The sequence below is a fragment of the Pseudonocardia sp. ICBG162 genome (assembly GCF_020496225.1).
Taxonomy (GTDB): domain Bacteria; phylum Actinomycetota; class Actinomycetes; order Mycobacteriales; family Pseudonocardiaceae; genus Pseudonocardia; species Pseudonocardia alni.
The window spans coordinates 1,265,215-1,491,827 of sequence record NZ_JAHLJD010000013.1 but is presented as its reverse complement, the minus strand read 5'-3'; the positions used below and the strand labels follow the sequence as shown (position 1 = coordinate 1,491,827).

Genomic DNA, 226,613 nt, shown 5'->3' with positions numbered 1-226,613 from the left:
TCCTGCAGACCTTCGGCGGGCCCGGCCGGACCGCGCTCGGCTTCGTGCCCAGCTACTCGATGCACCCGATCCTCGCCTCCGGCACGCAGACCGAGTTCGTCCCGGTGCCGCGCCGGGAGGACTTCACCCTCGACGTCGACGCGGCCGTCGCCGTCCTGGGTGAGAAGGCCCCGGACATCACGTTCGTGACCAGCCCGAACAACCCGACGGGGCAGTCGGTCGCCCCGGCCGACCTGGCCCGGCTGGTCGACGCCGCCCCCGGCATGGTCGTCGTCGACGAGGCCTACGCCGAGTTCGCCGAGGCCACCGGCCGCCCGAGCGCCACGACCCTGCTGGCGACGCACGGCCACAAGCTCGTGGTGTCGCGGACGATGAGCAAGGCGTTCGCCTTCGCCGGCGGCCGGCTGGGCTACCTCGCCGCCGCGCCCGCGGTGATCGACGCACTGCAGCTCGTGCGGCTGCCGTACCACCTGTCGGTTCTCTCGCAGGCCGCCGCGCGGGCCGCGCTCCGCCACGCCGAGGCCACCCTCGGCTCGGTGGCGCTGCTCGCCGCCGAGCGGGACCGGATCTCCGGCGAGCTCGCCGCCGCCGGCTACGACGTCGTCGCCTCCGACGCCAACTTCATCCTCTTCGGACGCTTCGCCGACGCCGGCCGCGCCTGGAAGGGGTTCCTCGACCAGGGCGTGCTGATCCGCGACGTCGGCATCCCCGAGCGGCTGCGGGTCACCGTGGGCACGCCGGAGGAGAACGACGCCTTCCTCGCCGCCGCCACCGACCTCGCCACCAAGGAGCTGCTGTGACGACCGACAAGGTGAGCCGCATCGGACGCGTCGAACGCGTCACCAAGGAGACGCGCATCGTCGTCGAGATCGACCTCGACGGCACCGGGCGCACCGACATCGCCACCAAGGTCCCGTTCTTCGACCACATGCTCGACGCGTTCGGCAAGCACGGCAGCTTCGACCTGTCCGTGCACGCCGAGGGCGACATCGAGATCGACTCCCACCACACCGTGGAGGACGTCGCGATCGTGCTGGGTCAGGCGATCCGCCAGGCGCTGGGGGACAAGAAGGGCATCCGCCGCTTCGGCGACGCCTGGATCCCGATGGACGAGGCCCTCGCCCAGGCCGTCGTCGACGTCTCCGGCCGGCCCTACACCGTGTGCACCGGCGAGCCGGAGATGATGCGCGGCTTCGTCGTCGGCGGGCACTACCCGACCGTGCTGAACAAGCACGTGTTCGAGTCCCTGGCCTTCCACGGGCACCTCGCCCTGCACGTCCGGGTGCTCGACGGCCGCGACCCGCACCACATCACCGAGGCCGAGTTCAAGGCCGTCGCCCGGGCGCTGCGGGCCGCGACCGAGCCCGACCAGCGGGTGACCGGGGTGCCGTCCACCAAGGGCGCCCTCTGAGGGAATGTTGAGCCCTCAACTTCTGTTGGACAGGGCATGACGAAGATCGGGTTCCTGTCGTTCGGGCACCACGGGGAGGTCCCCGGGTCCCGGACCCCCACCGCCGCCGACGCGCTGCGCCAGACCGTGGAGCTGGCGCGCGCCGCGGAGGACATCGGCATCGACGGTGCCTTCGTGCGCGTGCACCACTTCGAGCGCCAGCTGGCCGCCCCGTTCCCGCTGCTCGCGGCGATCGCGGCGACCACCAGCCGGATCGAGATGGGCACCGGCGTGATCGACATGCGCTACGAGAACCCGCTCTACATGGCCGAGGAGGCCGCCGCGACCGACCTGCTCTCCGGCGGGCGGCTGCAGCTCGGCGTGAGCCGGGGGTCGCCCGAGATCGCGCTGAACGGCGCCGAGGCCTTCGGGTACCGGCCCGCCGACGGGCAGACCCACGCCGACGCCGCCCGCGCCAAGGCCGAGGTGTTCCTCGCCGCGATCCGCGGTGCCGGGGTGGCGCCCGCCGACCCGTCCCGCACCCGCGGGCGGCACGTCGCGCTGCCGGTGCAGCCGCAGTCCCCGGGCCTCGGCGACCGCATCTGGTGGGGCGCGGGCACCCGGGCCACCGCCGAGTGGGCCGCGACCCAGGGCATGAACCTGCAGAGCTCGACGCTGCTCACCGAGGACACCGGCGAGTCGTTCGACCGGCTGCAGGCCGAGCAGATCCTGCGCTACCGCGAGGCCTGGGCCGCCGCCGGGCACGAGCGCACCCCGCTGGTGTCGGTGTCGCGCAGCGTCATCCCGGTCACGACCGACCTCGACCGCCGCTACTTCGGGGAGCGCGGCGAGGACGACCAGGTCGGGATCCTCGACGGCGCCCGGTCCCGGTTCGGCCGCAGCTACGTCGGCGACCCGGACCGGATCGCCGCCGAGCTCGCCGAGGACGTCGCCGTGCGGGAGGCGGACTACGTGCTGTTCACCGTGCCCAACCAGCTCGGTGTGGAGTACAACGCGCACCTGCTGCGCTCGATCGCCGAGCGGGTCGCCCCGGCGATCGGCTGGGCGCCGGCCGGTCACCAGGTCGCGGCGGCGGTCACCGGCAGCTGAGGCGGGCCGGGCACCGGGGCGGGCCGGGGGCGCGGGCGTCCTAGGGTGGGTCCGTGGCCGGACCCACTGCGCTGAGCACCTACCTGCAGGCGCGGCGGGCGCTCGTCGCCCCCGCCGAGGTCGGGCTGCCCGGCACCGGCCCCCGGCGCACCCCGGGGCTCCGCCGCGAGGAGGTGGCGACGCTGGCAGGCATCAGCGTCGACTACTACGTGCGGCTGCAGAAGGGGCGCGACACCAACCCGTCGGCCCAGGTCCTCACCGCGCTCGCCCGCGTCCTGCAGCTCGACGCCGCGGCCACGGCCCACCTGCACGGGCTCGTCCGGCCGGGGGAGCCGGACACCTCCGGCCCGGCCGGGGAGGAGGTTCCCGAGGGCAGCCGGCTGCTGCTCGACGCCGTCGGCCTCCCCGTGTTCGTCAAGAGCCGCGCCTTCGACGTGCTCGCCGCCAACGCGGCGGCCGGGGCGCTCTCCCCGGCGATCCGCCCCGGCGCCAACCGGCTCCGCTCGATGTTCCTCGACGACGCCGAGCGCGCACTGCACCCGGACTGGGACCGCGACGCCGCGACGATGGTGGCCGAGTTCCGGGCGTCGCTCGGTCCCGACCTGACGACCCCCGCCGTCGCCGCCCTGGTCGAGGAGCTGTCGGCGGCGAGCGCGACGTTCCGCGAGGTCTGGCGACGCCACGACGTCGACCTGCTCACCGGCGCCGTCGTGCGCTGGGAGCACCCACGGGCCGGGGCCCTGGCGCTGCGCCGGGTCAACTACCCGGTCCCGGGCACCCGGGGCCAGGTACTGGTCGTGTACTTCGCCGCACCCGGCGGCGACGACGCCGACCGCCTCGCCGACCTCACCCCCGGCTGATCGCGGGTCCGCGCGGAGATCCGTCCCTCGCGCGCGTCCGGACGCACGCGGACCGCGGATCTGCACGCGCACCGCGGATCACCGGGTGGGGGGCCCTGCGAGGACCCCGAACGACGGGGCCTGTGCACCCGCCCCCGGCCGGGCCAGGCTGGTGGGGTCAGCACCGACCCTCCCGGAGGAACGACACCCGTGAGCCCCCTCGCCCTCGTCACCGGCGCCACCTCCGGCATCGGCCGGGCCTTCGCCGAGCGCCTCGCCGCCGACGGGTACGACCTGATCGTCGTCGGACGTGACACCGCGCGCCTCGCCACGTTCGCCGCCGGGCACCCCGGCCACGACGTCGAGACCGTCACCGCGGACCTGTCCACCGACGCCGGCATCGACCGGGTCGCCGGCCTCGCCGCCGAGCGGCCCCTGGACCTGCTGGTCAACAACGCCGGCGTCGCCCACTACATGCCGCTCGCCGACCTGTCCGCGGCCCGGGCCCGGGAGCTGCTCGGCGTCAAGGTGATCGCCCCGACGATGATCTCCCGCGCCGCGGTCGGCCCGATGGTCGCCCGCGGGGGCGGCGCCGTCGTCAACGTCGCCGGCATGATCGCCTTCAGCGGTCCCGCGCCCGCCGCGGCCGGGCCGCCGCGCGCGGTCTACGGGGGCGCGCTGGCCCACCTCGTGGCCTTCTCCCAGCTGCTGGCCACCGAGGTCGCCGACGCCGGTGTCCGCGTCCAGGTCCTGTGCCCCGGTGTGGTGGCCACCGAGTTCCACACCCGTCAGGGCCTGGACCTGAGCGCCGTCCCGCGGATGAGCCCCGAGGACGTCGTCACCGCCGGTCTGCGGGGGCTCGAGCTCGGCGAGGTGGTGTGCGCCCCGGGTGTCGAGGACGCGGGACTGCTCCGGTCCGCGGCCGAGGCGGGGCTCGCCGCGTTCGCCGGACAGAGCACGGAACTGGCGACGCGCTACCGCATGGTCTGACCCCGCACCCGTCGGCATGATCATCAGTACCTCGGCGCTGCCACCGCCGGCCCGAGCAGCGACCGGGTACTGTTGATCACTGCGCCGCCCCCGGGCCGCGGGGAGCCGCGCAGGGTGGCGACTACGCTGGTCGCGTGGCACGCATCGTCGTCCTCGACTACGGCTCCGGGAACCTGCGCTCCGCCGAGCGCGCCCTCGAACGCGTCGGCGCGGACGTCACCGTGACGTCCGACTTCGACGCGGCGACCGAGGCCGACGGTCTCGTCGTCCCCGGGGTGGGCGCCTTCGCGGCGTGCATGCAGGGCCTGCACGCCGTCCGTGGCCCGCAGATCATCGGGCGTCGCCTCGCCGGCGGCCGCCCGGTCCTCGGGATCTGCGTCGGCATGCAGGTCATGTTCGAGCGCGGCGTCGAGTTCGACGAGAACACCGAGGGCTGCGGCGAGTGGCCCGGCACGGTCGAGCGGATCCAGGCCGACGTGCTGCCGCACATGGGTTGGAACACCGTCCGGACCCCGCAGGACAGCACCCTGTTCGCCGGGCTCGACGCCGACACCCGCTTCTACTTCGTGCACTCGTTCGGCGTCCGGCGCTGGACCCTGGAGCCCTCGCACGCGATCGCCCCGCCGAAGGTCACCTGGACCCACCACGGCGAGGACGTCGTCGCCGCGGTGGAGAACGGGCCGCTGTCGGCGACCCAGTTCCATCCGGAGAAGTCCGGCGACGCCGGCGCCGCGGTCCTGGAGAACTGGCTGCGGTCGGTCAAGGGCTGACACCGACCACGACGCCGCCGCCGTCGAGCCGGGCTTCCAGCTCGCCGATGCGGCCGTCGCGGCCGATGCAGGTGACCACGACGGCGGGACCGCTGCCGAGGTCGGCGACGAGCAGGCGGGTGGTCTCCGCTGCGGGCACACCGACGGTGCCGGGGGCCCGTGCGACCACCTCCGCGACCGGTCCCGGCGCGAGGTCGTCGAGGTCGACGGTGCGCTGTGCCGGGTCCCGGGCGAGCGGTCGGTCGGTCGTGACCACGCCCAACCCGTCGTCGGAGTCCCAGACGTAGGTGCGGGTGCGGGTGGGCCGGCCGGGGTCGGCCGTCTGCACGGTTATCCGGTCCGCGCCGTACACCGCGACCCGGTCGACGACCGTGCTCCCGGTCGCGCGGCGGACGTCGTCGACGAGGCGGGTCAGCCCCTCCTCCGTGCGGAGGTCGGTGGCCGGCGCGGAAACGGCGGGAGCCGGGTCGCGGACCGGCCCGAAGTCGATCTGCTGGGCCTGGACGTGCAGCCAGACCCGTCCGACGACGAGGATCACCGCAAGAGAGATCAGCCTGCCGAGCCACGAGGCCGGTCCGTACCGTCGCCTCCGGTACTCGGCGATCTCGCGCCGGTCCGGGGCCGACGGCAGGAACGGCGGTCCGACACGAGGCGCGGTCCGGTCGGCGCGCGTACGGGCACGGAGGAAGGGCATGGCGGGGAGTGTGGCCGTGCTCGCGCGCCGCCACGGCCGTTCCGCGGAACGCACCTCAGCCCAGCGCGTACTCCCCGGAGCGCAGGTCGAAGGTCACCGTCCGCCGGTCCGAGCGCAGCGCCTCGAGCACCTGCCTGACGAGCGTCGCGACGTCGGAGCCCGCGGCGATCCCCGACGGCACCGTCCCGGCGACGGCACGGTCGGCGAGCCCGGTCTCGATGTGCGGCGGCCGCACGTCGAGCACCCGCACGCCCTGCTTGCGCACGCCACCGCGGGTCGCGGTCAGCCACGCCGACAGCGCCGCCTTCGACGCCGAGTACGCCGCCATCCCCGGCGTCGGCACGTCGGCCAGGATCGCCGAGATCATCGCGAGCGTGCCGCCGGAGTCGGTGAGATGCGGGAGCGCGGCCCGGCCGATCGCCATCGGGGCCTGCGCGTTGACGGTCAGCAGGTGCTCGGTGACGACGTCGTTCTCCGACTCCTCCCCGAACCCGGCCACCCCGATCGCGACGAGCACCAGGTCTCGCGGCCGTGCGGGGTGCGCTCCGGCGGCGTGAACGCCACCGCGGTGCCGCAGCGCAGACAGGGTCGCCGGTAGCGGCCGTGGACGAAGTGCCGCGGCCGGACCCGCCCGGTGGTGTTCTGCGCGGGGTTGCGCACGACGGCGTCGCGCAGCAGCGCGCGGCCGTGCCCGAGGAGCGCGCCGGGGTCGTCGACCGCGGAGCACGCCCGCCACGGCGAGACCCGCTCCAGGAACAGCAGCTCCTGGGCCCACATGTTCCCCAGCCCGGCGACGACGCGCTGGTCCAGCAGCGCCGCCAGCACCGCCCGGCCGGGGTCGGCGCGCAGCCGGGCGAGGGCCGCGTCGCCGTCGAAGGTGCCGCCGAGCAGATCCGGGCCCAGGTGCCCGACGACGGTGTGCTCGTCGCGGGTCGGGAGCACCGCCAGCACCGGCAGCCCGATCCCGGCCACGGTGCGGCCGTCGACGAGGTGCAGCGCGATCCGCAGGTCGGCCGCGACGGCACGGGGGAGCCGCCTCCCGGGCCGCAGCACCGACCACCGCCCGGACATCCGCAGGTGCGAGTGCACTGTCCAGCCGCCCGCGGTGCGGGCCAGCAGGTGCTTGCCGCGCGGCACCCAGCCGGTGATCTCCTGCCCGGCGAGGTCGGCGCCGGCGAAGCGGGGGTGGCGCACGTCCGAGCGTGCGACCACCGCGCCCGCGGTGGCCGCGTCCAGCCGCGCCGCGAGCCGGAAGATGCTGTCCCCCTCGGCCACCCCCGGAGGCTACGAGCGGCGCGGATACGCTGGCGCGGTGAGCTTCACGTTGCTTCCCGCGGTGGACGTCGTCGACGGGCAGGCCGTCCGGCTGGTGCAGGGCGAGGCCGGCACCGAGACCGGCTACGGCTCGCCCCTGGAGGCGGCCCTGAACTGGCAGTCCGGCGGCGCCGAGTGGGTCCACCTGGTGGACCTCGACGCCGCGTTCGGGCGCGGCTCGAACGCCGAGTTGCTGGCCGAGGTCGTCGGCCGCCTGGACCTGCGGGTCGAGCTGTCCGGCGGGATCCGCGACGACGAGTCCCTCGACCGTGCGCTCTCGACCGGCGCGGCCCGGCTCAACCTGGGCACCGCCGCGCTCGAGCAGCCCGAGTGGTGCCGCAAGGTCCTCGCCGAGCACGGCGAGAAGATCGCGATCGGCCTCGACGTCAAGATGATCGACGGCAGGCGCCGGGTCGCCGGGCGCGGCTGGACCTCCGACGGCGGCGACCTCTGGGAGGTCCTCGCCCGCCTCGACGCCGACGGCGCCACCCGCTACATCGTCACCGACGTCTCCAAGGACGGGACCCTGCAGGGCCCGAACGTCGAGCTGCTCACCGAGGTCGCGAAGGCCACCACCGCCCCGGTGATCGCGTCCGGCGGGATCTCCGAGGTCGCCGACCTGGTGCGGCTGGCCGAGGTCGCCGCGACCGGGGTGAACATCGAGGGGTCGATCATCGGCAAGGCGCTCTACGCGGGCCGGTTCACCCTGCCCGAGGCGATCGAGGCCGTCGGCGCGGTGAGCGCCTGATGGGCGTCGCGGTCCGCGTCATCCCCTGCCTGGACGTCGACGCCGGGCGCGTGGTGAAGGGCGTCAACTTCAAGGAGCTCCGCGACGCGGGCGACCCGGTCGAGATGGCGCGGGTCTACGACGCCGAGGGCGCCGACGAGCTGACCTTCCTCGACGTCACCGCGTCGTCGTCGGAGCGCGGCACCATGATCGACGTGGTGCGCCGCACCGCCGAGCAGGTGTTCATCCCGCTGACCGTCGGCGGCGGCATCCGCACCCCCGACGACGTCGACCGGATGCTCCGCGCGGGCGCGGACAAGGTGTCGGTGAACACCGCCGCCATCGCCCGGCCCACGCTGCTGCACGAGATGTCACGGCGCTTCGGCAGCCAGTGCATCGTGCTCTCGGTCGACGCCCGCCGCGTCCCCGAGGGGGAGCAGCCGCAGCCGTCGGGCTGGGAGGTCACCACGCACGGCGGGCGCCGCTCCGCCGGGATCGACGCCGTCGAGTGGGCGCAGCGCGGCCAGGAGCTCGGCGTGGGGGAGATCCTGCTCAACTCGATGGACGCCGACGGCACCCGCGCCGGGTTCGACCTGGAGATGCTGACCGCGGTCCGGAAGGTCGTCGACGTCCCGGTGATCGCCTCCGGCGGTGCCGGCGCGGTCGAGCACTTCGGCCCGGCCGTGCGCGCCGGGGCGGACGCGGTGCTCGCCGCCAGCGTGTTCCACTTCGGACAGCTCCGCATCGGCGAGGTCAAGGACGCGCTGCGGGGCGAGGGGGTCGAGATCCGATGACCGCGCAGAGCGTGCGCCTGTCCGCGGCCGAGTCCGCGCTGGACCCGGCGGTCGCGGCCCGGCTCAAGCGCGACGCCGACGGCCTGGTCTGCGCCGTCGTCCAGTCCCGCGCCGGTGAGGTGCTGATGGTCGGCTGGATGGACGACGAGGCGCTGCACCGCACCCTGACCACCGGCCGGGGGACCTACTGGTCGCGGTCGCGGCAGGAGTACTGGGTCAAGGGCGGCACGTCGGGGCACGTGCAGCACGTGCACGAGGTCCGGCTGGACTGCGACGGCGACGCGGCGCTCGTCGTCGTCGACCAGGAGGGGCCGGCCTGCCACACCGGGACCCGGACCTGCTTCGACACCGACGTCCTGCTGGTCAGGGACGGAGAATGAACACCGACGTCCTGCCGGCCGGGGACCGACTCCGGCTCAGCTCCCGAGTGCGCCGAACAGCCCGGCGAGCTGGCCGGTGTCGACGTACTCCTCGATCCGGGTGACCAGCCCGTCGTCGCCGACGTGCACGGCGAGCGCGGCCGGCGCCCGGAACGCGGTGCCGTCGGGCAGCGTCCCCGCGACGACGTAGCGCGCCCACGAGATCCCGCCGGTCACCGGCTGGGCGCGGACGTCACGGAACCCGAAGTCGGGGACCGCCGCGCGGATCGCCCGCACGCTGTCCATCGTGTCCGGCACCGTCGGCGCCTCGACCTCGTCGAAGGAGTGCCAGGTGACGGCGCCGGCGGCGAACAGCCCGTCGCCCGGGTCGACGGCGTCGAGGGCCGCGACCACCCGTCCGGCGTGCGTCCTGTCGGTCGTGGTCATCGGACCTCCGGTGCTCGGCACGCCGCGCCCGTCGCGCCGCCTGTACCGGCACCGTGCCGGACCGGCCCGGCCGCGGCAAGGTCCGCGGGCTCAGGGATGCGCCGGCGGCATCGGGGGCGGCTGGGCCGGGGCGGAGGTGACCCACCGGATCCCGGCGGTGACGGCGTGCCCACCGGCCCGCACGACGGTCGCCTCGGCGACGGGCAGCCACGGCAGCCGCAGCGGCATCCGCGTCCAGCGCGGCATCAGCCCCACCGACGCGGCGGCCAGCACCGAGTACGGCACCCGTGCGGCGAGCGGTAGCGGCGGCTCCCACAACAGGAACCGGGCGGCGTCGCGGGCCGCGGGGGTCCCGGCCAGCTCGGGCCGGTACCCGTCGAGCTGCGCCCGCAGCTCCGCGGTGGACTCCGGCGGGTCGGGCACGCCCAGCTCACGGGCGACGCGTGCGGCGTCGGCGACGTAGGCGTCGCGGCCCGCGGCGTCGAGCGGGGTGCTGCCGTAGCGGTCGTGCGCGGCGAGGAAGCTGTCGATCTCGGCGATGTGCACCCAGCGCAGCAGGTGCGGGTCCGACGCCGAGTAGGGGCGCCCGTCCGGCGCGGTCCCGCGGACGTGGACGTGGGCCCGCCTGATCCGGGCGATCACCCGCTCGGCCTCCTCGGCCGGGCCGAACGTCGTCGCGGCCAGGAAGTACGAGGTGCGCTGCAGCCGTCCCCACGGGTCGCCCCGGAACCCGGAGTGCCCGGCGACCCCGGCCATGGCCAGCGGGTGCAGTGACTGCAGCAGCAGCGCCCGCAGCCCGCCGACGAACATCGACGCGTCGCCGTGCACGGTGCGGATCGCGGCGTCCTCGGCGAACCAGCGCGGGCCCTCGGCGCCGAGGACGCGGGCGCGGCGGCCGGAGCCCTCGTCCCCGGCGACCCGGCTGAACACCGCCGAGCCGATCCGCGAGCGCAGGGCCGCGAGCCGGTCGGTGACGGCGTCGGGGAGCCGGGCGGACAGATCGACCATGGCCCCAGTGTGCGGTCGCACCCCGGCCGCGGCCACCGGGTCGGCGGCCTCCGGCGGTCCCGAGGGCGGGACGGCTGCGGCAGCCGGGTGACAGTCTTGCTCCCGTGGTGGCGTGCTCACCGGCCGCTCGGCGAGGCGGTGCGGGGACACGCCGACGGGCGCGGTAGGACGGTGACCGGCGTACGGAGGGGAGCGATGACGAGCGACGCGAGCGTCGGGGTCCTGCTGGCCGACCAGGAGGAGCCGGTCCGCACCGGGCTGCGCGCGGTGCTCGACGCCGACCCCGGCATCACCGTCCTCGGCGAGGCCGCCGACGGCGACGCGGTCCCCGGCCTGGTCACCCGGCTGCGGCCCGAGGTCGTGCTGGCCGACGTCCGCATGCCCGCCGTCGACGGCGGCACCGCGGCCCGGGCGCTGCTGCGCCGCCCCGGCCCGCCCCGGGTGCTGGTCCTCACCACCTTCGGCCACGACCGGTACGTCCTGGACGCGCTGTGCGCCGGGGCCGGTGGCTTCCTGCTGAAGCGGACCCCGCCGCGCGACGTGGTCCGGGCCGTGCACACCGTCGCCGCGGGCGAGTCGCTGCTGTTCCCGGCGGCGGTGCGCGAGCTCGTGGCCGGGTTCGCCACCGACGACGGCGACCGGCTCGCCGCCGCCGGGCTGACCGCGCGGGAGGGCGGGGTGCTGCGGCTGATGGCGCGCGGGCTGTCCGACGCCGAGATCGCCGGGGAGCTGGCGCTCGGCGTGGGCACGGTGACGACCGACGTCGCCGCGGTGCTGGCCAAGACCGGGTCGCGGGGCCGGACCCAGGCCGTCGTCGCCGCCTACTCCTCGGGGTTCGTCGACCCCAGGTTCCCGGTCAGGTAGCGCTGCACGGTGGGCCCGACCGCGGCGACGACGTCCTCGCGCGGTGCCGAGGCCAGCGGCTCCAGCCGCACCACGTAGCGCATCATGCCGAGCCCGATCAGCTGGGAGCCGACGAGCGCGCCCCGCTCGTCGGGCCGGTCGGGGGAGTGCGCCCGGGTGACCGGGCGCAGGATCGCGCCGCCGACGAACTCACGCAGCATCCGCGCCGCGATGTCGTGACCCGCGACGCTGCGCAGCACCGCCGCCATCGGGGCGCCGCCGCCGGTGTCCCAGACCGTCAGGAACCCCCGCACGATCCGCTCGCCGACCCGGTCGGCCGGGCCGTCCAGCACCATCCGCCGGATCTGTGCGGGGTCGACCGGCAGGTCCAGCGCGGCGAGGAACAGCTTCTCCTTGCCGCCGAACCAGTGGTTCACCATGGCCGGGTCCACCCCGGCCCGCTCGGCGATCCGGCGGACCGTGGCGCCGTCGAAGCCGCGGTCGGCGAACTCGGCGCGGGCGGCCGCGAGCAGCCCGGCCCGGGTGTCCGCGCCGCCGGACCGGCGGCCACGACGCCGTGGCGACGCCCCCGGGTCCGGGGGTGCGGTGGCGCTCGGTTCGGTCATGCGCCCCATCCTCACCCGCGCGAGGGCGGCCGTCACTGCTCGGGGACAATGAGTCGCATGACCCAGCGGACCCAGAACGCATCCGGTGGCGCGACGACGACCGGGGCCCCCGCCCCCGCGGTTCCCGCGGCCGCCGCCCTGGGCGCGGTGAGCCCCACCCGTGAGGAGTTCCGGGAGCTGGCCCGCGCGCACCGGGTCATCCCGGTGACCCGGCGGCTGCTGGCCGACGACGAGACCCCGGTCGGGGTCTACCGCAAGCTCGCGGGCGGGACCGCGGGCACGTTCCTGCTGGAGTCCGCCGAGAACGGCCGGTCCTGGTCGCGGTGGTCGTTCGTCGGGGCCCGCAGCGCCGCCGCGCTCACCGCCGTCGACGGCGAGCTGGTCTGGACCGGGGAGGTCCCCGACGGCCTGCCCACCACCGGCGACCCGCTCGACGCGCTGCGCACCGTGGTCACCGAGCTGCACTCCGAGCCGCTGCCCGGGCTCCCGCCGCTGACCGGCGGCATGGTCGGCTACCTCGGCTACGACATCGTCCGCCGCGTCGAGCGCATCGCCGACCCGGACGACCCGGCCGTCGACGACCTGGCGCTGCCCGAGCTGGTCATGCTGCTGGCCACCGACCTGGCCGCGCTCGACCACCACGAGGGCACCGTCACCCTGATCGCGAACGCGATCAACTGGGACGCCACCGACGAGCGCGTCGACCAGGCCTACGACGACGCCGTCGCCCGGCTGGACCGGATGACCGGCGAGCTCGCCGTGCCCGCGCCCAGCTCGGTCGCGGTGTACACCCCGACCCGCCCGGAGTTCCTCCGCCGGCGCACCCCCGAGCAGCACCACGCCGCGATCGAGGACGCCAAGGAGCAGATCCGCGCCGGCGAGGCGTTCCAGATCGTGCTCTCGCAGCGCTTCGAGATGGAGTGCGACGCCGACCCGCTCGAGGTATACCGGATCCTGCGCACCACGAACCCGAGCCCGTACATGTACCTGCTGCGTCTCGACGACGCGGCGGGCGGGCCGCCGTTCTCCATCGTCGGGTCCAGCCCGGAGGCGCTGGTCAGCGTGCTCGACGGGCGCGCCACCACGCACCCCATCGCGGGCACCCGCTGGCGCGGCGCGACCGACGAGGAGGACCAGCTCCTGGAGAAGGAGCTGCGCGGCGACGAGAAGGAGCGCGCCGAGCACCTGATGCTCGTCGACCTCGGCCGCAACGACCTGGGCCGGGTGTGCGAGCCCGGCACGGTGACCGTGCGGAACTTCTTCGAGATCGAGCGCTACAGCCACGTCATGCACCTGGTGTCGACGGTGACCGGGCTGCTGCGCGGCGACCGCACCGCGTTCGACGCCGTCGTCGCCTGCTTCCCGGCCGGCACCCTGTCCGGGGCGCCGAAGGTGCGGGCCATGCAGGTCATCGACCGGCTGGAGCCGACCCGCCGCGGCCAGTACGGCGGCATCGTCGGCTACCTCGACTTCGCCGGCAACGCCGACACCGCGATCGCCATCCGCACCGCGATGATCCGCAACGGGACCGCGTACGTGCAGGCGGGCGGCGGGATCGTCGCCGACTCCGACCCGGCCGCGGAGGACATGGAGTGCCTGAACAAGGCCCGGGCGGTGCTCTCGGCCGTCGCCGCGGCCGGGTCCATGTCACCCCCGCCGGCCCCGGGCAGCGCGTGACGGCGCCCGGCGACGACGGGGCCGCCGCGCCCGCGGCGGACCGCACCGACCGGCGGGCACTCGGCCTGACCGTGCTCGGCCTGCTGCTCGGCGCCGGGGCGCTGTGGGGCGCCGGGGCGGCCGAGTGGTTCGTGCTGGAGGTGCCCACCGCGACCCGCGGCACCGTCGAGCTCGGCGCCACCGGCGCGCAGCTGCAGCCCGCGGTCACCGCGGTCGCGGCGCTGCTGGTGGCGGCCGTCGCCGCGCTGGTCGCGCTGTCCGGGATCGCCCGCCGCGTGCTGGGCGTGCTGGTCGGGCTCGCCGGGGCGGCCGCGGTGGTGCTGACCCTGCGGCTGGTCGCCGTGCCGCCGTCGGCGGTGGAGCTGGCCTCGGCCCGTTCCGGGCTGACCGCCCCGAACGCCCCCGCGGGCTCCGGCGCGGTCTCGGCGACGCCGTGGCCCTGGCTGGCCGTCGCCGGCGGGGTCGTCGCGCTCGCCGCGGCGGTGCTGCTGGTGGTCCGCGAGCCGCGGCTGCCGCGGCTCGGCGCCCGGTACGCCGCACCGGGGACGCAGGCGGCCACGACACCGGCCGACCCCGACCGGGCGGCCTGGGAACGGCTCGACGCCGGCGGCGACCCGACCGTCGGCCCGCGTGAGGGGGAGAACTAGCATGACCTCGACGTCCGGGCGACGCGCGAGCGGAGGAGGAGTCGGCCCTGTGAGCACTACGGGCACTGCCGGTACTGCCGGACACCCGAACGGGACACCGGGTCGCGTACCCAGCGTCCTCGAGTCCATCGTGGACGGGGTCCGGGAGGACCTCGCCGAGCGCGAGAGCGTCGTCGACTTCGCCGAGATCAAACGGCGGGCCGCGGCCGCGCCGCCGCCGCGGGACGCGATGGCGGCCCTGCGCGAGCCGGGTGTCGGCGTCATCGCCGAGGTGAAGCGGGCCAGCCCGTCGAAGGGGTCGCTCGCCGACATCCCCGACCCGGCCGACCTCGCCGATGCCTACTCCGCCAACGGCGCGCGGGTGATCAGCGTGCTCACCGAGCAGCGCCGCTTCGGCGGCTCGCTGGCCGACTTCGACGCCGTCCGCGCCCGGGTCGACACCCCGCTGCTGCGCAAGGACTTCGTCGTCACGCCGTACCAGGTGCACGAGGCCCGTGCGCACGGCGCGGACGTCGTGCTGCTGATCGTCGCCGCGCTGGAGCAGCCGGTGCTCGCCTCGCTGCTGGACCGCGTCGAGTCCCTCGGGATGACCCCGCTGGTCGAGGTGCACACCGAGGAGGAGTGCGACCGCGCCCTGGAGGCCGGCGCCACCCTGATCGGCGTGAACGCCCGCAACCTGCACACCCTCGAGGTGAACCGGTCGGTCTTCGGTGAGATCGCGCCCGGGCTGCCGTCGCACGTCCTCAAGGTCGCCGAGTCCGGCGTCCGCGGCCCCGGTGACCTGCTCACCTACGCGGGCTGGGGTGCCGACGCGGTGCTGGTCGGCGAGGGCCTGGTGACCAGCGGTGACCCGGCGGCCGCGGTCCGCGGGCTGGTCGCGGCCGGGTTCCACCCGTCCTGCAGCCGCAACGGCGGCTGAGCCGTGCTCGTCACGCTCGCCGCGGCGCTCCCGACGTACATCCCCAGCCCGGACCGCGGTGTCTGGCACCTCGGCCCGATCCCGATCCGGGCGTACGCGCTGTGCATCATCGCCGGCATCGCGGTCGCCCTGTGGTGGGGCGAGCGTCGGCTGCAGGCGCGCGGCGGGCGGGCCGGGACGGTGCTCGACGTCGCGGTGTGGGCGGTGCCGTTCGGCCTGCTCGGCGGGCGGCTCTACCACGTCGCCACCGACTGGCGGACCTACTTCGGCCCCGGCGGCAACCCGTGGGGTGCGCTGGAGATCTGGAACGGCGGGCTCGGGATCTGGGGCGCCATCGCGCTCGGCGGGGTCGGGGCCTGGATCGGCTGCCGCCGCCACGGCGTCCCGCTGCCGCTGTTCGCCGACGCGGTCGCGCCCGGCATCATCGTCGCCCAGGCGATCGGGCGGCTCGGGAACTGGTTCAACCAGGAGCTCTACGGCGGCCCGACCACCCTGCCCTGGGGCCTGGAGATCTACCGCCGCGTCGACCCCGCGACCGGGCTGGACGACCCGCTCGGCGGCGTCGCGCTCGACCCGACACCGATCGCGGTCGTGCACCCCACGTTCCTCTACGAGCTGCTGTGGAACCTCGTCGTCGCCGCGCTGATCGTGCTGGCCGACCGCCGGTTCCGGCTCGGCCACGGCAAGGTGTTCGCGCTCTACGTCGCGGGCTACACCCTCGGCCGGTTCTTCATCGAGCTCATGCGTACCGACCCGGCGACCCGCGTGTTCGGCGACGTCCGGATCAACGTCGTCGTCGCGGCCGTCGTGTTCGTCGGGGCGGTGCTCTACGTCGCGTTCGCCCGGCGCGGCCGCGAGGAGTACGTCGCGCCCGAGCCGGAGGACACCACCGCGCCCGGGGAGCAGGGCAAGCCCCAGGAGCACGAGGACGCGTGAGCGCGTTCGCGGGCTTCGGCGACGGCGCCGTCGAGTTCTACGACGGCCTGCTCGCCGACAACTCACGGGCGTACTGGACCGACCAGCGCGAGGTCTACGAGACCGACGTCCGCGGCCCGATGACGGCGCTGCTCGCCGACCTCGAACCGGAGTTCGGGGCGGGCAAGGTGTTCCGGCCCTACCGCGACGTGCGCTTCGCCGCGGACAAGACGCCGTACAAGACCCACTGCGGCGGCTTCGCCGAGCCGTTCTACGTCGAGGTGTCCGCGGACGGGATGCTCGCCGCGGGCGGCTACTACTACATGGCGCCCGACCAGCTGACCCGCTACCGCGAGAGCGTCGACGACGAGCGCCGCGGCGAGGACCTGCGGGCCCGGCTCGACACCGCCCGCGCTGCCGGGCTCACCGTCGACGGCCAGACGCTCAAGACCCGCCCGCGCGGCACCGACCCTGGCCACCCGCGGCTGGACCTGCTGCGACACAAGGGGCTCTACGTGTCGCGGAGCTGGCCGCCGGACGACGTGCTGCACGGCCCGCGGGCCCGGGACCGGGTCCGCACGGTGTGGCGGGCCTCCCGCCCGGTCACCGAGTGGCTCGACGACCACGTCGGCCCCAGCGAGCTCCCGCGCCGCTGACCCGCCGCGGCCGCGCCGCCGCCGCGCCGTCGGGTCGGTCGTGCCGCCGCCGTGCCGCCGCCGTGCCGCCGCGCTGTCGCCGGGTCGTGTCACCGTGCCGCGCCGACGGTCCGGGCGGCGCCGGGCGGGTTTCCGTGACACGGTCGACAACCTGCGCGGTGATCCGGACGACGGCCGGGGTACGAACACCGCGGACGGGCCGACGCGGTCCGGGTCGACGCACGGGGGAGTGGGCATGGGAGTGCAGGGGCGGACGCGGGGCCGGCGCACCCGTGACGGGCTGCTGGCGCTGGTGACGGCGGCGTTCGTCGTCGCCGGGTGCACCGCCGCCGGGCCCGCCACCGCGCCGCCGCCCGCCGGGGCGCTGTCCCAGCAGGTCACCGGCGCCGCGACCGGCGAGGCAGCGGTGCCGCACCTGCGGGCCCTGGAGCGCATCGCCGACGACAACGGCGGCAACCGCGCCGCCGGGACGCCCGGCTACGACGCGACGGTCGACTACGTCGCCGGCGTGCTGCGCGACGCCGGGTTCGACGTCACCACCCCCACCTACGACGCCGGGGACGGTCGCGAGCTGCGCAACGTCGTCGCCCGCACCCGCGGCGGCGACCCCGCCCGGATCGTGCTCGCCGGCGCCCACCTCGACTCCGTGCGGGCCGGCCCCGGCATCAACGACGACGGCAGCGGCATCGCCGGGCTGCTCGCCGCGGCGACCGCGCTCGGCCCGCAGCCGGGCGTCGGCGCCACCGTCTCCTTCGGCTTCTGGGGCTCGGAGGAGGACGACCTGCAGGGCTCGACCGGCTACGTGCGGTCCCTGTCGGAGGAGGAGCGCGAGCACCACCTGCTCTACCTCAACGCCGACATGCTCGGCTCACCCAACGGCGGCTACTTCGTGCAGGGCGGCCGCGGCGAGGACGACGAGGAGCGGGGCCCGTCCGGGTCCGGCGTCGTCGCCTCGGTGCTGGCCGAGGAGCTGGCCGCGGCGGGCGCCCCGCAGCCCGAGACCATCGGCCTCTACGGCGACGACGACGGCCCCTTCGCCGAGGTCGGCATCCCGGTCGCGGGCGCGGTCACCGGCGACGAGGACACCAAGTCCCGCTCCCAGGCCCAGCTCTGGGGCGGCGAGGCGGGCCGGGCCTACGACGGCTGCTACCACTCGGCCTGCGACCGGATCGGCAACGTCGACACCGTGAAGCTGGACCGCTACACCCGCGCGATCGCGGCGACCCTGGCCCGTTTCGCCGACGCCACCCAGCGCCCCTCCGGCTGAGCCGGCCCGCCCGGCGGTGTGGGGACGGTCGGCCTCAGAGCCGCGAGGACGACGTCCGCCCCGGGCGCCGCCGCGCCACCAGTGCGGCCAGCCCCACCCCGAGTACCGCCCCGGCGACGTCGACGAGCGCGTCGAGGACGTCCCCGCTGCGCCCGATCGGCAGCAGCGCCTGCGCGACCTCCGACGCCGCGGCGTAGACGACCAGCCCGCCCAGCAGCGGCCACACCCGGATCCCGGCGGCCCGCCCGGTCCACGCCAGCAGCGCGAACAGCAGCAGGTGGACGACCTTGTCGGTGCCCGGAGGTGCCGTCGGTACCCCGGACGCCGGGGTGAACAGGACCACCAGGCTCAACAGGACCGACAGGACGAACGGCTGGACGCGCACGCCCCCAGTCTGCTCCACCGGTGACCGCCGGGATGAACACCGTCGAACCGGACGCCGACAGGCCGGGTTCCCGTCGTCCTGATCGTTCCAGACAGCGCTACCCTGATAGCCGTGACACGTCGAACCAAGATCGTCTGCACCATCGGTCCGGCCACGGCGACCCCGGACCGGATCCGTGACCTCGTGGAAGCGGGCATGGACGTGGCCCGGCTCAACTTCAGCCACGGGGACCGCGCCGACCACAAGCGCGTCTACGAGATGGTCCGCGACGCCGCCGACTCGACCGGGCGCGCCGTCGGCATCCTCGCCGACCTGCAGGGCCCGAAGATCCGGCTCGGCCGCTTCACCGACGGGCCCACCGAGTGGGCGACCGGCGAGGAGGTGCGGATCACGGTCGACGACGTGGCCGGCACCCGCGACCGGGTCTCCACGACCTACAAGGGCCTCGCCCAGGACGCCCAGGTCGACGACCGGATGCTCGTCGACGACGGCAAGGTCGGCCTGCGGGTCGTCGCCGTCGACGGCAACGACGTGGTCTGCCGGGTCACCGAGGGCGGCCCCGTCTCGGACAACAAGGGCCTGTCGCTGCCCGGGATGAACATCTCGGTGCCCGCGCTGTCGGACAAGGACATCGCGGACCTGGAGTTCGCGATGTCGCTGCGGGTCGACGTCGTCGCGCTGTCGTTCGTGCGCAGCCCCGCCGACATCGACCTCGTCCACAAGATCATGGACAACACCGGCGCCGGCCGCGTCCCGGTGATCGCGAAGCTGGAGAAGCCGGAGGCCGTCGACAACCTCGAGGCCGTCGTGCTCGCCTTCGACGGCATCATGGTCGCCCGCGGTGACCTGGGCGTGGAGCTGCCGCTGCAGAACGTGCCGCTGGTGCAGAAGCGCGCGGTGCAGATCGCGCGGGAGAACGCCAAGCCGGTCATCGTCGCGACCCAGATGCTGGAGTCGATGATCACCAGCTCGCGCCCGACCCGCGCCGAGGCCTCCGACGTCGCGAACGCCGTCCTCGACGGCACCGACGCCGTGATGCTGTCCGGTGAGACCAGCGTCGGCCGCTACCCGATCAAGACCGTGCGGACGATGGCCGAGATCGTCGAGGCCGTCGAGGCGGGCCCGGCCGACGTGCCGCCGCTCAACCACGTGCCCCGCACCAAGCGTGGCGTGCTGTCCTACGCCGCCCGCGACATCGGCGAGCGGCTCTCGGCGCGGGCGCTGGTCGCGTTCTCCCAGTCCGGTGACACGGTGCGCCGCCTGGCCCGGCTGCACACCCGGCTCCCGCTGCTGGCGTTCACCCCGGAGCCCGCGGTGCGCAGCCAGCTCGCGATGACCTGGGGCGTCGAGACGTTCCTGGTCGACAAGGTCGACTCGACCGACGCGATGATCCGCCAGGTCGACCACGCGATCCTGTCGATCGGCCGGTTCAAGCCGGGTGACCTGGTGGTCGTCGTCGCCGGGTCGCCGCCCTCCACGGTCGGGTCGACCAACCTGATCCGGGTGCACCGCCTGGGCGAGGACGACCACGCCTGAGGCCGGTTGGGCATACTCACCGACCGTGAGTGCCGATTCCGCAACCGCGCAGACCGCAGCCGACGGTGAACCGCGCGGCCAGGCCGTCCTCGACGACCTGGTCGCGCTGCTGGACCTGGAGCGGCTGGAGGACAACCTCTTCCGCGGGGTGAGCCCGCCGGTGTCGCTGCCCCGCGTGTTCGGCGGGCAGGTCGCGGGCCAGGCGCTGGTCGCCGCGGGCCGCACGGTGCCGGCCGACCGGGGCGTGCACTCGCTGCACGCCTACTTCATCCGGCCCGGGGACCCGAGCATCCCGATCGTCTACGAGACCGAGCGGGTCCGCGACGGCCGGTCGTTCACCACCCGCCGGGTGCTCGCCATCCAGCGCGGCGAGCCGATCTTCTCGCTGTCGGCGTCGTTCCAGCTGCCGCAGAACGGTCTGGAGCACTCCCAGCCGATGCCCTCGGACGTCCCCGCGCCGGACGCCGTCGACGACCTCGGCACCCGCGCCGCCCGCGGCGACGGCGGCTGGATGGCCGGGCTGCCGCGCCCGCTGGACATCCGGCTGATCGACGAGCCGTCCTGGTCGCAGGACCACCCCGGCCCGTCCGACGACCCGATGCGGCTGTGGCTGCGCGCCGACGGCGAGCTGCCCGACGACCCGCTGCTCCACGTGTGCCTGCTCACCTACGCCAGCGACCTGACCCTGCTGGGGTCGGTCGTCGCCCGCCACGACGTGCCCCGGACCGGGCTGCAGATGGCGAGCCTGGACCACGCGATGTGGTTCCACGCGCCGTTCCGGGCCGACGAGTGGCTGCTCTACTCGTGCTTCTCGCCGGCCGCGTCCGGCGGGCGCGGCCTCGCGAGCGGCCGCTTCTTCACCGCCGACGGCCGCCTGGTCGCCACCACCATGCAGGAGGGACTCGTCCGGGTCCCGCGCGCCGGGAGGGACGCACGCCCATGACCGTCGAGTCCGAGATCTCACTGCCCAGTGTCAACGGCGGCAGGCTGCCCGGCTTCCTGGCCCGCCCCGAGACCACCACCCCGGGCCCGGCGATCGTGATGATCTACGAGATCTTCGGGATGACCCCGGAGATGCGCCGGATCGCCCGCGAGCTGGCCCGCGAGGGCTACACCGTGCTGATCCCGGACCTGTTCGCCCGCGGCCGGGTGAAGCCGTTGTGCATCGCCTCGACGGTGGCGACGATGGCCACCGGCCGCGGCGCCGCGCTCGGCGACTGCGAGTCCGCGCGTCGCTGGCTGGCCGACCAGCCCACCGTCGACGCCGACCGGATCGGGGTCATGGGGTTCTGCATGGGCGGCGGGTTCGCGATGCTGCTGTCCCAGAGCGGTCTGTACCGGGTCGCGGTGCCGTTCTACGGCCGCGCCGGCGTCGAGGTGGAACCGGTCTGTCCGGTCGTCGCCAGCTTCGGCGGGCGGGACGCGCAGTTCGCCGACGGCTACCCGCAGCGCCTGGAGGCCGACCTGACCGAGCGGGGGATCCCGCACGACGTCGTCGTCTACCCCGAGGCCGGGCACTCGTTCATGACGCGCACGCCGGGTGTGAAGGGTGCGGTGGCGCGCCGGACGCCGCTGCACGCGGAGTACCACGAGCCGTCGGCGACGGACGCGACGGAGCGGGTGCGGGCCTTCCTGCGCGACCACCTGTAGCCGGGGCAGGATGGGGGGTGTGAGCGAGCGCGATGATCAGCAGGACCGGGCCTGGGGCTTCCGCACCCGGGCCGTGCACGCGGGGACGGTGCCGGACGCCGCGACCGGCTCCCGGGCGGTGCCGATCCACCAGACGACCAGCTACGTCTTCCGCGACACCGACGACGCCGCGGCGCTGTTCGCGCTGCAGAAGTACGGGCTGATCTACTCCCGGATCGCCAATCCGACGGTGGCGGCGCTGGAGGAGCGCCTGGCCAGCCTCGACGGGGGCATCGGCGCGGTGTGCACGGCCAGCGGGCAGGCCGCCGAGTTCCTCACCTTCGCCGCGCTCGCCGGGGCGGGGGACCACGCCGTCGCCGCGGCCGGGCTGTACGGCGGCACCATCACCCAGCTCGACGTGACGCTGCGCCGCTTCGGCGTCGACACGACCTTCGTGCCGGGCACCGACCCGGCCGACTACGCCGCCGCGATCCGCGACAACACCAAGTTCGTCTTCGCCGAGGTCGTGTCCAACCCGGGCGGCGAGGTCGCCGACATCGCCGGACTCGCCGAGGTCGCGCACGCGGCCGGGCTCCCGCTGATCATCGACGCGACGCTGGCGACGCCGTACCTGTGCCGGCCGCTGGAGCACGGCGCGGACATCGTGATCCACTCGGTGACGAAGTTCCTCGGCGGTCACGGCACCACCCTCGGCGGCGTCGTGATCGAGTCCGGCCGCTTCGACTGGGGCAACGGCCGCTTCCCCGGGATGACCGAGCCGGTCCCGTCCTACGGCGGGCTCACCTGGTGGGGCAACTTCCAGGAGCTCGGGTTCCTCACCAAGCTGCGTGCCGAGCAGCTGCGCGACGTCGGCGCCACGCTGTCCGCGCACTCGGCGTTCCTGCTGATGCAGGGCGTCGAGACGCTGCCGCAGCGGATGGAGGCCCACGTCGCCAATGCGCAGAAGATCGCCGAGTGGCTCGAGGCCGACCCGCGGGTGGAGTACGTGACCTACCCCGGGCTGCCGTCGCACCGGCACCACCAGCGGGCTCGCCGGTACCTGCCCGCGGGGCCGGGCGCGGTGTTCGCGTTCGGGGTGCGCGGTGGCCGGGCCGCCGGGGCGCGGTTCATCGAGTCGGTGCAGCTGTGCAGCCACCTCGCCAACGTCGGCGACGCCCGCACCCTCGTCCTGCACCCCGGGTCCACCACCCACCAGCAGCTCACCACCGAGCAGCTGGAGCACGCCGGCGTCCCCGAGGACATGATCCGGATCTCGGTCGGGCTGGAGGACCCGGACGACATCGTCTGGGACCTCGACCAGGCCCTCACCGCCTCGCAGAAGGAGACCGCGTGACCTGGGAGAACCCGCCCGCGTGGCGGCGGCAGCAGATCCTGCGCGACACCCGCACCGTCGCCGTCGTCGGGGCGAGCCCGAACCCGGCCCGGGCCAGCAACTTCGTCGCCACCTACCTGCTGGCCTCGACCGGTTTCGAGGTGTACTTCGTCAACCCGAACGCGACCACGATCCTCGGGCGCCCGGTGTACCCCTCGCTCGCGGAGCTGCCGGTGGTGCCGGACCTGGTCGACGTGTTCCGCCGCCCCGAGGACCTCGACGGGGTGCTCGACGAGGTGCTCGCCCTCGACCCGGCGCCGTCGACGTTCTGGCTCCAGTTCGGCCTGTTCGACGAGGAGCTGGCCCGCCGCGCGGAGGCCGCCGGCCTGACCGTGGTGATGGACCGGTGCCTCAAGGTGGAGCACGCGCGCTTCGCCGGCGGGCTGCACCTGGCCGGGTTCGACACCGGAGTGATCACCTCGCGGCGCCGGGACTGACCCGCCGCGGCCGGCCGGGATCGGCCCGCTCGGACCGGTCCGTTGTGCCGACCGGCCGGGACCGGCCCCCGTCGCGGTCAGATCCGCTCGGGGGCCCGCTCGCCGTCGTCCTCGACGGCGTCGTCGATCGCCAGCTCCCGCTCGGTCGGCGGGTCGGCCTCGGCGCGGGCCTGCTCGGCCGCGTCCTCGGCCTCGTCCCGCGACGCGTACTGCGTGAGGACCCCGCACCCGCAGTCGCACCGCACCACCCACCGGTCGGCGACGTCGGCCATCTGCAGCACCTGCGGGTCGTGACCGTCCACCAGGACCTCCTCGGCGGCGAGTGTGTGAGCGGCATCATTGCGCGACGCAGCACTCCGGCGCCATTCGTGACAGGGGGTCGTCGGCCGACGGTCCGGGAGCGACGAGCTGCGGCCACTCCCACACGCCGGCCGCCGCGCCGGGCGTTGCGTCCGCGTGGTCACGACCACCGGAACGCGACGCCCGACGCCGGGGGCACGCGTCGCCGGAACCGGGCCGGTCTCACCAGCCGAGCAGACCGACCAGGAAGGCGTGGATCAGCCAGAACGGGGCGAACGCCAGCGCCACCAGCCCACCGGGGCCGACCCCGCGCCGGGCCGGGAACACCAACGCCAGAGCCGCGAGCCCCCACGGCACGACCAGCGCGAGCGCACGCAGCGGCCACGACCCGACCCCGGTGAACAGGGCCAGCAGCAGCGCCACCGCCACCCAGCCGGCCGCCGCGGCCACACAGCGGGGGAGCACGGCGGCGACGCCCGGGAGCTGCGGGGACCGGTCGGCGACCGCGGCCCGCTCCGGCTCCGTGCCCGGTGGGTACGGCGGCGCCCCCGGCAGCGGGGCGTGGGGCGGGACGGAGCCGGGGTCGATCCCGGAGAACCCCGGGGCGCCCTGCCACGACGGCGTCGCCCCGGCCGCGCCGGGCGGGTCCGGCCGCGCCGGCTCGTCCGGTCCGGGCCGGTCGGCGGGGTCGGTGCCGCTCATGCCGGGAGCCTAGACCGCCGCCCGCCCCGCGGGCCCGGCCGCGCCGCACGATGATCGCCGGGAGTGGAGTGCAGAACGCAGCGGGGTGCGTCCGGCGCTCCACTCCCGGCGATCATGGTCCGGCGGGGCGGTGTGCGGGAGCCGGGGTGCGGCCGTAGGTCAGCCGGCGCAGCAGCACCTCGGCCGGGCCGCGGTGGCCTCGGCGCCCGGCCACCACGGCGACGACGACGGTCACCAGCCACACCCCGGCCCCGCACAGCGTCGCCGCCCACAGCGGCAGGCCCGCGCCGAGCCCGAGCGTCCAGGCCGGGAACAGGGCCACGAACGCGACCGACTGCGCCAGGTACCCGCTCAGCGAGCGCCGCCCCAGCGCGACCAGCGCGCGGGCCGCCCACCCGCCCGGCACCGGTCCGGCCTCGCCCGGGGACCGGTACACGGCCCCCGGACCGTCCGGCGCCGCGCCGGCGGAGCGTGTCCGTCGCGCGACGACCAGCCCGGCCAGCGCCGCGTACCCGGCGCCCGCGGCGTAGCCGGTCACCGCGTGCAGCACCCCGACCACGAGCGCCACCGGCTCCGACGGCGTCCACACCCCGGCGGCGACCAGCCCCAGCGGCAGGCCGCCCACGACCCCGGCGCCGATCCCCGCGACGGCGACCCGGCGCAGCGCGCGACGGTGCCGGGCCGGGGCGTCGAGCCACCCGGCGCGGGCGACGAGGACCCCCGCGACCGCCGCCCCCAGGAGCCCGACCGCGCTGATCAGCAGGTTGCCGAACAGCCACTCGCCGAACCGCTCCACCGCCGCCGACAGCACGTCCGGCGCGACCAGCGACGGCGACGCCGACGCCGCGTCGGACCGGGTCAGCGCGACGGGGGCGTAGAGCAGCGCCAGCAGCGTCGTCGCGGCCACCCCGGTGAGCACCAGCACCGCGGTCGACCCGCGGACCAGCACCGGCGCGAGGCCCACCGCGATCAGCCCGTAGGCGGCGACGAAGTCCCCGTGCCACAGCAGCACCGCGTGCGCGGCACCGACGGCGAACAGTGCCCCGCCCCGGCGTCGCACCAGGGCCAGGACCTGGTCGGGCCCGGCACCGGCGCGGATCGCGCGGCGGGCGAGCCCGGCGATGCCGTAGCCGAACAGCAGCGCGAAGAGCGGATAGGCCCGGCCGTCGACCAGGGTCAGCTGCGCCGCGGCGAGCCAGGCGTCGACGCCGGTCGGGTCGAGCGGGTAGGCGCGCACGCCGATGCCGCGGTGGGTGACGAAGGTGTGCGCGTTCGCGACGGCGATGAGCAGCAGCGCCGCGCCGCGGGCCAGGTCCGGCGCCGGTGCACGACCGGTCACCGGGACGTCACGCATCACGGCCCACGCTACCGGCGGTGTGGTTCCCGCCACGCGTGGCGGTGGGTGTGCTCCCCGTCGCGGTACGCAGGCGCGATCAGGGCTAGGGTCCGTGGCGTGTCTGCTACCCCCGTTACCGTTACCGTCACCGGAGCCGCTGGCCAGATCGGTTACGCGCTGCTCTTCCGGATCGCCTCCGGGCAGCTGCTGGGGCCCGACACCCCGGTCAAGCTGAACCTGCTGGAGATCCCGCAGGCCGTGAAGGCCGCCGAGGGCACCGCGATGGAGCTCGACGACTGCGCGTTCCCGCTGCTGCGCGGCATCGACATCTTCGACGACGCGAACGCCGCGTTCTCCGGCACCAACGTCGCGCTGCTCGTCGGCGCCCGTCCCCGCAGCAAGGGCATGGAGCGGGGCGACCTGCTCGAGGCCAACGGCGGCATCTTCGGCCCGCAGGGCAAGGCGATCAACGCCGGTGCCGCGGACGACGTGCGCGTCCTGGTCGTCGGCAACCCGGCCAACACCAACGCCCTGATCGCCCAGGCCTCCGCGCCCGACGTCCCGGCCGAGCGGTTCACCGCGATGACCCGCCTCGACCACAACCGCGCGCTGGCGCAGCTGTCGAAGAAGCTCGGCGTCGGCCTCGACGAGATCAGCAAGCTCACGATCTGGGGCAACCACTCGGCCACCCAGTACCCGGACCTCTTCCACGCCGAGGTCGGCGGCAAGATCGCCGCCGAGCAGGTCGAGCGGGAGTGGCTGGAGAACGACTTCATCCCGACCGTCGCCAAGCGCGGTGCCGCGATCATCGAGGCCCGGGGCGCGTCCTCGGCCGCGTCGGCCGCGAACGCCGCCATCGATCACGTCTACGACTGGGTCAACGGTACCCCGGCCGGCGACTGGACCTCCGCCGCGATCCCGTCGGACGGCTCCTACGGCGTCCCCGAGGGCATCATCTCCTCGTTCCCGGTCACCTCCGAGAACGGCGAGTGGAAGATCGTCCAGGGCCTGGAGATCGACGAGTTCTCCCGCGGGAAGATCGACGCGAGCGTCGCGGAGCTGGTCGAGGAGCGCGACACCGTCGCCAAGCTCGGCCTCATCTGAGCCGACCGCACACGGACCGCGGCCCCGCACCCGTCACGGGTGCGGGGCCGCGGTGCGTCCGGAGCCGCTCCCCGGTGATCGCCGATCCGCGCGCTGATCCGCGCCGCGCGCGCGTCCGGACACGCGCGCCGAGCGGATCTGCGCGCGGACAGCGGATCAGCGCGCGGGCCGCGGATCAGCGCGCGGGCTGCGGCACCGTGGCCGGGTCACCCCAGGCGGGCGCCGGTGCCGCCGTCGAACAGGTGGGTGCGGTCCGGGTCGGGGACCAGCCGCAGCCGGGTCCCGCGCTCCGGCGGGGTGCGCGCGTCGACCCGGGCGACCAGCGTCGTCCCGGCCCCGTCGTGCCCCGCGTCCTCGGTGAGGGTGCCGTAGACGTAGGCGTCGGCCCCCAGCTCCTCGACGACGTCGACGGTCACCTCCAGCCCGTCCCCGGCACCGGCCGGGCGCAGGTCCTCCGGCCGGATCCCGACCGTGACCGTGCCCGACGACGAGGCCGGCACCGCGATCTGTGCCCCACCCAGGGCGACCTGCCCGGAGCCGTCCACCGGCACCGTCACCAGGTTCATCGCCGGCGACCCCACGAACCCGGCGACGAAGGCGTTCACCGGCCGCTCGTAGAGCTCGCGCGGGGTGGCGCACTGCTGCAGCACCCCGCCCGAGAGCACCGCGACGCGGTCGCCCATCGTCATCGCCTCCACCTGGTCGTGGGTGACGTAGACGGTGGTGACACCCAGGCGCCGCTGCAGCGACGCGATCTGGGTGCGGGTGGACACCCGCAGCTTCGCGTCCAGGTTGGACAGCGGCTCGTCCATGCAGAACACGGCGGGCTCGCGCACGATCGCGCGGCCCATCGCGACCCGCTGACGCTGCCCGCCGGACAGGGCACGCGGCTTGCGGTCCAGCAGCCCCTCCAGGTCGAGGATCGTCGCCGCCTCGGCGACGCGGCGGGCGATCTCGTCCTTCGGGCGGCCCGCGTTGGTCAGCGCGAAGCCCATGTTCGCGGCGACCGTCATGTGCGGGTAGAGCGCGTAGTTCTGGAACACCATCGCGATGTCGCGGTCCTTGGGCCGGACGTCGGTGACGTCGCGGTCGCCGATCCGGATGGCGCCGGCGTCGACGTCCTCCAGGCCCGCGAGCATCCGCAGCGACGTCGACTTCCCGCAGCCGGACGGCCCGACGAGCACGAGGAACTCGCCGTCGGCGATCTCCAGGTCCAGCCCGTCGACGGCGGGGGTGTCCGACCCGGGGTAGATCCGCGTCGCCGAGTCGTAGGTGACCGTTGCCATGTCAGCGTCCCGCCATCAGATGTTGGGCTTCACGTCGGTGTCGAAGATCCGGGTCAGCGTGCCCTTGAGGGTGGTGAGCTCGCCCTGCACGTCGGCCCGCTGGTTGAGGATGTTGGCACAGGTCCGCGCGATCTCCTGGTCGGCGCCCGGGAAGAACGCGCGCGCCCGGTCCTGGGTGCGGGTCCGGTCGAGCTGGTCGATCGCGACCTTGCGCAGCGGGGTCTGGGCGAGCAGCGGCCCGGTGTTCGCCGAGGTGCGGATCGGGAGGTAGCCGGTGGCCTGGGAGAACAGCACCGTGTTCTCCGGGCTGGTCAGGAACTTCGCGAACGCCGCCGCGGCGAGCTGGCGCTCCGGCGGGACCCCGGCCGGGATCCCGAGCCCCGCGCCGCCGGTCGGGCACACCGGCCCGGCGACCGGGCCCGCGGGCAGGAATCCGGCGCCGACGTCGAACCGGGCCGCGTCGAGCACGGTGACCAGCGAGCCGGTGGAGCCGACCGTCGCCGACACCGCCCCGGCACCCAGGTCGGTGGTGCCGTCGGTGGCGGCGACGCCGGCCCAGCCCGAGGTCACCGCGTTCTGCAGGGCCGAGACCGCGCGGACCGCCTCGGGGGAGTCGCAGGTGACGTCCCACTCGTTCGACCAGGCACCGCCCTCGCCCCAGAGGTTGTTCTGGAACGACCAGCCGGCGTAGTCGGCCAGGGCGGGGAGCTGGTACGCCTTCTGCGCGCCGGTCCCCGCGGCCTGCAGCTTCGGCCCCCACCCGGCCATCTCGGCCCAGGTCGCGGGAGCGCGGTCGGGCAGACCGGCCTTCTGCCAGTGCGCCTTGTTGTAGTAGAAGATCGGCGTCGAACGGGCCCAGGGCAGCGCCCAGAGCTTGCCGTCGTAGCGGTAGTCCTCGATCAGCTGCTGCTGGTAGTCGGCGGTGTCGATGCCGGTCGCGGCGATCAGCGGGTCCATCGGCACGATGGAGCGCTGCATGTAGTAGCGGAACCACCAGACGTCGGAGAGCACGACGAGGTCGGGCAGCTGGGAGCCGCCGCCGGCCTGCGCGGTCTGGAAGCGCTGCGCGATCTCCTCGTAGTTCGCGCCCGCGGTCACCAGGTTGACCTTCGTGCCCGGGTTGGCCCGCTGGTAGGCGTCGATGATCTGGCGCGACACCTTCTCCGAGCTACCCGGGTTGTTCGTCCACCAGGTGATCTCCTTCGCCGGCTGCACGCCGGAGTAGTCGACCTCCGGGACGGCGGCGGGCCCGCCGCCGCTGGTGGAGGGGCCACCGCAGGCGGCCAGCGCCGCGGCGGCGCCGGTGATGCCGGCGAACTTCAGGAATCCGCGACGGTCGAGATGCATGGCAGCTGGCGTCCTTTCGGGGTGAGGGGAGGAGGAGCGGGGAGCGGTCTCAGTCCTTGACCGCACCTTGGGTCAGCCCGGCGATGATGTGGCGCTGGAGCGCGATGAAGACGATCAGGACCGGTACGATGACGGCGACCGACCCGGCCATGAGCTGGCCGTAGGCCGCGGCCCGGTTGTCCACGTTGGCCAGCAGGGTGAGCCCGACCGGCAGCGTCATCATCTCCGGCTTCGAGATGATCACGAGCGGCCAGAGGTAGTCGTTCCACTCGTAGACGATGGTGATCAGCGCGACGGTGGCGACGGTCGGCGCGGACACCGGCAGGATGACCCGGGTGAGCCGGCGCCAGTGCCCGGCGCCGTCGAGCTCCGCGGCCTCGAGCAGGCTCGGCGGCAGCGTGCGGAAGTGCTGGCGCAGCAGGAACGTGCCGAACGCCGTCCCGAGACCGGGCAGGATGATGCCCCAGTAGGTGTCCGCGCCGCCGAGCGCGGTGATCAGCGTGTAGTTCGGCAGCAGTGCCACCTGCGGCGGCACCATCAGCGTCACCAGCAGCCCGGCGAAGATCCAGTTCTTGAACGGGAAACGGACGAACACCAGCCCGTAGGCGGTGAACACGGCCAGCGCCACCTTGAGCGCGGCACCGACCGCGGTGACCAGCACCGAGTTGAGGAACACCCGGGCGAACGGCAGGCGCTCGGCGACGGTGGAGTAGTTCTCCGTCGTCGGCGCGGCGGGCAGCAGCGCCGGGGTCTGGGTGATGATCTCGGTCAGCGGCTTGAACGACGACAGCGTCATCCACAGCAGCGGGAACAGCACGACGAGCACGGCCACCAGCAGCGGGACGTAGGCGCTGGTCACGACCTCGAACAGGGCCCGCGGCGACAGCGCGCGGGACGACCGGGGCTCCGGAGCGGTGGTGGTCATGCGTAGTGCACCCGCCGCTCCATCCACCGCAGCTGGACCAGGGTGAAGACCACCAGCACCACGAACAGGATCGTCGACACCGCCGCCGAGTAGCCGGCCCGGTTGCTCGACCCGAACGCCTGCAGGTAGGCCTCGTAGATCAGCGTGGTCGTGCCCTGCCCGAGCGGGGTCATGATCCGGATCAGGTCGAAGGCCTGCAGCGAGTTCAGCGCGCTGGTGACGACCAGGAAGAACGTGACCGGCGAGAGCAGCGGCAGCACCACCCGGAAGAACGTCCGCGTCGACGACGCCCCGTCCAGCGCGGCGGCCTCCAGCAGGTCCTTCGGGATCGACTGCAGGCCCGCCAGGTAGATCACCGCGGCGTAGCCCATGTTCTTCCAGACGTAGACGATGCAGATCATCGCCAGCGACATCGACGGGTCGTTGAAGAAGTCCGGTGCGGTCCCGCCGAAGGCCCGGACGACCGCGCCGAGCACCCCGATCGACGGGTCGAACACGAACAGCCACACCAGCCCGACACCGACCCCGGACAGCACGTAGGGGGAGAACACCGCGGCCCGCGCGACGCCGGTCCCCGGCACCCGCCGGTTGAGCGCCAGCGCGATCAGCAGGCCCAGCACCATCGACCCACCGACGGTCACGACGGTGAACATCAGCGTCGTCCAGACGATCTCCGCCGACGACGACGAGGTCAGGAACGCGACGTAGTTCCCGAGCCCCACGAACGTCGCCGACGGTGACCCGAGGGTCCAGTTCAGCAGCGAGTACCGGACGTTCTCGATGACCGGGCGGTAGGCGAAGGCGACGATCAGCGCGGCGTTGGGCAGCACCAGGGCGAGGAACACCCAGAAGTCGTGCCGGTCCCGGGCGGTGAAGCGTCGCCGTCGCCGCGGCGGAGAGTGCGAGGTCGTACCCGGCGCCGTCGGCGTCGAGGCGGACCGGGTGGGGGTGGACGTCACGTGACCTCACGTCTGTCGCAGGGGCGAACGCGGGATCGCACCGTCGCGACCTCGCAGACCCTCGCAGTCTCGTGTGGCCCGGCCGTGTCACGTGTCCGGCGAACAGGTGAACGACGGCACTCGGACGGGTGACGCGAGAGGCTCTCGCTACTCCGCCACGCGGCAGATGGCGAATGCCTCCGCCGGAACGGTGAACGAGGAGCCGTCACTCGTCGTCGGCTCGGACGCCAGCAGGATCCGGGTGATCTCCGACCCGAGCGACAGCGTCACCGGCTCCGGGCCGAGGTTCACCACCACCCGCATCCGCCCGCGGGCGACGACGAGCGTGCGCGCCTGCTCGTGGACGTCGACGCCGATCCGGTCCAGCCACGGGTCCGACAGCTCCGGCCAGGCGCGGCGCAGCGCGATGAGCTCGCGGTGCATCCGCAGCAGCGTCGCGTGCGGCTCCTGCTCGGGCTCGGACCAGTCGAGCCGGGAGTCGGTGAAGGTGGACTCGGCGTTCGGGTCGGGCACCTCGGCGGCGTCGTCCCAGCCGTGGTCGGCGAACTCGGCGCGACGGCCGTCGCGGACGGCCTTCTGCAGGCCCGGGTCGCCGAAGCGGGAGAAGAACTGCCACGGCGTCCGCGCGCCCCACTCCTCGCCCATGAACAGCATCGGGGTGAACCCGGAGGTGAACAGCAGCGCCGCGCCGCAGGCCAGCAGGCCGGGGGACAGCGTGTGGGTCAGCCGGTCGCCGGTGGCGCGGTTGCCGATCTGGTCGTGGTTCTGCAGGTAGGTGACCAGCCGCGAGCCGGGGATGCGGGCGGTGTCGATCGGGGCGCCGTGGCTGCGCCGCCGGAACGACGACCAGGTGCCCTCGTGCAGGAACCCGCGGGTGAGCACGTGCGCGAGCCCGTCGAGGCCCGCCTCGGCGAAGTCGCCGTAGTAGCCCTGGGACTCGCCGGTGAGCACGGTGTGCAGGCAGTGGTGGACGTCGTCGGCCCACTGGGCGTCGAGGCCGTGCCCGCCGCCCTCCCGGGCGGTGATCATCCTCGGGTCGTTGAGGTCGGACTCGGCGATCAGCGACAGCGGGCGGCCGACGTGTGCCTCCAGCGCGGTCACCTCGACGGCGAGCTGCTCCAGCACGTGCTGGGCCCGGGTGTCGCGCAGCGCGTGGACGGCGTCGATGCGCAGCCCGTCGACGTGGAAGTCGCGCAGCCACATCAGCGCGTTGTCGATCATGTAGCGGCGGACCTCGTCGGAGCCCGCGGCGTCGAGGTTCAGCGACGGGCCCCAGATGTTGGAGCCGGCGAAGTACGGGCCGAACCGGTCGAGGTAGGCCCCGGACGGGCCGAGGTGGTTGTAGACGACGTCGAGCACCACGCCCAGGCCGCGGGCGTGGCAGGCGTCGACGAAGCGCTTGAAGGCGTCCGGGCCGCCGTAGTTCTCGGTGACGGCGTACCAGCCGACGCCGTCGTAGCCCCAGTTCACCGGGCCGTCGACGGCGTTGACCGGCAGCACCTCGACCAGGTCGATCCCGAGGGACACCAGGTGGTCGAGCCGGCCGATCGCCGTGTCGAACGTGCCGCCGTCGGTGAAGGTGCCGATGTGGCACTCGTAGAGCACCGACCCGGCCAGCGCCCGGCCGGTCCAGGTCTCGTCGGTCCACCAGAACGCGTCGTGGTCGTAGACGCGGGAGCGCTCGTGCACCCCCTTCGGCTGCCAGCGGGAGCGGGGGTCGGGCAGCGGCGTGGCGTCGTCGTCGAGCAGGAACGCGTAGTCGGTCCCGTGCCCGTGGTCGGGCTGGTCCGTGTGCCACCAGCCCCCCGGGGCGGGGTCGAGCGCGATCCGCTGCTCACCCACCAGCACGCTGACGCGGTTCCTGTCGGGGGCCCACACGGCGAACTCCGTCACGGACGACGATCCTTCCGCACCCGGTGGGGTCCGCGCGCGCCCGGCGGGGGGTGGGCCGGGTCACGCGCCGCTAGGCTGCCCCGATGAGCGACCCCGACGCAGGCGACGACCTCGACCAGGACGCGCAGCTCCAGCCCGAGGACACCCTGGAGTACGGCGGCGTGGCCGACGTGCTCGACGAGGGCTACTCGCCGCCCGAGCGGCCCTGGAACGCCCGCGACGACGAGAGCCTCGACGAGCGGCTGGCCGACGAGGTCCCCGACCCGTGGAACACCACCGACCCCGCGGCCCCCGAGCGCCCGGACCGTGACGTCGACGACGCGACGGGGGAGTACCTCGGCGACGCCCCCGGCACCGACGGCGAGCTGCGCGACGACGAGGTCGGCGACGCCCGGGCGGGCCGGCTCACCATCGACGACGCGTCCTTCGACGGCAGCGACGGCGGCGAGAAGGATCTCGTCGCGGGCGACGCCGGCATCGACGGCGCCGGTGCCTCGGCCGAGGAGGCCGCGGTGCACGTCGTCGAGGAGCCCTGAGCCCCGCACACGCGCGTGCCCCGGTCGCCGTCGGCGGCCGGGGCACGGTGACCGCAGGTCAGGCCGGGCGCACCAGCAGCGCGACCGGGTAGCGCGAGAGCAGGTCCGACAGGGCGGGCGCGGGACCGTCCACCGGGCGGTTCCCGATCATGTCGTGCCAGTCGTCGAAGCCGCCGGGCAGCGGCAGCCGGGTGTCGCCCCACCCGCCGCGGCGGGCCAGCCCCTCGGGCAGCCGGGTCGCGACGGCGACGAGCGCGCCCCCGCCGCGGGAGAACGCGACGGCGTGCTCCGCCGCGGTGCCCTGGGCGTCGACCCGGCCGTAGCCGCTGAACAGCTCCGGGCGGAACCGCCGCAGCCGCGCCGTCGCCGAGGTGACCAGCAGCTTCGCCGCACCGCCTCCGTCGACCGGTGGCTGCTCGCCGGCGTCGAGACGCTCCAGGATCGCGCGCCGGGCGTCCCAGTCGACCGGGCGCCGGTTGTCCGGGTCGACCAGCGAGTACTCGAACAGCTCGGTGCCCTGGTACACGTCCGGCACACCGGGCCCGGCCATCTGCAGGAGCTTCTGGGCCAGCGAGTTCGACCAGCCGGGCTCGGCGATCTCCGCGACGAACGTCTCGATCTCGGCGACGAGCTCGGTGTCGGCGAGCACCTGCTCCGGCCAGGCCGCGATCGCCTCGTCGACCTCGGCGACGGCGTCGATGTGCGAGGTCGCCAGCTTGGCCTCCTTGGAGGCCTTGCCGAGGTAGCCCGCGAGCCGGTCGGCCGGGATCGGCCACGCCCCGACCAGCGACTGCCAGGCCAGCAGCTCCAGCGACCGGTCCGGCAGCGGGTGGCGCACCGACCACTCGCGGACCTTCGCCGCCCACGACGCGGGACGCTCGGCGAGCACGGCGAGCCGCGCCCGGACGTCCTCCGAGCGCTTCGTGTCGTGCGTGGACAGCGAGGTCATGGTGCGCGACCGCCCGGCCTCCCGGCGGGCGAGCCCGGTGTGGAACTCCTCGGGCGTCACCCCGAACCGGGCCGGGTCGCCCCCGACCTCGTTCAGCGCGACGAGCCGGTTGTACCGGTAGAAGGCGGTGTCCTCGACGCCCTTCGCGGTGACCATCCCGGAGGTCTGCTGCAGCCGGGTCGCGTAGTCCGACCCGGGCTCGCGGACCAGCCCGGAGTGCAGCGCCCCCAGGACCGCGGCCAGGTCGGGGCGGCGGGTGCGCGCCACCGCGACCGCGGTGTCGGCGGCCGCCCGGCCCTCCGTGATCTCCGGGGTGAGGTAGGAGCGGTAGACCGGGAACCCGCACAGCAGCTCGGCGACCGCGTCGTGCAGGTCCTCGGCGGCGACGTCGGCCAGGTCGAGCCCGGTGGTGCCGGAGTCGGCGCCGGGTCCCGCGCGGAAGGCGTCGGCGATCCGGCGCACCTCCGCGACCAGGATCTCCCGGACGACGAGGTGGCGGCCGTCGTCCTCGACGGCGTGCGCGGAGCGCTTCTCCCCGGTGTGCTCGGCGGCGAACTGGGTGAGCAGCCCCGCCCCGTCCGGGTCGACGAGCACCCCGCAGACCTCGCGCAGTGCCTCGTAGCCGGTGGTGCCGTCGACCGGCCAGGAGATCGGGAGCTCCTCGCCGACCCCGAGGATCTTCTCGACGAGCAGCCACCGGCCCGGGCCGAGCTCGGCGCGCAGCCGGCGGGCGTAGCCGCCCGGGTCGGACAGGCCGTCCGGGTGGTCCACCCGCAGCCCGACGACGGTGTCGTCGGAGCGCACGATGTCGAGCACCGTGCGGTGGGCGTCGGCGAACACCGCCGGGTCCTCGACCCGGACCGCGGCGAGGTCGCTGACGTCGAAGAACCGCCGGTAGGTCAGCTCTGCGGCGCCGCGCCGCCAGGACACGAGCCGGTAGTGCTGGCGGTCGTGCACCTCCTGCGCGGTGCCCTCGCCGGTCCCGGGCGCGAGCGGGAAGCGGTGCTCGTAGTAGCGGAGCTCGCCGTCGGTCACCGACAGCTCGGTGAGCGCCTTCTCCTCGTCAGCGTCGAGCACCGGCAGCAGGATCGGCCCGGCGCCCCAGTCGACGTCGAAGTGTCCCGCCCACCGCGACGCCTCGCCGTGCGTGAGCACGTCCCACCACCACGGGTTCTCCGCGGGCTTCGCGACGCCGACGTGGTTGGGGACGATGTCGATCAGCATCGTCAGCCCGTGCTCGCGCAGCGTCGCGAGCAGCGACCGCAGCCCCTGCTCACCACCGCGCTCACCCGACACCCGGGTCGGGTCGGTCACGTCGTAGCCGTGGGTGGACCCGGCCGTGGACTCCAGCAGGGGGGAGGCGTAGAGCGCCCCGATCCCCAGCCGGTCCAGGTAGCCGGTGAGCGCGGCCGCGTCGGCGAAGGTCTGCTCCGCCGACAGCTGCAGCCGGTAGGTCGATCCCGGAAGGCGCGTCACGCCTCAGCCCTTCGATCGCAGGACGAGCAGGGAACGGGCGGGCAGCGTCAGCACCGAGCCCGCGGACACCGGGTCGAGGTCGGTCCCGGTGACGCCGGCGGCGTTCGGCGGGTGCACCTCGCCGGCGTGGGTGTCGACGACGATCTCCCACGCCTGCCCGAACTCGGCGGGCGGCAGTGTGGTGTCGATGTCCTCCCAGTAGGAGTTGAAGCAGAGCAGGAACGAGTCGTCGACGATCCGCTGCCCGCGCTGGTCGACGTCGGCGATCTGGCCGCCGTTGAGGAACACGACGACCGAGCGGCCCAGGTCGTTGTCCCAGTCCTCCTCGGTCATCTCCCGGCCGGCCGGGGTGAACCAGCCGATGTCGGCGACGTCCTCGCTGGTGGAGGACCGGCCGATCGGGCGGCCGGCGAAGAACCGGCGGCGGCGGAACACCGGGTGCGCGTGCCGCAGCGCGGCGACGCCCGCGGTGAAGGTGGTCAGCGCGTCGTGCTTGCCGGCCAGCTCCCAGTCCTGCCAGGCGATCTCGTTGTCCTGGCAGTAGACGTTGTTGTTGCCGCCCTGGGTGCGTCCGGCCTCGTCGCCGTGCAGCAGCATCGGGGTGCCCTGGGACAGCAGCAGCGTCGCCAGGAAGTTGCGCTGCTGGCGGGCCCGCAGCTCCAGCACCGTCTCGTCGTCGGTGGGGCCCTCGACGCCGCAGTTCCAGGACCGGTTGTGGCTCTCGCCGTCGTTGCCGTCCTCGCCGTTGGCCTCGTTGCGCTTCTCGTTGTAGGACACGAGGTCGGCCAGGGTGAAGCCGTCGTGCGCGGTCACGAAGTTGATCGAGGCGTACGGGCGCCGGCCGTCGCCCTGGTAGAGGTCCGAGCTGCCGGTGATCCGGGACGCGAACTCGCCGAGGGTGCCCGCCTCGCCGCGCCAGAAGTCGCGGACGGTGTCGCGGTACTTGCCGTTCCACTCGGTCCACAGCGGCGGGAAGTTGCCGACCTGGTAGCCGCCGGGGCCGACGTCCCACGGCTCGGCGATCAGCTTGACCTGCGAGATCACCGGGTCCTGCTGGACGAGGTCGAAGAAGGTCGAGAGCCGGTCGACGTCGTAGAACTCCCGCGCCAGGGTGGAGGCGAGGTCGAACCGGAAGCCGTCGACGTGCATCTCGGTGACCCAGTACCGCAGCGAGTCCATGATCAGCTGCAGGGTGTGCGGGTTGCGGACGTTGAGCGAGTTCCCGGTGCCCGTGTAGTCCATGTAGTAGCGGGCGTCGTCGTCGACCAGCCGGTAGTAGGCGTGGTTGTCGATGCCGCGCATGGACAGCGTCGGGCCCATGTCCGAGCCCTCGGCGGTGTGGTTGTAGACCACGTCGAGGATGACCTCGATGCCCGCGTCGTGCAGGTCGCGCACCATCGCCTTGAACTCCGCGACCTGGGTGCCGGACCGGATGGAACCGGCCGAGTAGGCGTGGTGCGGGGCCAGGAAGCCGATGGTGTTGTAGCCCCAGTAGTTCGACAGGCCCTTCTCGGTGAGGTGGTGGTCCTGCACGAACTCGTGCACCGGCATCAGCTCGACGGCGGTGATCCCGAGCCGCTTGTAGTGCTCGATCATCGCCGGGTGCGCGACGCCGGAGTAGGTGCCACGCAGCTCCTCCTCGACGTCGGGGTGCTGGATGGTCAGCCCCCGCACGTGCGCCTCGTAGACGACGGTCTCGTTGTAGGGGATCTTCGGCGGACGGTCCGAGCCCCAGTCGAAGTACGGGTTCACGACGACCGACTTCGGCACGTGCGGCGCGGAGTCGGTGTCGTTGCGCGAGTCCGGGTCCCCGAACTTGTAGCCGAACACGGCCTCGTCCCAGTCGACCGGGCCGTCGAGGGCCTTGGCGTAGGGGTCGATGACCAGCTTGTTCGGGTTGCAGCGCAGGCCCTGGGCCGGGTCGTACGGTCCGTGCACCCGGTAGCCGTAGCGCTGGCCGGGCTCGATGCCGGGCAGGTAGCCGTGCCAGACGAAGCCGTCGACCTCGGTCAGCGGCACCCGGGTCTCGGCGAGACCGCCGGGGGCGCCGGGGTCGGGGGAGAACAGGCACAGCTCCACGCCCTCGGCGAGCTCGGAGAACAGTGCGAAGTTGGTGCCGGTGCCGTCGTAGCTGGCACCCAGCGGATAGGCGTGCCCGGGCCAGGCCTGCATGGTCTGCGTCCTCTCGTCGCGCGCCCCGGCCGCAGGCCGCGGGCGCGCTCACACTGTGTCGGGCGGGCACCGTTGCCGCATGGTGGGCGGGACCGTCGGCGGTCCACGCCACATCACCTCCGCGTCCGCAGCAGCTGCGGACGGGGGCGGTCGATCGTCCCAGGAACGGTCAGGAGTCGGCGAGCCGGGCGGGGAAGCCGCCGGTGGCGACCGGGCTCCACCGGGCCGGGGTGATGCGGATCAGGGCCTTCCCCTGGTCGGACATGGCGCGGCGGTACTCGTCCCAGTCCGGGTGCTCGCCGGAGATGGCGCGGAAGTAGTCGACCAGCGGCTCGAGCGCGTCCGGCAGCGTGATGAGCTCGGCGTCGCCCTCGACCTGCACCCAGGCGCCGTCGAACTCCTCGCTCAGCACCACGACCGCGGCCCGGCCGGCCTTCGCGACGTTGGCCGACTTGGCGCGCTCGGGGTAGGTGGCGATCACGATGCGCCCGTCGTCGTCGACGCCGCCGGTGACCGGGGAGGCCTGCACGCCGCCGTCGGAACGGGTGGTCATCAGCACCATGTGGTGCCGGGGACGGACGAACTCGAGCAGCTCGTCCCGGTCGACGCGGTCACTGCGGGCGATGGTGCGGGGCATGCCCGAAATCCTAGGGTGGCCGGGGGCCCCGCGCCCGCCGTTCCTCACCCCGCGCCGCGGGCCACTAGGGTCCGGATCCGTGGCCACCGTCTTCACGAAGATCATCAACGGCGAGATCCCGGGCCGGTTCGTCTGGGCCGACGAGCAGTGCGTCGGGTTCCTGTCGATCAACCCGCTCGGCCCGGGGCACACCCTCGTCGTGCCGCGCGCGGAGATCGACCAGTGGGTCGACGCCGACGCCGGGCTCGTCGCCCACCTCACCGAGGTGTCGCGGACCGTCGGGCTCGCGGTGCGCGAGATCTGGTCGCCGCCCCGGGTCGGTCTGCTGGTCGCCGGGTTCGAGGTGCCCCACCTGCACGTCCACGTGTTCCCGGCCTGGGACATGCGGGCCTTCGACTTCGCGAACGCGGCCGCCACCGTCGACGGCGCCGAGCAGGACGGGCACGCCGAGGCCCTGCGCACGGCGCTGCGGGCCGCCGGGCACGACGCGCACGTCCCGGGCTGAGCGGGTGCACCTGCTGCTCGTCCGGCACGCGCTGCCCGAGGCCGTCGAGCACGACGACGGCACCCACGCCGACCCGGGCCTCGCGCCGCAGGGCCGGGACCAGGCCGCCCGGCTGGTCGACGCGCTGGCCGGCACCCCGGTCGACGCGCTGCACACCAGCACGATGCTCCGCGCGGTCCAGACCGCCGAGCCGCTCGCACGCGAGCGCGGTCTCATCCCGCACACCCGCGCCGACCTGCGCGAGTACGACGCCGAACGCTCGCTCTACGTCCCGGTCGCCCGGATGGCGCAGGCCGACCCGGCGGCCTGGGAGCGGATGCGGGCCGGGCACCTGCCCGAGCACGTCGACGGCGCCGCGTTCCGGGCCCGGGTGTGCGCCGGGATCGAGGAGGTCGTCGCGGCGCACCCGGGGCGGGTGACGGTGGTCGTCGTCGCGCACGCGGGCGTGGTCAACGCCTACCTCGCCGAGGTGCTGGGCATCGGCCGGGACCTGCCGTTCCCGCTGGACTACGTCGGGATCTCGCGGGTGGTGTGCGCCCGTGACGGGATGCGCAAGGTCCGGACGGTGAACGAGACGGCCCACGTCGTGGACCTGCTCTGATGCCGGAGCGGACCGTTGCGGGACGGTCACGTCGACCGCTTGCCGTCGACCGTTTGCCGTCGATGGCGACGCACGTGACGGGCCTGTGACGCCGCTCATACGCCGTTCGCCGCCGTCGTTGCGCCGCCCGGCTTCACGCGGATCATCCGGGGCGACGACCGGGCGGGGTGTACCTAGGCTCGACGGGAACTCCTGCCCGCCGCCGACGCCGAGGTGGTAGGCCCCCGCGCCGAGGTCGGGTGCCGGGTCCGCAGCGGGCCGCCCACGCCGGACTCCGAAGGGACCCCACGCCGATGGTCGAGCGCGGCGGCTCCGGGACGGGAGACGACGAGCCTCGCGACCCCGATCCCGCCGCCGGCGTCCGCGGCCCCTTCTCCGTCCCGGACTTCCGCGCGCTGTGGACCGCGGAGGTCCTGTCGGTCGCCGGCGACCAGGTCGCGCGGGTCGCGCTGACCGTCCTGGTCCTGAGCGAGACCGGCTCGGTGGCGTGGTCGGCGGGGGTCTACGCGCTGACCTTCCTGCCCGCCCTGCTCGGTGGGCTGCTGCTCGGCCACCTCGCCGACCGGTGGCCGCGTCGCCGGCTGCTGATCGGGACCGACCTGGTCCGGGCCGGTCTCGTCGTCGCCATGGCCGTGCCCGGTCCCGGGCTGCCGGTCCTGGGGGCGCTGCTGGTGCTGGTCGTCCTGCTGGGCGGCCCGCACACCGCGGCCCGCTCGGCCCTGCTGCCCGACCTGCTGTCCGGGGACCTGCTCGCCCGTGGCCTGGCGCTGCGTCAGGTCTCGGTGCAGGTGGCGCAGGTGGCGGGCTTCGCGGGGGGCGGTCTGCTCGTCGCGACGCTGACCCCGCGCGGCGCCCTGCTGGTCGACGCCGCGACGTTCGTCGGCTCGGCGGTTCTCGTCGGCCTCGGTGTCCGGTCCCGGCACGCGGCGGTCGCGGCCGGACCGTCGGCGGCGACCGCGCCGGCCGCGGCCGCGTCGGAGCCCGGGTCGGCGACGCGGTGGGGGGCCCGGTCCGGCGCCTGGTGGCGGTCGGCGCTGGCCGGTCTGCCGGTCGTGTTCGGCCACCCCCGGCGGCGTTCGCTGGCCCTCATGGCCTGGATGCTCGGCATCTTCGTGCTGCCCGAGGCGCTGGCGGCGGCCTACGCCGTCGCGATCGGGGCGGGCCCGGCGGCGACCGGGCTGCTGATGGCGGCCGACCCGGCGGGCAGCGCGGTCGGGGCCCTGGTCGTCGCCTACGTGCTGCCGGCCCGGCTGCGTGAGCGCGGCCTGGTGCCGCTGGCCGTCGGGGCGGCGCTGCCGCTCGCACTGACGCCGCTGGCGGCCGGCCTGTGGCAGGCGGTCGCACTCTGGGCGGTGTCGGGAGCATGCGCCACGGCCTGCCTGATCGCGGCCCAGTCGGGCTTCGCGCGGGCGACGCCGAGCGCGGTCCGCGGGAGCGCCGTGGGCGTCGCCGCGTCGGGTCTCGTGGCGACCCAGGGGGTCGCGGTCTTCGCCGGCGGGATACTGGCCGAGTGGACCGCTCCCGCGACGGCGCTCGGTGTGTTCGGTGCGGTGGGGATCGTGCTCGCCCTCGGTGCGGTCCGGATGCTCCGGTCGGCCGGTCCGGGGGCGGTCGCATGACCCCGGCACGCGTGGTTCCCGGTGCTCACCAGCCTCGGTTGCGCACGACGTCACCTCCTGTCGTCCGGTATGGCGGCACCGCCGCCTCTTCTGTCACTCATCGTGACGAATCGACGACCATCATACCCGTTCGGGTGACATCGACGGTGTCGGACGAACGCGATGTGCCGATCGGTCCCGTCCGTTCGGGTAGGTACTCGTGACCGGGATCGGGAGTGGCGACCCCGAACGTCCCCGCTGGCCCTTCCGCGGCCTGCCGGCACGGGTGCTCGCCGTACTGGTGCTCGTCGAGCTCACCGCCGTGGTGCTCGTCGTGACCGACGTGGCCCGGCTGCCGTGGGACCGCGACACCGGCCTGCTGGCACTCGGCGCACTCGGCCTCACGGCGCTCGGCGCGGTGCACACCGAGATGGCGACCGGCATCGAGCGGGTGCGCCGTCGGGTCGCACACGTCTCCTACTTCGACCTGTCGACGGTCTGGACCTTCGCGGCCGCCCTGCTGCTGCCGCCGGGGGTGGCGGGCCTGGTGGTCGTCGCCGTCTACGGCCACCTGTGGTGGCGGGTCTGGCGCCCCGCCGGGGCGCAGCTGTACCGGCACGCCTACACGACCGCGACCGTCGTGCTCGCCGCGATGGCCGCCTCGGTCCTCGTCCCGTCCGAGTCGCTCACCGCGGCCGCGGGGGTCGGCGGCGGGAGCCGGGTGGTCGGCTACCTGTCGCTGCTGCTGGCCATGGCGGTCTACGGACTGGTCAACCAGCTGCTCGTCGCGACCGCGCTGGCGCTGTCCTCGCCGCACCGCCCGGAGTGGCGACGTCTGGTGGGGGACGGGGACGACCACGTGCTGGAGGCCGCGACGCTGTGCCTGGCGGTACTGGCCGCGCTCGCCGTGCAGCGCCAGGTGCTGCTCGTGCTGCTGGTCCTCCCGCCGCTGCTGGTGCTGCACCGGGCGGTGCTGATCCGGCAGCTGGAGGAGCGGGCGAACACCGACGCCAAGACCAACCTGCTGACCGCCGTCGCGTGGCGGGGCCGGGCGCACCGGGCGCTCGCCCGGGCCCGGCGCCAGCGCGGTGCCGTCGCGGTGCTGATCCTCGACCTGGACCACTTCAAGGCCGTCAACGACGGCTACGGCCACCTGGCCGGCGACGAGGTGCTCTCCGCCGTCGCCGGGACGCTGAAGGCCCAGGTCCGCGAGGTCGACCCGGTCGGGCGCTTCGGTGGGGAGGAGTTCGTCGTCCTCCTGGCCGGGCTGCCGGTGGGGCCGGAGGGGCGCGAGCTCGCCCACAACGCGGCCGAGCGCATCCGGCGGACCGTCCGGTCGCTGGCCGTGCACGTCGACGGCCCGGGCGGCGGCATCACCATCTGCGACCTGTCGGTGTCGGTCGGGGTCGCGGTGACCGGCGGCGACGGCGAGTCCCTCGACGAGCTGCTGCAGGTCGCCGACCACGCCCTCTACGCGGCCAAGCGGGCCGGACGCGACCAGGTCCGGACCGGGCGCGACGGGAGCGTCCCCGGCCGCTGACCTGCGGCGACCGGTTCCGCCACGGCCGGGCCGCGGCGGTCGGTCGGCGCCTGGCCGTGGCGGGTCGCGGCGGGAGCCGGGCCACGGCGGGTCGCGGCGGGTGCCGGGGCCGTGGCGGCCGACCGGCGCCGTCCCGGCGGCAGCGGGAGTCGGCCGGGGGCGTCAGGCGTGCTCGGACTCGGCGGGGAAGGTGTGGCGCCCGATCCGCACGGCGTCGCGCCCGGCCCGCTTGGCCGCGTAGAGGGCGGAGTCGGCGACCTCGAGCAGGCCGGTCAGGGCGTGGCCGTCGTCGGGGAACAGCGCCCCGCCGATCGAGACGGTGATCCCGGCGCCGGCCCGGGGCGACGGACGGCCGTCGGTCCCGGCGGCGCCCGGGGACGGTGCGGGCAGCCGCTGGGCCGGGACCCCGTCCGGCGGTGCCACCGGGCCGGAGTCGCCCGCGATCCGCCTGCGCAGGCGCTCGGCGATCTGGCGGACCTCCTCGCGCCCGTCGTTCCCGGAGAGCCGGGGGAGCAGCACGACGAACTCCTCCCCGCCGAACCGGCCGACGAGGTCGTGGTCGCGCAGCTCCTCGCGCAGCACCTGGGCGGTGGCGGCGAGGACCTGGTCGCCGTAGAGGTGGCCGTGGGTGTCGTTGATCTCCTTGAAGTGGTCCAGGTCGAGGATCAGCAGCGCCGCGGGCCGCCGTTCGCGTTCGGCGAGGGTCAGCTCGTGGGTCCCGCGCAGGTGCCAGGCCGCGTGGTTGAGCAGCCCGGTCTTGGCGTCGGTGTCGGCCCGTTCGCGCAGCTGGCGGACCAGGATCGTGCGGTGCAGGGCCAGGATGGGCGGCACCGCGAGCAGCGCGACGAACGGCCCGCTCGCGGCCAGCGCTCCCGCCGTCAGCGCCCCCAGGCAGAGGGTCGCCAGCTCCAGGGTGAGCTCGTCGCCGCCGAACAGGATGCGCACCACCCGGGTGTCCGGGCTGGCCACCGCGACCACGCCGAGCACCAGGCAGGTGTTGACGACGGTGTAGGTCAGCAGCGCGAGCAGCAGCGCGAGGGTGCCGGGCAGGCTGCCGTAGAGCTCACCGGGCCGGGTCGCGGCGAGCACCCCGGCCGCCGCGTGCACGGACAGGATGACCGTCGCGGTGCTGTAGACCTCGCGGTAGACCGGCCTGCGGTCCGGGGGCGGCACCGGCCGCAGCACCCGGACGTAGAGGTGGGTGTAGACGACCACCACCACGAACGCGCCCAGTACCGGTGGCAGCAGCAGGGCCGAGGCGAAGGTCCAGACCGAGGTCAGGTTCACGTGGTGGGTCTCGGCGGTGTAGCGCCGGATGCGTTCGACGCCGGCCACGACCTCGGTGTGCAGGATCCCGGCCACGGTCAGGGTGGCGAGCAGCACCAGCGTCGAGTGGTCGAGCCGGGGCGGGTTCAGCAGTCCGGCCAGGACCAGGCAGACCGCCAGCAGCTCCACGGCGAGGACCGGGCCGAGCAGCCGTCCCGGGATGGACCAGATCGGCCAGCGGGTGACCTGGTGCAGCCGGACCGGTTCCGGGGCCATACGTCCCTCCCTCGCCGGCGTCGTCCCACCCGATCCTGCCCGTCCGCAGCAGCGACCGGCGTGCCGCCCCTCCGTGATCCTAACCGCACTCGTCGCCGTCAGTGATCGATACGGCTTCGTGATCGAGTCGTAGCTGCTCGGACGAGTGGCGTGATCACGCTGAGTGTCGGCCGTACGGCCGCCCCGGTGACTGTTGATATCGCAATGGTGCTCCCTGGTTTGTTCGTCGGTCGACGGCGGGTCACCCTTTTCGGCGGCGGCACCGGTGAATACGTGAGAGACCATGTCGGTATGCCGGTAATTGCTGTCCCGTGATGTCACGGCGGCGCCACGACGTGCGGGATGTCGATCAGGAAAGGGGTGTCCGATGCGCAACTGGGGTTGGTGAACGCGTCCGCGGTAAGTGCCGCGGCCATTGTGTCGATCAACTGTGGGTCCGAGTGCGAAAGGAGATCAACAATGCGTAACTGGGGTTGGTGAGAACAGTGGACGTACCGCGTCGCAGCACGGGACGCGGCGGGCACCGTCCGGGTGACGGACGACGCCCGCCGCGCCCGGCAGCGCCATCGGGTCGCCTCGGCTACCGGTCCGTAGAGTGGGACCACGAGTCGATGCCGGTCCTCCGTGGTGGAGGACGCCCGAGCAGGGCCGGCGGCGAGGAGGCAGTACGTGACGACGAACCGGGGACTCTCGGCGATCCGGCGCCCGGCCGATCTGCGAGGGCTCGGGCCCGACGAGCTGACCTCGCTCGCGGCCGAGATCCGTGGGTTCCTGATCAAGGCGGTGTCCCGCACCGGTGGTCACCTGGGGCCCAACCTGGGTGTGGTGGAGCTGAGCATCGCCCTGCACCGGGTCTTCGAGTCCCCGCAGGACACCCTGATCTGGGACACCGGGCACCAGGCGTACGTGCACAAGCTGCTGACCGGCCGTCAGGAGGGCTGGGACCGGCTGAAGAAGACCGGCGGGCTGTCGGGCTACCCGAGCCGCGCCGAGTCCGAGCACGACCACGTGGAGTCCAGCCACGCGTCGTCGTCGCTGTCCTGGGCTGACGGGATCGCCCGCGCGCACGCCCTGACCGGGGTCGACCGGCACGTCGTCGCCGTGATCGGCGACGGGGCGCTGACCGGCGGCATGGCCTGGGAGGCGCTCAACAACATCGCGGCCGGCGAGGACCGCAACGTCGTGGTCGTCGTGAACGACAACGGCCGCTCCTACTCGCCGACCATCGGCGGGCTGGCCGACCGGCTCGCGTCGCTGCGGCTGCAGCCCGGCTACGAGCGGGTGCTCGAGGCCGGCAAGCGCACCGTCCGCGGCACCCCCGTCGTCGGGCCCGCGCTCTACGCCGGCCTGCACGCGTTCAAGGCCGGGGTGAAGGACGCGCTCTCCCCGCAGGAGCTGTTCTCCGACCTGGGGCTCAAGTACTTCGGCCCGGTCGACGGCCACGACATCGGCCAGCTCGAGTCCGCGCTGCGCCGGGCGAAGCGCTTCGGCGGGCCGGTCATCGTGCACACGGTCACCCGCAAGGGCAACGGCTACCCGCCCGCGGAGAACGACGAGGCCGAGCAGATGCACAGCCCGGCCGCGTTCGACCCGGAGACCGGTCTGCCCACCGGCACCCCGGTCACCGGCTGGACCGACGTGTTCGCCGAGGAGATGGTGGCGCTCGGGTCGCGGCGCACCGACGTCGTCGCGATCACCGCGGCGATGCTCGGCCCGACCGGCCTGGCGCCGTTCGCGGCCGCCCACCCGGACCGCATCGTCGACGTCGGGATCGCCGAGCAGCACGCGCTGACCACCGCCGCCGGGCTGGCCCGGGCCGGGCGGCACCCCGTCGTCGCGCTGTACTCGACGTTCCTCAACCGCGGCTTCGACCAGCTGCTGATGGACGTGGGCCTGCACCGCGAGCGCGTCACGCTGGTGCTGGACCGCTCCGGCGTCACCGGCAGCGACGGCCCGTCGCACAACGGGATGTGGGACCTGTCGCTGCTGGGCATCGTGCCCGGCATGCGGGTCGCCGCCCCGCGCGACGAGGAGACCCTGCGCGAGGAGTTCCGGGAGGCCACCGCGGTCACCGACGGCCCGACCGCGCTGCGCTACCCCAAGGGCTCGGTGATCGGCTCGGTGCCCGCGCTGCGCCGCCTCGACGGCCCGGCCGGGGTCGACGTGCTGCACGAGCCGTCCGACGGGCGCTCCCAGGTGCTGCTCGTCTGCGTCGGGGCGTTCGCGAAGTCCGGTGTCGCCGTCGCCCGGCGGCTCGCCGACCAGGGCGTCGACGTGACCGTCGTCGACCCGCGGTGGCTGCTGCCGGTCCCGCGGGAGCTGCTCACGCTGGCCGCCGACCACCAGCTCGTGGTCACCGTCTCCGACTGCGGCACGCACGGCGGGTTCGGCTCCGCGCTGTCCGACGCGCTGCGCGCCGCCGAGCTCGACGTGCGCCAGCGCGACCTCGCGCTGCCCCAGGAGTACCTGGAGCACGGCAGCCGCGACGACGTCCTCGCCACCTGGGGGCTGACCGAGCAGGACATGGCCCGCCGGATCACCGAGTGGGCGGCCGCGGCGGTCCCCTCGACCCCCGAGGGCGCCGTTCCCGGGCGGGAGCGCACCCGCTGATGCGCGTCATCGTCGTCGAGGACGAGCCGGCGATGGCCGACGCCGTCGTGCGCGGCCTGCGCCGGGACGGGATGGCCGTCGACGTGGCCTACGACGGCGACGAGGGCTCGGAGAAGCTGTCGGTGACCCGCTACGACGTCGCCGTCCTCGACCGGGACCTGCCCGGCCGCAGCGGCGACGACCTGTGCGACGAGCTCGTCGCCGCGGGCGGCCTGACCCGGGTGCTGATGCTCACCGCGTCGGGCACCCCGGCCGACAAGGTCGAGGGCCTGTCCCGCGGCGCCGACGACTACCTGGCCAAGCCGTTCGACTTCCCCGAGCTGGTCGCCCGGGTCCGGGCGCTCGGTCGTCGGGCGACCCCGGCGGTGCCGCCCACGCTGCGGGCCGGCGACGTCGTGCTGGACCCGGCCCGGCGCACCGTGCTGCGCTCCGGGCGGCCGGTCGAGCTGACCCGCAAGGAGTTCGGCGTGCTGGAGGTCCTGCTCGCCGCGGGCGGGGCCGTGGTGTCGTCGGAGGAGCTGCTCGAACGCGTCTGGGACGAGAACGCCGACCCGTTCACCACCACGGTGCGGGTCACCGTCATGACCCTGCGCAAGAAGCTCGGCGCGCCCGGGCCGATCGACACCGTCGTCGGTGCCGGGTACCGGGTGCCCGCCGACGGGACCCCCACGGCGTGACGGCGTGGGCGCCCTCCGGCCGCGGCTGACGCTGCTCGCGACGGCGCTCGTCGCCGCGGTCGCCGCGCTGCTGCTCTGGCTCGGCTGGATGCTGGTCGGCGCGGTGGTCGCGGGCACCCCGGCGCTGCCCGGGACGGTGTTCGTCGGCGGGGTCGCCGTGCCCGCCGAGACCGCCCGCGACGCGGTCGCCGCCGCGGCCCGCGCCGAGGTGCTGCGGGCCGGGCTGATCGCGTTCCCGCTGGTCGTCGCGGCCGGGGCGGTCACGTCCTGGGTGCTGGTCGGGCGGGTGCTGTACCCGCTGCGCCGGGTCGTCGAGACCACCTCGCGGCTCTCGGCGAGCTCGCTCGACGAGCGGGTCGCGCTCGCCGGTGCCCGTGGCGAGGTCGCCGAGCTGGCCGCGGCCGTCGACGCGATGCTCGACCGGCTGCAGGCCGCGTTCGACGCGCAGTCCCGGTTCGTCGCCAACGCCGGGCACGAGCTGCGCACCCCGCTCGCGGTGCTGCGCACCGAGATCGACGTGACGCTCCAGGACCCCGACGCCGACGCCGAGGAGCTGCGCCGGATGGCCGGGGTCGTCCGGGAGGCGGGCCGCCGCTGCGACGAGCTGGTCAGCGGGCTGCTGCTGCTCGCCCGCACCGAGGCCGGGGGAGCGATGCCGGGCTCCGACCGGGTGCCGGTGGACCTGGCTGCGCTCGTCGCCGCGGAGCTCGCGGCCGTGACCGGGGACGTCGCCGCCCGCGGCCTGGTCGTGCGCACCGACCCGCGGCCCGCGACGACCCGGGGCAACGAGCCGCTGCTGCGCCGGATGGTGGCGAACCTGCTGGAGAACGCGGTGCGGCACAACCGCGACGGCGGCTGGATCGAGGTCGGCTGCGGGACCGGCACGCCCGAGCCGGGAGTCGTGCTGCGGGTCGCGTCGTCCGGGCCGGAGCTGGCCCCGGACAGGGTGGCCGAGCTGTTCGAGCCGTTCCGGCGGGGCCCGGTGGCCCGCACCGCCCACACCCGCGGCTCCGGGCTGGGGCTGTCGATCGTGCGGTCGGTGGCCACCGCGCACGGCGGGTCCGTGCACGCCGAGGCGGTGCCCGGTGGGGGACTGGCGGTGCACGTCGCGCTGCCCGACGACAGCACGGCCCCGGCGCCCTCGGGTGGGGCGCCGGTCCTCGCGCGCTGACACTCCACAGGGGACGCGGGCCGAGCAGGCCCGGCCGGCTCAGCGGATGCGGGCGGCGCGGCGTGCGTGGCTCGGCGTGGGAGGGTGGCTCAGCGGGCGCGGGCGGCCAGGGCCGGTTCGAGCAGCGGGGCGAGCAGCTCGACCTGCCACGGGCGGGCGCCGCCGGCGACCAGGGCGGCCGGGAGGTCGCCGTCGGTGGGCGGGGTCCAGCAGACCCGGCGCAGCAGGTCGGGCTGCAGCAGGTTCTCCACCGGCACGTCGTGCTGCTCGGAGACCGTGGTCAGTGCCGCGCGGGCGGCGGCGAGCCGGGCCGCGGCATCGGGGTCCCGGTCGGCCCAGCGCGACACCGGCGGCGGGCCGTCGGTGGTGGCGGCGCCGCGTGGCAGCTCGGCCTCGGGGAGGTCGGCGGCCCGGCGCAGCGCGTCGAACCAGTAGCGGGCCAGCCTGCGCTGGGAGCGTCCGCGGAACACCGGCAGCTCGGCCAGTGCCTGCGGGGAGTCGGGGTTGCGCACCGCGGCGTCGACGATCGCGGCGTCGGGCAGGACCCGGCCGGGGGCGATGTCGCGCTCGGCGGCGAGGGAGTCGCGGGCCTGCCACAGCTCCCGGACCGCGGCGAGCGGGCGGGGGCGGCGGACCTTGTGGATGCCGGAGGTGCGCCGCCAGGGCTCCGCGCGCGGCGGGGACGGCGGGGCGGTGCGGACCGCCTCGAACTCCTGGCGGGCCCACTCGAGCTTGCCCTGCTCGTCGAGCATCTCGGTCAGGACCGAACGCAGGTCGACGAGCACCTCGACATCGAGCGCGGCGTAGACCAGCCAGTCCTCGGGGAGCGGGCGGCGCGACCAGTCGGCGGCGCCGTGCCCCTTCTCCAGGCCGAGGCCGAGCAGGTTCTCCACCATCGGGCCGAGCCCGACCCGGGGCAGCCCGGCCAGCCGGCCGGCGAGCTCGGTGTCGAACAACGACGCCGGGCGCAGGTCCAGCTCGGCCAGGCACGGGAGGTCCTGCGAGGCCGCGTGGAGCACCCACTCCGGCCCGTCGAGGGCCTCGGCGAGCGGGCCCAGCTCGCCGCGCAGCGGGATCGGGTCCACCAGCGCGGACCCGGCCCCGGTACGCCGCAGCTGCACCAGATAGGCGCGCTGAGAGTACCGGAAGCCGGAGGCACGCTCCGCGTCGACGGCGACCGGGCCGCTGCCCCCGGCGATCGCCGCCGCCACGCGGGCGAGGTCGTCGGGGGTCGCGGTGACCGGGGGGAGGCCGTCGGCGGGACGGAGCAGCGGTACCGGATCGGGTGAACCGTCCGGAGTCGCCGAGACCGGCGGCCGGGTCGTGTCCGTACCGCCGGCGGCGCCGGTCCCGGGAGTCAGCGAATGACCCCCGCGCGCATGGCGAGCGCGACCATCTGGGCGCGGTCGCCGGTGCCGAGCTTGCGGCCGATCCGGGAGAGGTGGCTCTTCACCGTGAGTGCGGAGAGGTTCAGGGCCTCACCGATCTCCTTGTTGGACTGGCCGTCCGCGACGAGCTGCAGCACCTCGACCTCGCGGGCCGAGAGCTCCCGCGGGGTGTTGTCGGTGCCCGGCACGCGGGACCCGGTGGCGAGCAGGGGGGCGACCGTCGGGTCGGCGTAGACGCCGCCGTCGAGCACCCGCTTGACGCCGTCGGTCACGACCGAGGGCGACGCCGACTTGAGCAGGTACGCCTGCGCGCCGGCCTGGAACGCCGAGCGGACCGCGTACGGGTCGTCGGAGGAGGCGAGCACGACCAGCCGGTTCCAGCCGAGCGAGCGGAGCTCGCTGACCAGGTCCAGCCCGCTGCCGTCCGGCAGGGTCAGGTCGAGGATCGCGAGGTCGCAGGGACCCGCGGCGTGGGCGCGGGCCCGCGCCTCGGTGACCGAGGCGGCCTCGTGCACGGTGCCCGCTCCCATGGAGCGCAGCCGTCCGGCGATCGCCTCCCGGAGCAGCGGGTGGTCGTCCACGACGAGAACCGTGAACAGCTCCTCCCGCGGCTGCGGGACGATCCCCGGCGAGAGCACTGCTCCACCGATCGGAGCGCCACCTGCGGTGGTGCTGCCGGAGCTCTGCGCCGGCACTTGCTGGCCAAGTACAGCCACGTCGTCAACCTTCCTGGAGTCGGTCGTACGCCCCCGACCAACACCGGAACCCGAGGGACGGAGAGTGGCGCTCGGCCGCCCGGGCGGGTGCCATGGAAGAGATGGTATCCCTCCATGCGGCCTAACGTCTGGTGTGCATTCGTCTTTCCGGCCTGGAAAGTTACATGCATGTGGGCGCGGTCCCACCCCTCCGGGTGAAAGATTTCCGACGCATGCCGTTGACCTGCGACGTTCAGCCGGGTGATCGGCTCAACGGCACTGCGCCGACCGGCGGCAGACCCGCTGCGGTCGACACCAGGGACGCGAACGCGACGGCGTGTCGGGACAGATCACCGTCGCTCTCCGTGGGCGACCAGGAGGCGCGCAGCTCGACGTCGTCCTCCCGCGGCGGCTCCTCCCCGGGGCCGCCACCACCGCCGCTGAGCCCGCCGAAGCGGACCGACGAGGTCTGGGTGACGGTCCCGCCGAGCGCGGTGAAACCGGCGCCGGCGTGCTCGAGCGCGTCGGTCAGCCAGGACCAGCCGATCCGCGGCAGCATGTCGTCGCCGAGCTGGCCGGGCTCCAGCCGGGCCTGCACGAAGCAGACCAGCCGGAAGGTGCCCTCCCAGCGTTCCTGGCCGTCGGGGTCGTGGAGCAGGATCAACCGGCCGGAGGTGTCCGGCTCGTCGAGGTCGTCGGTCCCGTCGCCGCGGTGCCCGATGTCGGCCTCGACGCTGGTCGCCCAGCTGTACGGCGCGAGCCGGGGCGGGGCCTCGAGCGGCCGCACCACGAGCTCGGGGCGCGGTCGGACCGACGCGAGCGAGCGGACCGCGCTGCGGAACGCTGCTGGTGGTGGTGAGTTCGGGTCCGGCACGGCGTCGGACTCTAAGGTGCGATACCCGTCGTACCTGGCAGGCGCGCCGGGGCGCCCGAGCACCGGCCCGGTCCGCGTGGGATCATCCGTAGGTCATGACTGCAGGCATCGTCTCCGCGCCCCCCGCCCGCCGCGACCTCGCGGGAGCACCGTTCCTCGACGCAGCGCGCGGTGGGACGCCGTCGCGGCTACCGGTCTGGTTCATGCGCCAGGCGGGCCGCTCGCTGCCGGAGTACCGGGCCCTGCGCCAGGACAACGCGATGCTCGAGGCGTGTCTCACCCCGGACCTGACCTGCGAGATCACCCTGCAGCCGGTCCGCCGCCACGACATGGACGCGGCCATCCTGTTCTCCGACATCGTGGTGCCGCTGTACCTGGCGGGCATCGGGGTGGACATCGTGCCGGGCACCGGCCCCGTCGTGGACTCGCCGGTCCGCACCGCCGCCGACGTCGCGGCGCTGCCCGAGCTCGCGCCGGAGCAGGCGGCGCGCGTCACCGAGGCGATCGGCCTGCTGCTGCCCGAGCTGGGCCGGGTCCCGCTGATCGGGTTCGCGGGCGCCCCGTTCACCCTCGCCTCCTACCTCATCGAAGGCGGCCCGAGCCGCAACCACGAGCGGACCAAGTCCCTCATGCGCTCCGCCCCCGACGTGTGGCACGCCCTGCTCGGCAAGCTCGCCGTGCTCACCGGCACGTTCCTGCAGCAGCAGGTCGCCGCCGGGGTGGACGCGGTCCAGCTGTTCGACTCCTGGGCGGGCGCGCTGTCCGAGCGCGACTACCGCGAGTTCGTGCTGCCGCACTCCGCCACGGTGCTCGGCGCGCTCGCCGGGGCCGGCGTGCCGCGGATCCACTTCGGGGTAGGCACGGCCGAGCTCCTGGGCGCGATGACCGACGCCGGCGCCGACGTGATCGGCGTGGACTGGCGGACCCCGCTCGACGTCGCGGCCCGCCGGGCCGGTGGCGCGGTGCCCGTGCAGGGCAACCTGGACCCGGCGGTGCTGTTCGCCGGTCAGGACGCCGTCGACGCCGAGGTCGTGCGGATCGCCGCCGAGGGGGCCCGCACCCGCGGGCACGTGTTCAACCTCGGCCACGGCGTCCTGCCGCCCACCGACCCGGACGTGATCACCCGGACCGTCGAGACGGTGCACGCCCAGCCCGTGGCCGGGCCGACGGGCGACCGTCCGTCGCGATGACCCGCGTCGCCGTCGTCGGCGGCGGTGTCTCCGGTCTGGCCTGCGCGCACCGGCTGCGCACGCTGCTCGGCCCGGCCGCCGAGATCGTCGTGCTCGAGCAGCGTGACCGGCTCGGCGGCGTGCTGCGCACCGTCGACCTCGCGGGGGCGCCCTTCGACGTCGGCGCCGAGGCCTTCCTCGTCCGCCGCCCCGAGGTCCCCGCGCTGCTCGCCGAGATCGGGCTGGCCGACGCGCTCACCCACCCCACCGCGGCGACGGCGACGATCCGCGCCGGCGGGCGGACCGTGGGCCTGCCCCGCGGCACCCTGATGGGCGTGCCCGGCCGTGACGCCGACCTCGGGGGAGTGCTGTCCGACGCCGGACGGGCCGCGGTCGCCGCCGAGCCGTCCACGCCGCTGGACTGGGACCCCGGCACCGACGTCGCGCTCGGGGAGCTGCTGCGCCGCCGGTTCGGCCCCGAGGTCGTCGACCGGATCGCCGACCCGCTCCTGGGCGGTGTCTACGCCGGGCGGGTCGACCGGCTCGGCCTGCGCGCCACCGTCCCGGCGCTCGCCGCCGCGCTCGACGCCGGGGCCGGATCGCTGACCGAGGCCGCCAGCACGGGGATGGCCGGGTCCGGCCAGCGCGGCGGGACCCTCGCCGCCGGGACGCCCGCCGCGGGGACCGGCCGCACCGCGCCGCCGCCCGCCGGGAACGGGGCCGTCGGCGGCACCGGGGCCGAACCGTCCGCGGTGCCGCAGCCGGTGGCCGTCGGACCGGTCTTCGGAGCCGTGCGCGGCGGCTACCGCGAGGTGATCGCCGCACTCGTCGCCGCGTCCGGGGCCCGGGTGCGCACCGGCGTCACCGTGCGGGAGCTGCACCGCCGCCCCGACGGCTGGCGGCTCGTCCTCGGACCGGTCCCGCAGCCGGAGGCGCTCGACGTCGACGCCGTCGTCCTCGCCGTCCCCGCACCCGCCGCCCGCCGGCTGCTGGAGCCGGTCGCCCCGGCCGCGGCCGCCGCGGCCGGGCGGATCGAGCTCGCCTCCTCCGCGGTCGTCGCGCTCGCCTTCCGGGCCGCCGACGTCGCCGGCATGCCCGGCACCTCCGGCTGTCTGGTCGCCGCGGACGAGCCGCTGTCGGTCAAGGGCGTCACCCACGCGTCGACGAAGTGGGCCCACCTCGGTGAGGACGGCCTGGTCCGGCTCCGCGCCTCGATCGGCCGGTTCGGCGAGGAGGCGAGCCTGCAGGTCGACGACGCCGAGCTCGTCGCCCGTGTCCGTGCCGACCTGGCCGTGCTCGACGGCGTCGACGCCGTCCCGGTCGCGTCGTTCGTGCAGCGCTGGGGCGGCGGTCTGCCGCAGTACGGCGTGGGGCACGGCGCGGTCGTCGACACGCTGGAGTCCGCCGTCGCCGCCGTCGGGGGCCTGGAGGTCGCCGGGTCGATGCTGCACGGGGTCGGCGTCCCCGCCTGTGTCGCGACCGCCCGGGCCGCCGCCGAGCGGCTCGCCCCGGCCCTGCTCGCCGCACCGACCGGTCGCTGAGGGCACCCTCACCGGCCGCGTACCATGCCGGACATGGCCCGCGTGGACGTCAAAGCGATCAACGACACCATCCGCTACACCATGTGGTCGGTCTTCCGGGTCGAGCCCGGCCGCCTCGGCGACGACCGCTCGGCCGCCGCCCGCGAGGCGACCGAGTACCTCGACTCGCTCGCCAACAAGGACGTCACCGTCCGCGGCGTCTACGACCTCGCCGGTGTGCGGCACGACGCCGACTACATGATCTGGTGGCACGCCTCGGAGATCGAGTCGCTGCAGGCCGCCTACTCCGACCTGCGCCGCACCACCGCGCTCGGCCGGGCGAGCGTGCCGGTCTGGAGCCAGACCGCGCTGCACCGCCCGGCGGAGTTCAACAAGAGCCACGTCCCGGCGTTCATGGCCGGTGAGGACCCGAAGCGCTACGTCTGCGTCTACCCGTTCGTCCGGTCCTACGAGTGGTACCTGCTGCCCGACGCGGACCGGCGCACGATGCTCGCCGACCACGGCAAGGAGGCCCGGGACTACGCCGACGTGCGCGCCAACACCGTCCCGGCGTTCGCCCTCGGCGACTACGAGTGGATCCTCGCCTTCGAGGCCGACGAGCTGTACCGCATCGTCGACCTCATGCGGCACCTGCGCGGCACCGAGGCCCGCCGCCACGTCCGCGAGGAGATCCCGTTCTACACCGGCCCGCGGGTCGAGGTCGGCGACCTCGTCGCGTCCCTGCCCTGAGCGGCGGTGGGGGCCGCCGCCCGGCGGCCCCTACTCCGCGGCGGGCTCGAGGGTCAGCGACACCGAGTTGATGCAGTAGCGCAGGTCGGTGGGGGTGCCGTAGCCCTCCCCGGCGAACACGTGGCCCAGGTGGCCGTGGCAGGTCGCGCACAGCACCTCGGTGCGCGTCATGCCGAGGCTGGAGTCGGTGCGCTCGATGACGGCCTCACCCGCGAGCGGGGTGAAGAACGACGGCCACCCGCAGTGCGACTCGAACTTGGAGTCGCTGCGGAACAGCTCCGCCCCGCAGGCCCGGCAGCGGTAGACGCCGGTGGTGGTCGTGTCGGTGTACTCACCGGTGAACGGGCGCTCGGTCCCGGCCTTGCGGAGCACCTGGTACTCGTCGGGGCTGAGCTGGGCCCGCCACTCGTCGTCGGTCTTCTGCACCGGCGCGGCCGGGAGCTCGGCGTCGGAGGTGGTGGTGTTGCGGCTGAACAGACCCATGCATCCACGGTAACCCGTTGATCGGTCGTGTGCCGCCGGTCGTCAGACCCAGGTGGCGACGACGAACCCGGCCGCGTTCGCGATGACCCAGGCCGCGACGAGCAGCAGCAGCACCGTCACCCCGACGGCGGCGGCGCGCTGCGGGCCCCGGAGCCGGTTCGCCGACTCCGCGAAGTCCCCGACGCCGCGGATGTAGCCCTCCACCGAGCACGACGGCACCCGCTGCATGCGGTCCAGGTGCGCGGCGAACGCCCGCGCCTCCGGGTCCTCCGGGTCGAGACCCAGCAGGTCGTCGTCGAACCGGGGGGACCGGTCGGAACTCATGGGCACACGATAGTCGCCGGGGGTAGGTTCGCCGGGTGGCGAGCCGTGAGGTCGTGATGCTGCAGGTGGACGGGCCCGACGGGCCGCGCGACGTCCGCCTGACCAGCCCGGACAAGGTCGTGTTCGGCGAGCTCGGCATCACCAAGCGGGAGGTCGTCGAGTACTACGTCGCGGTGGGGGAGCCCATGGCCGCCGCGCTGCGCGACCGCCCCACCAACCTGAAGCGGTTCAACTCCGGGGTGGACGGCGAGCCGTTCTTCGTCAAACGCGTCCCGAAGGGCGCGCCGGACTGGGTGCGGACCTGCACGGTGACCTTCCCCAGCGGCCGTACCGCCGAGTCGGTGTCGGTCACCGAGCCCGCGACGATCGCCTGGGCGGCCAACCTCAACACCCTCGACTTCCACCCGTGGCCGGTCCGCTGCGCCGACACCGACCACCCCGACGAGCTGCGCATCGACCTCGACCCGCAGCCGGGCACCGACTTCGGCGACGCCGTCGTCGTCGCGCAGACCCTGCGCGAGGTCCTCACCGAGGCCGGGCTGACCGGGTGGGCCAAGACCTCCGGCGGGCGGGGCGTGCACGTCGCCTGCCCGATCCGGCCCGAGTGGGACTTCGTCGAGGTCCGGCACGCCGTGATCGCGCTCGCCCGCCGCGTCTGCCGGCGCATCCCGGAGCTGGCCACCGTGGACTGGTGGAAGGAGGAGCGCGGCGAGCGGGTCTTCCTCGACTACAACCAGGCCGCCCGCGACCGCACCATCGCCTCGGCCTGGTCGGTGCGCGGACTGCCCGCCGCGACCGTCTCCATGCCGGTCACCTGGGACGACCTCGGCGAGGTCGACCCCGCCGGGTTCACCCTGCGCACCGTGCCCGGGCTGCTGGAGCGCCACGGCGACCCGCACGCCGGCGCGGGCGAGGAGCGGGGGAGCTGCGCGACCGCGCTGGAGTGGTACGCCGAGGACGAGGCCGAACGGGGGCTGGGGGACCTGCCGTACCCGCCGGAGTACCCGAAGATGCCGGGGGAGCCGCTGCGGGTGCAGCCGAGCCGGGCGCGCAGGCAGGACTGAGCGCCCTCACCGCCGCGGGTCCACCAGCCCGCTGCGGAAGGCGAGGATCACCGCGTTCGTCCGGTTCCCCGACCCGGTCTTCATCAGGATCCGGTTGACGTGGGTGCGGACGGTCGCACCGGACAGCACGAGCCCGGCGGCGATCTCGTCGTTGGACCGTCCGTGCGCCATGAGGGTCAGCACCTCGCGCTCCCGCGCGGTGAGCCGGGCCAGGAGCTGGGGCGGGTCGTCGCGGTCGGGGTCGGTGTCCACCAGCGCGGCGATCACGCGGCTCGCGACCGCCGGGTCCAGCCAGGCGTCGCCCGCCGCGACCCGGCGCACCGCCGGGACCAGGTCGGCCGGGGCCGCGTGCTTGAGCAGGTAGCCGCTGGCACCCGCGCGCAGGGCGCCGTACACGGCGTCGTCGTCGTGGAAGGTGGTCAGCACCAGCACGCGGGTCAGCAGGTCCGGGTCGTCGGCCCGGTCCGCGGTGATCGCCCGCGTCGCGGCGGTCCCGTCGGTGCCCGGCATCCGCAGGTCCATCACGACGACGTCCGGGCGGTCGCGCCGCACCAGCCCGACCGCGGCGGCGCCGTCGGCGGCCTCACCGACCACGGCCAGGTCCGGGGCGCTGCGCAGGAGCATGCCGACGCCGGTGCGCACGAGCGGGTCGTCGTCGGCGACGACCACGGTGACGGTCACCGTGCCCCCGCCCCGGAGCCGTCGAGCGGGAGCTCGGCACGCAGCACGAACCCGTCGCCGCCCGGGCCGGACTCGATGTGCCCGCCGACCAGCGCGGCCCGTTCGGCGAGCCCGCGCAGCCCGTGTCCGCCGACCGGCAGCCCGTGGTCCGGGCCGGCGATCCCCGGCGTGCTGCGCACGGTGATCCGCAGCCGTCCGGGCTCCCATAGCTCGTGCACCCGGACCAGCGCCCCGGCCCCGCCGTGCTTGATCGCGTTGGCGAGCCCTTCCTGCACGACCCGGAAGGCGGTGAGCTCGGCGCTCGGGTCGGCCCGGCCCGGCGTGCCGTCGACGACGTGCTCGACGTCGAGCCCGGACGCCCGGGAGGTCTCCAGCAGGTGCGGCACGTCGGCCAGCCGCGGTGCGACGACGCCGTCCCCGGCCGGGTCCGGGTCGGGGGCGTGCGCACGCAGCAGCCCCAGCATCCGGTGCATCTCGGTCATCGCCGTCACCCCGCTCGCCTCCACCGCCGCCAGCGCCGCGACCACCTCGGCGCGGGTCGGGTCGTCGTCGGGGCCCGCGGTCAGCCGGGCCCTGGCCCCCGCGGTCTGCAGGACCATCGCGCTGACCGTGTGCGCCACGATGTCGTGCAGCTCCCGGGCCAGGCGCAGCCGCTCGGCCCGGACGGCGTCGGCGGCGTCGCGCTCGCGCAGCTCCTCCACCAGCCGTGTCCGCCGCTCGGCGAGATGGGTGCGCTGGCCGACCGCCCAGACCGCCGCGAGGACGACGGCCCAGGCCAGGCAGAGCGCGGCGAAGAAGCGCGTCCCCACCCCGCCGGCGGCGTTGGCGTTGCTCACCGCGAGCGGGACCAGGCCCGCCGCGAGCACCGCGAGCGAGTACCGGGCCGAGGCCCGGCAGGCGACGGCGTGCAGCGCCACGAGCAGCCCCGCGAACGGCGCGAACCCGGGCAGCACCAGCCCGGCCAGCGCCCAGCACCACTGGAGGGCGAACACCCGGTACGGGTACCGCCACCGGAGCAGGAGGGTCGCCAGCACGACCACCTCGACGACCGGCACCACCCACGCCGGGAGCTCCCCGCCGCCGCGCAGCCTGCCGTCGCCGCCGTACACGTAGAGGTCGGCCCCGATCGCCAGCCCGACGACGACGATCTCGCCGACCGAGCGGCGCCGGGTGGCCATCACGTCCCTACCGGCAGAAGATCCCGAGAAAGGTGCACAGGATCGACGGGGACTCCGGCGGTGGCCGCCGCCCGCCCTCGCCGTCACCCGGGCCGGTCGGCGGCTCGGTGCCGACGCCCGTGCCGTCCTCCTCCGCGTCGCCGGCCTCGGCGGGCCGCCCGCCCGGGGCATCGCGACCGGCGGACGGGTCGCCGGGGCCCGGGTCGACGGCGGCCGGGCGGGACACGGCGTCGTACGGGTCGAGCAGGTGGGCCGCGACCGCCGCCTCGCTCCCGAAGCCGTCCGTCCCGGCCCGCGACGACGGCGTCGCCAGCACCAGCCCGACGACCGGCTCGTCCGCCCCGGCCGGGGACCGCCCGCTGACCTGCACCCCGGCGACGTCGAGCACCTCGGTCCCGGCCGGGTCCCAGCCGCACACCGCGACCCGGACGGGCGCGGGGCCCCCGCCCGCCCGCAGCCGTCGGGACAGCGGTGGGTGGACGAGGACGGCGGTCGGGGTCACCAGCGTCCCGGTCCCGCCGAGCTCCGGGCGGCCGTCGGCGCCCGGCAGGAGGATCGCCACGAGTGAGTCGGTCATGTCGATCAGCCTCGCGGGCCCACCGACCGGTGTCATCAACTCTCTGCGGTACGTGCGGTCGAACCGCTGCGGCAGCGACGGGATACGGCGCCGCACCGATTCCGCGGGCGCCGCCGGTGCCCAGGATCGGACGGCACCGGGACACGGCGACACCGCCGGCGGAGCGCCCGGGGTGAGGGGACACCCACGATGACGACACCGACGACGACACCCACGACGACCACCGGCCGGCCGGCCGGAACCCGACGGCCCCGGGCGGCACTCGGTGCCGTCCGTCGCCTCGGCGTGGCCGCGGCGCTCGGTGCCGCGCTGCTCGCCGGCGGTGCCGGTACCGCGCTCGCCGCCCCGCCGACGGCGCCCGCCCCGGCCGGTCCGGTTCCCGCCGCGCTGCCCTACGGCCCGTACACCTGCAAGAGCGGCTTCGTGTGGCGGGAGATCGGGCCGAGCGACCCGGTCTGCGTGAGCGTCGCCTCGCGCACCACCGCCCGCGCCGAGACGGCGGCGGGCCCCGCGAACCGCGCCGGGTCCGGACCGTACGGCCCGGACACCTGCAAGCCGGGCTTCGTGTGGCGGGAGGCCCAGCCGTCCGACCACGTCTGCGTGTCGTTCTCCGGCGCGGCCCGGGACCGGGTGCGGAGCGAGAACGGCAACGGCGTGCTCAACCTCGCCGACCCGGCCGGCGTCCCCTACGGGCGGGTGTCGATCACCAACAGCCGTGACCAGCTGTCCTGCTACATGTACGGCAGCGGGCGGGCCACCCCCCGCGCCGAGCAGTGGTTCTGGAGCGTCGGGGTCCCCGGGTACGGCACGATCCGGGCGGGCGTCGCGCGGGCCGACGGCGCCGGGGTCGTCCCGTCGACCAAGCTGCGCGACGTCTACCGCAACGGCAACGGTCCACTGGGGATCCCGGTCGTCGTCGCCGACACCGCCACCGGGGTGGTGACCCGCGCGGGCACCACCAACTCCTACGGCAACTGCTGAACCCACGCCCCACCCGGCCCCCTCGTCCGACGGGGCCGGGCGAGGCGCCCGGGGTGGCACAATCGTCTGCCATGTACGCGGTCCTCGACGACGGCCCCTACGCAGGCGAGCAGGTGCGCATCGACCCCGACGCCACCGGCCGTCCGCCGCGGACGATCGAGCTGTCCGACCCCGGCGGGGACCCGAGGGGCTACGTCCTGATCGGCCCGCACGCCGACGCCGACCGCTGGATCTACCGGCGCGCCCGCGGCGACGTCGACGAGTGATCACCGGTTGTGGAGCGCAGCGTCCGCGAGGCGGGCCGGATCCTCCACAACGGGTGATCACTCACCGCGTTCGCGGGCGCGCTTGCGGCGCTTTCCCTCGTGCATGGCCGCGACCCGCGGCACCGGGATCGCCCGGCCCTCGGTGAGCAGGACCTCCGGCAGCGGGGCCGGCCCGGGCCGCAGCTCCGCCCACGTCGGACGGCCCGTGACCAGCCCGGACACCGTGCCCACCGTGAAGTCGGCGGGCGTGACCCGGTCCAGCTCGTCCCAGGTGAGGGGGAACGACACCGGGAGGCCGGGGCGGGCCCGCGGGCTGTAGGGCGCGGCGAGGGTGGCCCCGCCCACGCGCGTCGGGTCGAGGAAGACCCGGCCGCCGCGGTCGTCCCGGATGAACGCGGTCGTCGCCACGTCGGGGGCCAGCGCCGCGGCGCGGGCGCACACCGCGCGGGTCGCGGCGAACGCGTCGTCGATCGGGAGCGGGTCCGACAGCGGGACCACCAGGTGCAGGCCGGTCGCGCCGCTGGTCTTCACCGCGGCGGCGAGGCCCAGCTCGGCCAGCGCCGCCCGGACCGGGTGCGCGGCGGCGACGACCCGGTCGAAGCCGGCGCCGTCGGGCGGGTCGAGGTCGACGACGAGCTCGCCGGTGGTCGTCGCGCCGTGCGGCACCAGCGTCGGGTGGAACTCCACGGCGCGCTGGTTGCCGAACCACAGCAGCGTGCGGCGGTCGTGGCAGAGCGGGTAGTGCACGGTGCGCTGCGACGAGTCCGCCCACACGTCCACGGTGGGGATCCAGTCGGGCGCCCCGCGCGGGAGGTTCTTCTGCATGAACGGCGCCTGGCCGGGGCGGGCCCGCACCACCGACAGGGGCCGGTCGGCCAGCGCGGGCAGCAGCAGCGCGGCGACGGCGTCGAGGTGGTCGAGCAGGGCCCGCTTGGTGACGCCGGCGCCGTCGAAGGCCTCGGCGTCGAGGCTGGTGAGCTCCACGCCGTCGCGGACCTCGTCGACCTGCCGGCGCGCCACGGCTCAGCTCCCGATGAACCCGCGCTCGGCCAGCCAGGCCCGCGCGACGTCACGGGGGCTCTGCCCGCCCGCGGAGACCCGGCCGTTGAGCTGCTGCATGGTCTGCTGGTCCAGGGCCGCGGTGATCGGGGCGAACAGGTCGGCGACCTGCGGGGCGCGGTCGAACACGTCGGCCCGGAAGACCGGGACCGCGCTGTAGGTGATGTGGTAGCCGCGGTCGTCGGTGAGGACCTTCAGGCCCAGTGCCGGGATGCGGCCGTCGGTGGCGGCGACCTCGCCGAACAGGCAGACGCCGTCGGCGGTGGACTGGAAGATCAGACCCTGTTCGAGGGTCTCACGGCGGTCGCGGGGGAGCTCGAAGCCGTAGGCGCGCTGGAGCCCGGCGAGGCCGTCGGCGCGGGAGGCGTACTCGGTCTCGACGCAGACGTCGCCGGGCTGTCCGGAGCGGACGTAGGCGGCCATGTCGCTGAGCGTGTTCAGGTTCAGCCGCGCCGCCGTCGCCCCGTCGACGACGAAGGAGTACGTGTTGTCGAACCCGGCGCGGTCCAGCCACACCACGCCGTTCTGCGCGCGGTCGCGGGTGCGCAGCTCGGCGAGGACCTGGTCGTCGGGGAGGGTGCGGGTCTCGCGCAGGTACGACGCCCACGCCGTGCCGGTGTACTCCCAGTAGGTGGAGATGTCCCCGGACAGCAGCGCCTGCCGGGTCACGTCGGAGCCCCCGACATTGCACCGGTCGGTCACCGACGCCCCGGCGGACTCCAGCGCCGCGATCGAGATCTGGCAGAGGATCTGCTGCTCGTCGAAGTTCTTCGACCCGACGACGTAGGTCAGCCCGGACAGGTCGACGCGCGGGGCCAGCGACCCGGCGGAGGCCCGCGGCCCGCCTCCGGCCAGCCCGGTGCAGCCGCCCGCCAGCAGCGCGACGGCGAGCAGGGCCGGGACCAGCGTCCGCAGCCTGCGGCCGGGGAAGGGGCTCACGGGATCGTCCTGGTTCGCTGGGATGGAGGGTGGTCCGGCCAGCCGACCACGATCCGTCCGTCGGCGCAACGCCCACGCGCACACGGTGATCGACCCGGAACACACCGCGACCCCGCACCCGGTGGAGCAGGGGGCGGGGCCGCGGTGGGCGTACGGGGACACCTCAGCCGATGAAGCCCTTCTGGGTCAGCCACTCACGGGCGACGTCGCGCTCGTTCTGGCCGAAGGAGGACACCTTGCCGTTCAGGTCGAGGATGGTGTTGTAGTCCAGGGCCTGGGCGATCGGCGCCAGCACCTGCCGGACGGCGGGGTTGGCGTTGTAGACGTCGGCCCGCATGGTCGGCGCCGCGTTGTAGGTGACGTGGTACTTCTTGTCGTCGTCGAGCACCTTGAGCTTCAGGCCGGGGATGCGGCCGTCGGTGGTGAAGACCTCGCCGAACAGGCACTTGTTGTCGGCGGTCGCCTGGTAGATCACGCCGGTGGCGAGCACCTGCGGGTTCTGGGCGGTGAAGCCGTAGGTCTTCTCCAGGCCGCGCAGGCCGTCGTCGCGCGAGTTGTACTCGGTCTCCACGCACACCGAGCCGGCCGGCGCCTTGCCCGCCTTGATGTAGTCCGCCATCTGCGACAGCGTCGTGATGCCGAGCTCCTGCGACTTCGCCTCGGTCATGGCGAAGGCGTAGGTGTTGTTGAAGTTGGCCTTGTCCAGCCACTGGATCTTGTTCTGCTCCAGGTCGCGCTGGGCGACGAGGTTGTAGAGCTCGTTGTCGTCGGTGATCCGGCGGGTCTCCTTGAAGAAGGACGCCCAGGCGGTACCGGTGTACTCCCAGTAGATGTTGATGTCCCCGGCCAGCAGCGCCTGGCGGGTGACGTCGGTGCCACCGGTGTTGCAGCGGTCGGTGACGTTGCCGCCGGCCGACTCGAGCGCGGCGACGGTGATCTGGCAGAGCACCAGCTGCTCGTCGAAGTTCTTGCCGCCGACGACGTAGTTCTGTCCGTTCAGGTTGCCGGCCTGGGCCAGGGAGCCGCCGGAGGCCGAGGGGCCGCTGCCGCTCAGGCCGCCACAGCCCGCCAGGGCGAGCGCCGCCGCGGCGGCCATCGCCGTCAGGGCGAGACGCCGGGATCGTCCGAACTTCACGTGTCCTCCAGGGAATGCGGTACTGCGGGGATTCGGGGGCGAGCGGGGGCCCGCGTCAGCCGGCGTTGCGGCGGACGGCGTACTCGGCGAGACCGGCGAGCCAGTCCACGATCAGGGCCAGCGCGGCGACGATGGTCGCCGCGACGAGGGTGCCGGTGGGGCGGCCGAGCTCGAGCATCCCCTTGATCGGCTCGCCGAGACCGCCGGCGCCGACGTAGGTGGCCAGGGCCGCGGTGCCGACGTTCAGCACGAGCGCGACGCGGACACCGGCGACCATGACCGGCGTCGCCAGCGGCAGCTCGACGCGCAGCAGCGTCTGCCGTGCCGACATCCCGATGCCGCGGGAGGCCTCGATCAGCGCCTTGTCGACCTGCTGGAGCCCGACGACGGTGTTGGTGAGCACCGGCAGCAGCGCGGCCAGGGCGAGCGCGACGACGGCCGTCGGCAGGCCGAGCCCGAGCGGGGAGAACGCGAGCAGCACGATCACACCGAACGCGGGCAGCGCCTGCATGAACCCGGTGAAGGCCAGGATCGGGCGCTGGATGCGACGCGCGGACGGGCGGCTGATCGCGATGCCTGCCGGGATCGCCACGATGATCACGACGAGGGTGGACAGCCCGGTCAGCACCAGGTGCTCGCCGAGCCGCTGCCCGAGCGACCCCGCGTTGATCACCGAGGCCTCGACGTCGTCGAGGCCCTGCGAGGCGGCGTAGAGGACCACCAGCACCACGCCGGCGACGGCGATGATCGGGTTGACGATGAGTGACCGGTCCAGCCGCCGCGTCCTGCGGACGACCGGCTCGGCCGAGGGCGACCCGGACGGCGCGCCCGCGCCGGTCTCCTCGGCGGCGGGGGCGCTCACGAGCCGGCCTTGGTCTTGAGGCCCTCGACCAGGTCGCGCCACCAGAGCGCGCCCTGCAGCTTCTCCTGCTCGTCGACCACACCGACCAGCTCGGTCTGGGAGTCGAGCATGACGTCGACGGCGTCGTAGACGGTGCCGGTGCGCGGCACTGTCACCAGCTTCGGCAGGTCGGCGGTGCCCGGCAGGTACGCCCAGCGCACCGGGCGGCCCTCGGCGTCGGCCTCGTAGGTGGGGGAGCCGTTGCGGGCGGCGGTGCCGTCGAGGTCGACCGACTGCAGCTCCAGGCGGGACAGCTCCAGCAGCGACAGCCGTCGTACCGCGGCGCCGGCGCCGACGAACTCGGCGACGAACTCGTTGGCCGGGTGGGTCAGGATCATGTCGGGCGTGTCGTACTGCTGCAGCGTGCCGCCGGGCCCGAACACCGCGATCCGGTCGCCGAGCTTGACCGCCTCGGTGAGGTCGTGGGTGACGAAGCAGATGGTCTTGGCGATCTGCTGCTGCAGCTCCAGGAACTCGTCCTGGATGCGCTCGCGGGTGATCGGGTCGATGGCGCCGAACGGCTCGTCCATCAGCATCACCGACGGGTCCGCGGCGAGCCCGCGGGCGACGCCGACGCGCTGCTGCTGGCCGCCGGAGAGCTGGCGGGGGTAGCGGTCGCGGTACATCTTCGGCTCGAGCCCGACCAGGTGGAGCAGCTCGTCGACCCGGGCGGTGATCCGGTTGCGGTCCCAGCCGAGGATCCGCGGGACGACGGCGATGTTGTCGCCGATCGTGAAGTGCGGGAACAGGCCGACCTGCTGGATGACGTAGCCGATGCGGCGGCGCAGCTCGTCGGCGTTGACGTCGGTGACGTCGTCGCCGTCGAGCAGGATGCGGCCGGTGGTGGGCTCGATGAGCCGGTTCATCATCTTCAGCGTGGTCGTCTTGCCGCAGCCGGACGGCCCGATGAACATCGAGATGGTGCCCTCGGGCACGTGCAGGTCGAGCTCCTGCACGGCCGGGGTGGTGGTCTTCGGATAGGTCTTGCTGATGCCTTCGAGAGCGATCATCGGCTTGCCGGAATCAGACACGGATCCCCCTCGGGGTGGTGAAGCGCTGCACGATCCAGAAGACGACCTCGTAGACCGCAGCCACGACGAGGCAGCCGAGCGTGGCCGCCAGAACCTGGTTGAACGAGTTGACCGATCCCAGCCGTTGCAGGCCGAGGAAGAGCGAGGAGCCGAAGCCCGGGCCGTTGATGGCGCCGGCGACGACCGCGATACCGATGATGATCAGGACGGCGACCCGGATGCCGGAGAGGATCACCGGCCAGGCCAGCGGCAGCTGGATGGTGAACATCCGCCGGACCGAGCCCATCCCCATCCCGCGGGCGGACTCGAGGACGGCGTCGTCCACCGAGGAGAGCCCGGCGACGACGTTGCGCAGCACCGGGTAGATCGCGTAGATCGTCAGCGCCGTCAGCGACGGCGTGATGCCGAGCCCCAGGATCGGCTGCAGCAGACCGAACAGCGCCAGCGACGGGATCGTCAGCGCGGCGGAGAACACGATCAGCAGCGCCTCACGGGAGCCCGCCCGGACGGGGCGGCTCCACGACTCGGGCGTCAGACGATTGGTGTGCAGCAGGGTGCCCGCCACCAACGAGATCACGACCGCGATTCCGACCGAGATCGCGACCAGCAGGAAATGCTGCTGGCCGTAGAACACCAACTGGTTCAGCTGGGTGCCGACATAGGTGAAGAAATCCACCGTGCTCCTTCCGCCCGGGGTCCGTGCCCGCCGCTCGGGGCAGGAGCACGGTCCTTCCGCACCACTCGTCGTCGGGTCCGTTCGGCGTTACACCCACCCGAACGACGTGACCGGGAGTTTGCGTGCGCCCACCGGTGCGGTGGGCACGACCTGCGGTCTCCCGCTCGCCGGACGGAGCCTAGCCGCAGAACGGTGGCCCCGGTAAGTCGAACGTACCGTTCCGCGACGATGGCGTAGCCATTCCGGAAACGTTTCGTACGCCCGTTGTCGCAGGTGGGGATGGGCGACAACGGTGTTCCCGCAACCGCACCGGAAAACGGCGGAGACGCAATCGTGACCTTCTGCGTCGGTTTCGTCGCATCCCGACCATGGTCCGGCCCTACCCAGGGTGAGCCGCCCGGAGCACGCGGTTACGGCGGGCAGACCACGGGCTGGGAGGGTGCCCGGCCGGTCAGCAGCGCCCGGTCGACGACGTCGGTGACGCACGGGGTGCGCGGATAGGCCCCGGTCCCGCTGCCCTGCCAGCGCACCAGCCGCCCCGTCGCGAGCTGCTGGGCGGTCCGCTCGGCACCGCTCTGCGGCGACCGCGGGTCCTGCGCGGTCCCGATCACGACGACCGGGGGCGGGGGAGCGCCCCGCGGCGCCGCCGGGGTGACCGGCCCGCCTGAGGGCCACGGCCCGCAGGCCACGAGCTCCTGCGCCGCCGCGACCCCGAACAGCGGGAAGCGCTGCGCCCACTGCCCGGCCAGGTCCGCGGCCTCACCGGGGGTGACCCGCACCCGACTGTCGTTGCAGCGGGTGGCCAGCGTGGCGTCGAAGCGGCCCTGCGGACCCCCGAGCGGGGCGAGGATGCGGACCAGGCCCGCCGGGTCGCCGTCGCCGGCCGCGACCAGCGCGGACTGCAGCTCCGGCCAGCGCGCGGGCTGGGACATGACCGACCGGACCGCGCGCAGCGTCGCGCCCGCGGTGACCGCGTCGCCGTCGCCGACGGGCAGGGCGGTGCGGGACAGGCGGAACACGAGCTCGTCGACGTAGCCGCGCGGGTCGGGGCCCAGGGGGCAGGTCGGCGAGGCGGTGCAGGCCCCGGCGAAGGCGTCGAAGGCCTTCTCCGCGGCCGCGGTCGTGGTCTCGGTCCGGGCCGGCTCGTCGAGGGTGGGGTCACCGGGCCCGTCGAGCACGACCCGCCCGGCGGAGCCCGGGTGGGCGCCGATCCAGGCGGCCGCGGCGTCGGCGCCGTCGCCGACGGCGAGCAGGTCCAGCCGGGCCGCGCCCAGCACGGACCGCAGCGACTCCAGGTCGTCGGCGCCGCTCGCGGCGCGGTAGCTGGTCACCGTGCCCGACAGCAGCAGGTTGCAGTCCTGCACGACCTCGCGGGCGCGCTCCAGCAGTGCCGTCATGGCGGCCTCGTCGCGGCGGTCCGGTCCGGCGTCGAGCAGGGCGGCGCGGGCGTCGACCGGGGCGCAGTCGAGCAGGTCCTCCCCGGTGCCGCGGCGGTCCATGCCGATCACCTGGTAGCGGTCGAGGACGGCGGCGGGCAGCCGGGCGGCGAGGCTCACCGCGGCCCGCGCGGACCCGTCGGTGCCGGTGTCTCCGAGCACGACCAGCGCCGGTCGCCCGTCCGGCGCGCCGGGTGTGGTGACCCGGGTCAGGCCGAGCCGGGCCGGGCCCAGCTCGGGACGGTCCCGGTCGGCGGGCACGGTGAGCCGGGCGCAGCCGACGGACAGCACACGCCCGGCGGGCAGCGGGGTGCCCGCCGTGGTCAGCGCCGCGGCCGTGTCGGCGGTGCAGTCGGTGAACCCGGTGGTGCGGACCGGGTCGGAGTCGGGCAGCAGGTCCGGGTCGGCGGGCGGGCCCGTGGCCGACGTCGGGGGAGCGGCGGGCAGCTGTTCGCCCCGCACCGCCACCGGCGGCCGCTGCGACGGCCCGACCGCACACCCGGCGAGCAGCAGTACGGCGAGCAGCAGGACCCCGAGCACACTCCACCGCCGCACGAGCACCGATCATGCCGGTACCGGGGTGTGGCCGCGGTGAGCGGCCCCACCCCCTACCGGGCGGTCCAGCCGCCGTCCTGGGACAGCGACGTGCCGGTGATCGACGCCGACGCCGGCCCCCACAGCAGCGCGGCCAGCTCCGCGGTCTCGGCGGGCTCGATCAGCCGCTTCACCGCCACCGGGGTGAGCATGATCTTGGTGACGACCTCGTCCTCGGAGATCCCGTGCGTGCGGGCCTGGTCGGCGATCTGGGCCTCGACCAGCGGCGTGCGCACGTAGGCGGGGTTGATGCAGTTGCTGGTCACGCCGTGCTCGGCGCCCTCCAGCGCGGTGACCTTCGACAGGCCCTCGAGGCCGTGCTTGGCCGAGACGTAGGCGGACTTGAACGGCGAGGCCCGCAGGCCGTGCGCGGAGGAGATGTTCACGACCCGCCCCCAGCCACGGGCGTACATGTGCGGCAGCGACCGGCGGATCAGCCGGAACGGCGACTCCAGCATCAGGCGCAGGATGTTCGAGAACATCTCCGGGTCGAACTCCTCCAGCCGCGAGACGTGCTGGCGGCCGGCGTTGTTGACCAGGATGTCGACGTCGGTGGGCAGCTGCTCCACGGCGTCGAGGTCGGACAGGTCGCAGCCCAGCGGCGTGACCAGGTCGCTCTCCGCGGCCAGCGGGGCCACCCGGTCCTCGGTGAGGTCCACCGCGTACACCTTCGCCCCGTCGGCGACGAGCCTGCGGGCCACGGCGGCCCCGATCCCGCTGCCCGCCCCGGTGACGAGGGCCGTCCTGCCGTCCAGCACTGCGCTCATGCCGACGACCGTACGGTCGCCGACCGGCCCGGCCCCTGTGAGCCGGGTCACGGACCCGGCCAGTGGGTCAGGAGACCCGCGGGCGGTCGTCGCGGTGGGCCGCGTCCAGCTCCAGGCGCACCGCGACGGGCAGGTCCGCCATCCCCAGCGCGTCGCGGATCCCGGGCAGGATCTCGGCGTCCAGGCGGCGGCAGATCTCGGTGACCTCCCCGTCGGCGACGTCCTCGCCGACCCACACGGTGGCGCGCACCGCGGGCGCGGAGGTGCTGCCGACCATCCGGGCGCGGGCCCGGGTCACGCCGGGCAGCGTGGCGGCCCCGTCGGCGACGGCGTCGGCCGCGGCGGAGGCGCCGATCCGGATCTCGGTGTCCGGGCCGCCGTCCAGGACCAGGTCCGGCCGGGTCTCCGGGCGCAGCGACCGCGCGGTCCACCAGAGCCCGAGCAGCACCAGCACCAGACCGGCCAGGATCGCGACCAGGCGGGCGGCGGTGCCGTTGGCCAGCAGGAACTGCTCGACCTCCGGGTCCAGCAGCGGGCGCTGCGGGCGGTTCCGCCCGAAGACCCCGGTCACCAGCAGCACGGTGAGCACGCCGGCGGCGAGCAGCACCACGCCGAGCAGCACGAGCCCGCCACGGGCGCCGCCCGCGGAGCGGTACTGGGCGCGTCGCGCGGTCCGGGCGGCGCGGCGCGGGTTCGGGCCGGAGGTGCTCCCCGTCGAGGTCACGGCGTCGGTCATCACTGCACTCCCTTCGAGCCCGGCTGCTCCGGGGTGGCGCGCACGGTCAGGCGCGGGCGCCGCGCGAGGGGCAGCGCGTCGAGGACGCCGGAGGCGGCACCGCGGGCGGCCTCGCGCAGCGCGTCGGTGTCGCCGCGGCCGCGGGCGTTCACCACGACCGACCGGGCCGACGCGGTCACCGACGCCGCGGTCACCGGGTCCGCGGCCCGGACCCGGGTGCCGACCAGCCGGGCCAGCACCCGCGGCGCGGTGGCGACGGTGAGCCCGGGCGAGGGCGCGTCGAGGGCGACGTCGTGGCGGCGGGCGAGCAGCCCGACGAGCAGCAGCACGGCCCCGACGACGATCACCCCCACGGCGATCCAGAGCACCGGCTGGGCGGTCCACAGGGTGTTCTGGACGGTGGTGCGCCAGTCCCGCCAGGGGACGAGCAGCCCGGCGCCGGAGACCCGGCCGACCCAGGCGGCCACCACCTCGACGACGACGAGCGCGCCGATCGCGGCCACCACCAGGCTCAGCAGCGGCGCGAGAACGCGGAGCAGGACACGCACGGGGCCCGGCCTCCCTCTTCCGACTCGTTCAGGATCCGACGGTTCTACTGCACGCGCGGGGTGTCCGGGCGCGACGCGCCGTCGTCGGGCTGAAGCGCCTCGACCTCGACGGACAGGCCGCGCAGCCGGTGCCCGGTGGTGCGACGCAGGTCGGCGTCGATCCGCTCCCGGACGTCGGCGACGGCGGCCCGCACCGACCCGGGGTGGGCCAGGGTGAGCCGCAGCCGGACGTCGACCTCACCGGCGTCGCCGGTCGCGGCGCCGACGGCGGCCCCGACCGTGCCCCGTGCCGGGCCGGGCCGCCGGGTCACCCGGGCGGTCGGCCCGGACTCGCCGACGTCGAGCCCGGCGACCCGACGGGCGCGGTGCCGGGTGGCCGAGGCGGTGTCCGCGGCGTACTCGACGATCTTGCGCAGCACCGCCGGGTCGATCTCCAGGACACCGCGCTCGGCGGGGTCGGGGAGGGTGCTCACCGGTCGCGGCCCCGGCCGAGGCCGGACAGGTCCAGCTCGCCGTCGAGGAGCCGGCCGACGACCAGGCCAATGATGCCGAGCACCAGGGTGATGACGAAGGCGAAGAAGCCGCCGGTGGCACCGGCGACTCCCAGCAGGAGGCCTGCGAGCAGGCCGGTCTGGGTGGCGTTCATGGAATGTCCTCTCCGGGACGGGTGGAGCGGTGGGCGTGCCGGCCGGGCCGGTCGACCCGGGGGTGCGTGCGACGTCGGATGGTGCGGATCAGGGCCACCAGGACCCGGGTCGGCAGCGGCAGGTCGGGCACGATCTCGATCGGTGCGTCGTAGCGGCGGTCGTCCGCGTCGGGCGTCCGGCTGGCGTGCGGGTCAGCCGCGAGCGCGCGGAAGCGGGCCAGCCCGGCGCGGAAGACCTCCGGGTCACCGCCGCGGTCGGGGTGGTGGGTACGGACGAACGAGCGGTAGGCCGACCGCTGCGCGGGGGTCAGGCCCCCGTGCCCGCCGGGATCCGGCTCGTCCATCCCGTACCCACCTCCACCTCAGGGGACCTCCACGTCCGCGACCGTCACGTCGACGGGGACCCCGTCGACCAACGGCGCGAGGGATGCCCGCAGCGCCGCGACGGTAGCCGGGATCGGCCGGTCCAGACGCAGCACCACCCCGATCTCGACCGGTTCGTCGGTACGGCCGACGAGCACGCCGACCAGCCGCCGCCCGGACAGCCAGGTCGCGACGGTCCCGAAGGCGCCGCCGTCGAGCCGCACCACCGACGGGTGCGCGACGACGGCCTCGGCGACCAGCTCGGCCAGCGCGGCCGGTGCCGGTTCCCGGCGCCGCTGCGCGGCGACCTCCGCCGCACCGGGCGGACCGGTGACGACGGCGGCGGGGGACCGGGCGTCCCGCGGGGTCGGCTCGGGCACCGTCACTCCACGACGCGGCCGGTCGGGGCCGGAGCCACCGGGACCTCGTCGCGGTTGTCGTCCTCGCCGGCCAGGTGGATGTCGTTCACCGAGATGTTGACCTCGATGACCTCCAGCCCGGTCATCCGCTCGACGGCGCCGACGACGTTGCGGCGGACCGCGGAGGCCAGGTCGGCGATGGCGACGCCGTACTCGACGACGACGTCCAGGTCGACCGCGGCCTGCTTCTCGCCGACCTCGACGGCCACGCCCGCGACGGTGGAGGCGCCGCTGGTGCCGCCGCCCGGGATGCGCTCGCGCAGCGCACCGAAGGCGCGCGACGCGCCGGAGCCCATGGAGTACACGCCGGAGACCTCGCGCGCGGCGATGCCGGCGATCTTCTGGACGACGGACGCGGCGATGGTGGTGCGGCCGTGGCCGGTGCCCTCGGCGAGGCGTCCCGCGGGTGCCGCGGCCGGGGTCGTGGCGGGGGTGGTGGTCGGGGTGCCGGAGGTCATCGGTGCTCCTCTCACGGGCCGGCCCCGGGTGGGGGCCCGCCGCGGTGCGTGTGTTGTCCCCCGTGGGATGCCCGTCCGCGGCCCTCCCTCACGGTGGTTCACTCGTTCGGACCAGCCGGGATCCCGGAGGTGGTGCGGACGTAGTGCAGCAGCAGGGTCCCGTCGGCGGCCGCCTCGTGGCCGGCCAGGCGCAGCGCGCGCGGCACGGGCAGGGACCGTGGCCCGGTCGCGATCCGCCCCTCCGGGCCCCCGACCAGCACCGGGACCAGGGTGAGGCGCAGCTCGTCGACGACGTCGGCCCCGACCAGCGCCCCGAGCAGGGTCGGCCCGCCCTCGCACAGCACGGAGGTGTGGCCGCGGCGGGCGAGCGCGGCGAGCAGCGCGGCGGGGGAGAGGTCGTCGAGCACCACGACCTCGGCACCCGCGGCACCCAGCGCGGCGCGCCGGTCCGCGGGGGCGGCGGCCGTGGTCAGCACGACCGGCGCCGTGACGGTGTCGGTGAACAGCCGCGCACCCGGGTCCAGCCCGGCCGACCCGCTCACGACGACGACCGGCGGGGGCGGCCCGGGCGGCCGCCCGTCCGGACCGGGACGACGCGGCCGGACGCCCCGGTAGTCCTCGTCCCGCGCGGTGCCCGCCCCGACGAGGACGCAGTCGGCCGACCGTCGCAGGGCGCGGAACAGGTCCCGGTCGGCCGGGGTGGACAGGCCGCCGGACCCCGCTCCGCCCGCCGTCACGGCCCCGTCGGCGGAGCTGACCATGACCGCGGTGACCCGCGGCCGGACGGGCGGGGGACCGGACGCGGAGGGCTCGGTGGGCACCTCCCGAGCATCCCGCCGTGCGGGCGACGTGACGCACGGGGGTGTTCTGTCGTAGGGCAGCCTCACTTATGGTGAGCGGAGCCGCACCGGACGGGTGGGGCATCCGGTCGAGCAGGGGGCCACGAGCAAGGTGAACGCGATCCGCGTCCGACCACCGTCGGTGGAACAACCGGCGCCCCCACGGCGGTCGCTGCGGCGCAGGCGGCTGCTCGGCCTCGCCGCCCTGACCGCGGCGCTGCTGCTCGCGGTACTCGCCAGCATCGCGATCGGGACCAAGGTCATCCCGGTGAACGAGGTGTTCTCCGCGCTGGTCGCCCCGACCGGCAGCGAGAACGACGTGGTCATCCGTTCCCTGCGGATCCCGCGCACCCTGCTCGGGGTGCTGGTCGGGATCGCGCTCGGCCTGGCCGGCGCGCTCGTGCAGGGCTTCACCCGCAACCCGCTCGGCGACCCCGGCCTGCTGGGCGTCAACGCGGGCGCGGCGTTCTTCGTCGTCATCGGCATCTACGTCTTCGGTGTCAGCACGCTGTTCGGCTACGTCTGGTTCGCCTTCGCCGGCGCGCTGGTCGCCAGCGTCGTGGTGTTCGTGATCGGCACCCGGGCACCCGGCGGTGCCACCCCGGTGTCGCTGGCCCTGGCCGGCGCGGCGGTCAGCTTCCTGCTGCAGGCGGGCACGTCCTCGGTGGTGCTGCTCGACGAGACCAGCCTCGACGCCTACCGGTTCTGGGTGGTCGGCTCGCTCGCCGGGCGCGACGCCGCGGTCGGCGGCCAGGTCATGTGGTTCATCCTCGCGGGCACGGCGCTGGCGCTGGCCAGCGCGCCCGCCCTCAACGCGCTCTCCCTCGGCGACGACGTCGCCACCTCGCTGGGGCACTCGGTCCGCCGGACCCGGGTCGTCGGCGTCGTCGCGATCACGCTGCTCGCGGGGGCGGCCACCGCCGCCTGCGGGCCGATCGTGTTCCTCGGGCTGATCGTGCCGCACGTCGTGCGGGTGTTCACCGGGCCCGACCACCGCTGGCTGCTGCCCGCCTCCGGGCTCGCGGGGGCGGTGCTGCTGCTGCTCGCCGACGTCGTCGGACGGGTGGTGGCCCGCCCCGGGGAGCTGCAGGTCGGCATCGTGGTCGCGCTGATCGGCGGGCCCTTCTTCATCGCGCTCGTGCGCCGTCGCAAGCTGGGGGCCGTGTGAGCACCGTGACCGACCCCGGGCCCACGCCGGGCACGGTGGCCGTCCCCGGCCGCCGCGCCGTCCGCGCGGGCCGCTTTTCCGGCGTGCTGCGCATCCGCACCGCCGTGGTGCTGCTCGCCTGCGCCGTCGCGCTGCTGCTCGCGGCCGCGGTCAACATGGGCCGCGGCGACTACCCGATCGCGATCACCGACGTGCTGGCCACCCTGTTCGGCGGCGGCGACGCGGGCCAGCAGCTCGTCGTGCTGGAGCTGCGGCTGCCGCGCACCCTGGTCGGCGCCCTGGTCGGCGGCGCGCTGGCCGTCTCCGGCGCGATCCTGCAGTCGGTCGCCCGCAACCCCCTCGCGAGCCCGGACATCATCGGCGTCCAGTGGGGCGCCAGCGCCGCGGCGGTGTTCGTCATCGTGCTCGGGGGTGGCGCGGCCGGCGTCGGTGGCGCGTTCGCCTCGCTCGGCATCCCGCTGGCCGCGCTGATCGGCGGGCTCGTGGCCTCGGTCCTGGTCTACGTCCTGGCCTGGCGCAAGGGCATCCAGGGCTTCCGGCTGGTCCTGATCGGCATCGGCATCCAGGCGGTGCTCGTCGCGGCGGTGCAGTGGCTGCTGACCGTCGCGCAGATCTACCAGGCCGCGCAGGCGCAGGTCTGGCTCAACGGCAGCCTGAACGCGCGCAGCTGGAACGAGGTCGTCCCGCTGTCGATCTCCATGCTCGTGCTCGTGCCCGCGGCGCTGGCCCTGGTGCACCTGCTCGGCGCCCTGCGCTTCGACGACGACACCGCCCGCGGCCTCGGCGTGCGGGTGAACGGCGCCCGCACCGCGCTGCTGCTCGTCTCCGTCGGGCTCGCCTCGGTCGCGACCGCGGCCGCGGGCCCGATCGCCTTCATCGCACTGGTCACCCCGCAGATCGCGCGCCGGCTCTGCCGGGTCGGGACCCCGCCGATCGGGGTCTCGCTCGTGCTGGGCGCGGCGCTGACCGTGCTGTCCGACCTGATCGCCCGCACCGCACTGGGGTCCGTCGAGCTCCCGGTCGGCATCGTGACCGCGGTGCTCGGCGCCCCGTTCCTGCTGTACCTGCTCGCCCGCACCCGCCAGGAGGCCCGTCGATGAGCACCGTCGAGGACATCAGCGTCGCGGAGGCCACCGCCTCCCGGACGACGACGGCGGGCGAACCCGTCCGTCCCGGCGTGGTCCGGCTGTCGGCCGAGCAGGTCACGCTCGGCTACGGCGACCGCACCATCGTCGACGGGCTCGACCTGGAGGTGCTGCCCGGCGCGGTCACCACCGTGATCGGCCCGAACGGCTGCGGCAAGTCCACCGTGCTGCACGCGCTGGGGCGGCTGCTGCCCGCCCGGACCGGTCAGGTGCTGCTCGACGGCAAGCGGATCGACCGCACCCCGACCAAGGAGGTCGCGCGGGTGCTGGGGATCCTGCCGCAGTCGCCGCTGGCGCCCGAGGGCCTGACCGTCGGCGACCTCGTCGCCCGCGGGCGACACCCGCACCAGGCCTGGTACCGGCAGTGGTCCTCCGACGACGAGCGCGCCGTCGCCGAGGCGCTGGCCTGGACCGGCCTGTCCGACCTCGCCGAGCGCCCGGTCGACGAGCTGTCCGGCGGCCAGCGCCAGCGCGCCTGGATCTCGATGGCCCTGGCGCAGGAGACCGACCTGCTGCTGCTCGACGAGCCGACCACCTTCCTCGACCTGGCCCACCAGGTCGACGTGCTGGAGCTGGTGCGGCGGCTGCAGTCCGAGGCCGGCCGCACCGTGGTCATGGTGCTGCACGACCTCAACCTGGCCGCCCGCTACGCCGACCGGCTCGTCGCGATGAAGGACGGCCGGATCGTCGCGGCGGGGTCGCCGTCCGAGGTCGTCACCGAGGAGCTGCTGGCCGACGTGTTCGGGCTGCGGGCCCGGGTGCTGCCCGACCCGGTCACCGGCACCCCCCTGGTCGTGCCGGACGCGGGCCCGTCGCTGCACGCCCCGGAGCCGATCGCCGAGGCATGATCTCCGGCGTGACCTCCGGCGACAGACCGCCCTTCCTCGCCACCCGCGCGGTGCACGCGGGCAACGACGTCGACCCCGGGACCGGCGCGATCCGCCGCCCGATCGTCGCGGCCAACTCCTACGCCCTGCCCGAGGACCCCTCGGAGCTGGACTGGTCGGGCACCGCGACCCGGCTCTACACCCGCAACGGCGGGGCGAACCAGGGCTGGCTGGAGGACAAGCTCGTCGCCCTGGAGGACCCCTCCGGGGTGTCGCCGGGCGGCTGCGCCGCGGTCGCGCTCGCCTCGGGCGTCGCGGCGCTGCACGCGGTGTTCTTCACGTTCCTGCGGTCCGGTGACCACGTCGTCAGCTCCGACGTCACCTACGTCGCCACCCACCGGCTGCTCACCGAGCTGCTGCCGGACCGGTGGGGGATCACCGCCACCCTGGTCGACTCCTCCGACCCGGACGCGGTGCGCGCCGCGATCCGCCCGGAGACCCGGCTGGTGCACGTCGAGACCCCGGCGAACCCGACCACCCGGATCACCGACGTCGACGCCGTCGCCGCCGTCGCGCACGACGCGGGCGCCCTGCTCAGCGTGGACGCCACCTTCGCGACGCCGGTGCTGCAACGGCCGCTGGAGCGGGGCGCGGACCTCGTCGTGCACTCGCTGACCAAGTACGTCAACGGCCACGGCGACGCCATGGGCGGCGCGGTGCTGGGCCGCCGCGAGCTCGTCGAGCGGATCCGCGCCGACGCGATGGTCGACGCCGGGGGAGTGATCGGCCCGTTCAACGCCTGGCTGATCGCCCGCGGCGCGGTGACCCTGCCGATGCGGATGCGCGCGCACTGCGCCGGCGCGCAGCAGGTCGCGGAGTACCTGGAGTCCCGCCCGGAGGTCGCGTACGTCGCCTACCCGGGGCTGGCGTCGCACCCGCAGCACGCGCTCGCGACCCGCACGCTCGACGGCGGGTACGGCGGCATGCTCGCCTTCGCCCTCGACGGGCCGCCGGAGCGGCAGAACCGCTTCGTCGCAGGCCTGCGGGTGATCACCTCGGCGGTGTCGCTGGGCCACGACGAGTCGCTGATCGTGCACGTCGGGGCCGGTGGCGACGGCCGGGCGGCGCACTTCCCGCCGGAGTTCCGCCGTCTCGGGCACCTGCGCCTGTCGGTGGGGCTGGAGGACCCGCGCGATCTCGTCGCCGACATCGCGCGGGCCCTGGACGGTGCGGGGGCTCCCGTCAGCCGATGAGCGACCGGCCGACGATCTCCTTCATGATCTCGTTCGTGCCGCCGTAGATCGCCTGCACGCGGGAGTCGACGAACGCGCGGGCGATCGGGTACTCGAGCATGTAGCCGTAGCCGCCGTGCAGCTGCACGCAGCGGTCGACGACCCGGTTCTGCAGGTCCGAGCACCACCACTTGGCCTTGGCCGCGTCGGGCACCGACAGCTCGCCCTCGCCGTTGTGCTCGGTGATGCAGCGGTCCACGAAGACCCGCGCGATGGAGACCTCGGTGTCCATCTCGGCGAGCTCGAAGCGGGTGTTCTGGAAGTTCGCCACCGGGCGGCCGAACGCCTTGCGCTCCTTGGTGTACTCCAGCGTCATCTTCACCGCGGCCTCGGCGCCGGCCACCGAGGCGACGGCGATCGACAGCCGCTCCTGGGCGAGGTTCTGCATGAGGTAGATGAAGCCCTGGCCGACCTCGCCGAGCCGGTTCGCGTCGGGCACCCGGACGTCGGTGAAGCTCAGCTCCGCGGTGTCCTGGGCCTTCATGCCGACCTTCTTCAGGCGGCGGCCGCGCTCGAAGCCCTCCATCCCGCGCTCCACCACGAACAGGGTGAAGCCGAGGTGCTTGGCGTCGGGGTCGGTCTTGGCGACGACGACCACCAGGTCGGCGAGGATGCCGTTGGTGATGAAGGTCTTGGAGCCGTTGAGGATCCAGTCGCCGCTCGCGTCCTGCTTGGCGTTGGTGGCGATGCCCTGCAGGTCCGACCCGGTGCCGGGCTCGGTCATGGCGATCGCGGTGATCAGCTCGCCACTGCAGAACCCGGGCAGCCAGCGCTTCTTCTGCTCCTCGGTGCACAGCCGCAGCAGGTAGGGCTGCACCACGTCGTTGTGCAGCGGGAAGCCGATCCCGCTGGCCCCGGCGGCGACGATCTCCTCGGCCAGGATCGCGTTGTAGCGGAAGTCGTCGACCCCGCCGCCGCCGTACTCCTCGGGGACCGCGGTGCCGAGCAGGCCCGCCGCCCCGGCCGCGGTCCATACCGCCCGGTCGACCTGGCCGTCCTCCTCCCACTGCTCGTGGTGCGGGGTGACCTCCTTCGCGATGAAGGTCCGGCACAGGTCGCGGAACGCGTCGTGTTCGTCGTCGAAGATCTCGCGCTGCATGTCCGGCAGTCTCACATACCCGCCGGTAACTCCGGTCGTCCTCACGGGCCGTCGGTGACCCGTGCGTGCCGGTAGGGTGCGGCCGTGGATCTCGTGGACGCCGTCGCCAACGTGTGGGACCGGGCCGTGGTCGGTCACCTCGCCGACCTGCGACGGATGCCGCGCGACGCGGTGGTCGGCTCGCCGCAGGGCATCCTGTTCCGGTACCGCCCGCTGTCCGGTGTGGACCCCGCAGGCGGTGCACCGGTGCTGCTCGTGCCGCCGCTGGGCGCCCCGGACTTCGCCTACGACCTGCGTCGCGGCTGCTCGCTGGTGGAGCACCTGCTGCAGCAGGGCCGGACCGTCTACCTGATCGACTACGGCCCCAAGTCGTTCTCCGACCGGACCCTGGGCATCGAGAGCTGGGTCGACGAGCTGCTGCCCGACACGATCCGCCGGGTCGCCGAGGAGACCGACGACGAGGTGCACCTCGTCGCCTGGTCGCTCGGCGGGATCTTCGCCCTGCTCACCGTCGCCGCCGCGGTGCAGGCCCGCGACCCGCTGCCGGTGCGCTCGGTCGCCGCGATCGGCACCCCGGTCGACATCTCCCGGGTGCCGCTGGTGGCGCCGATCCGGCCGCTCGCGCAGATCACCGGTGGCCGGCTGATCTCCTCGATCTACCGGGGCGTCGGCAGCTTCCCGGCGCCGATGGTGAGCTGGGCGTTCCAGCTGACCGCGGTGGACAAGCTCGTCACCAAGCCGCTGGCGATCGCGTCGCGGATCGACGACCGGGACTGCCTGGCCCAGATCGAGGCCGTCGACCACCTGATGAGCAACATGCACGGCTACCCGGGCCGGGTGTTCGGGCAGATCTTCCACCTGCTGCTGCGCAGCAACGACCTCGCCAACGGCGGACTGCGCCTGGGCGGGCGCGACGTGGAGCTGTCCGACGTCGGGGTGCCGGTGCTCGTCGTCGCCGGGCGGGACGACGTCATCGCCCCGCTGCGGGCGGTGCGCGCCGGCGTGCCGCTGCTGACCGGCAGCCCGGAGGTGCGGTTCACGACCTCGCCGGGCGGGCACCTGGGCGTGCTGACCGGGCGCCGGGCCCGGGACACGACCTGGCCCGAGCTCGACCGGGCCCTGGCCGACTGGGACGCCGCCGCGGACACCCCCGACGACGCCGACGGCCCGACCGCCGCCGCCGGGGCCTGACCGTCCCCGGTCCGTCCGCGGCCCGCCCGCACGAAGATCCGGAGTTCGCGCGGTGATCCGCGGTCCGCGTGCGTCCGGACGCGCGCGTCCAGCGGATCAGCGCGCGGATTCGCGATCACCAGCGTCCGGAGGCGGCGGGCTGGGGCGACGGGGGAGGGTTGACCGGTCAGGTCTCTAAGTGATTTAGTCACTTTATGACCGCAGGGGAGACGCTGTCGGAGCGCCTGGCCGACGACATCATGGACATCATCCGGACCGGGAACCTCGGCCCGGGGGACCAGCTCGCGTCCTCCCGCGACCTGGCGCGACGGTTCGAGGTCACCACCCCGACCGTCCGCGAGGCGCTGCGACGCCTGGAGGCCACCGGCGCGGTGGAGTTCCGGCACGGCTCGGGCACCTACGTCGGTGCCGGGGTCGGGCGGCGGCTGCTCGCCAACCCGCACCGGCCGTCCCGGACCCCCGACGGCGTGCACGAGCTGATCCGCGCCCGGCTGGTCCTGGAGCCGCCGATCGCGGCCGCCGCGGCCCGGGAGCGCGACACCGCGGGGCTGGCGATGCTCGCGGAGAGCGTCACCAACGCCCTGCACCCGCCGGTCGGTGACCTCCGTCCGGCGGTGCACTTCCACGTCGCACTGGCCGCGACCAGCGGCAACGCGCTGCTCCGGGAGACGGTGGAGGCGCTGCTGCACATCCGAGCACGCGACCAGGTCGAGATCCGGCACCGCTACGACGACCGCGAGCGCGACCACGCCGAGCACGTCGCACTGCTCGACGCCGTCCGCGGGGGCGACCCGGACCTGGCGGAGCGGCTGTGTCGCGAGCACCTCGCCTCGATCGCCGCGGCGGTGGGCGCGTGAGCACCCGGCGCCTGGGGGAGATGACGACGGTCGAGGCCGCGGCCGCCGTCGTCGACAGCCCGGTCGTGCTTCTGCCGGCCGGGGCCTTCGAACAGCACGGGCCGGGGCTGCCGCTCGCGACGGACCTGATCCGCGCCGAGGCGGTCTGCGACCGGGTCGCCGAGGCACTGGGCGGCACCGCGGTCGTCGGACCGTCGTTGCCGGTCGGGGTGTCGCCGCACCACCTGGCCTTCGCCGGCACGGTCAGCCTGACCACCACGACGTTCGCCACGCTCGTGCGCGAGTACGTCGACGGCCTGTACCGGCACGGTTGGCGCCGGATCTGCGTGGTCACGGGGCACGGCGGGAACGACGCCACCCTCGCGACGGTCGCGCAGGACCTGCTCGCGGCCCGTCCGGACCTGCAGTTCGCCTGGAGCCCGCTCACCCCGCTGGCCGCCGACGTCGTCGCCGCGGCCGGGCCGCCCGAGGTCAGCGGGCACAGCGGGCAGGCCGAGACGGCGCAGATGCTCGCCGTCGCACCGCACCTGGTGCACACCGACCGGCTCGCGGCCGGGACCACCCGGCTCGCCGAGCTCGACTCCTTCGGCGCACTGGCCCGGCGGCGCGGTGGTCCGACGCTCACCGCGCCCTACGACCGCCTGTCCGGCAACGGGGTCCTCGGCGACCCCCGCCGGGCCGATCCGGAGCACGGCGAGGCGATCGTCGCCGCGATCGCCGACCGGATCACCGACTTCGTCACGGCCTGGCTCAAGGCCTGACGCCCCCTCCGACCCGCACGGACCCACAGCACTCCCGCGGTGGCGCCACCCGGTGCCCCCGTCGCACGACCCTGCCCGCGACCCGGGCGGGGCCACAGCACCGGCCGTCGACGACGCCGTCCGAAGGGAACCCCATGTCCGCACCGAGACCGTCCGCAGCGACACCGTCCGTTCCGGGACACCCGACCGTGGGCCCGACGCGACGTCCCGGGGGACGCCGCCTGCGTGCCGTGGCGGCGGCCTGCCTGGCCGCGGCCGCCCTGACCACCGGCGCCGCCGTCGCCCCGACACCGTCCGACGCCGCCGTGGTCCCGACCGCGTCCGGGGCGCCGGCCGGACCCGCCGGTTCCGTCGCACCCGCCGGCCCCGAAGCGGCCGCCGGACCGGCGGGCGGCCCGGCCGGAGCGCGGAGCCCCGGCTGCGGCGTCACCCCGCCGCAGGCACCGGGGACCACCGCCGTCCGCACCGTGGACAGCGGCGGCCTGGCCCGCACCGTGCGCGTCCACCTGCCCGACGGCTACCGCCCCGACCGGCCCACCCCGGTCGTCCTGGTCTTCCACGGCCGCGGCAACGACGGCGCCACCACGGAGGACTTCTCCGGCCTGTCCGGGCTGCCCGCCGTCGTCGCCTACCCCGACGGGGTCCCCGGCGGCGAGGGCAAGCGCTCCTGGCAGGGCGCCCCGTACTCGGCGCCGGGCGTCGACGACGTCGCCTTCACCGGTGACCTCCTCGACGACCTCGAGGCCGGCCTCTGCGTCGACCCCGGCCGGGTCTTCGCCACCGGCAAGTCCAACGGCGGCGGCTTCACCGAGATCCTGGCCTGCCGGATGTCCGACCGGATCGCCGCGATCGCCCCGGTCGCGGGCGCCTACTACCGCGACGGCGAACCGCCGTGCCGGCCCGGCCGTCCGGTCCCGGCGCTGTTCGTGCACGGCACCGGCGACGCGACCATCCCCTACACCGGCGACGCCGACCGCGGCCTGCCCGCGATCCCGGCGAAGGTCGCCGAGTGGGTCGCCCGCGACGGCTGCCGGGCCCGCCCGCAGACCCGCCGGATCGAGCCCGACGTGACCATCGCGACCTGGCGCGGCTGCCGCGACGGGGCCCGGGTGCAGCACGTCGCCGTCGACGGCGGCGGCCACACCTGGCCGGGCGCGACCGCCTACTCCGGCGGCGGCGCCACCACGCAGACGGTCCGCGCCACCGCGCTGGTCGGGGACTTCTTCGGCCTCGGGGGACCGCGGTGAGCACGCCCGCCGCCACCCAGGACCGGGAGCTGCCCCGGCTGGTGCGGGCGATGGCCGTCGTCGAACGGGTCGGGAACGCGCTGCCGCACCCGTTCTGGCTGTTCTGGGTGCTGTCGGCGATCCTCGCCGTGGTCAGCGCCGGGCTGGCGGCGGCGGGCGTCGCGGTCGTCGCACCCGACGGCGAGCCCGTCGCGGTGCGGAACCTGCTCTCCGGCGACGGCCTCGCGATGGCCGTCTCGTCGATGATCGACAACTTCGCGCAGTTCCCGCCGATGGCCACCATCGTCACGGTGATCATGGGCGTCGCGGTCGCCGAGCGCAGCGGGCTGCTCGCCGCGGCCATGCGGGCCGGGGTCGCCCGGGTGCCCGCGTCGCTGGTGGTGTTCGCGGTCGCGTTCGCCGGGACCGTCGCGCACGTCGCGTCGGCCGCGGCGTACGTGATCCTGGTGCCGCTGGGCGGGCTGGCGTTCCGGGCGGTCGGGCGCTCGCCGATCCTCGGGATCGTCGTCGCCTACACCGCCATCGCCTCCGGCTACGACGCCAGCCCGGTCCCCACCCCGAACGACGCGATCTTCGCCGGCATCACCACCGCGGCGGCCCGGATCGTCGACCCGGCGGTCGTGGTGACCCCGGTCGGCAACTGGTTCTTCAACATCGCCTCGTCGGTCGTGCTCGCCCTGGTGATCACGCTGGTCACCCGGGTCGTCCTGGCCAAGCGGCCCGACCTGGACCCCGACCCCGACGCCCCGGACGACGACGTCGCCGGGCTGAGCCTGTCGCCGGCCGAGCGGACCGGCCTGCGCCGTGCCGGCTGGGTCCTGCTCGGCTGCGCCGTCCTGCTCGTCGCGGTCATGGCCCCGGAGTGGTCCCCGCTGCGCGGCGAGAACGGCTCGGTCGTCGAGTCCCCGCTGGTCGAGGGCATCGGCGCGGTCATCGCGCTGCTGTTCGGTCTGCTCGGCACCGTCTTCGGCCGCGCGGTCGGGACGATCACCACCGCCGCCGACGTCCCGAAGCTGATGGCCGACGGGATCCGGCAGATGGCCCCCGTGCTGGCGCTGTTCTTCGCGATCGCCCAGTTCCTGGCCTACTTCGACTGGACCCACGTCGGGGACGTGCTCGCCGTCGTCGCCGCGGACGCGCTGCGCACCACCGGCGTCCCGATCCCGGTCGTGTTCCTGATGGTGCTGGCCGTGCTCACCGTGGTGAACGTGATGGTCACCAGCGGGACGGCGATGTGGTCGATCGCGGCGCCGGTGATCGTGCCGATGCTGATGCTGGTCGAGGTGCCGCCGGAGACCACCCAGGCGCTGTTCCGGATCGCCGACTCCGGCTCGACGGCGATCACCCCGATGAGTCCGTACTTCGTGATGGCGCTGGGGTTCCTGCAGCGCTACCGCAAGGACGCGGGCATCGGGACGCTCGCGTCGTACACGCTGCCGCTGGCCGTCGCCATGACGGCGGTCTGGACGCTGCTGTTCTTCGCCTGGTGGGCACTGGGGATCCCGCTGGGCCCGGGGGCCCCGGTCCGCTGAGGGGACGGACGCGGGGCGGGGACCGGGGCGGTCGGGGACACTGGCGCAGGTGCGCTACCTCGACGGCCCCGGTCCCGGTCCACGACGCTGGTCGGTGATCGGCCTGGGCACCTGGCAGTTCGGCACGAGCGAGTGGGGCTACGGCGACGCGCTGGAGGCCGGGCGGATCGTCGCCCGCGCCCGCGAGCTGGGCGTCACCGTGTTCGACACCGCGGAGCTCTACGGCCCGCTGCGCAGCGAACGGATCCTCGGCGACGCGCTGCGCGCCTGCGGTGGCCCCGGGTGGCGCGACGACGTCGTGATCGCGACGAAGTTCTTCCCGGTCCTGCCCCTGGGCCCGGTGCTGCGGCACCGCGCGGCCGCCTCCGCCGCCCGGCTCGGGGTGACCGAGATCGACCTCTACCAGGTGCACAAGCCGCACCCGCTGGTCGGCGACGCGTCGGCGATGCGCGGGATGGCCGAGCTGCAGCGGACCGGGCTGGTCCGCGACGCCGGCGTCTCGTCGTACACGCTGGAGCGCTGGCGGGCCGCGGAGGAGGCGCTGGGCGGACCCGTGCTGTCCAACCAGGTCGAGTTCAGCCTGCTGCGCCGCCGGCCCGTCGCGGCCCTCGTCCCGCACGCCGCCGCGCACGGCCGCATCGTGATGGCCTACAGCCCGCTCGCCCAGGGCCTGCTCACCGGCCGCTACGACGCCGGCCACCGGCCCACGAACGCGGTGCGCCGCAGCAAGCCGGAGTGGCTGCCGGAGAACCTGGCCGCGCTGGCCCCGCTCACCGACGCCCTGCGCGACGTCGCCTCCGCACACGACGCGACGCCGTCGCAGGTCGCGCTGGCGTGGGTGGTGTATCACCCGAACACGGTGGCGATCCCCGGTGCGTCGAGCGTGGCGCAGCTGGAGTCCAACGTGGCCGCGGCGGACATCGTGCTGACCTCCGACGAGTACGTCGGTCTCACCGCGGCCGCGCAGCGGGTCCGGCTGCGCACCGGACCCGCCACGCTGCCCGCCGTGGCCCGGGAGCTGCTGCGCTCCCGCTGAGCCGCTACTTGACGTGCTCGCGCAGGAACTGCGTCGCGCGGGCCCACGCGATCTCCGCCTGCTCGGCGTCGTAGGTCCCCATGTGGTTCTCGTCGTTGAAGAAGGCGTGCCCGGCCGGGTACTGCAGGAACTCGGGACGGGTTCCGGACTCGGCCTGGATGCGGTCGGCGAGCGCCTCCACCGCGTCCGGCGGGGCCATGGTGTCCTCGGACCCGAAGTGGCCCTGCACGGCCGCGGTCAGGTCCGCGAACGACGGGTAGTCCTCCTTGAGCACGCCGTAGAACGGCACCGCGGCCGCGACCTTGTCACCCTGCTGCGCGGCGAGGACCAGCACGAAGCCGCCGCCCATGCAGAAGCCGACCGCGCCGACGGCGGAGGAGGTGACGTCGTCGCGCCCGAGCAGGAACTCCACGGCCCCGGCCAGGTCGGTCGCCGCGCCGTTCACGGGCAGCTCGCCCATGAGCTTGCCGGCCTCGTCGGAGTCGTGGGTGGTGCGCCCGCCGTAGAGGTCGGGCGCCAGCGCGACGAAGCCCTCGGCGGCGAACCGGTTCGTGACCGCCACGATGTGGTCGGTCAGGCCCCACCACTCCTGGATGACGATCAGGCCGGGCCCGGACCCGGACTCGGGGACGGCCAGGTAGCCGTGCGCGGTGCCGCCGCCGGAGGGGAAGGTGACGTTCTGCGCGGGGTTCTCGTTGGTGTGTGCCACGCGCGCGATGACATCACGACCGTGCCGGTGCCGCCCGCCGGGAAGATCGTTGCACCGTGTGACGGAGGACCCTCCGTTAATCATGAGCGTCGCAAACGATATGGGTCTATCGTCACCGCCATGCTCGCCGGGACCGCCACCCGAACCGCGCACGACGCCGCGGTGGAGAACCTGCGCCGGGCGCGCGCCGGAGCCGGCGCCGTCCAGCTGGGGAAGCCGTCGTCGAACCTGTTCCGGTTCGGCGACCGCGACACCGGCGCCGCCGCGCGCCGCCTCGACACCTCCGCACTGGACGGTGTGCTCGGTGTGGACCCGGACCGGCGGACCGCCGAGGTCCAGGGGATGGCGACCTACGAGACCATCGTGGACGCCACCCTCGTCCACGGGCTGATGCCGCTGGTCGTCCCGCAGCTCAAGACCATCACCCTCGGGGGAGCGGTCACCGGGCTCGGGGTCGAGTCGACGTCGTTCCGCGCCGGGCTGCCGCACGAGTCGGTGCTCGAGATGGACGTGCTCACCCCGGCCGGGGAGCTGCTGCACGTCACCCCCGAGGGCGAGCACGCCGACCTGTTCGCGGCCTTCCCCAACTCCTACGGGACGCTCGGCTACGCGGTCCGCCTGGTCGTGGAGCTGGCCCCGGTGAAGCCGTTCGTGAAGCTCACCCACCACCGGTACGCGAGCGCGTCCGCCGCGTCGGCGGCGATCGAGCGGTTCGTCGCCGCGGGGGAGGTCGACTTCCTCGACGGCGTCGTGTTCGGACCCGACGAGCAGTACCTGACCACCGGTGAGTTCGTCGACGCCCCGATGCCGGGCGCGCGGATCTCCGACTACACCGGCCAGGAGGTCTTCTACCGGTCGCTGCAGCGCCGCCCGGTCGACCACCTCACCGTGCACGACTACATCTGGCGCTGGGACACCGACTGGTTCTGGTGTTCGCGGGCGTTCGGCGTGCAGCACCCGGTGGTGCGCCGGTTCTGGCCGGCCCGCTGGCGCCGCTCGGACGTCTACCGCCGCCTCGTCGCCCTCGACCAGCGCCACGGCGCGTCCAACCGGGTCCGCGAGGCCCTCGGCGGGACGGCCGAGGAGATGGTCGTGCAGGACGTCGAGATCCCCGTCGAGCGGCTCGCGGAGTTCCTGGAGTTCTTCCACCGGGAGATCCCGATCGAGCCGGTGTGGCTGTGCCCGCTGCAGCTGCGGGGCGAGCGGACCTGGCCGCTGTACCCGATGGAGCCGGGCCGGCTCTACGTCAACGTCGGGTTCTGGTCGTCGGTGGCGGAGAAACCGGGTGACCGGTGGGCACACAACCGGCTGATCGAGGAGTGCGTCGCCGACCTGGGCGGGCACAAGTCGCTGTACTCGACCGTGCACTACGGCGAGGACGAGTTCTGGTCGCACTACAACGGTGCGGCCTACCGGGCGGTGAAACAGCGGTACGACCCGGACGGTCGGGCAGCCGACCTGTTCCGGAAGGTCACCGGCCGCTGAGGGGCACCGCGGGGATCGACAGGGGAGGGATCGGCGATGACAGGAGTGCTGGAACGGCGGACCACGACGATCGAGCCGGTGGCGGGGATCCTGTCCCACGTCCTGGGCTCCACGCGTGAGCTGCGGGTGGAGGCGTTCGACGGGTCACGGACGGGACCCGACGACGCCCCGGTCACGTTGCGGGTGAACTCGCCCCGGGCACTGGCCCGGCTGGTGAGCGTCCCCGGATCGCTCGGGCTGGCCCGGGCCTACGTCACCGAGGAGATCGACGTCGACGGGGACCTCTACACCGCGCTGCGCGCGATGTCGGAGGTCACGCTGCACTCGATCCCGCGCCGCGAGCAGCTGTGGCTCGCGCGACGGCTGCTGCCCTACTGGCGCGAGCACCGGATGCCGCCGCCCGACCTGGAGGCCCGTCCCAAGGGGCTGCTGCACTCCAAGCGGCGCGACTCGCAGGCCATCTCGCACCACTACGACGTGTCCAACCGGTTCTACGAGTTCGTGCTCGGACCGTCGATGACCTACACCTGTGCGGCCTACCCCGACGCCGACGCGTCGCTGGAGACCGCGCAGGCCACCAAGTACTCACTGGTCGCGGCCAAGCTGGACCTGAAGCCGGGGATGCGCCTGCTCGACGTCGGCTGCGGCTGGGGCGGCATGGTCCGCCACGCCGCCCGCGAGCACGGCGTCCGCGCGCTCGGGGTGACCCTGTCGAAGGAGCAGGCCGCCTGGGCGCAGGAGGCGATCGCCCGCGAGGGGCTGTCCGACCTGGCCGAGGTCCGCCACCTCGACTACCGCGACGTCCCCGACGGCGTCTACGACGCGGTGTCCTCCATCGGCCTCACCGAGCACATCGGCAAGGCCAACCTGGACTCCTACTTCGCGTCGATGTACGCCAAGCTCCGGCCGGGCGGGCGGATGCTGAACCACTGCATCACCCAGCCGCACCGGCCCGACCACCGCCACACCGACCCGTTCATCCACCGCTACGTGTTCCCCGACGGGGAGCTGGAGCCGGTCGCGGCGCTGGTGGACGCGATGAACGAGGCCGGGTTCGAGATCCGGCACGAGGAGAACCTGCGCGAGCACTACGCCATGACGCTGCGGGACTGGGGCGCGAACCTGGAGCGCAACTGGACCGACGCCGTCGCCGAGGTCGGCGTCGGCCGGGCCCGGGTGTGGCGGCTCTACATGGCCGCGTGCCGGCTGGGCTTCGATCTGAACAACATCCAGCTCCACCAGGTGCTGGGCGTGAAGCTCGCCGACGGCGGCGCCGCCGGGTTCCCGCTGCGCGGGGAGCACGGGGCGTACTGAGACCGGGGGATCAGCGGAGACGGCGCGCAGCCGCGACGGCCTGCGCGCCGTACCCGCCCCCGAACAGCACGGCGTGCACCAGCAGCGGGAACAGCTGGTGCAGGTCGACCCGCTCGCGCCACCCGTCGGCGAGCGGGGAGTGCTCGTCGTAGGCGGCGAGGACGACGTCGAGGTGCGGCAGCCCGAACAGGTCCAGCGTCGCGAGGTCGGACTCGCGGTGCCCGCCGTGCGCGGCCGGGTCGATCAGCCACGCAGCCCCGTCCCCGTCGCCGTCCCCGTCGCCCGACCAGAGAACGTTGCCCGACCACAGGTCGCCGTGCAGCCGGGCCGGCGGCTCGTCCGGACCGGCCAGGGCACCGATCCGCCCGCACACGTCGTCGACGACGGCGGCCCCGGCCGGGTCGAGGGCGCCGCGGTCCCGGGCGGCCCGCAGGTAGGGCAGCACGCGGTCGGCGGCGAACCAGTCGCCCCACGGGCCGTCGTGCGGACGGTTCTCCATCCGCGTGTGCCCGATCCACGCCCGCGCCGGCCCGCCCGGCGGCGGGGCACCGAACGCGTCGGCCCCGGCGGCGTGCAGCGTCGCCAGCTCCCGGCCGAACCGCTCGGCGGCGGCCGGCGTCGCCCGGCCGGGGGCGACGAGCCCGGTGACCAGGAGCGCGTCGTCGGCGCCCAGCACGCGCGGGACCGGCGGCCCGCCCGGCACCGCGATCCAGCGCAGCCCGGCGGCCTCGGCCGTGGCCGCACCGGGGTCGGCCGAGGAGTCCTTGACCACGACGACGGTGCCGTCGTCCAGGGTCGCGCGCGGCGGGTGCCCGGCCGGTCCGTCCCGCACCACGCGGCCGGTCAGCCGGGCGACGCGGTCCCTCTCGACCAGGCCGGGCACCGCCGCGACGATCATGGCGTGGACCTCGGCGAACCCGTCCGGGCCGCCGTAGTAGGGGTCGGGCACCTCGGCGCCCGCGGGGGCCGCCGGGTCGAACGAGCGCAGCAGCCGGACCCGCTTGGGATCGGGCACCGACTGCTCGAGGGTCCGCAGGTGCCCCATGTCCAGCGCCACCAGCAGGTCCGCGGAGAGGATCTCCGAGTCGACCTGGCGGGCGCTGTGGGCGGTGTCGTAGCCGTGCTCGGCCAGCACCCGGGCGGCGCGGGAGTCCATCGGCTGCCCGATGTGCCAGTGACCGGTCCCGGCGCTGGTCACACGCACCCGGTCGGCCAGCCCGGCGGCCTCGACCTCGGCGGCCAGGATCTTCTCGGCGATCGGGGACCGGCAGATGTTGCCGGTACAGACGAAGACGACGTTCACTGGGACGTTCCTCCGGGGAGCGGGGGTACCGACGTCGACCCTGACGCCTCGGGTGGGGTGGCCGGGCCATTGTCCACCGCGCACCGGTGCGCGCCGTAGGGTGGCCCGATGCCGTTCGATCACCATGCGGCCGGGACGGATCACGCGGGCGGGCACGACCTGCGGCACCACGGCGACGCCGAGGCCGCCGACGGGCTCGTCGACTTCGCCGTCAACGTGATCGGCGACGGCCCCCCGCCCTGGCTGCGGGACCGGCTCGTCGCGACCCTGGACGGACTCGGCCGCTACCCGCGCGCCGACCACGACGCCCGCGCCCGCGCCACCGTCGCGGCGCGGCACGGTCGCGACGCGGACGAGGTGCTGGTGCTCGCGGGCAGCGCGGAGGGCTTCGCGCTGCTCCCGACGCTGCGCCCCCGGCTCGCCGCCGTCGTGCACCCCGGGTTCACCGAGCCGGAGGCCGCGCTGCGCGGCGGCGGGGTGGACGTGGTGCGGGTGCTGACCGACGCCGCGACCGGGCACGCGCTCGATCCGTCCGCGGTGCCCGAGGAGGCCGACCTCGTCGTCGTCGGGAACCCGACGAACCCCACCGGGGTGCTGCACCCGGCCGACACGCTGCGCGCACTGGCCCGCCCGGACAGGGTCCTGCTCGTCGACGAGGCGTTCGCCGACGCCGTCCCCGGCGAGCCGGAGACACTCGCCGGCGACGCGGGCGTGCCCGGCCTGCTGGTGTTCCGCTCGCTGACCAAGACCTGGGCGCTGGCCGGGCTGCGCGCCGGCTACGCGCTCGGCGCCCCCGAGCTGCTGGCCCGGCTCGCCGCGACCCGCCCGCTGTGGCCGGTCTCCACCCCCGCCCTGGAGGCGGTCATCGCCTGCTGCGAGCCCGACGCGGTCTCCGCCGCGGACCGGAAGGCCCGCGAGCTCGCCGCACACCGCGTCTCGATGGCCGCGGCGTTGTCGGGCCTCGACGGCGTCGGCGTGTCGGCGGGGCCCGCCCCGTACCTGCTGCTGCACCTGCCCGACGGCACCGGCGAGGCGGTGCGGCGCCTGCTGCGCGAGGCCGGGATCGCGGTGCGCCGCGGCGACACCTTCCCCGGTCTCGGGCCCGACCACCTGCGCGTCGCGGTCCGCCCGCCGGAGACGGTCCGCCGCCTCGTCGAGTCCCTCGACGCGGCGCTGCGCCGGCTGGCGGTGTCGGCGTGAGCACGCTGCGCGAGGTGATCGCCGCCCTCGACGCCGCCTACCCGCCCCGGCTCGCCATGGACTGGGACGCGGTCGGCCTGGTCTGCGGCGACCCCGACGACACCGTCTCCCGGGTGCTGTTCGCCGTCGACCCCACCCCGGAGACCGTCGACGAGGCGATCTCCTCCGGCGCCCAGCTGCTGGTCACCCACCACCCGCTGCTGCTGCGCGGGGTGCACGGCGTCGGTGCCGACACCCCCAAGGGCGCCCTGCTGCACCGGCTGATCCGGGCCGGGGTCGCGCTGTTCACCGCGCACACCAACGCCGACGTCGCCGACCCGGGCGTCTCCGACGCGCTCGCCGCCGCCCTCGGGCTGACCGTGTCCGGCCCGCTGGAACCGGAACCCGGCCCGGCCCTGGACAAGATCGTCACCTTCGTGCCGGTCGGCCCGTCGATCGCCGCCGTGCACACCGCGCTGTCCGACGCCGGTGCCGGCGCGATCGGCAACTACTCGCACTGCTCGTTCGCCACCGCCGGGACCGGCCAGTTCCTTCCCCTCGACGGCGCCGCCCCGGTCATCGGGTCGGTCGGGCGCCTGGAGCGCGTCGCGGAGACCCGGCTGGAGATGGTGCTGCCCCGGTCGCGGCGCCGCGACGTCGTCGCCGCGCTGCGGGCCGCGCACCCCTACGAGGAACCGGCCTTCGACCTGCTGGAGATGGCGCCGCTGCCGTCGTCGCTGGGGCTGGGCCGGGTCGGCGAGCTCCCCGGCGCCGAGCCGTTCGCGGCGTTCACCCGCCGGGTCGCCGCGGCGCTGCCCGCCACCGCGTGGGGGGTGCGCGGTGCCGGGGACCCGGACCGCCCGATCCGCCGGGTCGCGGTCTGCGGCGGCGCCGGGGACTCGGCCCTGGACTCCGCCGCCCGGGCCGGCGTCGACGCGTTCGTCACCGCCGACCTGCGCCACCACCCCGCCTCCGAGCACGCGCTCGCCGGGACCGGCCCCGGCGGCCCGACCCCCGCGCTGGTCGACGTCGCCCACTGGGCCTCGGAGTGGCCGTGGTGCGGGCAGGCGGCCGGGGTCGTCGCCGAGGCCCTCGCAGGTAGCGTCTCGGTCGCGGTCTCGCGGGCCCGTACCGACCCCTGGACCACCGCCGCCCCGAGCAGCGGATCCGACACGACAGCAGGACAACCGGAGGCGAGTGCATGAAGGCCGATCCCACCGCGCAGGCGAAGCTGGTGACGCTGGCCGAGGTGGACGCCGAGATCGGCCGGCTCACCCACCGGCGCTCGACGCTGCCCGAGCTGGCGCAGCTGGACGAGGCCGAGCAGCGGGTCCGTGCGGCGCGCGACGCCCTGGTCCGCGCCGAGACCCGCGCCGGTGACCTCGACCGCGACATCGCCCGGCTCGAACGCGACATCGACGGTGTCCGTGCCCGCACCGAGCGCGACCACACCCTGCTCGCCGGCTCGGGCATCTCCGCGAAGCAGGCCACCGAGCTGCAGCACGAGCTCGACACCCTCGCCCGCCGCCAGGGCGTCCTGGAGGACGAGCAGCTGGGGATCATGGAGGAGCGCGAGGCCGTCGGCATCGAGCTCGACCACGCCCGCGGCGAGCTGACCGAGGCCGAGACCGCGGTCGGCGAGGTGACCGCGAAGCGCGAGTCCGCCGAGGGTGACATCGACGCCACCCGCGCCGGGCGCGACCGTGCCCGCACCGAGGTCGTCGCCGCGCTGCCCGCGGACCTGCTCGCCGACTACGAGCGCATCCGCGCCGGCGGCCGGGTCGCGGCCGGGCAGCTGCGCGAGTCCCGCTGCGGCGCCTGCCGGCTCGAGCTCGACCGGACCTTCCTCGGGCAGGTCCGCACGGCGGCCGCCGACGAGGTCGTCCACTGCGAGGAGTGCGGCGCGATCCTGGTGCGTGGCAGGTGAAGCTGGTCGTCGAGGCGGACGGCGGCTCCCGCGGCAACCCCGGGCCCGCCGGCTACGGCGCGGTCGTGCTCGACGCCGGCGCCCGCCAGGTGCTCGGTGAGGTCTACGACGGCCTCGGGACCACCACCAACAACGTCGCCGAGTACCGTGGCCTGATCGCCGGGTTGACCGCCGCCCGCGACCTGGGGGCCACCGAGGTCGAGGCCCGGATGGACTCCAAGCTCGTCGTCGAGCAGATGAGCGGGCGCTGGAAGATCAAGCACCCGCCGCTGCAGGAGCTCGCCGACACCGCCCGCGAGCTGGCCGCGGACTTCGACGCGGTCACCTTCGTGTGGATCCCGCGCAAAGACAACGCCCGCGCCGACGCGCTCGCCAACCGCGCGATGGACGGGGAGTCGAACCCCACCCTGGACCCGTCCGGGGCGGCGGGACCGGCGCCGAAGCCGCCCGCGGGCGCGACCGCGTCGACGGACTCCGCGGCCGCCGCGGCCGCGTGGACCGGGCAGACGGGCTCCCCGACGCGGCTGATCCTGCTGCGCCACGGCCAGACCGAGCTGTCGGTCGAGCGCCGCTACTCCGGCCACGGCGACCCCGAGCTGACCGAGCTGGGCCAGAAGCAGGCCGCCGCCGCGGCCCGCGCGCTGGCGACGCGGCTGTCGGGCCAGGGCGTCGAGCCGGCCGTGGTGCTGTCCTCACCGCTGCGCCGGGCCCGTCAGACCGCGGCCGCCGTCGCCGAGACGACCGGGGCGGACCTGGAGGTCCGCGACGGCCTGATCGAGACCGACTTCGGCGGCTGGGAGGGCCTCACCTTCACCGAGGCCCGCGAACGCGACCCCGAGCTGCACGGCCGCTGGATCGGCTCGGCCGACGTCGAGCCGCCGGGCGGGGAGAGCTTCTGCGCGGTGGGGGAGCGGGTCGAGGCCGAGCGGGCCCGGATCGTCGAGGAGTTCGCCGGTCGGACGGTGGTCCTGGTCAGCCACGTCACGCCGATCAAGATGCTGCTGCGCACCGCGCTCGGCGCCGGCGACGAGGTGCTCTACCGCATGCACCTGGACCTGGCCTGCCTCAACATCGCCGACTTCTACCCCGACGGGGGCGCCTCGGTGCGTCTGGTCAACGAGACGTCCTACCTGGACGACCTCCGGTAGTCACCGGGCCGTCACCGCCTGCTGGATCGATACCGTCCTGACCCGTTCGGGCGGTGTCGACTCCGGACAGTTGTCCCCATTCCTCACCTGAGCGATGCTTCGCGTGCACCGTACGGGGTGGTCAACCTACGGAGCGTGAACGACAGTCTCGGTGTCGGCGGGGAACAGGGAGACGGTGAGGACAGCGATGTCGCAGATCCACGAGCACGACTACGGCTACGACCTGGCACACGAGATGAAGGTGATCGCGCGGCTGCCGCAGCAGCGGCGCGGCAGCTCACGCCCGATGGGTGTCCCGGCCCGCGAGATGGACCCGGACACCGACCTCGGCCACGACATGGCCCACGAGTTCTGATCCCTGCCCACCGTCCGCGACCGGCCCCGCCCCTTCCGGGCGGGGCCGTCGTGCTGTCCGGGCCGTGCCGCTACTGCGGCAGCACCGCGAGCGCGGCCCAGAGCGCGGTCGTCGCGGCGAGCAGGCCCAGCGGGACGGTGAGCGCCCCCAGCCGCAGGAACGTGCCGAGCCGGGGCGGGTCGCCGTAGCCGGTGGCGATGCGCCGCCACAGCAGCGTCGCCAGCGACCCGGCGTAGGTCAGGTTCGGCCCGATGTTGACGCCCAGCAGCATCGCCAGCACCAGCCCGGGGTGCGCGGCCGGGCCGAGCGCGGTGAGCAGCACCAGCGTCGCGGGCAGGTTGTTCACCAGGTTCGCCAGCACCGCCGCGACGGCCGCGGTGACCAGCAGTCCGGTCAGGTCCGGGGTGGTGGGCAGCAGTGCACCGATCCAGCCGGACAGCCCCTGCGCACTGAGCCCGGCGACGACCACGCCCAGGGCCAGCACGAACAGGCAGAACCCGGGGGAGGCCGCGGCGACCAGGCGCAGCGGCCCGGTCTCGCGCCGCACCAGCGCCCGCACCGCCAGCACCGCGGCCCCGGCCGCGGCGACCCAGCCCGGTTCGACGCCCAGCGGCGAGGCCACCGCGAACCCGGCCAGGGTCAGCCCGAGCACCGCCAGCGCGACGACCGGTGCCGCCGGGGCGGGCACCGCGTCCTCGGCCGGGGCCGGCTCCGGCGCCGCGGCGAGGTCGCGCCGGAACACCCACCGCAGCACCAGGTACTCGACGACGATCACCGCCACCCACGGCCCGACCATCAGCCCGGCGAAGGTCAGGAACCCCACCCCCGACGCCGAGAACGCCAGCAGGTTCGTCAGGTTCGACACCGGCAGCAGCCCCGACGCCGAGTTCGACAGGTGCGCGCAGGCGAACGAGTGCGGCCGCGACGCCACCCCCAGCCGGGCCGCCGTCGCCAGCACCACCGGGGTCAGCAGGACCACCGTCGCGTCCAGGCTCAGCACCGCGGTCGTCCCGGCCGCCGCGGCGAAGACGGCGACCAGCAGCCGTCGCGGGGACCCGGCCGACGCCGTCGCCAGCCGTGCGCCCAGCCAGCGGAACACGCCCTCGGCGTCGGCGAGGTGCCCGAGCAGCAGGATCGCGGCGAGGAACCCGACGGTCGGGGCGAGCTCGCCGATCTCGGTCCACGCCCCGGCCGGGGTCACCAGCCCGGCGACGACGGCGACCAGCGCCGCCGGGACCGCGACCACGGCCTCGGGCAGGCCGAACGGGCGCAGCGTCGCGGCGGCCAGGACCGCGGCCAGCAGCGCGACCGCCAGCAGGAGGCTCACGTGAACAGCAGCGCGACGCCGACGGCCAGGCCCAGCAGGACCACCGCCCAGCGCAGCAGGGTCTCCGGCATCCGCCGCGCGACCAGGGCGCCGACGTAGCCGCCGACCAGCGTGGTCGGGGCGAGCAGCGCGACGGCGAGCCAGTCGACCGGGGCGCCGAGGGCGAACACGACGACCGTCACCGTCGCGACGACCAGCGACAGCACGCCCTTGAGCGCGTTGAGCCTGCGCAGCTCGTCGTGGGCGAACAGTGACAGCGTCGAGATCAGCACCACGCCCAGGGCGCCGCCGAAGTAGCCGCCGTAGACCGCGGCGAGGAACACCGCGACCAGCAGCGCCGGGGTGCGGTCCCGCCCCCGGGCGGCCGGGTCGCCGATCCGGCGCTTGAGCCACGGCCCGACCGCCATCGTCAGGCTGGCCAGGATCACCAGGACGGGCACGACGGCGTCGAACACGCTGCTGGGCAGCACCAGCAGCAGGGTGCAGCCGACCCCGCTGCCCAGCGCCGCGGCGACCGCGGTGACCGCGATCCGCCTGCCCTGCCCGGGCAGCTCGCGGCGGGCCCCGAGCACCAGCCCGGCGTAGCCCGGCCACTGGGCGACCGAGTTGGTGACGTTCGCCGCCAGCGGCGGGAACCCCACCCCGAGCAGCGCCGGGAACACCAGCAGCGACCCGCCGCCCGCGACGGCGTTCACCGCACCCGCGAGCAGCCCGGCCACCAGCAGGAACACCAGCGCCCACGGCTGGGAGAGGTCGATCACCACCGGACGGTATCCCGGTGCAACGCCGCGGTCCTCCCCGGCAGCCGACCGTGCGGGTCCGTAGCCTGGAACCCATGACCGCTGCCACCGAGATCGCGTTCGAGAACACCTTCGTCCGCGACCTGGACGGGCTCTACCTGCCCTGGCAGGCCGCCCCGGCGCCGGACGCGCGGCTGGTGCTGCTCAACGAGTCCCTGGCCGGTGAGCTGGGCCTCGACCCGGCGCAGCTGCGCACCCCCGAGGGCGTCGCGCTGCTCACCGGCACGACCGTGCCCGACTCGGCGACGACCGTCGCGCAGGCCTATGCCGGGCACCAGTTCGGCAACTACTCGCCGCGGCTCGGCGACGGCCGGGCGCTGCTCGTCGGTGAGCTCGTCACCCCCGACGGCGCCCGCCGCGACCTGCACCTCAAGGGGTCCGGACGCACCCCGTTCGCCCGCGGCGGCGACGGGAAGGCGCCGCTCGGCCCGATGCTGCGCGAGTACGTGATCTCCGAGGCGATGCACGCGCTCGGGGTGCCCACCACGCGGTCGCTGGCCGTCGTCGCCACCGGTGAGCCCGTGCTGCGCGACCGCGGCCCGGAGCCGGGCGCCGTGCTCGCCCGCACCGCGGCCAGCCACCTGCGGGTGGGGACCTTCCAGTTCGCGGCCGCCACGGGGGAGGCCGACGTGCTGCGCCGGCTCGCGGAGTACGCGATCGCCCGGCACCACCCGCAGGCGTCCTCGCCGCTGGAGCTCTACCGCGCGGTGATCGCCGTCCAGGCCGAGCTCGTCGCGCGCTGGATGCAGATCGGGTTCGTGCACGGCGTCATGAACACCGACAACATGACGATCTCCGGCGAGACCATCGACTACGGCCCGTGCGCCTTCCTCGACGCCCACGACCCGGCGACCTGGTACTCCTCGATCGACTCCGGTGGCCGCTACGCCTACGGCAACCAGCCCGGCATCGCCCAGTGGAACCTCGCCAGGCTCGGCGAGTCGCTGCTGGGGCTGTTCGCCGACTCCCAGGAGGAGGCGGTGCGCCTCGCGACCGAGGAGCTGGCGGGCTTCGCCGACGCCTACCTCGCCGCCCGTGACCGCGGCTACCTCGCCAAGATCGGCGTCGGGACCCCGGAGCTGCTCGCCGACCTGTTCGCGGTGATCGAGGACCAGAAGCCCGACCACACCCTGTTCTTCCGACGGCTGTCCGAGGCCGCCCGGGGCGACGCCGGGCCGGTCCGCGCCCTGCTCTCCGACCCGGCCGCGCTGGACCCGTGGCTGGAGTCCTGGCGGGCCGCCGGTCCGGACGCCGACGCGATGGACCGGGTCAACCCGGTCTACGTGCCGCGCAACCACCTGGTCGAGGAGGCGCTGGGCGCCGCCGTCGAGGGGGACCTGGAGCCGGTGCAGTGGCTGCTGCAGGTCCTCGCGGACCCGTTCACCGAGCGCGAGGGCTACGAGCGCTACGCCCAGCCCGCGGGGCCGGACTCGCCGCCGTTCACGACGTTCTGCGGGACGTGACCCCGGCATCCGGGCGATGGACTCCGCCCGGCTCCGGGTGCACCCTGGGCGGCGCTGTCGGCGTGCGGAGGCCACCATGCGGATCGGCATCATCGGCGCGGGCCCGGCCGGGCTGTTCCTCGGCGCGACGCTCGCGCGTCGCGGGCACGCGGTCCTCGCCGTGGACCGGGACACCGGCCCGGACCCCGACGGGACGTGGGCACGCCGCGGGGTGATGCAGTTCCACCACCCGCACGGGGTCCGTCCCCAGGTGGGGGAGGGGCTGCTCGCCGAGTTGCCCGAGGCCCACGCGGCATGGGTCGCCGCCGGCGCGGAACCGATCGTGTTCGTCCTCCCGGACGGCCGGCGGATGGCGGGCGGGATGCGGTCGCGCCGCGCGACGTTCGAACGGGCACTGCGCGAGGTCGCGACCCGCGAGCCGGGCCTGGAGATCCGCCGCGGACACGTCGACGGCGTGGTCGTCTCCGGCGGCCGGGCCCGCGGACTCGTCGTCGACGGGGTGGGCGAGCCGGCGGACCTGGTGGTCGACGCCTCCGGACGGTCCGGACGGTCCACCCGCGACCTCACCGGCGGCCCGGCCGTGGAGGGCGATACCGGTGCGGCCTACGTCAGCCGCCAGTACCGGCTGCGCGACCCGGCCGACCCCGGCCCGATGACCAGCCCGCTGGCCTGGCAGGCCGACCTCGACGGTTACCAGGTCATCGTCTTCCGGCACGAGGCCGGTGTGTTCTCGGTGCTGCTGGTCCGGCCGGCCGGCACCCTGCGGGAGCTGCGGCACGAGGCCGTGTTCGACGCGGCCTGCCGGGCGATCCCCGGGCTGCACGAGTGGACCGACTCCGGGCGGGCCGCCCCGATCACCCCGGTGCTGCCCGGCGGGCGGCTGTACAACCACTACCGCTCCCAGCCCGACGTCGACGGGCTGGTGCTCGTCGGCGACGCCGTCTGCACCACGACGCCGATGTTCGGCCGCGGCCTCGCCACCACGATGATGCAGTGCCGCGACCTGCTGGGACGCATCGACACCGGCGAGGTCGGCGGTTTCGGGGCCTGGTGCGACGCCGAGATGCGGCCCTGGGTGGAGGACCACGTGCGGTCCGACGACCACGCCCGCCGGGCCTGGGCGGGTGGCGACGTGGACCTCACCGGCCCGTTGCCGTCGACCCTGATCATGGCGGCCGCCGAGGTCGACGGCCGGATCGGGGCCGCGCTCGGGCCCTACCTCGCGATGCTGGCGGGCCCGGCGAGCCTCGACGAGGTCGAGCCGCTCGCCCACGCCGTCTACGCCGGTGGCTGGCGCCCCGCCCCCGCCGCCGGGCCGACCCGCGAGGAGTTGGCCACCCTGCTGCAGCGCACCGCCGCGTCCTGACTACCCTCGTGAGTGCGGACGAGTCGGTCGGGCGGCCGCGGCGGGACCTCCGGGTTCCGCCGAGGAAAGTCCGGACTCCACAGGGCAGGGTGGTTGTCAACGGCAACCCGGGGCGACCCGCGGGACAGTGCCACAGAGAACAGACCGCCACGCGGCTCCCCGGAGCCGCGGGGTAAGGGTGAAACGGTGGTGTAAGAGACCACCAGCACCCCGGGTGACCGGGGTGGCTCGGTAAACCCCACCCGGAGCAAGGTCGAGAGGCCGTACGTGTACGGCTGCGCAGGCGTTCGAGGGCTGCCCGCCCGAGCCTGCGGGTGGACCGCTGGAGCCTGCCGGCGACGGCAGGCCGAGATGGATGGTCGCCGAACGGAGCACCGTGAGGTGCCCGGGAACAGGATCCGGCTTACAGACCGGCTCGTCCGCACCTCTTCCCCGACCTTGACGGTCGAGCCCCGGCCGGACGGACGGGGCTCCCGTACACTCCGTCGACGAGCCGACTACCGCCCCTTGAGATAGGTGCTGATCATCGCGGTCAGCTCGTTCTCCAGCCGTCGCGCGGGAACCCGGTCCGGCGCCGCCGACAGCGCGTGGACCACGAGCTCCAGGGTGATCGTGACGATCTGCGCGGCGGCCTCCGTGTCCTCGACGCCCGCGTCGGGATGCCGGACCAGGAAGTCCCGGAACCTGCGCAGCCGGTCGCGCTGGTACACCTCGATCTTCGTCATGACGGCGCCCTCGCGGGGCGCCTCCTCCATGAACAGCCGCAGCAGCCGCGGGTCGTCGCGGTGGTTCGCGATCGCGGTGCGCACCATCGCCCGCACGAGCTCCTCCAGTGGCTGGTCACCGGCCTCCTCGCCGGGCGGCAGAGTCGCGGCGCCCTGGTCCAGGTGCCGGGTCAGGAGCTCGGCCAGGATCGCGTCCTTGTTCGGGAAGTACTGGTAGAGCGAGCCGATCGAGCACCGGGCCTCGTCGGCGATCCGGTTCGTGGTGCCCGCGGCGTAGCCGTACGTGGCGAGAACGTGAGCAGCCGCGGTGAGGATCCGCTCGCGGGTGAGTTCCGCCCGGACCTGACGCGGCCGCCGACGTGGGGCGATCCGGCGCTGCTGCGGGGTCATGTCCCTCCCGGGTGCGCGCGTCGAAAGCGAGTAGCTCCTAAAGTGAGCATTTACTTAGAATAGGGCTTTCACCTGCGATGATACAGAACAGGGAAGGCTCACCATGCTCGAAGTTTCCAGCGCGCTCGCCGCCGTCCTCGAACAGGTGCCGCACCAGGCCGGGCGGGCCCGTGCGCACGTCGGGGTGCCCGCATGAGACGGCTCCTCGACACCCTGCTCCGGACGGCGACGGTCGAGCACGTCGAGCCCCTCGCGGGCCGCTTCCGGGCGGTCACCCTGACCGGCGCCGGGATCCGCGACCTCGAGGTGAAGGCCGGTCAGCAGATCCGCCTGCAGGTCGGGGCGGCCAACCCGGTCGTCGACCTGCTCGTCGGCGCGCTGCGGACCTACTCGATCTGGGAGTACGACGGGACCCGCATGGAGCTGCGGATCCTCGACCACGGCGAGGGGCCGGGCGCGCAGTGGGCCCGGCGGGTCCGTCCGGGCGAGGAGGTCAGCGTGTTCGGGCCGGAGGGCTCGTTCGTCAGCTGGCCCAGTGACTACCACCTCTTCGCCGGGGACGAGACCGCCGCGGTCGCGTTCGGGGCGATGATCCGCGGGCTGGACGACGGCGCCCCGGTGCACGCGGCGATCGAGGTCGACACCGAGGAGGACCGGCTGCCGATCCCCGGCGAGGTCACCTGGATCCACCGCCACGGCCGATCGGCCGTCAAGTCCGCCGATCTCGTCGCGGCGGTGGCGAACCTCGACCTGCCGGAGACACCGGGGACGGCCTACCTGGCGGGTGAGGCGGGGACCGTGCAGATGGTGCGCGAGCACCTGGTCCGCGACCGGGGCTGGCACCGGCGCGACGTCGTCACCAAGCCGTTCTGGGCGCCGGGGAGGACCGGGATGGACTGACTCCCGTGGTCCGCGTGGGTCGGGTCAGCTCGTCGCCGGGCCGGGGCTCATCGCGGTCCTGACGGCGAACCCGCCGAGCACGGTGCCGGCCACCCACCGCTGGACCGTCATCGCCCGCGGCCGTGCGGCCAGGAACCCGGAGACGGACGCGGCGGTGAGGACGATCAGCGCGTTCACGGTCACCGCGACGACGATCTGGACCGACCCGAGCTGCAGGAGCTGGCTCCCGGTGGCGCCGTCGGCGGGGTCGACGAACTGGGGCAGCAGCGCGGCGTACATCAGCGCGATCTTCGGGTTCAGCAGGTTCGTGAGTAGCCCCATGCCGAACAGGCGCCGGTCGCGCTCAGGCGCGAGGTCGCGGGCCTCGAACGGCGACCGTCCGCCGGGGCGCAGCATGCCCCAGGCGAGCCAGGCGAGGTAGAGCGCCCCCGCGATCTTGACCGCGGTGTAGGCGGCGGGGACGGCGACGAACAGCGCCGAGAGCCCGGCCGTCGCGGCGAGGAGGTAGCAGAGGAAGCCGACCGCGGTACCGGCGAGCGACACGAGTCCGGCGCGCCGGCCCTGCGAGATCGCCCGGGAGGTCAGGTACACCATGTTCGGCCCCGGGGTGAGGACCATGCCGAGGGCGATCACGACGACACCCAGGGCTGCGGACGGTTCGATCACGGCGGCTCCTCACCGAATGGCTCGTGATCGAGAGCGAAACACGGCGACGGCCCGCGGACCAGTGGATTCCCACGTGTGCTGCGTCGCTCCGGGTTCGTGTGACGATCTGCCGGTGAGCAGCACCCGCGACCTCCGCGTCGTCGCGCTGGGGGACTCCTTCGTCGCCGGTGTCGGCGACCCCGACTGCCGGGGGTGGTTCGGCCGCCTCGTGGCGGCGGTCGGCCGCCAGGGCGTCCCGACGACCGCCTACAACCTGGGGATCCGCCGCGACACCAGCAGCGACGTCCTCGCCCGCTGGGAGCGCGAGACGGGCGCACGCCGTGCCCCCGGGTGCGACGAACGCCTGGTCCTGTCCTTCGGCGTGAACGACGGCGTCGAGGAGGACGGCCGGTGCCGGGTGGAGCCGGACGTCACCGTCGCGAACCTGACCCGGTTGCTCGCCGGGGCCGATGTTGCGGGCCTGCCGGCCTTCGTCGTCGGACCCCCGCCGGTCGCCGACGCCGCGGTGAACCGGCGGGTGCGGGACCTGACCGCGCGGTTCCACGGGGTGTGCGACACCGCCGGGGTGCCCTTCGTCGACGTGGTCGACGCGCTGTCGGCCGACGAGGTGTGGACGACCGGGGTCCGCGACGGCGACGGCGCCCACCCCGGTGCCGACGGCTACGACCGCCTCGCCCGGCTCGCGATGCCGGCGTGGTTGGCGTGGATCGGCCCGTCCCGGTAACGGATCCGTCGGCGCTCCTCCGCCGTCGAGGACCGGACCTGACCGCATGGGGCGGCACAGTCGTCCTCGAACCGCTCCCGAGCACCCCGGAGGACCCCATGTACGCACCCGCCCGCCACGACGAGATCACCGGTCTCCTCAACTACATCGACCAGCAGCTCACGGCGATCCGCTCCGCGCTCCTCGGCCTCACCGAGGACCAGGCGCGCGCGACCCCGTGCCGCAGCGCGCTGTCCGTCGGTGGCCTGGTCAAGCACGCCGCCTACTGCATGCGCGGCGCGCTGGAGCGGCTGACCGGCGACGTCACCGAGCAGCCGCTGGACGCGGCCGCGTTCGCCCGGTTCACCGGCAGCTTCACCGTCGGCGACGACGAGACCGTCGCCGCGACCGTCGAGGAGTTCGACCGGGTCCGGGCCGAGCTGCTCGCCACCGTCGCGAAGACCGACCCGGCAGGCGACTCGACCGCCCCGCCCACCCCCTGGGACGGGATCTACGACGCGCGGCCGATCCACGCCCGCTTCTACCTGGTGCACCTGGTCGAGGAGTTCGCCCGGCACGCGGGGCACGCCGACATCCTCCGCGAGCAGATCGACGGCGTCGCGGTGCCCGCGCTGGTGCTCACCCTCGCCGGGGCGCCCGCCAACGACTTCTTCCAGCCCTACGAGGCGGCGCCGGGCACCCTGCTGGCCTGAGCCCGGCGGTATCCCCGGGCGTCCCCGGTCGTTGATCTCCACGACCGGCTCGGGGGAGGACGGATGCGTCGAGGACGACGGAACGGACTGATCGCCACGGCCGCGGCCGTCGTCGCGCTGGTGGGGCTCGCGTCGCTGCAGCCCGCCGTCGCGATCGGCCCGTTCGGCCCCTCGGGGCGGGTGACCGTCACCCCGGCGGCGTCGAACCAGTTCGCCGGGACCCTCGACGAGGGTTCCGGCAGCCGCGAGTTCACCGCCCGCCACGGCGCCCCGCCCGACGGCGGCAGCGGCGCCCTCGAGCTGCGCACCCCGGGCGACGGGGACAAGCGCCAGTACGTCACCGACGAGGTCGCCGGCCCGTTGTCCCGGTTCACCGACGCGAGCTACTGGGCGTACCGCGACCCGGCGTCGTCGAGCGGGGCGATGCCGTCGTTCGCGATCGCCGTCGACGTGAACGGCGGCACCCTGGAGCCGGGCGACCTGTACGTCCTCACCTACCTGCCCGACCGGGCCCCGGCCGGCACCTGGACCCGCTACGACGTCGGGTCCGGCACCTACTGCACGACACAGCAGATCGGCCGGGTCGACGCCTACCGGCAGTGCCGCGACGGCGGCGAGCAGCGCACGCTGTCCGACATCATGGCCGCCTACCCGGACATGACCGCCTACGCCGCCGGGTTCAACCAGGGCGGCGGCGACGCCGGGCTGGTCTCGGCCGTCGACCTGCTCCGGGTCGGCGGGCGGACCTACGACTTCGAGCCCGGCTGAGCCGGTCGCGGCGACTCAGGTCACGCAGAACTCGTTGCCCTCGGGGTCGCACAGGGTGGTGGTGAGCGGCCCGCGGTCGGCCGTCGTCCACAGCACCCGGGCGCCGAGCGCGACCAGGCGCTCCACCTCCGCGGGAGCCTCCTGCGGGCCGACCTGCAGGTCCAGGTGCACCCGGTTCTTGGCCGACTTCGGCTCCGGCACCCGCTGCACGAACAGCCGCGGACCCGGCCCGCGGGCGGTGGCGACGTCGCGGAACCCGCGGCGGTCGCCGTCGACGAGCACGTCGGCCTCGCCGAGGTGGCCGGCGGCCAGCAGGCCGTCGACGACCGCGGTGTGGTCCTCCACCTCGTAGCCGAGGGCGGCCGCCCAGAACCGCGCGAGGGCGTGCGGGTCGGCGGCGTCGAACGCGATCTGCAGGGTCGGGGTCACGGCGACGATCCTGGCCCCCGACGCGGACAGCGCCCGTCCGCATCGGACGTGTCGACCCAGGGTACGGAGCTGCCATAGGCTCTGCGGGTGCAGTACGACTTCACCGACCTGCGGCTGTTCCTGCACGTCGTCGCCGAGGGGTCCATCACCGGCGGTGCCGCGCGGGCCAACCTGAGCCTGCCGTCGGCGAGCGCACGGGTCCGGGCCCTGGAACGCCACGCGGGGGTCGAGCTGCTGGTCCGGGAGCGGCGCGGGGTCCGCACCACCCCGGCCGGGCGGGCACTGGCCCGGCACGCCCGCGAGGTCCTCGACCGGGCGGCGCGCCTCGACGGCGCGATCGCCTCCTACTCCCGGCCGGCGAGCGCGCCGCTGTCGCTGCTGGCCGGGAGCTCGGCGATGCACGACCTCGTGCCGCGGGCGGTGACGGCGTTCCTGCTGGCCCGGCCGCACTCCGACGTCGACGTGACGCTGCGGCGCAGCGTCGAGACCGCCCGGACCCTGGTCGACGGCGGTGCGGACCTCGGGATCGTCCTGGACCACGTGGCGGCGGACCACGGGCTGTCCGCAGAGCCGCTGTGCGACGACTCGCTGGTCGTCGTCGGCGCCGGGCACGGTGTGCTCGACGGTCGCGACGTGATCGCGTTCGCCGAGGCGGCCGAGCACCCGATGGTGGGGCTGGCCGCGTCGTCGCCGCTGCAGCTCTCGCTCGACGCGCAGGCGGCCGACGCCGGGCTCGCGCCGCGGTACCGCACCCGCGCCGCGGACCTGGGCACGGTGGTCGCGCTGGCCGAGGCGGGGGCCGGGATCGCCGTCGTGCCCCGTCGCGCGGCCGCCGTCCCGGCCCGTGCCGGGCGTCTGCAGGTGGTCGCGCTGGGGGAGCAGTGGGCCCGGCGCGGGCTGTCGCTGTGCTGGGGCGCGGCCCTGGAGCCGAGCTCGCCGGGATGGCCCGCGGTGCTGGCACTCGCGGACCACATCCACGCTGTCTCTGTCACAGCCGAAGGCTGAGAGCGGAACTTCCGCATTGTCCGGTGAGCCGGACGGGCCGACCCTCGACCCATGAACCCCTCCGACGAGCCCGACGGTGTCGAACGGGCCCTGACCGGGCTGCGGCGGGTCGTCGTGCCCGTCGCGGCCGGGCTGCTCCTGCTGCTGGCGATCGCGGTCGGCGACGCCGCCGAGACCGCCGCCGCCGAGGCGGCCGGGACCACCCGGGTGAGCGCGACCGTGCTCGGGACGACCGCGGGGCCGGGGCCCGTCGACGTCGGCTGGACCGACGGCCGCGGCGTCGTGCGGACCGCCACGGTGACCGTCGGCGGGCGGGTCGCGCCCGGCCGGTCGCTCGGGCTGTGGATCGGCCCCGACGGTGTCCCGGCCGCCCCGGAGCACCCGACCGAGGTCCGGACGGCCGGGATCCTGCGCTCGGCGACGGTGCTGGGCGTCGGCGGGTCCGGCCTGGTCGCGGTGTACACGGCCGCCGGCGTCGCCGGCCGCGCACGGGCGGCGGGACGGCTGGACCGCGAGTGGCGCGCGGTCGAGGCGCGCTGGCGGGAGCTGCCCCGCGGCTGAGCGGAACTGTCGGGGGTCCGGTGCAGCATGCGTCCCGACCCACCCCCGAGCACCCGGAGGCCCCCGTGGACCAGCCCGTCACCGCCGACCCCGTCATGGACGCCGTCGGCGCCGCCGTCGGGGCGGGCCGTGCCGGTGACCGGGCCGGGGCCCGCGCCCGGTTCGACGCCCTGTGGGAGCAGGTGACCGCCGACGGCGACCCCTTCCACCGGTGCACGCTGGCCCACTACGCCGCCGACGTCCAGGACGACCCGCACGCCGAGCTGCTGTGGGACGAGCGCGCCCTGGCCGCCGCCGACGAGCTGACCGACGAGCGGGCGCAGCGCCACCACGCGTCGCTGAGCGTCGGGGGGTTCCTGCCGTCGCTGCACCTGAACCTCGCCGACGTGCACCGCCGCCTCGGCGACGACGACCGGGCGCGCCACCACCTGACCCGGGCCCGGGACCGGGTGGGAGCGCTGCCCGACGACGGCTACGGCGCGATGATCCGCGCCGGGATCGACCGCTGCGGCGAACGCCTCGACCTCGGGGACCGCACGTGAGGGAGCCGCACTCAGACGACCGCGCCGTCGCCGGCGCGGCGCCGTGCCCGGTCGGCCTTCGACGGGTGCCGTCGTCCCGCCTTGCCGACCGGCTGCTTCGCTCCGGACGTCCGCGGCGCGGGCCCGGTCCAGCGCTGCTGCAGCAGGATCGCCACCGGCCCGGCGACGACGATCGTCGACACCGTCCCGACCACGATGCCCACGATCAGCGCCAGCGCGAAGTCCCCGAGGGTCGCCCCGCCGAGGAACAGCAGCATGACCAGGATCGTCAGCGTCGAGATGCCGGTGTTCACCGTCCGCGGCAGCGTCGAGAGCACCGCCGACCCCACGACCTTGTGGAACGGCACCTTCGCGTTGCGTGCCCAGTGCTCGCGCACGCGGTCGAACACGACCACGGTGTCGTTGACCGAGTAGCCGATGACGGTGAGCAGCGCCGCGAGGAACACGCCGTCGGCGGTGCGCCCGGTCCAGGCGAACACCCCGACCACCACGAGCACGTTGGTCAGCAGCGCCGCGACCGCACCGGCGCCGAGCGTCCAGCGGAACCGGAACGCCAGGTAGAGGAACTGCGCGGCGAGCGCGACACCCAGCGCGATGATGCCGCCGCGGGCCAGCTCGGCACCGAGGCTGGGGCCGATGAGCTCGTCGCGCAGCACCTCCGCGCCGCCGCCCGCCGCGCCGACGACCTCGCGCAGCTGTCCGACCTGGGCGTCGGTGAGCTCGCCGGAGCGCAGCGCGACCGCGCCGTCGCCGGTCTCGGTGACGGTGAGCCCGCCGATGCCGGTGGCGCCGACAGCGTCGCGGACCTGCTCCACGCTCACCGGGTTCGACGTCGTGAACTCGACCAGCCGGCCGCCGGTGAACTCGACACCGAGCTCCAGGCCGCGCACGAACAGCCCGGACACCATCACGACCACGACGACCCCGGCGACGGCGAGGTAGCGCGCCGGGCGCCGCAGGAACCCGGGGTCGCTCGCCTCGAGCCTGCGCCGGACCGGGCCGATCTCGGTGATACCGGTGATCCTCGGCCTGCGCTTCACCGCGGGGATCTTCAGGACGGCGAGGGTGAGCAGCCGGGACAGCACCAGCGCGGAGAACAGCGACACGACCACACCGATGACCAGCGTGACGCCGAACCCGCGGACCGGGCCCGAGGCGAGCCCGAACAGCAGCACGGCGGCGAGCAGCGAGGTCACGGCGACGTCGCCGACCGCGGACAGCGAGTTCGCGTAGCCCATCTCCGAGGCGCGTTCCAGGCGTGGCTTCGCCGCGTACTCCTCACGCGAGCGTTCGGCGATCAGCACGTTCGCGTCGACGGCCATGCCGACCGCCAGGACGAACGCGGCCAGGCCGGGCAGCGTCAGCGTGGCCCCGAGCCCGGTCTGCACCGAGTAGGCGACGAGCGCGTACCCGCCGAGCGCGACGACGGCCACGAGCCCGACGAGCCGGTACACCACGATGAGGAACGCCCCGGCCAGCGCGGAGCCGATGATCGCGGCCCAGGCGCTCGCGGAGATCGCGTCCGCACCCAGGGTCGGGCCGACGGTCCGCTGCTCGATGATCTCGACCGGCAGCGGGAGGGCGCCGCCCTCGATCAGCACGGCCAGCTCGGAGGCCTGCTCGGGGGAGAAGTTGCCGGTGATCTGGGTCTGCCCGCCGAGCATGCCGACGTTGCACGGGATGTTCTCGACGACCTGCGGGGAGGAGATGACCTGCTGGTCGAGCACGATCGCGACCCGGCGCTGCGGGTCGCCGGGCGGCGCGCACGCGGCCTGGCCGGTGAGGGCCTGCCAGCGGGCGGGGCCGTCGCCGTCGAAGCTGATGTTCACGATGTGCCCGACGCCCTGCGGGTTGGGCGAGGACATCGCCGAGCCCACCATGTCGCCGGTCAGCGCCGGTGGGCCGAGCTGCAGCGGCTGGCCCTGCTCGTCGGTGCCGGGGGCGCCCCCGGCGGCGGGGTCACCGATCCCGAGCACCGGGTGCATCGTGAGCTGCGCGGTGCGGCCGAGGGTCTCGGCGGCCTCGGCGGGGTCGGTCAGCCCGGGGAGCTCGACGATGATCCGGTTCTCCCCGGACCGGGCCAGGCTGGGCTCGGCGACACCGAGCCCGTCGATGCGCCCGCGCAGCACCTCCAGCACGCGGTCGGTGGCCTCGCCGTCGGCGGCGACCTCGGGGGTGTCGCGGGTCTCCAGGACGATCTGGGTGCCGCCGCGCAGGTCCAGCCCCAGCGTGGGGGCGGTGGTGAGCGCGACGACGGAGGACAGGGCGAGCACGGCGAGCGCGATGAGCGCCCGCCAGAGCACGGGGCGTGGCTTCACAGGGATCCTCGGCGGCGGGCGCCCCGGTCGGGACCGGGGCACGGCGGGGTGGTGCGGGGGAGTGGCGGGCGGTGGCGACCGGCGGGGTCGTCCGGTCAGGCCCGCGGCGGTCCCCGCGACCCGATGTCCGCGCCGGTCCCGGGCTCCGGGGCGGCGGCCGTCGTCCGGTCGTCGACGGGCGCGGGCGCGTCGTGCCCGAGCCCGGCGGCGTCGAGGACCAGCACGTCCAGGGCGGGCCCGGGGTGGCCGGTCGCGTCCGGGGCGACCGGACCGTCGTGCGCGGAGCGCCCCAGCAGCGCGGGCCGGGGTGCCTCGGCGGGCGCGACGTCCTGCCCGACCGAGGCCGCGGCCGTGGTCGGGACGGCCTCGGCGGTCAGCGACCCGGCGATCGGGGCGAGCGCCGCGACCAGCGACAGCAGCAGCACCGCGACGAGGCGGCGGGCCGGGCTGCGGGTCGTGCGCACGAGGGTGATCCGTCCGGTTCGGGGGGTTTCCTGCGGCGACGGTACCGGTCACCTCGACCACCGGGCCGCCGCAGGGGTCGGGCACCGGGCGCGCGGCCGTTCGCCGTTCGGCACAATCGCGACCGCACCAGCGTGACGACCCCGAGAGGACGACTGACGTGAGCACGGATCCGTCGACCAGCGAGAAGATCGACCCCGAGACGACGGGCGGGGAGACGATCGAGTTCCAGGCCGAGGCCCGGCAGCTGCTGCGGTTGATGATCCACTCGATCTACTCGAACAAGGACGTCTTCCTGCGCGAGCTGATCTCCAACGCCTCCGACGCGCTGGACAAGCTCCGCCTCGCCGCCTACCAGGACAAGGACCTGGGCGCCGACACCGAGGACCTGCACGTCGAGCTCGTGCCGGACGCCGGGGCGCGCACCCTCACCGTCCGCGACAACGGCATCGGCATGACCCGCGACGAGGTCGTCGACCTGATCGGCACCATCGCGCGGTCGGGCACCGCGGAGCTCCTCGCGACGCTCCGGGAGGCCGGCGACGACGCCCGCCAGGAGCTGATCGGCCAGTTCGGCGTCGGCTTCTACTCCTCGTTCATGGTCGCCGACCGCGTCGAGCTCGTGACCCGCAAGGCCGGCGCGGGCGAGGGCGTGCGCTGGACCTCCGACGGCGAGGGCACCTACACGATCGAGCCGGTCGCCGACGCCCCGCAGGGCACCGCGGTCACCCTGCACCTCAAGGCGTCCGACGCCGAGGACCAGCTGCACGACTACGCCGACCCCGCGGTGCTGCGCCGCATCGTGAAGACCTACTCCGACTTCATCACCTGGCCGGTCCGCATGGCGGCCGAGGCGGCGGAACCGGAGTCCGGGTCGGAGCCGGAATCCGGGACCGGCCCCGAGACGCTGAACTCGATGAAGGCGCTGTGGGCCCGCCCGCAGAAGGACGTGACGGAGGAGGAGTACGCCGAGTTCTACCGGCACGTCAGCCACGACTGGCAGGAACCGCTGGAGACGATCCGGCTCGCCGCCGAGGGCACCTTCGAGTACCAGGCGCTGCTGTTCCTGCCCAAGGTCGCGCCGATGGACCTCTACATGCGCGACGCCCGCCGCGGCGTGCAGCTCTACGTCCGGCGCGTGTTCATCATGGACGACTGCGAGGCGCTCGTCCCCGAGTACCTGCGGTTCGTCAAGGGCGTCGTCGACGCCGCGGACCTCTCGCTGAACGTGTCGCGGGAGATCCTGCAGCAGGACCGCCAGATCTCGGCGATCCGCAGGCGCCTGGTGAAGAAGGTGCTGTCGGTGCTCGGCTCGCTGCGCGACAACGAGCCGGAGAAGTACGCGACCTTCTGGGAGCAGTGCGGCCGGGCGCTCAAGGAGGGCCTGCTGTCCGACGCCGACAACCGCGACACCATCCTCGGGGTCTCGGCGTTCGCGACCACCCACGACGCGGACGCGCCGACCTCGCTCGCCGCCTACACGGAGCGGATGCGCGAGGGCCAGGACGCGATCTACTACATGACCGGGGACTCGCGGACCGCGATCGAGGCCTCCCCGCACATGGAGGCGTTCCGGGACAAGGGCTACGAGGTCCTGCTGCTGACCGACCCGGTCGACGAGGTGTGGGTCGACGCCGTCGACGGGTTCGACGGCACCCCGCTGCGCTCCATCGCCAAGGGCCAGGTGGACCTGCAGACCGACGAGGAGAAGGAGGAGGCTGCGGCGAAGCAGACCGAGTTCGCCGACCTCTGCACCTGGATGGCCGAGGTCCTGACCTCCGACGTCAAGGAGGTGCGGCTCTCCACCCGGCTCACCACCTCCCCGGCCGTCCTCGTCGGCGACGAGTTCGACATGACCCCGACCCTGGAGAAGATGTACCGGGCGATGGGGCAGGAGCCGCCGAAGGTCAAGCGGATCCTCGAGCTCAACCCGTCGCACCCGCTGGTCACCGGGCTGCGCGACGCCCGCGCCGCGGGGAAGGACGAGAGCGGGACCGTCGAGCTGCTGCACGGCATGGCGCTGCTGGCCGAGGGCGGCGAGCTCGCCGACCCGTCCCGGTTCGTGGGGCTGCTCGCGGAGCGCCTGCAGCACGCGCTCTGACGCGGGGCGGCGCGGGGACCGTGCCGTGACGAGAGCCGCACATCTGAAGAACCACTCAGATGTCGTGGCTATGCTGTCGCGGTGATCGGGAACCCGCGCCGCTGGGCGCCGCTGCTCGCCGGACTGGTGCTCCTCGCGGGGTGCGGCGCGGGTGACCCGGTCACGGCACCGGCCGGGCACGGCGACCACGGCACGGATCCCGCGGCGGACGCGGTCGTCAACTGCGGCCTCGACGTGCCCGTGCAGCGCCCGGAGCGGGTCGTCGCGATGTTCCAGAACGGCATCGAGGCCGTCCTCGCGCTCGGGGCGGGGGACCGCCTGGTCGGCGCGGCCTACCTGGACAACCCGCTGCCGGCGCAGCTCGACCCGGACTTCCGGCCGCAGGACTACTGGCCCGAGGAGTACCCGTCGCGCGAGGAGGTGCTGCGGGTCGCCCCGGACCTCGTCGTCTCCGGCTTCACCGGCGCCTTCACCCGGGAGGGCCTCGGCACCCGCGCCGAGCTCGGCGCCACCGGCACGGAGACCTTCCTGTTCAGCGCCTACTGCCCGACCGCCGACGGCGGCAACCAGCAGAGCATCGGCGACAACGACGTGTCCTTCGCCGGGGTCGAGCACGACCTCACCGACCTCGGGCGGCTGCTGGGCGCCGAGGACCGGGCCGCGCAGGTCGTCGCCGGCATGCGCAGCACCCTCGCCGATGTCGCCGGCCGGCTCGACGGCGTCACCGACCGTCCGCGGGTGGCGATGCTGAACTCCCCGGGCGGCACCGGTGAGCTGCGGGTCTTCGGCACCGGCGACGTCGCGACGACGATCATCGAGGCCGCGGGCGGGCGGCAGGCGTTCGGCACCATCGCCGGCCGGCAGCGCACCGTGTCCCTGGAGGGCATCGTCGCGGCGAGCCCGGACGTGATCGTGATCCCGGCCTGCTGCGGGCGCGACGTCGGCCCGGAGGGTGCGGAGCTGCTGGCCGAGCGGCTGCGCAACGACCCGGCGCTCGCGACGGTCCCCGCGGTCCGCGACGGCAAGGTGTTCACCACGACCTTCGCCGAGATCAGCCCCGGCATCCGCAACGCCGACGCGGTCGCGACGCTCGCCCGGCGGCTGCACCCCGACCGGTTCGGCGGCTGAGTCCCGGCGGCAGGCGGGTCGGGGGAGGAGTACGGATCCGCCCGGCGCCGTTGCCGAGCGGACGACCGGAACCGTAGCGGGTCCGCGCCGCCCGCGACAGCGACCGTGCCCCGATCGTTGCTAGGGCTCCTCCGAGCCCGGGGGCAGCGGCGGGTTGCCCGGGCGCAGCCCGTCGAGCAGCAGCGCCAGGTAGCGGGCGCGGTCCTCGCCCGACGCCGTCTCCGCCGCGTCCGACCCCTCGGCGACGGCCAGCGCCATGACCAGCACCGCCGACAGGTCCCGCGGGGTGAGCTCCGGGCGCACCGCGCCCGCCTCGCGCGCCCGGTCCAGCAGCCGGGTCAGCGTCCGGCCGTAGCGCTCGGCGGACTCGACGTCGAACGCGCCGGTCTCGCGGGCCAGCTGCAGGATCGTCCGCCGTCCGGCGATCGCCTCCACCGCCCGGCCCAGCGATCCGGCCAGGTCGGCCCAGGGGTCGCCGTCCCCGGCGGCCGCGGTCGGCTCGATCTCCGCGACGAACACCTGGTCCAGCACCGCCCGCACCAGCACGTCGCGGGTCCGGAACCGGCGGTACAGCGTCGCGACGCCGACCCCGGCCCGGCGCGCGATCTCCTCCAGCGGGACGTCCGCTCCGTCGGACTCGAACGCCGCGGCCGCCGTGTCGACGATCCGGCGGTGGTTGCGGGCGGCGTCGGCGCGCAGCGGACGGCCCGCCGGGGAGCCGTCGAGCGACGAAGCGGTCATCACTGCACGGTATCGCCCGGCCTCACCAGGTCACCGGCAGCGTGTGCATGCCGTAGACGAAGTGGTAGGCCCGGAAGGCCTCGGGCGGGACCGGTCCGGCCGGGGCGAGCGTGGGGAAGCGGCGGAGCAGGGCGGGGAACGCCGTCGCCATCTCCATCCGGGCCAGCGGGGCGCCCAGGCAGTGGTGCACGCCGTGCCCGAACGCGACGTGCCCGGCCGCGCCGCGGGTGAGGTCGAGCCGGGCGGGGTCGTCGAACCCGGACCCGGTGTCGCGGTTGGCGGTGGGCAGGGAGCACATCACCAGCGACCGCGCCGGGATCGGGGTGTCGCGCAGGACGGTGTCGGTCGTCGTCACCCGGACCACCCCGGTGTGCACGATCGACAGCCACCGGAGCAGCTCCTCCACGGCGGGCCGGGCCAGCTCGGGGTCGCTGCGCAGCAGCGCGGCCTGCTCCGGGTCCTCCAGCAGCGCCAGGGTGCCCAGCGACAGCATGTTCGACGTCGTCTCGTGCCCGGCGATCAGCAGCAGCGACGCGATCCCGACCAGCTCGTCGTGGCTGATCTCCTCGCCGTGCTCGCGGATCAGCATGCCGAGGATGTCCTCGCCCGGGTCGGCCAGCGCCGCGTCGACGAGCCGGGTCATGTAGGCGCGGTTCTCCCGGCCCACGGCCAGCCGCTCCTCGGCGGGCAGGGAGACGTCGAGCAGGCGCGTCGAGCGGGCGGTGAACTCGTCGCGGTCGGTGTAGGGCACCCCGAGCAGCTCGCAGATGACCATCGACGGCACCGGCAGGGCGAACAGGGAGACCAGGTCGGCACCCGGCCCGGCGGCCTCCAGCGCGTCGAGGTGCTCGTCGACGATCTCGGTGATGCGCGGCTCCAGGCGGGCCATCCGGCGCTGGGTGAACTCGCGGGTGAGGAAGCGGCGCAGCCGGGTGTGCTCCGGCGGGTCCTGCAGCAGCAGCTGGCCGGCCCGCATCTGCTCCTGCTCGCGCTGGGACAGCGGCGGTGCGTCCGGGCGGGTCAGCTCGGCGCTCCCGGCGTTGGAGTAGGTCGCGGCGTCGCCGAGCACGTGCCGCACGTCGTCGTAGCGGGTGACGAGGTAGGCCTCGGCGCCGAAGGCGGTCCGTACCCGTGGGATGTCGCCGGAGTCGCGGATGCGCTCCAGCTCGGCGTCGGGCAGGAACCGGTCGCGGCGCATGTGCAGCGGGAGCGTGAAGTCCGTGGCGGTGTCGGTCATGGTGCTGGCCTCCGGAGGGTCGGCGGGCGCGTCGCAGTCCACGGTAACCGCTCAAACGACAGTGTGCTCTCGTTTCGCGTCGCCTGTCCGGTACGCCCCGGATGACCGCCGAACCGGTGAAACCGGGCGAACCGTGACAGGCTGCGACCGTCATCGACGACGACGACAGCCCGGGGGCGCCCTGTGTTCCAGCAAGATCCCGAACCGCTCGGCAGTCTCTGGCTGTCCGCACTCGTCGCGCTCCTCCCGCTGGTGGCGATCTTCGTGACGCTGGGTGCCCTGCGCTGGAAGGCGCACTGGGCCGGGCTGGCCGCGCTCGTCGTCGCGGTCGTGGTCGCGGTGGCGGCCTTCGGGATGCCGGTGCACCTGGCCCTGCTCTCGGCCACCGAGGGGGCGGTGTTCGGCCTCTTCCCGATCATGTGGATCGTCTTCACCGCGATCTGGCTCTACCAGCTCACCGTCGCCGCGGGCCGGTTCGAGGACCTGCGCGCCGCCTTCGGGCTGATCTCCGACGACCCCCGGGTGCAGGCGATCATCATCGCGTTCTGCTTCGGCGGGCTGCTCGAGGCGCTGGCCGGGTTCGGAGCCCCGGTGGCGATCACCGGCGTCATGCTGATGGCGCTCGGGTTCTCCCCGGTCCGGGCGGCGGTCGTCGTGCTGCTGGCCAACACCGCCCCCGTCGCGTTCGGCGCGGTCGGCACCCCGATCATCACCGCGGGCACCCTCACCGGGATCCCGTACAACGAGATCGGCGCCGTCGTCGGACACCAGACCCCGGTGCTCGCGTTCATCGTCCCGACGCTGCTGGTGCTGCTCGTCGACGGGAAGCGCGGGGTGCGCCAGGTCTGGCCGGTCGCGCTCGTCATCGGTCTCGCGTTCGCCGTCGCCCAGTGGCTGGCCGCGACCTACCTCTCGGTCGAGCTCACCGACATCGTCGCCTCGCTGGCCGGGCTGGCGGCCGGCGTGGTCCTGCTGCGCTTCTGGCAGCCGCGCGGGGGCGCCGAGGCGATGGAGACGCTGCGCATCGAGCGCACCGCCGACGCACCCGTCGAGGACCCGGGCGGCGACGGCGGCGGGTCCGTCGCGACCGAGCAGCGCACCCTCGCCGAGCGCTCGCAGGCGCTGTCGGTCGGCAGGCTGTTCATGGCCTTCGCGCCGTACCTGCTGATCATCGTGGTGTTCTCGGTGGCGAAGCTGGTCGGCCCGGTGTCGACCTTCCTGACCGGCACCGACCTCAAGATCGGCTGGCCGGGGCTCGACGGACAGGTCCTCGGCGCGTCCGGGGACCCGGTGTCGACCACGACCTACAGCTTCCAGTGGCTGTCCTCGCCCGGCTCGCTGCTGCTGATCTGCGGCATCGGCGTCGCGGTGATGTACCGGCTCGCGCCCGCGACGGCGGTCCGGGAGTTCGCCGCCACCGCGTACAAGCTGCGGTTCGCCTTCCTCACCGTGGCCACCGTCCTCGCGCTGGCCTACGTGATGAACCTGTCCGGGCAGACGATCTCCATCGGCACCTGGATCGCCGGGACCGGCGCGGCGTTCGCGTTCCTCTCGCCGATCCTCGGCTGGCTCGGCACCGCGGTCACCGGCTCGGACACCTCGGCCAACGCCCTGTTCGCGACGTTGCAGCAGACCGCGGCCGAGCAGGCGGGCCTGGACCCGCACCTGATGGTCGCGGCGAACACCTCCGGCGGCGTCGTCGGGAAGATGATCAGTCCGCAGAACCTCACCATCGCGGCGACGGCCGTGGGCATCGCGGGCCGGGAGTCCGAGCTGTTCCGGCGGACGATCCTGTGGAGCGTCGGGCTGCTCGCGGTGTTGTGCGTGCTGGTGTTCCTGCAGTCGACCCCGGTGCTCGGATGGATGCTCCCGACCTTCTGACGCACACCGCCGGGCGCTGCGGAAGGATCGCCCGGGTGCGCCTGACCGTCCTGCCCACCGCCGATCTCGGGCGCGACGGGCTCCGGGCCCTGCGCGCCCTGCTCGACGCCGCGTTCCCCGCCGACGCCGACGGGTCCGGCGGGTTCGACGACGCCTCGTTCGACCACGCGCTCGGCGGGGTGCACGTGCTCGCCGGTCCGCTGCACGACCCGGTCGGGCACGCGGCCGTCGTGGGCCGCCGGCTGCTGCACGACGGCGTCGCGCTGCGCACCGGCTACGTCGAGGCCGTGGCCGTGCGGCCCGGGAGCCAGGGCGGCGGGCTCGGCGGGCTGCTCATGGCCGAGGTGGACCGGATCGTGCGCGGCGGGTACCGGCTCGGCGCGCTCGGCGCGGCCGCCCGCGCCGCGCGGCTCTACCGCAGGCACGGCTGGGAACCGTGGTGCGGCCCGCTCGCCGCGCTCACCCCGGACGGCGTCGTCGACACCCCCGACGAGCGCGGCGCCGTGCACGTCCTGCCCGTCGACGCGCCGCTCGACCCGGCCCGCGCGCTGGTCTGCGACTGGCGCGACGGCGAGCTGTGGTGACGCCCGGGACGCCGGCCCCGGAGTGACGCGGCCGGTTCACCCGGATGTCGGCCAGGAGTCGGGTGATCGTCATCCGGCGCCGGTGGAGTTCACCCGTGCAACTGGCGGTGCTCGACCTGGCGGGTACGACGATGGCCGACGACGGGCTCGTGCTCGCCGGGCTGCGGGCCGGCCTGCGCGCCGCCGGGGTCCGCGTCGACGGTCCCTGCTACCCGGCGCTGGACCGGCAGGCCCGCGCGACGATGGACCGCCCGGTCATGACGGTGCTCGGTGAGCTCCTCGACGGCGACATGTACCGGGCCCGCCGCGCGCACTCCGCGTTCGCCGACCACCTGCACGCCGCGCTGGACGCGGGCCGCGTACGCCCGGTCCCCGGCGCCGCGCAGACCCTCGACGCGCTCCGCGACGCCGGCCTGAGCGTGGCCCTGACCTGCGGGTTCGATCCCGAGCTGCGGGACCGGCTGGTGTCGGCGCTGGGGTTCACCGAGCGGGCGGACATGGTCCTGTCGCCCGCCGACGTCGACGGCCGCGGCCTGCCCGAGCCCGACCTGCTCCACGCCGCGGCCCGGCGGGCCGGGACCGAGCCCTCCCAGGTCGCGGTGGCCGGTGACGCGACCGCCGACATCGACGCCGCCGTCCGGGCGGGGGCGGGGCTCGCCGTCGGGGTGCGGGGCGGGGCGCACGGCGAGCCGCGGCTGCGCGCGGCGGGCGCCGACGCCGTCATCGACTCGGTCGCGGACCTGCCCGCGCTGCTCGGCCTCCCCAGCTGAGCCCGCACGGCGTAGCGTCCGTCCCGATCTTGACCGGTCCGCGGTGACGACGGGCGGCGTGGCCCGACGCACGGTGGCGGTGGCGTCGCTCGGCACGACGCTGGCCCTGGTCAGCTACACCGCGCCGCTGGCCACCCTGGCCCCGATCGCGGCCGACCTGGGCTCCTCGCCGTCGGGGCGCTCCTGGATCCTCAGCTCGATGAGCCTGGGGCTCACCGCGGTGCTGCTGACCGCGGGGACCCTGGCCGACCGGCTGGGGCGGCGCGCGGTGTTCACGACCGGCGCGGTCGTGCTGGCCCTGGCCTCGGCGGGCGGGGCGTTCGCCACCGGCACCGCCGGGTTCGTCGCCGGCCGGATCGGGCAGGGCGTCGGGGCGGCCGCGGTCGTCGCCTGCAGCCTCGCGCTGATCGGGCACGCGCTGCCGCCGGGCCCGCGCCGCTCGGCCGCGACCGGGCTGTGGGGCGCGGCGCTGGCCGCCGGGATCGCGGCGGGCCCGCTGCTCGCGGGCCTGCTGCCGTGGCGGGTGCTCTACCTCGCCGTCGCGGTCGCCGGGCTGGCGCTCGCCGTCGCCGGGCGCACGCTGCTCACCGAGTCCACCGCCGGGCGCCCGCGCCCGGTCGACGTCGCCGGGATGGTGCTGCTCGCCGCCGGGCTGGCGGTGCTGCTCGCCGGCCTCACCGAGGCCCGGCGGCTGCCGGTCACCACCACGACCGTCGTGCTGCTGGTCGCCGGGGCGGTGCTGCTGGCGGGGTTCGTCGTCGTCCAGTTCGTCGTCGCGCACCCGATGGCGGGGCCGGAGCTGTTCCGCCACCCCGGGCTGGTCGCGGCGACGGTCGCGAGCCTGGCCACCGGGCTCGGCATCATCTCGCTGAGCTCCTACCTGCCCGCGCTGCTCGCCCCGGTGCACGGCACCGCCCCCGCGACGGCGGCGCTGCTGCTGCTCGGCTGGTCGGGCACCAGCATCGTGACCGCGCTGCTCACCCGCCGGATCAGCGAACGGGTCACCGGCGGGGTCCGCCTCGGCGTCGGCCTGCTCGTCATGACGGCCGGCCAGCTCGGGCTGCTCGCGACCGGCTCCGGCCCCGGGGCGGTCCTGGCCGCGCTCGTCGTCGTCGGCGTCGGCACCGGGGTCGTGAACGCGACGCTCGGCCGCGAGGCGGTCGCCTCGGTGCCACCGGACCGGGCGGGCACCGGCAGCGGCATCAACAACACCACCCGCTACCTGGGCGCCGCCGTCGGCGTCACGCTGACCTCGGTGCTGACCTCACCGGCGGGCGACGAGCCGGTGCCGGTGCTGCTGGCGGGCTGGCACGTCGCCGTGCTGGTCGCGACCGGGTTCACCCTGCTCGGCGCCCTCGTCGCGCTGGCCTGTGCCCGCTCGGCCGCCCGCACCCCGGTGCCGGCGCCGCAGGGTTGACGGCCGGTGCCGCGGCGAGCAGCGTGCGGGGACGTGACGACCCTGCTGGTGATCGGCTTCGACCCGGCGCGGATCCCCGGGTACGATCCGGCGCCCGTGCTCGCCGCCCTGGAACGGGGCCGCGACGGCTACCGCGCGGCCGGGATCGAGGCGACCGAGGTCCTCGTCGGCCCGGACGGCGAGCTGCCGCGGATCACCGCGGCGCTGACCGCCCGCCGCTACGACTGCGTGCTCGTCGGCGGTGGGCTCCGCACGCCCCCGGAGTGCCTGGAGCTGTTCGAGCGGGTGGTGAACCTGGTGCACCGGCACGCGCCCGGCTCGGTGATCGCGTTCGGCACCTCACCCGTCGACGGCGCCGAGGCCGCCCTGCGCGCGCTGGCCGCCGCGTGAGGGTGGGGGAGCGGGTCGCCGACGCCCTGGCCGGCGGCCGCCCGGTGCTGGCGTGCGAGTCGACGATCGTCACCCACGGCCTGCCCGCGCCGCGCAACCTCGCCGTCGCCCGGGAGGCCGAGGAGCTCGTGGCCTCGCTCGGGGTCGTCCCGGCGACCATCGGGGTGCTCGACGGCGAGGTCGTCGTCGGGCTGACCGACGACGAGCTGGCCCGGCTGGCGACCGCCCCGGACGTGGTGAAGCTGTCCGCCCGGGACCTCCCGGTCGCCGTCGCCACCGGCGCGAGCGGGGGCACGACGGTCGCCGCGACCGCGCACCTCGCACACCGGGCCGGCATCCGGGTGTTCGCCACCGGCGGGCTCGGCGGGGTGCACCGCGGTGCCGCGCGCACCTTCGACGAGTCGGCCGACCTGCCCGCGCTCGCCGCGCTGCCGCTGGTCGTGGTCAGCGCCGGGGTGAAGTCGGTGCTCGACGTCCCGGCCACCCTGGAGCGGCTGGAGACCCTCGGCGTGACCGTCGCCGGGTACCGCACGCACGCCTTCCCCGGCTTCTACGTGGCCGACTCCGGGCACCGGGTCGGGCAGCGGCTGGACTCCCCGGAGCAGGTCGCCACGGCCTGGCGGGCCGCCCGCGACCTCGGCCTGCCCGGGGCCCTGCTGGTGGCGAACCCGGTCCCGGCCGCCGAGCAGCTCCCGCCCGCGCTCCACGACGCCGCACTGGCCGACGCCCTCGCCGCCCTCGACGACGCCGGGATCGGCGGGCAGGACGCGACCCCGTTCCTGCTGGCGCGGGTCCGCGCCGCGACCGGCGACGCCAGCCTGGAGGTCAACGTCGCGGTGTACCGGCACAACGTGGCGCTGGGCGCCCGGATCGCCACCGCCCTGGCCGGGCGGTGACGCGCCGGTGCCGCCTCAGACGACGGGCGTGATGGACCGCAGCGCCTCGGAGCCGCGCACCGCCGTGGTCAGGTCGGCCAGCGCCCGCCCGTGGGCCGCCGCGAGCTCCGCGGACTGCTCGGTGAGGGTGTTGCGGTCCACGTAGCCGGAGTGGTCGAGGTAGAGCCCGGGGGAGAGGACCTGGACGGCGAAGAACCCGGCCAGCACCGACCGGAGCCCGTCGACGGCGAGGAAGTGGTGCCCGCTCGCGCCGGTCAGCACGACCGCGGCCGCCTTGCCCTGGAGCGGGGCGGTCTTCTCGCCCCACTTCCCGCGTTCGGTGGCCTCCAGCAGCGCCCGCAGCGACGCCGTGTGCCCGGCCCGGTAGACCGGGCTGCCGAACACGACGGCGTCGGCGTCGGCGAAGGCCGCGGTGACCTCGGCGACGGGGGTCTGCGACAGCTCGATCAGGGCGGTGTCGGCCCCGGTGCCGGCGAGGATCCCGGCGACGGCGGCGGCCGTGCGCCCGCCCGGCTCCGGGCCCGCGACGACCCCGATGATCCGGCCCGCGGTGCCGCTCACGAGCCGGCCCGCGGGGTGAGGGCGTAGGTGCCGCGGTGGAACAGCAGCGGTAGCCGCTCCGGGTCCGCGCCGAGCGCGTCGACCCGGGCGACGACGATCGTGTGGTCGCCGCCGTCGTACTCGTTCCACAGGGTGCAGTCGACCCAGGCGCCGACGCCCTCGAGGACCGGCGAGCCGGACGGCGCCGCCGCCCAGGTCACCCCGGCGAACTTGTCGACCCCGGAGCGGGCGAACCCGGCGCTGTGGTGCTCGTGGTCCGCGGCCAGCACGTTCACGCAGAACCGGCCCACCTCGCGGATGCGCGGCCAGGTCGAGGACCCGCGGGAGGGCGCGAAGCTCACCAGCGGCGGGTCCAGCGACAGCGACGCGAAGGACTGACAGGTGAACCCGATGGGCCCGTCCGGGCCGATCGCGGTGACGACGACGACGCCGGACGCGAACGCGCCCAGTGCGTCGCGCATGGACTCCGGGGTCACAGTGGGGGTGACCGGGCCGGGGAGGGAACGCGACATGACCCGACCCTAGGCGGGGAAGGTGCGCTCGGCCAATGATCCGGTCCCGGGTGGTGGGGAACACCCCGGGCCGGGGTGCCGCCTCCACCGTGTCGCCGTATCCGTCGCGGAATCGATCCGGTAGAACTCCCCGTGCCGTGCACCCCGAACTCGTGGGGAGCCCCGGGGTGCCCGAGACGGCAACGGCCGGCGGAGCGATCGCTCCGCCGGCCGTCCTTCACCGGGGGCCGGGTGGGGGGACGCCCGGCCGGACCCGGGTCAGCTCGCGTAGGCGCGCAGCTTGTCGGCGCGCTCGCCGACCCGCAGCTTCGACATGACCTCGCGCTCGATCTGGCGCACCCGCTCGCGGGAGAGCTTGAAGGCGCGCCCGATCTGGTCGAGCGTGTGCGGCTGGCCGTCGTCGAGGCCGAAGCGCATCCGGATGACCTTCTGCTCGCGGTCCTCCAGGGTCGACAGCACCCGGCGGAGGTCGTCGTGCAGCAGGCTCGAGATCACGGTGTTCTCGGCGTCGGTCGCCTCGGCGTCCTCGATGAAGTCACCGAGCGGCGCCTCCTCCTCGGACCCGACCGGCATGTCCAGGCTCACCGGGTCGCGGGCGTGGTCGAGCAGGTCCTGGATCTTGTGCTCCGGGATGCCCGACTCGGCCGACAGCTCGGCGTCGCTGGGCTCGCGGCCCTGACGCTGGTGCATGTCCCGCTTGATCCGGGCCAGCTTGTTGACCTGCTCCACCAGGTGCACGGGCAGCCGGATGGTGCGGGCCTGGTCGGCCATGCCCCGCGTGATGGCCTGCCGGATCCACCAGGTCGCGTAGGTCGAGAACTTGAAGCCCTTGGTGTAGTCGAACTTCTCCACCGCGCGGATCAGGCCGAGGTTGCCCTCCTGGATCAGGTCCAGCAGCGGCATCCCGCGCCCGGTGTAGCGCTTGGCCAGCGAGACCACCAGCCGGAGGTTCGCCTCCAGCAGGTGGTTCTTGGCCAGCAGCCCGTCGCGGACGACCGCGCGCAGGTCGCGGCGGTACTGCAGGTCCAGCCCGTCCAGCGTGCCGTCGGCGGCGGCGGTGTCCAGCCGGTGCTGGGCGAACACGCCGGCCTCGATGCGCCGGGCCAGCTCGACCTCCTGCGCCGCGGTCAGCAGTGCGGTCTTGCCGATCCCGTTGAGGTAGACGCGCACCAGGTCCGCGGCGGGGCTCTGGGCGTCGAGATCCTCCGCCACCGCGGCCGCGGCACCGGGTACGGTGGCTTCCAGTGCGGTGCCTCCGTCGCCGTCGGTGCGACGGCGGGAGCTGCGAGCGACCTTGGGGGCGGTCCGCTTCGCGCCGGACGACGACACGGTGGCGCGAGCGGGGGCCTCGGTCGTGAGGCGCGGGCCGGGTACGGCCGGAGCGGTCGTGGTCACCGTCATGTGCATTTCCTCCCCTGCGCGGGCTGCGGCGGGCGATTGATGGGCCTCACCGCTTGCCCTGTACGGGGTCAACGCATCCGTTCCGGGGATCGTTCCCACGACGCGGCCCCGCAGGCCGGGAAATGTGCCTGCTGGGCCATGTCGTCGGTCACATGCAGTTGCGGTTCTCTCAGGGTCCTCTTAGAGAGCGACCCGGCCGGGCGTGCCGGTCAGGGTGCGGGCACCCGCGGGGTGTCCCGCGGGTCGGCCACCGCGCGGACGCTGCTGCGCCGCCGCGACGCCTTGCCCGCCCCGGTGTCCTTCTTCGACGGCACCGAGTGGCCGTAGACGGTCTCCATCAGCACCGGCCAGTCGTGGCGCAGCGCGTCGCGGCCCATGAACAGCCCCAGGTGGCCCGCGGTCGCCGTCCGGTAGGTGACGTCCGCGGCCGGGGTCCCGACCTTCTCCGCCGCGGCGAACAGCTGCGGGGCCGGGGTGATGTGGTCCGCGGAGCCCGCCAGCAGCAGCAGCGGGCAGTCGATCGCCCCCATGTCGACGGTCCGGCCGTCGACGGTGAGCGTGCCCTTGATCAGCCGGTTCTTCCAGAACAGGTTCTCCACCAGCCACAGGTAGAACGCGCCGGGGATGTCCTGGGTGTACTTGAACCAGTCCTCGAACACCCGGTAGCGCTCGACGTGGGTGGGGTCGTCGATGTTCTCCAGCAGCTGCAGCTGCCGCGAGATCTCCGACTGCGGCTGGATCGAGATGAAGTTCGACAGGACCGCCGAGCCCGGCATGTTGCCGCCGCCCGCGGCGACCAGCGCCTTGTACGGCGCCATCCCCATCGTCCCCGCCATCAGCCGCGTCGAGGCGGCGATCACCGACTCGCCGGCGTGGAAGTCGATCGGCGCCCCGGCCAGGGTCAGGGTGTTCACCCGGTCCGGGTGCAGCGCGGCGTAGATCGTCGCCAGCCAGCCGCCCTGGCAGTCGCCCACCAGGTTCGCCTTCCCGCCCATCCGCCGGATGGACCGGTCGATCACCTCGAGGTAGTCGGTGATCGTGACGTTCTTCGTCGACGTCGTGGCGGGCCGCCAGTCCAGCGCGTAGACCTTCGTCAGGCCCGAGGCGCGGATCATGGCGATCTGGCTCTGCTGCGGCGAGTAGTCCACGACGGTCGAGGAGTGCCCGGCCTGGGGCGGCAGCACCAGGGTGGGGACCACGTCGTCGTCGCGGTGCTCGGCGGCGGTGAAGTCGCGCAGCGACGCGAACGGCGTCGACAGCACGACCTCGTTGGCCAGGTGCCAGGTCGGCTCCCGCCGGTCGGCCATCGCCGAGATCCACAGCAGCCCGCGGCGGGCGGCGTCGCCGGGCCGGGCGATCCGCTGGACCGCGTCGATCCAGTAGGCACCGGTGGCCCGGCCGACCTCGGCCACCACCTTGGTCAGGTTCCGGGTGTTGTACGACACGAGGTACCGGAGGGGGTCCGGCCGGTCGTCGCTCCCGGTGGCCGCGGCCACGGGGGTGTCGGGAAGGGCACGCGGTCCGTGCTCCCTGGAGGGTGCGGACCGTCGGGTGATCGCCGTGCTCATGGGCCTCTCCCATCAACTCTGATGACCGGGGGCTATCCGGGTTACCGAACGGTAAAACGCGATCGGTATGTCAAGCAAGCGCTGGCCTACTCCGCAGTAGTGCTTGCTTCGCTTAGCGCAGGTGAGAGGCCTTACAGCAATCCGGGGCTGCCTACCGGTGAGTACGCGGTCACCATGAGTCCATCCCGTTGCGTCTCCCGTTCCCTGAGGGAGCGCGGGAACCCAGGCACGGAGACCGAACCGGCCGTCAGGAGTGACGAACAGTGACCACGCAGCCCGTACCCCAGCCCGAGTCCGAGAACGGCAGCGCCGCCGCGTCGAACCAGGCCGCGGAGGTGCTGCGACGGCAGGCGGCGGGTCTCGTGCGGGACCTGCGCGAGCTCGCCAGCCCCGAGGGGCTCGCCGCGAAGGTCGACCCGGTCGGCTTCGGCGGGGCGCTCGGCGAGGCCGCCCGCTCGCTGGTCACCCGTCCCGGCGCGGTGCTGCGCACCGGTCTGGGCTTCGGCGTCGACTCGGCCAAGGCCGTGTCCGCCGCGGCCGCGCGCGCCGTCGGCGGGACGACCACCGGTCCGGCGTCGCTGCCCGAGAAGGACAAGCGCTACGCCGACCCGGCCTGGGAGGGCAACGCCTGGTACTACCTGGCCCGCCAGGAGCACACCCTGCTCGCCGACCGGCTGACCGAGCTGTCGCAGGCCGCCCGCGTCTCGCCGACCGCGCGCCGCAAGCTGGACTGGCTGGTCGGCCAGATCGTCGAGGCGCTGGCCCCGCCGAACACGGTCGTCACGAACCCGGCCTGGCCGAAGAAGATCGTCGAGACCGGCGGGCTGAACATCGTGCGGGGCGCGCGCAACATGCTGCGCGACGCCGTGCAGAACCAGGGGATGCCGCGCCAGGTCACCCCCGGCGCCTTCCAGGTGGGCAAGGACCTCGCGGTCACCCCGGGCCACGTGGTCTTCCGCAACCGGCTGATCGAGCTCATCCAGTACGAGCCGCAGACCGACAAGGTCCACGAGATCCCGCTGCTCATGAGCCCGCCGTGGATCAACAAGTACTACATCATGGACCTCGCGCCGCAGAAGTCGCTGGTGGAGTGGGCGGTGCAGCACGGCCACACCGTCTTCATGATCAGCTACCGCAACCCGGACTCGTCGCTGGCCGACGTGACGATGAGCGACTACCTGCAGGAGGGCCCGGTCACGGCCCTGGAGGTCGTCCGCGAGATCACCGGCCGGGACAAGGTGAACGTCGCCGGGCTCTGCCTGGGCGGCGCGCTGTCCGCCGCGATGACGGCGTGGCTGGAGGCCAAGGGTGACCAGCGCGTCAACTCGCTGACCCTGATGAACACGCTGCTCGACTACTCCGGCCCGGGCCAGCTGGGCGTGTTCACCGACGAGAAGACGGTGAACCGGCTCGAGCGGAGCATGCGCAAGGACGGGTACCTGCCCGCCACCAGCATGAAGACGACCTTCGACCTGCTGCGGTCCACCGACCTGGTCTGGAACTACGTCGTCAACGACTGGATGCTCGGCGAGGACCCGAAGCCGTTCGACATGCTGACCTGGAACTCCGACTCCACCCGCATGCCGGCCGCGATGCAGACCGAGTACCTGCGCACGCTGTACATGGAGAACCGCTTCGCCGAGGGCAAGCTGGAGCTGGCGGGGGAGCGGCTCGACGTGGCCGACATCCGGCCCGACAGCTACATCGTCACCGCCGAGTCGGACCACATCGCGCCCTGGAAGTCGGTCTACACCGGGGCGTCGAAGCTGGGCGGCACGGTGCGGTTCGTGCTGTCGAACTCCGGGCACATCGCCGGCGTGGTCAACCCGCCGTCGCCGAAGTCGCGGCACTGGTTCGGCGAGAGCGACGACCTCCCGGCCCGTGCCGAGGACTGGCGCGACGACGCCACAGAGCGCAAGGCCTCCTGGTGGGAGGACTGGACGCCGTGGATCGCCGAGCGCGCGGGCAAGGAGGTCGCGGCGCCGAAGAAGATCGGGTCGGACGCGCACCCGCCGCTGGAGCCCGCTCCCGGCCGTTACGTGCTGCGCGGCTGAGCCGCCGGCCGGACCCCGCCGCCGCCCCGGTGATCACCGCTGGTCACCGGGGCGGCGTCGTGTCCACGATGGACGGTGATCCGTACTGTCCACTGTCGACACTGCATCGGATGCGTGCGCAACCGCCGTCCGGCGGGGAGAATGCGTCGCCATGGACCGCGTACGTTCTGTGCCCGCGCGCCGGCGACCGCCGCGCGGGCCCCTCCGGGCGGGGACGCCGTGAGCCGCGCGGGGGAGACCCGCACGCACGGCGGGCGCCGGCCGCGGAGCGCCGGGGAGACCGCCGCCGACGAGCTGCGCGAGAACGGCCGCCGGGCCGCCGAGGACGCCTGGAGTGCGCAGGTGAACGCCCTGGGCGGGTTCATCCGGGCGCAGCGCCAGATGGCCAAGCTCTCGCTGCGGGAGATGGCGGCGATGACCAAGGTGTCCAACGCCTACCTCAGCCAGGTCGAGCGGGGGCTGCACCAGCCGTCGCTGAAGGTGCTGCGCTCGATCGCCGACGCGCTGCACCTCAACACCGACCAGATGCTCAGCCGGGCCGGCTGGTCGGTCGGCGACCCGGACACCGCGGGCGACGCCGCCCCGGCCGAGGAGGCCGCCCCCGCGGCCACGCCGCCGCCGGGTGTCGAGGCCGCGATCGAGGCCGACGCGCGGCTGTCCGGCGAGCAGAAGGCGGCCCTGCTGGGGGTGTACCGGAGCTTCGTGCAGCGGGACTGAGCAGGCGTGCTTGACATACTTAACGGTCGTGCGTAGTTTTCTTGGCATGCCGGGGTGCTCATCCGCACCCCGTCCACGCCGAGAAACGTCTCCCGGGAGGGAAGCACCGATGACCGCCTCCACCGAGCAGTTCGTCGACATCGCCAAGCGAGGCCAGGACCTGGTCACCGAGTCCGTCCGCGGGTGGACCGAGGCCGCGAGCGGCCTGGCCCGCCAGTTCGGCGCCGGTGACCGCCCGCAGCTGCCCGACGCGGGTGCCGCCGTCGAGCGCGTCTTCGACTTCTACGAGCAGGTGCTCGGCCACCAGCGCGAGTTCGCCCGTACCGTCGTCGGCGCGGGCACCTCGGTGTTCGACCAGGTCACCGAGCAGGCGACCAAGGCCGCCGAGGCCGTGACCGAGCACGCCGGGCGCAGCACCGAGGCCGCCGCGGAGAAGACCGCGCGCGCCACCCGGAGCGCCGCCGGCAAGTGACCCCGCCCGACGACGGCCCCCACCCGGCTCCGGGTGGGGGCCGTCGTCGTGTGACCGGGTCGCGCTGTCCCTACCCGCCGGTCCGCGCGAGGGTGGCCCCATGAGCCCCCGCACCCGGCCCCGCCGCATCGCGATCGCCTGCCAGGGCGGGGGCAGTCACACCGCGTTCACCGCGGGCGTCCTGGCCCGGCTGCTGCGCTCGGACGCGCTCGGCTCCGCCGCGGACCCGGCCGAGGTCGTCGCGATCTCGGGCACCTCGGGCGGCGCGATCTGCGCACTCGTCGCCTGGGACCGGCTGCGCGAGGGCCAGACCCCCGACCGGCGCGAGGCCGCGGCGACGGCGCTGGAGGAGTTCTGGGCCGACAACGCCGCCCGCACCCCGCTGGAGCGCCTCACCAACCTGGGCGTGGTGACGGCGGGCGCGCTGCAGGGGCTCGGGCTCGTCCCGGCGGGCACCCCGTACCTGGTGCCGCGCCCGTTCGACGGCACCCGCCAGTTCCTCGACCTGGTCTCGCGGCACGTGGACCTCGCCGCCATCGGTCCGGACCCGGCGGGCACCGCGCCGCTGCTGCTGCTCGGCGCCGTCGACGTGCTGACGGGGGAGTTCCGGGCGTTCTCCAGCCGCACCGACACCCTGACCGCCGAGACCGTGCTCGCCTCGGCCGCGATCCCCACCCTGTTCCGCGCGGTGCACACCGCGGGCGGCGTCTACTGGGACGGGCTGTTCTCGCAGAACCCGCCCACCCGCGACCTGCTCGACACCGACCCCGACGAGCTGTGGGTCGTGCAGATCAACCCGTCGGAGATCGACGGCGAGCCGCGCAGCCCGATCGAGATCGCCGACCGGCGTAACGCACTGGCCGGCAACCTGTCGCTCAACCAGGAGCTCGGGTTCATCGAGACGATCGACCGGCTGCTCGCCGACGGGAGCCTCGGCCCGGACTCGGGCTACCGGCAGGTGACCGTCCGGGTGCTGGAGATGCCGGCCAGCACGGTGCGGTCCCGGCTGCTCGGTGCCGCCTCGAAGATCGACCGCGACGTCGCGTTCCTCGACCACCTGCAGCGCCGGGGCGCCGCCGCGGCCGACCGGTTCCTCGGCGCGCTGGCCTTCGAACGGGCGGTGCGCGACGGCGACCCGGTCGCGCTCGCGGCCGCCGTCACCCCGGACGCGACCCTGACCTCGACCGCCCCGTTCCGGGAGCGGCCGTCCCCGGTGCCGCTGCTCGCCCACCTCGGCGAGCTGCTCGACGGGGAGTTCACCGTCGACCCGACCCGCAAGCAGGTCGCCCGCGACACCGCGGAGTGGGCCGTGCGGGTGCGCCGCGACGGCGGTGTCACCGACGGGTCGGCCGAGGCCGACCTCGACGACGACGGCCGGGTCACCGCGCTGCGGCTCGGGCCACGCCCCTGACCCCGGGCTCGGGGCTCACAGGATCAGAACGGGATCAGCGGCACCACGACCAGCCGGGCCAGCAGCACAGCCACGAACACGATCAGCACCGACAGGTCGAGCCCGACCGCGCCCATCCGGACCGGCTGGACGCGACGGCGGATCGGGGCGACGACCGGCTCGGTCAGCCCGTGGGTGATGCGGCGGGCGGTGTCGAGCACGGCGCCGCCGCGTCCGGAGCCGAGCACGTCGATCCAGTCCACGACGACCCGGGCGACCAGCACGAGCTGGAACAGCCCCAACAGCCAGGACAGCAGGTAGGCGACCATGTCTCCATCGTCCCCTTTCCGGCTGAGAGTCCGGTGAGAGACGGCTGAGACCTGGGCCCGGTACCGGGCTCAGACCTCGACCAGGACCGTGAACGGGCCGTCGTTGACCGACTCCACGGCCATCTGCGCGCCGAACTCCCCGGTCCCGACGGTGGCGCCGCGCCCGCGCAGCGCGGCCACCACCGCGTCGACGACCGGCTCGGCGTCCTGCGGGCGGGCCGCCGCCGACCAGGACGGCCGCCGGCCCTTGCGGGTCTCGCCGTACAGGGTGAACTGGCTGACCACGAGCAGCGGGGCGCCGGCGTCCGCGCACGAGAGCTCGTCGCGCAGGATGCGCAGCTCGTGCAGCTTGCGGGCCATCGTGTCGACCTTCCGCGCGGTCGCGGCGGGGTCGGTGCCGACGTCGTCGGCGTGCACGCCGAGCAGCACCAGCAGCCCGGGCCCGATCTCCCCGGACACCCGCAGCGGTGTACCGTCGGGTGCCTCGACCGTCACCGACGCCCGTCGTACGCGGGCGACGACGGCCCTCACCCGACCGGCCCCGACGGCGACGCGGCCGCGGTCCGCGCGGGCACCGGGTGCGGCCAGCCGTCGACCGGCTGGAGCAGGCCGTGCCGGACGAACTCCCGCACCGCGGGCAGCGTCGCCGCGACCAGCGCGTCGACCGGCAGGTCGTGGGCGTAGGACAGCAGCGCGAGCAGCTCGGACAGCGGCAGGTCACCGCGGCAGCCGGCCAGCAGCGCCGCGGCCGGGGCGTCGACGGGGTGCTCCCAGCCGGGGCCGCCCCAGCGGCGCACGGTCGTCGACAGCTCGGCCCAGCCGCCGTCCGGGTCGACCGACGAGGCCGACTCCAGCACCGTCTCCGCGGCGAGCAGCAGCCGTGCGCCGAGCAGGTCCTCGTCGCGGGTGTGGGCGCGCAGCCAGTCCACCCGGTCCAGCCAGCCGGTCATCTCCCGGCCCAGGCCCTCGCCCAGCTCGCCGGGCAGGTCCTCGACCACGACGGTCGGCTCGCTGTCGGTGCGGCGCAGCATCAGGAAGCCGAACCCGACCCCCTCCACCCGCCGGCGGCCATCCAGTCCAGCCAGGCACCGGCCTGCTCGCGGGCCGCCCGGGAGGTCGGGACCAGCCCGGCGTCGCGCTGCCAGGTGCCGACGTGCAGGCCCGGGTCGACGACCTCGCGCTGCAGGACCCAGGCGTCGACGCCGTCGGGCAGCCAGGACCGCACCCGGTCCGGCCAGTCCTCGCCGCGCACGTGCAGCCACGACCCCAGCAGCTGCGCGACCCCGCCCGGGTTGAGCAGGCCCGGCAGCTCACCCAGCAGCCCGGCCAGCGCGGAGTCCCCGGCCGCACCGGAGTCGCGGTAGACGTAGTCCACCCGCGGCGGGCCCGGCACGAACGGCGGGTTGGACACCACCTGGTCGAAGCGCTCCCCGGCCACCGGGGCGAACCACGGGCCCTCCCGCAGGTCGACCTCCACCCCGGACAGCCCCAGCGACAGCCGGGCCAGCGCCAGCGCGCGCGGCAGCACGTCGGTCGCGGTGACCCGCAGCGCGTGTCGGGAGCCGTGCAGCGCCTGCACCCCGCAGCCGGTGCCCAGGTCGAGCAGGGTGCCGACCGGACGGCGGACGGTCGCCGCGGCCAGCGTCAGCGACGCCCCGCCGACGCCGGTGACGTGCTCGCGGTCCTGCCGCGCGGCCGGGGTGTCGATGTCGGACACCACCCACCAGTCGGTGCCCGGCTCGCCCTCCGCGCCGGGGCCCTCGCCGTAGGGGCGCACGTCCAGCGCGGCCCGGATGCCCTCCGGGGTGCGGCGCAGGATCCGGCCCTCCAGCAGCGGGTCCAGGTCGCCGAGCGCCGCGGTCACCGCCGGCTCGGGCTCGGTGTCCTCCAGCAGGAACAGCCGCACCAGGGTGCCGAGCTCCCCGCCGTCGCGGCTGGCACGGGCGGCGGGCTCCGGCTCGCCGCGGGTCAGCGCGTCGTGCGCGGAGCGGCCCAGCAGGGCGCGCACGCCGTCCGGGGTGTAGCCGGCGTCGAGCAGACAGCCGCGGACGCGTTCGGTGTCACCGGCGTCGAGATGGGGGAGCACCCCGCCATTGTCGCGTGCCATCCTGTGCGGCATGAGCGGGATCTGCATCGCCCAGGAACCGGAGGCCGACGCGCTGCTGGAACGCGAGCCCCTCGCGTTGCTGATCGGCATGCTGCTCGACCAGCAGATCCAGATGGAGGTCGCGTTCCGCGGCCCGCTGAAGCTGCACGAGCGCCTCGGCGGGCTCGACGTGCGCGTCATCGCCGACCACGACCCCGAGGAGTTCGCGACGCTGGCCACCACCCCGCCCGCCATCCACCGCTACGGCGGCTCGATGGCCCGGCGGGTGCAGGAGATGTGCCGCGCGATCGTCGAGGACTGGGACGGGGACCCGGCCGCGATCTGGACCCGCGACGACCCCGACGGGCGCGAGGTGCTGCGCAGGCTCAAGGCGCTGCCCGGCTACGGCGAGCAGAAGGCGAAGATCTTCGTCGCGATCCTCGGCAAGCAGTACGGGGTCACCCCGGACGGCTGGCGGGAGGCCGCCGGGGACTACGGCGCCGACGGCACCCGGCTCTCCGCGGCCGACGTCGTCGATTCCCGGACCCTGCTCGAGGTGCGCGACACGAAGAAGGCGATCAAGGCCGCGGCGCGCGAGAAGAAGGCCGCTGCGGCGAAGTGATCCGCCGGCAGGGCTAGCATCACGGGTGTGCACAAGGTTCCGGAGGCGCTCGCCGGCGCACGCGTGATCGACCCGGACCAGGTCTGCGACGCCGTCGCGGTGCTCGCCGACGCCACCAAGGTGGCCGAGGTCGCAACCGTCCTGGACGTCCTGGGCGAGGTCAACCGCCTGTCGCTGCTGCTCGCGCTGCAGCACGCCGGGGACCTCTGCGTCTCCGACCTCGCCGTCGCCGTCGGGATGAGCGACTCGGCCGTCTCGCACGCGCTGCGCCTGCTGCGCGCGCACGGCATGGTCACCGCCCACCGCGAGGGACGGCTGGTCCGCTACCGGCTGACCGACGGGCTCGCCCGCCGCGTGCTGGAGATCGTGTCGGCGGTCGCCGTCGCACCGGGCGCGCTGCACGCGCACGGCGCCGACGACGGGGAGGCGTCGTGACGCCCGCGATGATCGAGCAGGTCCGCCCGCCGGTCCCGGCAGAGAAGCTCGACCACGAGATCGCCCGGCTGCTCGACGCCCTCCAGTCGGTCTACGACGACGGCTGGTACCCCGAGCTCGAGGTCGTGCGCCCCTGGTCGACGCACAACCCGCGCATCTCCGGGGAGTTCGCCCGGCCGTGCGCGATCCGTCGCTACCTGCACCGGGAGCTGCGCGGCCTGCTCGCCGCCGGGGCCACCGTCACCGCCCGCGCGGCCCGCCCGGCCCGGGCGTTCACCGACCCGGAGTTCTTCGCCGCGCTCGACGAGGACCGCTTCGACCTGCGGGTCAAGAAGCTGTTCCTGTTCGGCCCGGAGCGCATGGCGCTCTCGCTGGACCGCCTCTCGCACTACACCGGCACCCCCGCCGAGTCCTTCCAGCGGCACGTGCTGTTCACCAACTACGCGATGCACGTCGAGTCGTTCCTGGAGCGCTTCCCCGACGCCGAGCGGCCCGACCGCGCCGGCGTCCAGATGCCCGCCTACCACCACCCGGGCGCCGACGGCGACGGCGTGACCCTGGTGAACATCGGTGTCGGCCCGGCCAACGCCAAGACCGTCACCGACCATCTCGCCGTGCTCCGCCCGGACACCATGATCATGATCGGGCACTGCGGGGGCCTGCGGAACCGCCAGGAGCTGGGCGACTTCGTGCTGGCCACCGCCTACCAGCGGGCCGACCACGTGCTCGACGAGGTGCTCCCGGCCGACGTGCCGGTCATCCCGAGCATCCGGCTCAACGGCTACCTGATGGACGCGCTCGGCGCGGCCGAGGCGACCTGGCGGCCGGGGGTCGTGCACACCACCGACAACCGCAACTGGGAGTTCAACCAGGCCGCGACGCTGCACCGGATGCGGCTGGCCCGTGCCGTGGCGGTGGACATGGAGTCCGCGACGATCGCCGCCAACGGGTTCCGCTACCGGATCCCGAACGCGACCCTGCTGTGCGTGTCGGACAAACCGCTGCACGCCGAGCCCAAGCTGGCCGGCGGCGCGCGGGCGTTCTACGAGGCGAGCAAGCGCAAGCACCTCGGGATCGCGCTGGACGCGCTGGACCGGGTCCGCGACGAGCACCCCGACGGCCTGCCCGGCTCCGAGGTCCGCTCCGCCGACGAGCCGCTGCTCGGCAACGGGCCCGACGGGGCCTGACCGGCGGCCCGGGCCCGGCGGGGGTCACAGCGGCCGCGTGTACCCGGCCCGGTCGGGCTCGTAGCCCAGCCGCGCCAGGAACCGGTGCGGCCCGTCCCCGGCGGTGTCCCCGGCCCGCGCCACGACGGCGCCGCGGGCCCGCCCGTGCTCGTGCGCCCACTCCACCAGCGCCGACCCGACCCCGCGCCGGCGCCACCCGACGGCGACCCTCAGCCCCTCGACCTGCAGCCGGGTCGCACCGCGCAGGGCGGGCCCGGGAAGGATCGTGAGCTGCACGGTCGCGACCACCCGGCCGTCGCCGGCGCGGGCGACCGCGAGGAACCGGCCGGGGTCGCGGTCCAGGGCGTCGAAGGCCTCCTCGTAGGGCGCGAGGTCCGGGTCGTCGGCGTCGGCGTCCCCGGCACCCGACAGCAGCGCGACGACCGCCGCGACGTCGGCCCGGGTGGCCCGGTCGACGACGAGCCGGTCCCCGGCCAGCACGACGTCCGCGCCCGCCGGGTGGGCGCTGGACCGGACGCCGTCGACGACCCGGTCCAGCCAGGCGCCGACGTTCTCCCGGGCCTCGTCGGTGTCGGGGTAGCGGCAGCGCAGGTGCAGGCCCGCCTCGTCGAGGATGAACCAGACCATCACGCCGTCGGCGTCGCCCGCGGAGCTGACGTACTGCGCCTCCAGCCCGGCGTGGTCGATGCGCACCGGCAGCCGTCGCAGGTCCAGCCAGGAGATCGCGAACATGCCGGGCGCCTCGGGCATCCCGCCCCACGGGGCCAGCACGTCGTCGAGCGGCCAGGAACCGAGCCGCACGGCCTCGCGGACGGCGTCGGCGCAGGCCCGCGGATCCGGGTCGCGCGCGTCGATCACCGCGTTGGTGATGAACCAGCCGACCGAGCCGTGCCAGCGGTCGTCGTAGCGGCTGTGCACGGGGAACACCGCGCGCAGCGGGGCGTGCGCCAGCTCCCGGGTGGTGCGGGTCATGACCGAGGTGACCAGCGCCAGCGTCGACACCCCGGACCCGCGGGCCCGGCGCTCGAACAGCGCGCAGTCGTCGACGCCGAGCACGTCACGCACCTCGACGCGCTCCGGGGGAGCGGGGACGAGCTCGCCCAGCGGCAGCGGGAAGCGGGGCATCACGTCGCCACCCGCGGCCAGGATCTCGGCCCAGCGCCGCCGGACCCCGTCGGGCGCGGGCTCCCGGCCGGCCAGGGCGGCGGTGTGCTCGGCGAAGGGGCGCACGGTGCCGGGCGGCAGCGTCCCGCCCAGGCCCTGCACGAGGTCGCGCAGGACCACCAGCAGCGACCACATGTCCACGTGCGCGTGGTCGGCGGCGACGACGAGCGTCGGCCGGTCCGCGGTGAGGATCACGCAGAGCCGGTGCGACGGCGCCGCGTAGGGGGTGCAGCGCTCGTCGAGCATCCGGCGGACGGCGTCGTCGACGGCCTGGCCGGGCGCGACCGGGTGGGTGACCCAGCGGCCGGGACGCAGGTCCACCTCGTGCAGCCGGGGACCGGCCGGGCCGGGGGAGAACACCGTGCGCAGCGTCCCGTGCCGGCGCAGCACCGCCAGCCAGGCCCCGGCCAGCGCGTCGAGGTCCACCGCCGGCAGCCGGCAGGTGATCGCCATCCACGAGCCGGGCCGGTCCCCGCGGCCGACGTGGCGGCGCTGGTCGAACGAGACCGGGACCGGGTGCCCGGTCCGGCCGACGGCGACGTCGTAGCCGAGCAGCGTCCCGTAGGGCAGCCGCAGGTGCGTCACGCTCGTCAGCCGCATGGCCATAACCTAGGCCGACGAAGATCAGGAGGCGTAGCGCATGGCCACGTTCGGGATCGCCGGGGCGACACTGGACTTCGACGTCCGCGACACCTCCGGCGGTCCGGCGGTGGTGGCGCTGCACGGCCTCACCTCCAGCCGTCGCCGTGAGGCCCTGATGCGGCTCGACATCGCCTCCCGGGTCGAGGGCGTCCGGCTGCTGCGCTACGACGCGCGCGGCCACGGCCGCTCCGGTGGCACCACCGACCCCGCGGACTACCGGTGGCCCGCGCTGGCCCGGGACCTGCTGGGGCTGCTCGACCACGTCGTACCGGGGGAGCGGGTGCACGGGGTCGGGCCGTCGATGGGCGCCGGGACGCTGCTGCACGCCGCGCTGGCCGACCCGGGCCGGTTCGCCAGCCTCACCCTGATGCTGCCGCCGACCGCCTGGGGGACCCGCCGCGCCCGGTCCCGCGACTACGAGCGGTCCGCGTCGGCCGTGGAGGCCGACGGTGTCGCGGCGCTCGACGCCGGTGCCGACGACGCGGACCTGCCCCCGGCCGCCCGGGGACGCCCGCGGACCGAGCCCGACGTGCGCGCCGAGCTGCTCCCGGCGATCCTGCGCGGCGCGGCCGCCACCGACCTCCCCGCACCGGAGGAGCTGGAACGGATCACGGTGCCGGTGCAGATCCTGGCCTGGACCGGGGACCCGGGCCATCCGGAGTCCACCGCGCAGACCCTGCGGGAGCGGTTGCCCGCGGCCGGGCTGTCGATCGCGGCGACCCCGGACGACGTCGTCTGGTGGTCGCGGCTGCTCGCCGCGCGGCTGCGCCGCTGGGAGACGCTCGACCCCACCGTCGACGGCGGGCCCGCGGGCGTGCGCGAGGCGCCCGGCGGGCGCCCGCGCGGGGATCGCGTAGGGGTGTCACCATGGAAAGGGAGGTGGTTCGACAGTGGCTGAGCGGCGACGCGTGGACCCCGTTCTCATCACGGACGCGCAGATGTCCTACGAAGAGGAACTGGAGATCCGCAAGCGGCGCTACAAGTGGACGATGGGCATGCGGATCCCGTGCATGATCCTCGCCGGCGTCTTCTACCAGATCCCGTGGGTCGCGGTGACCCTGCTCGCGATCTCGGTGCCGTTGCCGTGGATCGCGGTGCTGATCGCGAACGACCGGCTGCCGCGCAAGGCGGAGAAGCCCAACCGGCACCGGCAGGACCACCGGGCGATCGAGGCCCGTCCGCACCAGGTGATCGGCCAGGGCGACGACGATCCCGCCGGCCCCCGGCCCACCACCGACGACGAACAGCCCACGGGGACCACGGGAGGCGGCACCGCCTCCCCGCCCTGAGGTCGCTCTCGGGCATCATGGGCGCCATGTCCACGACGACGCTGCCCGAGGTCGACACCCGGCCGGAGACCACCGACAAGACCGGTGACGACCGGCCGGACATGTTCCACTACGTCAAGAAGGACCGGATCGCCGAGAGCGCGGTCCTGGGGAACATGGTCGTGGCGCTGTGCGGCGAGACCTTCCCGGTGACCAAGTCGCCCAAGCCGGGGTCGCCGGTCTGCCCGCAGTGCAAGGAGATCTTCGAGGGGCTCCCCCCGGGTGGCGGCGACGGGGAGTGAGACCCCTCAGCCCCGCGCGAGCAGCAGACGCAGCGGGGTGGAGGACGGGTCGCCGGGCACCGTGCGCAGCACGGTCTCGGTGACCATCCCGGCCGACCGGTAGAGCGCCAGCGCCGCGACGTTGTCCGCGGCCACCTCGAGCCACAGCCGCCCCGGGCCCGCCCACGGCGGCCCGTCGGGGGCGTCGCCGGTCGCTCCGGGCACCCCGGCGACGGCGAGGGCGGCACCGAGCAGGGCCCGTCCGGCCCCGGTGCCGCGCCGGTCGGGGTGGACCACGAGCCGGTGCAGCTCGACGCCCGGTTCCGGGCCGCGGGGTGCGGCCAGCACGACGTAGCCCGCCGGGCCGGGCTCGCCCGGGCGTTCCAGGAGCAGGTGCAGCCGCGCCGGGTCGGCCGCGGCGTCGTCGTGCCACTCCGGTCCGCCGGCGACGCCGATGCCCGGGGCGCCGTCGTCGAGCGCGGCCAGCGCGGCGGAGTCCGCCGGACCGCGCCACCGGCGCAGGACGCCGTCCCGGGTCGGGTGTGCGGGCGTCGTGCGTTCACCGGTCGTCCGTGCGGGGGTCGCCACCCGGCCATCGTGCGTCCACCCGCGCGGTCCCGCTCGGCCGGGGGCCGCGCGGCGGCGGGGTCAGGACCGCAGGAAGGCGTCGATCTCTGCGGCGAACGGCTCCGGGTCGAGCAGCAGCTCCAGGTGGCCGCCGGGGTAGCGGCTGATCCGGGAGCGGCGGATCCCGCGGTGCAGCATCGTGGCGTTGCCGCGCGGGACGATCGGGTCGTCGTCGCCGGCGATGATCAGGGTGTCCGCGGTGATCGCCGGCAGCAGCGGCAGGCTGGTCCAGCCCGAGAGCGCCATCAGCTGGTAGTAGTAGCCGCGCATCGGGCCGCGCCGGGCCCCCGCGCCGAGCGCCTCTGCGGCCCGTTCCGGGTGGTCGCGCAGCGAGCCGCCGTAGATGCGGGCGGCGACGGCGTCGACGTAGGACGGGTCCTGGTGGCGCTTCGGCGAGGTCATGACCGCCATCACCCGCGGCGACGCCGGGATCATCAGCGCCCCCGGCCCGGTCGCGGCCAGCACGAGCTTGCGCACCCGGCGGCGACGGCTGATCGCCAGCTGCTGGGCCAGCATCCCGCCCCAGGAGAACCCCAGGACGTCGGCCTCCCGCACGCCCAGCTTCGTCAGCACCTGCCCGAGCCGGTGGGCCATCCACGTCAGGTGGTACGGCATCCGCGGCACCGCCGACCCGCCGATGCCCGGCGGGTCGAACCGGATGACGTCGAGGTCCGCGGGCAGCGCCGCGACCAGCGGGTCGAGCACGTCGGTGGCGGCGCCGATGCCGTTGCACAGCAGCAGCGGGGTGCGGCGGGGGCCCGGGCCGGAGGCGGGGCGACGCACGACGCGCAGGGCACGGCCGCCGACGAGCACGTCGTGCTCCTCGAGGCCGGCGCCGCCGACGGGCCGGGAGCTGGAAGTGGTCATCACCGCCGAGCCTAGGTGCCGCGGCCGGGCGGTGGGGTGCCGGAAAGCCCCGGGTGTGACGATCCCGGACCCCACCCTCAGACGGGGGCGGGCTCGCCCAGGTAGGTCCCCGGGGCCGGGAACAGCGGGCGCAGGCGGCGTCCGCCCAGCTCCGGGGGCGCGTCGCGCAGCGTGCCGGAGCGCTCGACCAGCCAGGCGGCCAGGTCGTCCCACCAGGAGCCCTCGACGGCCTCGGCCCCGGCCCGCCAGCGCTGCGCCACGCCGTCGCCGGTGGAGCAGGGTGCCGCGCGGAACCCGGTCGCCACCGACGGCGGCGCGATCAGCGCGCCCGCCTGGTCACCGGGGGCCAGGACGAGCTGGCAGCCGCCGCCGAGGCGCTGCGCGGTGCGGTACCCGCCCGTCCAGGGCTGCACCGGGTCGTCGTCGGCGGCGACGAGGTAGCTGTCGCGACGCAGCTCGGCGAACCGGACGGGGGTGCCGAGGACCCGCACGTCGGGCCGGTCCGGGCCCGCGCCGTCGCCGGAGGCCGCGGCCAGCGCGGCGAGGTCGGTGTGCAGCCCGGCGGGCAGCGGCAGCAGGTCGGCCACCCAGGCCCGCATCGCCCGCGCGGCGCGCCCGTCCAGGTCGGCGGTCCCGCCACCGCGCGGCACCGCCCACGGCAGCACCCGGTCCGGGCCGCGCCGCCACGCCCAGGCCCGCACCGCCGTCGCGCCGTCGAGGACGCCGTCGCGGGCGGCCAGGCCCGCGGTCTCGGCGACGGTCGCCGGGTCGGGGGCGAAGCCGGGCAGCGCGTCGGACTGGTCGAGGACGGTCGCCAGGTAGGCGACGGCCGCGACCCGGTCGTCGAGCCCGATCGCGGCCTGGTGGGCCTGCACCGCCGCGGTCAGCAGCCCGCCGGTGCGCACGCCGAGCAGCGACACCCGCGGGGCGCGGGTGATGCGCCCGCAGGCGTCGACGGCGTCGAGGACGGCGGCGGCGTGCGCGTCGAGGTCGCGGTCGGCGTCGGCGGGGCCCGCCGGGCGCCAGGACAGCGCGAACACCTGCAGGCCCTTCCCGAGCAGGTGCTCGACCAGCGAGTACCCGGGCGCGAGGTCGGCCAGCCAGTAGCGGTGCACCAGTGGCGGGACGACCAGCACCGGGGTGTCGTGCACCTTCTCGGTCCGCGGCAGGTACTGCAGCAGCTCGAACATCGGGGTGCGCAGGACGACCGCGCCGGGCGTGGCGGCGACGTCGCGGCCGGGGACGGGGCCGCCCCGGGCGTCGCGGGCGCCGGTGTCGAAGGGCACCGAGGGGGTGTCGGCGCCGGGGGGTGTGAAGACCCGGTCGGCGATCTCCGCCGTGGCCGAGGTGTCCGGGGCGGGCCGTCCGTGATCGTCGTCCCGGCAGGGATCGGTGCCGTCGGTGGCACCGGCCCCTTCCGATCCGGTGATCACGAGGGGGGCCGGGCCGGGCAGCAGCAGGGCGGTCAGCCCCGCGAGGGCCGCGCGCAGCCGCTCGGCGTCCGCGGCGGGCAGGGGCACATCGGGGCCCGCGACGGCGTCGTCGAGCAGCCCGGAGACCGCCCCGGTCGTCGCGAGCAGCACCTGGGCCGCGCACCGCGCCACCGGCGCGACCGGACCGGCCGGCACGTCCGGGGCGAGGGTGGAGCGGCCCAGGCCGACCCGGCCCAGCTCGGCGACCCAGTCGCCGCCGCGGCGCAGGAGCAGCAGCGGCCGGGCGGACACCGCGGCCGCCAGCCGCAGTCCCGCCGCGGGCAGGGCGAGGGGGCCGGCGTCGGCTGGGGTGCGGTCGCGCTCGCTCATCACCTCCATCATCCCCACCGCCACCGGTCGCGGCGCGTTCACCCCGTCGTCGGGCGGCGTTCGGACCGGACCGGCACGGTGACCCGGTCGCGCCGTACGAGACCCCGGAGCCCGATGAGCACCGTCGCCCCGTCCACCCCGGCCCCGCAGGCGTCCCCGGCCGGGACGGGGGCGTTCCTGCGGGAGTTCCTGCGCGACCCGCTGCGCACGGCGTCGGCGCTGCCGAGCTCCCGGGCGCTGGCCCTCGCCGCCACCGCGCCGGTCCCCGCGACGGGGGACCCGGTCGTCGTCGAGCTGGGGCCGGGCACCGGGGCGTTCACCGACGTCATCGCCGAGCGGCTCGGCGGCCGCGGCCACCACCTGGCCGTCGAGCTGAACCCGCGCCTGGCCGCGCTGCTGCGGGCCCGCCACCCCGGGCTCGACGTCGCCGTCGCCGACGCGGCCGAGCTGCCCGCGCTGCTCGCCGCCCGCGGGCTCGGCGGCGCCGACGTCGTCGTCTCCGGGCTGCCGTGGGCGGCCTACCCGCGCGACGAGCCGTGGCTGACCGACGTCGTCGCCGGCTGCCTGCACCCCGACGGCGCCCTGACCCAGTTCGGCTACTCGGTGACCCGGGCCCTGCCGCCCGCCCGCCGGCTCCGGCGGCGGCTCGCCGCGGCCTTCGAGGAGGTCGTGCACGGCCGCGCGGTGCTCGCCAACGTCCCGCCCGCGTTCGTCCTCACCGCCCGCCGTCCGCGGCCGCCCCGGGGCTGACCTGGCCCGTCACCGCCGGGGAGGCCCCGGGCCCGCCCACCGGGCGGCGACGGTGCGGCCCCCGGCTACCCTGATCCGCGCCCCGCAGCCCGGTCGGCGTCGACGCGCGGACCTGCCGGGGATCGCCGGTTCCCACCCGGGAACGACCCACGGACCAGGGGAGACGTGTGTCGCAGACCCAGCTCGTGTCGCCCGAGACCCGCCCGCTGCGCGCGTGGCAGCGCAGCGCACTCGCCCGCTACCTCGCGACCTCGCCGCGGGACTTCCTCGCGGTCGCGACCCCGGGCGCGGGCAAGACGACCTTCGCCCTGCGCGTCGCGTCGGAGCTGCTGCGGGACCGGATCGTCGACGCGATCACCGTCGTCACCCCGACCGAGCACCTGAAGTACCAGTGGGCCGAGTCGGCCGCGGCCGCCGGCGTCGCGCTCGACCCGGAGTTCCGCAACTCCGCGGGCGGTACCTCGCGGGACTACCAGGGCATCGCGATCACCTACGCCGGCGTCGCCGCGCACCCGATGCTGCACCGCAACCGCACCGAGAACCGCCGGATGCTGGTGATCCTCGACGAGATCCACCACGCGGGCGACGCCAAGAGCTGGGGCGAGGGCGTCTACGAGGCGTTCGAGCCCGCCACCCGGCGCCTCGCCCTGACCGGGACGCCGTTCCGCTCCGACGACAACCCGATCCCGTTCGTCGAGTACGTCCCCGACGCCGAGGGCGCCCCGCGCAGCCGGGCCGACCACCAGTACGGCTACGCCGAGGCACTCGCCGACAACGTGGTCCGGCCGGTCGTCTTCCTGGCCTACTCCGGTACCTCCAACTGGCGCACCAGCGCGGGCGAGGAGATCTCCGCCCGGCTGGGGGAGCCGCTGACCCGCGAGCAGACCGCGATGGCCTGGCGGACCGCGCTGGACCCCTCGGGGGACTGGATGCCCGCGGTGCTCGCCGCGGCCGACCGCCGCCTGCAGAGCCACCGCGACGGCGGCATGCCCGACGCGGGCGGCCTGGTCATCGCCACCGACCAGACCGCGGCCCGCGCCTACGCCACGCTGCTGCAGCGCATCACCGGTGTGCGGCCCGCGGTCGTCCTGTCCGACGAGGCGGGCGGCTCGGACCGGATCGCGGAGTTCTCCCGCTCCACCGAGCGGTGGATGGTCGCGGTCCGGATGGTGTCCGAGGGCGTCGACGTGCCGCGCCTCGCCGTCGGCGTCTACGCGACCAGTGCCTCGACCCCGCTGTACTTCGCCCAGGCCATCGGCCGGTTCGTGCGGTCGCGGCGGCAGGGCGAGACCGCGTCGGTGTTCGTCCCCAGCGTCCCGGTGCTGCTCGGCCTGGCCAGCGAGCTGGAGGCGCAGCGCGACCACGTCCTCGGCAAGCCGCAGCGGCCCGAGGAGGTCTGGAACGACGCCGAGCTCAACGAGGCCAACAAGGTCAAGGACGAGCCCGGTGAGCAGGAGAAGGCGTTCACCTCCCTCGGCGCCGACGCCGAGCTGGACCAGCTGATCTACGAGGGCGCCACCTACTCCGCCGACGAGGAGGACTACCTCGGGCTGCCCGGGCTGCTGGAGCCCGACCAGGTGCGCACCCTGCTGTCCCAGCGGCAGGCCGACTGGATCGCGAAGGGTTCGCCGCGCACCGGGGCCCAGGCCCGCGCCACCCCGGCGACCGAGCCCACCCCGCCGCCGGCCGCCGAGCGCGGGCAGAGCGTCCGGGAACGGCTGCAGACGCTGCGCAAGGAGCTCAACACCCTGGTCGCGCTGCACAACCACAAGACCCGCAAGCCGCACGGGAAGATCCACAACGAGCTGCGGGCGCACTGCGGCGGCCCGCCGGTGGCGATGGCGACCATCGAGCAGCTCGAGGAGCGCATCGCGACCCTGCGTTCCTGGCGCTGAGAGCCGCTCTGGCGGGCCGCTGCCGCGCCGGCGGGCCCGAGGGCGACTCGGCGGGTGCGGGCGCGGTGGGGGGCCGGCTCGTCGCCGTCGCGGGGCCGCGGCGCCACCGCGCCGAGGGCATGGCGTCACCGCGGCGACGGCACGGCCGGGCGCGTGGTGATCCGTTCCGCGCGCGCTGATCCGCTCGGCGCGCGCGTCCGGACACGCGCGGGCTGCGGATCACCGCGCGGACTCAGGATCACCGTGTGGACGTCGCGACGCCGGCGCGGTCAGGATGGGGCGGCCCGATCCCGGGCGGACGTGGCCGGGACGGGGACGGGTTCGTCGCCGTCGCGGGACCGCAGGGCCACCGCGGCGACGACCAGCGCGATCCCCACGGCCTCCAGCGGCCCCGGCAGCTGACCGAGGACGACGAGCCCGACCAGCGTCGCGGTGGCGGGCAGCAGCGCCAGCAGGACCGCGAACCGGGCCTGCCCGACCCGGCGCAGCACGACCTGGTCCAGCACGTAGGGGACCACCGAGCTGAGCACACCCAGCCCGACGGACAGGCCGAGCACCGCCGGATCGGCGAGCGGCGCGAGGTTCGCGACGCCGAACCCGGTCGCGGCGCCCGCACCCCCGGTGAACAGCAGCGGGACCAGGACGACGGCGGCCACGGTGAACCCGGTCGCCAGGTCGTCGATGCCGGAACCGGCCCGCGCGACCCGCTTGCCCAGCACGATGTAGGCCGCCCACATCGCCGCCGCGCCCAGCGCCCACAGCACCCCGGCGGGACTGCCGGACCAGCGGACGTCGGCGATGAGGAGCACGCCCGCCGCGGCCAGGCCGACCGCGCCGACGTCGCGGAACCGGCGCGAGGCGAGCGCCGCGACCAGGACCGGGCCGGTGAACTCGACCGCCACCGCGGTGCCGAGCGGCAGCCGTGCGATCGCCTCGTAGTAGGCGACGTTCATCAGCGCCGTGGCCAGCCCGAACGTCGCCGCGCGGACGAGCCGGACGCCGCGCCAGGCGTCGCGGCCGGGACGGCGCCACGCCAGCAGCACCAGCGCGGCGCCGATGAGGCGCAGCTCGGCGACCGCCGACGGCGCGAGCCGGTCGAACAGCCCGACGGCCAGCGCGGCCCCCACGTACATCGAGGTCCCACCGGCCAGGAACAGCAACGGAGCGGGAACACGATCGGGCGACGGGCGGGGACTCACCCGGCCAACGTAGACCGCGACACACCGTATTTACCGTGGCGCGCTTGCACGCCGGGCGAGTTGCCCGCATGATTCACACGCAGTCAACTTCATACGCAATCGGTCACCGCGGGTACATCGCGGCGCCACCGAACCGTGCGGCGCACGCCACACGTGACGGACGTCGCGACGCATCCCGGGAACACGTACAGGGGCCTCGAGCGTCTGTACAGGTGTGGGCGAACCGCTCGTGCGGTCGTCACAGTGATACGGCGGCGAGCGCCCGAAGCCCGCCGCCGCGACGGAGGGAGACCGCTATGCAGCCCGAAACGCTGACCCGGCCCGAACTGACCCTTGCCGACCGTTGCGACCGCTGCGGAGCGGCCGCCAAGGTGCGCGCGATCCTGCCCTCCGGTGGGGAACTCCTGTTCTGCAACCACCACGGCAACGCGCACGCAGCCAAGCTGCGTGAGTCCGGGGTGCAGGTGCAGACCGGGGAGTGACGCCCGGGGCGCCACCGCGCCCCACCACAGACCCGCGAACGGGGCGGGGATCCGATCGGATCCCCGCCCCGTTCGGCATGTCAGGGGTCTTCAGGACACCGGTGCGAGCGGCTCCGGACCGGTGCCCGGGCCCCCGGCCGGCCGCGACGGCGCCGGGTCGGCGGGCAGCGGGGTGGCGCCGGTGACGATGTCGGCGGCCCGCTCGGCCACCATGACCACCGGGCCGTAGGTGTTGGCGTTGGGCACGTCCGGGAAGATCGACGCGTCGACGACCCGCAGGCCCTCGGTGCCGTGCACGCGCAGCGTCGACGGGTCCACGACGGCGTCGGCGTCGGTGCCCATCCGCGCGGTGCTGGTCGGGTGCAGACCGTTCTGGGCGCGCCGGGACACCCAGTCGAGGATCTCGGCGTCGGAGCGGACGCCCTCGCCGGGGAAGGTCTCCCCGGCGTCGAGGCCGGCGAACGCCGGCTGGGTCAGGATCTCCCGGGCCAGGCCGACGGCCTCCACCCAGCGGCGCCGGTCGCCGTCGGTGACCAGGTAGTTCTGCACCAGGCGCGGCGGGACCGCGGTGTCGCGGGACACCGCCCGCACCGACCCGCGGACGTCGCCCGCCATCACCGAGACGTGCATCTCGTAGCCGTGCCCGACCGGCGGGACGTCCGGCGCGAAGCGCATCGCGACCGGCGCGAACAGCATCATCACGTCCGGGATGCCCCCGGCCATCGAGGTGGAGGCGAACCCGCCGATCTCGAAGTGGTTGCTGGCCCCGATCCCGGTGCCCGAGACGAGCCAGCGGGCCGCCGCGGCGGGCAGCCGGTGCGGGGCCCGGTGCGGGGCCAGCGAGATCGGCTGGGAGCAGGCGTGCTGCAGGTGCACCGCGAGGTGGTCCTGCAGGTTCGCGCCGACCCCGGGCAGCGCCACCCGGGTCTCGACGCCGATGCCGGCGAGGTGCTCCGGGTCGCCGAAGCCGGACACCTGGAGCAGCTGGGGGGTGGCGATGGAGCCGGCGGCCAGCAGGGTCTCGCCGGCGTCGACGTCGCGGAGGGTGCCGTCGGAGGCGCGGTAGCGGACGCCGATGACCCGGGTGCCGCGGGCGTCGGTGCGCAGCGCGCGGACCAGGGCACCGGTGCGGACGGTCAGGTTGGGCCGCGAGGCGGCGACCGGGTGCAGCCAGGCGTCGGTCGCCGAGAAGCGGCGCCCGCGCGAGATCGTGCGCTCGGTGCGGGAGAAGCCCTCCTGGACCGGGCCGTTCGTCGAGTCGAGCAGCGCGTGCCCGGCCTGCTGCGCCGCGGCCAGGAACGCCGCGTTCAGCGGGCCCGCGGCCGGGGCGCGCTCGAGGACCTGCGGGCCGTGGCCGCCGTCGGGCAGCGGGGTGCCGTGCTCGGACATCCGCCGCTCCAGGCGGCGGAAGTAGGGCAGCAGGTGGGCCGAGCTCCACTGCTCGCAGCCGGGCAGGCGGGACCAGCGGTCGTAGTCGCCCGGGTGGGCCCGCTGGTAGACCATCCCGTTGATGCTGCTGCTGCCGCCCAGGACCTTCCCGCGCGGGACGGCGATCCGTCGCCCGGCCAGACCGGCCTCGGGCTCGGTGACGTAGCACCAGTCGTAGCGGGGGTTGCCCCACGCCTTCGACAGCGCGGCGGGCATCCGGATGATCGGGTCCCAGCGGTGGTCGGGCCGGCCCGCCTCGAGCATCAGCACCCGGCGCGTGGGATCCTCGGTGAGCCGGGCGGCCAGCACCGCCCCCGCGGATCCTCCGCCGACGATGACGACGTCGTACCGGCCCATTGCGCGCCCTCCACACCTACTGTCGGGATTGCCCTGTTCGAGGGAGCAACCCCCCTTGCGTGGATCACGGTACGCCGCGCCCACCGGCCGTCACCGCCGCCCCCGTAGGCTCGATGGTGTGACGACGACCGAGCGCGGTGCGGACGACGGAGCGGATCTCCGCGCCGGTACCGCGGACGACGCCGACGCCGCGCTGGCCGCCCTCGCCGCCCAGCTGGAGGCGTCGGTCGCCGAGCTCTCCTCGGCCCGCGAACGGGTGGCCGAGCTGCAGGAGCTGCGGTCGCAGGGGCTCAGCTGGCGGGCGATCGTCCCGCGCGAGGCGCGGCCGCTGATCGTCGAGACCCTCACCCGCACCCTCGACGGCCTGGGCGCCGTCGGCGGCCGGTTCCGCCGCGAGGAGGCCGTCGCGCTGCACGGCGAGGGCGAGACGATCGCCGGGATCGGCAGGCTGTTCGGGGTCAGCCGCCAGCGCGTGTCGGCCTACCTGCAGGAACACCAGCAGCTCCTCGACCGGTACGCGGCCCGCGAGGACCGGCCGGAGTCCTGACCCGGGTCAGCCCTGGTCGTGCCGGCGGTGCCGCGCCTGCCGCTGGGCGGGCACCCGCGGTGCCACCGGCACCACGGGGGAGCGGCGGGCCGCCGGGATCAGCGCGGTGCGGTCGATCGCGTCGGGCTGCTCCGGCACCGACGGCTGCGCGGCGCGCAGCTGCAGCCGGGCCAGCTCGCGGACGTCGGTGAGCCGGGCCGCGAGTGCGGTGACCACCGGCGCCAGCGCGACGACCAGCCGCTCGCCGAGCGGGTCGTCGGGCCCGCCGCGGGCGAACAGCTGCAGGGCGCCCGCGGTGCGCCCGGCCACCGGGACCGGCACCGACAGCGAGCGGACCAGGCCGCAGTCGGCCGCGGCGGCGGCCAGCTCGGGTGGCCCGGACCGGGTCAGGTCCGGGGTGGTCAGCGTGCGGTCGCCGCGCTCGGCGGCGGGGCCCGGCCCGGCGTCGGCCCGGCGCTGCAGCTCACCCAGGCGCACGGCGGCGGTGTCGGAGCCGAACACCCGCCGGGCCTCGGGGTCGCGGGGGTCGGCGGGCTCGCGCAGCAGCAGCGCCGCACCCCCGACCCGGGCGGCGGGCACCAGCGCGACGCAGATCCCGGAGAGCATCGCGGCGACGTCGGCGTGCGCGACGGAGGTGGCGCCGGCCTGCAACGCGACCCGCACCAGGGCGGGCGCCGGGTCGGGCGTCGGCCGCCCGGTCGTGCCGGAGGTCCAGAGCGAGGCCGCCATCTCGTCCCTTCCGCGTCAGCTCCCGCGAGCGGGGGTTCGTGACACAGCGTCGCGGGTGTGGTGGCGAGGATAACGATCGTGGTCGCCGCCGCGGACGGCGGCTCGCCCGGCCCGTCCCGACGATCACCGCAGGTGACGGAACCGGAGGCTCCGGTGACCGCGGGTGTCCGGCCGGTCCGGTGCGACGGACGCCGGCCCGGCAGGACCGGGTGGGCCGCGTAAGGTTTCGGACGTACCGCGGGAGCCCGCGCACCGAGGCTGAGAGGGCGGCAGGACCGGCCGCCGACCGTTCGAACCTGATCCGGGTCACACCGGCGTAGGGAGGCCGCTCCGTGCTGTCACGTGCTCTCCGTCCGCTCGCCGTCGCGCTGGCGCTCGCGCTGGCCCTGTCCGGCTGCGCCGCGGCCGACGGCTCCGGCGGCTCCGCCGGGGGCGGGCCGATCCGCGTCGCGCTGGACTGGACGCCGAACACCAACCACATCGGGTTGTTCGCCGCCCAGCAGGCGGGCTACTTCCGCGACGCCGGCCTCGACGTCGAGTTCCTGCCCTACAACCAGACCTCGCCGGACACCCTGGTCGGCTCCGGCGCCGCGGACTTCGGCATCGGCTTCCAGGACTCGTTCACGTTCTCCAAGGCCGCGGGCGCCGACATCACCTCGGTGATGGCGATCCTGCAGCACTGGGCCACCGAGATCGCGGTGCGCGCCGACCGCACCGACATCCGGTCCCCGCGCGACCTCGACGGCAAGGTCTACGCCGGGTTCGGCGGGCCCGGGGAGAACCAGAAGATGCAGGCCGTGATCCGGGCCGACGGCGGGCGCGGCGACTTCCGCACCGAGGTCCTGTCCACCGCCGCCTACGAGGCGCTCTACTCCGGCCAGGCCGACTTCACCGAGCCGTTCGTCAACGTCGAGGGCGTCGAGGCGCAGCTGCGCGGCGAGCCGATCCGCACCTTCCGCTACACCGACTACGGCTTCCCGGACTCCTACAACGTGCTGCTGCTGGGCAACTCGACCTGGCTGCGCGACAACCCCGACCGGGCACGCGCGTTCGTGCAGGCCGTCCAGAAGGGCTACGCGCTGGCCGCGCAGGACCCGGCGACCGCGGCCCGGATGCTCAAGGAGGCCAACCCCGGCGCGTTCACCTCCGACGCGCTGGTCGACCGGGGCGCGCAGATGCTCAGCGAGCGCTTCCTGCGCGACGCGCAGGGCCGCGTCGGGTTCCAGACCCCGCAGCAGTGGGCCGGGTTCTCCGGGTTCCTCTACGACACGGGCACCGTCGCGGGGCCGGACGGCGCCCCGGTGCGGCAGAAGCCGGACTTCTCGACCTGGTTCACCAACGACTACCTGGCACCGTGATCCGCCGGCTGTGGCCGGCCGCGGCGCTGGTCACCGCCCTGCTGGTCGCCTGGCAGGTCGCGGTCACCGTCGCCGGCACCCGCCCCCAGGTGCTGCCCTCGCCGCTGCGGGTCCTCGAGCAGGGCTGGGCGTTCCGGGCCGAGCTGTGGGCGAACACCCTGCCGACGGTCCAGGTGACGCTGATCGGGTTCACCGTCTCGATGGCGCTGGCCTGGGCGGCCGCGGTCGCGGTGGACTTCTCGCCGTGGCTGCGCCGGGCGCTGACCCCGCTGCTGGTGGCCTCGCAGACGCTGCCGGTGGTCGCGATCGCCCCGCTGCTCATCATCTGGTTCGGGTTCGGCCTGCTGCCGAAGGTGCTGGTCATCGCGCTGGTGACGTTCTTCCCGGTGGCGGTCGGGCTGATCGAGGGCTTCGCCGCGACCGACCGGTCCGCGACCGCGCTGCTGCGCTCGATGGGGGCCTCGCGCTGGCAGCGGTTCCGCTACGTGCGGCTGCCCGGGGCGCTGCCGTCGTTCTTCACGGCGCTGCGGATCGCGATCACCTACGCCGTCACCGGGGCGATCTTCGCCGAGTACGTCGGCGCCCGGGCCGGCCTGGGGATCTTCATGCAGCTGCAGAAGAACCAGTTCCGCACCGACCTGGTGCTCGCCGCCGTCGGCGTGACCGCGGTGCTGTCGGTGACGCTGTTCGCGCTGACCTTCCTGCTGCAGCGCCTGGTCACCCCCTGGTACGTGGCCGACCACGACGGACACGGTGCGCGGTGAAGGTCGTGGTGAGCGACCTGTCGGTCTCCTACGGCGACCTGCCGGTGCTGTCCGGGGTGAGCCTGGACGTCGCGCCGGGGGAGTTCGTGTCGCTCGTCGGGCCGTCGGGGTGCGGCAAGTCGACGCTGTTCGGGGCCCTGGCGGGCATCCTCGACGGGGCGACGGTGACCGGCGGGATCGCGGTCGACGGCGGCCCGGTGCGCGGCGCCCCGTTCGGCCTGATGCCCCAGCAGGACCTGCTGTTCCCGTGGCGCACCGTGCTCGACAACACCACCCTCGGGCTGGAGGTCGCCGGCGTGGGGCGCCGCGAGGCCCGCGAGCGTGCCCGCGCGCTGTTCGAGCCGTTCGGGCTGGCCGGCTTCGAGGACGCCCGCCCGGGCGCGCTGTCGGGCGGCATGCGCCAGCGCGCGGCGCTGCTGCGCACCGTCGTCGGGGGGCGCGAGGTGCTGCTGCTCGACGAGCCGTTCGGCGCGCTGGACGCGCTCACCCGGACCGCGATGCAGGACTGGCTGGAGTCGGTGCGCGCCCGCTACGGCTGGACGACGGTCCTGATCACCCACGACGTGCGGGAGGCGGCCCTGCTCTCGGACCGGGTGCTGGTGTTCTCGCCGCGCCCGGCGACCGTGGTGCGGGAGGTCGTCGTCGACGCCGGGCGGCCGCGCAGCCGTACCGACCCGGCCCTGGCCGCCCTCGAGGCGGACCTGCTGGAGACCCTGCGCGGCTGACGCGGGCTCGCCCCCCGGCGGCGGGGGACCGGTCGCCGCCGCCCGCCCGCGACGGCAAGGTATGTGGCCGTTCCGGATCGTGCCGCACGGCAACAAAGTCGATGTTCGTGACCGGATCGTGATGACGAAAGGGGAACTCAATCGATCCAGAAGGCTGTCGCGGAACCCGTCTCGCCCAATACGTTGGCGCTCGCAACATTCACCCGTTCGTGATCATGCGAGCGGTCCACAACGTCGTGGAGGGAGACCCCGATGGGGGCACGGAACACGGGGCGCGGTCCCCGGCTGCGTCGGGCGGTCGCGGCGGCGGGCCTCGGCCTGCTGCTGGCCGTCGCGGGCTGCGGACAGAACAGCGCGGGCGGCGGCGGGGAGGCCGCCGGCGGCGGCTCCGGCGGGTCCGGCGGCGGGGTGAAGGTCGGGGTGATCCTCCCCGAGACCGACTCCTCGGCACGCTGGGAGGGCTTCGACAAGCCCATGCTGGACAAGGCACTGCGCGCCCAGGGCATGGACCCCGACATCCAGAACGCCCAGGGCGACGAGCAGAAGTTCTCCACCCTGGCCGACGGCATGATCTCCAGCGGCGTCAAGGTCATGATCATCGCCTCGATCAGCAGCGACGGCGGCACCGCCGTCGCCCAGAAGGCCAAGGCCCAGGGCATCCCGGTCATCGACTACGACCGGCTCAACCTCGGCGGCGTCAGCGACTACTACGTCTCCTTCGACAACGAGAAGGTCGGCGCCCTGCAGGGCGAGGGCCTGGTCCAGGGGATCGGCAACAAGCCGGGCGCCCAGGTCATCCAGATCGAGGGCGCGCCCACCGACAACAACGCGACCCTGTTCTACAACGGCCAGCAGACCGTGCTGAAGCCCAAGTACGAGTCCGGGGCGCTGAAGCTGGTGCAGAGCCAGCCCATCGACAAGTGGGACAACCAGGTCGGCGGCACCACCTTCGAGCAGATCCTCACCGGTAACGGCGGCAAGGTCGACGGCGTCGTCGCCGCCAACGACGGCCTCGCCGGCGCCATCATCACGGTGCTGACCAAGTACGGCCTGAACGGCAAGGTCCCGGTCACCGGCCAGGACGCCACCGCCGACGGGCTCGCCGCGATCCTGCGCGGTGACCAGTACATGACGGTCTTCAAGCCGATCGAGCAGGAGGCCGAGGCCGCCGCGAAGCTCGCCGGTGACCTGGCCAAGGGCGACACCGCGGCCGCCGACGGCGTCGCCACCCAGACGGTGAAGGACCCGAAGGGCAACCGCGACGTCAAGTCGGTGCTGCTCGAGCCGCAGCTGATCACCAAGGACTCGGTCAAGAAGGTCACCGACGCCGGCTACGTCAAGGCCTCGGAGATCTGCAACGCCGAGACCCAGGCCGCCTGCACCCAGCTCGGCATCAAGTAGGACCCGCAGCCGGACCGGGCCGCGGCGGCGATCCCGCCGCGGCCCGGCCGACGCCCACGTGGAAGGTGCCCGAAGTGGCCGACCCCATCCTCTCCCTGCGCGGTGTGTCCAAGAGCTTCGGCGCCGTGCAGGTCCTGCACGACGTCGACCTGACCGTGCGCGCCGGTGAGGTCACCGCGCTCGTCGGCGACAACGGCGCGGGCAAGTCCACCCTGGTCAAGTGCGTCGCGGGTATCTACCCGATCGACTCCGGCGAGATCGTCTTCGACGGGTCCCCGGTCACGGTGAACGCCCCGACCGACGCCGCCCGGCTCGGGATCGAGGTCGTCTACCAGGACCTCGCCCTGGCCGACAACCTCGACATCGTCCAGAACATGTTCCTGGGCCGTGAGCGCGGCCGCTCCTGGATGCTCGACGAGGGCTCGATGGAGCAGGCCGCCCGCGACACCCTCGCGTCGCTCTCGGTCCGCACCGTCACCTCGGTCCGGACCCCGGTCGCGTCGCTGTCCGGCGGGCAGCGCCAGACCGTCGCCATCGCCAAGGCGGTGCTCTGGGACTCGCGTGTCGTGCTGCTCGACGAGCCGACCGCGGCGCTCGGCGTCGCCCAGACCCGCCAGGTGCTCGACCTCGTGCGACGGCTGGCCGAGCAGGGCCTCGGCGTCGTGCTGATCAGCCACAACATGGCCGACGTGTTCGAGGTGTCCGACCGGATCGCCTGCCTCTACCTCGGCCGGATGGTCGCGCAGGTCCCGACCCGCGAGGTCACCCACTCCGACGTCGTCCAGCTCATCACCGCGGGCCGCTCCGGCGAGCTCGGGCTGCCGCGGCCCGAGCAGGCGGTGACCTGATGGCCCCCCACCCCGACCCGTCCGGCCCCGCCGGCCCGGGAGGAGACACCGTGACCGAACGGACGCCCGCGCCCGAGCAGGAGCAGAGCGCGGCCCGCCGGGCGAACCCCGGTAACCGGGCCGCCGACTTCGGCATCGACACCACCGCCCGCACCACCCGCGAGGCGATCACGGCCTACCTGCGCGGCCTGCGCGGCGGTGACCTGGGCTCGCTGCCGGCGCTGCTCGGCCTGGCCGCGCTGTTCGTGCTGTTCAGCGTGCTGGACTCGGGCGGCACCTTCCCGAGCCTGCTCAACCTCGCGAACCTGCTCCAGCAGGGCGCCGGCCCGACCATCATCGCGATGGGCCTGGTGTTCGTGCTGCTCACCGGGGAGATCGACCTGGCCGCCGGTACGGCGTCCGGGCTGGCCGCGGCGCTGATGGCGCTGCACCTGATGAGCGACGGCAACGTGCTCGGCGCCACCGGCACCACCGTGTTCGTGCTGCTCGTGGCGGTGATGCTGGCCGGTGCGGTGCTCGCCGCGCTGGTCCGGGTGTGGGCCGGGTCGGTGATCAGCCTGCTCACCGCGGTCGTACTCGTGATCGGGGTCCCGGCGAACGCGTTCACCGTGATGGGCCTCGCCGTCGGCGTCGGCGTGGTGATCGGCTGCCTCACCGGGTTCCTCGTGGCCCGGATCGGGATGCCGTCGTTCGTCGTGACGCTGGCGTTGTTCATCACGTGGCAGGGCGTGATCCTGCAGCTCATCGGCGACGGCGGCACCATCGCGCTGCGCGACCCCTTGATCAACGCCGTGGCGAACGGCAATCTCTCGGTCACGGCGTCCTGGGTGCTGTTCGTGGTCGTCGCCGGCGGCTACGCGGCCGTCCAGGTGGTGCGCCTGCGGACCCGGCTGCGGGGCGGGCTGGTCGCGCCGCCGACGGGGCTGGTCGCACTCAAGATCGGAGCGGTGGTGGTGCTCGGCGGGCTGGTGACCTTCGCGCTGGTGCAGGACCGCTCGCCCGGCGTCATCTCGATCGCCGGCATCCCCTACGTCGTCCCGATCGTGCTGGTGCTGCTCGTCGCGGGCACCTGGGTGCTCGACCGGACCCGCTTCGGCCGCCACGTCTACGCCGTCGGCGGCAACCGGGAGGCCGCGCGCCGGGCCGGCATCGACGTCGCCCGCATCCGGGCGTCGGTGTTCGTCATCTCCACCGCCTTCGCCGCGATCGGCGCGATCGTCTACTCGTCGAAGATCGGGTCGGTGAACCCGGCGGCCGGTGGCGGCAACACCCTGCTGTTCGCGGTCGGCGCCGCGGTCATCGGCGGCACGTCGCTGTTCGGCGGCCGCGGCCGGATCAGCAACGCCGTCATCGGCGGCACGGTGCTGGCCACGGTGCAGAACGGTCTGGGCCTGCTCAAGCAGCCCGCCGCCGTCGTGTTCGTGGTGACCGGCCTGGTGCTGCTGCTCGCGGCGGGTGTCGACGTGGCGTCACGGCGCCGGGCGGCGGCCACCGGCCGGTGACATGACCCAGCCCGGATCGGGGACCCGACCCGACGACGCGCGCCGGCACAACCGGGCCGTCCTGTTGCGTCGGCTGCACGTCGAGGGTCCCTGCACCCGCGCGACGCTGGCCGGCGAGCTCGGCCTCAACCGCAGCACGATCAAGGCGGTGGTGGACGGGCTCGCCGAGGCGGGCGTCGTCACCGAGGCCGTCCCGGCCCAGCGCTCCGGGGCCGGGCGGCCGTCGCTGCTGGTGCTGCCCGACCCGCAGGCGGCGGTGGTGCTCGCCGTCGACATCCGGGTCGAGCAGGTGGCGCTGGCGATGGTCGGCATCGGCGGCCAGATCCTGGGCCGGCACAGCTGGAACCTGCACCGCACCACCCGGCTGCCCGGCGAGGTGATCACCCACCTCGCCGAGTCCGCCGCCCTGCTGCGCGACGAGCTGGGCGTCACCGAGCAGGCGGTCGGGGTGTCGGTGCCCGGCGTCGTGCGGCGCTCCGACGGCTTCGTGCACGAGGCTCCCAACCTCGGCTGGCGCGACGTCGAGCTGGGCACCCGGCTCGCCGCCGTCCTGGCCCGCCCGGTGCAGGTCGCCAACGACGCCGAGGCCGGCGCGCTCGCCGAGCACCTGCGCGGGATCGGCCGCGACGTCGCCGACATGGTCTACCTGTCGGCCGACGTCGGCGTGGGCGGTGGGGTCGTGTCCGGCGGGCAGCCGCTGCGCGGCACCGGCGGCTACGTCGGCGAACTCGGCCACCTCATGGTCCGCCCGGACGGGCGGGAGTGCTTCTGCGGCTCGCACGGCTGCTGGGAGACCGAGGTCGGTGAGCCCGCGCTGTGCCGCGCGCTCGGCCTGCCCGAGGACACCCCGCGCGGGGTGCTCGTCGCGGAGCTGCGCGACCTGGCCGTCGTGCCCGGCCGGGCCGACCGGCTGCTGGAGGGCTACGCCGGGTGGATGGCCGCCGGGCTGGTCACGGTGGTGAACATGCTGGCCCCCGAGCTCGTGGTGCTGGGGGACCTGTTCGGGGCGCTGCCGCCGTCGGTGGTCGAGCGGGTCGGCTCCGAGCTGCGACGGCGCAGCCTGGTCAGCCGGGCGGCGGGCGGGACCCGGATCGCGGTGTCCCCGCTCGGCCGCGACGGCGCGCTGGTGGGCGCGGCCGAGCTGGCGTTCGAGCCGGTGCTGGCCGCGGTGTGAGGGTCAGGCGAGCAGGCCCGCCAGCTCGGGCAGCGCGCCGACGGTGAACGTCGGCGGGGTCAGGTACCCGGGCCAGGTGTCGCCGTGGCGGTCCAGCCAGGCCGTCGCCATCCCGACCCGGGCGGCGCCGTGCAGGTCCCACGGGTGCACCGCCACCAGCACCGCCTCGGAGGCTGCGACCCCGCAGGTCGCCAGCGCGTAGGAGTAGGAGGCGGGCGCGGGCTTCCAGATCCCGGCGTCCTCCACCGACAGCACGGCATCGAACTGCCCGCGCAGGCCGTGCCCGCCGAGCAGCCGCTCCGCGACCGACGGGGACCCGTTCGACAGCGTCACCAGCCGCAGCCCCGCGGCCCGCAGCGCGGCGACCCCGCCGTGCACGTCGTCGTGCACCGGCAGCTCCAGGAACCCCTCGACGACGTGCCGTGCGCCCGCGTCGGGGTCGGCGACGCCGTGCCGGCGCAGCAGCCCGGCCGCGGTCGCCGTCGCCAGCTCGGCGAAGGTCGTCAGCTCCCCACCGGTGGCCTGCGCCATGCCCTCGCGCAGGGTCGCGGCGAACCACAGCGGCCCGAGCCACTCCGGGGCGCCCAGCGCGGCGAACCGGGCCCCCATCGGGGTCAGGTCCGACAGGGTCTCGTTGACGTCGAACACCACGGTCGTGATCGCCATCCCCCTACCCTGACGGGTGTGAGCGCTCCCCGCACGGTGCTGGTCCTCGGCGGTACGACCGAGGGGCGGGCCGCGGCCGCCGCGCTGGCCGGCCGGGACGACGTCCGGGTCGTGTCGTCGCTGGCCGGGGCGGTGCGCAGCCCGGCCCTGCCCGACGGCGAGGTCCGCATCGGCGGGTTCGGCGGTGCCGAGGGGCTGGCCGCGCACCTGCGCGCCGAGCGGGTCGCGGCGGTGCTCGACGCCACCCATCCGTTCGCCTCGACGATGACCGCGAACGCGGCCGCCGCCTGCGCGGGGACCGGGGTGCCGCTGGTCGTGCTGCGCCGGCCGGGCTGGACGCCCGGGCCGGGGGACCGGTGGCACCGGGTCGCCTCGGTCGCCGCCGCCGCGGCCGCGCTGCCCGGCCTGCTCCCCGGCCCGGCCGGGCGGGTCCTGCTGACGACCGGCCGCGGGGGACTGGCGCACTTCGCGGGTGTCGACGCGGCGTTCTGGATCCGCGCGGTCGACCCGCCCGACGGCCCGCTGCCCGCCCGGCACGAGCTGCTGCTCGACCGGGGCCCGTTCGCCCTCGACGACGAGCGCGCCCTGTTCGAGGCCGTGGTCCCGCACGTGCTGGTCACCAAGGACTCCGGCGGCGCGGCGACCGCGCCGAAGCTCACCGCGGCCCGGGAGCGCGGGGTGCCGGTCCTCGTCGTCGACCGGCCGCCGCTGCCCGGCGGGGTCGCGGTGGAGCCCACGGTGGACGCGGCGCTGGCCCGGCTGCTCGGGGACTGATCACCAGGGGACCGGCTCGCCGGTCCAGTCGACGAAGGTGCCGGTCGGGCCGCCGTCGGGGGCCAGCAGGAGCCGCACCGCGCCGGCGGCGGCCTCGGCCGGGTCCCCGGCGGACGCGGCCGCGCGGGCGTTGAGGTTGGTCGCCCGCAGCCCCGGGGCCAGCGCGTTCACCGCGATCCCGGCGTCGGCGAGCGCCTGGGCGTAGGACACGGTGAGCGCGTTCAGCGCCGTCTTCGACGACCGGTAGGCCACCGCACCCCCGCCCGTGCGGTGGTCGAACTGCCGGTTCGGGCCGGTGCTCCAGGTCAGCGACCCGGTCCCGCTGGAGAGGTTGAGGATCCGCGGGTGCGCCGAGCGCCGCAGCGCGGGCAGGAACGCGTTGGTCACCGTGACGACGCCGAACACGTTCACCTCGTAGATCCGGCGCAGCTCCTCGGCGGTCGACTCCGGGGCCGTCGCGAACGAGTCGCCCAGCCCGGCGTTGTTCACCAGCAGGTCCACCCGCTCGACGGCGGCGGCCGCCGCCGCGACCGAGGCCGCGTCGGTCACGTCCAGTGCGAGCGGCCGGGCGCCCGCGCCGAGCGCGGCGACCGCGTCCGCACCGCGGCTGGCGTCGCGGGCGCCGACGTACACGGTGAGCCCCGCGGCCAGCAGCCCGCGGGCGATCTCGAACCCGATCCCGCTGTTCGCGCCGGTGACGACGGCGACGTCGCCCGCACCCGGTCCGGTCGGCTCGGTCATGACGGTCTCCAATCCCAACTCCAACGATGGCGTTGGAGATGAGCGTACGCCGCCTCGCTACCGTGCGGGGCATGGCCTGGGACACCGAGGGGACACGCCGGCGGCTGAAGGACGCGGCCACGGCCGAGTTCGCCGAGCGCGGCCGCGAGGGCACGACGATGAGCCGCATCGCCGCCCGGGCCGGGATCAACAAGGAGCGCCTCTACAGCTACTTCGGCGACAAGCAGGCACTCTGGGACCTCGTGCTGGCCGAGCAGCTCGAGCTGCTCGCCGCCGGTGTCCGCGCGACCGGGACCGGCCTCGACGACGTGGGCGAGTTCGCCGGGGCCACGTTCGACCACCACGCCGACCACCCGGTGCTCGCCCGGCTGCTGCAGTGGGAGGGCCTGGACGGCACCGGGCGCGTCGCCGGGCGGGAGGGGCGCAGCCGGCACTACCGGGAGAAGGTCGAGCGGTTCGCGGCCGCACAGCGGGCCGGCACCATCGACGACGGCCTCGACCCGGCCCACCTGGTGTTCGCGCTGATCGCGCTGGCCGCCTGGTGGCACACGGTGCCCCAGCTCGCCTCGATGCTGACCGGTGCCGAGCCCGGTGATCCGGCCGAGCGGGCCGCGCGCCGGGCCTTCGTCGTGGAGGCCGCCCGGCGGCTCGCCGCGCCGCGACGGTCCCCGGCCGACGGGCCCGGCCCGGGTCGGGTGTAGCGGCCGGGGTCCAGCTCGTCGATCTCGAGCCGCAGGCCGTCCGCCGGGTCCGGGCGGGGCTCAGGGCAGGCCGACGAGGATCCCGCCCGGCTCGGGGGCCGCGGCCAGCGCCCCGGCGAGCGCGTCCAGCCCGGTCCGCCGGGTGACCAGCCGGCCCGGGTCGAGCCGCCCGTCGGCGACGAGTGCCATCAGCTCCGGGTAGTCCGCGGCGGCCATGCCGTGGCTGCCGGTGACGGTCAGCTCGTGCGCGATCATCAGCGGCACCGGCACCACCGGCTCCCGGGCGAGCAGGCCGATCTGTACCAGCGTCCCCTGCCTGCGCAGCGACCGGACGCCGAGGTCCAGGGTGTCCGCGCGGCCCGCGGCCTCCACCGCGAGGCGGGCGCCGCCGTCGCCGACGGCCCCGCGCACCGCGTCCGGGCCGTCCGCGGTGTCCACCGCCGCGACCGCGCCCAGCTCGACCGCCCGGGCCCGCGCCGCGGGCGAGGGGTCCGCGACGACCGCCTCGGCACCCAGCGCCGACGCGATCAGCACCGCGGCCAGCCCGACCCCGCCCGCCCCGAGCACGAGGACCCGCTCGCCGGCCTCCAGCCCGCCGCGCCCGACCAGCGCCCGGTGCGCGGTGGCGACCCGGCAGCCGAGCAGCGCGGCCCCGGCGGCGTCGGCGTCGTCGGGGACCGGCACCAGGTTGTGGTCGGCGTGGTGCAGCGCGACGAGCTCGGCGAAGGACCCGTCGTGGGTGAACCCGGGCTGCTGCTGGTGCGGGCAGACCTGCGCGCGGCCCGCCCGGCAGTCCGGGCAGACCCCGCAGCCGCAGACGAACGGCGTCGTGACCCGGTCACCGGCCCGGAACCGGGTGACCCCGGCGCCGGTCGCGACCACGTGCCCGACCAGCTCGTGGCCGGGCACGTGGGGGAGCGTCACGTCACCGTCGTGCCCGGCCCAGGCGAACCGGTCGCTGGCGCACAGCCCGGTCGCCTCCACCCGCACGACCACCCCACCCACGGGCGGGGTGGGATCCGGCAGGTCCACGACCTCGGGCGGTGCGCCGAACGCGGTGATCCGTACTGCTCGCATGGGGGTGATCCTCTCAGGCCCGATATGCTCGCCGTCCGAGGGAAAGGGGTGGTGCGGTGTACGCCGCGATCCTGTTCGACATGGACGGCACGCTGGTGGAGTCCGACGAGGCGGTCGCCCGCTCCTGGGCGGCCTGGGCGCGCGAGTACGGCGTCGCCGGGGCGGACCTGGTCCGCGTCGCGCACGGGGTGCCCAGCGACGGCACGATCCGGCTGCTGCGCCCGGACCTGTCCGGTGCGGCACTCGACGCCGCCGCGACCCGCCAGCTGGAGCTGCAGTACGACGACCTCGACGACGTCGGCGCGCTGCCCGGGGCACACGCCCTGCTCGCCGCCCTCGACGCGGCGCGGGTCCCGTGGGCCGTCGTGACCAGCGCCGACCGGCGGCTCGCCGCGGCCCGCCTCGGCGCCGCCGGGATCGACGCGCCGGTGCTCGTCGCCCGCGACGACGTGCGGCACGGCAAGCCGGACCCGGAGGGCTACCGCGCCGCCGCGGCCGCGCTCGGGGTGGACCCGGCCGCCTGCCTGGTCGTGGAGGACGCCGAGGCCGGGCTCGCCGCCGGCCGGGCCGCCGGCGCGGCGACCGCGGCGCTGCGGGGCCTCGACGGGGACCTGCGCCCCGCCGGCCTGCCGGAGCTGACGGCCCTGCTGGGGCTCGCCGACGCGGTCAGACCGGCCGGGTCATGACGACCAGACCCGGGCCGGGATCGCCGTCGGCGACGAACCCGGTCCGGACGTAGAAGGCGATCGCCCGGGCGTTGCCCGGCTCCACCTTCAGCGACAGCGTGGCCGAGCCCAGCTCGCGCGCGGCCGCGACGACGGCGTCGACGAGCGCGTCGGCCAGCCCGGTCCCGCGCGCGTCGGGATGGACCCACATGCCGTAGAGCTGCCCGTCGCCGTCGTCACCGGTCCGCCAGCAGGCGGTGCCGACCGGCCGGTCGCCGTCGAAGGCGCCGAAGCGGACGTGCTCGGCCAGGACCGCCCGCCAGGCGGCCGGTTCCATGGCCGCCTGCTCGCGGTAGAAGTCGCTGTCCTCACCGAAGCCGTCCCGTACCGAGGCGAGCCGGGCCGCGCGGGCCGGCTCCCAGTCGTCGGGCCCGAAGCGCCGCACCTGCAGTTGCACGGCGTGACGCTAGCGCGGAACCGGTAGCCGTCACGATGTCGACAACCGGCGGATGTGATCAGTCGGTCGTCGTGCCGCCGGGGCCGTAGTGCCGGGGGGTGAACACGACGGTCGCGCCGCCGCGCTCGACCGCACGGGTCGTCGACGAGCCGACCACCACCAGCGTGCGCATGTCGACCTGCTCCGGGTCCAGCTCGCCCAGGGTGGTGACGACGATCCGCTGCCCGGCACCGCCGACGTCGCGGCCCAGCACCACCGGGGTCTCCGGTGCACGGTGCTCCAGCAGCACGTCACGGGCCGCGCCGACCTGCCACGGCCGGGCCTTCGAGCGCGGGTTGTAGATCGCGATCGCCAGGTCCGCCGCGGCCACGGCACGCAGCCGGTCCGCGACCACGTCCCACGGCTTGAGCCGGTCCGACAACGAGATCAGGGCGTGGTCGTGCCCCAGCGGGGCACCGACGGCGGCCGCCACGGCCTGCGCCGCGGACATGCCGGGCAGCACCCGGACCGGGACGTCGTGGTACTTCGGCTCCGCGGCCACCTCCAGCACCGCGGTGGCCATCGCGAACACCCCCGGGTCCCCGGCGGAGACGACGGCGACCCGCCGCCCCGAGGCGGCCAGGTCCAGCGCGTGCGCCGCCCGCTCGGACTCGACCTTGTTGTCCGAGGCGTGCCGGGTCTGACGCGGGTTCGGCGGCACCCGGTCCAGGTAGGGGCCGTAGCCGACGAGGTCGTCCACCTCCGACAGGGCGCGGGCGACCTGCGGGGTCAGCCAGTCCCGCCCGGCGGGACCGGTCCCGACCACGACGACCTCACCCGGCCCGCGCACCGACCGCTCCTCGGCCGTCGCGCCGCCGGGCTCCGCGACGGACGCGACGGCCTCCTCGGGCACCGAGGCGGCGACCTCGCCGGGGACCAGGGCGATCGCGAAGTAGGGCACGTCCGAGGGGTCCACGTCGGACAGCGCGCCGGTCCGCTGGCCCTCCATCGTGGCCCGCTCGACGTAGCGGGCCCGGTCGAGCACGCCGGCGTCGGCCATCGCCCCGCGGACCGTGGTGAAGGTGCGCCCGAGCTTCATCACCGCCGCCGAGTCGGTGCCCGCGAGCCGCCGCGCCAGCTCCTCGCGGGGCAGCGTGCCCGGCAGCACGGTGAGCACCTCGTCGCGCTCCACCAGCGGCTGCCCGATCGCCGCGGCGGCGCCGCTGATCGAGGTGACGCCCGGGACGACCTCGGTCGGGTAGCGCCCGGCCAGCCGCTTGTGCATGTGCATGTAGGAGCCGTAGAAGAGCGGGTCGCCCTCGGCGAGCAGCACGACGTCGCGGCCTGCGTCGAGGTGCGCGGCGAGCCGGGCGGCGGCCTCGGTGTAGAACGCGTCGATCGCGCCCTGGTAGCCGCCAGGGTGGTCGGTGGCCTCGGTGGTGACCGGGTAGACCAGCGCCTCCTCGATCGCGGTGCCCGACAGGTGCGGCTCGGCGATCCGGCGCGCGATGGAGCGCCCGTGCCGGGCGGAGTGGTAGGCGATGACGTCGGCGTCGCGGACGAGCCGGGCGGCCTTGATCGTCGTCAGCTCCGGGTCGCCGGGGCCGAGCCCGACGCCGTACAGGGTGCCGGTCACGCGATGATCTCCTGTTCGTGGGCCAGCGCGTTCAGCGCCGCCGCGGTGATCGCCGACCCGCCACGACGGCCGTGGACGACGAGGTGCTCCAGGTCGGTCCGCTCGGCGAGGGCGGCCTTGGACTCGGCGGCGCCGATGAACCCCACCGGGATGCCGATGATCGCGGCCGGGCGGGGGGCGTCGCCGCGGTCGATGAGGTCCAGCACGTGGAACAGCGCGGTCGGGGCGTTCCCGATCGCGAGCACCGCGCCCTCGAAGCGGTCGGCGAGCAGCTCCAGCGCGGCCGCGGACCGGGTGTTGCCGATCCGGCGCGCGTGGTCGGGCACCCGGGCGTCGCGCAGCAGGCAGAGCACCTCGTTGTCCGCGGGCAGCCGGGCGGCGGTCACCCCGGAGGCGACCATCATCGCGTCGCACAGGATCGGGGCACCGGCGCGCAGCGCGGCGCGGGCGGCCGCGACGACGCCGTCGGAGGCGGCGATGTCGTCGACGAGGTCGACCTGGCCGCAGGCGTGGATCATGCGGACGGCGATGTCGTCGACGCCGGGCGGGAGCCCGGAGAGGTCGGTCTCCGCGCGGATCGTCGCGAACGAGCGGCGGTAGATCTCGTTGCCGTCGGTGATGTAGTCGTACCCGCTCAGCGGAGCACTCCTGTTCTTCCGTCGATGCGATAGGTGTCCGCCCCGGTGGCGACGGCATCGATGTGCGGTGTGTGCGGGGCGCCGCAGCGGCGGGCGCATCCCACGACGTGCATCGGCCGGTCCGGGCCGCCGCGCCGGACCAGGCTCCGGGCGTCGGCGCGGACGTCGGCGAGGGACTTCGCGCAGCCCGGCGACCCGGCGCAGGCGCTGACCCGCAGCGCGGGGTGCCCCGGGTCGACGACGAGCCCCGCCGCCGCCAGCCGGGCCGCGGCACCGGGGGCGGGGGTGGGCAGGACGAGGGTGCGCCACGGGGTGACCAGCAGCTCCGGGGCCTCCTCGGCCAGCAGGTCCAGCTGCCCGGCCGACAGCTCCCCGAGCACCGGCGCCACCCCCAGCGCCCCGCTCCCCAGGGCCCCGACGAGCACCGGGCCGGGCGCCGCGGGCGTGGCGTCGGAGTCCCGGGGGCCCGCCGGACGCGACGGCCGGTGCCCGCGCAGCCGGGCCGGGATCCCGGTCGCGGCCCCGGGCAGCTCCGCGGCGCGCCAGGCCCGCGCGGAAGGGTCGGCGGTGTGGGCGGCCCGCAGGTCGAGGAACGCCGCGGCCGCGTCGAGCAGCAGTTCCGGAGCCTCGGCGGGGGGACAGGACAGGCCGGTCGCGGCGCCCGCCACGACCAGCTCGCCCCCGTCGGAGCCCCGCGCCCGCCAGCACAGGTCGGGACGCTCCGCGGCGACGTCGCCGCGGCCGTCGTCGAGGGCGAACAGGAACCGGCCGGGCAGCGCCGACAGCGCGGGGCGCGCGCACAGGCCGCGGTCGAGCGCGGTGGCCAGGCCACGGACGTCGGCGAGGCCGCCGTCGATCCCCGACAGCGGGGAGGCCAGCACGTTCCGGACCCGCTCGTGGGTCGTCGACGGCAGCAGCCCGGCCGCCGTCAGCCGCTCCACCGGGCGCGGGTCGGCCGGGTCGAGGCCGCGCAGCTGCAGGTTCCCGCGCGAGGTCAGGTGCACCGCGCCGTCCCCGGCGTCGCGGGCCAGCGCCGCGACCGCCCGCAGGCCCGCCGCGGTGACGGTCCCGCCGGGCAGCCGGACCCGCGCCAGGGCCCCGTCCGCCGCCGCGTGCGGTGAGACGACGCCGGGGCAGGCGTCGGCGCGGGTACGGGTGGTCGGCGACGGCACGCCGGACACTGTAGGCATCCGCGACGGGCGGGGGGACCCGTCGGGGCGGCGGTCACACCTCGTCAGGTGTTCAGGTCACGGCAGGTACCGGCGGGCACCGGAGTAGGTCGCGTCGAACCGCACCGGGGTCACCCGGACCGGGGTGGCCGCGTCGAAGGCCTCGATCATCGTGCCGTCGCCGGCGTACATCGCGACGTGCGTCGCGGGGGAGTTCCAGAACAGCAGGTCACCGGGCCGCAGGTCGGCGGGGTCGTCGACCGGGCGCCCGCCGCGGGACTGGTCGGAGGCGTCCCGCCCGACGGTGATCCCGTGCAGGGCGTAGGACAGCCCGGTCAGCCCCGAGCAGTCCGGGCCGAACCCGGAGCGCCCGCCCCACAGGTAGGGGCGGTCCAGGAACAGCCGCGCGGTCGTGACCAGACCCTCTCCGGTCGGGGAGGGCGGGGCCCCTCCGCGGAGCTCACCCGCCGCCAACCACGCCTGGCCGCCGCCGGGCAGCGCGACCCGGACCGCGTCGCCCGCCTCGCCGACGACCGGCAGCCGGGTGCCCACGCTGACCTCGCGCAGCCGCTCGGTGCGCGCCGCGTCGCGGTACAGCCAGGCCGTCGCGACGCCGTCGACGGTGCCGGTGGGCGCCCCCGCGGCGAGCGCGCCGAACGCGGGGTCGTCGACGAGCTGGACCGCGGGGACCCAGCCGGGGTAGCCGCGGCCGTCCTTGCCCGACGGCTGGCCGGGCACGACGACCCGCGCCCAGCCGTCGCGGCGCTCGGTCACGGTCACCGGGGCGCCGAGCAGCGCCTGGGTCTGGGTGCGCGAGGCGGTGGTGAGCTCGCGGCGGTCCGCGCTGCTCATCGACCCCATCCACGCGGCCGGGTCGGCCGGGGCGGCGACGGCGGCCCGGTCCCGCGGGCGCGGGCTGTCCGGGGAGGTCCACACGGTCGCGACCGACACGGCGACGAAGGTGTGCCCCGGTCCGTCGGCGGCCGCGGGCAGGGCGACCGCGGGCAGGACGGCGCAGCCGAGCACCGCGGCGAACAGGACGGACAGGACACGGGGCACGGCGGGGACTCTCGACAGCCGGGTGCGCCGGGGCAAGCAGCCACACCGCCGGGTCACCACGACGGGTGGAGTGGCCCCGCCCACACGGGTGGGTTCTGATGGTGCGGTGCGCCCCCACCGGATCACCGCGGCCGTCGTGACGGTGCTGGCCCTGCTCCTGGCCGGCTGCGGTGCGGGCTCGCGCACCCCGGCCGCGACGGCGACCCTCGTGCCGTGCGAGTTCCCGCCGCCCGCGCAGAGCCTCGACGTGCGGGTGCTGGCCTACAACTCCTCGGCCGTCGACCCGTTCACGAACACGATGGTCCGCAGCTGCTCGAGGAACGGCGTGACGCTGCGCCACGAGCCGATCGACTTCGCCGGGCAGACGCAGAAGACCATCGCGACGCTGTCCGGGCGCTACGGCACCTACGACATCGTCGAGACCTACGGGCTGGTCGTGCCGCAGTTCGCCGCGACCGGGAAGCTGCGCCCGCTCGACGACCTCGTCGCCCGGTACCGCGAGGAGTACGGCCTGGACCGGCTGAGCCCGGAGATGCTGGCGGCGCTGTCCTACGACGGGAAGCTCTACGGGCTGCCGACCATGGCCCAGCCGTTCACGCTCGTCTACCGCCGCGACGTGTTCGACCGGCTCGGCCTCGCCCCACCCCGCACCTTCGCCGAGCTGCGCGAGGTCGCGGCGCGGGTGCAGCGCGACGGCGGGATCCGCTACCCGCTGGCGCTGCCGCTGCTCGCGAGCGCCGACATCGCCACCGCCTACGACGCCGCGCTCGGCTCGCTCGGCACCGACTACGTCGACCGCGACACCGGCCGGCCGAACTTCACCACCCCGGCCGCGGCGCGGGCGTTCACCGAGCTGCGGTCGCTGCTGCCGTTCATGGACCCGCAGGTCACGACGTTCGCCCAGCCCGCGGTGCAGCAGCAGATGTACAACGGCTCGGCCGCGATCGCGATCATGTACAGCGGCCGGATGTTCGACCTGGTGCAGGAGCGCAACAGCCGCTTCTCCCGGGAGTTCGCGTTCGCCCCGCCGCCGTCGGTCGCCGGTGGCGACGTGCTCTACAACTCGCTGTCGGTCGACGGCTGGGCGATCCCGGCCAACACCGAGGTCGACCCGGACCTGCTGTTCCGGTTCCTGGCCGCGTCGGTGGGGCCCGAGTCGGCGCGCGCGGCGGTGCCCGCGGCGTTCCCGTCGCGGCTGGGCAGCGTGACGCCGGCGAGCAGCCCGTTCGCGCCGGCGCAGCTGGCGGCGCTGGGGAAGGCCCCGCCGCCCGAGCCGTTCCCGTGGACCTCGCGCATCTCGGTCGCGACGCGGCCGGTGGTGGCCGACGTGCTGGCCGGGCGGGTCTCCGTGGAGCAGGGGCAGCAGCGGATGCAGGACATCGCGACGGCGATCGTCGCCGAGTACCGGGAGGTGGGCTGAGGTGCGGCGACGCGAGTTCCTGGGGCTGGTCTCGCCCAGCCTCCTGGTGATGCTGGGGCTGCTGGTCTATCCGCTGGTGACGACGGTGCGGTGGAGCCTGCAACGGGTGACCTACGGCGAGCCGGGGGTGTTCGTCGGGCTCGGCAACTACACCGAGGCGCTGACCGACCCCCGGTTCGGCCGGGCGGTGCTGTTCACCGTGGGCCTGACCGCGGTCGTCGTGACGGTGCTGCTGGTCGTCGGCTACCTGCTGGCGGTCGTGGTGAACGGGCTGGGCCGGGCCCGGCCCTGGGTGCTCGGGGTGCTGCTGGTGTCCTACGTGGTGCCGCACGTGGTCGGGGCGACGATGTTCTCCTGGCTGTTCGACCCGAACTTCGGCGGCGTCGCCGACCTGGTGGTGTCCCGGCTGACCGGGGCCGAGGTGCTCTGGTTCACCGACCCGTGGGCGAACCGGGTGCTGGTCGCGCTGAACACGGTGTGGTTCATGCTGCCGTTCGCGATGCTGGTGATCCTGGCCGGGCTCCAGGCGGTGCCCGGCGACGTCGTGGAGGCGGCCCGGATCGACGGTGCGCGCGGCTGGCGGGTGCACTGGCACGTGGTGATCCCGAGCATCCGCGGGGTGCTGACCTTCGTCGCGATCATCTCGATCATGGATCTGCTGCGGACCTTCGACCAGCTGATCCCGCTGTCGCCGCAGGCCACGCAGATCGGCAACGAGTCGATCATGCTCTACGTCTACGACATCGCGTTCGCCGACGGCGGGCAGCAGCTGGGGCTGGGCAGCGCGGTGAACGTGCTGCTCATCGCGCTGATCGTGGTGCTGCTGCTGCCGTTCCTGCGGGACACCGCGCGCGAGGCCCGCCGGTGAGCGCCGCCGCGGACGGTGCCCGGCTGCGCGGCACGGTGGTGGGGGTGCTGCTCGTCGCCGTCTGCCTGGTCATGCTCTCGCCGGTGCTGTGGACGGCGGCGTCGGTGACCAAGCCGACCGACGTCGCGTTCCTCGACCCGCCGGTGTTCACCTGGACCCCGACGGCGACGGCCGTCGTCGACCTGTGGCAGACCACGGAGTTCTACCGCTACCTGCTCAACACCGCGGTGGTGGCGGTGGTCAGCACCGCGGTGGCGCTGCTCATCGGCCTTCCGGCGGCGTACGCGTTGTCCCGGTCCGGGGGGCGGGTGTCGATCGCGCTGCTGGTCGCGGCGCTGGTGTTCCGCGCGCTGCCCCGGACGGCCGTGGTGCTGCCGATGTACGAGCTCTCCCGGGCGCTGGGCATCTACGACACCCGGATCGCGCTGGCGGCGGCGCTCGTCGCGATCAACCAGCCGTTCTCGATCTGGCTGCTGCGCAACTTCTTCGCCCAGATCCCGCGGGAGCTCGACGAGGCCGCGATGCTCGACGGCTGCACCCGGACCCAGGTGCTGTGGCGGGTGCTCGTGCCCCTGATGGGGCCGGGGATCCTGACCGCGGGGATCTTCATGTTCCTGTTCGCCTTCCAGGAGTACCTGACGGCGGCGGTGCTGACCGACGTCGTCGCGCGCACGGTGCCGGTGTTCGTCGCGACGCAGCTCGGGCAGAACCTGCCCCTGCTCCAGCAGGCCGGGGCGGCGGCGGTCCTGCTGACCCTGCCGGTGATCGGGTTCGCGTTCATCGCCCAGCGCTACCTGGTCGCCGGGCTCGGCGCGGGGTCGGTGAAGGGGTGAGGCGCATCGACCGCTTCGACGGCTGGATCTCCGGCCTGGGCACGACCTCGGGCCGCCGGATCGTCGTGGGCCACTGGCCGGACACGCCGCTGGGGTCGTTCACCGATGTCATGACCGAGTCCGCCGACGGGCACCGCACCCTGCTCGCCCCGAGCGAGGAGGTCGCCGCGTTCGTCGCGGCCACCTACACCTTCGACGAGGTCCGGATCGTGCCGGTGACCCACACCGCCCACGACGACCGGCGCCGGGTCGTCGCCGGTCCGCTGCAGGTCAGCTGGCGGGTCGGCGGGCGCCCGCCGCTCGGCCGGCTCCTGCGCGCGGTCCCCGGTGCGCTCGCGGTGCACCCGTGGTGGCTGCGGGCGATCGACCCGTTCGCCCGGCGGGTGCTGCCCGGGGTGCGGACCGTCGGCACCGCGGGCAACGGCCGTCGCGAGTACTACGGGGCCCGTGACCTGCACCGGGTCCTCGCCGCCTCGGCCCGCTGGGACGACGGCGACTGCGGCGCGCTCGCCCCGGTCGCACCGCCGGTCCGGTTCGGGTTCGGCTCGGCGCCCGCCACGCCGTCGCACGTGCGGATCACCACCCTGGTCGAGCGCTCCTTGACGTGACCGGTGGCCGCCACCGATGGTGGCTCACGACAACCGAAGACGGCGAGCGGGAACCAGGAAGCCGGTGCGAGTCCGGCGCGGTCCCGCCACTGTGACCCCCTGGCCGCTGCAAGGGGGAGCCAGACACTGCGCCCGCCCGCCGCGCCGCCCCACCCGGGACGAGGAATCCCGAGGAAGGTACGTCGATGACGCGCGCCCACACCGCCCCCGGAGCCGTCCGGTGATCCTGCTGCTGTCCACCTCGGACACCGACCTCCTCTCGGCCCGGTCCTCGGGCGCGGACTACCGCCTCGCGAACCCGAACCGGGTCACCCACGACGAGCTCGCGGAGATGGCCGACGCCGCCGCCGTCGTCGTCGTCCGCGTCCTCGGCGGGTACCGCTACTTCGAGGAGGGGCTGGACCTGCTGCGGGCCCGCGCGACGCCGCTGGTCTGCCTGGGCGGGGAGATGGCCCCGGACGCGGAGATGATGGAGCTGTCCTCGGTGCCCGCGGGCGTCGCGGCCGAGGCCCACACCTACCTGGCCCAGGGCGGCACCGAGAACCTGGCGCAGCTGCACGCGTTCCTCTCCGACACGGTGCTGCTCACCGGCGAGGGCTTCGCGCCGCCGGTGGAGCTGCCCGAGTGGGGCGAGCTGTCGCTGCCCGACACGGAGGTCGACGGGCCGACGGTGGCGGTGCTGTTCTACCGCGCCCAGTTCCTGGCCGGGAACACCCGCTACATCGAGGCGCTCTGCGAGCAGATCGCGGCGAAGGGCGCCCGCGCGCTGCCGTTCTGGTGCGCGTCGCTGCGCCAGGCCCCGGCCGCGCTCCTGGAGCGGCTGCGCGAGGCCGATGCCATGGTCGTCACCGTGCTCGCCGCGGGCGGCACCAAGCCCGCGAGCGCCCAGGCCGGCGGTGAGGACGAGGAGTGGGACGTCACCGAGCTGGCCGCGCTCGACGTCCCGATCCTGCAGGGCCTGTGCCTGACCAGCTCCCGCGCCACCTGGGAGGCCAACGACGACGGGATGTCCCCGCTCGACGTCGCCACCCAGGTCGCCGTGCCGGAGTTCGACGGCCGGCTGATCACCGTCCCGTTCTCGTTCAAGGAGACCGACGCCGACGGCCTGTCGGTCTACGTCCCCGACGACGAGCGGGCCGCCCGGGTCGCCGGGATCGCGGTGAAGCACGCGACGCTGCGCCGCGTCCCGAACGCCGACAAGAAGATCGTGCTGATGCTGTCGGCGTACCCGACCAAGCACGCGCGGATCGGCAACGCGGTCGGGCTGGACACGCCGGCGTCGACGGTGGCGCTGCTGCGGACGATGGCCGCGGCGGGCTACGCGGTCGCCACCGAGGGCGAGGCGGCGTTCCCGGGCGTCGAGGCCGGCGACGGCGACGCGCTCATGCACGCCCTGATCGAGGCCGGCGGGCAGGACCCGGACTGGCTGACCGAGGACAAGCTCGCCGGCAACCCGGTCCGGATCTCCGCCGCGACGTACCGCAGCTGGTTCGACACGCTGCCCGAGGACTTCCGGTCCGGGGTCGAGGAGCACTGGGGCGAGGCGCCGGGCGAGCACTACGTCGACCGCTCGCAGAACCCGGACGGCGACATCGTCGTCGCAGCGCTGCGCCGCGGCAACGTCACGCTGATCGTGCAGCCGCCCCGCGGGTTCGGGGAGAACCCGGTCGCGATCTACCACGACCCGGACCTGCCGCCGTCGCACCACTACCTGGGCGCCTACCGCTGGCTGGCCGCGCCCGAGTCTGAGGGCGGGTTCGGTGCGCACGCGATCGTGCACATCGGCAAGCACGGCAACCTGGAGTGGCTGCCCGGCAAGACGCTGGGCATGTCGGCCTCCTGCGGCACCGACGCCGTCCTCGGCGACCTGCCGCTGGTCTACCCGTTCCTCGTCAACGACCCGGGGGAGGGCACCCAGGCCAAGCGCCGGGCGCACGCCACCCTGGTCGACCACCTCATCCCGCCGATGGCGCGCGCCGAGTCCTACGGCGACATCGCCCGGCTGGAGCAGCTGCTCGACGAGCACGCCAACATCTCCGCACTCGACCCGGCGAAGCTGCCCGCGATCCGCCAGCAGATCTGGACGCTGATGACCGCGGCCCAGATGCACCAGGACCTCGGGCTGGAGCAGCGCCCCGACGAGGACGTCTTCGACGACATGCTGATGCACGTCGACGGCTGGCTCTGCGAGATCAAGGACGTCCAGATCCGCGACGGCCTGCACGTGCTCGCCCAGGCACCGGCCGGGGAGCAGCGCGTCGACCTGGTCCTCGCGGTGCTGCGCGCCCGGCAGATGTGGGGCGGCGAGCAGTCCGTGCCGGGTCTGCGCCAGGCGCTCGGCCTGGTCGAGGACGGCTCGGAGACCAACACCCGCACCGACACCGTCGAGCGGGTCGCCCGCGCGCTGGTCGCCGGGATGGAGGCCCGCGGGTGGGACTCCTCGGCGGCACCGGAGGTCGTCGCCGGGGCCGAGGCGCTGCCGGGCGCGGACCTGTCCGCCGTCGAGGCCGTGCTGCGCTTCGCCGCCGACGAGGTCGTGCCCCGGCTCGACGCCACCGCGCACGAGCTGGACCGGGTGCTGCACGCCCTCGACGGCGGGTTCATCCCGGCCGGCCCGTCCGGTTCGCCGTTGCGGGGGCTGGTCAACGTGCTCCCGACCGGGCGGAACTTCTACTCGGTCGACCCGAAGGCCGTCCCGTCGAAGCTGGCCTGGGAGACCGGGCAGGCGATGGCCGAGTCGCTGGTCGAGCGCTACCGGGCCGACCACGGCGAGTACCCGCGCAGCGTCGGCCTGTCGGTGTGGGGGACCAGCGCGATGCGGACCTCCGGCGACGACGTCGCCGAGGTGTTCGCCCTGCTCGGCGTCCGCCCGGTGTGGGACGACGCGAGCCGTCGCGTGCGCAGCCTGGAGGTCATCGACCTCGCCGAGCTCGGCCGACCGCGCGTCGACGTCACGGTCCGGATCTCCGGGTTCTTCCGCGACGCGTTCCCGCACGTCCTGGCCCTGCTCGACGACGCGGTGAAGCTGGTCTCCGAGCTCGACGAGACCCCGGAGCAGAACTACGTCCGCGCCCACGTCGACGCCGACCGCGAGCGCACCGGCGACGACCGCCGCGCCCGCACCCGGATCTTCGGCTCCAAGCCGGGCACCTACGGCGCCGGGCTGCTCCAGCTCGTCGACTCCCGCGACTGGCGCGGCGACGCCGACCTCGCCGAGGTCTACTCCACCTGGGGCGGCTACGCCTACGGCCGCGGCCTCGACGGCGTCCCCGCGCGGGACGACATGGAGAACGCCTACCGGCGGATCGCGGTGGCGGCGAAGAACATCGACACCCGCGAGCACGACATCGCCGACTCCGACGACTACTACCAGTACCACGGCGGCATGGTCGCCACGGTGCGCGCGCTGACCGGTACCGCGCCGGCCGCCTACGTCGGGGACTCGACCCGTCCGGAGGCGGTGCGCACCCGCAGCCTGCACGAGGAGACCGCCCGGGTCTTCCGTGCCCGCGTGGTCAACCCGCGCTGGATCGCCGCGATGCGCCGGCACGGCTACAAGGGCGCGTTCGAGATGGCCGCGACCGTCGACTACCTGTTCGGCTGGGACGCCACCACCGGCGTCATCGCGGACTGGCAGTACGAGACGCTGACCGCCGAGTACGTGCTGGACCCGGACAACCGGAAGTTCCTCGCCGAGTCCAACCCGTGGGCGCTGCACGGCATGGCCGAGCGGCTGCTGGAGGCCGTCGACCGCGGTCTCTGGGAGAGCCCGGAGAAGGCGACCCTGGACGCGCTGCGGCAGGCCTACCTGGAGTCCGAGGGCGACATCGAGGGCGACGGCTGAGCCGCGGGACCCTCCGGCCTTGACACCGATGGTTTCCCAGGAACATATTTCCTGGGAAACCATCGGTCGACCGTCGCCAGCCCCGGAGGACCCCCGTGCCCGACCCCGAGCCCACCGCCCGGCCCCGCTACGGCCGCGACGAGCCCTACGAGGTCTTCGAGATCGACGACCTGACGCTCGACTGCGGGCGGACGCTGCGCCCGGCCCGGATCGCCTACCGCACCTACGGCGAGCTGAACGCGGCGAAGGACAACGCCATCGTCTACCCGACCTGGTACTCCGGGCGGCACTGGGACAACGAGTGGCTGATCGGTGAGGGATGGCGCTCGACCCGGACCGCTGGTTCGTCATCGTGCCGAACATGCTGGGCAACGGGCTGTCCACCTCGCCGTCGAACGCCCCGGTGCCGCACGACGGCCCGTCGTTCCCGCCGATCCGGGTGCGCGACAACGTCGAGGCCCAGTACCGGCTCGTCACCGAGCACTTCGGGATCCGCACCCTGTCGCTGGTGCTCGGGTGGTCGATGGGCGCGGGCCAGACCTACCAGTGGGCGGTCAGCCACCCCGAGATGGTGCAGCGCATCCTGCCGTTCTGCGGGTCGCCGCGGACCGCGCCGCACAACCAGGTGTTCCTCGACTCGCTGCGTGCCGCGCTCATGGCCGCGGTCGGGTTCGACGGCGGCCGCTACACGGTCCCGCCGGCGCAGGGGCTGCGCGCGTTCGCCCGGATCTACGCCGGCTGGGGCTTCTCCCAGGCGTTCTACCTGGAGGAGGAGTGGCGCCGGCTGGGCAACACCTCGCTGGAGGACTTCGTCGTCGACTTCTGGGAGGGCTTCTTCCTCGACGGTCGTGACCCGAACAACCTGCTGACCATGCTCGACACCTGGTGGCACGGCGACGTCGGCGCGACCCCGGGCGCCGGCTCGACCGAGGAGGCGCTGGCCTCGATCCGGGCGACGGCGATCGTGATGCCCGCGGAGAAGGACCTGTACTTCCCGCCCGAGGACGAGGCCTGGGCGGTGTCGCACATGCGGGACGGCACCGAGCTGCGGGTGATCCCCGGGGTGTGGGGGCACTTCGCCGGCGGCGGGAAGAACCCGTTCGACACGGCCTTCATCGACGCCGCGGTCGCCGAGCTGCTCGCCCGCCCGTCCGGGATCTGAGGCCGGGGCTCAGGGCTCTGGCACCCGCGTCCGCGACGCGGTCAGCGCACCGGCGACCGCGGGCACCGCGACCACGACCAGCAGCACCGGCAGCGCGACGGCCGGTGACACCAGCGCCACCAGCAGCGCGCCGCCCAGGCCGACGAACGCCGCCGTCGCGAGCTGGTCGAGCAGCTGCGCCGCCGAGGAGTGCGAGCCGACGTCGTGGGCGTCGGAGTGGGCGAGGGTCAGGTAGGCGATCGCGGAGAACGCCACGCCCATCCCGAGCCCCGACACGCCCCAGAACCCGACGGCGAGCCAGCCCGGCAGCAGCCCCGCGGCGACCGGGACCAGCGCGACCTGGCCCGCGGCGATCGTCGCGAACCCGGCGCGCAGCATCACCGAGCGGTCGGCGTCGGGCCGTCGGGCCTGCCAGGCGGCGGCCGCCGACCAGCCCAGCGACGCGACGATCAGCGGCGTCCCGGCGGCGGTCAGCGACCAGCCGTGCGTCGCGGTGAGCACCAGCGGCAGGAACGACACGACCGGGAAGAACGCCGCGGCGACCAGGCCACGGGCCGCGACGACCGCGGCGATGCCCGGGCGCGCGAGGACGGTCCCGCGGGGCAGCAGCCTGCGCAGCGAGGGCACCAGCACCACGACGGCGACGACGCCGGCCACCGCGCCGCCGGGGTCGAGGTTCTCCAGCGCCCAGCTCAGCCCGGCGACACCGACCGCGGCACCGAGCGCCGCGGGCACCAGGCCCGCCCCGTGGCCGCCCGTCGCCGGTCCGGCGGGCGGTCGCAGGACGCGCACCACCGGGGCGATCAGCACCAGGGCCAGCCCCACCACCGGCAGCAGCCCCAGGAAGACCCAGTGCCAGGACAGGCGCTCGGTCACCAGCCCGGCCAGCGGGGGACCGACGAGCGCGGGCAGCACCCACGCCGAGGAGATCAGCCCGAACACCACCGGGCGCTGCCGCGAGGGGTACACCTCGGCGACGAGCACGTACACCGCGACGCCCTGGGCCCCCGCGCCCAGTCCCTGCAGGACCCGGCCGGCGAGGAGCCCGGTCATCGTCGTCGCGAACCCGGCGACCAGCAGGCCCGCCCCGAACAGGACCGGCGCGGCGACGAGCGGCACCCGGGGGCCCCGGACGTCGCACCAGCGGCCGCCGGCGACGGTGCCGAAGACCGCCGCGGCCAGGAACAGCACGAACGGCCAGGCGTAGCAGGCGACCCCGCCCAGGTCGGCGACGACGGCGGGCATCGCGGTCCCCACGCCCATCGCCTCGAACGCGGTCAGGCTGATCAGCAGCAGGATCCCGACGGTCGTCGGCGCGCGGCCCTGGGACCAGACACCCGCCCCGTCCGTCCGCGCCTCGACCACGGCGCCACCCTGCTCCCTGAACCCCAGTGCAGGTCAAGTCGATTCAGTGATCACCTTTCGTGATCAACAAACACGCTCCGTGTTTCCGGCTCGCGCAATCGGGTATACCGCGCTATGACCGACATCACAACGATCATCGTCGTCGCCGTGGTGGTGATCGTCGTCGCCATACTCGCCGTGGTCGCCGCGACGATGCTGCGCCGTCGTCGCTCCGCCGAGCTCCGTGACCAGTTCGGACCCGAGTACGAGCGCACCGTGCGCGACGCGGACGACCCCCGCGACGCGGAGAAGGAGCTCGCCGAGCGCCGCAAGCGCCACGACGCGCTGACCTTGCGATCCCTCGACCCGCAGGAGCGTGACGGCTACCGCCGCCGGTGGCAGCAGGTGCAGGAGGGCTTCGTCGACGACCCGTCCCGGGCGGTGCACGACGCCGACGCGCTCGTCGCCGACGTCATGGCGGCCCGCGGGTACCCCGCCGAGGACGTCGACCGCCGCGAGGAGGACCTGTCCGTCGCCTACCCGGTCGTCACGCAGCGCTACCGCGAGGCACGGGCGATCTCCCGTGAGCACTCCGCCGGGCGAGCTGGGACCGAGGACCTCCGGCACGCGGTGACGAGCTACCGCGCACTGATCGACGCCCTGCTCGACGACGGCGACGGCACCGGTTCCGGCGGCCGTCCCGAGAACGACGGCCGCCACCGCCAGGGCGGACCGGACCAGGACACCCGACGGGAGACCACGGCATGAGCGAGCACCAGGGCAGCAGCAAGGCGGCCCGACTGGCCGACTCGATCAAGGACGCGTTCACCGGCCGCAGCGAGGACGAGCGCGACGCCGGCTGGGAGCGCCGCGAGGCGGCGGGCACCGCAGAGCAGGACGCGGGCGTCCCGGGTCAGCGCCACGGCGACCCGGACGCCCCGCCGCTGGCGGGCCCCGGGGCCGGGCCGGGGGACGCCCCCGGCGGACGACTGGCCGAGGACCGTACGGCCGGCGGGGACCCGCGGGCCGCGCGTGCCGGTGACCCCGGTGGCGACCCGCGTGCCGGTGACCCCCGCAGTGCCGACCCCCGCGGCGCCGACCCGCTCGGCGCCGACCCGGGTGCCGGTGGGCCCCGCGGCGCGGACCCCCGGGACGGCGACCCGCGCGGTGGAGACCTCCGAGGTGGGGACCCGCGGGGTGGGGACCCGCGGGGCGGCGACCTGCGCGGTGGCGACATGGCGGGCGGGGACCCGCGTGGTGCCGACCCGCGCGCCGGTGACCTCGCCGGTGGTGCCCCACGGACCGGCGATCCGCGTGCGGGCGATCTGCCGGGTGGTGACCCGCGCGGTGCCGATCCCCGTGGCGGGCACCTGCCCGGCGGCGACCCCCACGGCGGCCCGGGCGCACCGGGTGCCGACCCCCGCGACGCCGGCCCGGCCGGACGACGCGACACGCTCGGTGACCCCGCGGCGGCGGGCGGCCGGGGACCGGCCGACGCGGGCGGGGTCCCGCCCGGCGGCGGTGTCGGGACCGGCGCACCGGGGACCGGCGCACCGCCCCGCGACGCGGCGCCCGGCTCCGCGGGCGGCGCCGGGACCACCCCGGCCGCAGGCGGGACCGCGGCCGGCGTGGCCGCCGCGGCGACCACCCGTGGCGCACCCGTCCGGGAGGACGGCGCGACCGGCGGCCGTCACCACGACGCGACACCGGACCGCGGGCACGACGACCTGCGCGACCCCGGTGACCCGCGGGGCGGCGCGACCGGACCGGGGGCCGACCCGGCGGCGACCGACCCCGCCACCGGCGGCTCGTCGCTGCTCCCGGCCGACCGGGCCCGCGAGTACCAGGACCGCTGGTCGACGCTGAAGGGCGAGTTCGTCGACGAGCCCCGCCGCGCCGTCCACGGGGCGAACGCGCTGGTGGGGGAGATCCTCGACGAGATGGAGTCGCTGTTCCGTCGTCAGCGCGACGACCTGGAGGCCCAGTTCTCCCGCGACGACGCCTCGACCGAGGACCTGCGCCAGGCGCTCACCCGCTACCGCGAGTTCTTCGACCGCCTGCTGTCCCTCTAGCGCCCCCGAACCCGCGCCGCACGGCTCCGGCCGTGCCGCGCGGGTTCGGCGCCGTGCCGCGTGCGTTCCGGTCGCGCCGCAACGGTGCCGACCGCGTCGCACAGGTTCCGGCAGCGCCGCACAGGTACGCGGTGCGCCGCACGGGTTCCTCCCTGTGCGGCGCATCCGGAACCTGTGCGGCGTCCGGCTGCGCGGGTCGTGCCGCCGGACCGGGTCGCAGGAGCGAGCCCGGCCACGCCCGCCGGGGCTCAGCCCAGGGCGGGGACGATCGCCTCGACCAGGTGCGGGCCCGGCTCGGCCTGCGCCCGCCGCAGCGCGTCGAGCAGTCCCTCGGTGGTGGTGACCCGCTCGGCGGGCACCCCGAGCCCGGTCGCCAGTGCGGTGAAGTCCGGCGTCGGGTCGGACAGGTCCAGCATCCGGCCCGCCCGCCCGGAGTGCGCCGCCTCCCCGGCCCCGGTGCGGGCCAGCTCCACCCGCAGGATCGAGTACGCCGCGTTGTTGATCAGCACGACGGTGACGTCGAGCCGTTCGCGGGCCATCGTCCACAGCGCCTGGGCGGTGTAGAGCGCGCTGCCGTCGGCCTGCACCGCCACCACCGGACGGTCCGGCGCGGCGACCGCGGCACCCACCGCGGCGGGCAGCCCCATCCCGATCGCACCGCCGGTCAGCGCGATCTGGGTGTGCCGCGGCGCGGTCTGCAACGACATCGCCAGCGACGCCGCCGCCGTCAGCGCCTCGTCGACCACGATCGCGTCCTGCGGCAGCGTCGCGGCGACGGCGGCGCACAGCCCCCGCACGTCGAGCGCGCCCGGCGCGGGCTCCGGCGCCTCGTGCGGGGCGAGCGCGGGAGCCGCGTCGCCGGCGACGACGTCGGCGAGGGCCTCCAGCGCGGCCGTCGCGTCGGTCGCCGGGTCGGCGAGCCCCACCACGGCGGCACCCTCGGGCACCAGGTCCCCGGGCACGCCCGGGTAGCCGAAGAACGACACCGGCGACCGCGCCCCGGCCAGCACCAGCGACGACGTGCCGTCCAGCTGCTCGATCGCCTGCTCGGCGAAGTAGGCGAGCTTGTCGATGCGGGTCCGGCCGGCGCCGGTCTCCCAGCACCGGGGGAAGGTCTCGACCAGCAGCCGGGCCCCGGTGGCCGCGGCGATCCGCCCGGCGGCGTCGACGCCCGCCGCGCTCAGTGCGGGCCCGCCCAGCAGCAGCGTCGCGCCGGGCGCGCGGACGGCGTCGGCGGCCGCGGCGACCCGCGAGGGGTCCGGCGGGAACGGTCCGGCGACCGGCAGCGGCGGGGCGGGCGACGCGCCCTCCGACCAGGACACGTCGGCCGGCAGCACCAGCGTCGCGACCTGCCCGCCGCGCTCGCCGGTCGCGGCGAGGGCGCGCATCGCGTCGGCGGCGACGTCGCGCACGTCGCCGCTGGTGTGCACCCACCCGGACACGGTCCGCGCCACCGCGGTGATGTCGGACTCCAGCGGCGCGTCGAAGCGGACGTGGTCGGTCGCGTGCCCGCCGACCACGCACAGCAGCGGCGTCCCGGCCCGGCGCGCGTTGTGCAGGTTCGCCAGCCCGTTGCCCAGCCCCGGCCCGAGGTGCAGCAGCACCGCCGCCGGCTTCCCGGCGATGCGCGCGTAGGCGTCGGCGGCGCCGGTCGCGACGCCCTCGAACAGGGCCAGCACCCCGCGCATCTCCGGCACCGCGTCGAGCGCCTGCACGAAGTGCATCTCCGAGGTCCCCGGGTTCATGAAGCACACGTCGACACCGGCCGCGGTGAGCGACCCGACCAGCGCCTCGGCGCCCCTCACGACCGGTTCCCGATCTCTACGGTCCACATGGTCGGTGAGTCCACACGATGTGACGCGTGCCCGCAGGACCCGGGTTCGAGTTGCGGCCCGCAGCGCCAGGACGCGGAATGAGGGACTGTGAGCGACGACCGCACCGCGCCCGAGGCGTACACCCCCGACCCGCGACGCTGGCGGGCGCTGTCGGTCTGCCTGGTCGCCGGGTTCATGAGCCTGCTCGACGTCAGCATCGTCAACGTCGCGCTGCCGGCCATGCAGGCCGGTCTGCGGGCCTCGGCCGCGCAGCTGTCGTGGATCGTGTCCGGCTACGCGCTCACCTTCGGTCTCGTCCTGGTCGCCGCCGGCCGTCTCGGCGACGACCGCGGCCGCCGTCGCATGTTCGTCACCGGCCTCGCCCTGTTCACCCTGACCAGCGCGGTCGCCGGGTTCGCGCCGAACCCGGAGGTGCTCGTCGCGGTCCGGCTGGTGCAGGGCGTCGCGGCCGGGCTGCTGTCCCCGCAGGTCGTCGGGTTCATCCAGGACCTGTTCCGCGGCCCGGAGCGGGGCTCCGCGTTCGGCATGTTCGGCGCCGTCGTCGGGATCTCCACCGCGGTCGGCCCGCTGCTCGGCGGGCTGCTGCTGGCCTGGGCCGGCGACGCCGACGGCTGGCGCTGGGTCTTCTTCGTCAACATCCCGATCGGCGTCGCGGCGCTGGTCGCGGCGTTCCGGCTGCTGCCCGCCGACACCGTGACCACGGGGGAGCGGCGCCCGCTGGACCTGGGCGGCTCGGTGCTGCTCGGCGTCGCCGTCGTCGCGCTGATGCTGCCGCTGGTGCTCGCCGAGCGGGACCCGGCGTCGGCGCCGTGGTGGTTGGTCGCGGTCTCGGTCGCGGCACTGGTGGCGTTCGTGGCCTGGGAGCGGCGGGCCAAGCGCGTCCACGGCCACCCGCTGATCGACTTCGCGCTGCTGCGGACCCGCAGCTACGCCGTCGGCACCACGCTCGGCTCGATCTACTTCGCCGGGTTCACCTCGATCTTCTTCGTGCTCACCCTCTACCTGCAGAACGGGCTGGGCTACACCCCGCTGCAGACCGGCCTCACGCTCACGGCGTTCGCGCTCGGGTCCGCGGTCACCTCCGCGCTCAGCGGGCGCCTGGTGGCCCGGTTCGGGCAGCCGATGATCGTCGTCGGGCTGGCGACGGTGATGGTCGGGCTCGGCGTCACCGACCTCGTCCTGGCCGCGACCGCGCACAGCCCGTGGACCGGGCTCGCGATCGCCGGGCCGCTGCTGCTCGCCGGGGCGGGCGGCGGGCTGGTGATCGCACCGAACCAGACCCTCGCGCTGTCGGAGATCCCGCACACCTCCGGCGGCACCGCGGGCGGGGTGCTGCAGACCGGGCAGCGGATCGGGACGGCAATCGGGCTGTCCGCGGTCGGCGCGGTGTTCTTCGGCAGGCTCACCGCGTCCGGCGGGGACTGGGCGGACGCCATCTCGCACGGCCTGCTGATCACCGTCGGGCTGGTGGCGCTGGCCCTCGTGCTCGGGATCACCGACCTGGTCGCGGCCCGGCGCACCCGCGGACGGGGCACGCCGGTGACCGCGACCGGCGGACGGTAGGGGTCAGGTCCGGGCGACGACGCCGGCGTCGTCGCGCAGCCCGGACCGGAGCGTCTCGGTCATCAGCCACGAGCAGACCATCGACACCAGCGCGATCCCGACGACGTAGCCGGCGACGGCGTAGAGCGACCCGGTCAGCGCGACGAGCGCGGTGCACAGCAGCGGCGCGAGGCCGCCCAGGATCGACGCGATCTGGTAGGCCAGCGACGCCCCCGAGTACCGCATGCTGGTGGAGAACTGCTCGGCGAAGAACGCCGACTGCGGCCCGTACACCGCCGAGCGCGCCACCTGCACGACCAGCCCGCCCAGCAGGAACAGCCAGATGCTGCCGGTCGACACGAGCCAGAAGTACGGCACCGCGAACACCGCGAGCAGCGCCATCCCGCCGACGAACATCGGACGCCGCCCGATCCGGTCCGACAGCAGCCCGAACGCCATGATCAGCGGGATGTCCGACAGCGACAGCACCGAGTTCGCCGCGAGGATCGTCGTGCGGTCGTAGGACAGGGACTGCGTCGCGTAGGTGACCAGCCAGACCGAGGAGACGTAGAACGTCGAGTTCGTCGCGAGGAACGACCCGGCGGCGAGCAGGATCTCCTTCGGATAGGTGCGCAGCGCCTCCAGCACCGGCATCCGGTTCGCGGCCTTCTCGTCCATCGCCTTCCGGAACACCGGCGACTCGTGGACGCCGAGCCGGATCCACATCCCGACCCCGATCAGCGCGATGCTGGCGAGGAACGGCACCCGCCAGCCCCACGCCAGGAACTGCTCGTCGGTGAGCGTCGCGGACAGCACCGCGAACGTCGCCGTCCCCAGCACCAGGCCGAGCGGCACACCGACCTGCGGCCAGCTGCCGTAGAACCCGCGCCGGTGCGACGGGGCGTGCTCGACGGCCATCAGCGCCGCACCGCCCCACTCGCCGCCGACGCCGAACCCCTGCAGGAACCGCAGCGTCACCAGCAGGACCGGAGCCCAGACGCCGAGCGTGTCGTAGCCGGGCAGCAGGCCCATCCCGACGGTCGCCGCGCCCATCAGGAGCAGCGAGTAGACGAGCATCGGTTTCCGGCCGACCCGGTCGCCGAAGTGCGCGAACACCGCCCCGCCGAGCGGGCGGGCGATGAACCCGACGGCGAACGCGCCGAACGCGGACAGGGTGCCGGTGACGGGGTCGACCGACGGGAAGAACACCTGGTTGAACACCAGGGCCGCGGCCGTGCCGAAGATGAAGAAGTCGTACCACTCGATGGTGGTGCCGACCAGGCTGGCGGTGGCGACCTTCCGGGAGGACCGGAGTGCGGGTCCCGGCGACGCCGGCGGGACGGTGGAGGACATGCGCCCTGACGCTAAGGGGTCGTCCGATTCGTGTCGAGACGCACGAGTGGTCCGGTCGGCCGGCGTTCAGGCCCGGGTGCGACGGGGGGAGAGCACCCCCGCGACGAGCACCACGACCAGCCCGGCCACCGGGACGACCAGCAGCCCGACCCGCAGCGACGTCGCGTCGGCGACCAGCCCGACCACCGGCGGTGACACCAGGAACCCCACCCGCATCAGCCAGGTGACGATCGTCAGCCCGGTCCCCGGCGCCAGCCCCGGCAGGTGGTCGGCGGCGGTCATCGCGGCCGGGACGAGCGTCGCCACCCCGAACCCGGCGAGACCGAACCCGGCGACGGTCCCGGGCACCGTCGGGAACGCCAGCGCGAGCCCCATCCCGGCGAGCACCAGCCCGCCGCCGGCGCGGGCCACCGCGCGCTGGCCGAACCGGTCGACCATCCGGTCACCGATCAGCCTGCCGACGAACTGGCAGCCCTGCAGCGCCACGAACCCGAGCCCGGCGACGGCAGCACCGGCCCCGAGCCCCTGCAGGTACACCGCCGCCCAGGTCGCGCCGGAGTCCTCGACCAGGGTGCCGGAGATCGCGACCAGCCCGAACACGGCGAGCAGCGCCACGGTGCGGGGGCCGAGCCCGGTCCAGGGCCGCCGCGGCGGTGCACCGTCGGCCGCGTCGGGGGCCGGGCGGTCGTCGCCGTCGGCGCCGCGCAGCAGCAGCGGGTACACCGCGACCGCGATCACCACCGACAGCAGCGACGACACCCCCAGGTGCACCGGCAGCGCCAGCCCGATCCCGGCGGCGGCCGAGCCCATCAGACCGCCCGCGACCGCCCCGACCGACCAGAGCGCGTGGAACCCGTTGAGGATCGACCGGCCGTAGCGGCGCTGCACCCGCAGCCCGTGCGCGTTCTGCGCGACGTCGACGACGGCGTCGGACGCCCCGACCAGCAGCATCGCCGTGGCGAACAGCGCCCAGGACGGCGCGAACCCCACCAGCACGACGCCGAGCGCGATCACCGCCATCCCGAACGAGGCCACCTTCGCCGAGGTGAACCGGGCGATGAGCGGGCCCGCGGTCAGCCCGGCCAGCAGCGCCGCGAACGGCATCGCGGCCACCGCGAGCCCGAGCTGGGTGTTGGACAGGCCGAGGTCGGCCTTGATCTGCGGGAAGCGGGGCAGCAGGTTGGCGTAGACCAGGCCGTTGGTGAGGAAGACCAGGGCCACCGCCGCCCGGGCCCGTCGTTCCGTCCGGCCCGCCTCGACTGCCACCACGGGCCCATCATGCGGGACCGGCCGGGCACCGGCGGGCCGCGGGGTCAGGTGTGGCGTTCCAGCAGCCGCAGCACCGCCCGTTCGACGGCGACCCGGCTGCGGTGCTCGTCGGCGCCGCGCGGGATGCGGCGCAGCCCGGCCGCGACCGTGTGGCCCTCCTCGAAGGCCCGCACCACGCGCGGGTCGACGTAGCTGCTGCGGGCGACGGCCGGGGTGTTGCCCAGCGCCCGGGCGACCTGGCGCATCGCGGCGGCCTCGGCCCGCTTCAGCGCGGTCGCGGACAGCTCGGCGCCCCCGGCGGAGCCGTGCTCGGCGAACGCGACCGCGGCGACGACGGTGGCGTTCCAGGTCCGCAGGTCCTTCGCGGTGTGCGCGGCGTCGGTGAGCGAGCGGAAGTGGTCGTTGACGTCGTCGGAGCGGATCTCGCGCCAGCGCCGCCCGTCGCGGTGGACGAGGAAGCGGTCGCCGTCCGGACGGGCCCGGCGCAGCGCCTGCACCAGGCGGACCAGGCCGTCGTCGCGGATCCGGACGCGCCGGTGGATGCCGCCCTTGGCGGTGTAGGAGAACTCGCAGCCGCCACCGCGCAGCCGGACGTGCTCGCGGCGCAGCGTCGACAGCCCGAAGGTGCCGTTCTCCTCGGCGTACTGCTCGCCGCCGGTGCGGAACACCCCGAGGTCGAGGATGCGCATCGCCCCGCCGAGCACCCGGTCGCGACCGGTCCCGCGGCCGTCGAGGGCGCGCTGCACGCGCTCACGGAAGCGGGGCAGCCTGCGGGCGAGCTCGAGCACGCGGTCGTGCTTCTCGGTGTCGCGGTCGGCGTGCCAGCGCGGGTGGTAGACGTACTGGCGGCGGCCCGCGTCGTCGTAGCCGACGGCCTGGATGTGGTCGCGTTCCCGCTCGGAGATCCACACGTCCCGCCAGGCGGGCGGGATCACCAGCTCCTCGATCCGGGCCCGCACCGGCGCGGCGACGGCGGCGCCGGTCGCGTCGTGGTAGCTGAACCCCCGTCCCCGACGACGGCGGGTGAGGCCGCCGCGGTACGGGATCGCCCTGGTCAGTCGCACGCCGGGGGATACCCGCCGCGCGCCGGGATCATCCCCGCAGCGAGTTGATCTTCACCGCGGTGCGCAGCGCCCCGGACATGCCCTTGTAGGCACCGTTGCGGGCGGTGTCGCGGACGTTGCGCAGTTGAGCGCGACGCTCGCGGCCCGCGCTGCTCCACGCCAGCAGCGACCGGCCCCAGGAGTCCTTCGCGAGCTCCTTCGCGCCGGCCTCGCGGGCGAGCAGCGCCCACCGGTCGCCGAAGTCGTCCAGCCCGTCGCGGTAGGCGAACACCGCGGGCCGGACGTAGGCCATGCCCGGGTGCTGGCGGCCCATCCGGGGGGCGTAGTCGGCGATGACCTTGTCCAGGCACTCGAACCGCCGCTGCCGGTTGGAGCTGATCGACCCGGTGCGCATCAGTCGCATGTCGAGCAGCCAGCGGCGGGTGCCCCACATCAGCGGGTAGTTCGAGCCGGCGGCGATCCGCAGCCACATCTCGAAGTCGACCGCGGAGGGCAGCGAGCAGTCGAAGCCGCCGACCTGGTCGAAGCAGGCCCGGCGGATCATCAGCGAGCTGCCGTTGTGCGGCGGGTTGTTCTCCACCAGCTGCTTGTCGATGTCGACCTTGCCCGACGGCTGCCAGCGCAGCGCCACGACCTGCCCGGACTCCAGCATCACGCGGGTGTGGCAGTACGCCATCCCGACCCCGGGCGGGGCGGTGTGCATGGTCTCGAGCATGTGCGACAGGAACTCGGGGTGCCAGCGGTCGTCGCCGTCCAGGAACGCGACGAAGGGGGCGGCACTCTCGGCCAGGGCGCGGTTGCGCGCGGCACCCGAGCCGCCGTTCTCCACCTGGATCAGCCGCACCCGCGGGTCGCGCTCGGCGCGCGAGCGGACGACGTCGGCGGTGTCGTCGGTCGACCCGTCGTCGACGACGAGGTACTCGAACCGGGACTCGGTCTGCGCGAGCACCGAGTCGATGGCCTCGCCGATCCAGGGACCGACGTTGTAGGCCGGGGTGATCACGGTGACGAGAACGTGGGGGTTCCGCACGATCGGCACTGTCGGTGCTCCTTCCGGGGTGCGCCCGTCTTCGGCGCCGTCCGCCCCGCATTCACCGTAAGGGGTGACGCAGAGCATTCGGCACGCCGTCGACCGAGGCCCTGCTGCGGGCATTCCTCGCGAATGGCAACGAGCGTGCGCACTGTTGGTGACGTCCGTGCGGCATCCGGGGTTGCCCGGTGTGGCCGGGCCACCCGGTCCGGGGCCGGTGCGCCGGGTGGTGGGAGAGGGTCGCTATCGTCCGGAGAATGTCGTTCGACGCACGGGTGATGCTCTCCCGGCGGCTCCGGTTCCTGCCGCACCGCGCCTTCGCGATCGCCCACCACGCCCTGTTCCAGGGGGAGCTGACGACGTTCCGGCGGCCGCGGACCTGGTCCCAGCTGCTCGCGAAGAAGAACCTCGACGACCAGCCCGAGCTGGTGCACGTCACCGCGGACAAGTACGCCGTCCGGGAACACGTGGCCGAGCGGATCGGGGCCGAGCACCTCATCCCGCTCATCCAGGTGGTCGAGCGGCCCGAGGACCTCGACCTGGAGGCCCCCGCGGGTCCCTACGTCGTCAAGGGCACCCACGGCTGCGACATGACGATCCTGGTGCGCCACCCGGCCGCCGCTGATCACGCGAAGATCCGCTCGACGGTCGCCCGCTGGCTGCGCACCGACTTCTTCACCCACGGCTGGCGCGAGCGCCCCTACGAGGGGCTCACCCCGCGCGCCGTCGTCGAGGAGATGATCGGCGACGGCACCAAGCCGCCCGCCGACTACAAGTTCTTCGTCTTCCACGGCGAGCCCGCGATGGTCGTCATCGACCAGGACCGCTTCGTCGCCCACACCTCGACGATGCTGCACCCGGACTGGGTGCCGTTCCGGATCTCCGGGCGCTTCTCCCAGGCCGACGCGCTGCCGGAGAAGCCCGCGTCCTACGAGCGGATGCTGGAGATCGCCCGCGCGCTGGGCAAGGACTTCACCTTCGCCCGCGTCGACCTCTACGACGTCGACGGCCACGTCTACTTCGGCGAGATCACCCACAACCCGGGCGGCGGGCTCGTCCGGCTGCGGCCCCGCGCCTTCGACCGGGCGCTGGGGAACCTGTGGCGCAACGGGACCCCGATCCCGGAGAAGTTCATCCAGCGCTCCTGACCGGGCTCTCGGGTCCACCCGGGCTCTCGTACGGGCCCCGGACGTCGCCTCCACCGGAGCCTTCGCGCGTTTCCCCGGGGCGGTGCACCTCGGAGGGCCCGTGCACCCACCGGGCTCCGCGTGCGTCCGGGCTCGTGCACCCGCCGGGCGTGCACCGGCCGGGCCTCGCGTGCTCCCCGGCCTGTGCGTTTCACCGGGCGCGCACCCATCCGGCTCCACCCATGCGCCGAGTCCGCGCACCCACCGGGCGTGCACGGACCGGTCTCGTGCATGCACCCGGCTGGTCCGGTCACCGGGCTCGTCCACTCACCGGGCTCGCGCACTCACCGGGCTCCTGCACACCGGACGCCCGCACTCACCGGGTTCTCGCGCAGCCCCTCGTCCTGCCCCGCCCTCGCCGCTGCACACCCTCCGCCCCACCCCTCCGCCCCACCCCTCCGCCCCACCCCTCCGCCCCACCCCTCCGCCCCACCCCTCCGCCCCACCCGTCCGCCCCACCCGTCCGCCCCACGCCCGCCCACCTGTCCGCCGCGCCGAGCCCCGACGACCCCGTGGCGACCCGCCGCCGGCCGCGGCACCCCACGCGACGGTCGCCGTGCGTCGTCGCGGGTCGCCGCACCTCCACACCCCTTCGCGGGCAGTCACACCCTCTGCAACAGGTGTGGCTGCCCATGAAGGGGTGTGCCCCCTGCTCCGGTCCCCGAGGTGCTGTCGTGGCCGTCGTCGAGGCGGAGCCGGGATGTGAGCCGTGGAGAGCGTGCGACGACGGCGCCCGCCGCCGATCGATCAGTACCTGAGCGTTGCCGACGCCTGGTCGGACAGCGCTCACGTACCGATCGACAGGTCTGTCGCGCACGTCGCCCGGCGGGGCGCTCCTCGGCGCGTGGGTGAGGACCGCCCTCGTCGGGCGGCGTGCGATTCCGCGGGGTGCGGACGACCCGGGCCGTCCGGCGGGGGCCCGGCCGCATCGCTGCAGCCGGCGAGGTCGCCCTCGCCCGGCCTGCCGCACCGCTGACGAGGTCGTCGCACCCCACGCGGCGGGTGCGACGACCTCGCGAGGGGTGCGACAGGACCGCCGGGCCGGGGACAGGTGCGTGCCCGGGAACCGGCGTGCCGTGCTGCGGCGCGGCCCGGCCTCGCGGCTGTGGTCGCCCGCGAGCAGAAGAAGCTGGTGGCCGTTGCCCCGGGTGGCCGGCGGACCGTGGGCCGGTCTGCCGCCCGGAAGCCCGGAGTTCGCTGGTCGAAGCCCAGGAAGCCCGGAGCTCAGTGGAACGGAGTCCCGGAAGCTGGAAGCGCGGGTGGTTCGGAGTCCCGGAAGCTGGAAGCTCGGGTGGCTTGGAGCCCCGGGAGCCCGGAGCTCGGTGGACCGGAGCCTCCGGAAGTCCGGAGCTCAGTGGATCCGAGCCGGGACCTCCGGAGCCCCGCGGCTCCGAGCCCGAGCCCCCTGAGCCAGGGAGCGCCGGAGCCCGCTGTACCGCGGGTCAGTCGCGGACGCGGGGGAACTCGTGGGTCCGCGCCTTCGGCCCACCGATGGGCCGGGTGTCGTCGTCCCGGTCGAGGGGATCCGTGCCGTCCGGGGTGGTGACGCCGCCGTCGCCGGGCGGGTGCGGCGGGACCGGCTGGCGCAGCCAGCGCACCACCGACGGCAGGAAGACGATCGCCAGGACCAGCTCACCCGCGAGCCACATCCAGCCGACGGCGTCGACCCCGAGCATCGGGGCGAACAGCGGGATCCCGCCGAGGACGATCGCGCAGTGCACGAGCTGCTGAACGGCCAGGGGGAAGGTGCGGTTCGCGAGACGGGACTTCGTCATCCACATCGTCACGATCACGCGCGGGAACATCGAGGCCATCAGCAGCTGCAGCAGCGTCGTGGAGTTCTCGACGTACTGCGGCCCGTAGAACCACAGCAGCAGCGGCGCGGCCAGCGCGATGACCAGCGACGCGGGCCACACCAGCAGGCAGATCCGCCGCAGCACCGCCCGGGCGAACACGTGCGCGTGCGCCGGGTTCCGGGAGCCCTCCACGACCAGTGCCGAGGTGATCGCCATCGACAGCATGCTCATGGCGAGGAAGACCGTCTGGGCCGGCAGCAGGTAGGCACTGGCCGCCTGGCTGATCGTCATGACCACCAGGACCGGCAGGAACGACGACATGGCCTGGTTGAACACCTGGCCCAGGTAGTCGCCGCCCATGTAGCGGGCGAGCGTGGCGCGGCCCGGGGCGCCCGCGTCGTCGCGGTCCGCGGTCTCGGCGGTGTGCCGGGGGAGCAGCCGCCGGGAGATCAGGAGGGTGAACGGCACCAGCAGCGCGATGACCGGCGCGCTCCAGGAGGTGAACACGCCGTCGGACACCGAGGTGAACGCGACGACCACGAGCAGCCCGAGCTTCACGACGCCGTAGACGCCGTTCTCCAGCACCACCCACATCGCCGAGCGCAGCCCGGTGAGGACCTGGTCCTGCAGGTTGAAGAGGGACCACGCGGCGGTCGAGACCACGAACCACGCGGCGAAGCCGGGGGAGACGTGCAGCGGGTCCCCGGGGGCATAGGCGAAGTGGCAGTAGGTCATGACCGCGGCCGAGCCGACGACGGCCATCGCGGCGCTGATCCCGTACGCGAGCCGCACCAGCGACCGCGAGTCGCGTCCGGCCGTCGGGAGGAAGCGGATGAGGGCCTGACCGAAGTTCAGCGAGGTCAGGACCGAGATCAGCATCATCAGGTTGACCATGGCGTTTCCACGGCCGACGTCCTCGGTGCTGAACACGCGCGCGGCGAAGACCCAGTAGAGCAACCCGAAGCCGGAGTTGACGACGGTGTTGAGCATCAGGGCGTACGCGTTGCGGTAGAGCGGGTTGCCCATCTCCCGGCGGACCGAGCGGACCCGGCCGGCGACCATCTCCCCGACGCTCATCGCGCGCACCACCGGACGGCGGCGCGGGACGTCCCGCTGAGTGCGTGCACACCACCACGCTAACCAGGGGTCGACCACCCGGGTGCCAGGGGGAGGGGCCCCGGACGGCCCGTCACCGGCCGGGGTCGGACACCGCGGACATACACACCCCGTCGCGCTCCGCAACTCCTGCGCTACGGTTCATTTCTTCCGGTGACCTGATGAACCGAAGGGGGTCTGCGTGCGTATCGCCTGCGCAGGAGGTGGGCCGGCCGGTCTGTACCTGGCGGTCCTCGCCAGGCTCCGGTCCGGTGGACGCGACGAGGTCGTCGTGCACGAACGCAACGAGGCGGGGCGGACCCACGGGTTCGCCGTCACCTACGGCGAGGACATGCTCGACGATGCGTTCCGCAACGACCCCGAGGGTGGTGAGGCCCTGCGTCGCGCGTCGCGGCTGTGGAACGCCCAGGAGATCCGGGTCGGCGACCACCGCCCGGTGCACGTCGGCGGCAAGTACGGCTACGCGATCGCCCGCGTCGACCTGCTCGACGTGCTGGCGCGCCGGGCCGAGCAGCTGGGCGTGACGATCGAGTACGGCTCCCCGGTCGACCGCGCGGACCTCGACGCCGACCTGGTCGTCGCCTCCGACGGCGTCGGCAGCCGGATCCGCACTGCGCGCGCCGAGCACTTCGGCACCACCGTCGACGAGGGGACGAACCCCTACGTCTGGCTCGGCGCCGACAGCGACTCCGACACGTTCGTCTGGGACTTCCAGCCGACCGACGCGGGCTGGATGTGGATCCACCTCTACCCCTCGTCGAACGGGGTCAGCACCTGCATCGTCGAGTGCGAGCCCGACACCTGGGAGGCGCTGGGCCTGGACCACATGTCCGGGGCCGAGGCCGTCCGGCTCGTCGAGTCGGTCTTCCACCGCACGCTGGCCGGGCGCCGGCTCATCGAGCCCCTCGGCGGGCTCGGGGACAAGCCCTGGCTGCGCTTCCGCGAGGTCCGCAACCGGACCTGGCGCGACGGCGACCTCGTGCTGGCCGGCGACGCCGCGCACACCACGCACTTCGGGATCGGCTCGGGCACCGTGCTGGCCATGCAGGACTCGATGGGTCTGGTCGACGCCCTCTACGGCGTCGCGGGCCAGACGGCTGCGGCGGACCTGACCTGCCCGAACGGCCGCGGCGCCGCGCTGTCGGCCTACGACGCCCGCCGGCGTGCGGAGATCGGCCCGATCCAGGACGCCGCCCGGCGCAACATGCAGTGGTTCGAGCAGGCCGGACGCCAGCTCGAGCAGGTCACCGACCCCGTCGAGTTCGCCTGGTCGCTCACCGACCGCCGGGGCGACATGGGCCGCATCCACCGCACCCTGCACCGCGCCACCCAGGTGCCCGCGCTGCGTCAGGTGCGGCGCGGTCTGACCACCGCCCGCCGCGTCCGGCGGTCGGCCCTGCGCGGTCGGCAGAGCTGAGTTCCGCCGCGAAACCGCTCGCCGACGGCATGCGCACCGTCACCGATCGTGGCCGGACCCGGTGTCCACACAGGTCCGCCACGTTCGTAGGGTCGTTGCGTCCCAGATCGATGACATCCGATGGAGGTCCGGTGTGAAGATCGTGGTCGTCGGTGGTGGACCGGCCGGTCTGTACTGCTCGATCCTGGCCCGGCTCCGGTCGGGCGGGCAGGACGAGATCGTCCTCGCGGAGCGCAACGCGCCCGGCACGGCCTCCGGCTTCGCGGTCACACTCGGTGAGGACATCCTCGACGAGCTCTTCCGCACCGACCCCCTCGGCGCCGAGAAGGTGCGGGCCGCGGCGCACGTGTGGGACTCCCAGGTCGTGGAGGTCTCCGGGCGTCCGGTGCATCTCGGCGGCCGCTACGGCTACTCCATCGGCCGCGCGCGGCTGCTGGAGGTGCTGGCAGAGCGGGCCCGCCAGGTCGGCGTGAAGCTGATGTTCGACACGGCCGTCGCCGCGGACGGTGACACCGCGAACGACCCGCTGACCGCCGACGCGGACGTCGTCGTCGCCGCCGACGGGGTCGGGTCCGCGATCCGCGCCGCCCGGGCCGACGTCTTCGGCACGCGGGTCGCCCACGGCTCCAACCGCTACGTCTGGTTCGGCACGAGCAAGCCGTTCCGGCCGTTCACCTTCGCGTTCGAGAAGACCCACGCCGGCTGGATCTGGTTCCACGCCTACCCCGCGGCGGACTGCGTGAGCACCTGCATCGTGGAGTGCACGCCCGAGACCTGGACGGGCCTGGGGCTGGACACGATGGCGCCCGACGAGGCCATGCGGATGCTCGAGGGCGTCTTCGCCCGCTCGCTCGACGGGCACTCGCTGATCGCCCCGCCCGGCATGGGGTCCTCGCCGTGGCTGCAGTTCCGCGAGGTCCGGAACATGTCCTGGCGCGACGGCAACGTCGTCCTCGCCGGCGACGCGGCCCACACCACGCACTTCGCCATCGGCTCGGGCACCGTGCTCGCCGTCGCCGACTCGATCGCGCTGGCCGAGGAGCTCTACCCGCGCGGCACCCGCGGCACCGACGACGTCGAGGCCGCCCTCGCCGGGTACGACGCGCGTCGCCGCGCCGCGATGGCGCCCATCCAGCGGATGGCCCGGGCGAGCATGGAGTGGTTCGAGACCGTCCCCGAGCGCCTCGAGGGTGCCGACGACGCGCTGGCCTTCTCCTGGTCGCTGCTCGACCGCCGGCAGGACCAGGGACGGCTCAACGAGCGTCTGCACCGTGCGACGCAGGTCGAGCCGGTCCGTCAGGTCCGCCGCAGGTTGACCGCGGCCCGCCGGGTCCGCCGGGCGCTGGCCCGCGGGGAGATCACCCCCCGCGAGGCCCTGCAGCGCTGACCCGCGGCCCGGCGGGACCGGCTCAGGCCCGGTCCCGCCCGGCCCCGGACCCCTCCCGTTCCTCGCGCGCGAGGAACGAGTGCTTCCGCCCGTAGACGGCGTAGACGACGAGGCCGAGCAGCAGCCAGCCGACGAACCGGATCCACGTGTCCAGGTTCAGGTTGAGCATCAGGTAGAGGCACGCGATCGCGGTGATCGCCGGAACCACCGGCGAGAACGGCACGGTGAACGGCCGGTCGAGGTCGGGGCGGGTCCGGCGCAGCACCGGCACCGCGATCGCCACGATGATCATCGCCGAGAGCGCGCCGATCGACACCATGTCGGCCAGTGCGGTGATCGGGGTGAACGCCGCGATCACCGCGCAGACGACACCACCGATGATCGTCATGCGGTGTGGGGTGCCCCACTTCGGGTGCGCGGTGCCGATGGCCTTCGGCAGCAGGCCGTCGCGACCCATCGCGAAGCCGATCCGGCCGATGGTCACGAGCTCCACCATCATCACAGAGGTCAGCCCGGTGACCGCGCCGAGCGCGATCAGCGCGCCCACCCACGGCAGCCCGACGCCGGCGAACGCCGACGCCAGCGGGGCGCCGGTGTCGATCTCGGTGTAGGGGACCATCCCGGTGAGCACGATCGAGACACCGACGTAGAGCACCGCGCAGATGGCGAGCGCGCCGAGCAGGCCGATCTTCAGGTCGCGGTTGGGACGCTTCGCCTCCTCGCCGAGGTTGGCCAGCGCCTCGAACCCGGTGTAGGCGAAGAAGACCACCGCGGCCGCGGTGAGCATGCCGCCCACGCCGAACACGGTCGGTGCGAGCCCGAACACCCCGGAGATGATCGGCTGGGTGAACACCGAGCCGCCGTCCTCGGGTGCCTGCGCCGGCGGGATGAACGGCTGCAGGTTGGCCGGGTCGATGTAGAACACGCCCACGGCCAGGATCAGCACGCAGACCGCGAGCTTGACCAGCACCAGCAGGTTCGTCAGCCGCGCCGACTGCTGGATGCCCGCGACCGCGACGACCGTCAGCAGCGCGATGATCAGCACCGCGCCGACGTTGACCGTCGCGTCCTCGCCGAACCACGCCGTCGGCAGCCCGAACAGCGATGCCAGGTAGCCGGACCAGCTCCGCGAGACGACGGCGAGGCCGAGGCCGAACTCCAGCAGCAGGTCCCAGCCGATGATCCAGGCGAAGACCTCGCCGAGGGTGGCGAAGGCGTAGGTGTAGGCCGAGCCCGCCGTCGGGACCGAGGAGGCCAGCTCGGCGTAGCAGACGGCGGCGAGCCCGGCGACGACCGCACCGATCAGGAACGACAGCGTGACGGCGGGGCCCGCGTGCTGCTGGGCCTCGACCCCGGCGAGGGTGAAGATGCCGGTGCCGATGATGATGCCGACACCGAATCCGACCAGGTCACGGGCCTTCAGCGTGCGCTTGAGCGGCGTCCCGTGCCCGTCGGCACCCCCGTCCACGTGCTCGCTCCGGGCCAGGATCCGTTCCACCGGCATCGTGCGCGTCCAGCCCACTCCGCCACCCCCACTCGTCGTCGGTCGACCGGTCGTTGCGTGACGGTATGACGCCGGGTGACGACGCGCCGTACGAGGTGCGACGACGATCCTGATAATCCCGTGTGAACGTTCTGTTCTCCCTGTCCGGGTCGGCCACGATCGGGGCACGATGTCGGTCGTGGGCAACCGACCGGGTGCCCACGACCGGAGGAGCCGTGGCGGAGCGCAGGCCGGGACGCCGACGGTCCCGGGCGGCCCGGGGAGCGGTGCTCGCCGTCGTCGCCGCGCTCGTGCTGGCTCCGGCCGCCGGGGCCGCCGGGGCCGCCGGGGCCGCCGGGGCCGCCGGGGCCGCCGGGCCGGTGTCGACGGCCCTGGCCGGCCCGGCCGAGACACCCCCGTCCGCCGCCCGGCTGCAGCACGCCCCCGCGGCCGACGCGGAGCCGCCCGGCACCCTGCGCGAGCTCCTCGCGGCGATCACCGGGTCGGCGACGGCCGACCCGCTCGACCTCGCGCCCGGCACGCTCGCCGTCGACCGGGAGGGGGAGGAGGGGCTCGCCGTGTCCTGGGCACTGCTCGACACCGGCGACGGCCGCTGGACCGGCTCCGCGGACGCCGCGACCCGCCGCAGCGAGGCCGAGTCGACGATCAAGGCCTGGCTGGCCCTGGACACCCTGCGGGCCGCCGCGCAGCGGGGCCGCCCGGTCCCGCCCGCCGTACGTGCCGACATCGCCGCCGCCGTCCGCGCCTCCGACGACGCCGCCGCCGAACGCCTCTACCGGGCGCTCGGCCGGGACGCGAGCACCGCGCGGCTCGGCCCGGAGTGCGGGGTGACGGTGTCGACGTCGCGGCCCGGGTGGTGGTCGTACACGCAGGTCAGCGCGCTCGACGCCGCCCGCGTCCTCGCCTGCGTGCGCGAGCGCGCCCCGGCCCTGCCCGGCGGACCCGAGCTGCTCGCCGACCTCGACGCCGTCACCGCGGACGGGCGGTCCGGGATCCGGCCCGTGCTGCCCGGCGCCGTCGCGGAGAAGAACGGCTGGACCCTGCACGGCGGCGACGGCTGGAACGTGCACTGCGTGCTGGCCTGGGAGGACCGCGCGCTGGCCGTCCTCACCACCTACCCGGGCGGGCTCGGGGTCGAGCACGGCTGGCAGGTCTGCCGCGACGTCGCCGCGGACGTGCTCGCCACCTCCTGAGGCGGACGGTTTCGACGGGCCCGGCACCGGGAAAGCGGTCGATCGCCCCGACCCGACGAGAGGTGGACGATGACCGGCTTCTTCGGCCCCGGCGACCCCCGCGGCCCGGTGCACCGGATCGACCTGACGCGGCTGCTGAGCGGCGGTGCCCGCGAGATCATGGCCCGGGCCGCCCAGGAGGCCGCGGAACGCGGTGACACCGACCTCGACGCCACGCACATCCTGCTGGCCTGCGCCCGCACCGACTCCACCCGCGGCTGGATCACCCGGGCCGGCGGCGACCCGGACACGATCGCCCGCATCCTGGAGGAGCGCCTGCCACGCCCCGGCGGCGGCCACGACGCGGGGCGGCCGCCGTCGCTGACGCCGTCGGCCAAGCGCGCGCTGCTCGACGCGCACCAGATCTCCCGCTCGCTCGGGTCGAGCTACATCGGACCCGAGCACCTGCTGCTCGCGCTCGCCGCCAACGAGGACTCCGCCGCGGGCCGGCTGCTCGCCCGCTCCCGGTTCAGCCCCGGCGCGATGACCCCGCAGGCCCCCGGCGGGCCGGGCGCGACGGGCACCCCGGACCCGGGCGCGGTCGCGGACACCGGCACCCCGACCCTGGACCAGTACGGCCAGGACCTCACCGAGGCCGCCCGCGGCGGCCGGCTGGACCCGGTCATCGGCCGCGCCGACGAGATCGAGCAGACCGTCGAGGTCCTGTCCCGCCGGACCAAGAACAACCCGGTGCTGATCGGGGAGGCCGGGGTCGGGAAGACCGCCGTCGTCGAGGGGATCGCCCAGCGCATCGCCGACGGCGAGGTGCCCGACACCCTGCGCGGACGCCGCGTCGTGCAGCTGGACCTGGCCGGGGTGGTCGCCGGCACCAAGTACCGCGGCGACTTCGAGGAACGCATGCGCACGCTGATCGAGGAGATCCGGTCGCACAGCGACGCGCTGATCGTGTTCGTCGACGAGCTGCACACGATGGTCGGCGCGGGCACCGGGGGAGGGGACGGCGGCGGCGCGATGGACGCCGGGAACCTGCTCAAGCCCGCACTGGCCCGCGGCGAGCTGCACGTCATCGGCGCCACCACGCTCGACGAGTACCGCCGGCACATCGAGTCCGACAGTGCGCTGGCCCGCCGCTTCCAGCCGGTGCTGGTGCCCGAGCCGTCGGTGGAGGAAGCCGTCACGATCCTGCGCGGCCTCGCCGACCGCTACGAGGCCCACCACCAGGTCCGCTACACCCCGGACGCGCTGCGCGCGGCGGTGGAGCTGTCCGACCGCTACGTCACCGACCGGTTCCTGCCGGACAAGGCGATCGACCTGCTCGACCAGGCCGGCGCCCGGGTCCGGCTGCGCACCCGCACCCCCACCGTGGACCGGCGGGCCGTCGAGCAGCGCCTCGACGCGCTGCAGCGCGACAAGGACCAGGCCGTCGCGCACGAGGACTACGAGAAGGCCTCCCAGCTGCGCGACGAGATCACCGCCGCCCGCGAGGAGCTGGCCGCCGACCCCACCGACCCCGACGGCCGCGCACCCGTCGTCGGCGTCGAGGAGATCGCCGAGGTCGTCGCGCGCTCCACCGGCATCCCGGTCGCCCAGCTCACCGAGGCCGAGCGGGACCGGCTGCTCAAGCTGGAGGACGAGCTGCACCAGCGCGTCATCGGGCAGGACGCCGCGGTCACCGCCGTGGCCGAGGCCATCCGCCGCTCGCGCTCCGGGCTCGGCGACGAGAACCGCCCGGTGGGCAGCTTCCTGTTCCTCGGCCCCACCGGGGTCGGCAAGACCGAGCTGGCGCGCGCCCTGGCCGTCGCGCTGTTCGGCGAGGAGGACCGCATGGTCCGCCTGGACATGAGCGAGTACGGCGAGAAGCACACCGTCGCGCGGATGGTCGGCGCCCCGCCCGGCTACGTCGGCTACGGCGAGTCCGGCGAGCTGACCGAGGCGGTGCGCCGGCGGCCCTACTCGGTGCTGCTGCTCGACGAGATCGAGAAGGCGCACCCGGACGTGTTCAACACGCTGCTGCAGGTCCTCGACGACGGCCGGCTCACCGACGGCCAGGGCCGCACCGTCGACTTCCGGCACACGGTGATCATCATGACCTCCAACGTGGGGTCGGAGCTGATCACCGGGCACGGCACCACGCTCGGCTTCGGCCCCGCCGCCGGCCCGGGCACCACCCCCGCCGAGCGGGAGGACGCGGTGCTGCGCGACCGGCTGATGCCGCGGCTGCGGGAGGTCTTCCGGCCCGAGTTCCTGAACCGGATCGACGAGACCATCGTCTTCCGCCGGCTCGAGGCCGAGCAGCTCACCCGGATCACCCGGCTGCTGCTCGACGACACCCGCGACCGGCTCGGCCGGATGGACATCGGCTTCCAGATCAGCGACGACGCCGTCGCGCTGCTCGCCGAGCACGGGCACGCCCCCGAGTTCGGGGCGCGTCCGCTGCGCCGCACCATCCGCCGCGAGCTCGACAACCCGCTGTCGTCGATGCTGCTCGACGGGCGGATCGGCGCGGGCCGCACCGCCCGGGTCGACGTCGAGGACGGGGCGTTGAGCATCGAGGCGGTGGCGGTCCCCACCGGCTGAACCCGACCTCGCAGGGTTCACATGCGAATGTATGCATGTATTGTGGCCCGCATGGGGCATGGACACGGACACGGCGGCGCGGGCACCGACCGCCGCCGGCTGGCGACGGCACTCGGCGTCACCCTGGTCACGGCGGTCCTCGGCGCGGCGGGCGCGGTGTACACCGGCTCGCTCGCGCTGCTGGCCGACCTCGGCCACCTGCTGACCGACGCCGGGGCGCTGGTCGCGGCGCTGATCGCCAGCGTGCTCGCCGCCCGCCCGGCGACGACGTCGCGGACCTACGGGATGGGCCGGGCCGAGGTGCTCGTCGCCGCGCTGAACGCGCTGACCCTCGTCGCGGTCGTGGTGTGGGTGGGCGTCGAGGCGGTGCAGCGGCTGTTCGTGCCCGCGGAGATCCCGGGCCTGCCGCTGCTGGTCATCGGCGTGCTCGGCCTGGTCGGCAACCTGGTGTCGCTGGCCGTCCTGGCCGGCGGCGACCGCGGGAACATGAACATGCGCGGTGCCATGCTGCACGTCCTCGGCGACGCCCTCGGCTCGGTGGGGGTGCTCGCCGCCGCCGTCGTCCTGATGACGACCGGCTGGCCCTACGCGGACACGATCGCCTCGCTCTTCATCGTCGCGCTCATCCTCCCGCGCGCCGTGGCGCTGCTGCGCGAGGCCGCGCACGTCCTGCTGGAGGGGGCGCCCAAGGGGGTCGACGCCCGGGAGGTCAAGGCGGCGCTGCTGGCCGTCGAGGGAGTCGCCGACGTGCACGACCTGCACGTGTGGGCGATCAACGACCGCACCCCCGCGATGTCGGCGCACGTCGTCGTCGACGAGGAGGTGTCCGCGCATTGCGGGGACACCTCGGTCCTCGACCGGGCCGGGCAGGTGCTGCGCGAGCGGTTCGGCCTCGACCACTCCACCCTGCAGGTCGAACACGCCGCGCACACCGGGCACGAGAACCACTGCGGCTGAGCCGCGGTGATCCACCGCCGCCCGGGGTAGTCCGTGGAATGGCGCACCTGTTCAGCCAGTACACGCTCCAGGGCGTGACCCTGCGCAATCGCATCGCGATGTCGCCGATGACCATGTACCGCTCGCACGACGGGCACATGGGCGACTTCCACCTCATGCACCTCGGCGCCCGGGCGGCGGGCGGGTTCGGACTCGTCTTCGGCGAGCAGATCGCCGTCAGCGCCGAGGGGCGCACCTCGGCGCACTGCGCCGGGCTCTGGCGCGACGACCAGGTCCCAGGGCACGCCCGCACCGTCGCCATGGTCGAGGCGATGGGCGGGGTCGCAGGGATCCAGCTGGCCCACACCGGCCGCAAGGGCAGCGAGCAGCTCCCCTGGGAGGGCAAGGCCCAGCTCCCGCCCGAGCATCCCGACGGCTGGCTGACCTCCGGACCGTCGCCGGTGCCGTTCGGCGGGCCGAAGCACGACCACGCCGTGCACGAGCTGACCGTCGCCGAGATCCACGGTCTGCACCGCGCGTGGGCCGACGCCGCCCGCCGTGCCGCCGAGGCGGGCTACCGGTGGATGGAGCTGCACTTCGCGCACGGCTACCTCGGGTCGAGCTTCTTCTCGCCGATCTCCAACCGCCGCACCGACGCCTACGGCGGCAGCCTGGAGAACCGCGCGCGGTTCCTGCTGGAGGCGCTCGACGCCGTCCGCGGGGCGTGGCCCGAGGAGTACCCGCTGACCATGCGGCTCGGCGCCGACGACCTGCACCCCGACGGCACCACCTTCGACGACGCCGTCACCGCGATCGGCTGGATGCGCGAGCACGGCCTGGACCTGGCCGACCTGTCCTTCGGCGGGAACACCCCCGACTCGCGCGACGCCATGCGCGGCGAGCAGGGCGCGTGGGTCGAGCGGGCCCGGCGCATCCGTGCGGAGATCGGCATCCCGGTCGCGGCGAGCTGGAACCTCGGTGTACCGCAGGCCGCCGACGAGGCCGTCCGGTCCGGCGCCCTGGACGTCGTACTGCTGGGGCGGCCGGCGCTGGCCAACCCGCACTGGCCGGTGTGGGCCGCCCGCGAGCTCGGCCATGACGACCCGTTCTCACTCGTCCCCGACGACTACGCCTGGTGGCTGCGGAACATGCGTGGCCACACCCCGAGCATCGGCTGGCCCGAGCCGGGGGTGGTCCGGTGAGCGCACGGGCCGTCGCACCGGACGGGACCGGAATCGGGTTCGACGTCCGGGGGAGTGGTGAGCCGCTGGTCCTGCTGGCCGGGCAGGCCAACGCGCGGCACTGGTGGAGCACCGTGCGCGAGGGCCTCGCCGGGTACCGCACCGTCGCCGTCGACACCGCCGGCACCGGGACCAGCGACGACGCGGCCGACCACGACTGGAGCACCCGCCGCTTCGCCCGCGACGTCGTCGCCGTCCTCGACGCGGCCGGGATCGGTCGCGCCCACGTCTACGGCACGTCGATGGGCGGCCGGGTCGCGCAGTGGGTGGCCGCCGACCACCCCGACCGGGTCGGCGCGCTGGTGCTCGGCTGCACCACCGCGGGCGGACCCGGCACCGTCGCCCCCGACCCGGAGGTGCCGCGCCGCCTGGCCGACCCGGCGACCCACGACGGCGAGCTGCGCCGCCTCATGGCCGGCCCGCAGATCCCGGACCCGCTGCCCGTCCTCGGCGACGACACCATGAGTCCGGCGGCGCGGGCGGGCCACCGCCGCGCGAGCGCCCGGCACGACGCGTGGGACGCGGTCGCCACGATCACCGCCCCGACCCTGGTGCTGCACGGCGGCGACGACGAGCTCACCCCGCCCGACAACGGGTTCCGCCTCGCCCGGCGCATCCCCGGCGCCGAGCTCGTCGTGCTGCCCGGGGCCCGGCACGCCTACTTCCTGGAGCGGCGCGCGACCGACGAGGTGCTGACGTTCCTCGCCCGGCACCCGCTCCCGCCCGGCTGAGCAGACCGGACCAGCGGTGCCGGGCTCAGCCCGCCAGGTGCGACCAGCGCACCGACAGCTCGTCCCAGGTGCCCTCGTCGGCGACCCGCCCGCGGTCCAGCACGACCACCCGGTCCGCCCGGGCCAGCGCCGCCCGCTTCGTGCTCGCGCCGACCACGGTGCTGCCGCGGCGGCGCAGCGCCGCCCACAGCTCGATCTCGGTGCGGACGTCCAGCGCGGACGACACGTCGTCGGCGACGATGAGCTCGGCGCCGGTCGCCAGCGCCCGGGCCATCGCGACCCGCTGCACCTGCCCGTCGGACAGCCGGATGCCCCGGTGCCCGACGACGGCGTCCGGCCCGCCCGCCGCGGCCACGTCCCGGTCGAGGCGGGCGTCGCCGACCGCGTCCTGCACCGGCCGGTCGTGCCCGAGGGCGATGTTGTCGCCGAACGTGCCCGAGAGCACCCGGGGGACCTGCCCGACGTAGGCGACCTGCCCGGGACGCAGGAACGTCTGCGGATCCTCGACCGCGCGCCCGTTCCAGCGGATGACGCCCTCGTGCCCGACCAGCCCGGCCAGGCCCGCGAGCAGGCTGGACTTGCCCGACCCCACCTGGCCGGTGACCAGCACCAGCGAGCCCGCGTCGATGTCGAGGTCCACACCCTCGACGCCGACGGTGCCGTCGTCGTGCACGGCGGCGACCTTCTCCAGGCTCAGCCGCTGCAGCGGCTCGCGCTCCACCGCCACCGGGGCCGGCGCGGCCCCGGTGGCCAGGTCGACCCCCGGCGGCAGCCGGGTCAGGTCCGCCGGACCCGCGAACGGGGCGACGGCACGCAGCCAGCGCCGCGCGATCGGGGCCTCGGTGACCGCGGCCGCGCACACCTGCCCGAGGAACCCGGCCCCGTTCAGCGTGGTCGACACCAGCAGCGCCGTCGCCAGCGGCCAGGTCCCGGCCAGGTACAGCGACCAGGTGAGCACCACCGCGCCCTGCAGCAGCACACCGGGGACACCGTCGAGCAGGGTGCGCACCCGGTACTCACGGACCGTGGCCCGGACCCGGTCGCCGTCGACGGCGGCGAGGTGGGCCCGCAGCGCTCCGGTCGCGGCGGCGAGCTTCACCGTGCGCACCGACTCCAGGACCGATCCCAGCGCGGTGCCGAACCGGGCCCGGGCGTCCGCCGCGATCCGCCCGGAGCGCCCCGCGAACGGCGCCCCGATCGCCGCGACGCCCGCGCAGACCAGCAGGAACCCGCCGATGACGGCGGCCGCGCGTACGTCGGCCGCCACCAGCCCGGCCACCACGACGACGATCACCGAGTTGGTGACGTCGACCCAGCGGTCCACGTAGAGGATCATCCGGTCCGAGTCCAGCGCCCGCGCCACGACCTCGCCCGCGGGGGAGCGCGGACCACGCCGCTGCATGGTCTGCCCGCGCAGCACCCCGAGCCGCAGCCGCAGCGTCGTCGCCGACCACCAGCGCGGGTAGGTGCGGAACGCGACGGCGATCCACACCGGGAACAGCATCAGCACCACCGTCAGCGCGACGGCGGGCCCCCACGGCGTGCCGCCGCCCTCCAGCCCCGCGACGACGAGCCCCCACAGCCAGCCGGTGAGCACACCGGTGGCCGAGCCCAGGGTGGCGAGGGTGAACATCGACCCGCCGGCCAGCCCCCAGCGCGGGTGGGCCAGCGCCAGCCGCAGTACGACCCGCCACAACGGGGGAGCGGGCACCGGGTCCGCGGGCGGCACCGCGCGCCGGACCGCCCGGTGCAGCAGCGGTGACTCCAGCTCGGCGAGGGCCACCGCACCGTCGCGCCGCGCCGCCGCGGGCCCGGTCCGGACGTCCCCGGCGGCTCCCGTGGACCCGGGCAGGGACCGGTCCGCGGCGAGCAGGTCGGCGTAGCGGCCGGGTTCCGAGGCCAGCTGCTCCCGCGCACCGTGCTGGACTAGGCGGCCGTCGGACAGCACCGCGACGGCGTCGGCGCGGCGGATCGTCGACAGCCGGTGCGCCACGACGATCCCGGTGCGGCCCGCGAGCAGCGCCCGCGACGCGCGGGTCACCCGCTCCTCGGTGCGCGGGTCCATCCGCGCGGTGGCCTCGTCCAGCACGACGACGGCGACGTCGCGCACCAGCAGCCGGGCGAACGCCACCAGCTGCTCCTCGCCGGAGGACAGCGCGATCCCGCCGGTGCCGAGGCGGGTGTCCAGGCCGTCGGGCAGGGCCTCGACCCACTCGTCGAGACCCAGCGCGGCCGTCGCGGCCTCGACCGCGCTGCGCGGGACCGCGGGGTCGAACAGCGTGACGTTCTCCGCGAGCGTCGCCGCCAGGATCTCGGTGCGCTGGGTGACCACGCCGACCCCGCGGCGCAGCCCGTCCAGGTCCAGGTCGCGCACGTCGACCCCGGCCAGGAACACCTGCCCGCGCGGCGGCTCCACGGCGCGCGAGAGCACCTTGGTGACCGTCGACTTCCCCGAGCCGGTACGGCCGAGCAGCGCGCACGTCGTCCCGGCCGGCACGGTCAGGTCGATCCCGCCCAGGCGGAACCCGTCGGCGTACCCGGCGGTCAGCCCGCGCAGCTCCACCGACGCGGGCCCCGGCGGCAGCGGACGGCCGCCCTCGGGCTCCCGCTCGGTCTCCAGCAGCGACGACACCCGGGTGAGCGCGCCCAGACCGGCCTGGATGTCGGGCATCCGGTCGACGACCGCGTCGATCTGCCCGACGAACGCGGTGACCAGCAGCCACAGCGTGACCAGCGCGGCGATCCCGCCCGGGTCGCCGGCGACCAGCCACACCCCGCCGAGCGCGAGCGCCCCGAGCAGCGCGTGCGCGACGGTGCCCGTCCGCAGCCCGAGCCGGGTCGCGATCCGGCACACCTCGTGGGTGCGCGCGACGACCGTCGCCGCCCGGCGGGCGAACCCGGCGACCACGTGCGGCTGGCCCAGCGAGGTGCGCACGTCGTCCTGCCCGGCGACCGCCTCCTCCAGCTGCGCCGCGTGGTCCGACCAGGCCGTCTCCTCGGCGACCTTGGCCCGCGCGATCTGCGGCGTCAACGGCCGCGCCACCAGCACGATCACGGCGGCGACCAGCGGGAACACGACGAACGCCGGCCAGAACACCAGCCCGGCGACGATCCACGCGACGACCGAGCGCAGCAGCGAGCGGCCGGTCTCCCAGCCGATCCGCCGGATGAGCTGGGCGAGCTGGCGGCAGTCGTCGTCGACCCGGTCGAGGAGCTCACCGACCGCCTGGTCCTCCAGCGCGGGCAGCGGCTGCGCCAGCGCGGACCCCACGAGGTCCGACCGCAGCCTGCCCTCCGCGCGCCCGACCACCCCGGAGAACAGGACCCGGCCCAGGGTGTCCAGCAGCGCGGCGCCCAGCAGCAGCGCGGCCAGCACGGCGACCAGGGTGGCCGTCGGCCCGCTCACCACCGCCCCCACCACGGTCGCCGCCGTCGCCTCCGCCACCGCGGCCACCACCGCGGCGCCCACCGCCACGACCGACACCGGTCCACCCAGCCGACGCCAGGACAGCGCGCGCACCCTCGACACCCCCGACGAGACCGCGCTACGGGATCTCCGGGCGCCGTCGGTGATCGACGGTAATCGCGACCCCCGACAGAATCGCCCGGTTTTCGGCGGCCCTGCCCCCGATCGCCCGGTCGAAACCGGATCGGGCCGTGCCCCACCCGAAGCGGTCGACAACGCCCCGAGGGGGCGCGGCCGGGCCCCGGTGTCCGCATGCTTGCCCCGCAGCGACGCGTGGAGCACGAGGGGGAACCGATGGGACCGTGGTCGACCAGGTGGGCCGGGGGCGCGCTCTGCGCGGTGGCGGCACTGGCACTCACCGCATCACCGGCGCTGGCGGAGGACGCACCCGTACCGGAGCCCCCCACGTTCACCAGCACGCTCACCGCGACCCTGACCCCGGACGCGGTCCGCGCCGACGACGGCGCACCGGTGCCCGGCCAGCAGGGTGCGAGCGGGACGTTCACCCTGCGCCTGAACAGCCAGCAGAACATCGTCTGTTACGACATCCGGATGACCGGGGTCACCCCGCCGTTCAGCAGCCCCGCGCGGACCGCCACGCACCTGCAGGAGGGGCAGCCGAACGAGTCCGGCAACCCGCGGATGGTCTTCCCGGACCCGCAGGGCCCGCCCGGCGGCCCGATGACCAGCAAGGGCTGCCTGCAGGGGCCGTTCACCACCGGCGTGATCGTCGGCGGCGTCGACACCGGCACCGGGTTCACGGTCACGGACCTGGAGGCCAACCCGGCCGCCTGGTTCGTCGACACCCACACCGAGCAGTACCGGACCGGCGCGGTGCGCGGGCAGCTGTCCAAGAGCGGCTGACGGCCTCAGCCGGCGCCCCGCGCGGGCGCCGGCGCGGCCGCGGGCGGGCACAGTGCGGCGATGCTCCGCAGCCGGCCCCGCAGCACCGCGTTCTGGTCGAGCTGGGCGACGAGCAGACCCAGCACGTCGGCCGCCGCCTCGACGACGTCGAGCTCGGCGGGCAGCGGGGACCGCCCCGGCCGCGACACCAGGAACAGCAGACCGCGTTCGCGGTCCGGCGCCCGCACCCGGACCGCGACGCCGTGTCCCGCGGAGCGGCCGTCGGGGAAGCCGGTCTCGGCCGGCACGAACAGCCGCGGCCCGGCCGCGTGCAGGACCGCCCGCACCTCCGGCGGCGGGGTACCGGCCGAGAGCCGCTCCACCAGCCACCGGGGCACCCCCGCGGTGCCGGCCAGCTGCCAGCGCCGGCCGTCGAGCAGGTACACCCCGGCGCACTCGGCGTCCAGGGTGCGGGCGAGCGGGCGCACCGCGTCGCGCACCACCGCCGCCGACGTCGCGTCGACCGCACCCGGCTCCGGCGGCGCCGGGTCCGGCTGCGGGAGGTCCGGGACCGCGACGCCCAGATAGCGCTCCAGCTGCTCGGCGGAGTAGCGCCGGTGACCGCCCGGCGTGCGGGACGGGACCAGCAGCGCCGCGCCCTCCGCGGCGAGCAGCGTCGTGCGGCTCACCCCCAGGATCCGGCAGGCCTCGCCGACCGAGAACCAACGACCCGTGTGCATGCGTCCCCCCGATCCCTCGGGAACCGTCCGGGAACGATTCGTCCGGTTCCCACCCGTGGTGTTACACCTCACAGACCGTGTCTGTCGACGACGACGCCCGGCGGAACCGTGCGGTTCCGGACGGTTCCGCACGGTTCGGGGAGGCCACGGTGGTGACGGATCTGGGCGGGCAGGTCGCGCTCGTCACCGGCGGTGCCCGCGGGCAGGGCCGGGAGCACTGCCTCGCCCTCGCCGCGGCCGGGGCGGTGGTCGGGGTGCTCGACGTGTGCCGGGACCTCGCCGTCCCCGCCTACCCGCTCGCCACCGAGGAGCAGCTGGCCGAGGTGGTCACCGCCGTCACCGACGCCGGCGGGCGGGCGCTGCCGCTGGTCGCCGACGTCCGCGACCCGGCGGCCGTCCGGGCGGCGGTCGCCGCGCTCGTCGGGGCCCACGGACGGCTCGACATCGTGGTCAACAACGCCGGCGTCGTCACCAGCGCCCCGTTCTGGGAGCTCACCGACGCCGAGTGGGACGTCGTCGTCGGGGTCAACCTCACCGGGACCTGGCAGGTCGCCCGGGCCGCCGCACCCCACGTCCGCCGGTCCGGGCGCGGCCGCATCGTCAACATCGCCTCGACCGGCGGGATGCGCGCCGTCCCCGAGTTCGCGCACTACGTGGCGGCCAAGCACGGCGTCGTCGGGCTGACCCGGGCGATGGCCATCGAGCTCGCCGGCTCCGGCGTCACGGTCAACGCGATCCTGCCCGGGGCGGTGGACTCCCCGATGCTCGCCGGGCTCGCCGACGAGCTCGGGCTGGCCCCGGACCAGGTGCACAAGCGCTGGCTGCACGACCAGCTCGTCGCCGAGGTGATCGCGCCCGGCGAGATCACCGGCGCACTGCTCTGGCTGCTGGGCGACAGCGCCCGGCACGTCACCGGCCACTGCTTGGCCGTCGACGGGGGAGCACTGGCCCGCTGAACGGCACACGCACGACACGCACGCACGGTTCTCGACGAGGAGGAGCGATGGGACGGTTCGACGGCAAGGTGGTCCTGGTGACCGGAGGGGCCCGCGGGCAGGGCCGGTCGCACGCGCTGGCGTTCGCCCGGGAGGGCGCCGACATCGCGATCTGCGACATCGCCGACCAGCTGGACACGGTGCCCTACGCGATGAGTGCGCAGGCCGACCTCGACCGGACGGTCGAGCTGGTCGAGGAGCTGGACCGGCGCTGCGTCGCGGTCCGGGCCGACGTGCGCGACCGCGCGCAGGTGGAGCAGTTCGCCGAGCGGGCCCGCGCCGAGCTGGGCCGCATCGACGTGCTGCTCGCCAACGCCGGGATCTTCTCCTTCGGCACGGTCGCCGAGATGTCCGAGGACATGTGGCAGCAGATGATCGCGGTCAACCTCACCGGGGTCTACCACGCGTTCCGCGCGGTGCTCCCGACGATGATCGAGCAGGGGTACGGGCGGATCGTCGCGACGTCGTCGATGGCGGGCAAGGTCGGCATGGGCAACATCGCCCACTACGTCGCGGCCAAGTGGGGCGTGATCGGCCTGGTCAAGTCGACCGCCATCGAGGTCGGCGGCAACGGGATCACCGTCAACGCCGTCTGTCCGACCTCGGTCGACACCGACATGATCCAGAACGCGGCGGCCTACGAGCTGTTCCTGCCCGACACCCCGCACCCCACGCGCGACGACGCGGCCCCGGCGTTCCAGTCGATGAACACCGTGCCCGTGCCCTGGGTCGAGGTCTCCGACATCTCCAACACCATGCTCTTCCTCGCCTCCGACGACGCCCGGTACATCACCGGGGAGACCGTCGCCGTGGCCGCGGGGATGAACACCGGCAACGCGGCCTGAGGGGGACGCCATGACGGGACGACTGCAGGGGAAGGTCGCGCTGGTCTCCGGGGCGGCACGCGGCCAGGGCCGGTCGCACGCGGTACGCCTGGCCCAGGAGGGCGCCGACGTCATCGCGTTCGACCGCTGCCGCCCGCTGGACACGGTGCACTACGCCCTGTCCACCCGGGAGGACCTGGAGGAGACCGTGCGGCTGGTCGAGGAGTGCGACCGCCGCGTCGTCGCCCGGGAGGCCGACGTCCGCGACACCGCGGCGGTGCAGGCCGTCGTCGACGAGGGCGTGGCCGAGTTCGGCCGCCTCGACATCGTGTGCGGCAACGCCGGCATCGCCGGGTTCGCCGACAACACCTGGTCGCTCACCGACGACGAGTGGGACGAGATGATCGGGGTCAACCTCACCGGGGTCTGGAAGACCGTCCGCGCCGCCGTCCCGGCCATGATCGCCGCGGGCAACGGCGGCGCGATCGTGCTGACCAGCTCCACGGCCGGGGTGAAGGGGATGAGCCGCACCGGGCACTACGTCGCGGCCAAGCACGGCGTCGTCGGGCTCATGCGCAACCTCGCGACCGAGCTGGCGCCGCACTCGATCCGGGTCAACACCATCCACCCCACCGGCGTGAACACCCCCATGGTCACCAACGACTACATCGGCGGGATCATCGCCGCCGACCCGTCGTTCGGGGCGAACCTGCAGAACATGCTGCCGGTCGAGATGGTCGAGCCGGTCGACATCTCGAACGCGATCGTCTACCTCGCCTCCGACGAGGGGCGCTATGTGACCGGGACGATGCTGCCCGTCGACGCCGGGTTCCTGCAGAAGTGAGCGACCGCCGCGCCGCCGTCGCGCGGGCGGTCGTCGGCCGCCGCCGCGAGCTCGATCTCGTGCTCGCGGCGGTGACCGCGGGCCGCGACGTGATGCTGGAGGGGCCGCCCGGCGTCTCGAAGTCGACGATGCTCCGCGCGATCACCGCGCACTGGGGCGTGCCGTTCGTGCTCGTGGAGGGCAACGCCGAGCTGACCCCGGCCCGGCTGGTCGGCCACCACAACCCGGCCCGGGTGCTGCGCGAGGACTACAGCAGCGACAACTTCGTGGCCGGCCCGCTGGTCTCCGCCATGCAGGACGGCGGGTTCCTCTACATCGAGGAGCTCAACCGGGCCCCCGAGGACACCCTCAACGTGCTGCTCGCCGCGATGGCCGAGCGGGAGCTCACCGTGCCCCGGGTCGGCACCGTCACCGCCCGGCCGACGTTCCGGGTGCTGGCGTCGATGAACCCGTTCGACGACGTCGGCACCGCCCGCATCTCCGACTCGGTCTACGACCGCTGGTGCCGGCTGGTCGTCGGCTACCAGGACGAGACCGAGGAGGTGCAGATCGTGCGCGCCCGCACCGGCGTCGACGACGACGGGCTGGTCGCCGACGCCGTCGCGCTCACCCGGGCCACCCGCGGCCACCCCGACCTGCGGCGCGGGGCCAGCGTGCGCGGCGCCATCGACCTCACCGCGATCGCCGTCGAGCTGCGGGCGCTCGGCAGCCACGACGGCGACCACCCGCGCATCGTGCTCGACGCCGCGCTGCTGGCGCTGTCCGCGCGGATCGCCGTCGACGACGCGTTCGACGGCACCCCGGAGGAGGTGATCATCCGCATCTGGGAGGACCGTTCTTTCTCGCGGCCCGGCGTGCCGCGCCGGGACCGCACCGCATCGACGTCGACAACGCCGTCGAGCTGACCGCACCGGGGGAGCGGACGCCCCTGCGGCGCAGGCCCAAGCAGCTGACCGGGGCGCCGACCCTGTTCGGCGGCACCGGGGCTCCGGTGGTGGTCGAGCGGGCCGTCGACGACCGCGACGGCACCGTGACCGGGCCGGCCGGGGGACAGGGGGTGACGACCACGTCGCGCCGGTCCCGCCGCCGCGCCCTGGACGAGCTGCTGGAGGACCGCCCGGCCGACCCCGAGGTGGGCGCCATGGCGCGGCGCATCGCCCGGCGGCTGTCGCTGCGCAGACCCCGGGACGCGCGGGCGGAGCGGGGCCGCGGCAGCCCGGCGCCGGTGCCCTACCGGTACCGGTCCGACGACATCGACCTGGACCGCACGCTGGAGGTCTTCACCGAGCGCCCGGTCCCCGAGGACACCGACATCGTGGTGCGCGAGCGCACCGGCACCCCGCGTGACGTGGTGCTCGCCGTCGACGTGTCGGGGTCGATGCGCGGGGAGAAGGTCCGGATCGCCGCGGCGACGGTCGCGGCGCTGTCGGCGGACCTGGCCGGGGCGGGGGACCGGCTCGCCGTCGTCGCGTTCTGGTCCGACGCCGCGGTGCTCGCCGCACTCGGCGAGCCGGTGGACCCCGCCCGGCTGCTGGACCGGCTGCAGCGGATCCCGGCCCGCGGGCTCACCGACGTCGGGTTCGGGCTGTCGGTGGCGCACGCCGAGCTGGCCCGGTCACCGGCCCGGCGCCGGATCGCGCTGCTGCTCAGCGACGCGGTGCACAACGCGGGACCGGACCCGCGCACCGTCGCCCGGCGCTTCGGGGAGCTGCACGTGCTCCTGGAGGTCGACGGCGAGCACGACGAACCGCTGGGCCGCGACCTCGCGCGCCGCGGCCGGGGGCGCCTCGCCCGCGTCCGCACGCACCGCGACGTCGCCCCCGGGCTCGCGCGGCTGCTGCGCCGGTGACCCGGGCCGATGAGTCCGGCGCCGCGGCGCGGTCGGTAGGGGGACGGACCCTCGACCCACCGCGGGAGACACCATGACCGGAGCAGCCACCACCACGCCGTCGCCGACCTCGAGCGGGCACCTGCCGGTCGATGGGCTGGACCTGTACCACGAGGTGTACGGCGAGCTCGGGACGTCGCCACCGCTGCTCCTGCTGCCGGGCGCGTTCATGTCCGCCGGCTCGATGGCGGCGTGGGCGGCCGGGCTCGCCGTCGACCGCACCGTGGTCGTCGCCGACATGCAGGGCCAGGGCCGGACACCGGACGTGCCCCGTGCGCTGTCCTACGAGCAGTTCGCCGACGACGCCGCGGCGCTGCTCCGCGGCCTGGGCGTCGACCGGGCGGACGTGATGGGCTACTCGCAGGGCGGCGGCGTGGCGCTGCAGCTCGCGCTCCGGCATCCGGACCTCGTGGGCAAGCTCGTCGTGATGGCCGCGACGTTCCGCCGCGACGGCTGGTACCCCTCCGTGCACTCCGCGATCACGGGGATGGACGCGACGACGCTGGCCGGCTCGCCCGTCGAGACGGCGTTCCTGGAGCACACGCCGGACCCCGTCGCGTTCGCGGCCTGGGTGGAGAAGGTGAAGGTCCTCAACGCCGAGGACCAGGAGATCCCCGACGACCGGATGCGTGCGATCACGGCCCGGTCCATGGTCATCGTCGGGGACGCCGACGGCGTGCGGCCCGAGCACGCGGTGGAGATGTTCCGCCTGCTCGGCGGCGGTGACGAACGGGCCGCGGCGACGGGGATGCTGCAGGAGGTCCCCCGGGCGCGCCTGGTGGTGCTGCCCGCGACCTCGCACATCGGGCTGGTGGGGGAGACGGCGACCCTCGTACCGGCCGTCACCGCATTCCTGGACGACGTCGCACCCGCGACGCCGGACCTGTTCTGACCGCACACGACGAGGACCCCGCCGGATCGTCCGGCGGGGCCCTCGTCGTGGAACGGGTGGTGCTCAGTCCAGGTAGTCGCGCAGCACCTGGGACCGCGACGGGTGCCGCAGCTTCGACATCGTCTTCGACTCGATCTGGCGGATCCGCTCGCGGGTCACGCCGTAGACCTGGCCGATCTCGTCGAGGGTGCGCGGCTGGCCGTCGGTGAGACCGAAGCGCAGCCGGACGACGCCCGCCTCGCGCTCGGACAGCGTCGCCAGCACCGACTGCAGCTGGTCCTGCAGCAGGGTGAAGCTCACCGCGTCGACCGCGACGACGGCCTCGGAGTCCTCGATGAAGTCACCGAGCTGCGAGTCGCCCTCGTCACCGATGGTCTGGTCCAGGGAGATGGGTTCCCGGGCGTACTGCTGGATCTCCAGCACCTTCTCCGGGGTGATGTCCATTTCCTTGGCGAGCTCCTCGGGAGTGGGCTCGCGCCCGAGATCCTGGAGCAGCTCACGCTGTATGCGGCCGAGCTTGTTGATGACCTCCACCATGTGCACCGGGATGCGGATGGTGCGGGCCTGGTCGGCCATCGCGCGGGTGATGGCCTGCCGGATCCACCACGTGGCGTAGGTCGAGAACTTGTAGCCCTTGGTGTAGTCGAACTTCTCGACCGCACGGATGAGGCCGAGGTTGCCCTCCTGGATCAGGTCCAGGAACGCCATGCCGCGGCCGGTGTAGCGCTTGGCCAGCGAGACCACGAGCCGGAGGTTCGCCTCGAGCAGGTGGTTCTTGGCGCGCTCGCCGTCCCGCACGATCCAGCGCAGGTCGCGCCGCAGCTGCGGGGACAGCTTCTCGTTGGACTCGAAGACCTTGCGGATGCGCTCGGCGCCGTAGAGGCCGGCCTCGATGCGCTTCGCGAGCTCGACCTCCTCCTCGGCGTTGAGGAGCGCGACCTTGCCGATCTGCTTCAGGTACGCGCGGACCGAGTCGGCCGAGGCGGTGAGCTCGGCGTCCTTGCGCGCCTGGCGCAGGGCCTCGGACTCCTCCTCGTCCCAGACGAAGTCCGCCGACTTCTGCTGCGACGCCCGGGTGGTCGGTGCCACCCGGTTCTTGCCGGTGTTGGTCTCGTCGTCGGAGTCGTCGTCATCGTCGTCGTCGGACGACTCGTCGGCGTTCTCCTCCTTCGCGGCCTCGGCGAGGTCGGCCTCGATGTCCGAGGCGTCGATCTCGCCGTCCTCGAGGACGACCTCGTCGCCGTCGGCGTCCGGCTCGTCGCCGTCGGCCTTCTTGGTGGAGGCCTTTTTCGGAGCGGCCTTGCGCGGGCCGGTCTTCGGCGCGGCCTTGGTCGCCGTGCCACCCGCCGCGGCGGGCTTGCGGGTGCGCGCGGCCGGCTTCTTGGCGGTGCCGGTCGTCGCCGACGCGGTGCTCGTGGTGCCGGAAGTACGGCGGCTGCGGGATGCGGTACCCGACGTCGGTTCGACGGTCGAGTCGCTGCGTGCTGCGGAGTCTGCGGCTGCCACCTGGGCCCTCTCGCTACGTGCGCTGGAGTCGTTACGCGGCCCGGTCGCGGCGCGCTCGTCGGGGGAGACGAGGCCACGACGGCCGGGATGTCCTGTCCTGCCACCGCCTCGGTCGCCGGCGTCGATGGTGGTCGCCGCGCGTCCCGGAGACGGGGTACGCGTTCCATTGTAACTGCGTACCGGCCGGGGGGACGCACCTCACGCCGCCCCGCGCGTCCGGGTGGCTCCGCACGTGGTCGGATGGGGTGGTGAGCCCGCACGAGAGCAGCGATCCCGCCACCCTGCGCGCCGTCGCCGAGCAGGTCGCGGCCGAGGCCGCGGAGCACCTGCGCGGCCTGCCCGCACCGCACGACGACGGCGTCACGACGAAGTCCTCGCCGACCGACGTCGTCACCGCCTCCGACGCCTCGGTGGAGCGCTTCGTCCGGGACCGGCTCGCGCAGCTGCGCCCCGGCGAGCCGGTGTACGGGGAGGAGGGTGCGGGCGACGCCGCCGCCGCGCGCTGGGTGGTCGACCCGATCGACGGCACCGTGAACTACCTCTACGGGCTGCCCTGGTACGGGATCTCGATCGCCGCCGTCCTCGACGGGGAGGGCGTCGCCGGTGCGGTGTCCGAGCCCGCCTCCGGGCGGCTCTGGTCGGCCGGGCGCGGTCTCGGCGCGACCCTCGACGGGCGCCCGCTGCGCGCCGCGGCGACCACCGAGCTGGGCCAGTCCCTGGTCGGCACCGGGTTCGCCTACCGCGCCGAGCGGCGGGCCCGCCAGGCCCGGATGGTCGCGGCGATGCTCCCCGAGGTCCGCGACGTGCGCCGGGCCGGCGCGGCGTCGCTGGACCTGTGCGCGGTCGCGGCCGGCTGGCTCGACGGCTACCTCGAGCACGGCTGCAACTGGTGGGACTGGGCTGCCGGCGCGCTGATCGCGACCGAGGCCGGTGCCGTCGTGCACGTCGCGGGCAGCCCCGGCGTCCGCGGTCCCGTCGACGGCGACGCCCTCGGCGCCGACGTCACCCTCGCCGCCGCGCCCGGGGTCGCCGCCGCGCTGGCCGCGCTGGCCCGCCGCAGCGGCGCCGACACCGTCTGAGCCGTCCGGACGGCCGCGGCTCAGCAGGTCGCGGCGCGGGCCTGGGCCAGCAGGCCCGGGTCCGCCCGCGGACCGCCCTCGGTACCCGGCGCGGACAGCTGGTCCAGCACGTCGCGGGCCGCGCGGCCCGGTGCGACGTCGGTGAACGCCGACCCGACGACGACGTCGACCACCGCGCCCTGCCGGTCGTCGCGGATCAGCTCGACGCACGGCAGCGCGAGCGCCAGCGTCGACGCGGACGCCGCACCGTCCGGTCCGAACCGCAGCTGCCCGATGCAGTCCAGGTCCCCGTCGGGGAACACGGTGTCGTTGCCCGGCGTACCGGCCTCGCCGAACTGCAGGTCCTTCAGCTCGGCCGACACGAGGTTGGCCTGGCCGCGCTGCCCGCCGGCGTTGCGGACCTGGAACCGGACGTCGTCCGGCGCGGTCGGGGCGGCCGACTCCAGCTCCGTGCGGTCGACCTTCGAGCCGGCCAGGGTCCCCGACGACGGCGCCGGGCAGTTCGTCGACGCCGAGCCGTCGGAGGCGGTGCCCAGCACGACCGCCCACGTGGCCACGGCCAGCACGGCCAGCAGCGCGGTGGTGACCAGGATGGGGCGGGTCCGGCGCCGCTCGTAGGGGCGGTCGCCGCGGGTACGGGTGGAAAGCATCAGAACGACCCTCCGTCCAGGACGTGGTGCCCCAGCGCGACGAGCGGGCCGACCGACCCGTCGAGGCCCTCGGCCATCTCCTCGGGCACCGACCCGGCCCGGACCCGGGCCAGGATCCCGGCGAGCACGACGGCCAGCTTGAACGCGCCGAACCCGACGTACCAGGGCAGCGGACCGGCGTCGAGGCCGGTGCGCGCGGTGTAGCCCTCGACGAGCTCGCGCCGCGTCGGGAAGCCGGGCAGGCCGGTCGGGCTCGGCAGCGGCTGGGCCGCGGACCAGACGGCGTCGTCGCCGTCCTGCTTCCAGTAGACGAGCAGCAACCCGAGGTCGGCCAGCGGGTCGCCGAGGGTGGACATCTCCCAGTCCAGCACCGCGCGGATGCGGCCGGGGTCCTCGGCGTCGAACACGCAGTTGTCGAGCCGGTAGTCACCGTGCACGACGGTGTGCCGCTGCGCGGCGGGGACGTCGGCGGCCAGCCGCTCGGACAGCCGGGTGAGCTCGGCCTCCTCGTCGGCGTCGACGGGGACCGGGTCGTCGCCGTCGCGGGCGGTGGCCCACTGCTTGCCCCAGCGCCGGATCTGGCGCTCCATGAAGCCGTCCGGACGGCCGAAGTCACCCAGCCCCGCCGCGGCCGGGTCGACGGCGTGCAGCGCGGCGAGGACGTCCACGAGTGCGTCGCCCGCGGCGCGGCGCTCCGCCTCGGTGGACGCCCAGCCCTCCGGCAGGTCGTCGAGCGGCACGACGCCGTCGACGAGCTCCATCACGAAGCAGGGGGCGCCGAGCACGTCGCCGTCGTCGGCGGCCAGCACCGCGGGGACGGGCACGGCGCTCGGCCCGAGCGCGGAGATCACGCGCTGCTCGCGGCCCATGTCGTGGGCGGTCGCGGCGACCTCGCCGACCGGCGGACGACGCAGCACGACCGCGCCGGCGGGGGAGGAGACCCGGTAGGTCAGGTTGGACCGCCCGGCGCCGATCGAGGTGAGCTGCGCCTCGCGCCACCGTTCGTCGCCGAGGGCCGTGGACAGCCACGCGCCGACGGTGGCGGGGTCGGCACCGGGCGTGGGCGTGCGGGCGCTCGTCGTCACACCGGGCGACACTAGTGCGCCCGGCGGCGGTGGCGCCCGGGCGACACCCGGCATGATCGGGGGACTCGCTGCGACGCCCGGCGGACGCTGGGCTACCCTCCCCGCCGCCGGTGACGGACCGGCCGCGACAGGACACACGACGGACGAGCCACCCGGGTCACCGGGCCCGGTGAGACCGGCGTCACTCCCGGAGCCGGGCACAAACCCGGTCCCCGCGACGTTCCTCAGCGGCACGCGACGACCAACCGATGCGAAGTACCGCTGCTCGAGGGCCGAATCGAGCAGCACGGACGTAAGGCAAGGGTGAGACCTGATGGCGACCGACTACGACGCCCCACGTCGCAATGAGGCCGACGAGATGGCCGAGGACTCGCTCGACGAGCTCAAGCAGCGCCGCAACGAGGCGCAGTCCGCGGTCGTCGATGTCGAGGAGACCGACACCGCGGAGAGCTACGAGCTCCCGGGCGCGGACCTGTCGGGCGAGGAACTGACGGTGAACGTCCTGCCGAAGCAGGCGGACGAGTTCACCTGTGCGAGCTGCTTCCTGGTGCACCACCGGAGCCGGCTCGCCAGCACCTCGGGCGGACAGTTCCTCTGCCGCGACTGTGCGGCCTGACAGGGCCCGCACGACGGGAGGACCACGACGGGCCCCGGCGGAGTTCCGCCGGGGCCCGTCGTACATCCCGGGTCAGCTCTGCTGGGGGTGCGGCGCCTGCGCGGCGATCGCCGCCCGCAGCGCGTCGGGACGGCGTGTGCTGAGCACCCAGTAGGGCTCGTCACGGCCGGTCGCCTGGACCCGCACCAGCGGCCCCACCCACGCCCGGTGCAGCACGTAGGCCTGCGGGTCGAGGTCGGGGCCCATCGCCTGCTGCTTGTCGGCGCGCGCGACGGTGTCGGTGACCCCGGCCGCGGACAGCGGCAGCTCCCGGCCGTTCGAGATCAGCACGCCGCCGCGGACCGTGGTGCGGCTGCGGCCCATCCACCACAGGACGCCGACGCACAGCGGCACCATCGTCAGGTAGCCCAGCCACGCCCGCAGGCCGGGGTAGCCCATGTGGATCTGCGCGCCCATCAGGACACCGAGCCCGACGGCGAGCAGGTACCACCACACCGGGACGGACAACCGCTCGTCGAACGCAGCAGGGCCAGCCGTCGCAGAGTCGGTCTCCGGAACCCGTTCGCTCACGGGGCCCAGGGTAGCGTCGCCCGCCGTGCCCGGTTCCGTGCCCGCTCCCCCGGACCAGCCGCCGGCAGCAGCGTCCGTCGACGTCCTGCTGACGCGGCTCGACCCCGACGTCCCCCACCCCGCGTACGCGCGGCCCGGGGACGCCGGGGCCGACCTCGTGACGACCACCGACGTGGTCCTCCAGCCCGGGCGCCGGGCGCTCGTCGGGACCGGGGTGGCGATCGCGCTGCCCGAGGGCTACGCCGGGTTCGTGCACCCGCGGTCCGGCCTCGCGGCCCGCTGCGGGCTGTCGATCGTCAACGCACCCGGCACCGTGGACGCCGGGTACCGCGGCGAGATCAAGGTGTGCCTGGTCAACACCGACCCGGACACGCCGGTGGAGCTTCACCGGGGGGACCGCATCGCGCAGCTGGTGGTGCAGCGGGTCGAGACGGCCCGGTTCGTGGAGGTCACCGCGCTGCCCGCGTCGGTACGCGGCGCCGCCGGTCACGGCTCGACCGGCGGGAACGCCGCGCTCGTCGCCGGGGGAGGGGACCAGTAGATGCCGGGACGCGCACGCGGTCGGATGTTCGACATCCGTCCCGAGGACGGGGTCGAGGACACCGGGACGGGTGCCTATCCGGGCTATCCCGGCTACGGCGACTCCGACATCGACGACTACGCCGACCACTACGCCGAGCAGGACGCCCGTCGCGGGGCGCCGCCGGTGAACGGCGCGGCCCCGCGCAACGGCTCCGGACCCGGTGCGCCGAACGGCAGGCCGCCCGCGCCGGGGCGCAACGGCTCCGTGCCCGCCGCCGGCCCCCGCCCGGTACCGGCGAACGGCCGCCCGGCCGGCCCGCGGACCGCTGCCGTCCCCGCCCCCGACGGCCCCGCCGCGGCGACGACGGCGGTGCGCGCGGTCGGCCGCGACACCACCGGCCGTCCCCCGGCCACCGGCGCCTCCGGGCGCCTGCCCGCCCCCGCCCCCGCCGCGCACGACGACCGGGTCGCCCCGGACGGCCGCTGGGACGAGGAGGAGCCGCCGTTGCTGTCGCACCGGGTCGAGGACGACGAGCTCGCCTACGCCCGCGACCGCACCCCGCAGGGCTTCGACGGCGGTGACCCCGACGACCCGTCCTGGGGCCGGCGCCCGTCCGCGCCGCCCTCCGACGACCTCGACGACGACTACGACGACGACGTCGACGACGAGGACGAGTACGACGAGGACGAGTACGGCGTCGGCGACGCCCCGCTCTCGGTCCCGCCGCCCGGCAGCGGCGGCCGCCCGCTGGGCCCGGCCGACGTCGAGGAGCTCGACCCGTCGATGACCGACGCGCTCGCCCGCGTCGACCTCGGTGCCCTGCAGGTCCCGGTGCCCTACGGCGCCGAGCTGAAGCTGGAGCCCGCGGGTGCCGAGCGCCCCCAGGCCGTGCACCTGCTGCTCGCCGAGGGCCGGATCGCGGTGAGCGCGCTCGCCGCGCCGCGGTCGTCCGGTCTGTGGGCGGACCTGTCCGCGGAGATCGAGCAGTCCCTGCGCAAGGGCGGCGCCCGGGTGCGCAACGCCCGCGGCGACTGGGGCCGCGAGCTCCACGCCCGCACCGAGAACGCCGCCTCGGTGTTCGTCGGCTGCGACGGCCCGCGCTGGATGGTCTACGGCGTGGCGACGGCGTCGCTGGAGACCGTCGAGGCCCTCGACGTGGAGCTCCGCCGCGTGCTGCGGGGGATCATCGTCGTCCGCGGGAAGTCGCCGTACCCGCCGCGGACGGTCCTGCCGCTGGAGCTGCCCGAGCACCTGCGCGAGCAGCAGCCCGAGGTCGCGCCCCAGAAGCCCAGCATCACCGTCTCCGTCCCGGCCCCCACCGGCGCGACGGTGGCCGCGGTGCCGTCGGGCACCACCGGCGCGACCCCGGTGCCGTCCGGCCCGGCGACCGGCGCCCGCCCGGTGCCGGCCGCCGCCTCCGCGGAACCGGCGACGCCGGTCGAGCCCGCCCGGCCGGCACGTCCGCGCCGCACCGCGCCCGCCGCCGCCTCCGCGGCCCCGGCCACGCAGCCCCCCGCGGGGCCGGTGGGGCCCCGCCCGTCGGTCGAGGACGCCGACCCGCGCACCCGCGCGCTGCCGCAGGTCCGCCGCCCCGCCGCGGCGGCCCCGGCAGAGGTGCCCGCGGAGCGCACGGAGCTCACCCCCGCCGTCCGCGCCGACGAGTCGCCCGCCGAGCGCACCGCGCTGACCGGCGGCCCGCTGGTCACCCCCGGGTCCGAGGCGCGGCCCGGCCGCCGTCGCGGACGTCCGGTCCGGCCCGACCGGACCGGCGCGAACCGGCTCGGCGGCGCCCCGGCCGGTGCCACACCGGCCGGGGGCATCCCCAGCAGCGCGACCCCGACCGGCGCGATCCCGACCGCGGGTGGCGTCGCGCCCGCGGCCGGCCCGGTCCGGCCCGGGACCGACACCGGCGCGCGCCCGCTGCCGGGCCGCGAGTCGATCCACGCCCCGGCGCCGCTGCACGCGCCGGACCCGGCGCCGTCCGCGGCCGCCCCGGTCCGGGCCCCCGAGCCCGAGCCGGTGGAGCCCCCGGCCCGCCGGGACCCGGCGGTGACCGCGCTGTCGGTCGCCGACCTGCTTGCGGGCGCCGAGGACGACCGGTCCGCGACCCCGCTCACCGGTTTCGGCCGGGGCGCGTCGGCCGGCGACATCCTGGACACCGGCACCCCCGTCCCGGCCTCCGCCCTCGACGACGGCGCCTCCCTGTCCGGCACCGCTCTCGACGGCCGTACGGCTCTCGACCCCGGCACGGCTCCCGGTGGCGGCCCGGCCCTCGGCGGCGGCACCGGCATCGGGGCCGGTACCGGCCCCGTGGACGGTGACGCCGCGGACGGGCGCGAGACGCTCGGCAGTGCGACCACCGCCGGCGGTGTCGCGGGCGGGACCGCACCGGGCACCGGTGGGGCGGGCCGCCGCTCCCGGCGCGACCGCGCCGCCGACGCCACCCGCGTCGATGCCGCGGACCTGCTCGCCGGGCGCACCCGGGACACCCCGGCCGCCACGCCCGGACCGGCGGCGCAGCCCACCGGGGCCATCGAGGACATCCCGCTGTCGGACGTGCCGCTGATGGAGGCCACGCTCGACCGGCTCCCGGCCCCGCCGGAGCCCGCCGCACCCGCGCCCACCCGTCGTCGGCGGGGCGCCCGCCCCACCGCGGACGCGCCCGGCCACACGGCACCCGCCGACCCCACCCCGGACGACGACGGCTGGCTGTCCGCCGAGATCGCCGCCAGCCGCCGCTCCGGCCGGCACGGCGCGGGGGCGGGCACCTCGGTGGCCGACCTGCTCGCCGCCGTCGCCCTCGACGCCCCCGCGGGCGGTGGACGCCGCCGCGAACCCGACGCCGCCCCCGCCTCCGGGAGCGGCACCGCGGGTCCCGCGCCCGCCGGTTCCGCGCTCGCCGGTTCCGCGCCGCTCGGCGCGGACGCCGACGAGGGCCGGGGGACCGGTGCCGGACACCGCGCCGACCCGGCGCCCGCATCGCCCGGCCCTGCATCGCCCGGCCCCGCGTCGCAGAACCCCGCAGCGCCGGACCCCGCAACGCCGGGCCCGTCCGGCCGGGGAGCGGACGACCCGGCGGAACCGGGCCGGTCGGAACCGGGCCGGGCCGAGCCGGGCACGAACGGCCGGGCCGCGCCGGGCCCGGGCGGGGACGACCTGTTCCGGGCCGCGGGCGACGCGGGCCGCCCCTGGCACGGAGGCGGCCCCACCTCGGCCGACGAGGCACGCAGCGCCCTGCAGGACCTGCTCCGCAGCGCGTCGGCCGACCGCGGACCCGACGCCGACGGTCCGGGTGCCGACCGCACCAACGGGCACGGCGGCGTCACCGGCCTGGCCGACTACCGGGCCAGCCGGGCGGCCGCCGGACGGGCCGCGGCCCGCGCCGCCGAGGACCCCGCGGACGCGGACCCGGCCCGCACCGGCACCGCGGACGACGACACCGACGACGTCCCCGGCGCACTCGACGCCGGCCGCGCCGCGGGCGGGTCCGGGCTCACCGGCCAGTGGTCGTCCGGTCGGCGCGCGGGCGGCACCGGTCCCCGCGACCTCGGACGGCACCGCCGGGACTGAGCGGGAGCGCGGTGGGCGCGGGTGTCCGGTACGCCCGGCCCGCGCCCGCCCGCCGACCACCGGGCGCGGCCCGGGAACCGGTCGGCGGGGCGGCGACCGGGAGGTCAGGGCCGCCACGGGCACAAACCGGAGCGTCCGCGCGTTACGCTCTCGGCGCCACCACGACACCCTGTCGGGTCGCCACGCGAGTGCGGGTCACCGGAGGGTCCGGTGACCCCGGGCCGGTACCGGATGCGGGCCGAGGAGAGACATGGGCAGCACGGATGGCGGAGCGTTCCGCCGGATGCTCCGCAAACTCACCAGCGACGTCGACGAGCTCGACGCGCGCGATCTCGCCGAGGACGTCGAGGAGACCGGGGCACGCCCGGCCCGCGACTGCGCCTGCGGCGAGGAGGTCACGATGCTCGGCCGGATCCGCAGCGTCGACCTCTGTCCGCAGAGCGCCGACGCCACGCTGAAGGCCGAGCTGTTCGACGGCACCGACGGCGTCACCCTGGTCTGGATGGGCCGGCGCAGCATCCCCGGTATCGAGGCCGGGCGCACCATGCGGGTCCGTGGCCGGATCTCGGTCCGCGACGGTCGCAAGGTGCTCTACAACCCGTACTACGAGATCTGCCAGGCGCAGTGACCCGCGGGACCCTCGCGGCCTGCTCCTGAGCCGACGGATCGGACCGGCTTGAACGACCACCACCACGACGCCCCGACCACCCGGATCCCGCGAGTCCCCGACGTGGACCCGCAGGACCGGACCGCGCCCCTCGGCCGGCCGGTGACGGCACCGGCGCACGCCGCCGGGCCCGAACCGGACCGGTCCGGGCCCGCGGCGCCACCGGCCACGGACGCGGGCGGCGAGGCTCCGACCCCCACCCTGCTCGAGCAGATGGGCGGGGTCACCGGGATCGTCGCCTCGACCATCCCGGTCGTGGTGTTCGTCGTCGCCAACATCCTCGGCGACCTGCGGACCGCGCTGTACGCCGCGATCGGGGCCGGGGTGCTGGTGCTGGTCTGGCGCCTGGTCCGGCGCGACCCGGTGATGCCGGCGATCTCCGGCCTGCTCGGCGTCGGGGTGTGCGCGCTCGTGGCCAGCCGGACCGGCGAGGCCCGCGGCTTCTACCTGCCCGGTCTGCTCTACAGCGGCGCCCTCGGGATCGTCGCGCTGGTCTCGATCATCGCCCGCTGGCCGCTGGCCGGGGTGATCTGGCACGGCATCAACGGCCACGGCACCGAGTGGCGCCGGGACCCCCACCTGGTCCGCGCCTACGGCTGGGCCACCGCGGTGTGGGCGACGACCTTCCTCGCGAAGGTCCTCGTGCAGGGCGGGCTGTACCTGGCCGACTCCGAGACCTGGCTGGGCGTCGCGCGGCTCGCGATGGGCTACCCGCTCACCGGGGTCGCGATCCTGGCCACGATCCTCATCGTGCGCCGCGCCGAGCGCGCCCGCACCGCGACCGCCTGACCCGCACCGGCGCGCGGGACACCCGCGCGCCGGTCCCGGGCGGGGTCACATGAGGGCGGCGCGGATGTCCTCCTCGACCGCCGTCGTCGCCACGAACAGCAGCTCGTCGCCGCCCTCCAGGGCGTCGTCGGGCTGGGGCACGATCACCCGGCCGCCGCGCAGGATCGTCACCAGCGCCGAGTCCGTCGGCAGCTCCAGCACCCGCACCGGCCGCCCGGCCAGCGGCGTGTCCTCGGGCAGCGTCACCTCGACGAGGTTCGCCTGCCCCTGGCGCAGCGTCAGCAGCCGCACCAGGTCACCCACGGCGACGGCCTCCTCGACCAGCGCCGCCAGCAGCCGCGGCGTCGACACCGCGACGTCGACGCCCCAGTTCTCCCCGAACAGCCACTCGTTGCGCGGGTCGTTCACCCGGGCCACCACCCGGCGGACCCCGAACTCGGTCTTCGCCAGCAGCGAGACCACCAGGTTGACCTTGTCGTCGCCGGTCGCGGCGATCACGACGTCGCAGCCCTCGATGCCGGCGTCCTCCAGCGAGGACAGCTCGCAGGCGTCGGCGTGCACCCACTCGGCCTCGGGGACGGAGTTGGGGTCGATGTGGTTCAGCTCGCGCTCGATCAGCATGACCCGGTGGTCGGACTCGACCAGCTCCAGCGCGATGGACCGCCCGACGGCGCCCGCCCCCGCAATCGCGACCCGCATCAGTCCTCCTCGGGCGGCGCCGCGGCGGCCGCCGTCACGTCGCTGACCGTGCCCGAGACCGCCGCCACGTAGACGGTGTCCTCGTGCTGCACGGTGGTGTCCTTGGTCGGCAGCACCCCGGTGCCGAACCGCACGATGAACGCGACCCGCGAGCTCGTCGCCCGCTCCAGGTCGCGGATCGGGCGTCCCACCCAGTCCTCGTGCAGCGGCAGCGGCAGGACGGCCACGGTGCCGGTGGGCTCGCGCCAGGCGGTGGCGACGCCGTCGGGCAGCAGCATGCGCAGCAGCCGGTCGGTCGTCCACGGGACGGTCGCGACCGTCGGGATGCCCAGACGCTCGTACACCGCGGCGCGCTTGGCGTCGTAGATCCGGGCGACGACCTTGCCGACGCCGTAGCTCTCGCGCGCCACCCGGGCGGCGATGATGTTGGAGTTGTCCCCGGAGGAGACGGCGGCGAACGCGTCGGCGGACTCCAGCCCGGCCTCGTCGAGGACGCTGCGGTGGAAGCCGAAACCGACGACCTGGCGCCCGCGGAAGTCCGGGCCGAGCCTGCGGAAGGCCTGCGGGTCGCGGTCGATCACCGCGACCTCGTGGCCGAGCCGCTCCAGGCCCGAGGCCAGGGACGCGCCGACGCGGCCACATCCCATGATCACGACGTGCATGGCGTCAGGGGTCCTTCCGCCGGGTGGGGAGCCCGGGATGTACGATTCGTTCCTTCTGTACGGACGGCGACGGGGACGCCGACGACGCGGAGTGAACGCTATCGCGAAGCGCAACGGAGCGGGGGCATAGGCTGCGCCCCGTGTCCAAGCTCGCCGTCGCTCTCAAGCGGCTCGTGGTCGGACGACCGCAGCGCAGCGACCGCCTGACCAGCACCCTGCTCCCGAAGCGGATCGCCCTCCCCGTGTTCGCCTCCGACGCCATGTCGTCGGTCGCCTACGCCCCCGAGGAGATCTTCCTGACCCTGTCGGTCGCCGGGGTCGCCTCCTACGCGATGTCGCCGTGGATCGGTCTCGCCGTCGTCGTCGTCCTGCTGACGGTCGTCGCCAGCTACCGGCAGAACGTCCACGCCTATCCCTCCGGCGGGGGTGACTACGAGGTCGCGACGGTGAACCTCGGCAAGAACGCCGGGCTGACCGTCGCCAGCGCCCTGCTGGTCGACTACACCCTCACGGTCGCCGTCTCGATCTCCGCGGCCGCGGCGAACATCGGTGCGCTGGTGCCGTTCGTCGCCGAGCACAAGGTGCTGTTCGCGGTGTCGGCCATCGCCGTGCTCACCGCGATCAACCTGCGCGGCATCCGCGAGTCCGGCACCGCCTTCGCGATCCCGGTGTACGCCTTCGTCATCGGCGTCGCGACGATGATCATCTGGGGTCTGACCCGGGTGCTGATCCTCGGCGACTCCGTCCGGGCGGAGAGCGCGGACCTGCACCTGGTCGCCGAGGGCGACGCGTTCACCGGCCTGGCGCTCGTGCTGCTCGTGCTGCGCAGCTTCACCCAGGGCGCGGCCGCGCTGACCGGCGTCGAGGCCATCTCCAACGGCGTGCCCGCCTTCCGCAAGCCCAAGTCGAAGAACGCGGCGTCGACGCTGCTGCTGCTCGGCGCGATGTCGGTGTCGCTGTTCATGGGGCTGATCGCCCTGGCCCAGCTCACCCACGTCCAGATCGCCGAGGACCCGGCGCGCCAGTTCCCCGACGCCCCGCCCGGCTACGAGCAGCACACCATGATCGCCCAGCTCGCCGACGCCGTGTTCGACAACTTCCCGCCGGGCTACTTCTTCGTCATCGTCATGACGGCGCTGATCCTCGTCCTCGCCGCGAACACCGCGTTCAACGGCTTCCCGGTGCTCGGCTCGATCCTGTCCCAGGACCGCTACCTGCCCCGTCAGCTGCACACCCGCGGCGACCGGCTCGCGTTCTCCAACGGCATCGTCGCGCTCGCGCTGTTCGCGATCCTGCTGGTCGTCGGCTTCCAGACCGAGGTCACCCGGCTCATCCCGCTCTACACCGTCGGCGTGTTCGTGTCGTTCACGCTGTCCCAGGCCGGGATGGTCCGGCACTGGAACCGGGAGCTCGCGCTGGACCCCTCGGCGTCCGAACGCCGCCGGATGCGCCGCGCGCAGTCGATCAACGGGTTCGGCGCCTGCATGACCGGCGTCGTGCTGATCACGGTGCTGATCACCAAGTTCACCCTCGGCGCCTGGATCGCGATCGTCGCGATGGCCGGGTTCTTCGTGCTCATGCGGCTGATCCAGCTGCACTACGACCGGGTCGCGGCCGCACTCGTCGCCGACGAGTCGGACGACGTGCTGCCCTCGCGCAACCACGCCGTCGTCCTGGTCTCGACGCTGCACAAGCCGACCCTGCGGGCGCTGGCCTACGCCCGGGCGACCCGGCCGGACATCCTCGAGGCCGTCACGGTCAACGTCGACGACTCCGACACCAAGAAGCTCGTCGAGCAGTGGCACAAGCGGAACCTGCCGGTCCCGCTGAAGGTCGTCGAGTCGCCCTACCGGGAGATCACCCGGCCCGTGCTGGACTACGTCAAGCGCATCCGCAGCGACTCCCCGCGCAACGTCGTCACCGTCTACATCCCGGAGTACGTCGTCGGGCACTGGTGGGAGCAGGTGCTGCACAACCAGAGCGCGCTGCGGCTCAAGTCGAGGCTGCTGTTCCAGCCGGGGGTGATGGTGACCAGCGTGCCGTGGCAGCTGCCGTCGTCGTCGCGCACGCGGGCGCT

At 75.0% G+C, this 226,613-nt stretch carries 216 protein-coding genes, 1 other RNA gene, 3 pseudogenes and 2 riboswitches (2 of these 222 only partly in view); of the genes and pseudogenes, 126 read left to right on the top strand and 94 right to left on the bottom strand.

The window, feature by feature from the left end; genetic code table 11:
- From KPL60_RS10025 to hisH, 6 genes are all read left to right on the top strand, one after another.
- Positions 1 to 800, top strand: partial view of a histidinol-phosphate transaminase gene (locus tag KPL60_RS10025; protein ID WP_226356260.1) — the 3' portion only. The gene continues 322 nt to the left of window position 1, outside the view; the window shows 800 of its 1,122 coding nt (coding positions 323-1,122); the start codon falls outside the window, past its left edge; it ends in the stop codon at positions 798 to 800.
- 11 nt (positions 801 to 811) lie between these two features.
- Positions 812 to 1,411: an imidazoleglycerol-phosphate dehydratase HisB gene (hisB, locus tag KPL60_RS10020; protein WP_226366062.1), complete on the top strand. Its 600-nt coding sequence runs from the start codon at positions 812 to 814 to the stop codon at positions 1,409 to 1,411.
- Between the two features lie 36 nt (positions 1,412 to 1,447).
- Positions 1,448 to 2,500 (top strand): LLM class flavin-dependent oxidoreductase, encoded by a 1,053-nt coding sequence (locus KPL60_RS10015; protein ID WP_226356261.1) that lies wholly within the window; start codon positions 1,448 to 1,450, stop codon positions 2,498 to 2,500.
- A gap of 53 nt (positions 2,501 to 2,553) precedes the next feature.
- Positions 2,554 to 3,360 (top strand): helix-turn-helix domain-containing protein, encoded by an 807-nt coding sequence (locus KPL60_RS10010; RefSeq protein ID WP_226365625.1) that lies wholly within the window; start codon positions 2,554 to 2,556, stop codon positions 3,358 to 3,360.
- A 189-nt stretch (positions 3,361 to 3,549) separates the two neighbouring features.
- Complete coding sequence (locus tag KPL60_RS10005; protein ID WP_226365624.1) at positions 3,550 to 4,329, top strand: SDR family oxidoreductase; 780 nt, start codon at positions 3,550 to 3,552, stop codon at positions 4,327 to 4,329.
- Between the two features lie 134 nt (positions 4,330 to 4,463).
- A complete protein-coding gene (hisH, locus tag KPL60_RS10000; RefSeq protein ID WP_226365623.1) occupies positions 4,464 to 5,099 on the top strand; it encodes an imidazole glycerol phosphate synthase subunit HisH in 636 nt (211 codons plus the stop codon).
- Here the strand turns inward: hisH and KPL60_RS09995 are convergent.
- The 3 genes from KPL60_RS09995 to KPL60_RS09985 are packed head-to-tail and all read right to left on the bottom strand — an operon-like array spanning position 5,089 to position 7,068.
- On the bottom strand, positions 5,089 to 5,793 hold the full coding sequence (locus KPL60_RS09995) for a hypothetical protein (RefSeq protein ID WP_226356271.1): 705 nt from the start codon (positions 5,791 to 5,793) through the stop codon (positions 5,089 to 5,091). The two genes, hisH and KPL60_RS09995, sit on opposite strands and share 11 nt — an antisense overlap.
- Before the next feature lie 55 nt (positions 5,794 to 5,848).
- Positions 5,849 to 6,310 (bottom strand): SDR family oxidoreductase, encoded by a 462-nt coding sequence (locus KPL60_RS09990; RefSeq protein ID WP_226365622.1) that lies wholly within the window; start codon positions 6,308 to 6,310, stop codon positions 5,849 to 5,851.
- Positions 6,238 to 7,068 carry a DNA-formamidopyrimidine glycosylase family protein gene (locus tag KPL60_RS09985; protein WP_226365621.1) on the bottom strand — a complete coding sequence of 277 codons (831 nt, stop codon included), beginning with the start codon at positions 7,066 to 7,068 and terminating at the stop codon, positions 6,238 to 6,240. Before KPL60_RS09985 ends, KPL60_RS09990 begins: the two co-directional genes overlap by 73 nt.
- Positions 7,069 to 7,105: 37 nt before the next feature.
- Here KPL60_RS09985 and priA point away from each other — a divergent pair, with 37 nt between their 5' ends.
- From priA to hisI, 3 genes are read left to right on the top strand one after another with little or no spacing between them, the layout of a single operon-like run.
- Positions 7,106 to 7,855 carry a bifunctional 1-(5-phosphoribosyl)-5-((5-phosphoribosylamino)methylideneamino)imidazole-4-carboxamide isomerase/phosphoribosylanthranilate isomerase PriA gene (priA, locus tag KPL60_RS09980; RefSeq protein WP_226365620.1) on the top strand — a complete coding sequence of 250 codons (750 nt, stop codon included), beginning with the start codon at positions 7,106 to 7,108 and terminating at the stop codon, positions 7,853 to 7,855.
- Positions 7,855 to 8,628, top strand: a complete 774-nt coding sequence (gene hisF, locus KPL60_RS09975; RefSeq protein WP_226356275.1) for an imidazole glycerol phosphate synthase subunit HisF — start codon at positions 7,855 to 7,857, stop codon at positions 8,626 to 8,628. The genes priA and hisF overlap by 1 nt, the downstream gene beginning before the upstream one ends.
- Positions 8,625 to 9,008 carry a phosphoribosyl-AMP cyclohydrolase gene (hisI, locus tag KPL60_RS09970; protein WP_226365619.1) on the top strand — a complete coding sequence of 128 codons (384 nt, stop codon included), beginning with the start codon at positions 8,625 to 8,627 and terminating at the stop codon, positions 9,006 to 9,008. Before hisF ends, hisI begins: the two co-directional genes overlap by 4 nt.
- Positions 9,009 to 9,044: 36 nt before the next feature.
- On the opposite strand, the gene KPL60_RS09965 is transcribed toward hisI, so the two are convergent.
- Both KPL60_RS09965 and KPL60_RS09960 read right to left on the bottom strand, forming a co-directional pair.
- Entirely contained in the window at positions 9,045 to 9,434 is a 390-nt protein-coding gene (locus KPL60_RS09965; RefSeq protein WP_226365618.1) for a hypothetical protein, read from the bottom strand.
- 90 nt (positions 9,435 to 9,524) lie between these two features.
- Complete coding sequence (locus KPL60_RS09960) at positions 9,525 to 10,442, bottom strand: oxygenase MpaB family protein (RefSeq protein ID WP_226356278.1); 918 nt, start codon at positions 10,440 to 10,442, stop codon at positions 9,525 to 9,527.
- Between the two features lie 195 nt (positions 10,443 to 10,637).
- Between KPL60_RS09960 and KPL60_RS09955 the strand changes: the two genes are divergently transcribed.
- A complete protein-coding gene (locus KPL60_RS09955) occupies positions 10,638 to 11,306 on the top strand; it encodes a response regulator transcription factor (RefSeq protein ID WP_226365617.1) in 669 nt (222 codons plus the stop codon).
- On the opposite strand, the gene KPL60_RS09950 is transcribed toward KPL60_RS09955, so the two are convergent.
- The gene (locus KPL60_RS09950) at positions 11,264 to 11,911 is read right to left on the bottom strand and encodes a TetR family transcriptional regulator (RefSeq protein ID WP_226365616.1); all 648 of its coding nucleotides are present in this window, start codon (positions 11,909 to 11,911) and stop codon (positions 11,264 to 11,266) included. The genes KPL60_RS09955 and KPL60_RS09950 overlap by 43 nt on opposite strands.
- A 57-nt stretch (positions 11,912 to 11,968) precedes the next feature.
- On the opposite strand from KPL60_RS09950, the gene KPL60_RS09945 reads away from it, so the two are divergent.
- The 6 genes from KPL60_RS09945 (at position 11,969) to KPL60_RS09920 (ending at position 17,992) form a co-directional block, all read left to right on the top strand.
- Complete coding sequence (locus KPL60_RS09945; protein WP_226356281.1) at positions 11,969 to 13,588, top strand: anthranilate synthase component I; 1,620 nt, start codon at positions 11,969 to 11,971, stop codon at positions 13,586 to 13,588.
- Entirely contained in the window at positions 13,585 to 14,235 is a 651-nt protein-coding gene (locus tag KPL60_RS09940; protein ID WP_226356282.1) for a Trp biosynthesis-associated membrane protein, read from the top strand. The genes KPL60_RS09945 and KPL60_RS09940 overlap by 4 nt, the downstream gene beginning before the upstream one ends.
- Before the next feature lie 49 nt (positions 14,236 to 14,284).
- A complete protein-coding gene (trpC, locus tag KPL60_RS09935; RefSeq protein ID WP_308016717.1) occupies positions 14,285 to 15,154 on the top strand; it encodes an indole-3-glycerol phosphate synthase TrpC in 870 nt (289 codons plus the stop codon).
- 3 nt (positions 15,155 to 15,157) lie between these two features.
- A complete protein-coding gene (lgt, locus tag KPL60_RS09930; protein ID WP_226365615.1) occupies positions 15,158 to 16,090 on the top strand; it encodes a prolipoprotein diacylglyceryl transferase in 933 nt (310 codons plus the stop codon).
- A complete protein-coding gene (locus KPL60_RS09925) occupies positions 16,087 to 16,725 on the top strand; it encodes a DUF2461 domain-containing protein (protein WP_226365614.1) in 639 nt (212 codons plus the stop codon). Before lgt ends, KPL60_RS09925 begins: the two co-directional genes overlap by 4 nt.
- A gap of 235 nt (positions 16,726 to 16,960) precedes the next feature.
- Entirely contained in the window at positions 16,961 to 17,992 is a 1,032-nt protein-coding gene (locus tag KPL60_RS09920; RefSeq protein WP_226356285.1) for a M28 family peptidase, read from the top strand.
- Positions 17,993 to 18,026: 34 nt separating this feature from the next.
- Here the strand turns inward: KPL60_RS09920 and KPL60_RS09915 are convergent, their stop codons facing one another.
- Positions 18,027 to 18,377, bottom strand: coding sequence for a VanZ family protein (locus KPL60_RS09915; protein WP_226356286.1), 351 nt, complete (start codon positions 18,375 to 18,377; stop codon positions 18,027 to 18,029).
- Between the two features lie 111 nt (positions 18,378 to 18,488).
- Between KPL60_RS09915 and pyk the strand changes: the two genes are divergently transcribed.
- From pyk to KPL60_RS09890, 5 genes are read left to right on the top strand one after another with little or no spacing between them, the layout of a single operon-like run.
- Complete coding sequence (gene pyk / locus KPL60_RS09910) at positions 18,489 to 19,913, top strand: pyruvate kinase (protein WP_226356287.1); 1,425 nt, start codon at positions 18,489 to 18,491, stop codon at positions 19,911 to 19,913.
- A 25-nt stretch (positions 19,914 to 19,938) separates the two neighbouring features.
- Positions 19,939 to 20,856 carry an acyl-CoA thioesterase II gene (locus KPL60_RS09905; RefSeq protein ID WP_226356288.1) on the top strand — a complete coding sequence of 306 codons (918 nt, stop codon included), beginning with the start codon at positions 19,939 to 19,941 and terminating at the stop codon, positions 20,854 to 20,856.
- A complete protein-coding gene (locus KPL60_RS09900) occupies positions 20,853 to 21,563 on the top strand; it encodes a dienelactone hydrolase family protein (protein WP_226356289.1) in 711 nt (236 codons plus the stop codon). The genes KPL60_RS09905 and KPL60_RS09900 overlap by 4 nt, the downstream gene beginning before the upstream one ends.
- 19 nt (positions 21,564 to 21,582) lie before the next feature.
- Positions 21,583 to 22,896 carry an O-acetylhomoserine aminocarboxypropyltransferase/cysteine synthase family protein gene (locus KPL60_RS09895; RefSeq protein ID WP_374228629.1) on the top strand — a complete coding sequence of 438 codons (1,314 nt, stop codon included), beginning with the start codon at positions 21,583 to 21,585 and terminating at the stop codon, positions 22,894 to 22,896.
- The gene (locus tag KPL60_RS09890) at positions 22,893 to 23,372 is read left to right on the top strand and encodes a CoA-binding protein (RefSeq protein ID WP_226356291.1); all 480 of its coding nucleotides are present in this window, start codon (positions 22,893 to 22,895) and stop codon (positions 23,370 to 23,372) included. The genes KPL60_RS09895 and KPL60_RS09890 overlap by 4 nt, the downstream gene beginning before the upstream one ends.
- 77 nt (positions 23,373 to 23,449) lie before the next feature.
- Here KPL60_RS09890 and KPL60_RS09885 read toward each other — a convergent pair whose 3' ends face one another.
- The 3 genes from KPL60_RS09885 to KPL60_RS09875 form a co-directional block, all read right to left on the bottom strand.
- Positions 23,450 to 23,674 carry a hypothetical protein gene (locus tag KPL60_RS09885; protein WP_226365612.1) on the bottom strand — a complete coding sequence of 75 codons (225 nt, stop codon included), beginning with the start codon at positions 23,672 to 23,674 and terminating at the stop codon, positions 23,450 to 23,452.
- A 220-nt stretch (positions 23,675 to 23,894) separates the two neighbouring features.
- Positions 23,895 to 24,374 (bottom strand): hypothetical protein, encoded by a 480-nt coding sequence (locus KPL60_RS09880; protein ID WP_226356293.1) that lies wholly within the window; start codon positions 24,372 to 24,374, stop codon positions 23,895 to 23,897.
- 112 nt (positions 24,375 to 24,486) lie between these two features.
- Positions 24,487 to 25,728 carry a DUF418 domain-containing protein gene (locus tag KPL60_RS09875; protein ID WP_226365611.1) on the bottom strand — a complete coding sequence of 414 codons (1,242 nt, stop codon included), beginning with the start codon at positions 25,726 to 25,728 and terminating at the stop codon, positions 24,487 to 24,489.
- A 99-nt stretch (positions 25,729 to 25,827) separates the two neighbouring features.
- Here KPL60_RS09875 and KPL60_RS09870 point away from each other — a divergent pair, with 99 nt between their 5' ends.
- Positions 25,828 to 26,814 (top strand): malate dehydrogenase, encoded by a 987-nt coding sequence (locus tag KPL60_RS09870; RefSeq protein ID WP_226356295.1) that lies wholly within the window; start codon positions 25,828 to 25,830, stop codon positions 26,812 to 26,814.
- A 206-nt stretch (positions 26,815 to 27,020) separates the two neighbouring features.
- Here KPL60_RS09870 and KPL60_RS09865 read toward each other — a convergent pair whose 3' ends face one another.
- From KPL60_RS09865 to treZ, 5 genes are all read right to left on the bottom strand, one after another.
- Positions 27,021 to 28,100, bottom strand: a complete 1,080-nt coding sequence (locus KPL60_RS09865) for an ABC transporter ATP-binding protein (RefSeq protein ID WP_226356296.1) — start codon at positions 28,098 to 28,100, stop codon at positions 27,021 to 27,023.
- Between the two features lie 15 nt (positions 28,101 to 28,115).
- Positions 28,116 to 29,447 carry an ABC transporter substrate-binding protein gene (locus KPL60_RS09860; RefSeq protein WP_226365610.1) on the bottom strand — a complete coding sequence of 444 codons (1,332 nt, stop codon included), beginning with the start codon at positions 29,445 to 29,447 and terminating at the stop codon, positions 28,116 to 28,118.
- A 49-nt stretch (positions 29,448 to 29,496) separates the two neighbouring features.
- A complete protein-coding gene (locus tag KPL60_RS09855; RefSeq protein WP_226365609.1) occupies positions 29,497 to 30,372 on the bottom strand; it encodes a carbohydrate ABC transporter permease in 876 nt (291 codons plus the stop codon).
- The gene (locus KPL60_RS09850; RefSeq protein ID WP_226365608.1) at positions 30,369 to 31,331 is read right to left on the bottom strand and encodes a carbohydrate ABC transporter permease; all 963 of its coding nucleotides are present in this window, start codon (positions 31,329 to 31,331) and stop codon (positions 30,369 to 30,371) included. The genes KPL60_RS09855 and KPL60_RS09850 overlap by 4 nt, the downstream gene beginning before the upstream one ends.
- 147 nt (positions 31,332 to 31,478) lie before the next feature.
- Entirely contained in the window at positions 31,479 to 33,224 is a 1,746-nt protein-coding gene (gene treZ, locus KPL60_RS09845) for a malto-oligosyltrehalose trehalohydrolase (protein ID WP_226356300.1), read from the bottom strand.
- 83 nt (positions 33,225 to 33,307) lie between these two features.
- Here treZ and KPL60_RS09840 point away from each other — a divergent pair, with 83 nt between their 5' ends.
- On the top strand, positions 33,308 to 33,760 hold the full coding sequence (locus KPL60_RS09840; RefSeq protein WP_226356301.1) for a DUF5709 domain-containing protein: 453 nt from the start codon (positions 33,308 to 33,310) through the stop codon (positions 33,758 to 33,760).
- Between the two features lie 58 nt (positions 33,761 to 33,818).
- On the opposite strand, the gene treY is transcribed toward KPL60_RS09840, so the two are convergent.
- The 3 genes from treY to KPL60_RS09825 all read right to left on the bottom strand — a co-directional run bounded on the left by treY (position 33,819) and on the right by KPL60_RS09825 (position 38,994).
- A complete protein-coding gene (gene treY / locus KPL60_RS09835; RefSeq protein ID WP_226365607.1) occupies positions 33,819 to 36,185 on the bottom strand; it encodes a malto-oligosyltrehalose synthase in 2,367 nt (788 codons plus the stop codon).
- A 3-nt stretch (positions 36,186 to 36,188) separates the two neighbouring features.
- Complete coding sequence (gene glgX / locus KPL60_RS09830) at positions 36,189 to 38,357, bottom strand: glycogen debranching protein GlgX (RefSeq protein WP_226365606.1); 2,169 nt, start codon at positions 38,355 to 38,357, stop codon at positions 36,189 to 36,191.
- Positions 38,358 to 38,526: 169 nt separating this feature from the next.
- Positions 38,527 to 38,994 (bottom strand): PPOX class F420-dependent oxidoreductase, encoded by a 468-nt coding sequence (locus tag KPL60_RS09825; RefSeq protein ID WP_226356304.1) that lies wholly within the window; start codon positions 38,992 to 38,994, stop codon positions 38,527 to 38,529.
- Positions 38,995 to 39,073: 79 nt separating this feature from the next.
- Between KPL60_RS09825 and KPL60_RS09820 the strand changes: the two genes are divergently transcribed.
- The 4 genes from KPL60_RS09820 (at position 39,074) to KPL60_RS34595 (ending at position 43,238) form a co-directional block, all read left to right on the top strand.
- Positions 39,074 to 39,499: an HIT family protein gene (locus KPL60_RS09820; protein ID WP_062402348.1), complete on the top strand. Its 426-nt coding sequence runs from the start codon at positions 39,074 to 39,076 to the stop codon at positions 39,497 to 39,499.
- A gap of 4 nt (positions 39,500 to 39,503) precedes the next feature.
- The gene (locus KPL60_RS09815; protein ID WP_226365605.1) at positions 39,504 to 40,100 is read left to right on the top strand and encodes a histidine phosphatase family protein; all 597 of its coding nucleotides are present in this window, start codon (positions 39,504 to 39,506) and stop codon (positions 40,098 to 40,100) included.
- Between the two features lie 293 nt (positions 40,101 to 40,393).
- A complete protein-coding gene (locus tag KPL60_RS09810) occupies positions 40,394 to 41,719 on the top strand; it encodes an MFS transporter (protein ID WP_226365604.1) in 1,326 nt (441 codons plus the stop codon).
- Between the two features lie 199 nt (positions 41,720 to 41,918).
- The gene (locus KPL60_RS34595) at positions 41,919 to 43,238 is read left to right on the top strand and encodes a GGDEF domain-containing protein (RefSeq protein ID WP_226365603.1); all 1,320 of its coding nucleotides are present in this window, start codon (positions 41,919 to 41,921) and stop codon (positions 43,236 to 43,238) included.
- 162 nt (positions 43,239 to 43,400) lie between these two features.
- Here KPL60_RS34595 and KPL60_RS09800 read toward each other — a convergent pair whose 3' ends face one another.
- Positions 43,401 to 44,780 carry a diguanylate cyclase gene (locus tag KPL60_RS09800; RefSeq protein ID WP_226365602.1) on the bottom strand — a complete coding sequence of 460 codons (1,380 nt, stop codon included), beginning with the start codon at positions 44,778 to 44,780 and terminating at the stop codon, positions 43,401 to 43,403.
- Positions 44,781 to 45,449: 669 nt separating this feature from the next.
- Between KPL60_RS09800 and dxs the strand changes: the two genes are divergently transcribed.
- The 3 genes from dxs to KPL60_RS09785 are packed head-to-tail and all read left to right on the top strand — an operon-like array spanning position 45,450 to position 49,238.
- On the top strand, positions 45,450 to 47,390 hold the full coding sequence (gene dxs / locus KPL60_RS09795) for a 1-deoxy-D-xylulose-5-phosphate synthase (protein ID WP_226365601.1): 1,941 nt from the start codon (positions 45,450 to 45,452) through the stop codon (positions 47,388 to 47,390).
- Positions 47,390 to 48,067 carry a response regulator transcription factor gene (locus KPL60_RS09790; protein WP_062404606.1) on the top strand — a complete coding sequence of 226 codons (678 nt, stop codon included), beginning with the start codon at positions 47,390 to 47,392 and terminating at the stop codon, positions 48,065 to 48,067. The genes dxs and KPL60_RS09790 overlap by 1 nt, the downstream gene beginning before the upstream one ends.
- Before the next feature lie 4 nt (positions 48,068 to 48,071).
- On the top strand, positions 48,072 to 49,238 hold the full coding sequence (locus KPL60_RS09785) for a cell wall metabolism sensor histidine kinase WalK (RefSeq protein ID WP_226356311.1): 1,167 nt from the start codon (positions 48,072 to 48,074) through the stop codon (positions 49,236 to 49,238).
- A gap of 89 nt (positions 49,239 to 49,327) precedes the next feature.
- Here the strand turns inward: KPL60_RS09785 and KPL60_RS09780 are convergent, their stop codons facing one another.
- The 3 genes from KPL60_RS09780 to KPL60_RS09770 all read right to left on the bottom strand — a co-directional run bounded on the left by KPL60_RS09780 (position 49,328) and on the right by KPL60_RS09770 (position 52,195).
- Complete coding sequence (locus KPL60_RS09780; protein WP_226356710.1) at positions 49,328 to 50,509, bottom strand: ribonuclease D; 1,182 nt, start codon at positions 50,507 to 50,509, stop codon at positions 49,328 to 49,330.
- Between the two features lie 86 nt (positions 50,510 to 50,595).
- Positions 50,596 to 51,264 (bottom strand): response regulator transcription factor, encoded by a 669-nt coding sequence (locus KPL60_RS09775; protein ID WP_010233729.1) that lies wholly within the window; start codon positions 51,262 to 51,264, stop codon positions 50,596 to 50,598.
- 310 nt (positions 51,265 to 51,574) lie between these two features.
- A complete protein-coding gene (locus KPL60_RS09770) occupies positions 51,575 to 52,195 on the bottom strand; it encodes a DUF3000 domain-containing protein (RefSeq protein ID WP_226356312.1) in 621 nt (206 codons plus the stop codon).
- 95 nt (positions 52,196 to 52,290) lie between these two features.
- Between KPL60_RS09770 and hemE the strand changes: the two genes are divergently transcribed.
- Genes hemE through hemQ form a run of 3 tightly spaced genes read left to right on the top strand, consistent with a single transcriptional unit; the run spans position 52,291 to position 55,634 of the window.
- Positions 52,291 to 53,385: a uroporphyrinogen decarboxylase gene (gene hemE, locus KPL60_RS09765; RefSeq protein WP_226365600.1), complete on the top strand. Its 1,095-nt coding sequence runs from the start codon at positions 52,291 to 52,293 to the stop codon at positions 53,383 to 53,385.
- Positions 53,382 to 54,905: a protoporphyrinogen oxidase gene (gene hemG, locus KPL60_RS09760; protein ID WP_226365599.1), complete on the top strand. Its 1,524-nt coding sequence runs from the start codon at positions 53,382 to 53,384 to the stop codon at positions 54,903 to 54,905. The genes hemE and hemG overlap by 4 nt, the downstream gene beginning before the upstream one ends.
- Before the next feature lie 33 nt (positions 54,906 to 54,938).
- Entirely contained in the window at positions 54,939 to 55,634 is a 696-nt protein-coding gene (gene hemQ / locus KPL60_RS09755) for a hydrogen peroxide-dependent heme synthase (RefSeq protein ID WP_226356315.1), read from the top strand.
- A gap of 30 nt (positions 55,635 to 55,664) precedes the next feature.
- Here the strand turns inward: hemQ and msrB are convergent, their stop codons facing one another.
- Both msrB and KPL60_RS09745 read right to left on the bottom strand, forming a co-directional pair.
- Complete coding sequence (gene msrB, locus KPL60_RS09750) at positions 55,665 to 56,117, bottom strand: peptide-methionine (R)-S-oxide reductase MsrB (RefSeq protein WP_083658895.1); 453 nt, start codon at positions 56,115 to 56,117, stop codon at positions 55,665 to 55,667.
- Between the two features lie 42 nt (positions 56,118 to 56,159).
- Complete coding sequence (locus tag KPL60_RS09745; RefSeq protein WP_073577094.1) at positions 56,160 to 56,441, bottom strand: hypothetical protein; 282 nt, start codon at positions 56,439 to 56,441, stop codon at positions 56,160 to 56,162.
- Positions 56,442 to 56,476: 35 nt separating this feature from the next.
- Here KPL60_RS09745 and ligD point away from each other — a divergent pair, with 35 nt between their 5' ends.
- Entirely contained in the window at positions 56,477 to 57,505 is a 1,029-nt protein-coding gene (gene ligD / locus KPL60_RS09740; RefSeq protein ID WP_374203847.1) for a non-homologous end-joining DNA ligase, read from the top strand.
- A gap of 6 nt (positions 57,506 to 57,511) precedes the next feature.
- On the opposite strand, the gene KPL60_RS09735 is transcribed toward ligD, so the two are convergent.
- From KPL60_RS09735 to KPL60_RS09725, 3 genes are read right to left on the bottom strand one after another with little or no spacing between them, the layout of a single operon-like run.
- Positions 57,512 to 58,186, bottom strand: a complete 675-nt coding sequence (locus tag KPL60_RS09735) for a response regulator transcription factor (RefSeq protein ID WP_226356316.1) — start codon at positions 58,184 to 58,186, stop codon at positions 57,512 to 57,514.
- Positions 58,183 to 59,364 carry a sensor histidine kinase gene (locus tag KPL60_RS09730; RefSeq protein WP_226365598.1) on the bottom strand — a complete coding sequence of 394 codons (1,182 nt, stop codon included), beginning with the start codon at positions 59,362 to 59,364 and terminating at the stop codon, positions 58,183 to 58,185. Before KPL60_RS09730 ends, KPL60_RS09735 begins: the two co-directional genes overlap by 4 nt.
- A gap of 7 nt (positions 59,365 to 59,371) precedes the next feature.
- Positions 59,372 to 59,941 (bottom strand): hypothetical protein, encoded by a 570-nt coding sequence (locus KPL60_RS09725; protein ID WP_226365597.1) that lies wholly within the window; start codon positions 59,939 to 59,941, stop codon positions 59,372 to 59,374.
- 189 nt (positions 59,942 to 60,130) lie between these two features.
- On the opposite strand from KPL60_RS09725, the gene KPL60_RS09720 reads away from it, so the two are divergent.
- Positions 60,131 to 60,922, top strand: a complete 792-nt coding sequence (locus KPL60_RS09720) for a hypothetical protein (RefSeq protein ID WP_226356319.1) — start codon at positions 60,131 to 60,133, stop codon at positions 60,920 to 60,922.
- Between the two features lie 71 nt (positions 60,923 to 60,993).
- Positions 60,994 to 61,188 carry a hypothetical protein gene (locus tag KPL60_RS09715; RefSeq protein ID WP_226356320.1) on the top strand — a complete coding sequence of 65 codons (195 nt, stop codon included), beginning with the start codon at positions 60,994 to 60,996 and terminating at the stop codon, positions 61,186 to 61,188.
- A gap of 57 nt (positions 61,189 to 61,245) precedes the next feature.
- Here the strand turns inward: KPL60_RS09715 and KPL60_RS09710 are convergent, their stop codons facing one another.
- The 16 genes from KPL60_RS09710 to KPL60_RS09635 all read right to left on the bottom strand — a co-directional run bounded on the left by KPL60_RS09710 (position 61,246) and on the right by KPL60_RS09635 (position 73,717).
- Entirely contained in the window at positions 61,246 to 62,208 is a 963-nt protein-coding gene (locus KPL60_RS09710; protein WP_226365596.1) for an ATP-dependent DNA ligase, read from the bottom strand.
- A 3-nt stretch (positions 62,209 to 62,211) separates the two neighbouring features.
- Positions 62,212 to 63,186, bottom strand: a complete 975-nt coding sequence (locus tag KPL60_RS09705) for a glycine betaine ABC transporter substrate-binding protein (RefSeq protein ID WP_226365595.1) — start codon at positions 63,184 to 63,186, stop codon at positions 62,212 to 62,214.
- 163 nt (positions 63,187 to 63,349) lie between these two features.
- The gene (locus KPL60_RS09700) at positions 63,350 to 64,321 is read right to left on the bottom strand and encodes a glycine betaine ABC transporter substrate-binding protein (protein ID WP_226365594.1); all 972 of its coding nucleotides are present in this window, start codon (positions 64,319 to 64,321) and stop codon (positions 63,350 to 63,352) included.
- Between the two features lie 55 nt (positions 64,322 to 64,376).
- Positions 64,377 to 65,183 (bottom strand): ABC transporter permease, encoded by an 807-nt coding sequence (locus KPL60_RS09695; protein WP_226365593.1) that lies wholly within the window; start codon positions 65,181 to 65,183, stop codon positions 64,377 to 64,379.
- Positions 65,180 to 66,253 carry an ABC transporter ATP-binding protein gene (locus KPL60_RS09690; protein WP_374228627.1) on the bottom strand — a complete coding sequence of 358 codons (1,074 nt, stop codon included), beginning with the start codon at positions 66,251 to 66,253 and terminating at the stop codon, positions 65,180 to 65,182. The genes KPL60_RS09695 and KPL60_RS09690 overlap by 4 nt, the downstream gene beginning before the upstream one ends.
- Positions 66,246 to 66,929 (bottom strand): ABC transporter permease, encoded by a 684-nt coding sequence (locus tag KPL60_RS09685; RefSeq protein ID WP_226356326.1) that lies wholly within the window; start codon positions 66,927 to 66,929, stop codon positions 66,246 to 66,248. Before KPL60_RS09685 ends, KPL60_RS09690 begins: the two co-directional genes overlap by 8 nt.
- A 410-nt stretch (positions 66,930 to 67,339) precedes the next feature.
- Entirely contained in the window at positions 67,340 to 68,920 is a 1,581-nt protein-coding gene (locus KPL60_RS09680) for an alpha/beta hydrolase (RefSeq protein ID WP_226356327.1), read from the bottom strand.
- Positions 68,921 to 68,973: 53 nt separating this feature from the next.
- The gene (locus KPL60_RS09675) at positions 68,974 to 69,726 is read right to left on the bottom strand and encodes a 3-hydroxybutyrate dehydrogenase (RefSeq protein WP_226356328.1); all 753 of its coding nucleotides are present in this window, start codon (positions 69,724 to 69,726) and stop codon (positions 68,974 to 68,976) included.
- 67 nt (positions 69,727 to 69,793) lie between these two features.
- Complete coding sequence (locus KPL60_RS09670) at positions 69,794 to 70,462, bottom strand: alkaline shock response membrane anchor protein AmaP (RefSeq protein ID WP_226365592.1); 669 nt, start codon at positions 70,460 to 70,462, stop codon at positions 69,794 to 69,796.
- The gene (locus KPL60_RS09665) at positions 70,462 to 71,010 is read right to left on the bottom strand and encodes a DUF6286 domain-containing protein (RefSeq protein WP_073577087.1); all 549 of its coding nucleotides are present in this window, start codon (positions 71,008 to 71,010) and stop codon (positions 70,462 to 70,464) included. Before KPL60_RS09665 ends, KPL60_RS09670 begins: the two co-directional genes overlap by 1 nt.
- A 44-nt stretch (positions 71,011 to 71,054) precedes the next feature.
- Complete coding sequence (locus KPL60_RS09660) at positions 71,055 to 71,483, bottom strand: hypothetical protein (protein WP_226365591.1); 429 nt, start codon at positions 71,481 to 71,483, stop codon at positions 71,055 to 71,057.
- Positions 71,480 to 71,656, bottom strand: coding sequence for a hypothetical protein (locus KPL60_RS09655; protein WP_168172228.1), 177 nt, complete (start codon positions 71,654 to 71,656; stop codon positions 71,480 to 71,482). Before KPL60_RS09655 ends, KPL60_RS09660 begins: the two co-directional genes overlap by 4 nt.
- Positions 71,653 to 72,000 carry a hypothetical protein gene (locus KPL60_RS09650; protein ID WP_226365590.1) on the bottom strand — a complete coding sequence of 116 codons (348 nt, stop codon included), beginning with the start codon at positions 71,998 to 72,000 and terminating at the stop codon, positions 71,653 to 71,655. Before KPL60_RS09650 ends, KPL60_RS09655 begins: the two co-directional genes overlap by 4 nt.
- A gap of 18 nt (positions 72,001 to 72,018) precedes the next feature.
- A complete protein-coding gene (locus KPL60_RS09645) occupies positions 72,019 to 72,399 on the bottom strand; it encodes a hypothetical protein (protein ID WP_226356332.1) in 381 nt (126 codons plus the stop codon).
- Between the two features lie 2 nt (positions 72,400 to 72,401).
- A complete protein-coding gene (locus KPL60_RS09640; protein ID WP_226356333.1) occupies positions 72,402 to 72,896 on the bottom strand; it encodes an Asp23/Gls24 family envelope stress response protein in 495 nt (164 codons plus the stop codon).
- A 98-nt stretch (positions 72,897 to 72,994) separates the two neighbouring features.
- A complete protein-coding gene (locus KPL60_RS09635; RefSeq protein ID WP_226365589.1) occupies positions 72,995 to 73,717 on the bottom strand; it encodes a dihydrofolate reductase family protein in 723 nt (240 codons plus the stop codon).
- A 139-nt stretch (positions 73,718 to 73,856) separates the two neighbouring features.
- Between KPL60_RS09635 and KPL60_RS09630 the strand changes: the two genes are divergently transcribed.
- Genes KPL60_RS09630 through KPL60_RS09615 form a run of 4 tightly spaced genes read left to right on the top strand, consistent with a single transcriptional unit; the run spans position 73,857 to position 78,128 of the window.
- Positions 73,857 to 74,903: an iron ABC transporter permease gene (locus KPL60_RS09630; protein ID WP_226356712.1), complete on the top strand. Its 1,047-nt coding sequence runs from the start codon at positions 73,857 to 73,859 to the stop codon at positions 74,901 to 74,903.
- On the top strand, positions 74,900 to 76,003 hold the full coding sequence (locus tag KPL60_RS09625; RefSeq protein WP_226365588.1) for an iron chelate uptake ABC transporter family permease subunit: 1,104 nt from the start codon (positions 74,900 to 74,902) through the stop codon (positions 76,001 to 76,003). The genes KPL60_RS09630 and KPL60_RS09625 overlap by 4 nt, the downstream gene beginning before the upstream one ends.
- Positions 76,000 to 76,896: an ABC transporter ATP-binding protein gene (locus KPL60_RS09620; protein ID WP_226365587.1), complete on the top strand. Its 897-nt coding sequence runs from the start codon at positions 76,000 to 76,002 to the stop codon at positions 76,894 to 76,896. The genes KPL60_RS09625 and KPL60_RS09620 overlap by 4 nt, the downstream gene beginning before the upstream one ends.
- Before the next feature lie 8 nt (positions 76,897 to 76,904).
- Complete coding sequence (locus KPL60_RS09615; RefSeq protein ID WP_226365586.1) at positions 76,905 to 78,128, top strand: aminotransferase class I/II-fold pyridoxal phosphate-dependent enzyme; 1,224 nt, start codon at positions 76,905 to 76,907, stop codon at positions 78,126 to 78,128.
- Here KPL60_RS09615 and KPL60_RS09610 read toward each other — a convergent pair.
- Complete coding sequence (locus KPL60_RS09610) at positions 78,118 to 79,266, bottom strand: acyl-CoA dehydrogenase family protein (RefSeq protein ID WP_226366061.1); 1,149 nt, start codon at positions 79,264 to 79,266, stop codon at positions 78,118 to 78,120. The genes KPL60_RS09615 and KPL60_RS09610 overlap by 11 nt on opposite strands.
- 84 nt (positions 79,267 to 79,350) lie before the next feature.
- Here KPL60_RS09610 and KPL60_RS09605 point away from each other — a divergent pair, with 84 nt between their 5' ends.
- From KPL60_RS09605 to KPL60_RS09580, 6 genes are all read left to right on the top strand, one after another.
- Positions 79,351 to 80,457: an alpha/beta hydrolase gene (locus tag KPL60_RS09605; RefSeq protein ID WP_226356338.1), complete on the top strand. Its 1,107-nt coding sequence runs from the start codon at positions 79,351 to 79,353 to the stop codon at positions 80,455 to 80,457.
- A 194-nt stretch (positions 80,458 to 80,651) separates the two neighbouring features.
- A complete protein-coding gene (locus KPL60_RS09600; protein WP_226356339.1) occupies positions 80,652 to 81,314 on the top strand; it encodes a FadR/GntR family transcriptional regulator in 663 nt (220 codons plus the stop codon).
- Positions 81,311 to 82,075 (top strand): creatininase family protein, encoded by a 765-nt coding sequence (locus KPL60_RS09595; protein WP_226356340.1) that lies wholly within the window; start codon positions 81,311 to 81,313, stop codon positions 82,073 to 82,075. Before KPL60_RS09600 ends, KPL60_RS09595 begins: the two co-directional genes overlap by 4 nt.
- A gap of 230 nt (positions 82,076 to 82,305) precedes the next feature.
- Positions 82,306 to 83,322 (top strand): PHB depolymerase family esterase, encoded by a 1,017-nt coding sequence (locus KPL60_RS09590; RefSeq protein WP_226365585.1) that lies wholly within the window; start codon positions 82,306 to 82,308, stop codon positions 83,320 to 83,322.
- 50 nt (positions 83,323 to 83,372) lie between these two features.
- On the top strand, positions 83,373 to 84,854 hold the full coding sequence (locus KPL60_RS09585) for an AbgT family transporter (RefSeq protein WP_226356714.1): 1,482 nt from the start codon (positions 83,373 to 83,375) through the stop codon (positions 84,852 to 84,854).
- A gap of 49 nt (positions 84,855 to 84,903) precedes the next feature.
- Positions 84,904 to 85,890, top strand: coding sequence for an aldo/keto reductase (locus KPL60_RS09580; RefSeq protein WP_226365584.1), 987 nt, complete (start codon positions 84,904 to 84,906; stop codon positions 85,888 to 85,890).
- A gap of 4 nt (positions 85,891 to 85,894) precedes the next feature.
- On the opposite strand, the gene KPL60_RS09575 is transcribed toward KPL60_RS09580, so the two are convergent.
- Positions 85,895 to 86,599: a dienelactone hydrolase family protein gene (locus KPL60_RS09575; RefSeq protein ID WP_226365583.1), complete on the bottom strand. Its 705-nt coding sequence runs from the start codon at positions 86,597 to 86,599 to the stop codon at positions 85,895 to 85,897.
- Positions 86,600 to 86,719: 120 nt separating this feature from the next.
- Between KPL60_RS09575 and KPL60_RS09570 the strand changes: the two genes are divergently transcribed.
- On the top strand, positions 86,720 to 88,084 hold the full coding sequence (locus tag KPL60_RS09570; protein ID WP_226365582.1) for an FAD-binding oxidoreductase: 1,365 nt from the start codon (positions 86,720 to 86,722) through the stop codon (positions 88,082 to 88,084).
- Between the two features lie 36 nt (positions 88,085 to 88,120).
- Positions 88,121 to 89,398, top strand: coding sequence for a cyclopropane-fatty-acyl-phospholipid synthase family protein (locus tag KPL60_RS09565; RefSeq protein WP_226365581.1), 1,278 nt, complete (start codon positions 88,121 to 88,123; stop codon positions 89,396 to 89,398).
- A 10-nt stretch (positions 89,399 to 89,408) separates the two neighbouring features.
- On the opposite strand, the gene KPL60_RS33630 is transcribed toward KPL60_RS09565, so the two are convergent.
- Positions 89,409 to 90,170: a fructosamine kinase family protein gene (locus KPL60_RS33630; RefSeq protein WP_374228661.1), complete on the bottom strand. Its 762-nt coding sequence runs from the start codon at positions 90,168 to 90,170 to the stop codon at positions 89,409 to 89,411.
- Between the two features lie 93 nt (positions 90,171 to 90,263).
- Positions 90,264 to 90,701, bottom strand: a pseudogene (locus tag KPL60_RS33625) (low molecular weight protein-tyrosine-phosphatase); the annotation flags it as partial.
- Positions 90,702 to 90,809: 108 nt separating this feature from the next.
- On the opposite strand from KPL60_RS33625, the gene cobC reads away from it, so the two are divergent.
- The 5 genes from cobC (at position 90,810) to KPL60_RS09535 (ending at position 95,310) form a co-directional block, all read left to right on the top strand.
- Positions 90,810 to 91,901 carry an Rv2231c family pyridoxal phosphate-dependent protein CobC gene (cobC, locus tag KPL60_RS09555; protein WP_226356348.1) on the top strand — a complete coding sequence of 364 codons (1,092 nt, stop codon included), beginning with the start codon at positions 90,810 to 90,812 and terminating at the stop codon, positions 91,899 to 91,901.
- A complete protein-coding gene (locus KPL60_RS09550; protein ID WP_226365580.1) occupies positions 91,898 to 93,085 on the top strand; it encodes a Nif3-like dinuclear metal center hexameric protein in 1,188 nt (395 codons plus the stop codon). Before cobC ends, KPL60_RS09550 begins: the two co-directional genes overlap by 4 nt.
- Positions 93,082 to 93,807 carry a zinc ribbon domain-containing protein gene (locus KPL60_RS09545; protein ID WP_226365579.1) on the top strand — a complete coding sequence of 242 codons (726 nt, stop codon included), beginning with the start codon at positions 93,082 to 93,084 and terminating at the stop codon, positions 93,805 to 93,807. The genes KPL60_RS09550 and KPL60_RS09545 overlap by 4 nt, the downstream gene beginning before the upstream one ends.
- On the top strand, positions 93,777 to 94,955 hold the full coding sequence (locus KPL60_RS09540; RefSeq protein WP_226365578.1) for a bifunctional RNase H/acid phosphatase: 1,179 nt from the start codon (positions 93,777 to 93,779) through the stop codon (positions 94,953 to 94,955). Before KPL60_RS09545 ends, KPL60_RS09540 begins: the two co-directional genes overlap by 31 nt.
- Before the next feature lie 187 nt (positions 94,956 to 95,142).
- Positions 95,143 to 95,310 carry a hypothetical protein gene (locus tag KPL60_RS09535; protein ID WP_020622575.1) on the top strand — a complete coding sequence of 56 codons (168 nt, stop codon included), beginning with the start codon at positions 95,143 to 95,145 and terminating at the stop codon, positions 95,308 to 95,310.
- 70 nt (positions 95,311 to 95,380) lie between these two features.
- On the opposite strand, the gene KPL60_RS09530 is transcribed toward KPL60_RS09535, so the two are convergent.
- Together KPL60_RS09530 and KPL60_RS09525 are read right to left on the bottom strand one after the other, a co-directional pair.
- On the bottom strand, positions 95,381 to 96,637 hold the full coding sequence (locus KPL60_RS09530) for an SLC13 family permease (RefSeq protein ID WP_226365577.1): 1,257 nt from the start codon (positions 96,635 to 96,637) through the stop codon (positions 95,381 to 95,383).
- Positions 96,634 to 97,398, bottom strand: coding sequence for a sulfite exporter TauE/SafE family protein (locus tag KPL60_RS09525; protein ID WP_226356351.1), 765 nt, complete (start codon positions 97,396 to 97,398; stop codon positions 96,634 to 96,636). The genes KPL60_RS09530 and KPL60_RS09525 overlap by 4 nt, the downstream gene beginning before the upstream one ends.
- A 74-nt stretch (positions 97,399 to 97,472) precedes the next feature.
- Here KPL60_RS09525 and KPL60_RS09520 point away from each other — a divergent pair, with 74 nt between their 5' ends.
- The 3 genes from KPL60_RS09520 (at position 97,473) to rnpB (ending at position 100,688) form a co-directional block, all read left to right on the top strand.
- Positions 97,473 to 98,900, top strand: coding sequence for a YdiU family protein (locus tag KPL60_RS09520; RefSeq protein ID WP_226356352.1), 1,428 nt, complete (start codon positions 97,473 to 97,475; stop codon positions 98,898 to 98,900).
- A gap of 76 nt (positions 98,901 to 98,976) precedes the next feature.
- Complete coding sequence (locus tag KPL60_RS09515) at positions 98,977 to 100,266, top strand: NAD(P)/FAD-dependent oxidoreductase (RefSeq protein ID WP_226365576.1); 1,290 nt, start codon at positions 98,977 to 98,979, stop codon at positions 100,264 to 100,266.
- 19 nt (positions 100,267 to 100,285) lie between these two features.
- Positions 100,286 to 100,688: RNase P RNA component class A (rnpB, locus tag KPL60_RS09510), an RNA gene on the top strand.
- A 75-nt stretch (positions 100,689 to 100,763) separates the two neighbouring features.
- On the opposite strand, the gene KPL60_RS09505 is transcribed toward rnpB, so the two are convergent.
- The gene (locus KPL60_RS09505; protein WP_226365575.1) at positions 100,764 to 101,381 is read right to left on the bottom strand and encodes a TetR/AcrR family transcriptional regulator; all 618 of its coding nucleotides are present in this window, start codon (positions 101,379 to 101,381) and stop codon (positions 100,764 to 100,766) included.
- Positions 101,382 to 101,573: 192 nt separating this feature from the next.
- Between KPL60_RS09505 and KPL60_RS09500 the strand changes: the two genes are divergently transcribed.
- Positions 101,574 to 102,281 (top strand): siderophore-interacting protein, encoded by a 708-nt coding sequence (locus KPL60_RS09500; protein ID WP_226365574.1) that lies wholly within the window; start codon positions 101,574 to 101,576, stop codon positions 102,279 to 102,281.
- A gap of 24 nt (positions 102,282 to 102,305) precedes the next feature.
- Here the strand turns inward: KPL60_RS09500 and KPL60_RS09495 are convergent, their stop codons facing one another.
- Positions 102,306 to 102,947: a LysE family translocator gene (locus KPL60_RS09495; protein WP_226356356.1), complete on the bottom strand. Its 642-nt coding sequence runs from the start codon at positions 102,945 to 102,947 to the stop codon at positions 102,306 to 102,308.
- 112 nt (positions 102,948 to 103,059) lie between these two features.
- Between KPL60_RS09495 and KPL60_RS09490 the strand changes: the two genes are divergently transcribed.
- From KPL60_RS09490 to KPL60_RS09480, 3 genes are all read left to right on the top strand, one after another.
- Positions 103,060 to 103,671, top strand: a complete 612-nt coding sequence (locus tag KPL60_RS09490) for a GDSL-type esterase/lipase family protein (RefSeq protein ID WP_226356357.1) — start codon at positions 103,060 to 103,062, stop codon at positions 103,669 to 103,671.
- 98 nt (positions 103,672 to 103,769) lie between these two features.
- A complete protein-coding gene (locus KPL60_RS09485; protein WP_226356358.1) occupies positions 103,770 to 104,363 on the top strand; it encodes a DinB family protein in 594 nt (197 codons plus the stop codon).
- Positions 104,364 to 104,426: 63 nt separating this feature from the next.
- Positions 104,427 to 105,131: a hypothetical protein gene (locus KPL60_RS09480; RefSeq protein WP_226356359.1), complete on the top strand. Its 705-nt coding sequence runs from the start codon at positions 104,427 to 104,429 to the stop codon at positions 105,129 to 105,131.
- A 15-nt stretch (positions 105,132 to 105,146) separates the two neighbouring features.
- Here KPL60_RS09480 and KPL60_RS09475 read toward each other — a convergent pair whose 3' ends face one another.
- Complete coding sequence (locus KPL60_RS09475; protein ID WP_226356360.1) at positions 105,147 to 105,560, bottom strand: VOC family protein; 414 nt, start codon at positions 105,558 to 105,560, stop codon at positions 105,147 to 105,149.
- 87 nt (positions 105,561 to 105,647) lie between these two features.
- Here KPL60_RS09475 and KPL60_RS09470 point away from each other — a divergent pair, with 87 nt between their 5' ends.
- The 3 genes from KPL60_RS09470 to KPL60_RS09460 all read left to right on the top strand — a co-directional run bounded on the left by KPL60_RS09470 (position 105,648) and on the right by KPL60_RS09460 (position 107,668).
- The gene (locus tag KPL60_RS09470) at positions 105,648 to 106,565 is read left to right on the top strand and encodes a LysR family transcriptional regulator (protein WP_226365573.1); all 918 of its coding nucleotides are present in this window, start codon (positions 105,648 to 105,650) and stop codon (positions 106,563 to 106,565) included.
- A gap of 51 nt (positions 106,566 to 106,616) precedes the next feature.
- Complete coding sequence (locus KPL60_RS09465; RefSeq protein WP_226356362.1) at positions 106,617 to 107,126, top strand: hypothetical protein; 510 nt, start codon at positions 106,617 to 106,619, stop codon at positions 107,124 to 107,126.
- Positions 107,127 to 107,191: 65 nt separating this feature from the next.
- Positions 107,192 to 107,668 (top strand): hypothetical protein, encoded by a 477-nt coding sequence (locus tag KPL60_RS09460; protein ID WP_374228623.1) that lies wholly within the window; start codon positions 107,192 to 107,194, stop codon positions 107,666 to 107,668.
- Positions 107,669 to 107,679: 11 nt separating this feature from the next.
- Here the strand turns inward: KPL60_RS09460 and secD are convergent, their stop codons facing one another.
- Together secD and KPL60_RS09450 are read right to left on the bottom strand one after the other, a co-directional pair.
- Positions 107,680 to 109,986: a protein translocase subunit SecD gene (gene secD, locus KPL60_RS09455; RefSeq protein ID WP_226365572.1), complete on the bottom strand. Its 2,307-nt coding sequence runs from the start codon at positions 109,984 to 109,986 to the stop codon at positions 107,680 to 107,682.
- Between the two features lie 95 nt (positions 109,987 to 110,081).
- The gene (locus tag KPL60_RS09450; RefSeq protein ID WP_226365571.1) at positions 110,082 to 110,450 is read right to left on the bottom strand and encodes a hypothetical protein; all 369 of its coding nucleotides are present in this window, start codon (positions 110,448 to 110,450) and stop codon (positions 110,082 to 110,084) included.
- 158 nt (positions 110,451 to 110,608) lie between these two features.
- Between KPL60_RS09450 and htpG the strand changes: the two genes are divergently transcribed.
- A complete protein-coding gene (gene htpG / locus KPL60_RS09445; protein ID WP_226365570.1) occupies positions 110,609 to 112,549 on the top strand; it encodes a molecular chaperone HtpG in 1,941 nt (646 codons plus the stop codon).
- 81 nt (positions 112,550 to 112,630) lie between these two features.
- On the top strand, positions 112,631 to 113,677 hold the full coding sequence (locus KPL60_RS09440; protein WP_226365569.1) for an ABC transporter substrate-binding protein: 1,047 nt from the start codon (positions 112,631 to 112,633) through the stop codon (positions 113,675 to 113,677).
- Between the two features lie 120 nt (positions 113,678 to 113,797).
- On the opposite strand, the gene KPL60_RS09435 is transcribed toward KPL60_RS09440, so the two are convergent.
- Together KPL60_RS09435 and KPL60_RS09430 are read right to left on the bottom strand one after the other, a co-directional pair.
- A complete protein-coding gene (locus KPL60_RS09435) occupies positions 113,798 to 114,418 on the bottom strand; it encodes a TetR/AcrR family transcriptional regulator (RefSeq protein ID WP_226365568.1) in 621 nt (206 codons plus the stop codon).
- A gap of 22 nt (positions 114,419 to 114,440) precedes the next feature.
- Complete coding sequence (locus KPL60_RS09430) at positions 114,441 to 115,655, bottom strand: cytochrome P450 (protein ID WP_226356368.1); 1,215 nt, start codon at positions 115,653 to 115,655, stop codon at positions 114,441 to 114,443.
- Positions 115,656 to 115,838: 183 nt separating this feature from the next.
- Between KPL60_RS09430 and KPL60_RS09425 the strand changes: the two genes are divergently transcribed.
- The 6 genes from KPL60_RS09425 (at position 115,839) to KPL60_RS09400 (ending at position 121,593) form a co-directional block, all read left to right on the top strand.
- Positions 115,839 to 117,536: an L-lactate permease gene (locus KPL60_RS09425; protein ID WP_226365567.1), complete on the top strand. Its 1,698-nt coding sequence runs from the start codon at positions 115,839 to 115,841 to the stop codon at positions 117,534 to 117,536.
- Between the two features lie 35 nt (positions 117,537 to 117,571).
- Positions 117,572 to 118,120, top strand: coding sequence for a GNAT family N-acetyltransferase (locus tag KPL60_RS09420; RefSeq protein ID WP_224402818.1), 549 nt, complete (start codon positions 117,572 to 117,574; stop codon positions 118,118 to 118,120).
- A 95-nt stretch (positions 118,121 to 118,215) separates the two neighbouring features.
- Positions 118,216 to 118,890 (top strand): HAD family hydrolase, encoded by a 675-nt coding sequence (locus KPL60_RS09415; protein WP_226356370.1) that lies wholly within the window; start codon positions 118,216 to 118,218, stop codon positions 118,888 to 118,890.
- A gap of 58 nt (positions 118,891 to 118,948) precedes the next feature.
- Complete coding sequence (locus KPL60_RS09410; RefSeq protein WP_226365566.1) at positions 118,949 to 120,307, top strand: MFS transporter; 1,359 nt, start codon at positions 118,949 to 118,951, stop codon at positions 120,305 to 120,307.
- Between the two features lie 33 nt (positions 120,308 to 120,340).
- Positions 120,341 to 120,697, top strand: a complete 357-nt coding sequence (locus KPL60_RS09405) for a hypothetical protein (protein ID WP_226365565.1) — start codon at positions 120,341 to 120,343, stop codon at positions 120,695 to 120,697.
- Positions 120,694 to 121,593: a pseudouridine-5'-phosphate glycosidase gene (locus tag KPL60_RS09400; RefSeq protein WP_226365564.1), complete on the top strand. Its 900-nt coding sequence runs from the start codon at positions 120,694 to 120,696 to the stop codon at positions 121,591 to 121,593. The genes KPL60_RS09405 and KPL60_RS09400 overlap by 4 nt, the downstream gene beginning before the upstream one ends.
- Positions 121,594 to 121,608: 15 nt before the next feature.
- On the opposite strand, the gene KPL60_RS09395 is transcribed toward KPL60_RS09400, so the two are convergent.
- The 4 genes from KPL60_RS09395 to KPL60_RS09380 form a co-directional block, all read right to left on the bottom strand.
- Positions 121,609 to 122,154 carry an NAD(P)H-dependent oxidoreductase gene (locus tag KPL60_RS09395; RefSeq protein ID WP_226356374.1) on the bottom strand — a complete coding sequence of 182 codons (546 nt, stop codon included), beginning with the start codon at positions 122,152 to 122,154 and terminating at the stop codon, positions 121,609 to 121,611.
- Positions 122,151 to 122,666, bottom strand: coding sequence for a flavin reductase family protein (locus KPL60_RS09390; RefSeq protein WP_226356375.1), 516 nt, complete (start codon positions 122,664 to 122,666; stop codon positions 122,151 to 122,153). The genes KPL60_RS09395 and KPL60_RS09390 overlap by 4 nt, the downstream gene beginning before the upstream one ends.
- A 258-nt stretch (positions 122,667 to 122,924) precedes the next feature.
- Entirely contained in the window at positions 122,925 to 124,073 is a 1,149-nt protein-coding gene (locus KPL60_RS09385; protein ID WP_226356376.1) for a sigma-70 family RNA polymerase sigma factor, read from the bottom strand.
- A gap of 203 nt (positions 124,074 to 124,276) precedes the next feature.
- Positions 124,277 to 125,635, bottom strand: coding sequence for an alpha/beta fold hydrolase (locus KPL60_RS09380; protein WP_226365563.1), 1,359 nt, complete (start codon positions 125,633 to 125,635; stop codon positions 124,277 to 124,279).
- 263 nt (positions 125,636 to 125,898) lie between these two features.
- Between KPL60_RS09380 and KPL60_RS09375 the strand changes: the two genes are divergently transcribed.
- From KPL60_RS09375 to KPL60_RS09360, 4 genes are all read left to right on the top strand, one after another.
- A complete protein-coding gene (locus tag KPL60_RS09375) occupies positions 125,899 to 127,689 on the top strand; it encodes an alpha/beta hydrolase (protein WP_226365562.1) in 1,791 nt (596 codons plus the stop codon).
- 219 nt (positions 127,690 to 127,908) lie between these two features.
- The gene (locus tag KPL60_RS09370; protein WP_226356379.1) at positions 127,909 to 128,406 is read left to right on the top strand and encodes a helix-turn-helix domain-containing protein; all 498 of its coding nucleotides are present in this window, start codon (positions 127,909 to 127,911) and stop codon (positions 128,404 to 128,406) included.
- 109 nt (positions 128,407 to 128,515) lie between these two features.
- Positions 128,516 to 128,878, top strand: coding sequence for a hypothetical protein (locus tag KPL60_RS09365; protein WP_062402515.1), 363 nt, complete (start codon positions 128,516 to 128,518; stop codon positions 128,876 to 128,878).
- Positions 128,879 to 128,978: 100 nt separating this feature from the next.
- On the top strand, positions 128,979 to 130,289 hold the full coding sequence (locus tag KPL60_RS09360) for a patatin-like phospholipase family protein (RefSeq protein ID WP_226365561.1): 1,311 nt from the start codon (positions 128,979 to 128,981) through the stop codon (positions 130,287 to 130,289).
- 23 nt (positions 130,290 to 130,312) lie between these two features.
- Here KPL60_RS09360 and KPL60_RS09355 read toward each other — a convergent pair whose 3' ends face one another.
- From KPL60_RS09355 to KPL60_RS09345, 3 genes and pseudogenes are all read right to left on the bottom strand, one after another.
- Positions 130,313 to 130,597 (bottom strand): YggT family protein, encoded by a 285-nt coding sequence (locus tag KPL60_RS09355; RefSeq protein WP_062402520.1) that lies wholly within the window; start codon positions 130,595 to 130,597, stop codon positions 130,313 to 130,315.
- A gap of 69 nt (positions 130,598 to 130,666) precedes the next feature.
- Positions 130,667 to 131,128 (bottom strand): D-aminoacyl-tRNA deacylase, encoded by a 462-nt coding sequence (gene dtd, locus KPL60_RS09350; RefSeq protein WP_226356381.1) that lies wholly within the window; start codon positions 131,126 to 131,128, stop codon positions 130,667 to 130,669.
- A pseudogene (locus tag KPL60_RS09345) lies at positions 131,125 to 132,704 on the bottom strand (methyltransferase). The gene dtd and the pseudogene KPL60_RS09345 overlap by 4 nt, the downstream one beginning before the upstream one ends.
- 10 nt (positions 132,705 to 132,714) lie before the next feature.
- Between KPL60_RS09345 and KPL60_RS09340 the strand changes: the two are divergent.
- The 3 genes from KPL60_RS09340 to KPL60_RS09330 are packed head-to-tail and all read left to right on the top strand — an operon-like array spanning position 132,715 to position 134,927.
- A complete protein-coding gene (locus tag KPL60_RS09340) occupies positions 132,715 to 133,305 on the top strand; it encodes an HhH-GPD-type base excision DNA repair protein (RefSeq protein WP_226356383.1) in 591 nt (196 codons plus the stop codon).
- A gap of 27 nt (positions 133,306 to 133,332) precedes the next feature.
- The gene (locus KPL60_RS09335) at positions 133,333 to 133,740 is read left to right on the top strand and encodes a helix-turn-helix transcriptional regulator (protein ID WP_100880326.1); all 408 of its coding nucleotides are present in this window, start codon (positions 133,333 to 133,335) and stop codon (positions 133,738 to 133,740) included.
- Positions 133,737 to 134,927, top strand: a complete 1,191-nt coding sequence (locus KPL60_RS09330) for an AMP nucleosidase (protein WP_100880327.1) — start codon at positions 133,737 to 133,739, stop codon at positions 134,925 to 134,927. Before KPL60_RS09335 ends, KPL60_RS09330 begins: the two co-directional genes overlap by 4 nt.
- A 24-nt stretch (positions 134,928 to 134,951) precedes the next feature.
- Here the strand turns inward: KPL60_RS09330 and KPL60_RS09325 are convergent, their stop codons facing one another.
- Positions 134,952 to 136,691 (bottom strand): GNAT family N-acetyltransferase, encoded by a 1,740-nt coding sequence (locus KPL60_RS09325; protein WP_226365560.1) that lies wholly within the window; start codon positions 136,689 to 136,691, stop codon positions 134,952 to 134,954.
- A 40-nt stretch (positions 136,692 to 136,731) separates the two neighbouring features.
- Between KPL60_RS09325 and KPL60_RS09320 the strand changes: the two genes are divergently transcribed.
- Genes KPL60_RS09320 through KPL60_RS09310 form a run of 3 tightly spaced genes read left to right on the top strand, consistent with a single transcriptional unit; the run spans position 136,732 to position 138,303 of the window.
- Entirely contained in the window at positions 136,732 to 137,631 is a 900-nt protein-coding gene (locus KPL60_RS09320) for an alpha/beta fold hydrolase (protein ID WP_226365559.1), read from the top strand.
- The gene (locus KPL60_RS09315) at positions 137,624 to 138,022 is read left to right on the top strand and encodes a DUF3099 domain-containing protein (RefSeq protein WP_226365558.1); all 399 of its coding nucleotides are present in this window, start codon (positions 137,624 to 137,626) and stop codon (positions 138,020 to 138,022) included. The genes KPL60_RS09320 and KPL60_RS09315 overlap by 8 nt, the downstream gene beginning before the upstream one ends.
- 26 nt (positions 138,023 to 138,048) lie before the next feature.
- Entirely contained in the window at positions 138,049 to 138,303 is a 255-nt protein-coding gene (locus KPL60_RS09310; RefSeq protein ID WP_062404655.1) for a DUF3039 domain-containing protein, read from the top strand.
- 6 nt (positions 138,304 to 138,309) lie between these two features.
- Here KPL60_RS09310 and KPL60_RS09305 read toward each other — a convergent pair whose 3' ends face one another.
- The 3 genes from KPL60_RS09305 to KPL60_RS09295 form a co-directional block, all read right to left on the bottom strand.
- Positions 138,310 to 138,870 carry an N-acetyltransferase gene (locus KPL60_RS09305; RefSeq protein ID WP_226356387.1) on the bottom strand — a complete coding sequence of 187 codons (561 nt, stop codon included), beginning with the start codon at positions 138,868 to 138,870 and terminating at the stop codon, positions 138,310 to 138,312.
- Between the two features lie 60 nt (positions 138,871 to 138,930).
- The gene (locus KPL60_RS09300; protein WP_062404658.1) at positions 138,931 to 139,776 is read right to left on the bottom strand and encodes an alpha/beta fold hydrolase; all 846 of its coding nucleotides are present in this window, start codon (positions 139,774 to 139,776) and stop codon (positions 138,931 to 138,933) included.
- Between the two features lie 77 nt (positions 139,777 to 139,853).
- On the bottom strand, positions 139,854 to 141,578 hold the full coding sequence (locus tag KPL60_RS09295; protein WP_226365557.1) for a hypothetical protein: 1,725 nt from the start codon (positions 141,576 to 141,578) through the stop codon (positions 139,854 to 139,856).
- Between the two features lie 114 nt (positions 141,579 to 141,692).
- On the opposite strand from KPL60_RS09295, the gene KPL60_RS09290 reads away from it, so the two are divergent.
- A complete protein-coding gene (locus tag KPL60_RS09290; RefSeq protein ID WP_226365556.1) occupies positions 141,693 to 142,328 on the top strand; it encodes a class I SAM-dependent methyltransferase in 636 nt (211 codons plus the stop codon).
- Positions 142,329 to 142,495: 167 nt separating this feature from the next.
- The gene (locus KPL60_RS09285; RefSeq protein ID WP_226356390.1) at positions 142,496 to 144,223 is read left to right on the top strand and encodes a DEAD/DEAH box helicase; all 1,728 of its coding nucleotides are present in this window, start codon (positions 142,496 to 142,498) and stop codon (positions 144,221 to 144,223) included.
- Between the two features lie 269 nt (positions 144,224 to 144,492).
- Here KPL60_RS09285 and KPL60_RS09280 read toward each other — a convergent pair whose 3' ends face one another.
- Complete coding sequence (locus tag KPL60_RS09280; RefSeq protein ID WP_226366058.1) at positions 144,493 to 145,356, bottom strand: DMT family transporter; 864 nt, start codon at positions 145,354 to 145,356, stop codon at positions 144,493 to 144,495.
- 362 nt (positions 145,357 to 145,718) lie between these two features.
- On the opposite strand from KPL60_RS09280, the gene KPL60_RS09275 reads away from it, so the two are divergent.
- Positions 145,719 to 145,904 (top strand): hypothetical protein, encoded by a 186-nt coding sequence (locus KPL60_RS09275; RefSeq protein WP_062402550.1) that lies wholly within the window; start codon positions 145,719 to 145,721, stop codon positions 145,902 to 145,904.
- 90 nt (positions 145,905 to 145,994) lie between these two features.
- Here the strand turns inward: KPL60_RS09275 and KPL60_RS09270 are convergent, their stop codons facing one another.
- Positions 145,995 to 147,689, bottom strand: coding sequence for a choline dehydrogenase (locus KPL60_RS09270; RefSeq protein WP_226365555.1), 1,695 nt, complete (start codon positions 147,687 to 147,689; stop codon positions 145,995 to 145,997).
- A gap of 118 nt (positions 147,690 to 147,807) precedes the next feature.
- Here KPL60_RS09270 and KPL60_RS09265 point away from each other — a divergent pair, with 118 nt between their 5' ends.
- Positions 147,808 to 148,236 (top strand): hypothetical protein, encoded by a 429-nt coding sequence (locus tag KPL60_RS09265; RefSeq protein WP_226365554.1) that lies wholly within the window; start codon positions 147,808 to 147,810, stop codon positions 148,234 to 148,236.
- A gap of 6 nt (positions 148,237 to 148,242) precedes the next feature.
- Here the strand turns inward: KPL60_RS09265 and KPL60_RS09260 are convergent, their stop codons facing one another.
- Positions 148,243 to 148,965 carry a hypothetical protein gene (locus tag KPL60_RS09260; protein ID WP_226356393.1) on the bottom strand — a complete coding sequence of 241 codons (723 nt, stop codon included), beginning with the start codon at positions 148,963 to 148,965 and terminating at the stop codon, positions 148,243 to 148,245.
- Between the two features lie 227 nt (positions 148,966 to 149,192).
- Positions 149,193 to 149,306: riboswitch (TPP riboswitch) on the top strand.
- Between KPL60_RS09260 and KPL60_RS09255 the strand changes: the two genes are divergently transcribed.
- The 7 genes from KPL60_RS09255 to KPL60_RS09225 all read left to right on the top strand — a co-directional run bounded on the left by KPL60_RS09255 (position 149,298) and on the right by KPL60_RS09225 (position 156,737).
- On the top strand, positions 149,298 to 150,323 hold the full coding sequence (locus KPL60_RS09255) for an ABC transporter substrate-binding protein (protein ID WP_226365553.1): 1,026 nt from the start codon (positions 149,298 to 149,300) through the stop codon (positions 150,321 to 150,323). Its footprint overlaps the riboswitch before it by 9 nt.
- Complete coding sequence (locus KPL60_RS09250; protein WP_226365552.1) at positions 150,320 to 151,087, top strand: ABC transporter permease; 768 nt, start codon at positions 150,320 to 150,322, stop codon at positions 151,085 to 151,087. The genes KPL60_RS09255 and KPL60_RS09250 overlap by 4 nt, the downstream gene beginning before the upstream one ends.
- Entirely contained in the window at positions 151,084 to 151,812 is a 729-nt protein-coding gene (locus KPL60_RS09245; RefSeq protein ID WP_226365551.1) for an ABC transporter ATP-binding protein, read from the top strand. Before KPL60_RS09250 ends, KPL60_RS09245 begins: the two co-directional genes overlap by 4 nt.
- Positions 151,813 to 152,064: 252 nt before the next feature.
- Entirely contained in the window at positions 152,065 to 153,213 is a 1,149-nt protein-coding gene (locus KPL60_RS09240) for a sugar ABC transporter substrate-binding protein (RefSeq protein WP_226365550.1), read from the top strand.
- A gap of 74 nt (positions 153,214 to 153,287) precedes the next feature.
- Entirely contained in the window at positions 153,288 to 154,061 is a 774-nt protein-coding gene (locus tag KPL60_RS09235; protein ID WP_226365549.1) for an ATP-binding cassette domain-containing protein, read from the top strand.
- Positions 154,061 to 155,563 carry an ABC transporter permease gene (locus tag KPL60_RS09230; protein WP_264198749.1) on the top strand — a complete coding sequence of 501 codons (1,503 nt, stop codon included), beginning with the start codon at positions 154,061 to 154,063 and terminating at the stop codon, positions 155,561 to 155,563. Before KPL60_RS09235 ends, KPL60_RS09230 begins: the two co-directional genes overlap by 1 nt.
- A 1-nt stretch (position 155,564) precedes the next feature.
- Entirely contained in the window at positions 155,565 to 156,737 is a 1,173-nt protein-coding gene (locus KPL60_RS09225) for an ROK family protein (protein WP_226365548.1), read from the top strand.
- 3 nt (positions 156,738 to 156,740) lie between these two features.
- On the opposite strand, the gene KPL60_RS09220 is transcribed toward KPL60_RS09225, so the two are convergent.
- On the bottom strand, positions 156,741 to 157,403 hold the full coding sequence (locus KPL60_RS09220; RefSeq protein ID WP_226356400.1) for a haloacid dehalogenase type II: 663 nt from the start codon (positions 157,401 to 157,403) through the stop codon (positions 156,741 to 156,743).
- An 18-nt stretch (positions 157,404 to 157,421) separates the two neighbouring features.
- On the opposite strand from KPL60_RS09220, the gene KPL60_RS09215 reads away from it, so the two are divergent.
- Entirely contained in the window at positions 157,422 to 158,177 is a 756-nt protein-coding gene (locus KPL60_RS09215) for a cobalt-precorrin-6A reductase (protein ID WP_226365547.1), read from the top strand.
- Here KPL60_RS09215 and KPL60_RS09210 read toward each other — a convergent pair whose 3' ends face one another.
- Positions 158,178 to 158,918 carry an SDR family NAD(P)-dependent oxidoreductase gene (locus tag KPL60_RS09210; protein WP_226365546.1) on the bottom strand — a complete coding sequence of 247 codons (741 nt, stop codon included), beginning with the start codon at positions 158,916 to 158,918 and terminating at the stop codon, positions 158,178 to 158,180.
- Positions 158,919 to 158,989: 71 nt separating this feature from the next.
- Between KPL60_RS09210 and KPL60_RS09205 the strand changes: the two genes are divergently transcribed.
- Complete coding sequence (locus KPL60_RS09205) at positions 158,990 to 159,619, top strand: TetR family transcriptional regulator (protein ID WP_226356403.1); 630 nt, start codon at positions 158,990 to 158,992, stop codon at positions 159,617 to 159,619.
- A 60-nt stretch (positions 159,620 to 159,679) separates the two neighbouring features.
- Here KPL60_RS09205 and KPL60_RS09200 read toward each other — a convergent pair whose 3' ends face one another.
- Positions 159,680 to 160,696: an alcohol dehydrogenase catalytic domain-containing protein gene (locus KPL60_RS09200; RefSeq protein WP_226365545.1), complete on the bottom strand. Its 1,017-nt coding sequence runs from the start codon at positions 160,694 to 160,696 to the stop codon at positions 159,680 to 159,682.
- 56 nt (positions 160,697 to 160,752) lie between these two features.
- Here KPL60_RS09200 and KPL60_RS09195 point away from each other — a divergent pair, with 56 nt between their 5' ends.
- Positions 160,753 to 161,382 carry an HAD-IA family hydrolase gene (locus KPL60_RS09195; protein WP_226365544.1) on the top strand — a complete coding sequence of 210 codons (630 nt, stop codon included), beginning with the start codon at positions 160,753 to 160,755 and terminating at the stop codon, positions 161,380 to 161,382.
- Here the strand turns inward: KPL60_RS09195 and KPL60_RS09190 are convergent.
- From KPL60_RS09190 to KPL60_RS09170, 5 genes are all read right to left on the bottom strand, one after another.
- Positions 161,363 to 161,818: a GNAT family N-acetyltransferase gene (locus tag KPL60_RS09190; RefSeq protein WP_100880341.1), complete on the bottom strand. Its 456-nt coding sequence runs from the start codon at positions 161,816 to 161,818 to the stop codon at positions 161,363 to 161,365. The two genes, KPL60_RS09195 and KPL60_RS09190, sit on opposite strands and share 20 nt — an antisense overlap.
- 58 nt (positions 161,819 to 161,876) lie before the next feature.
- The gene (locus KPL60_RS09185; protein ID WP_226365543.1) at positions 161,877 to 163,433 is read right to left on the bottom strand and encodes a precorrin-2 C(20)-methyltransferase; all 1,557 of its coding nucleotides are present in this window, start codon (positions 163,431 to 163,433) and stop codon (positions 161,877 to 161,879) included.
- Positions 163,430 to 164,071, bottom strand: coding sequence for a precorrin-8X methylmutase (locus KPL60_RS09180; protein WP_062404674.1), 642 nt, complete (start codon positions 164,069 to 164,071; stop codon positions 163,430 to 163,432). The genes KPL60_RS09185 and KPL60_RS09180 overlap by 4 nt, the downstream gene beginning before the upstream one ends.
- Positions 164,068 to 165,243 (bottom strand): nitrite/sulfite reductase, encoded by a 1,176-nt coding sequence (locus KPL60_RS09175; RefSeq protein WP_226365542.1) that lies wholly within the window; start codon positions 165,241 to 165,243, stop codon positions 164,068 to 164,070. The genes KPL60_RS09180 and KPL60_RS09175 overlap by 4 nt, the downstream gene beginning before the upstream one ends.
- Before the next feature lie 75 nt (positions 165,244 to 165,318).
- On the bottom strand, positions 165,319 to 166,299 hold the full coding sequence (locus KPL60_RS09170; protein WP_226356409.1) for an NlpC/P60 family protein: 981 nt from the start codon (positions 166,297 to 166,299) through the stop codon (positions 165,319 to 165,321).
- A 106-nt stretch (positions 166,300 to 166,405) separates the two neighbouring features.
- Between KPL60_RS09170 and KPL60_RS09165 the strand changes: the two genes are divergently transcribed.
- The 6 genes from KPL60_RS09165 (at position 166,406) to KPL60_RS09140 (ending at position 175,034) form a co-directional block, all read left to right on the top strand.
- Positions 166,406 to 167,719 carry an extracellular solute-binding protein gene (locus tag KPL60_RS09165; protein WP_226356410.1) on the top strand — a complete coding sequence of 438 codons (1,314 nt, stop codon included), beginning with the start codon at positions 166,406 to 166,408 and terminating at the stop codon, positions 167,717 to 167,719.
- 1 nt (position 167,720) lies between these two features.
- On the top strand, positions 167,721 to 168,587 hold the full coding sequence (locus KPL60_RS09160) for a carbohydrate ABC transporter permease (protein ID WP_226365541.1): 867 nt from the start codon (positions 167,721 to 167,723) through the stop codon (positions 168,585 to 168,587).
- Positions 168,584 to 169,420, top strand: a complete 837-nt coding sequence (locus KPL60_RS09155) for a carbohydrate ABC transporter permease (RefSeq protein ID WP_226365540.1) — start codon at positions 168,584 to 168,586, stop codon at positions 169,418 to 169,420. Before KPL60_RS09160 ends, KPL60_RS09155 begins: the two co-directional genes overlap by 4 nt.
- Positions 169,417 to 170,028 (top strand): hypothetical protein, encoded by a 612-nt coding sequence (locus KPL60_RS09150; protein WP_226365539.1) that lies wholly within the window; start codon positions 169,417 to 169,419, stop codon positions 170,026 to 170,028. Before KPL60_RS09155 ends, KPL60_RS09150 begins: the two co-directional genes overlap by 4 nt.
- 50 nt (positions 170,029 to 170,078) lie before the next feature.
- Positions 170,079 to 170,157: riboswitch (cobalamin riboswitch) on the top strand.
- Between the two features lie 91 nt (positions 170,158 to 170,248).
- The gene (gene cobN / locus KPL60_RS09145) at positions 170,249 to 173,872 is read left to right on the top strand and encodes a cobaltochelatase subunit CobN (RefSeq protein WP_226365538.1); all 3,624 of its coding nucleotides are present in this window, start codon (positions 170,249 to 170,251) and stop codon (positions 173,870 to 173,872) included.
- Positions 173,873 to 174,191: 319 nt separating this feature from the next.
- Positions 174,192 to 175,034 carry an alpha/beta fold hydrolase gene (locus KPL60_RS09140; RefSeq protein WP_308016711.1) on the top strand — a complete coding sequence of 281 codons (843 nt, stop codon included), beginning with the start codon at positions 174,192 to 174,194 and terminating at the stop codon, positions 175,032 to 175,034.
- A gap of 9 nt (positions 175,035 to 175,043) precedes the next feature.
- On the opposite strand, the gene KPL60_RS09135 is transcribed toward KPL60_RS09140, so the two are convergent.
- Positions 175,044 to 176,399, bottom strand: coding sequence for an MFS transporter (locus tag KPL60_RS09135; RefSeq protein ID WP_226365537.1), 1,356 nt, complete (start codon positions 176,397 to 176,399; stop codon positions 175,044 to 175,046).
- Between the two features lie 114 nt (positions 176,400 to 176,513).
- Between KPL60_RS09135 and KPL60_RS09130 the strand changes: the two genes are divergently transcribed.
- Positions 176,514 to 177,146 carry a hypothetical protein gene (locus KPL60_RS09130; RefSeq protein ID WP_226356427.1) on the top strand — a complete coding sequence of 211 codons (633 nt, stop codon included), beginning with the start codon at positions 176,514 to 176,516 and terminating at the stop codon, positions 177,144 to 177,146.
- Positions 177,143 to 178,450 (top strand): hypothetical protein, encoded by a 1,308-nt coding sequence (locus KPL60_RS09125; RefSeq protein ID WP_226365536.1) that lies wholly within the window; start codon positions 177,143 to 177,145, stop codon positions 178,448 to 178,450. Before KPL60_RS09130 ends, KPL60_RS09125 begins: the two co-directional genes overlap by 4 nt.
- Before the next feature lie 248 nt (positions 178,451 to 178,698).
- On the opposite strand, the gene KPL60_RS09120 is transcribed toward KPL60_RS09125, so the two are convergent.
- The gene (locus KPL60_RS09120; protein WP_226356429.1) at positions 178,699 to 180,255 is read right to left on the bottom strand and encodes an acetolactate synthase large subunit; all 1,557 of its coding nucleotides are present in this window, start codon (positions 180,253 to 180,255) and stop codon (positions 178,699 to 178,701) included.
- A gap of 117 nt (positions 180,256 to 180,372) precedes the next feature.
- Here KPL60_RS09120 and KPL60_RS09115 point away from each other — a divergent pair, with 117 nt between their 5' ends.
- Complete coding sequence (locus KPL60_RS09115) at positions 180,373 to 181,848, top strand: MFS transporter (RefSeq protein WP_226356430.1); 1,476 nt, start codon at positions 180,373 to 180,375, stop codon at positions 181,846 to 181,848.
- A gap of 3 nt (positions 181,849 to 181,851) precedes the next feature.
- Here the strand turns inward: KPL60_RS09115 and KPL60_RS09110 are convergent, their stop codons facing one another.
- From KPL60_RS09110 to KPL60_RS09095, 4 genes are all read right to left on the bottom strand, one after another.
- Positions 181,852 to 183,180 (bottom strand): MFS transporter, encoded by a 1,329-nt coding sequence (locus KPL60_RS09110; protein ID WP_226356431.1) that lies wholly within the window; start codon positions 183,178 to 183,180, stop codon positions 181,852 to 181,854.
- A gap of 66 nt (positions 183,181 to 183,246) precedes the next feature.
- Positions 183,247 to 184,449: an MFS transporter gene (locus KPL60_RS09105; protein ID WP_226356432.1), complete on the bottom strand. Its 1,203-nt coding sequence runs from the start codon at positions 184,447 to 184,449 to the stop codon at positions 183,247 to 183,249.
- Between the two features lie 44 nt (positions 184,450 to 184,493).
- Positions 184,494 to 185,513, bottom strand: a complete 1,020-nt coding sequence (locus KPL60_RS09100) for a DNA topoisomerase IB (protein ID WP_226365535.1) — start codon at positions 185,511 to 185,513, stop codon at positions 184,494 to 184,496.
- Between the two features lie 28 nt (positions 185,514 to 185,541).
- Positions 185,542 to 186,543 carry a glycosyltransferase family A protein gene (locus KPL60_RS09095; protein ID WP_168172231.1) on the bottom strand — a complete coding sequence of 334 codons (1,002 nt, stop codon included), beginning with the start codon at positions 186,541 to 186,543 and terminating at the stop codon, positions 185,542 to 185,544.
- 257 nt (positions 186,544 to 186,800) lie between these two features.
- On the opposite strand from KPL60_RS09095, the gene KPL60_RS09090 reads away from it, so the two are divergent.
- Entirely contained in the window at positions 186,801 to 187,691 is an 891-nt protein-coding gene (locus tag KPL60_RS09090) for an ATP-grasp fold amidoligase family protein (RefSeq protein ID WP_062402669.1), read from the top strand.
- A 1,481-nt stretch (positions 187,692 to 189,172) separates the two neighbouring features.
- Here KPL60_RS09090 and KPL60_RS09080 read toward each other — a convergent pair.
- A complete protein-coding gene (locus KPL60_RS09080; RefSeq protein WP_226365534.1) occupies positions 189,173 to 190,603 on the bottom strand; it encodes a lipopolysaccharide biosynthesis protein in 1,431 nt (476 codons plus the stop codon).
- Positions 190,604 to 190,823: 220 nt separating this feature from the next.
- Between KPL60_RS09080 and KPL60_RS09075 the strand changes: the two genes are divergently transcribed.
- Entirely contained in the window at positions 190,824 to 192,059 is a 1,236-nt protein-coding gene (locus KPL60_RS09075) for an FAD-dependent monooxygenase (RefSeq protein WP_226365533.1), read from the top strand.
- Positions 192,060 to 192,192: 133 nt separating this feature from the next.
- Complete coding sequence (locus KPL60_RS09070; RefSeq protein ID WP_226365532.1) at positions 192,193 to 193,446, top strand: FAD-dependent monooxygenase; 1,254 nt, start codon at positions 192,193 to 192,195, stop codon at positions 193,444 to 193,446.
- Positions 193,447 to 193,468: 22 nt separating this feature from the next.
- Here the strand turns inward: KPL60_RS09070 and KPL60_RS09065 are convergent, their stop codons facing one another.
- The gene (locus tag KPL60_RS09065; protein ID WP_226365531.1) at positions 193,469 to 194,968 is read right to left on the bottom strand and encodes an APC family permease; all 1,500 of its coding nucleotides are present in this window, start codon (positions 194,966 to 194,968) and stop codon (positions 193,469 to 193,471) included.
- Positions 194,969 to 195,165: 197 nt separating this feature from the next.
- On the opposite strand from KPL60_RS09065, the gene KPL60_RS09060 reads away from it, so the two are divergent.
- From KPL60_RS09060 to KPL60_RS09040, 5 genes are all read left to right on the top strand, one after another.
- A complete protein-coding gene (locus tag KPL60_RS09060) occupies positions 195,166 to 196,143 on the top strand; it encodes a hypothetical protein (protein WP_226365530.1) in 978 nt (325 codons plus the stop codon).
- A 69-nt stretch (positions 196,144 to 196,212) separates the two neighbouring features.
- Entirely contained in the window at positions 196,213 to 198,720 is a 2,508-nt protein-coding gene (locus KPL60_RS09055; RefSeq protein ID WP_226365529.1) for an ATP-dependent Clp protease ATP-binding subunit, read from the top strand.
- Between the two features lie 51 nt (positions 198,721 to 198,771).
- Positions 198,772 to 199,677 carry a cation diffusion facilitator family transporter gene (locus KPL60_RS09050; protein WP_226365528.1) on the top strand — a complete coding sequence of 302 codons (906 nt, stop codon included), beginning with the start codon at positions 198,772 to 198,774 and terminating at the stop codon, positions 199,675 to 199,677.
- A 38-nt stretch (positions 199,678 to 199,715) separates the two neighbouring features.
- Positions 199,716 to 200,858 carry an NADH:flavin oxidoreductase/NADH oxidase gene (locus tag KPL60_RS09045; protein WP_226365527.1) on the top strand — a complete coding sequence of 381 codons (1,143 nt, stop codon included), beginning with the start codon at positions 199,716 to 199,718 and terminating at the stop codon, positions 200,856 to 200,858.
- Positions 200,855 to 201,628 (top strand): alpha/beta fold hydrolase, encoded by a 774-nt coding sequence (locus tag KPL60_RS09040; RefSeq protein WP_226365526.1) that lies wholly within the window; start codon positions 200,855 to 200,857, stop codon positions 201,626 to 201,628. Before KPL60_RS09045 ends, KPL60_RS09040 begins: the two co-directional genes overlap by 4 nt.
- Positions 201,629 to 201,653: 25 nt before the next feature.
- Here the strand turns inward: KPL60_RS09040 and KPL60_RS09035 are convergent, their stop codons facing one another.
- Positions 201,654 to 205,148 carry an ABC transporter ATP-binding protein gene (locus KPL60_RS09035; RefSeq protein WP_226365525.1) on the bottom strand — a complete coding sequence of 1,165 codons (3,495 nt, stop codon included), beginning with the start codon at positions 205,146 to 205,148 and terminating at the stop codon, positions 201,654 to 201,656.
- Between the two features lie 240 nt (positions 205,149 to 205,388).
- Between KPL60_RS09035 and KPL60_RS09030 the strand changes: the two genes are divergently transcribed.
- On the top strand, positions 205,389 to 205,958 hold the full coding sequence (locus tag KPL60_RS09030) for a CHRD domain-containing protein (RefSeq protein ID WP_226356445.1): 570 nt from the start codon (positions 205,389 to 205,391) through the stop codon (positions 205,956 to 205,958).
- Positions 205,959 to 205,963: 5 nt separating this feature from the next.
- Here KPL60_RS09030 and KPL60_RS09025 read toward each other — a convergent pair whose 3' ends face one another.
- Positions 205,964 to 206,677: a helix-turn-helix domain-containing protein gene (locus KPL60_RS09025; protein WP_226365524.1), complete on the bottom strand. Its 714-nt coding sequence runs from the start codon at positions 206,675 to 206,677 to the stop codon at positions 205,964 to 205,966.
- A gap of 149 nt (positions 206,678 to 206,826) precedes the next feature.
- Between KPL60_RS09025 and KPL60_RS09020 the strand changes: the two genes are divergently transcribed.
- From KPL60_RS09020 to KPL60_RS08995, 6 genes are all read left to right on the top strand, one after another.
- A complete protein-coding gene (locus KPL60_RS09020; RefSeq protein WP_226365523.1) occupies positions 206,827 to 207,633 on the top strand; it encodes an SDR family oxidoreductase in 807 nt (268 codons plus the stop codon).
- A 47-nt stretch (positions 207,634 to 207,680) separates the two neighbouring features.
- Positions 207,681 to 208,517 (top strand): mycofactocin-coupled SDR family oxidoreductase, encoded by an 837-nt coding sequence (locus KPL60_RS09015; protein WP_226365522.1) that lies wholly within the window; start codon positions 207,681 to 207,683, stop codon positions 208,515 to 208,517.
- A 10-nt stretch (positions 208,518 to 208,527) separates the two neighbouring features.
- Positions 208,528 to 209,340 (top strand): mycofactocin-coupled SDR family oxidoreductase, encoded by an 813-nt coding sequence (locus KPL60_RS09010; protein WP_226365521.1) that lies wholly within the window; start codon positions 208,528 to 208,530, stop codon positions 209,338 to 209,340.
- Entirely contained in the window at positions 209,337 to 210,245 is a 909-nt protein-coding gene (locus KPL60_RS09005; RefSeq protein ID WP_226365520.1) for a MoxR family ATPase, read from the top strand. Before KPL60_RS09010 ends, KPL60_RS09005 begins: the two co-directional genes overlap by 4 nt.
- 86 nt (positions 210,246 to 210,331) lie before the next feature.
- Positions 210,332 to 211,189 (top strand): VWA domain-containing protein, encoded by an 858-nt coding sequence (locus tag KPL60_RS09000; protein WP_226365519.1) that lies wholly within the window; start codon positions 210,332 to 210,334, stop codon positions 211,187 to 211,189.
- Positions 211,190 to 211,262: 73 nt separating this feature from the next.
- Complete coding sequence (locus tag KPL60_RS08995; protein WP_226365518.1) at positions 211,263 to 212,120, top strand: alpha/beta fold hydrolase; 858 nt, start codon at positions 211,263 to 211,265, stop codon at positions 212,118 to 212,120.
- Between the two features lie 63 nt (positions 212,121 to 212,183).
- Here KPL60_RS08995 and KPL60_RS08990 read toward each other — a convergent pair.
- Positions 212,184 to 213,644 (bottom strand): annotated as a pseudogene (locus tag KPL60_RS08990) (RNA polymerase sigma factor); the annotation flags it as partial.
- Between the two features lie 230 nt (positions 213,645 to 213,874).
- Between KPL60_RS08990 and KPL60_RS08985 the strand changes: the two are divergent.
- Positions 213,875 to 214,705, top strand: a complete 831-nt coding sequence (locus tag KPL60_RS08985) for an inositol monophosphatase family protein (RefSeq protein ID WP_226356454.1) — start codon at positions 213,875 to 213,877, stop codon at positions 214,703 to 214,705.
- 20 nt (positions 214,706 to 214,725) lie between these two features.
- On the opposite strand, the gene cei is transcribed toward KPL60_RS08985, so the two are convergent.
- Complete coding sequence (cei, locus tag KPL60_RS08980) at positions 214,726 to 215,355, bottom strand: envelope integrity protein Cei (RefSeq protein WP_226356455.1); 630 nt, start codon at positions 215,353 to 215,355, stop codon at positions 214,726 to 214,728.
- Positions 215,355 to 216,440, bottom strand: a complete 1,086-nt coding sequence (locus tag KPL60_RS08975) for a phosphotransferase family protein (RefSeq protein WP_226356456.1) — start codon at positions 216,438 to 216,440, stop codon at positions 215,355 to 215,357. Before KPL60_RS08975 ends, cei begins: the two co-directional genes overlap by 1 nt.
- Positions 216,441 to 216,753: 313 nt before the next feature.
- Between KPL60_RS08975 and KPL60_RS08970 the strand changes: the two genes are divergently transcribed.
- Positions 216,754 to 217,056, top strand: a complete 303-nt coding sequence (locus KPL60_RS08970) for a DUF4193 domain-containing protein (RefSeq protein ID WP_010223990.1) — start codon at positions 216,754 to 216,756, stop codon at positions 217,054 to 217,056.
- 72 nt (positions 217,057 to 217,128) lie between these two features.
- On the opposite strand, the gene KPL60_RS08965 is transcribed toward KPL60_RS08970, so the two are convergent.
- Positions 217,129 to 217,626: a DUF3093 domain-containing protein gene (locus KPL60_RS08965; RefSeq protein WP_226356457.1), complete on the bottom strand. Its 498-nt coding sequence runs from the start codon at positions 217,624 to 217,626 to the stop codon at positions 217,129 to 217,131.
- 25 nt (positions 217,627 to 217,651) lie between these two features.
- Between KPL60_RS08965 and dut the strand changes: the two genes are divergently transcribed.
- From dut to KPL60_RS08945, 4 genes are all read left to right on the top strand, one after another.
- Entirely contained in the window at positions 217,652 to 218,167 is a 516-nt protein-coding gene (gene dut, locus KPL60_RS08960; protein WP_226356458.1) for a dUTP diphosphatase, read from the top strand.
- A gap of 24 nt (positions 218,168 to 218,191) precedes the next feature.
- Positions 218,192 to 221,719, top strand: a complete 3,528-nt coding sequence (locus KPL60_RS08955) for a DUF3710 domain-containing protein (RefSeq protein WP_226365517.1) — start codon at positions 218,192 to 218,194, stop codon at positions 221,717 to 221,719.
- Positions 221,720 to 221,969: 250 nt separating this feature from the next.
- On the top strand, positions 221,970 to 222,347 hold the full coding sequence (locus tag KPL60_RS08950; RefSeq protein ID WP_020622832.1) for an OB-fold nucleic acid binding domain-containing protein: 378 nt from the start codon (positions 221,970 to 221,972) through the stop codon (positions 222,345 to 222,347).
- 48 nt (positions 222,348 to 222,395) lie between these two features.
- Positions 222,396 to 223,175 carry a DUF3159 domain-containing protein gene (locus KPL60_RS08945; RefSeq protein WP_226365516.1) on the top strand — a complete coding sequence of 260 codons (780 nt, stop codon included), beginning with the start codon at positions 222,396 to 222,398 and terminating at the stop codon, positions 223,173 to 223,175.
- A 45-nt stretch (positions 223,176 to 223,220) separates the two neighbouring features.
- On the opposite strand, the gene KPL60_RS08940 is transcribed toward KPL60_RS08945, so the two are convergent.
- Both KPL60_RS08940 and KPL60_RS08935 read right to left on the bottom strand, forming a co-directional pair.
- Positions 223,221 to 223,874 (bottom strand): TrkA family potassium uptake protein, encoded by a 654-nt coding sequence (locus KPL60_RS08940; protein ID WP_226356461.1) that lies wholly within the window; start codon positions 223,872 to 223,874, stop codon positions 223,221 to 223,223.
- Positions 223,874 to 224,536, bottom strand: a complete 663-nt coding sequence (locus KPL60_RS08935; RefSeq protein ID WP_226356462.1) for a TrkA family potassium uptake protein — start codon at positions 224,534 to 224,536, stop codon at positions 223,874 to 223,876. The genes KPL60_RS08940 and KPL60_RS08935 overlap by 1 nt, the downstream gene beginning before the upstream one ends.
- A 140-nt stretch (positions 224,537 to 224,676) precedes the next feature.
- On the opposite strand from KPL60_RS08935, the gene KPL60_RS08930 reads away from it, so the two are divergent.
- Positions 224,677 to 226,613, top strand: partial view of an APC family permease gene (locus tag KPL60_RS08930; RefSeq protein WP_226365515.1) — the 5' portion only. It continues 145 nt past the right edge of the window; the window shows 1,937 of its 2,082 coding nt (coding positions 1-1,937); it begins with the start codon at positions 224,677 to 224,679; its stop codon lies beyond the right edge, outside the window.

What these genes read in the sequence shown, in the direction of transcription:
- KPL60_RS09945 (WP_226356281.1), top strand. Translation starts at nt 11,969, where the DNA reads ATGACCCAGCGGACCCAGAACGCATCCGGTGGCGCGACGACGACCGGG.
- KPL60_RS09865 (WP_226356296.1), bottom strand. Translation starts at nt 28,100, where the DNA reads ATGGCAACGGTCACCTACGACTCGGCGACGCGGATCTACCCCGGGTCG.
- KPL60_RS09210 (WP_226365546.1), bottom strand. Translation starts at nt 158,918, where the DNA reads ATGACCGAGCCGACCGGACCGGGTGCGGGCGACGTCGCCGTCGTCACC.
- KPL60_RS08955 (WP_226365517.1), top strand. Translation starts at nt 218,192, where the DNA reads ATGTTCGACATCCGTCCCGAGGACGGGGTCGAGGACACCGGGACGGGT.
- KPL60_RS09960 (WP_226356278.1), bottom strand. Translation starts at nt 10,442, where the DNA reads ATGGTCGATCTGTCCGCCCGGCTCCCCGACGCCGTCACCGACCGGCTC.
- KPL60_RS08940 (WP_226356461.1), bottom strand. Translation starts at nt 223,874, where the DNA reads ATGCGGGTCGCGATTGCGGGGGCGGGCGCCGTCGGGCGGTCCATCGCG.
- KPL60_RS09500 (WP_226365574.1), top strand. Translation starts at nt 101,574, where the DNA reads ATGAGACGGCTCCTCGACACCCTGCTCCGGACGGCGACGGTCGAGCAC.
- hisI (WP_226365619.1), top strand. Translation starts at nt 8,625, where the DNA reads ATGACCGCGCAGAGCGTGCGCCTGTCCGCGGCCGAGTCCGCGCTGGAC.
- KPL60_RS09730 (WP_226365598.1), bottom strand. Translation starts at nt 59,364, where the DNA reads ATGGCCACCCGGCGCCGCTCGGTCGGCGAGATCGTCGTCGTCGGGCTG.
- KPL60_RS09280 (WP_226366058.1), bottom strand. Translation starts at nt 145,356, where the DNA reads ATGTACGTGGGGGCCGCGCTGGCCGTCGGGCTGTTCGACCGGCTCGCG.
- KPL60_RS09295 (WP_226365557.1), bottom strand. Translation starts at nt 141,578, where the DNA reads ATGAGCGAGCGCGACCGCACCCCAGCCGACGCCGGCCCCCTCGCCCTG.
- KPL60_RS09585 (WP_226356714.1), top strand. Translation starts at nt 83,373, where the DNA reads ATGGCCGTCGTCGAACGGGTCGGGAACGCGCTGCCGCACCCGTTCTGG.
- KPL60_RS09480 (WP_226356359.1), top strand. Translation starts at nt 104,427, where the DNA reads ATGCGTCGAGGACGACGGAACGGACTGATCGCCACGGCCGCGGCCGTC.
- KPL60_RS09275 (WP_062402550.1), top strand. Translation starts at nt 145,719, where the DNA reads ATGCAGCCCGAAACGCTGACCCGGCCCGAACTGACCCTTGCCGACCGT.
- KPL60_RS09715 (WP_226356320.1), top strand. Translation starts at nt 60,994, where the DNA reads ATGTACGCGGTCCTCGACGACGGCCCCTACGCAGGCGAGCAGGTGCGC.
- KPL60_RS08970 (WP_010223990.1), top strand. Translation starts at nt 216,754, where the DNA reads ATGGCGACCGACTACGACGCCCCACGTCGCAATGAGGCCGACGAGATG.
- KPL60_RS09300 (WP_062404658.1), bottom strand. Translation starts at nt 139,776, where the DNA reads ATGACCACTTCCAGCTCCCGGCCCGTCGGCGGCGCCGGCCTCGAGGAG.
- KPL60_RS09725 (WP_226365597.1), bottom strand. Translation starts at nt 59,941, where the DNA reads ATGACCGACTCACTCGTGGCGATCCTCCTGCCGGGCGCCGACGGCCGC.
- KPL60_RS09200 (WP_226365545.1), bottom strand. Translation starts at nt 160,696, where the DNA reads ATGCGAGCAGTACGGATCACCGCGTTCGGCGCACCGCCCGAGGTCGTG.
- KPL60_RS09950 (WP_226365616.1), bottom strand. Translation starts at nt 11,911, where the DNA reads ATGACCGAACCGAGCGCCACCGCACCCCCGGACCCGGGGGCGTCGCCA.
- KPL60_RS09270 (WP_226365555.1), bottom strand. Translation starts at nt 147,689, where the DNA reads ATGGGCCGGTACGACGTCGTCATCGTCGGCGGAGGATCCGCGGGGGCG.
- hemG (WP_226365599.1), top strand. Translation starts at nt 53,382, where the DNA reads ATGACCCGCGTCGCCGTCGTCGGCGGCGGTGTCTCCGGTCTGGCCTGC.
- KPL60_RS09675 (WP_226356328.1), bottom strand. Translation starts at nt 69,726, where the DNA reads ATGAGCGCAGTGCTGGACGGCAGGACGGCCCTCGTCACCGGGGCGGGC.
- KPL60_RS09240 (WP_226365550.1), top strand. Translation starts at nt 152,065, where the DNA reads ATGGGGGCACGGAACACGGGGCGCGGTCCCCGGCTGCGTCGGGCGGTC.
- glgX (WP_226365606.1), bottom strand. Translation starts at nt 38,357, where the DNA reads ATGCAGGCCTGGCCCGGGCACGCCTATCCGCTGGGTGCCAGCTACGAC.
- KPL60_RS09800 (WP_226365602.1), bottom strand. Translation starts at nt 44,780, where the DNA reads ATGGCCCCGGAACCGGTCCGGCTGCACCAGGTCACCCGCTGGCCGATC.
- KPL60_RS09045 (WP_226365527.1), top strand. Translation starts at nt 199,716, where the DNA reads ATGGCGCACCTGTTCAGCCAGTACACGCTCCAGGGCGTGACCCTGCGC.
- KPL60_RS09620 (WP_226365587.1), top strand. Translation starts at nt 76,000, where the DNA reads ATGAGCACCGTCGAGGACATCAGCGTCGCGGAGGCCACCGCCTCCCGG.
- KPL60_RS09920 (WP_226356285.1), top strand. Translation starts at nt 16,961, where the DNA reads ATGGGAGTGCAGGGGCGGACGCGGGGCCGGCGCACCCGTGACGGGCTG.
- KPL60_RS09055 (WP_226365529.1), top strand. Translation starts at nt 196,213, where the DNA reads ATGACCGGCTTCTTCGGCCCCGGCGACCCCCGCGGCCCGGTGCACCGG.
- hisF (WP_226356275.1), top strand. Translation starts at nt 7,855, where the DNA reads ATGGGCGTCGCGGTCCGCGTCATCCCCTGCCTGGACGTCGACGCCGGG.
- hemQ (WP_226356315.1), top strand. Translation starts at nt 54,939, where the DNA reads ATGGCCCGCGTGGACGTCAAAGCGATCAACGACACCATCCGCTACACC.
- KPL60_RS09995 (WP_226356271.1), bottom strand. Translation starts at nt 5,793, where the DNA reads ATGCCCTTCCTCCGTGCCCGTACGCGCGCCGACCGGACCGCGCCTCGT.
- KPL60_RS09515 (WP_226365576.1), top strand. Translation starts at nt 98,977, where the DNA reads ATGCGGATCGGCATCATCGGCGCGGGCCCGGCCGGGCTGTTCCTCGGC.
- KPL60_RS08935 (WP_226356462.1), bottom strand. Translation starts at nt 224,536, where the DNA reads ATGCACGTCGTGATCATGGGATGTGGCCGCGTCGGCGCGTCCCTGGCC.
- KPL60_RS09260 (WP_226356393.1), bottom strand. Translation starts at nt 148,965, where the DNA reads ATGGCGGCCTCGCTCTGGACCTCCGGCACGACCGGGCGGCCGACGCCC.
- KPL60_RS09600 (WP_226356339.1), top strand. Translation starts at nt 80,652, where the DNA reads ATGACCGCAGGGGAGACGCTGTCGGAGCGCCTGGCCGACGACATCATG.
- KPL60_RS09610 (WP_226366061.1), bottom strand. Translation starts at nt 79,266, where the DNA reads ATGCAGCGCGAGATCTTCGACGACGAACACGACGCGTTCCGCGACCTG.
- KPL60_RS09365 (WP_062402515.1), top strand. Translation starts at nt 128,516, where the DNA reads ATGACCGCCTCCACCGAGCAGTTCGTCGACATCGCCAAGCGAGGCCAG.
- KPL60_RS09110 (WP_226356431.1), bottom strand. Translation starts at nt 183,180, where the DNA reads ATGTCCTCCACCGTCCCGCCGGCGTCGCCGGGACCCGCACTCCGGTCC.
- KPL60_RS09130 (WP_226356427.1), top strand. Translation starts at nt 176,514, where the DNA reads ATGACCGACATCACAACGATCATCGTCGTCGCCGTGGTGGTGATCGTC.
- KPL60_RS09205 (WP_226356403.1), top strand. Translation starts at nt 158,990, where the DNA reads ATGGCCTGGGACACCGAGGGGACACGCCGGCGGCTGAAGGACGCGGCC.
- KPL60_RS09720 (WP_226356319.1), top strand. Translation starts at nt 60,131, where the DNA reads ATGACGACACCGACGACGACACCCACGACGACCACCGGCCGGCCGGCC.
- KPL60_RS09640 (WP_226356333.1), bottom strand. Translation starts at nt 72,896, where the DNA reads ATGACCTCCGGCACCCCGACCACCACCCCCGCCACGACCCCGGCCGCG.
- KPL60_RS09535 (WP_020622575.1), top strand. Translation starts at nt 95,143, where the DNA reads ATGTCGCAGATCCACGAGCACGACTACGGCTACGACCTGGCACACGAG.
- KPL60_RS09565 (WP_226365581.1), top strand. Translation starts at nt 88,121, where the DNA reads ATGACAGGAGTGCTGGAACGGCGGACCACGACGATCGAGCCGGTGGCG.
- hemE (WP_226365600.1), top strand. Translation starts at nt 52,291, where the DNA reads ATGACTGCAGGCATCGTCTCCGCGCCCCCCGCCCGCCGCGACCTCGCG.
- KPL60_RS09855 (WP_226365609.1), bottom strand. Translation starts at nt 30,372, where the DNA reads ATGACCACCACCGCTCCGGAGCCCCGGTCGTCCCGCGCGCTGTCGCCG.
- KPL60_RS09140 (WP_308016711.1), top strand. Translation starts at nt 174,192, where the DNA reads ATGGCGCTCGACCCGGACCGCTGGTTCGTCATCGTGCCGAACATGCTG.
- KPL60_RS09465 (WP_226356362.1), top strand. Translation starts at nt 106,617, where the DNA reads ATGAACCCCTCCGACGAGCCCGACGGTGTCGAACGGGCCCTGACCGGG.
- KPL60_RS09325 (WP_226365560.1), bottom strand. Translation starts at nt 136,691, where the DNA reads ATGCGGCTGACGAGCGTGACGCACCTGCGGCTGCCCTACGGGACGCTG.
- KPL60_RS09430 (WP_226356368.1), bottom strand. Translation starts at nt 115,655, where the DNA reads ATGACCGACACCGCCACGGACTTCACGCTCCCGCTGCACATGCGCCGC.
- KPL60_RS09650 (WP_226365590.1), bottom strand. Translation starts at nt 72,000, where the DNA reads ATGGACGAGCCGGATCCCGGCGGGCACGGGGGCCTGACCCCCGCGCAG.
- KPL60_RS09825 (WP_226356304.1), bottom strand. Translation starts at nt 38,994, where the DNA reads ATGCCCCGCACCATCGCCCGCAGTGACCGCGTCGACCGGGACGAGCTG.
- cei (WP_226356455.1), bottom strand. Translation starts at nt 215,355, where the DNA reads ATGCTTTCCACCCGTACCCGCGGCGACCGCCCCTACGAGCGGCGCCGG.
- KPL60_RS09655 (WP_168172228.1), bottom strand. Translation starts at nt 71,656, where the DNA reads ATGAACGCCACCCAGACCGGCCTGCTCGCAGGCCTCCTGCTGGGAGTC.
- KPL60_RS08995 (WP_226365518.1), top strand. Translation starts at nt 211,263, where the DNA reads ATGACCGGAGCAGCCACCACCACGCCGTCGCCGACCTCGAGCGGGCAC.
- KPL60_RS09310 (WP_062404655.1), top strand. Translation starts at nt 138,049, where the DNA reads ATGTCCACGACGACGCTGCCCGAGGTCGACACCCGGCCGGAGACCACC.
- KPL60_RS09380 (WP_226365563.1), bottom strand. Translation starts at nt 125,635, where the DNA reads ATGAGCACGGCGATCACCCGACGGTCCGCACCCTCCAGGGAGCACGGA.
- KPL60_RS09225 (WP_226365548.1), top strand. Translation starts at nt 155,565, where the DNA reads ATGACCCAGCCCGGATCGGGGACCCGACCCGACGACGCGCGCCGGCAC.
- KPL60_RS09340 (WP_226356383.1), top strand. Translation starts at nt 132,715, where the DNA reads ATGAGCGGGATCTGCATCGCCCAGGAACCGGAGGCCGACGCGCTGCTG.
- KPL60_RS09025 (WP_226365524.1), bottom strand. Translation starts at nt 206,677, where the DNA reads ATGCACACGGGTCGTTGGTTCTCGGTCGGCGAGGCCTGCCGGATCCTG.
- KPL60_RS09360 (WP_226365561.1), top strand. Translation starts at nt 128,979, where the DNA reads ATGAGCCCCCGCACCCGGCCCCGCCGCATCGCGATCGCCTGCCAGGGC.
- KPL60_RS09050 (WP_226365528.1), top strand. Translation starts at nt 198,772, where the DNA reads ATGGGGCATGGACACGGACACGGCGGCGCGGGCACCGACCGCCGCCGG.
- KPL60_RS09230 (WP_264198749.1), top strand. Translation starts at nt 154,061, where the DNA reads ATGGCCCCCCACCCCGACCCGTCCGGCCCCGCCGGCCCGGGAGGAGAC.
- KPL60_RS09030 (WP_226356445.1), top strand. Translation starts at nt 205,389, where the DNA reads ATGGGACCGTGGTCGACCAGGTGGGCCGGGGGCGCGCTCTGCGCGGTG.
- KPL60_RS09290 (WP_226365556.1), top strand. Translation starts at nt 141,693, where the DNA reads ATGAGCACCGTCGCCCCGTCCACCCCGGCCCCGCAGGCGTCCCCGGCC.
- KPL60_RS09875 (WP_226365611.1), bottom strand. Translation starts at nt 25,728, where the DNA reads ATGCGTGACGTCCCGGTGACCGGTCGTGCACCGGCGCCGGACCTGGCC.
- msrB (WP_083658895.1), bottom strand. Translation starts at nt 56,117, where the DNA reads ATGGGTCTGTTCAGCCGCAACACCACCACCTCCGACGCCGAGCTCCCG.
- KPL60_RS09355 (WP_062402520.1), bottom strand. Translation starts at nt 130,597, where the DNA reads ATGGTCGCCTACCTGCTGTCCTGGCTGTTGGGGCTGTTCCAGCTCGTG.
- cobC (WP_226356348.1), top strand. Translation starts at nt 90,810, where the DNA reads ATGCCGTTCGATCACCATGCGGCCGGGACGGATCACGCGGGCGGGCAC.
- KPL60_RS09810 (WP_226365604.1), top strand. Translation starts at nt 40,394, where the DNA reads ATGGTCGAGCGCGGCGGCTCCGGGACGGGAGACGACGAGCCTCGCGAC.
- KPL60_RS09505 (WP_226365575.1), bottom strand. Translation starts at nt 101,381, where the DNA reads ATGACCCCGCAGCAGCGCCGGATCGCCCCACGTCGGCGGCCGCGTCAG.
- KPL60_RS09900 (WP_226356289.1), top strand. Translation starts at nt 20,853, where the DNA reads ATGACCGTCGAGTCCGAGATCTCACTGCCCAGTGTCAACGGCGGCAGG.
- KPL60_RS09570 (WP_226365582.1), top strand. Translation starts at nt 86,720, where the DNA reads ATGCTCGCCGGGACCGCCACCCGAACCGCGCACGACGCCGCGGTGGAG.
- KPL60_RS09320 (WP_226365559.1), top strand. Translation starts at nt 136,732, where the DNA reads ATGGCCACGTTCGGGATCGCCGGGGCGACACTGGACTTCGACGTCCGC.
- KPL60_RS09745 (WP_073577094.1), bottom strand. Translation starts at nt 56,441, where the DNA reads ATGAGTTCCGACCGGTCCCCCCGGTTCGACGACGACCTGCTGGGTCTC.
- KPL60_RS09955 (WP_226365617.1), top strand. Translation starts at nt 10,638, where the DNA reads ATGACGAGCGACGCGAGCGTCGGGGTCCTGCTGGCCGACCAGGAGGAG.
- KPL60_RS09485 (WP_226356358.1), top strand. Translation starts at nt 103,770, where the DNA reads ATGTACGCACCCGCCCGCCACGACGAGATCACCGGTCTCCTCAACTAC.
- KPL60_RS09860 (WP_226365610.1), bottom strand. Translation starts at nt 29,447, where the DNA reads ATGCATCTCGACCGTCGCGGATTCCTGAAGTTCGCCGGCATCACCGGC.
- KPL60_RS09015 (WP_226365522.1), top strand. Translation starts at nt 207,681, where the DNA reads ATGGGACGGTTCGACGGCAAGGTGGTCCTGGTGACCGGAGGGGCCCGC.
- KPL60_RS09520 (WP_226356352.1), top strand. Translation starts at nt 97,473, where the DNA reads ATGACCGCTGCCACCGAGATCGCGTTCGAGAACACCTTCGTCCGCGAC.
- KPL60_RS09435 (WP_226365568.1), bottom strand. Translation starts at nt 114,418, where the DNA reads ATGACCGCTTCGTCGCTCGACGGCTCCCCGGCGGGCCGTCCGCTGCGC.
- KPL60_RS09545 (WP_226365579.1), top strand. Translation starts at nt 93,082, where the DNA reads ATGAAGGCCGATCCCACCGCGCAGGCGAAGCTGGTGACGCTGGCCGAG.
- KPL60_RS09125 (WP_226365536.1), top strand. Translation starts at nt 177,143, where the DNA reads ATGAGCGAGCACCAGGGCAGCAGCAAGGCGGCCCGACTGGCCGACTCG.
- KPL60_RS09670 (WP_226365592.1), bottom strand. Translation starts at nt 70,462, where the DNA reads ATGACCGACGCCGTGACCTCGACGGGGAGCACCTCCGGCCCGAACCCG.
- KPL60_RS09790 (WP_062404606.1), top strand. Translation starts at nt 47,390, where the DNA reads ATGCGCGTCATCGTCGTCGAGGACGAGCCGGCGATGGCCGACGCCGTC.
- KPL60_RS09220 (WP_226356400.1), bottom strand. Translation starts at nt 157,403, where the DNA reads ATGGCGATCACGACCGTGGTGTTCGACGTCAACGAGACCCTGTCGGAC.
- KPL60_RS08950 (WP_020622832.1), top strand. Translation starts at nt 221,970, where the DNA reads ATGGGCAGCACGGATGGCGGAGCGTTCCGCCGGATGCTCCGCAAACTC.
- KPL60_RS09840 (WP_226356301.1), top strand. Translation starts at nt 33,308, where the DNA reads ATGAGCGACCCCGACGCAGGCGACGACCTCGACCAGGACGCGCAGCTC.
- KPL60_RS09080 (WP_226365534.1), bottom strand. Translation starts at nt 190,603, where the DNA reads ATGAGCGTCGGGGAGATGGTCGCCGGCCGGGTCCGCTCGGTCCGCCGG.
- KPL60_RS09090 (WP_062402669.1), top strand. Translation starts at nt 186,801, where the DNA reads ATGTCGTTCGACGCACGGGTGATGCTCTCCCGGCGGCTCCGGTTCCTG.
- KPL60_RS09965 (WP_226365618.1), bottom strand. Translation starts at nt 9,434, where the DNA reads ATGACCACGACCGACAGGACGCACGCCGGACGGGTGGTCGCGGCCCTC.
- KPL60_RS09880 (WP_226356293.1), bottom strand. Translation starts at nt 24,374, where the DNA reads ATGAGCGGCACCGACCCCGCCGACCGGCCCGGACCGGACGAGCCGGCG.
- KPL60_RS09390 (WP_226356375.1), bottom strand. Translation starts at nt 122,666, where the DNA reads ATGTCGCGTTCCCTCCCCGGCCCGGTCACCCCCACTGTGACCCCGGAG.
- KPL60_RS09010 (WP_226365521.1), top strand. Translation starts at nt 208,528, where the DNA reads ATGACGGGACGACTGCAGGGGAAGGTCGCGCTGGTCTCCGGGGCGGCA.
- KPL60_RS09385 (WP_226356376.1), bottom strand. Translation starts at nt 124,073, where the DNA reads ATGCACATGACGGTGACCACGACCGCTCCGGCCGTACCCGGCCCGCGC.
- KPL60_RS10015 (WP_226356261.1), top strand. Translation starts at nt 1,448, where the DNA reads ATGACGAAGATCGGGTTCCTGTCGTTCGGGCACCACGGGGAGGTCCCC.